General features: G+C 70.8%; 183 protein-coding genes, 2 tRNA genes, 3 pseudogenes and 1 riboswitch (1 of these 189 cut by a window edge). Of the genes and pseudogenes, 87 read left to right on the top strand and 101 right to left on the bottom strand.

What is annotated here, in order from left to right; translation table 11 throughout:
• The coding region (locus tag ABD481_RS09055; RefSeq protein ID WP_344665109.1) for a substrate-binding domain-containing protein at positions 1–502 on the top strand (502 nt) is incomplete at its 5' end.
• 864 nt (positions 503–1,366) lie between these two features.
• Here the strand turns inward: ABD481_RS09055 and ABD481_RS09060 are convergent.
• The 4 genes from ABD481_RS09060 to ABD481_RS09075 form a co-directional block, all read right to left on the bottom strand.
• Positions 1,367–1,591 (bottom strand): hypothetical protein, encoded by a 225-nt coding sequence (locus tag ABD481_RS09060; RefSeq protein ID WP_344665110.1) that lies wholly within the window; start codon positions 1,589–1,591, stop codon positions 1,367–1,369.
• Positions 1,588–3,258, bottom strand: coding sequence for a bifunctional aspartate transaminase/aspartate 4-decarboxylase (locus ABD481_RS09065; protein WP_344665111.1), 1,671 nt, complete (start codon positions 3,256–3,258; stop codon positions 1,588–1,590). Before ABD481_RS09065 ends, ABD481_RS09060 begins: the two co-directional genes overlap by 4 nt.
• 14 nt (positions 3,259–3,272) lie before the next feature.
• Positions 3,273–5,000: an aspartate:alanine exchanger family transporter gene (locus ABD481_RS09070; RefSeq protein WP_344665112.1), complete on the bottom strand. Its 1,728-nt coding sequence runs from the start codon at positions 4,998–5,000 to the stop codon at positions 3,273–3,275.
• 81 nt (positions 5,001–5,081) lie between these two features.
• A complete protein-coding gene (locus tag ABD481_RS09075) occupies positions 5,082–5,363 on the bottom strand; it encodes a hypothetical protein (RefSeq protein ID WP_344665113.1) in 282 nt (93 codons plus the stop codon).
• Positions 5,364–5,693: 330 nt separating this feature from the next.
• Here ABD481_RS09075 and ABD481_RS09080 point away from each other — a divergent pair, with 330 nt between their 5' ends.
• Positions 5,694–6,941 (top strand): ion channel protein, encoded by a 1,248-nt coding sequence (locus tag ABD481_RS09080; protein WP_344665283.1) that lies wholly within the window; start codon positions 5,694–5,696, stop codon positions 6,939–6,941.
• A gap of 20 nt (positions 6,942–6,961) precedes the next feature.
• Here the strand turns inward: ABD481_RS09080 and ABD481_RS09085 are convergent, their stop codons facing one another.
• The gene (locus tag ABD481_RS09085) at positions 6,962–7,552 is read right to left on the bottom strand and encodes a DUF421 domain-containing protein (protein ID WP_344665114.1); all 591 of its coding nucleotides are present in this window, start codon (positions 7,550–7,552) and stop codon (positions 6,962–6,964) included.
• Between the two features lie 153 nt (positions 7,553–7,705).
• Between ABD481_RS09085 and ABD481_RS09090 the strand changes: the two genes are divergently transcribed.
• Positions 7,706–8,227: a hypothetical protein gene (locus tag ABD481_RS09090; protein WP_344665115.1), complete on the top strand. Its 522-nt coding sequence runs from the start codon at positions 7,706–7,708 to the stop codon at positions 8,225–8,227.
• Positions 8,224–10,845 carry a lysylphosphatidylglycerol synthase domain-containing protein gene (locus ABD481_RS09095; protein ID WP_344665116.1) on the top strand — a complete coding sequence of 874 codons (2,622 nt, stop codon included), beginning with the start codon at positions 8,224–8,226 and terminating at the stop codon, positions 10,843–10,845. Before ABD481_RS09090 ends, ABD481_RS09095 begins: the two co-directional genes overlap by 4 nt.
• 46 nt (positions 10,846–10,891) lie before the next feature.
• Here the strand turns inward: ABD481_RS09095 and ABD481_RS09100 are convergent, their stop codons facing one another.
• The 4 genes from ABD481_RS09100 to ABD481_RS09115 form a co-directional block, all read right to left on the bottom strand.
• A complete protein-coding gene (locus ABD481_RS09100) occupies positions 10,892–11,578 on the bottom strand; it encodes a response regulator (RefSeq protein ID WP_344665117.1) in 687 nt (228 codons plus the stop codon).
• Positions 11,575–12,951, bottom strand: a complete 1,377-nt coding sequence (locus ABD481_RS09105; RefSeq protein ID WP_344665118.1) for a sensor histidine kinase — start codon at positions 12,949–12,951, stop codon at positions 11,575–11,577. The genes ABD481_RS09100 and ABD481_RS09105 overlap by 4 nt, the downstream gene beginning before the upstream one ends.
• 4 nt (positions 12,952–12,955) lie before the next feature.
• Positions 12,956–15,247 (bottom strand): MMPL family transporter, encoded by a 2,292-nt coding sequence (locus tag ABD481_RS09110; RefSeq protein WP_344665119.1) that lies wholly within the window; start codon positions 15,245–15,247, stop codon positions 12,956–12,958.
• Positions 15,248–15,396: 149 nt separating this feature from the next.
• On the bottom strand, positions 15,397–16,218 hold the full coding sequence (locus tag ABD481_RS09115) for a Cof-type HAD-IIB family hydrolase (RefSeq protein WP_344665120.1): 822 nt from the start codon (positions 16,216–16,218) through the stop codon (positions 15,397–15,399).
• Positions 16,219–16,349: 131 nt separating this feature from the next.
• Between ABD481_RS09115 and ABD481_RS09120 the strand changes: the two genes are divergently transcribed.
• Positions 16,350–17,642 (top strand): glucarate dehydratase family protein, encoded by a 1,293-nt coding sequence (locus ABD481_RS09120; protein ID WP_344665121.1) that lies wholly within the window; start codon positions 16,350–16,352, stop codon positions 17,640–17,642.
• Positions 17,615–18,784 carry a hypothetical protein gene (locus tag ABD481_RS09125; RefSeq protein WP_344665122.1) on the top strand — a complete coding sequence of 390 codons (1,170 nt, stop codon included), beginning with the start codon at positions 17,615–17,617 and terminating at the stop codon, positions 18,782–18,784. Before ABD481_RS09120 ends, ABD481_RS09125 begins: the two co-directional genes overlap by 28 nt.
• Before the next feature lie 106 nt (positions 18,785–18,890).
• Here the strand turns inward: ABD481_RS09125 and ABD481_RS09130 are convergent, their stop codons facing one another.
• Both ABD481_RS09130 and nagB read right to left on the bottom strand, forming a co-directional pair.
• Positions 18,891–19,721, bottom strand: coding sequence for an SDR family NAD(P)-dependent oxidoreductase (locus tag ABD481_RS09130; protein ID WP_344665123.1), 831 nt, complete (start codon positions 19,719–19,721; stop codon positions 18,891–18,893).
• Between the two features lie 130 nt (positions 19,722–19,851).
• Positions 19,852–20,634 (bottom strand): glucosamine-6-phosphate deaminase, encoded by a 783-nt coding sequence (gene nagB / locus ABD481_RS09135; RefSeq protein ID WP_344665124.1) that lies wholly within the window; start codon positions 20,632–20,634, stop codon positions 19,852–19,854.
• A 242-nt stretch (positions 20,635–20,876) separates the two neighbouring features.
• Between nagB and ABD481_RS09140 the strand changes: the two genes are divergently transcribed.
• Positions 20,877–21,410 (top strand): DUF7822 domain-containing protein, encoded by a 534-nt coding sequence (locus ABD481_RS09140; protein ID WP_344665125.1) that lies wholly within the window; start codon positions 20,877–20,879, stop codon positions 21,408–21,410.
• A gap of 5 nt (positions 21,411–21,415) precedes the next feature.
• Here the strand turns inward: ABD481_RS09140 and ABD481_RS09145 are convergent, their stop codons facing one another.
• Positions 21,416–22,303: an NAD(P)H-binding protein gene (locus ABD481_RS09145; protein ID WP_344665126.1), complete on the bottom strand. Its 888-nt coding sequence runs from the start codon at positions 22,301–22,303 to the stop codon at positions 21,416–21,418.
• 188 nt (positions 22,304–22,491) lie between these two features.
• Between ABD481_RS09145 and ABD481_RS09150 the strand changes: the two genes are divergently transcribed.
• Complete coding sequence (locus ABD481_RS09150; RefSeq protein WP_344665284.1) at positions 22,492–22,917, top strand: MarR family winged helix-turn-helix transcriptional regulator; 426 nt, start codon at positions 22,492–22,494, stop codon at positions 22,915–22,917.
• Positions 22,918–23,182: 265 nt separating this feature from the next.
• Here ABD481_RS09150 and ABD481_RS09155 read toward each other — a convergent pair whose 3' ends face one another.
• The gene (locus ABD481_RS09155) at positions 23,183–24,283 is read right to left on the bottom strand and encodes a glycosyltransferase (protein ID WP_344665127.1); all 1,101 of its coding nucleotides are present in this window, start codon (positions 24,281–24,283) and stop codon (positions 23,183–23,185) included.
• 95 nt (positions 24,284–24,378) lie between these two features.
• A complete protein-coding gene (locus tag ABD481_RS09160; RefSeq protein ID WP_344665128.1) occupies positions 24,379–26,871 on the bottom strand; it encodes an ATP-binding protein in 2,493 nt (830 codons plus the stop codon).
• A gap of 196 nt (positions 26,872–27,067) precedes the next feature.
• Between ABD481_RS09160 and ABD481_RS09165 the strand changes: the two genes are divergently transcribed.
• Positions 27,068–27,523 carry a carboxymuconolactone decarboxylase family protein gene (locus ABD481_RS09165; protein WP_344665285.1) on the top strand — a complete coding sequence of 152 codons (456 nt, stop codon included), beginning with the start codon at positions 27,068–27,070 and terminating at the stop codon, positions 27,521–27,523.
• 11 nt (positions 27,524–27,534) lie between these two features.
• Here the strand turns inward: ABD481_RS09165 and ABD481_RS09170 are convergent, their stop codons facing one another.
• Both ABD481_RS09170 and ABD481_RS09175 read right to left on the bottom strand, forming a co-directional pair.
• On the bottom strand, positions 27,535–28,824 hold the full coding sequence (locus ABD481_RS09170; RefSeq protein WP_344665129.1) for a M1 family metallopeptidase: 1,290 nt from the start codon (positions 28,822–28,824) through the stop codon (positions 27,535–27,537).
• Entirely contained in the window at positions 28,821–32,714 is a 3,894-nt protein-coding gene (locus ABD481_RS09175) for a Pls/PosA family non-ribosomal peptide synthetase (protein WP_344665130.1), read from the bottom strand. The genes ABD481_RS09170 and ABD481_RS09175 overlap by 4 nt, the downstream gene beginning before the upstream one ends.
• Before the next feature lie 466 nt (positions 32,715–33,180).
• Between ABD481_RS09175 and ABD481_RS09180 the strand changes: the two genes are divergently transcribed.
• Positions 33,181–34,767, top strand: coding sequence for an MFS transporter (locus ABD481_RS09180; RefSeq protein ID WP_344665131.1), 1,587 nt, complete (start codon positions 33,181–33,183; stop codon positions 34,765–34,767).
• Between the two features lie 134 nt (positions 34,768–34,901).
• A complete protein-coding gene (locus tag ABD481_RS09185) occupies positions 34,902–35,348 on the top strand; it encodes a sugar:proton symporter (RefSeq protein ID WP_344665132.1) in 447 nt (148 codons plus the stop codon).
• A 115-nt stretch (positions 35,349–35,463) separates the two neighbouring features.
• Here the strand turns inward: ABD481_RS09185 and ABD481_RS09190 are convergent, their stop codons facing one another.
• The 3 genes from ABD481_RS09190 to ABD481_RS09200 all read right to left on the bottom strand — a co-directional run bounded on the left by ABD481_RS09190 (position 35,464) and on the right by ABD481_RS09200 (position 38,164).
• Positions 35,464–35,763, bottom strand: coding sequence for an adhesin (locus ABD481_RS09190; RefSeq protein WP_344665133.1), 300 nt, complete (start codon positions 35,761–35,763; stop codon positions 35,464–35,466).
• A gap of 388 nt (positions 35,764–36,151) precedes the next feature.
• Positions 36,152–36,868 (bottom strand): G1 family glutamic endopeptidase, encoded by a 717-nt coding sequence (locus ABD481_RS09195; RefSeq protein ID WP_344665134.1) that lies wholly within the window; start codon positions 36,866–36,868, stop codon positions 36,152–36,154.
• A 225-nt stretch (positions 36,869–37,093) separates the two neighbouring features.
• Positions 37,094–38,164: a hypothetical protein gene (locus tag ABD481_RS09200; protein WP_344665135.1), complete on the bottom strand. Its 1,071-nt coding sequence runs from the start codon at positions 38,162–38,164 to the stop codon at positions 37,094–37,096.
• A 180-nt stretch (positions 38,165–38,344) separates the two neighbouring features.
• Between ABD481_RS09200 and ABD481_RS09205 the strand changes: the two genes are divergently transcribed.
• The 3 genes from ABD481_RS09205 to ABD481_RS09215 all read left to right on the top strand — a co-directional run bounded on the left by ABD481_RS09205 (position 38,345) and on the right by ABD481_RS09215 (position 42,268).
• Positions 38,345–39,097: a molybdopterin-dependent oxidoreductase gene (locus tag ABD481_RS09205; protein WP_344665136.1), complete on the top strand. Its 753-nt coding sequence runs from the start codon at positions 38,345–38,347 to the stop codon at positions 39,095–39,097.
• Between the two features lies 1 nt (position 39,098).
• Positions 39,099–39,758, top strand: a complete 660-nt coding sequence (locus ABD481_RS09210) for a cytochrome b/b6 domain-containing protein (RefSeq protein ID WP_344665137.1) — start codon at positions 39,099–39,101, stop codon at positions 39,756–39,758.
• Between the two features lie 152 nt (positions 39,759–39,910).
• A complete protein-coding gene (locus ABD481_RS09215) occupies positions 39,911–42,268 on the top strand; it encodes an ATP-binding protein (RefSeq protein WP_344665138.1) in 2,358 nt (785 codons plus the stop codon).
• 50 nt (positions 42,269–42,318) lie between these two features.
• Here ABD481_RS09215 and ABD481_RS09220 read toward each other — a convergent pair whose 3' ends face one another.
• On the bottom strand, positions 42,319–43,008 hold the full coding sequence (locus ABD481_RS09220; protein WP_344665139.1) for a hypothetical protein: 690 nt from the start codon (positions 43,006–43,008) through the stop codon (positions 42,319–42,321).
• A gap of 101 nt (positions 43,009–43,109) precedes the next feature.
• Between ABD481_RS09220 and ABD481_RS09225 the strand changes: the two genes are divergently transcribed.
• Entirely contained in the window at positions 43,110–43,694 is a 585-nt protein-coding gene (locus ABD481_RS09225) for a helix-turn-helix domain-containing protein (protein WP_344665286.1), read from the top strand.
• An 80-nt stretch (positions 43,695–43,774) separates the two neighbouring features.
• Here the strand turns inward: ABD481_RS09225 and ABD481_RS09230 are convergent, their stop codons facing one another.
• Positions 43,775–44,836, bottom strand: a complete 1,062-nt coding sequence (locus ABD481_RS09230) for a radical SAM protein (RefSeq protein ID WP_344665140.1) — start codon at positions 44,834–44,836, stop codon at positions 43,775–43,777.
• A 269-nt stretch (positions 44,837–45,105) separates the two neighbouring features.
• On the opposite strand from ABD481_RS09230, the gene ABD481_RS09235 reads away from it, so the two are divergent.
• From ABD481_RS09235 to ABD481_RS09260, 6 genes are all read left to right on the top strand, one after another.
• Positions 45,106–46,041: a helix-turn-helix domain-containing protein gene (locus ABD481_RS09235; RefSeq protein ID WP_344665141.1), complete on the top strand. Its 936-nt coding sequence runs from the start codon at positions 45,106–45,108 to the stop codon at positions 46,039–46,041.
• 70 nt (positions 46,042–46,111) lie between these two features.
• Positions 46,112–46,876, top strand: coding sequence for a hypothetical protein (locus ABD481_RS09240; protein ID WP_344665142.1), 765 nt, complete (start codon positions 46,112–46,114; stop codon positions 46,874–46,876).
• Positions 46,877–47,172: 296 nt separating this feature from the next.
• Positions 47,173–47,880: an HAD family hydrolase gene (locus ABD481_RS09245; RefSeq protein ID WP_344665143.1), complete on the top strand. Its 708-nt coding sequence runs from the start codon at positions 47,173–47,175 to the stop codon at positions 47,878–47,880.
• Positions 47,877–48,953: a pyridoxal phosphate-dependent aminotransferase gene (locus ABD481_RS09250; RefSeq protein WP_344665144.1), complete on the top strand. Its 1,077-nt coding sequence runs from the start codon at positions 47,877–47,879 to the stop codon at positions 48,951–48,953. The genes ABD481_RS09245 and ABD481_RS09250 overlap by 4 nt, the downstream gene beginning before the upstream one ends.
• A gap of 127 nt (positions 48,954–49,080) precedes the next feature.
• Entirely contained in the window at positions 49,081–50,400 is a 1,320-nt protein-coding gene (gene hisD, locus ABD481_RS09255) for a histidinol dehydrogenase (protein WP_344665145.1), read from the top strand.
• A 59-nt stretch (positions 50,401–50,459) separates the two neighbouring features.
• Positions 50,460–51,791 (top strand): hypothetical protein, encoded by a 1,332-nt coding sequence (locus ABD481_RS09260; RefSeq protein WP_344665146.1) that lies wholly within the window; start codon positions 50,460–50,462, stop codon positions 51,789–51,791.
• Positions 51,792–52,813: 1,022 nt separating this feature from the next.
• Here ABD481_RS09260 and ABD481_RS09265 read toward each other — a convergent pair.
• The 5 genes from ABD481_RS09265 to ABD481_RS09285 form a co-directional block, all read right to left on the bottom strand.
• The gene (locus ABD481_RS09265) at positions 52,814–55,840 is read right to left on the bottom strand and encodes a tetratricopeptide repeat protein (RefSeq protein WP_344665147.1); all 3,027 of its coding nucleotides are present in this window, start codon (positions 55,838–55,840) and stop codon (positions 52,814–52,816) included.
• Between the two features lie 7 nt (positions 55,841–55,847).
• Positions 55,848–56,252, bottom strand: coding sequence for a hypothetical protein (locus ABD481_RS09270; protein ID WP_344665148.1), 405 nt, complete (start codon positions 56,250–56,252; stop codon positions 55,848–55,850).
• Between the two features lie 340 nt (positions 56,253–56,592).
• Complete coding sequence (locus ABD481_RS09275; protein ID WP_344665149.1) at positions 56,593–57,261, bottom strand: response regulator; 669 nt, start codon at positions 57,259–57,261, stop codon at positions 56,593–56,595.
• Positions 57,262–57,321: 60 nt separating this feature from the next.
• Positions 57,322–58,530 carry a sensor histidine kinase gene (locus tag ABD481_RS09280; protein WP_344665150.1) on the bottom strand — a complete coding sequence of 403 codons (1,209 nt, stop codon included), beginning with the start codon at positions 58,528–58,530 and terminating at the stop codon, positions 57,322–57,324.
• Positions 58,446–58,661, bottom strand: coding sequence for a hypothetical protein (locus tag ABD481_RS09285; protein ID WP_344665151.1), 216 nt, complete (start codon positions 58,659–58,661; stop codon positions 58,446–58,448). The genes ABD481_RS09280 and ABD481_RS09285 overlap by 85 nt, the downstream gene beginning before the upstream one ends.
• A 130-nt stretch (positions 58,662–58,791) precedes the next feature.
• Here ABD481_RS09285 and ABD481_RS09290 point away from each other — a divergent pair, with 130 nt between their 5' ends.
• Positions 58,792–59,733, top strand: a complete 942-nt coding sequence (locus tag ABD481_RS09290; RefSeq protein ID WP_344665152.1) for an ATP-binding cassette domain-containing protein — start codon at positions 58,792–58,794, stop codon at positions 59,731–59,733.
• Positions 59,730–60,521, top strand: a complete 792-nt coding sequence (locus ABD481_RS09295) for an ABC transporter permease (protein ID WP_344665153.1) — start codon at positions 59,730–59,732, stop codon at positions 60,519–60,521. Before ABD481_RS09290 ends, ABD481_RS09295 begins: the two co-directional genes overlap by 4 nt.
• 91 nt (positions 60,522–60,612) lie before the next feature.
• Here ABD481_RS09295 and ABD481_RS09300 read toward each other — a convergent pair whose 3' ends face one another.
• Together ABD481_RS09300 and ABD481_RS09305 are read right to left on the bottom strand one after the other, a co-directional pair.
• Positions 60,613–61,020 carry a hypothetical protein gene (locus tag ABD481_RS09300; RefSeq protein ID WP_344665154.1) on the bottom strand — a complete coding sequence of 136 codons (408 nt, stop codon included), beginning with the start codon at positions 61,018–61,020 and terminating at the stop codon, positions 60,613–60,615.
• A 178-nt stretch (positions 61,021–61,198) separates the two neighbouring features.
• On the bottom strand, positions 61,199–63,886 hold the full coding sequence (locus tag ABD481_RS09305) for a LuxR C-terminal-related transcriptional regulator (protein WP_344665155.1): 2,688 nt from the start codon (positions 63,884–63,886) through the stop codon (positions 61,199–61,201).
• 658 nt (positions 63,887–64,544) lie between these two features.
• On the opposite strand from ABD481_RS09305, the gene ABD481_RS09310 reads away from it, so the two are divergent.
• A complete protein-coding gene (locus ABD481_RS09310) occupies positions 64,545–68,141 on the top strand; it encodes a choice-of-anchor D domain-containing protein (protein ID WP_425559129.1) in 3,597 nt (1,198 codons plus the stop codon).
• A gap of 94 nt (positions 68,142–68,235) precedes the next feature.
• On the opposite strand, the gene ABD481_RS09315 is transcribed toward ABD481_RS09310, so the two are convergent.
• A complete protein-coding gene (locus ABD481_RS09315) occupies positions 68,236–69,726 on the bottom strand; it encodes an MFS transporter (RefSeq protein WP_344665157.1) in 1,491 nt (496 codons plus the stop codon).
• Positions 69,727–70,005: 279 nt separating this feature from the next.
• Between ABD481_RS09315 and ABD481_RS09320 the strand changes: the two genes are divergently transcribed.
• Positions 70,006–71,505: an MFS transporter gene (locus tag ABD481_RS09320; protein WP_344665158.1), complete on the top strand. Its 1,500-nt coding sequence runs from the start codon at positions 70,006–70,008 to the stop codon at positions 71,503–71,505.
• Positions 71,506–71,630: 125 nt separating this feature from the next.
• On the opposite strand, the gene ileS is transcribed toward ABD481_RS09320, so the two are convergent.
• From ileS to ABD481_RS09335, 3 genes are all read right to left on the bottom strand, one after another.
• A complete protein-coding gene (ileS, locus tag ABD481_RS09325) occupies positions 71,631–74,993 on the bottom strand; it encodes an isoleucine--tRNA ligase (protein ID WP_344665159.1) in 3,363 nt (1,120 codons plus the stop codon).
• A gap of 309 nt (positions 74,994–75,302) precedes the next feature.
• Positions 75,303–76,355 (bottom strand): LysR family transcriptional regulator, encoded by a 1,053-nt coding sequence (locus ABD481_RS09330; RefSeq protein ID WP_344665160.1) that lies wholly within the window; start codon positions 76,353–76,355, stop codon positions 75,303–75,305.
• A gap of 277 nt (positions 76,356–76,632) precedes the next feature.
• Positions 76,633–78,096 carry an MFS transporter gene (locus ABD481_RS09335; protein ID WP_344665161.1) on the bottom strand — a complete coding sequence of 488 codons (1,464 nt, stop codon included), beginning with the start codon at positions 78,094–78,096 and terminating at the stop codon, positions 76,633–76,635.
• 93 nt (positions 78,097–78,189) lie between these two features.
• Between ABD481_RS09335 and ABD481_RS09340 the strand changes: the two genes are divergently transcribed.
• On the top strand, positions 78,190–78,903 hold the full coding sequence (locus ABD481_RS09340; RefSeq protein ID WP_425559130.1) for a TetR/AcrR family transcriptional regulator: 714 nt from the start codon (positions 78,190–78,192) through the stop codon (positions 78,901–78,903).
• A 25-nt stretch (positions 78,904–78,928) separates the two neighbouring features.
• Here ABD481_RS09340 and ABD481_RS09345 read toward each other — a convergent pair whose 3' ends face one another.
• Positions 78,929–79,597: a response regulator gene (locus tag ABD481_RS09345; protein ID WP_344665162.1), complete on the bottom strand. Its 669-nt coding sequence runs from the start codon at positions 79,595–79,597 to the stop codon at positions 78,929–78,931.
• Positions 79,594–80,694, bottom strand: a complete 1,101-nt coding sequence (locus ABD481_RS09350; RefSeq protein WP_344665163.1) for a sensor histidine kinase — start codon at positions 80,692–80,694, stop codon at positions 79,594–79,596. Before ABD481_RS09350 ends, ABD481_RS09345 begins: the two co-directional genes overlap by 4 nt.
• A 145-nt stretch (positions 80,695–80,839) precedes the next feature.
• Between ABD481_RS09350 and ABD481_RS09355 the strand changes: the two genes are divergently transcribed.
• Both ABD481_RS09355 and ABD481_RS09360 read left to right on the top strand, forming a co-directional pair.
• A complete protein-coding gene (locus ABD481_RS09355; protein ID WP_344665164.1) occupies positions 80,840–82,084 on the top strand; it encodes a serine hydrolase domain-containing protein in 1,245 nt (414 codons plus the stop codon).
• A 61-nt stretch (positions 82,085–82,145) separates the two neighbouring features.
• A pseudogene (locus ABD481_RS09360) lies at positions 82,146–82,301 on the top strand (IS30 family transposase); the annotation flags it as partial.
• 281 nt (positions 82,302–82,582) lie between these two features.
• Here the strand turns inward: ABD481_RS09360 and ABD481_RS09365 are convergent.
• From ABD481_RS09365 to ABD481_RS09380, 4 genes are all read right to left on the bottom strand, one after another.
• On the bottom strand, positions 82,583–83,038 hold the full coding sequence (locus ABD481_RS09365) for a hypothetical protein (RefSeq protein WP_344665165.1): 456 nt from the start codon (positions 83,036–83,038) through the stop codon (positions 82,583–82,585).
• Positions 83,039–83,109: 71 nt separating this feature from the next.
• Positions 83,110–86,955, bottom strand: a complete 3,846-nt coding sequence (locus ABD481_RS09370) for a golvesin C-terminal-like domain-containing protein (protein ID WP_344665166.1) — start codon at positions 86,953–86,955, stop codon at positions 83,110–83,112.
• Between the two features lie 718 nt (positions 86,956–87,673).
• On the bottom strand, positions 87,674–88,606 hold the full coding sequence (locus ABD481_RS09375) for a hypothetical protein (protein WP_344665167.1): 933 nt from the start codon (positions 88,604–88,606) through the stop codon (positions 87,674–87,676).
• A gap of 142 nt (positions 88,607–88,748) precedes the next feature.
• On the bottom strand, positions 88,749–89,189 hold the full coding sequence (locus tag ABD481_RS09380) for a hypothetical protein (RefSeq protein WP_344665168.1): 441 nt from the start codon (positions 89,187–89,189) through the stop codon (positions 88,749–88,751).
• Positions 89,190–89,652: 463 nt separating this feature from the next.
• Here ABD481_RS09380 and ABD481_RS09385 point away from each other — a divergent pair, with 463 nt between their 5' ends.
• From ABD481_RS09385 to ABD481_RS09400, 4 genes and pseudogenes are all read left to right on the top strand, one after another.
• Complete coding sequence (locus ABD481_RS09385; protein ID WP_344665169.1) at positions 89,653–91,305, top strand: permuted SH3 domain-containing protein; 1,653 nt, start codon at positions 89,653–89,655, stop codon at positions 91,303–91,305.
• 29 nt (positions 91,306–91,334) lie between these two features.
• Positions 91,335–92,096 (top strand): ABC transporter ATP-binding protein, encoded by a 762-nt coding sequence (locus tag ABD481_RS09390; RefSeq protein ID WP_344665170.1) that lies wholly within the window; start codon positions 91,335–91,337, stop codon positions 92,094–92,096.
• Positions 92,097–92,145: 49 nt separating this feature from the next.
• Positions 92,146–93,375 (top strand): ABC transporter permease, encoded by a 1,230-nt coding sequence (locus tag ABD481_RS09395; protein WP_344665171.1) that lies wholly within the window; start codon positions 92,146–92,148, stop codon positions 93,373–93,375.
• Positions 93,376–93,538: 163 nt separating this feature from the next.
• Positions 93,539–94,317, top strand: a pseudogene (locus ABD481_RS09400) (integrase core domain-containing protein).
• A gap of 667 nt (positions 94,318–94,984) precedes the next feature.
• Here the strand turns inward: ABD481_RS09400 and ABD481_RS09405 are convergent.
• The 4 genes from ABD481_RS09405 to ABD481_RS09420 all read right to left on the bottom strand — a co-directional run bounded on the left by ABD481_RS09405 (position 94,985) and on the right by ABD481_RS09420 (position 96,692).
• A tRNA-Lys gene (locus ABD481_RS09405) sits at positions 94,985–95,057 on the bottom strand.
• Positions 95,058–95,190: 133 nt separating this feature from the next.
• A complete protein-coding gene (locus ABD481_RS09410; RefSeq protein WP_344665172.1) occupies positions 95,191–95,766 on the bottom strand; it encodes a DNA-3-methyladenine glycosylase I in 576 nt (191 codons plus the stop codon).
• A 121-nt stretch (positions 95,767–95,887) separates the two neighbouring features.
• Positions 95,888–96,463: a GTP-binding protein gene (locus ABD481_RS09415; protein WP_344665173.1), complete on the bottom strand. Its 576-nt coding sequence runs from the start codon at positions 96,461–96,463 to the stop codon at positions 95,888–95,890.
• 103 nt (positions 96,464–96,566) lie between these two features.
• Positions 96,567–96,692, bottom strand: a complete 126-nt coding sequence (locus ABD481_RS09420) for a hypothetical protein (protein WP_344665174.1) — start codon at positions 96,690–96,692, stop codon at positions 96,567–96,569.
• A gap of 74 nt (positions 96,693–96,766) precedes the next feature.
• Here ABD481_RS09420 and ABD481_RS09425 point away from each other — a divergent pair, with 74 nt between their 5' ends.
• The gene (locus ABD481_RS09425; RefSeq protein WP_344665175.1) at positions 96,767–97,291 is read left to right on the top strand and encodes a class I SAM-dependent methyltransferase; all 525 of its coding nucleotides are present in this window, start codon (positions 96,767–96,769) and stop codon (positions 97,289–97,291) included.
• On the opposite strand, the gene ABD481_RS09430 is transcribed toward ABD481_RS09425, so the two are convergent.
• From ABD481_RS09430 to ABD481_RS09440, 3 genes are all read right to left on the bottom strand, one after another.
• Positions 97,237–99,006, bottom strand: a complete 1,770-nt coding sequence (locus tag ABD481_RS09430; RefSeq protein ID WP_344665176.1) for a DUF2142 domain-containing protein — start codon at positions 99,004–99,006, stop codon at positions 97,237–97,239. The genes ABD481_RS09425 and ABD481_RS09430 overlap by 55 nt on opposite strands.
• A complete protein-coding gene (locus tag ABD481_RS09435; protein ID WP_344665177.1) occupies positions 99,003–100,649 on the bottom strand; it encodes a hypothetical protein in 1,647 nt (548 codons plus the stop codon). The genes ABD481_RS09430 and ABD481_RS09435 overlap by 4 nt, the downstream gene beginning before the upstream one ends.
• Positions 100,650–100,850: 201 nt before the next feature.
• Complete coding sequence (locus ABD481_RS09440; RefSeq protein WP_344665178.1) at positions 100,851–101,708, bottom strand: PaaX family transcriptional regulator; 858 nt, start codon at positions 101,706–101,708, stop codon at positions 100,851–100,853.
• Positions 101,709–102,023: 315 nt separating this feature from the next.
• Between ABD481_RS09440 and ABD481_RS09445 the strand changes: the two genes are divergently transcribed.
• Both ABD481_RS09445 and ABD481_RS09450 read left to right on the top strand, forming a co-directional pair.
• Positions 102,024–103,481, top strand: a complete 1,458-nt coding sequence (locus ABD481_RS09445; protein ID WP_344665179.1) for an APC family permease — start codon at positions 102,024–102,026, stop codon at positions 103,479–103,481.
• Between the two features lie 52 nt (positions 103,482–103,533).
• The gene (locus ABD481_RS09450) at positions 103,534–104,745 is read left to right on the top strand and encodes a PucR family transcriptional regulator (RefSeq protein WP_344665180.1); all 1,212 of its coding nucleotides are present in this window, start codon (positions 103,534–103,536) and stop codon (positions 104,743–104,745) included.
• A 363-nt stretch (positions 104,746–105,108) separates the two neighbouring features.
• Here ABD481_RS09450 and ABD481_RS09455 read toward each other — a convergent pair whose 3' ends face one another.
• Positions 105,109–106,134 carry a LacI family DNA-binding transcriptional regulator gene (locus ABD481_RS09455; RefSeq protein WP_344665181.1) on the bottom strand — a complete coding sequence of 342 codons (1,026 nt, stop codon included), beginning with the start codon at positions 106,132–106,134 and terminating at the stop codon, positions 105,109–105,111.
• A gap of 115 nt (positions 106,135–106,249) precedes the next feature.
• Between ABD481_RS09455 and ABD481_RS09460 the strand changes: the two genes are divergently transcribed.
• Entirely contained in the window at positions 106,250–106,492 is a 243-nt protein-coding gene (locus tag ABD481_RS09460; protein ID WP_344665182.1) for a hypothetical protein, read from the top strand.
• Between the two features lie 12 nt (positions 106,493–106,504).
• On the opposite strand, the gene ABD481_RS09465 is transcribed toward ABD481_RS09460, so the two are convergent.
• Entirely contained in the window at positions 106,505–107,695 is a 1,191-nt protein-coding gene (locus tag ABD481_RS09465) for an ROK family transcriptional regulator (protein ID WP_344665183.1), read from the bottom strand.
• Positions 107,696–107,844: 149 nt separating this feature from the next.
• Here ABD481_RS09465 and ABD481_RS09470 point away from each other — a divergent pair.
• The 6 genes and pseudogenes from ABD481_RS09470 to ABD481_RS09495 all read left to right on the top strand — a co-directional run.
• Positions 107,845–108,936 (top strand): annotated as a pseudogene (locus ABD481_RS09470) (chitinase); the annotation flags it as partial.
• 266 nt (positions 108,937–109,202) lie between these two features.
• Entirely contained in the window at positions 109,203–109,547 is a 345-nt protein-coding gene (locus ABD481_RS09475) for a VOC family protein (protein WP_344665184.1), read from the top strand.
• Between the two features lie 226 nt (positions 109,548–109,773).
• Positions 109,774–110,853 carry a sensor histidine kinase gene (locus ABD481_RS09480; protein WP_344665185.1) on the top strand — a complete coding sequence of 360 codons (1,080 nt, stop codon included), beginning with the start codon at positions 109,774–109,776 and terminating at the stop codon, positions 110,851–110,853.
• Positions 110,850–111,548, top strand: coding sequence for a response regulator (locus ABD481_RS09485; RefSeq protein WP_344665186.1), 699 nt, complete (start codon positions 110,850–110,852; stop codon positions 111,546–111,548). The genes ABD481_RS09480 and ABD481_RS09485 overlap by 4 nt, the downstream gene beginning before the upstream one ends.
• Positions 111,549–111,718: 170 nt before the next feature.
• Positions 111,719–114,025, top strand: coding sequence for an amino acid permease (locus ABD481_RS09490; protein ID WP_344665187.1), 2,307 nt, complete (start codon positions 111,719–111,721; stop codon positions 114,023–114,025).
• A gap of 649 nt (positions 114,026–114,674) precedes the next feature.
• Positions 114,675–117,320, top strand: a complete 2,646-nt coding sequence (locus ABD481_RS09495) for a heavy metal translocating P-type ATPase (protein ID WP_344665188.1) — start codon at positions 114,675–114,677, stop codon at positions 117,318–117,320.
• A 141-nt stretch (positions 117,321–117,461) separates the two neighbouring features.
• Here ABD481_RS09495 and ABD481_RS09500 read toward each other — a convergent pair whose 3' ends face one another.
• A complete protein-coding gene (locus ABD481_RS09500; protein WP_344665189.1) occupies positions 117,462–117,848 on the bottom strand; it encodes a thioredoxin family protein in 387 nt (128 codons plus the stop codon).
• Between the two features lie 158 nt (positions 117,849–118,006).
• On the opposite strand from ABD481_RS09500, the gene ABD481_RS09505 reads away from it, so the two are divergent.
• Complete coding sequence (locus ABD481_RS09505) at positions 118,007–122,440, top strand: LamG-like jellyroll fold domain-containing protein (protein WP_344665190.1); 4,434 nt, start codon at positions 118,007–118,009, stop codon at positions 122,438–122,440.
• Here the strand turns inward: ABD481_RS09505 and ABD481_RS09510 are convergent.
• Positions 122,418–122,579: a hypothetical protein gene (locus ABD481_RS09510; protein WP_344665191.1), complete on the bottom strand. Its 162-nt coding sequence runs from the start codon at positions 122,577–122,579 to the stop codon at positions 122,418–122,420. The genes ABD481_RS09505 and ABD481_RS09510 overlap by 23 nt on opposite strands.
• Before the next feature lie 136 nt (positions 122,580–122,715).
• On the opposite strand from ABD481_RS09510, the gene ABD481_RS09515 reads away from it, so the two are divergent.
• Both ABD481_RS09515 and ABD481_RS09520 read left to right on the top strand, forming a co-directional pair.
• On the top strand, positions 122,716–123,960 hold the full coding sequence (locus tag ABD481_RS09515) for a sigma-70 family RNA polymerase sigma factor (protein ID WP_344665192.1): 1,245 nt from the start codon (positions 122,716–122,718) through the stop codon (positions 123,958–123,960).
• A 75-nt stretch (positions 123,961–124,035) separates the two neighbouring features.
• Positions 124,036–124,629 carry a dihydrofolate reductase family protein gene (locus ABD481_RS09520; RefSeq protein ID WP_344665193.1) on the top strand — a complete coding sequence of 198 codons (594 nt, stop codon included), beginning with the start codon at positions 124,036–124,038 and terminating at the stop codon, positions 124,627–124,629.
• On the opposite strand, the gene ABD481_RS09525 is transcribed toward ABD481_RS09520, so the two are convergent.
• The 10 genes from ABD481_RS09525 to ABD481_RS09570 all read right to left on the bottom strand — a co-directional run bounded on the left by ABD481_RS09525 (position 124,608) and on the right by ABD481_RS09570 (position 135,489).
• Positions 124,608–125,333: a helical backbone metal receptor gene (locus ABD481_RS09525; protein WP_344665194.1), complete on the bottom strand. Its 726-nt coding sequence runs from the start codon at positions 125,331–125,333 to the stop codon at positions 124,608–124,610. The genes ABD481_RS09520 and ABD481_RS09525 overlap by 22 nt on opposite strands.
• A gap of 28 nt (positions 125,334–125,361) precedes the next feature.
• A complete protein-coding gene (locus ABD481_RS09530) occupies positions 125,362–126,357 on the bottom strand; it encodes a ribonucleotide-diphosphate reductase subunit beta (RefSeq protein ID WP_344665288.1) in 996 nt (331 codons plus the stop codon).
• 2 nt (positions 126,358–126,359) lie between these two features.
• A complete protein-coding gene (locus ABD481_RS09535) occupies positions 126,360–128,699 on the bottom strand; it encodes a ribonucleoside-diphosphate reductase subunit alpha (protein ID WP_425559133.1) in 2,340 nt (779 codons plus the stop codon).
• 233 nt (positions 128,700–128,932) lie between these two features.
• Positions 128,933–129,092, bottom strand: a riboswitch (cobalamin riboswitch).
• Positions 129,093–129,220: 128 nt separating this feature from the next.
• Entirely contained in the window at positions 129,221–129,610 is a 390-nt protein-coding gene (locus ABD481_RS09540) for a PPOX class F420-dependent oxidoreductase (RefSeq protein WP_344665195.1), read from the bottom strand.
• Between the two features lie 87 nt (positions 129,611–129,697).
• Positions 129,698–130,369, bottom strand: a complete 672-nt coding sequence (locus ABD481_RS09545) for a ScbR family autoregulator-binding transcription factor (protein ID WP_344665196.1) — start codon at positions 130,367–130,369, stop codon at positions 129,698–129,700.
• A 6-nt stretch (positions 130,370–130,375) separates the two neighbouring features.
• Positions 130,376–131,350, bottom strand: coding sequence for a quinone oxidoreductase family protein (locus ABD481_RS09550; RefSeq protein WP_344665197.1), 975 nt, complete (start codon positions 131,348–131,350; stop codon positions 130,376–130,378).
• Between the two features lie 160 nt (positions 131,351–131,510).
• The gene (locus ABD481_RS09555; RefSeq protein ID WP_344665198.1) at positions 131,511–132,533 is read right to left on the bottom strand and encodes an ABC transporter substrate-binding protein; all 1,023 of its coding nucleotides are present in this window, start codon (positions 132,531–132,533) and stop codon (positions 131,511–131,513) included.
• Positions 132,534–132,638: 105 nt separating this feature from the next.
• Positions 132,639–133,445, bottom strand: coding sequence for an ABC transporter ATP-binding protein (locus ABD481_RS09560; protein ID WP_344665199.1), 807 nt, complete (start codon positions 133,443–133,445; stop codon positions 132,639–132,641).
• Complete coding sequence (locus tag ABD481_RS09565) at positions 133,442–134,452, bottom strand: FecCD family ABC transporter permease (protein ID WP_344665200.1); 1,011 nt, start codon at positions 134,450–134,452, stop codon at positions 133,442–133,444. Before ABD481_RS09565 ends, ABD481_RS09560 begins: the two co-directional genes overlap by 4 nt.
• A complete protein-coding gene (locus ABD481_RS09570; protein ID WP_344665201.1) occupies positions 134,449–135,489 on the bottom strand; it encodes a FecCD family ABC transporter permease in 1,041 nt (346 codons plus the stop codon). The genes ABD481_RS09565 and ABD481_RS09570 overlap by 4 nt, the downstream gene beginning before the upstream one ends.
• Positions 135,490–135,761: 272 nt before the next feature.
• Here ABD481_RS09570 and ABD481_RS09575 point away from each other — a divergent pair, with 272 nt between their 5' ends.
• Both ABD481_RS09575 and ABD481_RS09580 read left to right on the top strand, forming a co-directional pair.
• Positions 135,762–137,237, top strand: coding sequence for a phenylacetate--CoA ligase family protein (locus ABD481_RS09575; RefSeq protein WP_344665202.1), 1,476 nt, complete (start codon positions 135,762–135,764; stop codon positions 137,235–137,237).
• 168 nt (positions 137,238–137,405) lie between these two features.
• Positions 137,406–141,761 carry a GH92 family glycosyl hydrolase gene (locus ABD481_RS09580; RefSeq protein WP_344665203.1) on the top strand — a complete coding sequence of 1,452 codons (4,356 nt, stop codon included), beginning with the start codon at positions 137,406–137,408 and terminating at the stop codon, positions 141,759–141,761.
• Between the two features lie 135 nt (positions 141,762–141,896).
• Here the strand turns inward: ABD481_RS09580 and ABD481_RS09585 are convergent, their stop codons facing one another.
• From ABD481_RS09585 to ABD481_RS09600, 4 genes are all read right to left on the bottom strand, one after another.
• Positions 141,897–143,354: a dihydrolipoyl dehydrogenase family protein gene (locus ABD481_RS09585; RefSeq protein ID WP_344665204.1), complete on the bottom strand. Its 1,458-nt coding sequence runs from the start codon at positions 143,352–143,354 to the stop codon at positions 141,897–141,899.
• Positions 143,355–143,479: 125 nt separating this feature from the next.
• Complete coding sequence (locus tag ABD481_RS09590; protein WP_344665205.1) at positions 143,480–143,926, bottom strand: VOC family protein; 447 nt, start codon at positions 143,924–143,926, stop codon at positions 143,480–143,482.
• A gap of 83 nt (positions 143,927–144,009) precedes the next feature.
• Positions 144,010–144,858: an alpha/beta fold hydrolase gene (locus ABD481_RS09595; RefSeq protein ID WP_344665206.1), complete on the bottom strand. Its 849-nt coding sequence runs from the start codon at positions 144,856–144,858 to the stop codon at positions 144,010–144,012.
• A 283-nt stretch (positions 144,859–145,141) separates the two neighbouring features.
• Positions 145,142–145,345 (bottom strand): hypothetical protein, encoded by a 204-nt coding sequence (locus tag ABD481_RS09600; protein ID WP_344665207.1) that lies wholly within the window; start codon positions 145,343–145,345, stop codon positions 145,142–145,144.
• Between the two features lie 243 nt (positions 145,346–145,588).
• On the opposite strand from ABD481_RS09600, the gene ABD481_RS09605 reads away from it, so the two are divergent.
• Entirely contained in the window at positions 145,589–146,392 is an 804-nt protein-coding gene (locus tag ABD481_RS09605; RefSeq protein ID WP_344665208.1) for an alpha/beta hydrolase, read from the top strand.
• On the opposite strand, the gene ABD481_RS09610 is transcribed toward ABD481_RS09605, so the two are convergent.
• Positions 146,386–149,256 carry a helix-turn-helix transcriptional regulator gene (locus ABD481_RS09610; RefSeq protein WP_344665290.1) on the bottom strand — a complete coding sequence of 957 codons (2,871 nt, stop codon included), beginning with the start codon at positions 149,254–149,256 and terminating at the stop codon, positions 146,386–146,388. The genes ABD481_RS09605 and ABD481_RS09610 overlap by 7 nt on opposite strands.
• Positions 149,257–149,420: 164 nt before the next feature.
• Between ABD481_RS09610 and ABD481_RS09615 the strand changes: the two genes are divergently transcribed.
• The gene (locus tag ABD481_RS09615) at positions 149,421–150,038 is read left to right on the top strand and encodes a TetR/AcrR family transcriptional regulator (RefSeq protein WP_344665209.1); all 618 of its coding nucleotides are present in this window, start codon (positions 149,421–149,423) and stop codon (positions 150,036–150,038) included.
• 140 nt (positions 150,039–150,178) lie between these two features.
• Complete coding sequence (locus tag ABD481_RS09620; RefSeq protein ID WP_344665210.1) at positions 150,179–151,225, top strand: phosphatidylinositol-specific phospholipase C domain-containing protein; 1,047 nt, start codon at positions 150,179–150,181, stop codon at positions 151,223–151,225.
• Positions 151,226–151,292: 67 nt separating this feature from the next.
• On the opposite strand, the gene ABD481_RS09625 is transcribed toward ABD481_RS09620, so the two are convergent.
• Together ABD481_RS09625 and ABD481_RS09630 are read right to left on the bottom strand one after the other, a co-directional pair.
• The gene (locus ABD481_RS09625; protein ID WP_344665211.1) at positions 151,293–152,243 is read right to left on the bottom strand and encodes an MBL fold metallo-hydrolase; all 951 of its coding nucleotides are present in this window, start codon (positions 152,241–152,243) and stop codon (positions 151,293–151,295) included.
• Between the two features lie 8 nt (positions 152,244–152,251).
• Positions 152,252–152,788 carry an NUDIX hydrolase family protein gene (locus ABD481_RS09630; protein ID WP_344665212.1) on the bottom strand — a complete coding sequence of 179 codons (537 nt, stop codon included), beginning with the start codon at positions 152,786–152,788 and terminating at the stop codon, positions 152,252–152,254.
• An 87-nt stretch (positions 152,789–152,875) separates the two neighbouring features.
• Between ABD481_RS09630 and ABD481_RS09635 the strand changes: the two genes are divergently transcribed.
• Positions 152,876–154,813: a hypothetical protein gene (locus tag ABD481_RS09635; RefSeq protein ID WP_344665213.1), complete on the top strand. Its 1,938-nt coding sequence runs from the start codon at positions 152,876–152,878 to the stop codon at positions 154,811–154,813.
• On the opposite strand, the gene ABD481_RS09640 is transcribed toward ABD481_RS09635, so the two are convergent.
• Positions 154,795–155,133 (bottom strand): hypothetical protein, encoded by a 339-nt coding sequence (locus ABD481_RS09640; protein ID WP_344665214.1) that lies wholly within the window; start codon positions 155,131–155,133, stop codon positions 154,795–154,797. The two genes, ABD481_RS09635 and ABD481_RS09640, sit on opposite strands and share 19 nt — an antisense overlap.
• 316 nt (positions 155,134–155,449) lie before the next feature.
• On the opposite strand from ABD481_RS09640, the gene ABD481_RS09645 reads away from it, so the two are divergent.
• A complete protein-coding gene (locus ABD481_RS09645) occupies positions 155,450–156,391 on the top strand; it encodes an SDR family NAD(P)-dependent oxidoreductase (RefSeq protein ID WP_344665215.1) in 942 nt (313 codons plus the stop codon).
• A gap of 148 nt (positions 156,392–156,539) precedes the next feature.
• On the opposite strand, the gene ABD481_RS09650 is transcribed toward ABD481_RS09645, so the two are convergent.
• The 5 genes from ABD481_RS09650 to ABD481_RS09670 are packed head-to-tail and all read right to left on the bottom strand — an operon-like array spanning position 156,540 to position 160,165.
• On the bottom strand, positions 156,540–156,914 hold the full coding sequence (locus ABD481_RS09650; RefSeq protein WP_344665216.1) for a hypothetical protein: 375 nt from the start codon (positions 156,912–156,914) through the stop codon (positions 156,540–156,542).
• A 3-nt stretch (positions 156,915–156,917) separates the two neighbouring features.
• The gene (locus ABD481_RS09655) at positions 156,918–158,045 is read right to left on the bottom strand and encodes an aquaporin (RefSeq protein ID WP_344665217.1); all 1,128 of its coding nucleotides are present in this window, start codon (positions 158,043–158,045) and stop codon (positions 156,918–156,920) included.
• Positions 158,042–158,419 carry an ArsR/SmtB family transcription factor gene (locus ABD481_RS09660; RefSeq protein WP_344665218.1) on the bottom strand — a complete coding sequence of 126 codons (378 nt, stop codon included), beginning with the start codon at positions 158,417–158,419 and terminating at the stop codon, positions 158,042–158,044. The genes ABD481_RS09655 and ABD481_RS09660 overlap by 4 nt, the downstream gene beginning before the upstream one ends.
• A gap of 55 nt (positions 158,420–158,474) precedes the next feature.
• Entirely contained in the window at positions 158,475–159,980 is a 1,506-nt protein-coding gene (locus ABD481_RS09665) for an NAD(P)-binding protein (protein ID WP_344665219.1), read from the bottom strand.
• A 32-nt stretch (positions 159,981–160,012) separates the two neighbouring features.
• On the bottom strand, positions 160,013–160,165 hold the full coding sequence (locus tag ABD481_RS09670) for a hypothetical protein (protein ID WP_344665220.1): 153 nt from the start codon (positions 160,163–160,165) through the stop codon (positions 160,013–160,015).
• Between the two features lie 76 nt (positions 160,166–160,241).
• Here ABD481_RS09670 and ABD481_RS09675 point away from each other — a divergent pair, with 76 nt between their 5' ends.
• From ABD481_RS09675 to ABD481_RS09685, 3 genes are all read left to right on the top strand, one after another.
• Positions 160,242–160,655, top strand: a complete 414-nt coding sequence (locus tag ABD481_RS09675; RefSeq protein WP_344665221.1) for an ArsR/SmtB family transcription factor — start codon at positions 160,242–160,244, stop codon at positions 160,653–160,655.
• Between the two features lie 157 nt (positions 160,656–160,812).
• Positions 160,813–161,235 (top strand): hypothetical protein, encoded by a 423-nt coding sequence (locus ABD481_RS09680; RefSeq protein WP_344665222.1) that lies wholly within the window; start codon positions 160,813–160,815, stop codon positions 161,233–161,235.
• A gap of 31 nt (positions 161,236–161,266) precedes the next feature.
• Positions 161,267–163,120: a hypothetical protein gene (locus tag ABD481_RS09685; protein ID WP_344665223.1), complete on the top strand. Its 1,854-nt coding sequence runs from the start codon at positions 161,267–161,269 to the stop codon at positions 163,118–163,120.
• Between the two features lie 24 nt (positions 163,121–163,144).
• Here ABD481_RS09685 and ABD481_RS09690 read toward each other — a convergent pair whose 3' ends face one another.
• The gene (locus ABD481_RS09690; protein WP_344665224.1) at positions 163,145–163,447 is read right to left on the bottom strand and encodes a hypothetical protein; all 303 of its coding nucleotides are present in this window, start codon (positions 163,445–163,447) and stop codon (positions 163,145–163,147) included.
• A 142-nt stretch (positions 163,448–163,589) separates the two neighbouring features.
• Between ABD481_RS09690 and ABD481_RS09695 the strand changes: the two genes are divergently transcribed.
• Positions 163,590–164,120 carry a hypothetical protein gene (locus ABD481_RS09695; RefSeq protein ID WP_344665225.1) on the top strand — a complete coding sequence of 177 codons (531 nt, stop codon included), beginning with the start codon at positions 163,590–163,592 and terminating at the stop codon, positions 164,118–164,120.
• A gap of 106 nt (positions 164,121–164,226) precedes the next feature.
• Here the strand turns inward: ABD481_RS09695 and ABD481_RS09700 are convergent, their stop codons facing one another.
• The 5 genes from ABD481_RS09700 to ABD481_RS09720 form a co-directional block, all read right to left on the bottom strand.
• Positions 164,227–164,508: a hypothetical protein gene (locus ABD481_RS09700; RefSeq protein ID WP_344665226.1), complete on the bottom strand. Its 282-nt coding sequence runs from the start codon at positions 164,506–164,508 to the stop codon at positions 164,227–164,229.
• Between the two features lie 302 nt (positions 164,509–164,810).
• A complete protein-coding gene (locus ABD481_RS09705) occupies positions 164,811–165,893 on the bottom strand; it encodes a hypothetical protein (RefSeq protein WP_344665227.1) in 1,083 nt (360 codons plus the stop codon).
• Positions 165,894–166,216: 323 nt separating this feature from the next.
• On the bottom strand, positions 166,217–166,669 hold the full coding sequence (locus ABD481_RS09710; protein WP_344665228.1) for a hypothetical protein: 453 nt from the start codon (positions 166,667–166,669) through the stop codon (positions 166,217–166,219).
• A 230-nt stretch (positions 166,670–166,899) separates the two neighbouring features.
• Positions 166,900–167,709 carry a hypothetical protein gene (locus tag ABD481_RS09715; protein ID WP_344665229.1) on the bottom strand — a complete coding sequence of 270 codons (810 nt, stop codon included), beginning with the start codon at positions 167,707–167,709 and terminating at the stop codon, positions 166,900–166,902.
• Between the two features lie 410 nt (positions 167,710–168,119).
• Positions 168,120–168,192 (bottom strand) — tRNA-Lys (locus ABD481_RS09720).
• A gap of 166 nt (positions 168,193–168,358) precedes the next feature.
• Between ABD481_RS09720 and ABD481_RS09725 the strand changes: the two genes are divergently transcribed.
• Positions 168,359–169,798: an LCP family protein gene (locus ABD481_RS09725; RefSeq protein ID WP_344665230.1), complete on the top strand. Its 1,440-nt coding sequence runs from the start codon at positions 168,359–168,361 to the stop codon at positions 169,796–169,798.
• Positions 169,799–169,828: 30 nt separating this feature from the next.
• Here the strand turns inward: ABD481_RS09725 and ABD481_RS09730 are convergent, their stop codons facing one another.
• The 7 genes from ABD481_RS09730 to ABD481_RS09760 form a co-directional block, all read right to left on the bottom strand.
• Positions 169,829–170,728 (bottom strand): LysR family transcriptional regulator, encoded by a 900-nt coding sequence (locus ABD481_RS09730; RefSeq protein ID WP_344665231.1) that lies wholly within the window; start codon positions 170,726–170,728, stop codon positions 169,829–169,831.
• 212 nt (positions 170,729–170,940) lie between these two features.
• Positions 170,941–171,696: an SDR family oxidoreductase gene (locus ABD481_RS09735; RefSeq protein ID WP_344665232.1), complete on the bottom strand. Its 756-nt coding sequence runs from the start codon at positions 171,694–171,696 to the stop codon at positions 170,941–170,943.
• A 163-nt stretch (positions 171,697–171,859) separates the two neighbouring features.
• Positions 171,860–173,203, bottom strand: a complete 1,344-nt coding sequence (locus tag ABD481_RS09740) for an MFS transporter (RefSeq protein WP_344665233.1) — start codon at positions 173,201–173,203, stop codon at positions 171,860–171,862.
• A gap of 203 nt (positions 173,204–173,406) precedes the next feature.
• A complete protein-coding gene (locus tag ABD481_RS09745) occupies positions 173,407–174,432 on the bottom strand; it encodes an NAD(P)/FAD-dependent oxidoreductase (RefSeq protein WP_344665291.1) in 1,026 nt (341 codons plus the stop codon).
• 5 nt (positions 174,433–174,437) lie between these two features.
• Positions 174,438–174,959 (bottom strand): isoprenylcysteine carboxyl methyltransferase family protein, encoded by a 522-nt coding sequence (locus tag ABD481_RS09750; protein WP_344665234.1) that lies wholly within the window; start codon positions 174,957–174,959, stop codon positions 174,438–174,440.
• On the bottom strand, positions 174,956–176,245 hold the full coding sequence (locus tag ABD481_RS09755) for a type III polyketide synthase (protein WP_344665235.1): 1,290 nt from the start codon (positions 176,243–176,245) through the stop codon (positions 174,956–174,958). Before ABD481_RS09755 ends, ABD481_RS09750 begins: the two co-directional genes overlap by 4 nt.
• Positions 176,205–177,020, bottom strand: coding sequence for a UbiA family prenyltransferase (locus ABD481_RS09760; protein ID WP_344665236.1), 816 nt, complete (start codon positions 177,018–177,020; stop codon positions 176,205–176,207). Before ABD481_RS09760 ends, ABD481_RS09755 begins: the two co-directional genes overlap by 41 nt.
• 33 nt (positions 177,021–177,053) lie before the next feature.
• On the opposite strand from ABD481_RS09760, the gene ABD481_RS09765 reads away from it, so the two are divergent.
• The 11 genes from ABD481_RS09765 to ABD481_RS09815 all read left to right on the top strand — a co-directional run bounded on the left by ABD481_RS09765 (position 177,054) and on the right by ABD481_RS09815 (position 192,849).
• Positions 177,054–177,443 (top strand): methyltransferase family protein, encoded by a 390-nt coding sequence (locus ABD481_RS09765; RefSeq protein WP_344665237.1) that lies wholly within the window; start codon positions 177,054–177,056, stop codon positions 177,441–177,443.
• 17 nt (positions 177,444–177,460) lie between these two features.
• Positions 177,461–178,093 carry an SAM-dependent methyltransferase gene (locus ABD481_RS09770; protein WP_344665238.1) on the top strand — a complete coding sequence of 211 codons (633 nt, stop codon included), beginning with the start codon at positions 177,461–177,463 and terminating at the stop codon, positions 178,091–178,093.
• Between the two features lie 67 nt (positions 178,094–178,160).
• Positions 178,161–178,955, top strand: a complete 795-nt coding sequence (locus ABD481_RS09775; RefSeq protein ID WP_344665239.1) for a DeoR/GlpR family DNA-binding transcription regulator — start codon at positions 178,161–178,163, stop codon at positions 178,953–178,955.
• A gap of 157 nt (positions 178,956–179,112) precedes the next feature.
• Positions 179,113–182,499, top strand: coding sequence for an FtsX-like permease family protein (locus ABD481_RS09780; RefSeq protein WP_344665240.1), 3,387 nt, complete (start codon positions 179,113–179,115; stop codon positions 182,497–182,499).
• Between the two features lie 95 nt (positions 182,500–182,594).
• Positions 182,595–185,573 (top strand): FtsX-like permease family protein, encoded by a 2,979-nt coding sequence (locus ABD481_RS09785; protein WP_344665241.1) that lies wholly within the window; start codon positions 182,595–182,597, stop codon positions 185,571–185,573.
• Between the two features lie 183 nt (positions 185,574–185,756).
• On the top strand, positions 185,757–187,067 hold the full coding sequence (locus tag ABD481_RS09790) for an extracellular solute-binding protein (RefSeq protein ID WP_344665242.1): 1,311 nt from the start codon (positions 185,757–185,759) through the stop codon (positions 187,065–187,067).
• 172 nt (positions 187,068–187,239) lie between these two features.
• Entirely contained in the window at positions 187,240–188,184 is a 945-nt protein-coding gene (locus tag ABD481_RS09795) for a carbohydrate ABC transporter permease (RefSeq protein WP_344665243.1), read from the top strand.
• On the top strand, positions 188,181–189,095 hold the full coding sequence (locus ABD481_RS09800; protein WP_344665244.1) for a sugar ABC transporter permease: 915 nt from the start codon (positions 188,181–188,183) through the stop codon (positions 189,093–189,095). The genes ABD481_RS09795 and ABD481_RS09800 overlap by 4 nt, the downstream gene beginning before the upstream one ends.
• Before the next feature lie 35 nt (positions 189,096–189,130).
• A complete protein-coding gene (locus tag ABD481_RS09805; protein ID WP_344665245.1) occupies positions 189,131–190,798 on the top strand; it encodes a glycoside hydrolase family 13 protein in 1,668 nt (555 codons plus the stop codon).
• Positions 190,799–190,836: 38 nt separating this feature from the next.
• A complete protein-coding gene (locus tag ABD481_RS09810) occupies positions 190,837–191,889 on the top strand; it encodes a LacI family DNA-binding transcriptional regulator (RefSeq protein WP_344665246.1) in 1,053 nt (350 codons plus the stop codon).
• A gap of 69 nt (positions 191,890–191,958) precedes the next feature.
• The gene (locus tag ABD481_RS09815; protein ID WP_344665247.1) at positions 191,959–192,849 is read left to right on the top strand and encodes a carbohydrate kinase family protein; all 891 of its coding nucleotides are present in this window, start codon (positions 191,959–191,961) and stop codon (positions 192,847–192,849) included.
• 101 nt (positions 192,850–192,950) lie between these two features.
• Here the strand turns inward: ABD481_RS09815 and ABD481_RS09820 are convergent, their stop codons facing one another.
• Entirely contained in the window at positions 192,951–193,964 is a 1,014-nt protein-coding gene (locus ABD481_RS09820) for an SDR family NAD(P)-dependent oxidoreductase (protein ID WP_344665248.1), read from the bottom strand.
• Between the two features lie 61 nt (positions 193,965–194,025).
• Here ABD481_RS09820 and ABD481_RS09825 point away from each other — a divergent pair, with 61 nt between their 5' ends.
• Together ABD481_RS09825 and ABD481_RS09830 are read left to right on the top strand one after the other, a co-directional pair.
• Positions 194,026–194,823, top strand: coding sequence for a helix-turn-helix transcriptional regulator (locus ABD481_RS09825; protein WP_344665249.1), 798 nt, complete (start codon positions 194,026–194,028; stop codon positions 194,821–194,823).
• 122 nt (positions 194,824–194,945) lie between these two features.
• On the top strand, positions 194,946–195,341 hold the full coding sequence (locus tag ABD481_RS09830; protein WP_344665250.1) for an SCO5389 family protein: 396 nt from the start codon (positions 194,946–194,948) through the stop codon (positions 195,339–195,341).
• 93 nt (positions 195,342–195,434) lie between these two features.
• Here ABD481_RS09830 and ABD481_RS09835 read toward each other — a convergent pair whose 3' ends face one another.
• Complete coding sequence (locus ABD481_RS09835) at positions 195,435–196,169, bottom strand: DUF4190 domain-containing protein (protein ID WP_344665251.1); 735 nt, start codon at positions 196,167–196,169, stop codon at positions 195,435–195,437.
• Between the two features lie 104 nt (positions 196,170–196,273).
• Complete coding sequence (locus ABD481_RS09840; protein ID WP_344665252.1) at positions 196,274–197,977, bottom strand: NAD-binding protein; 1,704 nt, start codon at positions 197,975–197,977, stop codon at positions 196,274–196,276.
• A 146-nt stretch (positions 197,978–198,123) separates the two neighbouring features.
• On the opposite strand from ABD481_RS09840, the gene ABD481_RS09845 reads away from it, so the two are divergent.
• On the top strand, positions 198,124–198,417 hold the full coding sequence (locus ABD481_RS09845) for a hypothetical protein (RefSeq protein WP_344665253.1): 294 nt from the start codon (positions 198,124–198,126) through the stop codon (positions 198,415–198,417).
• A 124-nt stretch (positions 198,418–198,541) separates the two neighbouring features.
• Here the strand turns inward: ABD481_RS09845 and ABD481_RS09850 are convergent, their stop codons facing one another.
• The 4 genes from ABD481_RS09850 to ABD481_RS09865 all read right to left on the bottom strand — a co-directional run bounded on the left by ABD481_RS09850 (position 198,542) and on the right by ABD481_RS09865 (position 202,859).
• The gene (locus tag ABD481_RS09850) at positions 198,542–199,342 is read right to left on the bottom strand and encodes an ABC transporter permease (protein ID WP_344665254.1); all 801 of its coding nucleotides are present in this window, start codon (positions 199,340–199,342) and stop codon (positions 198,542–198,544) included.
• On the bottom strand, positions 199,323–200,264 hold the full coding sequence (locus tag ABD481_RS09855) for a 2-aminoethylphosphonate ABC transporter permease subunit (RefSeq protein ID WP_344665255.1): 942 nt from the start codon (positions 200,262–200,264) through the stop codon (positions 199,323–199,325). Before ABD481_RS09855 ends, ABD481_RS09850 begins: the two co-directional genes overlap by 20 nt.
• Entirely contained in the window at positions 200,261–201,544 is a 1,284-nt protein-coding gene (locus tag ABD481_RS09860) for an ABC transporter ATP-binding protein (protein ID WP_425559131.1), read from the bottom strand. Before ABD481_RS09860 ends, ABD481_RS09855 begins: the two co-directional genes overlap by 4 nt.
• A 118-nt stretch (positions 201,545–201,662) precedes the next feature.
• Complete coding sequence (locus ABD481_RS09865; protein WP_344665256.1) at positions 201,663–202,859, bottom strand: 2-aminoethylphosphonate ABC transporter substrate-binding protein; 1,197 nt, start codon at positions 202,857–202,859, stop codon at positions 201,663–201,665.
• Between the two features lie 412 nt (positions 202,860–203,271).
• Between ABD481_RS09865 and ABD481_RS09870 the strand changes: the two genes are divergently transcribed.
• The 5 genes from ABD481_RS09870 to ABD481_RS09890 all read left to right on the top strand — a co-directional run bounded on the left by ABD481_RS09870 (position 203,272) and on the right by ABD481_RS09890 (position 209,821).
• Complete coding sequence (locus ABD481_RS09870; RefSeq protein ID WP_344665257.1) at positions 203,272–204,738, top strand: aldehyde dehydrogenase family protein; 1,467 nt, start codon at positions 203,272–203,274, stop codon at positions 204,736–204,738.
• The gene (locus ABD481_RS09875; RefSeq protein WP_344665258.1) at positions 204,723–205,643 is read left to right on the top strand and encodes a CoA transferase subunit A; all 921 of its coding nucleotides are present in this window, start codon (positions 204,723–204,725) and stop codon (positions 205,641–205,643) included. Before ABD481_RS09870 ends, ABD481_RS09875 begins: the two co-directional genes overlap by 16 nt.
• Positions 205,640–206,440 carry a CoA-transferase subunit beta gene (locus ABD481_RS09880; RefSeq protein ID WP_344665259.1) on the top strand — a complete coding sequence of 267 codons (801 nt, stop codon included), beginning with the start codon at positions 205,640–205,642 and terminating at the stop codon, positions 206,438–206,440. The genes ABD481_RS09875 and ABD481_RS09880 overlap by 4 nt, the downstream gene beginning before the upstream one ends.
• Position 206,441: 1 nt before the next feature.
• Positions 206,442–207,293, top strand: a complete 852-nt coding sequence (locus ABD481_RS09885; RefSeq protein WP_344665260.1) for a citrate/2-methylcitrate synthase — start codon at positions 206,442–206,444, stop codon at positions 207,291–207,293.
• A gap of 74 nt (positions 207,294–207,367) precedes the next feature.
• Positions 207,368–209,821: a GcvT family protein gene (locus ABD481_RS09890; RefSeq protein ID WP_344665261.1), complete on the top strand. Its 2,454-nt coding sequence runs from the start codon at positions 207,368–207,370 to the stop codon at positions 209,819–209,821.
• A gap of 59 nt (positions 209,822–209,880) precedes the next feature.
• On the opposite strand, the gene ABD481_RS09895 is transcribed toward ABD481_RS09890, so the two are convergent.
• From ABD481_RS09895 to ABD481_RS09905, 3 genes are all read right to left on the bottom strand, one after another.
• On the bottom strand, positions 209,881–210,084 hold the full coding sequence (locus tag ABD481_RS09895) for a cold-shock protein (protein ID WP_344665262.1): 204 nt from the start codon (positions 210,082–210,084) through the stop codon (positions 209,881–209,883).
• Between the two features lie 348 nt (positions 210,085–210,432).
• Positions 210,433–210,960 carry an NUDIX domain-containing protein gene (locus ABD481_RS09900; protein WP_344665263.1) on the bottom strand — a complete coding sequence of 176 codons (528 nt, stop codon included), beginning with the start codon at positions 210,958–210,960 and terminating at the stop codon, positions 210,433–210,435.
• A 181-nt stretch (positions 210,961–211,141) separates the two neighbouring features.
• Positions 211,142–212,152: an MBL fold metallo-hydrolase gene (locus ABD481_RS09905; protein WP_344665264.1), complete on the bottom strand. Its 1,011-nt coding sequence runs from the start codon at positions 212,150–212,152 to the stop codon at positions 211,142–211,144.
• A 202-nt stretch (positions 212,153–212,354) separates the two neighbouring features.
• Between ABD481_RS09905 and ABD481_RS09910 the strand changes: the two genes are divergently transcribed.
• The 4 genes from ABD481_RS09910 to ABD481_RS09925 all read left to right on the top strand — a co-directional run bounded on the left by ABD481_RS09910 (position 212,355) and on the right by ABD481_RS09925 (position 216,199).
• Positions 212,355–213,821 carry an aldehyde dehydrogenase gene (locus ABD481_RS09910; protein WP_344665265.1) on the top strand — a complete coding sequence of 489 codons (1,467 nt, stop codon included), beginning with the start codon at positions 212,355–212,357 and terminating at the stop codon, positions 213,819–213,821.
• A 3-nt stretch (positions 213,822–213,824) separates the two neighbouring features.
• Entirely contained in the window at positions 213,825–214,061 is a 237-nt protein-coding gene (locus ABD481_RS09915) for a ferredoxin (protein WP_344665266.1), read from the top strand.
• 88 nt (positions 214,062–214,149) lie between these two features.
• Complete coding sequence (locus ABD481_RS09920) at positions 214,150–215,094, top strand: bifunctional helix-turn-helix transcriptional regulator/GNAT family N-acetyltransferase (protein ID WP_344665267.1); 945 nt, start codon at positions 214,150–214,152, stop codon at positions 215,092–215,094.
• Between the two features lie 121 nt (positions 215,095–215,215).
• Entirely contained in the window at positions 215,216–216,199 is a 984-nt protein-coding gene (locus ABD481_RS09925; protein ID WP_344665268.1) for a small ribosomal subunit Rsm22 family protein, read from the top strand.
• A 38-nt stretch (positions 216,200–216,237) separates the two neighbouring features.
• On the opposite strand, the gene ABD481_RS09930 is transcribed toward ABD481_RS09925, so the two are convergent.
• The 3 genes from ABD481_RS09930 to ABD481_RS09940 form a co-directional block, all read right to left on the bottom strand.
• On the bottom strand, positions 216,238–216,723 hold the full coding sequence (locus tag ABD481_RS09930) for a hypothetical protein (RefSeq protein WP_344665269.1): 486 nt from the start codon (positions 216,721–216,723) through the stop codon (positions 216,238–216,240).
• A gap of 111 nt (positions 216,724–216,834) precedes the next feature.
• Positions 216,835–218,139, bottom strand: coding sequence for a DUF6745 domain-containing protein (locus tag ABD481_RS09935; protein WP_344665270.1), 1,305 nt, complete (start codon positions 218,137–218,139; stop codon positions 216,835–216,837).
• A gap of 298 nt (positions 218,140–218,437) precedes the next feature.
• On the bottom strand, positions 218,438–219,061 hold the full coding sequence (locus ABD481_RS09940) for a TetR family transcriptional regulator (protein ID WP_344665271.1): 624 nt from the start codon (positions 219,059–219,061) through the stop codon (positions 218,438–218,440).
• A gap of 222 nt (positions 219,062–219,283) precedes the next feature.
• Between ABD481_RS09940 and ABD481_RS09945 the strand changes: the two genes are divergently transcribed.
• Genes ABD481_RS09945 through ABD481_RS09955 form a run of 3 tightly spaced genes read left to right on the top strand, consistent with a single transcriptional unit; the run spans position 219,284 to position 222,472 of the window.
• Positions 219,284–220,645: a glycosyltransferase family 4 protein gene (locus ABD481_RS09945; protein ID WP_344665272.1), complete on the top strand. Its 1,362-nt coding sequence runs from the start codon at positions 219,284–219,286 to the stop codon at positions 220,643–220,645.
• A gap of 1 nt (position 220,646) precedes the next feature.
• A complete protein-coding gene (locus ABD481_RS09950; protein ID WP_344665273.1) occupies positions 220,647–221,360 on the top strand; it encodes a class I SAM-dependent methyltransferase in 714 nt (237 codons plus the stop codon).
• Entirely contained in the window at positions 221,357–222,472 is a 1,116-nt protein-coding gene (locus ABD481_RS09955; protein ID WP_344665274.1) for a prenyltransferase, read from the top strand. The genes ABD481_RS09950 and ABD481_RS09955 overlap by 4 nt, the downstream gene beginning before the upstream one ends.
• A gap of 194 nt (positions 222,473–222,666) precedes the next feature.
• Here the strand turns inward: ABD481_RS09955 and ABD481_RS09960 are convergent, their stop codons facing one another.
• On the bottom strand, positions 222,667–224,190 hold the full coding sequence (locus ABD481_RS09960; RefSeq protein ID WP_344665275.1) for a protein kinase domain-containing protein: 1,524 nt from the start codon (positions 224,188–224,190) through the stop codon (positions 222,667–222,669).
• Between the two features lie 103 nt (positions 224,191–224,293).
• Here ABD481_RS09960 and ABD481_RS09965 point away from each other — a divergent pair, with 103 nt between their 5' ends.
• Positions 224,294–224,773, top strand: coding sequence for a cupin domain-containing protein (locus ABD481_RS09965; protein WP_344665276.1), 480 nt, complete (start codon positions 224,294–224,296; stop codon positions 224,771–224,773).
• 236 nt (positions 224,774–225,009) lie between these two features.
• Here ABD481_RS09965 and ABD481_RS09970 read toward each other — a convergent pair whose 3' ends face one another.
• Positions 225,010–225,513: a hypothetical protein gene (locus ABD481_RS09970; protein WP_344665277.1), complete on the bottom strand. Its 504-nt coding sequence runs from the start codon at positions 225,511–225,513 to the stop codon at positions 225,010–225,012.
• Positions 225,514–225,778: 265 nt separating this feature from the next.
• Here ABD481_RS09970 and ABD481_RS09975 point away from each other — a divergent pair, with 265 nt between their 5' ends.
• Together ABD481_RS09975 and ABD481_RS09980 are read left to right on the top strand one after the other, a co-directional pair.
• Positions 225,779–226,198 carry a YciI family protein gene (locus ABD481_RS09975; RefSeq protein WP_344665278.1) on the top strand — a complete coding sequence of 140 codons (420 nt, stop codon included), beginning with the start codon at positions 225,779–225,781 and terminating at the stop codon, positions 226,196–226,198.
• 287 nt (positions 226,199–226,485) lie between these two features.
• The gene (locus tag ABD481_RS09980) at positions 226,486–227,778 is read left to right on the top strand and encodes an RNA polymerase sigma factor (RefSeq protein ID WP_344665279.1); all 1,293 of its coding nucleotides are present in this window, start codon (positions 226,486–226,488) and stop codon (positions 227,776–227,778) included.
• Positions 227,779–227,813: 35 nt separating this feature from the next.
• On the opposite strand, the gene ABD481_RS09985 is transcribed toward ABD481_RS09980, so the two are convergent.
• Complete coding sequence (locus tag ABD481_RS09985) at positions 227,814–228,500, bottom strand: class I SAM-dependent methyltransferase (protein ID WP_344665280.1); 687 nt, start codon at positions 228,498–228,500, stop codon at positions 227,814–227,816.
• A gap of 50 nt (positions 228,501–228,550) precedes the next feature.
• Between ABD481_RS09985 and ABD481_RS09990 the strand changes: the two genes are divergently transcribed.
• Positions 228,551–230,686: the 5' portion of an acyl-CoA dehydrogenase family protein gene (locus ABD481_RS09990; protein ID WP_344665281.1), read on the top strand. Its footprint extends 195 nt past the window's final position; 2,136 of the gene's 2,331 nt are visible here — the first part of the coding sequence; it begins with the start codon at positions 228,551–228,553; its stop codon lies off the right edge, out of view.

The following is a 230,686-nucleotide window of genomic DNA, read 5'->3' on the forward strand; positions in this document are numbered from 1 at the left end:
GGGGATAGGGGAATTCGGGGCGCGGGAGGAGTTTGGGCCGGGGGAGGAGTTTGGGGCGCGGGAGTTTGTTTTGGGGGGGTTATGGCATGCGAGTTCTGTTGGTGATGAGGGGGTTGAGTTGATGGTGTTCGAGGGGGTGCGCAGCGATATCGCGGCGGGGCGGGACGCGGCGGCGCGGGTGTTGGGGTTGGGGGCGGCGAAGCGGCCGACGGCATTGTTCTGTGGGAACGATTTGATCGCGCTGGGGGTGTTGCAGGAGTTGTTCGCGGCGGGGGTGGCGGTGCCGGAGGAGATGGCGATTGTCGGCTATGGGGATATGGAGGCGGCGGCTGGGGCGGCGGTGCCGTTGACGTCGGTGCGGCAGCCGGCCGGGCGGTTGGGGCGGGCGGCGGCGGAGTTGCTGATTGAGGAGAGTGGGCCGGGGGCGGGGGAGCATGTGCATCGGGATGTGGTTTTTTTGCCGGAGTTGGTGGTTCGGGCTTCTAGTTATCCTGGTCGGTGAGGGTGTCAAGGGGTTGTTGATCTGGGTGTTGGTGGAGGTGGGTCGTCCGAACGGGTGGGTGGAGGTGGGGGAGTGGTGAGGGGAGGTCAGGCTGGAGGTATGAGTCAGATCGACAACACTCCGCCTGGTACTTCGGACAACGCTGCGGATGTGGACATGCCTTGGGCGCCGAGGGATTACGAGTGGGAGGGTTCGGCGGCGGAGACGCGGGCGTTGGCTTGGGCGGGTGGGGATCCGCATCGGTTGGCGTGTGTGTTTCTTTATGAGGATAAGTTTCCTGTTACGGATATTGTTGATGGGGAGCCACGGCGGGTGTTTCGGGCGGTGGTGGATGCGGCGGGGATGGTGGATCGGGTTGGTGGGGTGGATATTTCGGAGGAGGGGCGGGAGCGGGTGCGGGCGCGGATTACGGGGTTGTATCACGCGGCGGGGAGGGCTTTTGGGGATTTGGGGATTCGGGCGCCTTGGGAGGGGTAGGTGGAGAGGCTTACTGCTTAGGGCCTAAGTCAAAGGCTTAAGATCAAAGTCAAAAGCTGGGTAAGGCAGGCGCCTCCGGCGAGGGCCTCGGATCCCTCGGGGAACTGGCGCCAGTCCATAGGGGGGTTGCTGCTAGTCCCTGCGCTGGCGGTTTGTGAGGTGGGGGTTCGTTCCCCTCGGTCACGTCGGCAGCCCTACGGGTACAGCGCCGCCGCCCGGGTGTCAAGTCCATGCCGCTGCGGTGAGAACTGTTGGGCGGCGGTTGTGCGTGCATGGACTGGACACCCGGTCGGCGGCACTGTAGGCAAAGCCCTGCCGACGTGACCGAGGGGAACGAACCAAAACCCAGGCCGGGGATTGACAGTCTCGGGGGCGGTTGGGGCTGTTTTAGCGGGGTGGCTCTCTGTAGTAGCGCTCCTCGTGGACCTCGGCGGCTGCGCGGTCTCGGCGGCGGAGGGTGGTGAGGATGATGCCTGTCAGGGTGCCGATGGCGCCGCCGATCATCAGGATGGTGCCTACCATCTGGACGTCGATCCAGGTGCTTTCCCAGGTGACGGCGTAGTGGAGGATTGCGCCGATCATGATGAGGGCGAGGCCGCCGGCGATGGTCATGCCTGGGACTCCTGCCACTCCTGCTTGTACTCCTCCATGATGGCGTGGAGGTGGTGGCCGATTTTGAGGTAGTCGAGGTCGTCGAGGTTGGCCAGGGAGACGCGGACGGACCATTCGGGGCCGTCGAAGCCGCCGCCGTTGAGGAGGACCACGGAGGCTTGGTGGGCCAGGCGGAAGACGACGTCGGTGGGTTCGTAGGTGGTTTGGAGGTAGGTGGCGAATTCTTTGCTCTCGAAGGATTCGGCTTCGGCCAGGATGTCGAGTTCGATGTAGTAGCAGGCGCGGCCGGGGTCTTCGGTGATGTGCATGCCGCCGATGCCTTCCATCAGGAGGTCGAGGCGGCGGTGGACGATGGTGCGGAGGAGTTCTTTGTACTCCTGGCCTTCGGGGAGGAGGTCGAACAGGGAGTACAGCATCATCATGGTTTGTTGGGGGGTGGACAGGCCGGCGGTGTGGTTCAGGGCCACGGCGCGGCTGTCGGCCACCAGGCGGTCGATGAACTTGATCTTGGCGGGGGTCAGGGACAGGGTGCTGTAGCGCTTGGCGAGTTCGTCCTTTTTGGCCTGGGGGAGGTTGGTCAGGAGGTGGTCGAAGATGTTGTCCTCGGCCACGGCGATCACGCCCAGGCGGTGGCCGGTGGCGCCGTAGTGCTTGGACCAGGAGTAGACCAGGGCGGTGTTCTTGGGGCAGGTGGCGGCCAGGCTCTTGAAGGCGGGGACGAAGGTGCCGTAGACGTCGTCGGTGATGATGGCCAGGTTGGGGTTCTTGGTCTTGACGATGTCGGCGATGCGGTCGCGGACGCGGTCGGACATGGCCATCGAGGGCGGGTTCGAGGGGTTGACCAGCATGACGGCCTTGACGTCGGGGTCGGCCAGGCGGTCGACCTCGTCGTCGGGGTAGCGCCACATGTGGACGCCGTCCTCGGTCATCATGGCGGATTTGACCTGGATGACGTTGAAGGAGAAGCGTTCGAGTTCGGGGATCTCGATGTAGGGGGTGAAGATCGGGGTCATCAGGGCGATGGTGTCGCCCTTGGCCAGGATGCCGTTGGTGACGAGGGTGTCGAAGAGGTAGCACATGGCGGCGGTGCCGCCTTCGGTGGGGAAGACGTCGATCTTGGGGGCCTTGCCGCCGTACATCTCCTGGGCCAGGTAGGCGCGGACGACTTGTTCGCAGTGCTTCAGGGCGCGGGGCGGGTCGGGGTAGTGGTCGCCGATCCAGGCGTCGGTGAGTTCGCCGACCCAGGCGTCGGGGTCGAACTTCAGTTTGGTGATGCCGTGGTCGACCATGTCGCGGAGCAGGCGGACGCCGGTCATGCCGGGGTTGGCCAGGCAGAAGCGGTCGAAGCGGATGGCGCTGCCCTTGGTCTCGGGCATGCCGCCGAGGTTGTCCATGGTCCAGACGCGGCGGGACTCCTCCAGGGCGAAGGCGCCGAGGGCGAGGTAGGCCTCGCGGGGGCCGGTGGCGATCCAGTTGGGGTTGCCGCGGCCGGCGTTGAGCATCTGGGCGGCGGACTTCTTGTGGGCGTCCTGGGCCAGGTCGATGAGTTCGCCCTTGAGCTCGAAGGGGCTCAGGGCGGACCATTTCTTGATCTTGGTGCGGGAGACGCCCGCGCTCTTGACCGTGGCTTTGCGGGCGCTCTTTTTCTCGGGGGTGGTGGCGGTCACGGCGTTTCCTTTTCCTAGTGGTTGAGCAGGACGATGACCGAGCCCCAGATGGTCAGCAGGACGTTGCTGACCGCGTAGGGGACGGTGTAGCCCAGGGTGGGGAGGGACGATTTCGCGGCCTCGTTCACGGCGCCGAACGCGGCCGTGGTGGTCTCGGCGCCGGCCAGGGCGGCCATCAGCAGCGGGGTGCGCATCTTCATCCAGTAGTGGCCGACGACGAACCCGATCACCAGCGGGATCAGGCAGACCAGGGCCGACCACAGGACGATGCCGATGCCGGCCTTCTTCAGGCCGTCGACGAAGCTCGGGGCGGCGTTGATGCCGACGATGGCGACGAAGGCGCACAGGCCGAAGGTGTCCATGAACCACTGGGCGCCCGGGGGGACGTTGCCGTAGGTCGGGTACTTGGCGCGGAACCAGCCGAAGACCAGGCCCATGATCAGGGCGCCGCCGGAGGTGGACAGCGCCACCGGGACGCCGCCGAGGGTCAGGGCCGGGATGCCGATCAGGGCGCCGAGGAAGACGCCGGCGGCCACGTACATCATGTCGGTGGCGTAGCTGGTCGGCACCGCTTTGCCGATGGTCTCGGCGGCGCCCCGGGTCAGGCGCTTGGGGCCGGTGATCACCAGGGTGTCGCCGCGCTCCACCTCGGTCGACAGCCGGTAGGGGAAGGGGAAGCCGGCCCGGTACATCTTCTCGATGAAGATGCCCACCATCTCCGGTTCGCGGCGCAGGTCCGCCACGGTGCGGCCGATCGCGCGGCCGTCCTTGTTGGCGATCACGTGCAGGTGCTCGGTGTCGTAGTCGAGCAGGGCGACGCTGTCGACCTCCGGGCCGATCATGCGTTCGGGGTCGTAGTCGACCACCGAGTCCCGCAGGCCGGACAGGGCTACTGTGTCGCCGACCAGTAAGACGTGCTTCTGGTAGTTCGCGTCGTGTTCCAGCTGTACGCCGTGGTGGAGCACGTTGGTCAGGTACAGGCGGCGCCCGGCGGCCTTGGCGGCGTCCTCGAACTCCTGGACCGTCTGGCCGGCGAAGGCGGAGTTGGCGATCGCGAAGGTGCGCTGCACGACCTCGTAGTAGCCGGTGCCCAGGTCCGGGTCGTCGGAGGGCACCGCCATCTCCTTGGCCAGCTTGCGCGACTCCTCGGCCAGGTCCTGCTTGAGGAACTTCGGCATGATCGTCGCCACCGTGATCGCGGCGAGGACGGTGGCGATGACGTAGCCGACCGAGTAGGCGACCGGGACCAGGTTCTGCTCGGCGGTGATCTGTTGGGGCGAGTAGCCCGGCAGGGTGCCGATGGCCTGTTGGGACACGCCGATCACCGCGGACTGGGTCAGGCCGCCGGCCAGCAGGCCGGCCGACAGGCCCGGGCCGTAGCCGACGGCCTTGGCGATGAGCCAGGTGACCGCCAGGCCGGACACGCAGACGATCAGCGACAGGTAGACCTGCGGCAGGCCGTCCTTCTTCAGGCCGCGGAAGAACTGCGGGCCCACTTTGTATCCGAGGGCGAACAGGAACAGGATGAAGAAGAACGACTTCAGCGGCCCGGTGATCTCCACCTTCGTCTGCCCCAGGATCAACCCCATGATGAGGCAGCCGGTCACCGACCCGACGGCGATCGTGCGGTAGTGGATCCGCCCGATCAGGAAGCCCGTCGCGATCGTCAGGAAGACCAGCAGCTCGGGGTAGGGCTTGAAGATGTCCCGGTTGTACCAGCTGTCCGCCACCAATGAACCCATGTTGCGAGGGGATCATGGCACTGAGGGGACGGCATGCGGTGCTGCGCTGAAGGTGTGAGCGCGGGTGTCAGGGGGCGGGTGTCAGGGTGCGGGTTCCTCCGGGTGCCAGTCCCGTCCGAGCCGGTTCATCGCCTCGTCCACCTGGCTGCCCTCGGTGGTGCGCGCCGTGACCGCCGGGTGCGGCGGCAGGTCGGCGTCGTCCTCGGCCTCCTCGCGCTCGGCGCGGCGCTGGGCCCGGCGGGCGGCGAGCCAGCCGCCGTAGCAGATCGCGGCCAGCGAGGCCCAGACCATGGGGCGGTTCCACCACGACTTGCCGCCGCTCAGGGCGACCGCCGAGGCGAGTACCGCGTGCGTCGCGTGCATCGAGGCTCCTCCGCTCGCCGGTTCGTCGCCACCATGATCGCCGCGGGTGCGCCGGCCGGGGCCTACCCGGGCCGGGACACGCCCGGCGGTGCCCCGTTCGGGTGGCTGCGGGTGCGGGCGGGGCGCGGGCGGCCCAAAGGTGGAGGTGTGGCGAGTGCGAGCGCGACCGGGGCCGAGGCCGGCGGGGCCGGTTTCGATGCCGGGATCGGCGGCTCCGGGGGTTCCGGCGCTCCTGGCGGTCCTGGTGGTCCTGGCGGTCCTCGCGCCCCTGGCGGTCCCGGCGCCGGTGCGGCGGGCGACGTCGGTGGCCCCGCCGGCGCGGCGGCGGCCTTGGCCGGGGGATCGCCGGCCCGCAAGCTGCTGCCGCTGGTCGCGCCCGCGCTGATCGTCGGCGTCGGCTCCAGCCTGCTGCTCATTCTGTTGTCCGGGATCGCGAACCGGTTCCAGGAGCTGCTGTGGGACCACCTGCCGGACTGGCTGGGTATCGGCGCCTACTCCAGCGCCTGGATCATCATCGTTCTGACCGCCGTCGGCGTGGCGACCGGGTTCGTGGTGTGGAAGGTTCCCGGCCACGCCGGTCCGGACCCGGCGACCACCGGCCTCGTGGACCCGCCGCTGGCGCCCGGTGTGCTGCCCTCGCTCGCGCTGGCGGCGGTGCTGACCCTGGCCGGCGGCGTCAGCCTCGGTCCGGAGAACCCGATCGTCGCCATCAACATCGCCCTGACCTGCTGGCTCGGCGGCCGCTGGATCGCGCGGGTGCCGACGCCGGTGTGGCTGGCGCTGGCCGTGTCCGGGACCGTAGGCGCGCTGTTCGGCACGCCGGTGGCGGCCGCGTTGATCATGTCCGAGGTGCTGGCCTCCCGGCCCGCGCCCGGCGCGCTGTGGGACAAGCTGTTCGCGCCGCTCGTCGCGGCGTGCGCCGGAGCGATGACGATGCAGCTGGTGTCGCATCCGCAGTTCGCGATGCCGCTGCCGCCGTACGACTCCGTCCGCTGGGTCGACCTGCTCAGCGCGATGGTCGTGGCCTCGGTCGGCGCGGTCGCGGCGTTGGCGGCCGTCTATCTGTTCCCGCATCTGCACCGGTGGTTCCTGGTGATCCCGCACCCGGTGCCCCGTTTGGCGCTCGGCGGGCTGGCGCTCGGCCTGCTCGGCGTCGCGGGCGGCAAGGAGACCCTGTTCAAAGGGCTGGAGCAGGTCAGGGACCTGGCTTCGCATCCTGACAGCTACTCCGCCGGACGCTACGCGTGGATGGCCGTGGTGAAGCTGGCCGCGCTGGCGATCGCGTCCTGCGCCGGCTTCCGCGGCGGCCGGATCTTCCCGGCCGTGTTCGCCGGCGCCGCCCTCGGCTTCGCCGCCCACGCCCTGGTCGACACCGTCCCGGTGACGCTGGCCGTGTCCTGCGGCGTGCTCGGCGTGCTGCTCGCGATCACCCGGTCGGGCTGGATCAGCCTGTTCACCGCGGCCATCCTCGGCGGGGGCACCGCGCTGCTGCCGATGCTCGGGGTGGCGCTGCTCCCGGCCTGGCTGCTGGTCACCGGACGGCCGGAGATGGAGCTGCCGGCCGAGGAGGCGGCTTGAGCGCGCGGGACGGCGCCGGCTCAGCCCTGCGGCCCGCGCCGGAGCAGCTCGTCCAGCCGCTCCTGGATCCGGGCCAGATCGGCGCGGATCGCCCGGACGTCGCCCTGGTCGGCGCCCTCCTCGGCCTCCTTGAGCTCGACCAGCATGCTCCCGCCGGGCGCCAGCATCATCTCCCGGACGTCCCGTACGTGCTCGGCGCCCTGCTTGCGCGAGGACGCGATCACGTCGGCCGGGCGCAGCGCCAGCTTGCGCAGCGTCTCGACCTGGAGCTTGCCGTCGCGGATCAGGATGCTGGGCGAGCCCTCCAGCCAGCGCTCGAACTTCGGGGTGCGATACGTCATGTAGACCTGGAGCCGGACGAACAGCGAGTTCACGGCGATCAGCACGGCGGCCCCGTAGAGGCCGCCGACCAGCGAGTTGTCCGGGCCGATGACCGCGTTCTGCACGACGTTCGACAACAGCATCACCACCGCCAGGTCCAGGGTGTTGAGCTGGGCCAGCTCCCGCTTCCCGGCGAGGCGGAGCAGGAGCACGATCGCGGCGTAGACCAGGATCGTGCGCAGGGTCTTCTCACCGTAGGAGATTCCGGTGTCGAACATGTTCTGCCACATGGGCCCATTCTCTGCCGGGCGCTGGGGCGATGCCTGGGAGGCTGCTGGCTCGCGGCGGCGATGGTCCTGGGCGTGCCCGCGGCGGCTGCGGCTGCGGCGGCGGGTGGGCTATCGGGTGGGGTACCGGGTGCGGCATCGGGTGCTGACAGCGGTGTGTCAGTGGCCGTCCGCGCCACCGGCGGTGCGGTCCACGAAGGCCAGCATGTGTCCTACGCGATCGAGGTCCGCAACGGTACCGACCACGCGCTGCCCGATGCCGTCGTCACGCAGCAGCTGCCCGCGAACCTCGCCTTCGTGACCGCTTCGCCGACGGCGCGCCGCGAAGGACACCGCCTGACCTGGACGCTCGCCCTCCCGGCGCACGGAATCGCCCGCATCAGCATGACCGGCGCCGCCGGACGGCCGCACCATTGGGGATCGCGCCCGGTCGGCGACCAGGCCGTCGCGCACGGCGGGCGGCACGGGCAGATCGCGACGACGGTGTGCGTCCGCGCCGACGCCGACACCGGGATCCTCGCCTGCGCGACCGGTCGCAGCGCACTGCGGGCGAACCGGATGCCGCGCTGGCAGCGCAGTGCGGCGGCCTTCGGTCTGCTCGTCGCCGTGGTCGGCGGGGCGCTGGCCGGGGCGCGGATCTGGTGGCGCCGCCGCGCGCGACGGGTCGTGCCGACATGAGCAGCGAAGCGACGCCTGCGGGCGGCGGGTCGGCGTCCCGAGGTGGCGAGCCGGCATCCGGGAGCGGCAAGCGTAAGGCTGGAGGCGGCGAGCCGTCGTCCCGGAGCGGCGAGCCGGCATCCGAGAGCGGCAAGCGAATGCCTGCGGGCGGCGGGTCGGCATCCCGGGGCGGCGAGCCGATCGCCGCGAGCAGCGAAGCTACGCCGCGCGCCGCCGGACCCGCCGCGCGTCCCCCCGACACACCCCAGCCCCCGCGCCTCCGTCGCGTCCGCCTCCCCGCCGACCGCCTCCGCCTCGCCGCCGCCGTCGCGCTGGCGCTGCTGCTCGCCGCGATCGGCATCGTCGGCTACCGTGCCGGCTGCGATTTGCGGCCCGAGATCGCCCATCGCGCTGCCGCGATCCCGCGGTTCCTGCTCAGCGTCGTGCAGGTCGGGGCGTTCCTGACCGTCATCGGCGTGCCCACGCTGCTGGCGGTCGAGCGGCTGGTCAAACGCGAGGCCGAGCAGGTTGTCGACGCCGTCGCCGCGGTGGCGCTGTCCTATCTCGCGGCGATCGGCGTCAACCTGGTCACCTCGCACTATGTCGGCTCCGAACTGTCCCAGGGGCTCGGCGGGCCGACGCCGATGCAGGTCCACCTCGCCGTCGGTGTCGCCGCCGTCAGCATCCTGGGATTCAGCCGCAGCTGGATGCGCTCCCTGTTCTACAGCGCCGCCGGGCTCGGGGGTCTGGCTGTGGTCCTGCTCGGCGACGACTCCGTCACCGGCGTCCTGCTGTCCATCCTGCTCGGGCGGATCGTCGCGGTCGGCTGGCTGTGCGCCCGCGGCGCCGTCGACACCCGGCCCGGGGTCCGCCGCGTGCTGGAGGAGCTGAACCGCGCCGGGCTGCGCGCCCACCCCGGGACGCTGCGCGTGCTCGACCCCGGTACCGAGGGCACCCGGCGGTTCCGGGTCAGCGCCGAATGCGCCGCCAACGGCCACCGGGAAGTGCTCGACCTCTCCGTGCTGGACCAGGGCCAACGCGCCGCCCAGCTGCCCAGCCGGCTGTGGCAGTGGATCCGCCTGCGCGGGCCCGCCCGCCGCCGCAGCTTCCTGTCTTTGCGCCGCAGCGTCGAGAGCGAGGTGCTGATGGCGATGGCCGTCGCCGCCGCCGGCGTCCGCACTCCCGCGTTGCGCGCCGCGCGCCAGGTCGACCAGGACACCGCGCTGCTCGCCTACGACCATGTCGACGCCCCGCGCGTCCGCGACCTGCCGCACAACGCCTTCACCGACCGCTTCCACCGCGAGGTCTGGGACCTGTGGCAGCGGCTGCGCAGCCGCCAGCTCGCCCACCGCGAGCTCACCCTCGATCACCTGCTGCTCGACCGGAACGGCCGGCTCTGGCTCACCGACGTCGGCTACGGCGCGATCACCGCCGAGGACGTGCTCTGCCGCCTCGACGGCGCCGAACTCCTGGTCTGTCTCGCCCTGCGGGTCGGGGTCGACCGCGCCACCGAACAGGCCGTCGCCGCCCTCGGCCCCGGCACCGTCGCCTCCCTGCTGCCGCTCATGCAGCCGATCCTGTTCACCGAGGAGACCGCCAAGGCCCTGAAACGCGAACGCGCCCTGGACGTGGTCGGCACCATCCGCGAACGCATCATCGCCCTGCACCCCGAGGCCGACGTCCAGCCGATCATGCTGGAACGCGTCCGCCCCCGCACCGTGCTCAGCGTCGTCGGCGGCGCCATCGCGTTCTACCTGCTCGCCACCCAGCTCACCGGCTTCCAGGTGCCGCAGCTGGACACCTGGCAGGCCTGGGCCTGGGTCGGCGGCGCCGTGCTCGCCTCCGCCACCACCTACGTCGCCGCCGCGCTGAACCTCATCGGCTGCGTCAAGGAACGGCTCCCCTTCCGGACCGCCGTCGGCGCCCAGGTCGCCGCCGCCTTCGCCGGCCTGGTCGCCCCCGGCGCGGTCGGCGGCCTGGCCGTCAACACCCGCTACCTCCAGCGCGCCGGGATCCCGGTGGCGCGCGCGGTCACCTCCGTCGGCGTGTCGCAGGTCATCGCCTTCGCCTGCTACCTGCTGTTGCTCCTGCTGTTCAGCGCCTTCGCCGGCAGCCGCCAGAAGGAGGGCGGGAGCTTGTCGGCGGTCACGCCCTCGGCGACGGTTACCGGCGTGATCGTGGTCCTGGCGGTGCTGTGCGTGCTCATCGCCGCCGTCCCGCGCCTGCGCATGATGGTCATGAAGCGGGTCCGTCCGCTGATCACCGACGTCTGGCCCGAGGTGCTCCAGGTCGCCCGCTCGCCCCGCAAGCTGGTCCAGGCCGTCGGCGGCGCGCTGGCCCTGCCGCTGGCGGCCAGCGTCTGCCTGTGGGCGTCGGTCAACGCGGTCAGTGGCAGCGACGTCGGCCTGGCCGCGATGGGCGTCGCTTACCTGGTGGCCAAGGCCCTGGGCTCGCTCGTGCCCACTCCCGGCGGCATCGGCGGCATCGAGGCGGCGCTGACCGCCGGGCTCACCGCCGCCGGGATCCCGTCCGCGGTGGCGGCCACGGCCGTGATCGTGTTCCGGCTGCTGACGTGGTGGCTGCCGGTGATCCCGGGATGGTTCGCCTTCACGACGTTGCAGCGGCGCGGGGCGCTGTAGCCCGGCGATTCGGTAGTTCGGTGACTCAGTGCCCGGAGTTCGTGAGTCAGTGCCCGGAGTTCGGCCGGACCAGCCCCGACTCGTAAGCGATGACCACTACCTGCGCGCGGTCCCGCGCCCCGAGCTTCATCATGGCCCGGTTGACGTGGGTCTTCGCGGTCAGCGGCGTGACGAACAACCGGGCGGCGATCTCCTCGTTCGACAGCCCGGCCGCCACCAGCGTCACCACCTCCCGCTCCCGCGCGGTCAGGGCGTCCAACGGCGCGGGCACGACCGGCGTGTCGGCCGGCGCGGCCAGGAACCGGGTGATCAACGCCCGCGTCGCCGCCGGGGACAGCAGCGAATCCCCGGCCGCCACCGTCCGGATCGCCCGCAGCAGCTCCTCCGGATCCACGCCCTTGCCCAGGAACCCGCCGGCCCCGGCGCGCAGCGCCTCGGCGACGTACTCGTCGTTCTCGAACGTGGTCAGGATCAGCACCTTGACCCCGCCGAGCTCCGGCTCCGCCGCGATCAGCCGGGTCGCCGCCAGCCCGTCCAGCACCGGCATCCGGATGTCCATCAGCACCAGATCCGGCCGCAGCTCCCGGGCCAGCGCCACCGCCTCCCGGCCGGTGCCCGCCTCGCCGACGACCTCCAGATCCGGGGTCGAGTCGATCAGCAGGCGGAACGTGCCGCGCAGCAGCGCCTGGTCGTCGGCCAGGACGACGCGCGTCGCGCCGACGGGCTCGGTCACGACGCGGCCCCGGCCGGCTCGCCGGTCAAGCGGTGCCCGGGCGGCTCGCCGGTCAGGCGCTGCCCGGGTGTCACGGCGCGCGCGACCTGCGCGACCTGCGCGACCTGCGAACCCTTCTCCGACAGCGCGGGCAGCGCGGGCAGCGGCAGCTCCGCGTCCACCCGGAATCCGCCGCCGGCCCGCGGCCCGGCCGCGAACGTGCCGCCGACCGCCTTCACCCGCTCCTGCATCCCGATCATCCCGTGTCCGGTTCCCAGGCCGGAGCGGGCCGCGCCCCGGCCGCCGTCGTCGACCACGCTGATCCGCACCACGTCCGGCCCGACCTCGACGCGCACCCGCGCCGCCGCGTGCCGGCCGGCGTGCTTGTGGGTGTTGGTCAGCGCCTCCTGCACGATCCGGTAGGCGGTCAGCTCGGTCAGCGCCGGCACGAGGCCGTGGTCGGTGCCGCCCCCGGTGCCGCTGCCGCTGCCGCTGCCGGTGCCGGTATCAGTTCCAGCATCGGTCCCGATGCCCGGACCCTCCATCGCCACGTCCAGACCCGCGTGCCGGAACGAGTCGACGAGCGTCGCCAGCTCGGTCAGGCCCGGCGCCGGCTCCCTCGGCGCGGCCGACTCGTCCCCGGCGCGCAGCAGGCCCACCGTGGCCCGGAGCTCGTCCAGCGCCGAGCGCGAGGTGTCGCGGATGCGCTCCAGTGCCTCGTACGCGTGCGACGGATCGGTCTTCATCAGATGGTGCGCGACCCCGGCCTGCGCGTTGACCAGCGTGATGTGGTGCGCCACGACGTCGTGCAGCTCCCGGGCGATCCGCATCCGCTCCTCGGTGACCCGCCGCCGCGCCTCCTCCTCCTTGGTCCGCTCCGCCCGCTCGGCCCGCTCCACCGCCGAGACCAGCAGCTCGCGCCGGCTGCGCGAGGCGTCGCCGACCGCCACCGCGAGCCCGACCCAGGCGATCAGGCCCAGGTTCTCGCCGAGCGCGTCCATCTCCGGCCGCAGCGCGAGCGCGAGGGTGGTGATGGTCACAGCGGCGGCCACGCCGACCCGCGCCGCGGTCCGGCGGTCCGAGCGCTTCGCGAACGAATACAGCGAGATCGCGAAAGCGATCGGCGGCACGCTCGGCACCCCCGTCGCCGCGATGGCGATCACCGTCACCACCGCGTTCCCGACCACGGCGCCCAGCGGCCACCGGCTGCGGAACAGCAGCGGCACGGCGGCCATGCTCAGCAGGGCCCCCACCACCGGGGCGCTGAGGTCCCGGTGCAAGGCGCTGACGAAGACGGCCGGCGAAAGGAGCAGCAGGTACAGCGCGGTGGTGACGACGTCACGCCGCGTAGTCCCGGGCCGCAGCCACTCCTTCAGCCGGTCCACTGCTGTCATCTCTTTACTGTATGCGGTGATTCGCGGAGGCCAGCTCGGGCTCGTCGCCGGGCTCGCCACTCGACTTGCCACCCGGCTCACCGCCCGGCCCGCCCCCGGGCCCGCCGACCGGAACCGGATCCGGCTCGCCCTCGACCGACAGCCGCGGCAGCACCCGGTCCAGCCACTTCGGCACCCACCAGTTGGCGGACCCGAAGCGGTGCATCAGCGCCGGGACCAGCACCAGCCGCAGCATCAGCACGTCGAGCAGGATCGCCACCGCCAGCGCCACGCCGAACTCGGCGATCATCCGCTCCCCATTGAGCAGGAACGCGCCGAACACGCAGCTCATGATGACCGCCGCGGCCAGGATCACCTGCCCGGTCTCGCCGTGCCCGATCCGGACCGCCCGTCCGTTGTCCTTCGAGTGCGACCACTCCTCGTGCATCCGGCTGATCAGGAACACCTGGTAGTCCATCGACAGGCCGAACAGGATCCCGATCACCAGCACCGGCACGAACGACTCCACCGGCCCCGCTCCGCCGGCGCCCAGCGCCTCCGAGCCCCAGCCCCACTGGAACACGGCGACCAGCGAGCCGAACGCCGCACCCATCGTCAGCAGGTTCATCGCGACGCCGATCAGCGGCACCAGCAGGCTCCGGAACGCGACCATCATCAGGACGCAGCCGAGTCCGACGATGATCGCCACGAACAGCGGCAGCTTGCCGATCAGCGTGTCGTTGAAGTCGTTGGTGATGGCGGTGTTGCCCGAGACCATCACGTGCAGCGTGCTCCCGGCCTCGGCCGGCGGAATGACGTCGTGGCGCAGCCGGTCGATCAGATCGGTGGTGCCCTGGTCCTGCGGCGACGTGGTCGGCACCACCTGGATCACCGCCAGGGTCTGCCCCGGCTCCTGCGGCCGCGCATTGACCGCCGCGACACCGGGCACCGTCTTCATCTGCGTGACCAGCTTGTCCAGCACCTGCTGATCCGCGGCGGCCGGAGTCTGGGCCACCAGCGTCAACGGGCCGTTGAAGCCCTTGCCGAAGCCCTCCGCCAGCAGGTCGTACGCCTGGCGCGTGGTCGTCGCCTTGGGGTCGTTCCCGGCGTCGGAGGAACCCAGCCGGATCGAGAAGAAGGGGACCGCGACCAGCACCATCACGCCGACGGCCAGCAGCGCCTTGCCCAACGGCCGCGCCTGCACCTTGCCGGCCCAGCGCACGAATCCGTTCTCACCCGCCGCCCGGCGGCCGTACGGGGCCAGAACCCCGACCCGGGCCTGCCGCGCCGCCAGCTCCCGCCGCTGCTTCTTGCTCAGCACGCGCAGCTTCAGGAAGCCCAACAACGCCGGCAGCAACGTGATCGCGGCCAGCACCGTCATCGAGACGGTGACCGCGGCGCCTATGGCCATGCCGTTCAAGAAGCTCAGCCCGAGCGCGAACATCCCCAACAACGCGATGACCACGGTCCCGCCGGCGAAGATCACGGCCCGCCCCGACGTGTTCAACGCCTTGGTGACCGACTCCTCCACCGACAGCCCCGCCATCAGGCCGCGACGATGCCGGTTGACGATGAACAGCGCGTAGTCGATGCCGACACCCAGTCCCACCAGCGTCGCCAGCGTCGGCGCGGTGGAGCTGATCGACACCAGGCGCGACAGCTGGCCGGTGGCCAGCACCCCCGACACGACGCCGGCGATGCCTGTCACGATCGGCAGCGAGGCGGCCCCGACCGACCGGAACACCAGGCCCAGCACCAGCATTGCGGCCACGACGCCGATCAGCTCCGCCGAGCCGCCCATGCTCCGCTCGGCCTGCGAGACCGCCTGCCCGCCGAGCTCGACCTGAAGGTGCTCGCCCCGGGCCGCCTTCGCCAGGTCGATGACGTGCTGGACCTGCTCCTTCGGCAGGTCGTGCGCCTGCTGGGAGAACGTGACGGTGGCGTAGGCGATCGTCTGGTCGCCGTTGATCTGGCTCGCTCCCCGCTCCCCGCCGTAGGGCCCGGTGACCGCGCTGACCCCTGGGGACTTGGCGATGGCGTCCAGCGTCTGCGTCATGACGCTTTGCACGGCCGGGTCCGTGACCTTCTCCCCGCCGCCGGCCCGCCACACCACGGTGTCGGCGTCGCCGGAGGCCGCGGGCATGGCGCTTTTCAGCAGGTCCAGCGCTTGACTCGACTCCGAGGCCGGAATAGACATCGTGTCGTTGTACTTGGTCCCGGCCGAGCCGGTCAGCACTCCCAGGCCGACGATCAGCCCCAACCACACCAACACGGTGACCAGCCGGCGCCGATGGCACCAGCGAGCGATGACGGACATGAGGGGGCACCCCGACCTTCGTAGCGAGCATGGATCGTGCGCTCTATACGCTGCCGGGAACAGGGCCTACGAAGCGTCTAGCAGACGCAGACAATCGGACTGCTGCGAACGCAGTACGGGCCGCCGCGGGATACCGCCGACGCAGCACGTCACAACCCCAGCAATCCCTCCAAAAACACTGCCACTCCGTCCTCCTCGTTGGACCCGACCACGCCGCCGGCGGCGGCCAGCACGCTGGGATGCGCGTTCCCGACCGCGTAGGAGTGTCCGGCCCACCGCAGCATCGACAGGTCGTTCGGCATGTCGCCGAACGCGATGACGTCGGCGGCCGGGACCCCCAGGCCGCCCGCGTACCGCGCCAGCCCCTCGGCCTTGCTCACGCCGTGCGCCACGGCTTCGACCAGCCGGAGCCCGTTCGAGTGGTAGACCGTCACCAGATCCCCGATCGCCGGCTCGGCCAGCGCCACCAACTCGTCCGCGGAGAGCGTCGGGTGGCGCCCCACCAGCTTCGGGGCCGGACGGCCCCACAGCTCGGCCTCGGTGAGCCGCTCGATCGTCACGCCCTCGTCCCAGTCCCACGCCTCGTACAGGTCGTCGGCGGCCAGGCCGTCCGCGTACTCCACCGCCAGCCCGATCCCCGGCACCGCCTCGCGCAGTCCCCGCGCCGCCTTGGCCAGCGTCGCCGGATCGATCGTGTACTCGGCGACCACGGCGCCGGCTCGCAGGTCGTAGTCGTACGCGCCGTTGGAGCACACCGCCGTTCCGTGGCCCCGGGCGCCGAACGCCTCGGCGATCGGGCCCATCAGCCTCGGCGGCCGACCAGTGATGAAGACGAACGGCACCCCGGCCTCCTCCAGCTTCGCGAACACCGCGACGGTCCGCTCGGACACGGTGCCGTCGTGCCGGACCAGGGTGCCGTCCAGATCGCAGGCTATGAGGCGGGGCAACGAGGGGGTCGAGGAGATCGTCATGGCGCTATTCTCCTCGCCCCGGTTCGGACCTTGACGCTGCCCGGCGCCCCGCACTACCGTTCCGGACGTCGAGCGTATTCATATCCCTGGTGTCAGTTCACATACGTGAATATCCAAGAGAGGCCATCGCCATGAGTGCCCTGCGCATCACCGGCACCACCATCACGCCGGTGGCCCTCAAGGACCCGCCTCTCCTCAATTCCTCAGGCGTCCACGAGCCCTTCGCGCTGCGCTCGATCATCGAAGTCCACACCGACGCCGGCATCACCGGCATTAACGAGGCCTACGGCGACGACGCGACGCTGGACCTGCTGCGGCGAGCCGCCGCCGTGCTGCCGGGCGTCGACGTCTTCGACCTCAACGAGCTCAGCCGCCGCGTCTCGGCCGCCGTCACGTCGGTCGCGGCGTCCTCCCCGACCGAGCTGATAGGCGCCGCCTCCGCGGACAAGACCGTCGCGCAGGCCGTCGCCGCCTTCGAGGTCGCGTGCTTCGACGCCCAAGGCCGGGCCGTCGGGCGCCCCGTCTCCGACCTGCTCGGCGGAGCGGTCCGCGACCGCGTCGACTTCAGCGCCTACCTCTTCTACAAGTGGGCCCAGCACCCCACCGCGCCGGACGACCCGCGCGAGTTCGACGTCGACCCCTGGGGCGAGGCGCTCGATCCCGACGGGATCGTCGAGCAGGCCCGGCGCATGGTCGACCGCTACGGCTTCGGCTCCCTCAAGCTCAAGGGCGGCGTCTTCCCGCCCGACGAGGAGGTCGAGGCCGTCCTCGCCCTGCGCCGGGCCTTCCCGGACCGTCCCGTCCGGCTGGACCCCAACGCCAACTGGAGCGTGGCGACCAGCCACCGGGTCGCCGAGGCGCTGGCCGGCGAGCTCGAATACCTGGAGGACCCGACGCCGGGCATACCCGGCATGGCCGAGGTGGCGGCGAAGACCGATCTGCCGCTGGCGACGAACATGTGCGTCACCGGATTCGCCGAGATCCCCGAGGCCGTCCGGCTCGGCGCGGTCCAGGTGATCCTCTCCGACCACCACTTCTGGGGCGGCTACCGGGCCACGCAGGCGCTGGCAGGGCTCTGCCAAACCTTCGGGCTCGGCCTGTCGATGCACTCCAACACCCACCTCGGGGTGAGCCTGGCGGCCATGGTCCACCTCGGCGCGGCCACACCGAACCTCACCTACGCGCTCGACACCCACACACCGTGGAAATCAGAGTCCGAGGACGTGGTGCTCGGGGGCGGACTGACCTTCACCGAGGGCGCGGTGGCCGTTCCCGCCGGTCCGGGCCTGGGCGTCGAGCTCGACCGGGACGCGGTGGCACGCCTGCACGAGCAGTACCTGACCTGCGGAGTCCGGCGCCGCGACGACGCCGGATGGATGCGCCGAGTGCGACCCGAGTGGACGGGGAAGAGGCCGAGGTTCTGATGGGCGACGCGCTGAATATCGCAGCTTACGTATATCCGTGGGACGTTGTCGGCGACCCGGGTGCTCCCGAGTCGGTCGCCGGCCTCGGCCTGGATCATGCCGTCGTCGCGGCGTTCTACCACGCGACGCGGGCCCTGACGCCGCGGCATCCGGGCCACCGCGTGGTCGTGGCCGAGCACAGCGCGTCCTATCTTCCGGTCGACGCGAGCCGCGCCCAGATCCTTCCGCCGCGCCAGACATGGATCGACAGCGACGACGCCTTCGGGGCGACCACGGCCGCGCTCGCGACCGCCGGCGTCAAGACCCATGCCTGGGTGGTGGTCGACCACGTCGACGCGTTCGATGCCCCGCACGTGGTCAATGCCTACGGTGACGTCTATCAGTGGGCACTCTGCCCGGCCCAGGAAACAGTGCACGAATACGCCGTGGCGCTCGCCGCCGCGATCGCGGCCCGCCCGGATGTCGACGGCGTCGAGTTCGAAGCTGCCGGCTGGTACGGCTTCGACCACCTCCATGAGCACGACAAGGTGTCCGGGATCCCGTTCTCCGAGGACGAGCTCTATTTGATGTCGCTGTGTTTCTGCGACTCGTGCCGCTCCGAGTATCAGGACTCGGGGATCGACGCTGCGGAGCTTCGTGCCGCGGTCCGGAATCGCTTGGACGCGCGGTTCTCCAGCAGCGCTCCGAGCGGCGGTACCGGCCTGGACGCAGATCTGGCGGTCGCCGTTCTCGGTATGCGTACGCGCATTGCTGATGATCTGCGGGAAGCGATGGTCCGCGAAGTCCGCGGTCGTCGTGGTGCCGACTTTCCCGTGCTGTTCCATGCGAATCCCCGTCCCCACCGCTCGACCGCCTTCACCGGCGTGGACCTGGCGACGTTTGCGAAGGACGCCACCGGCGTGGTCGTGAACAGCTGGGACGGGAGCACCGAGAACGTGACACTGTCGACCGGCCACCCTGCCGCGGTGCACGCTGGCCTGCTCGGGGTGCGTGGCATGGGGGCGCATCCCGAGCGGTTGGCCGAGCAGGCCACGGCGATGCGAACGGCCGGTGCCAAGGGAATTCGGCTGTATCACGCCGGGCTGGCCTCGAACGGGGACCTTGAGGCCATACGCCTGGCCGTCGCGGCCTGCCGAAGCTGACGCCCACGCGGCCTGTCGAAGCTGACGCCCTCGCCGCCGGCCGAAGCTGAAGCGAAATCGGGTCCCGATCCCTGTTCAGGGGCCGGGACCCGGAATGCCATGCCGGCTATTGCAATCCGACCAGCTTCAGACTCAAGCCGTACAGCTCCGCCCGAGCCGCAGGGTCGTAAGCCTGCTTCAAAGCCCTCGCTTCACGCTGCCGATCGAAGAACCGTCCGCTCACCCCGGCGAGCTTCTGGTCCACGACCAGTCGTCGTGTCGCCTCGACGCCGGTCTCCAGGCTGTCGATGCTGTGGCCGATCTCCTGGAGCACCATCTTCGTCGGCATGTAGGTCGCGGGATGCAGGCTGTTGAAGGTCACTTCCGCGGCCGGGATCCGCTCGGCCAGTTCGACCGTCGACGAGATCTGCGCCAGCTTGCTCTGGCAGTAGGCACGCATCCCGTCGTAGTTCCGCTCCAGCATCACATCGTCGAATTCGATGTCCTGCTGGCCGAGGGAGGCGACGTTGACCACCCGGGCCGGTGCCGACGCTCGCAGCAGCGGCAACAGCTCCTGCGTCAGCAGGAAGCCGGCGAGATAGTTCACGGCGAACCGCAGCTCGTAGCCGTCCTTGCTGACCCGCCGGTCCCGGCCGTCCGGCTCGCCGCCGCCGATTCCGGCGTTGTTGACCAGGACGTCGAGCCGTTCCGTGGCGTCGCGCACCTCCGCCGCCAGGTCCCGCACCTGCGCCAGCTCGGCGAGGTCGGCGCGGAACGTCAGCGGGCGGGGGACGTTATGGGCGTCGCGAATGCCGTCGGCCGTGGCGTCGAGCTTCGCCTGGTCGCGGCCGTGGAGCAGGAGCGAGGTGCCGCCGTCGGCCGCCAGACGGCGGGCCAGGGCCCGGCCCAGGCCGTCTGTGGCGCCGGTGATGAGGACAGTGCGGGGGTGCTGCGTCATGGCAGGGCTTCCTAGCGGGTCGCCGAATCGGGACCCGCTCAGTCTACGCCTTGTCGAGACGAGGCGTCTCGATTTATCGGCGCCCGCCTCGGCTCTCCCCGGGTGCCTGCCCGGCGTTGGATCCCCGGCCTCAGATCCCCTGCCAGGCCGGCTTGGAGGCGAAGGTGACGCGGTAGTAGTCCGACAGCTTCAGCTGCTGCGCGGCGGCCTCGTCGACGACCACGGTCGCGTGCGGGTGGAGCTGGAGCGCGGAGGCCGGGACCAGGCTCGACACCGGGCCCTCGACCGTCGCGGCCACCGCCTCGGCCTTGCCCGCGCCGGTGGCCAGCAGCACCAGGTGCCGGGCCTGCAGGATGGTGCCGATGCCCTGGGTGATGACGTGCCGCGGCACCTCGTCCAGGCCGTTGAAGAACCGCGCGTTGTCGACCCGGGTCCGCTCGGTCAGGGTCTTGATCCGGGTGCGGGACGCCAGCGACGAGATCGGCTCGTTGAAGCCGATGTGCCCGTCGGTGCCGATGCCGAGCAGCTGGAGGTCCACCCCGCCGGCGGCGGCGAGCTGCTCCTCGTAGGCGGCGCAGGCGGCGGGCAGGTCGGCGGCGCCGCCGTCCGGTCCGAGGAACTGCTCCTCCGGGATGCCCAGCGGCTCCAGCACCTCGCGCTTCAGCACCGCCCGGTAGGACTCCGGGTGCCCGGCCGGCAGGCCCACGTACTCGTCGAGCTGGCAGACCTGGAGCCGGGAGGTGTCCACCTCGCCGGCCGCGGCCTTGGCGGCCAGCGCCTGGTACACCGGCAGCGGCGTCGAGCCGGTCGCGACGCCGAACAGTGCGTCGGGCTTGCGGGCGATCAGCTCGGCGACCGCGCCGGCGACGAGCTCCCCGCCGGCTGCCGCGTCCGCGACGATGACGACTTCCATGACGACCCCTGGTTCAGTGATGGCATACGGAGCGGGTGGATATTGGTATAGACCAAACTTACCGGAGGGGGCGCGGGGGTGCGCGGCCGGGACATGACGTCGCGGTGGCGGGCGGGCGGCGATTCGGTAGGAGGTGGGGTGAAGGGGGTGATTGGGGACTGCCCGCGGCGTCCCCGGCGGTCCATGAACGACTGTCCCCGATCCGCCCCGGCGGGCCTGCGCGTGGTGTTAGCGTCGCCGCCATGGCCAACCGTTCTTACCTTTACTCAGCCGAGACGCTCCCGACCGAGACCGAGAACCCGACTCGGGTGAACTGCGTGTCCGAGCACCGCTGGGACATCCCGCTGGCCCACAAGCTGCTGGTCGGTCGCGAGCCGCGGGTCGTGCAGTCGATGATCTGGGACCCGAAGATAGGTATTGGCGCGGATTACGCCGGTGGAACCGCTTTGCTGCTGGACCTTTTGCGGGTGGTGGGGGAGGGCGTGGACGAACCCGAGTTCGCATCGCGCGTCGCCGAGATCGCCGCGCATCTGGAGAAGCAGAGCGCGGCGTTCTTCATTCTGGAAACCGGCGAGATGATCTCTTTGGACGGTGGCGACGTCGAAGAGGCGGTCGAACAGTTGGTCGCGACCGACATCCCTCGTGCCGTGGCGCGGGCCGAGGCGGCGATTGCTGGTGAGGATGACGAGTGGCTGGAATCGGTGCGCGCGTCGTGGCGCGATCATTTCGATTCCCATTACAGCAACGTGCTCTACTTTTCGTTTCCTACTGAATAGCGCTCTTATTCCGGTCCGAAGTCCGTACGTCGTTCTTCCACCCATTCCCGCAACGACCGTGGCGGCCTGCCGGTGATCCGCTCCACGCCGTTCGTCAGCGTCGCCGGATGCCCGACGGTGGCGGCGGCGCTGTCCAGCAGCGTGGCGAGCACCTCTTCGGACAGCCACGCCTCCCGCCGCGCCAGCGCTTGGTCGCGGCTGATCCTTCTTACGTCGACCGGTCGGCCCAGTGTCGTGCCGACCACGGCGGCGGCCTCGTCCAGCCGCAGCGACTCCGGTCCGGTGAGGATCTGCATCCGGGAACGGTGAGCGGGGTCCCGCAGCAGTTCGGCTGCCACCGCGGCGACGTCGTCCGGGTGGATCGGCGAGATGTTGGCGTCCGGGTAAGGGAGTTCCACCGGTTCGCCGGCGCGGATCGCGGCGCCCCAGTCGCGGCGGGCGTTGGTGGCCAGCCAGCTCGGATACAGGACCGTGTGTTCGAGGCCTGAAGCCGCGAGGCGTTCTTCGTTCAGCCGGTGGACGCGGCCGATCGGTCCGCGGTATTCGGCCGCTTCGTAGGAGGCGGGGGAGGACAGCAACACCGCGTAGCGCACGTCGGCCTCGCGGGCGGCGGCCAGGAAAGGAGTGGTGTCGCCGCGAGTGGCGTAGAGGAAGACTGATTCGACGTCCTTGAGCGCGGCCTCGAAGCCGTCGGTCGCGGTGAGGTCGAGGTCGACGACGTCGATGGCCCCGACGCCCTCGACGCCGTTGGGGGATTCGGGGGAACCGGCGGGGCGCGGACGGTCCGGGGCGCCGGACCGGGCCGTGGCCCGGACGGCGCGGCCGGCAGCGTGCAGACGTGCCACAACACGACTTCCGATGTTCCCGCGTGCGCCGACGACAAGCACGGTCATGGCTGAACCCCCTGGTTAGCATGGGTCATTGCTCGGGCAGGGCAAAACATCTTTGCTGTCAAAGATAAGTGGAGGCGTGCGCGGTGTCCACCAAGGCGACTGGCAGAACCCCCGGCAAAGCGACCGCGAAATCCGCCGGCACCCCGGCCGAGCCGGTGTCGCCGGAGCTCAACGAGGCCGTCCGTTCGATGCTGCTGCTCATGCCGCGCCTGGTCGCCCACGCCAAGCGCATCCCCCCGCCGCCCGAACTCGCCGGCCTCACCCTGGGCCCGCGCCACCTGTCGCTGCTCGCCTTCCTGCTGCTGGACGGCCCGGCGACGGTCAACGACCTCGCCGCCCGGCTCCAGGTGGCACCGACCACGGCGAGCCTGGTGATCGGCGACCTGAGCCGGAAGGGCGTGCTGCGCCGGGCCGAGGACGACGCCGACCGGCGCCGCCGCATCGTCAGCATCGCACCGGGCTCCCGCTCCGCGATCGAGGCCTGGCTGGCCCCGGGCGCCGAGGCATGGCGCCGAGCGCTGGGACCGCTGTCGACATCGCAGCGACGAGTCGTGGTCAACGCACTGCTGGCCTATGAGGCCGCTGTCGCCGAGCTGCGGGCCGATGCGGGTTGAGCGCGGCTTGGCGCGCGAGAGGTCTGGTGCTGACGCGAGCCGGGGCTGCGTCGAGGACCGGGGAGGTCGGTGTCGGCGCTGAGGCGGGCGAGGCGGGTCTCGCGGTCGGGGCGGGCGTCGCGGACAAGCGAACGCGGGCCGCTCCCGACACCTCGTGTCCGGCGGCCCGCGTTCCAGCGGTCTAGGTCGTGATCTAGGTCATGGTCTGGATTGTGCTCTGGGTCGTGCTCTGAATCGCGCTCTGGGTCGTGCTCTGGATCGTGGTCTAGGTCGTGGCCGGATCGGAGTCGACCGGGATCCGGTCGAGCCAGCGGGCCAGTTGCAGGGTGGAGATCAGGCAGAGGGTCGATTCCGCGCCCTGGTTCGGGTTGCGGCTGTCCTCTGCCAGGCCGTCGAAGCAGCCGCCCGTGACATCGTCGATCATGGGGATGCGGCTGTCGTTGTCGCCGAGGAACCAATCCACTGACATGCGGACGCCGGTGAGCCAGCGGCGGTTGCCGGTGACCAGGAAGGCGCGGGCGCAGGCGTCCGCGTAGGCGGCCGGTTCGATGGCCTGCTGGTGGAAGCCGGGGCGGGGTTGGCCCAGGCCCCAGCCGCCCGCGGGGGTGGGGGACAGGTGGCCGTCGCGGGTGGCGGTGGACAGGAGCCAGTCGAGCAGGGCCAGGCCGTCGCGCAGGATGGCCTCGTCGCCGAGGTACTGGCCGGCGGCGATGATGGCTTCGGGCAGGGCGGCGTCGGCGTATTCCAGGCGCGGCTCGGGCCAGGGCCAGGCCGGGTCGGAGCCGCCGCGGCCGATGACGGTCACGGCGTCGGCCAGGAGTTCCCGGGCGCCCTGGTGGTCGGGCAGCACGTCGGCCACTTCGGCGGCGCCGAGGGCGGCGAACGCCATGGCGTGCCCAATGGTGCTGCGGAGCTTGACCCCGTCGGCGAAGCGTTCCAGGGCCACCGCGCGGATCCAGGGTGTCGGGCCGCGGGAGGCCGCGGTGCCCAGGGCCCACACGCCTCGGCCCCACCACTCGCCGGTCTCCGGCTCGTCGTGCCACTGGCGGTCGTAGCCCAGGCGGTTGTGGAAGCCGCGCTCCCGGTCCTGGGCGTGCAGCAGGAACGCGAGATAGATCTCGGCGAGGCGGACCAGTTCCGGCGCCGGCTCGGGTTCGCGGCAGATGACGATAAGGGCGCGCGTGACGTCGTCGACACAGTAGCCGTGCCAGCGCTTGGGGACCGGACCGCGTGCGTGCTCGAACATTCCGCAGTCGTCGCTCATCCGGATCAGATGGTCGAAGGACGGCTCGGGTGTTCCCCCGGACAGCAGGCGCAGCAGCTCGCGGTCGGACGGCCTGGTCTCCAGGCGGTCGTCGATGGTCATAGGGATCAATCTCCTTTCGTCCGAATCCGCCGCCATACCCGGAATGCGGTGAGCTAAGCGCTTTGGCGCGTCCGGGTTTTTCGGCTGGTTAGGAGCTACTGGGAGGGGTCGGTCGGGAGGGCCGGGCTGACGTCCCCCGACACGGCGGCGATGCCCTCGCGGGCCAGGGCTTCTTTTTGGCGGTTTCCAAGGCTCCGGGCCAGATCCAGCGCCTCGCGGTGCAACGCCAGGGCCTGGTCCGGGCGGCCCGCCTGGCGGCAGGTCTCGGCGTAGCTGTCGAGGAAGTGGATCTTCCAGTGCTCCTCGAAGAGTTCTTCGAGGAGCGCGAAGGCCTGTTCGTGGCTCGCCAGCGCCTCTTCGTAGCGGCCCATGTGCCGCTGCGCGACGCCCAGGCAGTTCAGGCACCACGCCTCGTTGTGGGTGTGGCCGTCTTCGCGAGCCAGGATCAGGGCCTGATGGAGATGGTCGGCGGCCTCTTCGGGATGGTCCGGCGCGATCGCCACGCCGAGGGTGATGCGGGCGGCGAGGGCCGGCGGCCAGGCCGGGTCCGGGTTCGGCACGGCCATGGCCAGCGCGGCGCGGGCCAGGTCCGCGGCTTCTTCACGACGGCCGAGCTGGAGCAGCGCCCAAGCCTCGTAGGCCCTCGCGTGCGCCACTCCGGGCGCGCAGTCGGCGTCGGCGTAGAGCTTTTCGGCCTGGTGGAACAAGTCCAGCGGCTCGTCGACCAGACCTTCGTCCCAGCGCAGATACGCCCGTCGCATGACGAGCTCGGCCTGCTGCAAGAGAGACTGGGCGTCAGTGCCCTGCGACATCAGGGACGCGGCCGCCTCGTACTCGGCGGCGGCCTCGGCCATCCGCCCGGCGTTGTAGCGGGCAAAGCCGAGGTCGCTGTGCACTTCGGCGAGGCGGACCGGATCGGCCAGCCGCTCGGCCGCCGCGAGGGACCGCTCGAAGAGAACATTGAGATGGGTTGTCCCGCAGCGGCGGGCGAAGAAGGCACGCATGACGCGAGGCAGCTCGCAGGCGTGCGCGTCCGCGCCGATGGCGATGGCTGCTTCGAAGGCGCCGACGAGGTTTCCGTACTCGGTGGCGTACCAGGCGAAGGCCGCGTGCTTGGTGGCGAATTCGGGAACTGCTATGGGGGATTGGCCGGCGCGAGGAGACAGCGGGAACCGGGAGTCGCGGCCGCGGCTGGGCGCGAGAAAGGGCATCGCGGCGTCCGCGGCGGCGGCAGCGGTCACGTAGTAGTCGAGCAGGCGCTCCAGAGCGCGTGCCCGGTCGGCATCAGAGTCCTGCTGCTCGGACGCGCGCCGGGCATGTTGGTGCACGAGATCGTGCATCCGATAACGATCTGCTGAGGGCTGCTGGACGAGGTGTGCGTCGAGCAGGTCTTCCAGCATGGCGCGCGCGGTCCGCAGCGGGATGTCGGCCAGAGCGGCTGCCAGGTATTCGTCGAACGACGAACCGGGCAGCAGGCCGAGCAGACGGAACAACCTCGCCTGCGCGCGGTCGAGCTGCCGGACCGACATGGCGAGGGCGGTGTCGAACTCGTCCGTGCCGTCGGCCATGCGCTCGATGAGGATTCCGACCGTCCAGCCGGGCCGGTGCCGGAGCCGGGCACCGGCGAGGCGCAACGCCAGCGGCAGGTTTCCGCAGAGCCGGGCCACCTCGGCCGCAGACTCGGGATCGCGGGCCAGCCGGCCGGCGTTGGTGCCAGTGCCAGTGCCAGTGCCAGCCCCGGCATCCGGACCGACAGCCTCCCCGCTGGCGCGGCGAAGCAGCTCGGCGCTTTCCTCGGGACTGAGGACGTCGAGCGAGACCGGCGGCACCTCGTCCAGGCCCACCAAACGATTCCGGCTGGTGATCAGGACCGCCGAATCGCCCGCGCCCGGCAGGAGCGGACGGACGTGTTCGGCGTCGGCGACGTTGTCGATGACCACGACGGCCCGGCGCCGTGCCAGCTCCGCGCGCCAACAGGCCGCGAGCTGCTCCACTCCTTCGAGCGGCACGCGCTCGGACGGGACGTCCAGCGCGGTCAGCAGCGAACGCAGCGCGGGATCGGCGCCCAGCGGCTCGCGTCCGTCGGTGAAGCCGTGGAGGTCGACGTAGAGCTGGGCGTCGGGGTAGTCGCTCGCGAGGCGGTGCGCGGCGTGGACCGCCAGGCAGGTCTTCCCGACGCCGGCCATGCCGTCGATCGCCACGATCCGGTGGTCCTCGACGGCGCCGAGCACGGCGGCGAGGTCGGCGGTCCGCCCGGTGAAGTCCGGCGTGTCGCGCGGCAGGTCGTTGCGCGGCGGGAAGTGCACCTGCCGGCTCGATCTCGGCGGGGCCGGAAGCGGGTTCGAGGCCCGTTCCCAGACCGGTCGCAAGGGCCGCGGATCGCGTTTGACGAGGCGGCACAAGGCGATCACGGCAGGCCAGGGCGGGACGGTCTGTCCGGCCAGGTACCGGGACAGCGACGACGAGCTGAGGCCGCTGTCGCGGGCCAGTGCGCGCACGCCCAGGCCGGAGAGTTCCTGAACCGCCCGCAGCCTGGCCGCCAGCTCCTCGGCGGGGTCCGCGGTCGTTGTCCGCCCCTCGGAAACCACAGATGGTGCCTTTCGTCTCGGTGCTCGTCCCGTCCCGCGGCGACGCGGTTTTCCCACGCCGTGTCGCTGCTGGTCAGGCCTGTTCCACGCGTCCCACCCTGTCCCATCGGCATCGTCCCGGGCAACCGATCGGCGCTGAAATGAAGCCACGGCCCGAACGGCGGGCCGCGGAACCCACCGGATGGAGACCACCACAATGCAGTCCCGTATGCAGAACCCCGCCATGATCCTCTCCGGCGCGATGAAGCCGATCCAGGAGATCTTCCAGGCGGCCCACTCCGCCGGTGTCGACGGCCAGACGCTGGAGCTGGTCCACCTGCGCGTCAGCCAGATCAACGGATGCAGCGCCTGCGTGGACGCCGGCGTCAAGACCGGCCGGAAGGCCGGGCTGACCGACGAGCAGCTCGGCATGGTCGCGGCCTGGCGCGAGACGCCGTACTTCAGCGCCGCCGAGCGGTCGGCGCTGGCCCTGGCGGAGGCCGCGACGCGGCTGGCCGACCGGGCCGACGCGGTCAACGACGAGGTGTGGGACGCCGCCGCCGCGCACTTCGACGAGAAGCAGCTCGCTGCGATCGTGCTGATGATCGGCGTCACCAACATGTTCAACCGGCTCAACGCCGCGACGCGGCAGATCGCCGGCGCTTGGGGCTAGGAGCCCCCTTGCTACGGCAGCTGCGGAAGCCGCTCGTCCCACAGCCATTCCGCGAAGAACGTGCTCAGGTCCCGTCCGGTGACCGTCGCGACCGTCTTCAGGAAGCCGTCGGTCGTCACGGTCCCGTGGCGGTACTCCGCCGTCCACGTTCGCAGTGTGTTGAAGAACGCCTCGTCGCCGACGCTTCTGCGCAGCGCGTGGAGCGTCAGCGCCCCTCGCTTGTAGACCCGGTCGTCGAACAGGTTCGCCGGTCCCGGGTTGGCGAGGATGAGGTCCTCGGGCTGTTGCTTCAGCCGGTGGTGCCAGGTCCGGGCCTGCTCGTCGGTGTCGCGGTAGCCGGAAGCCTGCGACCAGAGCCATTCGGAGTAGCAGGCGAACCCCTCGTGGAGCCAGATGTCGCGCCAGGAGCCCAGCGTGAGGCTGTTGCCGAACCACTGGTGGGCCAGCTCGTGGGCGATGAGGCGCTGGTTGGCCCACTCCAGGTCCATGTGGTTGGCGCCGAACAGGGACATGCCCTGGGCCTCGATGGGGATTTCGAGCCGGTCGTCGGTGACCACGACGGTGTAGGCGTCGTCGAACGGGTAGGGGCCGAAAAGGTCGGTGAACAGCGTGATCATCGCGTCCTGGTGCGCCAGCGCTTCGCGGGCCGCGGTCATGCGGCGCGCCGGGGCCACCAGACGCTGCGGGACCGCCCCGGGTAACTCGTGGCGCTGGTAGGGCCCGATCTGCACCGTCGCCAGATAGGTGGCCATGGGCGCGTCCTGGACGTAGGACCACGTCGAGGTGCTGCCGCTGTGCGCCACCCCGGCCAGGCGGCCGTTGGTCACCACCTGGTACTGGGACGCCGTGGTGATGGTGAAGCGGTAGGCCGACTTCCGGTCCGGGCGGTCGTCGCAGGGGAACCACGACGGCGCGCCGGTGGGCTGGCTGGCCACCAGGACGCCGTCGTCCAGCTGCTCCCAGCCCAGGCCCCCGTACCGGCTGGAGGTGGGGCGGGGGCTGCCCCGGTAGACGATCTCGAGCACCAGCTGGTGCCCGGCCGGGACCAGCCCGGGCAGGCGGATGCGCAGCTTCTCCTTCTGGTGCTCGAAGCGCAGGCGGCGGCCGTCCTGGAGGATCACGCGGTCGACCCGCAGGTCGGCGAGGTCCAGGACCAGGCTGGTGAGGGCCTGCGTGGTCCAGACGGTGAGGACCGCCACGGCCGCGAGCCGGTTGGGGCCCACGCGGTAGTCGAGTGTGAGGTCGTAGGTCTCGACGAGGTAGCCCTCGTTGCCGCGGCGCGGGAAATAGGTGTCGGTCACGCCTGCTCCGGCCACGGCGCGATGGGGTTGCCCTGCCAGCGGGTGCGGGCCGGGACGCCCTCGCCGCGCATCACCAGCGAGGCGGGCCCGACCGTGGCCTGGGCCCCGATGGAGGCGGCGGGCAGGATCACGCCCTGCGGGCCGAGCGTGGCCCCGGGCTCCAGCGTCACCGTGTCCATGCTCATCACCCGGTCGTGGAACAAGTGCGTCTGCACCACGCATCCACGGTTCACCGTCGCCGCGTCCGCCAACACGATCAGATCCGCCTCCGGAAGCCAGTAGGTCTCGCACCAGACGCCGCGCCCGATCTTCGAGCCCATGGCGCGGTGCCAGGCATTAAGAGGCGCGGTACCCAGCCAGGGATCAGCGAACCACGGGGCGGCGATCAGTTCGACGAAGTTGTCCGCCAGCTCGTTGCGCCAGACGAACGAGCTCCACAGCGGCTGCTCGCTCACCCGGATCCGGCCCACCAGCAGCCACTTGGCGGCGACCGAGATCGCCGCGGCGGCCACCCCGGCGGCCAGGAAGACCACCCCGCCGAGCAGCACGGCCCACGGCGCGCCCCAGCGGTGCGTGACGTCGGCCAGCAGCGCCACCACGGCCACCGCCAGCCCGGCGGTGATCATCGCCGGGAGCAGGCGCAGCAGCTCGATGGCCGCGCGGGCCGCCATCAGCTTGCGCGGCGGGTTGTAGGTGAGCGCGTCGTCCACCTCCTGGCCGGGCCGGCGCAGCCGCTCCGGCGGCATCCCGAGGTAGGACTTGCCGCGCTTGGCCTTCTGCGGAGCCGCGGACAGCACGCCGACCAGGCTCTCCTTCGGCAGCTTGCGGCCCGGGGCCACCATGCCGGAGTTGCCGACGAACACGCGTTTGCCGATCCGGGACTGGCCGACGCGCAGCCAGCCGCCGGCCATCTCGTACGGGGCGATCATGGTGTCGTCGGCCAGGAACGCGCCGTCGTTGACCGTCGTCATCGCGGGCACGGCCAGCACCGTGGACATCTCCACTCCGCGACCCACCCGCATGCCGAGCAGACGGAGCCAGGTCGGCGTGAGGATGCTGGCGTACAGCGGATACAGCCAGATCCGGGCCATCCCCATCAGCTGCAACGTGCACCAGGTCTGCCACGCGCGGCGGCTGTGCAGGGGATGGTCGCCGGCCGTCATGCCCACGCTCAGCGCCCGGACGCACACCAGCGTCAGCAGCGCGTAGCAGAACACGAACAGCGGCGCGGCCGGAACCAGCGCCAGCAGCGCGTAGCCGAAGCCCTCCCACACGGTCGTCGTGCCGCCCAGGAACAACGCCACCACCGTCAGCGCCGGAACCGCGGCGATCAGCGGGAACACCGCCAGCCCGACGGCGGTCAGACCGTAGATCCACGTCCACAGCCGGGAACGGCGGGCCGGACCCGGGGCGCGCTCGGCCTTGCGGAGCCGCACCGCCGGAGAACCGGCCCACTCCTGGCCGACCGGGACGATCCCGGCGACCGCGGAACCCGGCGCGATCCGCGCCCGCTCCCCGATCCGGGCCCCGGGCAGCAGCGCGGAACGGGCCCCGACCGAGGCCCCGGCCCCGATCCGCAGCTCGCCGATCCGGACCCGGCCGCCGTCGATCCAGTAGCCGGTCAGGTCGACCTCGGGCTCCACCGAGGACCCCGCGCCCATCCGGAGCATGCCGGTGATCGGCGGCGGCGAGTGCAGGTCCACGTCAGGGCTCAGGCGCGCGCCGAGGGCGCGGGCGTAGAGCGCGTTCCAGGGGCCGGTCGCGGCGGTCAGCACGCCGATCCGGGCGGCCAGCTGCTCGGCGGCCCAGAGCCGGAGGTGGACCGAGCCGCCGCGCGGGTAGTCGCCGGGGCGCAGCCCCCGCAGGAGCAGCAGCGCGCCGCCGGCGGTGATCACGATGCGCCCGGGAGGAGTGACGAACAGGACGAAGCTCGCCAGCACCCACCACCAGGACACCGTCGGCACCCAGGGGACGTCGACCAGGTTCCCGACCACCGCCAGCAGCGTCAGCCAGCGGATCACGCCGAGCGTGGCCAGCGGGACCATCAGCAGCATCTGCGCGATCTGGGCGCCGCGCGGGACCGGCGGGACGTCCGGCACCGACTCGGCGACCTCGTCGGTCTCCTCCGGCGCCAGCGTCAGCAGCCGGGCCGCCAGCTCGCCCAGGGTGGGGTGGTCGTACACGTCGCGGACGGTCACGGTCGGGTAGCGCGAGCGCAGCACCGAGACGAACTTCGCCGCCACCAGGCTGCTGCCGCCGGAGTCGAAGAAGTCGGTGTCCGGATGGTTCGGGCGCTCGCCGAGCAGCGTGGCCCAGCGTTCGGCCAGCCAGTCCTCGGCGACGGTCAGCTCGGCGGCCTCGGCCGGCTCCTCCACCCCGGGCAGCGGCCACGGCAGGGCGTTGCGGTCGACCTTGCCGGAGGTGCGCAGCGGCAGGGTGTCCACCACGGCCAGGCGCGGGACCAGGGCGGCCGGGAGCTGCTCGGCCAGCAGGGCGCGGGCGGCGTGCGGGTCGAAGTCGGCGGCGCTCGGCAGCAGGTAGCCGACCAGGACCTCGGCGCCGCCGGGGGTCTTCTTCACGGCGGCGGCCGCGCCCTGCACCCCGGGCAGCGCCTGGAGCGCGGCGTCGACCTCGCCGAGTTCGATGCGGCGGCCGCCGAGTTTGACCTGCTCGTCGGCACGGCCCAGGAAGACCAGGCCCTCGGGATCGGCGCGGACCAGGTCGCCGCTGCGGTAGGCGCGGTCCCACTCCATCGACTTCAGCGGCGCGTACTTCTCGGCGTCCTTCTCCGGGTCCAGATAGCGGGCCAGGCCGACGCCGCCGATCACCAGCTGCCCGGAGGCGCCCATCGCGACCGGCTCCTCGGACTCGTCGACCACCACCAGCTCCCAGCCGTCCAGCGGCAGCCCGATGCGCACCGGGCCCTGGCCGGTCAGCGGGGCGGCGCTGGCCACGACGGTGGCCTCGGTCGGGCCGTAGGTGTTCCACACCTCGCGGCCCGGCACGGCCAGGCGCTCGGCCAGCTCCGGGGGGCAGGCCTCGCCGCCGAAGATCAGCAGGCGGACGTCGGCCAGCGCCTCGGCCGGCCACAGCGAGGCCAGGGTGGGGACCGTGGAGACCACGGTGATGCCGTTCTCGACCAGCCACGGGCCCAGGTCCACGCCGCTGCGGACCAGCGCGCGCGGGGCCGGGACCAGGCAGGCGCCGTTGCGCCAGGCCAGCCACATCTCCTCGCAGGAGGCGTCGAAGGCCACGGACAGGCCGGCCAGCACGCGGTCGGCGGTGCCGATCGGCGCGGGCCGCAGGAACAGGCCGGCCTCGGCGTCGACGAAGGCGGCGGCGTTGCGATGGGTGACGGCCACGCCCTTGGGCTTGCCGGTGGAGCCGGAGGTGAAGATGATCCAGGCGTCGTCGGCCGTGGTCGGGAGCCGTGTCGGGGGAGTCGTGGCCGGAGCTTCGGCGCCGCTCGGCGCGGACTCCGCCTGCGGCGTGATCCTCAGCCCCTCGCCGACCACCACCCGCACCGCGGCCTCGCCGAACACCAGGCGGGCGCGCTCGTCCGGGTCGTCGGCGTCGACCGGGACATAGGCCGCGCCGGCGGTCAGCGCGCCGAGGATGGCGATGTAGAGGTCGACGGTGCCGGACGGGACGCGGACGCCGACCCGGTCCCCGGCGCCGACCCCTTCCTTTGCCAGCCGGGCCGCGAAGGCGCCGGCCTCAGCCAGCAGCGCGGTGTAGTCCAGGGCGCGCCGGCCGTCGTCCAGGGCGGTGGCGTCGGGATGGGTCCCGGCGGTGGCGTGGAGGATGTCGATGAGCGTGCGCGGGGCGGGTGCCGACGCCGATGCGTCGTACACCGCGGGGGCGCCCGGTCCGGACACCGGCTCGTCCATGGTGGCTTCCTCGGCGGCTTCTCGCGACGGCGGGCGGCTGGCGCGGTAACGCACCGGCCAAGAGCCCAGGATATCAATCGCGATCATTGTCGCAGGACGGGAGCGTCGGACCCCGTTACGTCACCAAGCGTTCGCCGAGTCTTGGCCCGGCGCTCGGCGAGGATGCTCAAAGCTCTGGTGAAGGGTCGGGAGGGGTCCGCCCGCGGGCGCTGACACGGGTTCCCACCCGGTCGCGGGCCGGAACCATAGCGCTACCGCCAGGTATCCAGCATGATGGCGTGTCGGCCACCCGCTCGACGGGGACTTCGGGACGGGTGGCCGCGCTCGCGGGCGTCGCACCGCGGGCCCGGGGGCGCCGGCCGGTTCCACCGAATGCGGGGTTTGCGGCTCGGCGTCAGGGCTATGACGGGCGTGCGCGGCTTTTTGTGACAGGGATATTCCGGGGTTCACAGGGGAGTTGGGAACAGTGTCCGAAGCAGCGCCGGTCAACGGCCGGTCGAAGAGTCTGGTGCTGGCGGCGATGATCTTCGCCGTCGCGATGACCTTCATCGACCAGACCATCGTGTCCATCGCGGTTCCGCAGATCCAGGCCAACCTGGGGCTGTCGGCGACCGGCGTGCAGTGGGCGGTCAACGCCTATCTGCTGGCGCTGGCCTCGCTGTTCGCCTTCGGCGGCCGGCTCGCCGACACCCTCGGCCACCGGCGCATGGTGACCTGGGGCGTCATCATCTTCGCCGGCGCCTCCGCACTGTGCGGGGCCACGCCGAAGGGCAGCCTGGCCGAGGCCTGGCTGATCGCCTTCCGGGCGCTCCAGGGCCTGGGCGGCGCCATCATGTTCCCGGCGGCGCTGGCCATCGTGGTCCAGACCTACGACGTGCGGGAGCGCGGCAAGGCGCTGGCCACGTTCTTCGGCATCGCCGGCGCCCTGACCGCGGTCGGCCCGATCATGGGCGGCTTCCTCACCCAGTGGACCTGGCGTGCCATCTTCTGGGTGAACCTGCCGATCGCGGCCGTGGCCATCCTGCTGATCGCGCTGTCCAAGCCGGAGACCGACTACCGCCCGGCCCGGATGGACTACCGCGGCCTGGCCCTGATCACCGCCGGCATCGTGCTCGGCGTGTTCGGGTTCCAGCAGGCGCCGCTGTGGGGCTGGTCGAATCCGGCGATCGGGATCTGCATCGTGGCCGGCCTGGCGCTGCTCGTCGTGTTCTACCGGGTCGAGACCAGGACCGAGTCGCCGCTGATCGACATGGCGATCTTCAAGAACCGCACCTTCTTCACCCAGAACCTGGTGCTCGGGATCGCGATGCTGACCTTCGTGCCCTTGTTCGTCTTCTCCAGCGAGTACGCGCAGATCTCGCTCGGCAAGGAGGCCAAGGACGCCGGCATCTTCCTGCTGTTCTTCTTCATCGGCTTCGCCGTCGCCACCCAGATCGGCGGCCGGCTGCTGGACAAGGTCGGCGCCAAGCTGCCGGTCACCCTCGGCTGCGCGCTGTCGGCGGTCGGGTTCGCGCTGTGGGCGTCCAAGGTCACCACGCTCGACTTCGGCCAGCAGCAGTGGTTCATCGTCGTGGCCGGCGCCGGCATGGGCCTGATGCTCTCCCCGGCCAGCACCGACGCGGTGAACCAGGCCGGACGGTTCTCCTATGGCGAGGCCACCGGCATCACCCAGACCATCCGCAACTACTCGGCCAGCCTCGGCCTGGCGGTCCTCGGCACCACGCTGGTGCAGCGGATGCAGACCAACGTCGCCAACCAGATGGTCTCCGAGCTGCACGTCCCGCGCGACGCGGCGGACAAGGCCGCGGCGAGCCTGGCGCAGATGCAGAGCGACAACTCCGGCGGCAGCACCACCGACCTGTCGAAGATCCCGCACTTCTACCGGCTGGCCTGGGCGCAGTCGACCGAGACCGTCTTCTACATCATGGCCGGCATCATGGCCGCCGCCGCCGTCGTGGCGCTGATCGGCCTCAAGTCCGGCCTCCACCACCAGGCCGCGGTCGCCGAGGCCGCCGACGCCGACGCCGCCCCGGGCTCCGAAGCAACAGCCTGACATGCGGATCCGTCGCGGGCGGCGGGTTTCGAACCGCCCGCGACGGCAACCAGGCACCTACGGCGCGCCGGCGCCGTCGTCGTGCGGGCGCAGGGTCCGCTGTCGGCACCGGGCGTCGCAAGGTGGTGAGACCCATGACGACGCACACCCCCATTCACGCCCGCCGGGTACGGCCGATCAGCGTGGCATCCCGGATGATGTTCACCGCGCTCGGCGCCACCGGCCTGATCGCCTCGGCGTTCCTGAAATGGACGCGGGACCTGACCGGCCTCGACACGTCCTGGCGCGCGGTGTATCAGAGCACGTTCGGCGGCGCCCAGGACGCGGTGCACAGCGTCGGCGGCCCGGCGATCGTCCTGGGCCTGCTGGCGGTCCTCGGCCTGGCCGAACGCTCCGGCTGGCTGACCCGCCTGGCCGGCGCCCTCGGCGTGATCGGCGTGGTGCTGGTGGTCATCGAGATCGAACGCGCGTCCGACCACAGCATGCAGTGGGGCCTGTTCTCCGCCCTGGCCGGCTCGGTGCTGTGCATCGGGGCCGGAATGACGTCGATGCGCGGAACCACGGTCGCCGTCGAGGACTGAGCGCGGGACCAAGTCGACTGAGTGCAGGACCAAGTCGACTGAGCGCAGGACCAAGTCCGAACGGCTCGGCCCCGCGATCGCGGGGCCGAGCCGTTCGTCGAGCACGCACCGCCGCTCAGGGCTGCGGCGCGATCAGGAACTTCACTCCGCCGTCGGCTCCGACGGTGGCGTCCAACTGCTGGTCCCCGAGCGCCTGCGCGGCCTCGTTCTCCAGGAAGACCCTGGCGGTCCCCGACTCGACGACCTCGTCGCCGCCGTGCGGGGCTTGGGACAGGGACAAGGACAGCTCGCCCCGGCCGTGGTCCTGCGACGCGCCGTGCGCGACGATCCGCAGGCCGGCACTGTCGTCGGGCAGATCCGATTGCTTGGTCAAAGTGGCGATGGCCGCGACGGCCCGGTCGGTGAGAGTCAGCACGACGTCCTCCCGGTGCTGATCGTGGATAAGTGATCGTGGGCTGTTACCCGGCCCTCCGATCCCAAACCCGGCGCGCGCCGGCCCGGCCCACGGATGGGTGAACGGCGTGGGTCGAATGGGGGACATCGACGCGGGCGGGCCCCGCGGCGCCGATCAGTCCCGGCGGCGGACGTACAGCAGGCCGACGACGACGGCGAGGATGAGGACGACGGGACCGATCACCATGAACCACCCCTTGGGGGTCTTCAGCCGGGCCGAACACCGATGGGGTCAGCTTAGTGACCGGGTTCGGGGATGCGCCGCGCGAATCCCCGAACCCGGTCACCAAGCGCCTGCCACTGCCGCGCGGGACGGAGGTGTTCCGCCCCGCGCGGCAGTGTCCGAACCCTTACTCGTGCAGGTACGTCTCCGTGAAGCTGGTGCCGCCGGAGAGCGCACCGGTCCGGGCCTCGTAGATGCCGTTGGAGCTGGGGTCCAACGCGGTGGGCCCGTACGATCCGAGCGACGAGCCGTTCACCGTCGCGGCGCTGAAGGACAGCGTGCCGAAGTTCGGGTAGGCGCCGGTCGGGGACTCGATGATGACCTCGGCGCTGGTGCGGGACGCGGAGGTGGTCTGCGTGGTGGTGAAGGTCCAGCCGCGGGTCTGGTTGGTCAGCGTCAGGGTGTACTTGCGGCTGCCCGCGTAGGTGACCGAGGCGTGGATGACGTTGCCCGCCGAGACCGGGTACGAGCTGGTGCTCAGGTACACCGGCGCCTTCGGGTACATCTCGTACCAGGCCTGGTGCACCGCGTGGCCGCTGGAGCAGTCGGTGGCCACGCCGGTCTGCTCGACGCTGGAGCTGCCGTAGCCGTCGACGCCGACCCACGGCGCGTACAGGTCGTTGGTGGAGTTGCAGGTGGCGTTCGCCTCGGTCCAGGTCGCGGAGACCGAGGAGAAGCCGCTGCCGGTGGCGGCGTAGCCGCCCCAGTTGTAGCCGTTGATGTTGTAGGCCAGCGGACGGAACGAGAGTGCCTGCGACGCGGCCGCGGTGGCGGGGGCGACGGAGGCGGCCACCGCGGTGGCCGAGGCGGCGAGGGAAGCGGCGCGTATCAGGAAGCTGCGCATGCTTGGCTCCTTGTGGGGACGCCTTACGTGGATGGGGTGCCGTCAACGTAGCGAGCCATATCAGCATGCTCAATAGGGCGCAGAGGCCAGGAACACGACACAAAACCGCAACATGGCGGTTGCTGTGGTCGTGAGCTGCGCCGGATGGCGTCGTAGGCCTGATCCCGCAGGGGGAACGGCCGGTAATGTCAAGGGCGGGGCAAGGGTCTGCCCTGCTTTAGCGCGTTAGCGGGCGGTCGGCAGCCCCGTGCCCGACGACAGCATGAGGCAGATGGTGGTCGGCGAGGCCTGCGGAGACGGCATCGCGCTGGCCGGGACCGGGATGCACACGGTCTGCTTCGGATCGGACTCCGCACCGTGGATCGACGCCACGGTGATTCCGGGCAGAGTGATCTCTCCGGGACTTGCCGGGTCGGATCCGTTCAGCTGACTGCCGGAGATGGTGAACTGCCGGCCCGGCACCGCGAACGAAGCCGGGTCGTCCTCGCCGATCACCTCGTCGGCCGGGGGAGCGGCGATCGTGACCGGATGTCCCCACTGGCTGAAGTGCACCTCGAACCGGCCCTTTTGCGGCTTGCTCTTGTCCGTGTCCTGGTTCTGGTCCCCGGTGTCCGCCGGCCGGCCCGCGATCTCGACCGGCAGCCCGGCTTCGTCGAGCCAGACGTCGACGTGTCCGGGGGTGTCGCCTGCGACGTCCATGCCGAAGCGGGTCGTGGCGACGCCGTCCACGGTCTCGGAACCGGCCTGCGCGAACGTGCCCTTGGCCAGCAGCTCCTTGACGAGCGCCGCCGGGTCGGTCCTCAGCAGCGCCAGCTCGGGCGAGTCCTTCGCCACGGTCTTGTCCGCGTTCAGGCCGAACCACGCCGCCTTCGGCTTGTCCTTGGACGTGACGTTGTCGCTCGGCTTGATCGGGAAGTAGATGGTCGTGCCGTCGTAGATGACATGGGTGGGCAGCAGGCCGGCGGCATTGGCGATGTCGGCGTTCGCGCCGGCGCTCGTACTGCCGGCTGCCTTCAGCGTCAGGTCGGCTTGCAGGGCCGGGGCGAAGACGATCGAGCCGTCGATGGTCGCGTCGAACCCGCCGGCGATGGTGGCGTGCACATGGACGCTCCTCGCCGAGACCACCTTCGCGGCGGCGAACTGGATCGCCCCGCCGGCGGACTTGTCGTCCCGCGTCGCCAGCCCGCTCCGGCTGGCACATCCGGCGACGATCGCGACGGCGACCGCCACGCCCGCGACCGCCGCCGCGCTCCGGACCGCGTACTGCTTGCCCCGCTGTGCCCCGTGCCCGCGCATGGCTTCCCCGCCTTGTCGATTCGCACAAGCCTGACGACGTCGTCGGCCGACGTGCGTCGAGGCTAGCGCCTCCCGGCCCGCCGGCACGAGGGGAGGGTCGCGCATGGCTTCGCGTCACATGACTGATGTGGGGCCGCGTTCCACTCGCGACAGTGGTGATCGCTGAGGAAGGAGCGCACCATGACAGCGGAGTCGCAGGCCCCCGAACCGGAACCGGAGAGCGCGCAGGACGTGCCCGACGGTGCCCCGATCGCCCGCAGGACACTCTTGGGCATGCTCGGAGCCGGTGCGGTGGGACTGGCCGCGGCGCCGTATCTCCAGGCGGCCTGGGAGAAGGTGCTCGCCAAGGCGTCGCAGGCGGACCCGACCGGGCTGACGGGCCTGCTGCCGAACCCTGGCGGGTTCCGCTACTACAGCATCGTCGGATCCGTTCCCCGCAAAGGCGAGACCGACTACGAGCTGAGGATCGACGGCCTGGTCGACAAGGCGCGGACCTACACGCTCGCCGACCTCCGCGCACTGCCGCAGCACCGGATCGTGCACGACGTGCAGTGCACCGACGGCTGGCGGGTCGAGAACACGCCGTTCGAGGGCGTGCGGCTGTCGGACCTGCTGGACGACGCCGGAGTCGCCGCGGGCGCCGAAGCCCTGCGATTCACCTGCTTCGACGGCGCCTACACCGAGAACCTCACCCTCGACCAGGCCCGCCGCTCCGACATGCTCGTGGCCCTGCGCATGCAGGACGCGCCGATCACCCACGAGCACGGCGGCCCGGTCCGCCTCTACGCGGCGCCGATGTACTTCTACAAATCGGCCAAATGGCTCTCCGGCATCACGGTGACCGACCGGGTCGTGCCCGGCTTCTGGGAGGAGCGCGGATACGACCTCGACGGCTGGCTCGACGGCGCCGAGCGACAGAAGCCGGCAGCTTGATATGGCTGCCGAACCCACCACCTGGCGCCCCCGCGGCTGGCCCGAACGCCGCAGTGTCCGCCGCTTCACCCGCGCCGAGCGGATGGTCCACCGCGCGACCGGGCTCCTCATGCTGGTCTGCGCCCTGACCGCGGCCTGCCTCTACATCGGTCCGCTGGCGCAGCTGGTCGGCCGGCGCCACATCATGGTCTTCCTCCACGAATGGTCCGGCATCCTCCTGCCCGCGCCGACGCTGCTGGGCCTGGTCTCGCCGGCCTTCCGCGCCGATCTGCGGCGTCTGAACCGTTTCGCGCCCTACGACCGCCGCTGGCTGCGAGCGGTTCGCCACCGCCGTACCGAGCCCGCGGACCGTCCCGCCGGCAAGTTCAACGCGGGGCAGAAGCTCTACGCGGGCTGGATCGCGGGCGCCGTCCTGGTGATGACGGCCACCGGTCTGCTGATGTGGTTCATGGGCCTGTTGCCGGTCCTGAACCGGACCAGCGCGATCTTCGTCCACGATCTGCTCGCCTACGCCATCGCCGTCGTCCTGCTCGGGCACATGCGCAAGGCTTTCCAGGATCCCGAGGCGCGGCGCGGTATGAGGACCGGCTACGTCGACCGGGTGTGGGCGCGGCGGGAGCACCGCATGTGGGCGCCGGAGGAGGACGCCCCGCGCCGCTGAATCCCCATCCGGGTCCGCCCGCTTGGCGGACATGCGACACTCGGCACAGTCCCAGGCCATAGCATCACTCTCAGCTACCTGATCTTTCCGGAAATCAGGTTCCTTCGATTAGAATGTTCGATTGAGAGCTGAAGATGTCGGGGAGGCGGACTGTGTCTGAAGCTCCGGATCCGTCGAGAGTCACGGACCTGGCCGAGCTCATAGCCCTGCTGGGCGAGCTGCGGACCTGGGCCGGCAGTCCCTCCTACCGCTTGCTGGCCAAGCAGGTCGGACGCCTGATGCGTCCCGCGCAGGACGTGTCCGTGTCCACCGTCGTCGACGTCTTCAAGACCAGCCGCCGGCGCCTCAACGCCGACCTGCTGGTCGCCGTCGTCCGCGCCCTGGAGCTGGACGAGGAGGACGTCGAGCGCTGGCGCGAGGCCTACCTGCGCACGCAGCGGGCCACCCGGGCCGACGCCCCCACCGGGGTCCTGCGCCAGCTCCCGGCCGATCTGGCCACCTTCACCGGCCGCGAGTACGAACTCGCGGCCCTGCTCGCGTCCGTCGACGCCGTCCCGAGCAGCTCGCAGACCGTGATCGTGTCGGCCATCGAGGGCATGGCCGGGGTCGGCAAGACCCAGCTGGCCGTGCACGCCGCGCACGAGCTCATGCGCTCGGGCCGCTATTGCGACGTGCAGCTCTACGTCAACCTCCGCGGCTTCGACCCGGAACGGGAGCCGGCCGAGCCGGCCGAGGTGCTCGGCACGTTCCTGCGGCAGCTGGCGGTCCCGGCGCGGGAGATCCCGGACTCCCGCGAGGAGCGCTCCGCGATGTTCCGGGACCGGCTCCACGGCCGCCAGACGCTGGTCCTGCTGGACAACGCGGCGAACGAGGAGCAGGTCAGGGACCTGATTCCGGCCGACCGCGGCAGCCTGGTGCTGATCACCAGCCGGCGCCGCCTGGCCGGCCTGGACGGCGCCTCGCTGGTGGTCCTCGACGTCTTCAGCGACTCCGAGGCGGCGCGGCTGTTCGCGACGATCGCCGGCCCGGATCGGGTCCGCGCCGAACCCGAGGCCACCGCGCAGATCCTTGAGGTCTGCGGCGGCCTGCCGCTGGCCGTCGCGATCACCGCCGCGCGCCTCCGCTCCCGCCCCGCCTGGCGCCTGGCCGACCTGGCCCGCGAACTCCGCTCCGGCCAGAGCGACGCCTTCGGCCGCGGCACCCGCTCGCCGTGGCCGGTCTTCGACGTCTCCTACGCCGGCCTGCACACCGACGCGCAGCGCGCCTTCCGCCTGCTGGCCGGGCATCCGGGCCGCGACATGTCGGCCGAGTCGATCGCGGCGCTGACCGGGCTCGACATCGGGCAGGCCTGGTCCATCATGGAGCAGCTCACCGACGAGTACCTGGTGCAGCAGAAAAGCCCGGGCCGCTACGAGCTGCACGATCTGCTCCGCGCCTTCGCCCGCCGCAAGCTGACCGACGACGAGCCCGCCGCCGAACAGCGGGTCGCGCTGCACCGGCTGCTGTCCTGGTACCTGGTGGCGGCCGACGCCGCGGCCCGGGCGCTGAATCCGGCCGGCAAGTGGCACGACCTGCCGGACGAGGCGCGGACCGGGCGCCCGCCGGTGTTCGACACGGCCGCGGACGCGACCGCGTGGATGGGCACCGAGCTGACGAACCTGATCGCCGCGGTCGAGAGCGCGCACACCAGCGGTTTCCACGCCCTGGCCACGCCGATCGCCGAGGCCATGACGCAATACCTGCGCCTGGAGGCGCGCAAGGCGGACATCGTCCGCACCCAGGTGCTGGCCGTCGCCAGCGCCCAGGCGGTCGGCGCGCCCTCGCGGGAGTCCGCGGCGCTGACCGCGCTGGGGCTGGCCGAGACCGACATCGGCCGCTTCGACGACGCCGAGGCGCACCTGACGGCCGCCGTGGAGATCTGCCGCCGGGACGGGGACCAGGCGGGACAGGCCAACGCCATGGCCTGTCTGGCCGTCACGCTGGCCGCCACCGCCCGGCCGGAGGCCGGGGTCGCGGTGGCCGAGGAGGCGCTGGCGATCAGCCGGGTCCTGGGCGACGTGAACCTCGAAACGCGGATCCTGAACAACCTCGCGATCTGCCTGCACTGCCTGGGACGGCCCAAAGAGGCGCTGGAGTGCATGCTCGAAGGGCTGCCGACGTTCCGGGCGATGGGGAACAGCCACTTCTATCTCAGCGTGGCGGTCCGCAATCTCGGCTTCACGTACCTGGTGCTGGACAGCTTCGCCGAGGCGGAGGCCGCCTTCATGGAGGCTGCCGCGCTGTTCAGCGACATCGGCGACTCCTACCGGCATGTCGAGTGTCTGCACGGGCTGGCCCGTTCGCAGTTCGGGCAGGGGAACGTCGAGCAGGCGCGGACGACGGTCGATCGGGCGGACGCGCTGCTCGACGGGTTCGACGAAGCGTGGGCCGCGCGCTACCGGCGGGAGTTGGAGCGGTCGCCGTTGCGGTACAGCGAGACGCTGGACGTCGATCCGACGGCGTTGGGGTAGGGCGGCTGTCACAAGCCAGCTGTCACAAACTGACTGTCACAGACTGACCATCACAAACCCTGCGGGAACGTGTAGGCCTGGAACGGGACCACGTCGCCGATGTCGAGCTGGATGACGTCATGGGCGTTCAGCGGGATGCTCCGCGGGTCCGCGGTCACCGCCTTGCCGTTGACGAACACGGTCAGCGGACCCTGGGCCGGGCCGACTTGCGCGGCGGACAGCGGCTGGCCCCACATGTCGAAGAACTCGCCGAGGGTGAATGACACGTTCGCCGGGGCCTCCATGTGGATGATGCCGGAGGAGTCGTGGGTGTGGAGCCAGTAGATGCCCTTGCCGCCGTCGACGAACGGGTTCCCCGCCGCGTCGGCCGACATCTGGTACGGCCGGATGATGCCGATGCCGTAGGGGAGGGTTTTGGATTTGCCGTCGACGTAGATGCTCAAGTGCGCGTGGATGTGGAAGGCCAGCTGCTCCATCGAGCCGCTTTCGATGCCGTCCACCGGGGCGCCGGTGAGCGGGCCGGCGGGGGCCAGGGGCGCCGTCGAGTCCGGTGCGCCGGCCGCCGTCGCCGTCTTGGACGTCGCCGCGGCGGGCTTGTCCGACGGAAGAAACGCGACGGCCAAAGCGACGGCGCCGGCTATGAGGACGCTGATACTCGCGATCATCCACGTTCGTCGGCGGCGGTCCCGGTGGCGTTGCACGGCCTTGAGGCGCTCGATCTTCTGACGGCTGGTCTCCATGGTTCCAGGACAGGGCATGGATTTTTGACCAGCAACCAGAACCGCCTCGCTGCACAATTCGTGTTCAATTCAGGGGAGCGGACGCATGAGGAGGCTTGGCGATGGGCCGGTTGGAGAAGCGACTTGATCCGGGGGCGGGGCCGCTGGCGCAGCTGGCGGTGGACCTTCGGGAGCTGAGGCGGCGGGCCGGAGGGCCGACGTATCGCGAGATGAGCCGGGTCGCTGGGTACTCGCCGTCCGCGTTGTCGGCGGCGGCCAGCGGTGCGGCGCTGCCTTCGGCGGGAGTGCTGTCGTCGTATGTGAAGGCTTGCGGCGGGGACGTGGAGGAGTGGCTCGCGCGACGGACCGAGGTCGCGTTGGAGGAGGCGGGCCATGCAGCGATCGCGGCTCCGGTTCAGGCGATGGAGTCTTCATTGGTACTGACACCGGCACTGGCACCAGCACTGGCACTGACACTGACACCGGCACTGGAACGTGAGCCCGCACCTGACGTGAAGGCGAAGCCGGCGCCGGCGGTCACGCGCCGTCAGCGCTTTGCCCGTCGTGGGGCCGGACTGCTGGCGGCGGCGATCGTGGGGTCGTTGGCGACGGTGGTGCCGATGGCCGTGTGGGGTGCGCCGTCATGCCTGAGTTCGGGGCATGGGAGCTCGGCGCCTGCCGGGTGTCATCCGGCGACTGCGCGCTGAGAGTTGGTACCGGCTGAACCGGGCGGAAACACAGAGCCCCTGGTCGGAATCCTTGCCAGGGGCAGAGCCACAGGGTGCGGCTAGAGCTGGTGGTCAGCGTTTTGGGCGGCCCGCCGGGCCTTCGCCCGTCGGTCGAGGAGGAACTTGTCCAGCTTTCCTTCGTTGCCTTCGAAGGGCGAGACGAGCAGCTGTGCCTTGGTGTTGGTCAGCGGGTCGACGTAGATCGCGCGCGGTTTGGCCAGGCCCGAGGTCCTGGTGCTCCACAGCTCCCTGAAGAGATCGCGGATCTCGTCGTCCGAGACGTTGAACGGCGAGTCGACCTCGGTGCCGCCGTCCAACAGGTAGAGGTAGTCCGTACGGATACCGCGCCGGACGCCTTGGTAGATCATCTCCCGCATCAGGGCGGGGGTGTGGTTGACGCCCTTCAGGAGCACCGCCTGGTTGACGATCGGCACACCGGTGCGGTTGATGGCCGTGATGGCGTCGTCGACTCTGGGGTGGAACTCGCCCGCGGAGTTGATCTGGCTGTAGAGCCACATCTTTCCGGCGGCGTTCTCCAGCGCTGCCAGAACCTCTGAGGCGCTGGTCACCGACGAGGGTTTGACCGTCAGCACCCGGGTGTCCAGGCGGACCTCGTGCACCGTCGGTATCGAGTCCAGAGCCGTGATGAGCTTGCTCAGGGCGGGCTGCGGCAGCGTGAACGGATCGCCGCCGGTGACCACGACGGTCGCGATGTTCTCGTGGGACTTGATCCAGTCGAGGCCGGCCTCGACTGCGGCGGCGTCGTAGGTCTGCTCCGAGGTGATGATGTCGCCCCGGAAGCAATACGTGCATTTGACATGGCACGTGCGGGTCACTGTGAGCGTCACCGAGTTCGGGTAGCTGTGGTTGATCGCTGGACACCCGGCGATGATGTTCGCCCGTTCGTTGGTCGGATCGACCTCGGAATACAAACCGGGGGCGAGAAATTGACGAATTGCTTCGCGCGTCAGGGAATCGCGGCCGTCGAGGGTGTCCCGCATCCGGTCCTGAAGGAACCGGGACACGAACAGGCCCCCGACTTCCTTGTCGATGGTCTCCACTTCGGATCGGTCCAGGCCCATGAACGAGCTCACCAGATCAAGGAGGGCTTCGTTGCCCATCGGTTCTCCATGTCCTGTCGCGGCGCTGACGAGCCGCCGCCTCTTGCTCTGTTATCCAGAATCATGAACGTTCTCTTCTCGATCGGATCCGCGCCAGATTCTGCGATCGTTCTTCGCGTCCCGCGTCGTGAAGTTACCGTTGGTCGAGAAGGTTATGCCCGCCCTCTCGGAGCAGCAACCGGTGCGTATATCAGGACTAGGACAGGCTTTAGTGCCAGTCATCGGCGATGGGCGGGACACCCGGAACGACGCGACGGAAAGGAGTCGACGTGGCCCAGGCCGAACGCGAAATCAAGTTTGACGAGATTCTGAAGTCCCTGCTGGACCGTCACCGGGCAACCGTGACTCAGAAAAAACTCGCCACGGCTCTCGGCGTCAGCGGCACCACCGTGTCGCACTACGTCACGGGCCGGATCCGGCCCAGCTTCCAAGCCTTGATCGCGATCGCTGCGTTCTTCAACGTCACCCTGGACTATCTGGTGTTCGGCGAGCGTGTGGTGCAGGCTTCCGCCGCGGACGCCGACAACCTCCGGGTGGAGGTCATGCGCGCCATGGCCGAGACCAACGCGTATCACGGACGCCAACGCGACCTGGTCGTGCGGGTGAACCGGCGGCTCTACGACGAAGTGGAGCGGGTCGCCCGAGCACTGCTTGAGGATCCCGAGAACGCCAGCCCGTCCGGATTCTTCACGGACGCCGAAGCGATGGCCATCGAGGCATGTGCGCGTCGGACCCGCGTGATGACGCGCGGCGTGCCTGCCTCTTTGGCCGTCGAAACCGACGGGATGGTTGGTCGCGGCCCCTTCTTCGACATCCTGCTCGGTAGCGTTCTGAACGGCCGCAACTACCAGTACCTCTTCTACGGTGCGCGGCCGAATTTCGAGCCCTACGTGAAGGCATACCGGGACTTGTTCGACGACGCCGATCTGCCGCCGGATCTGTTCGACGAGCACGTCGATTTCCGCATTATCGACACCGAGTTGCCGGCCGGCCTGGTCCTCTACGACCTCGATCTGCAACAGTTCGAACGGCGGGAACCGGTGCTGTGGGAACGGTTCCGCCACGACGGCATCGTGGACGGCATATTCGCCTACGTGTCCATCCGTCACGAGGAGTCCAACGGCGGCATCGTTCTCCGCAACGAATATCTCGCCTCGGCGCTCCGGATGTTCGACCGCGACTGGACACAGGCGAAGCAGCTGTGAGCCGGTGAAGCTCGAACCCGCCTGCTCCACCCCTCCCGGCATGTCGGCTCAGCCCTCTACTGTGCCGACCATGGAGACGATCTACCAGACCTGGGACGAGATCCTCGCCCTCTTCGCACAGCGCGGCTTCCCCGAGGAGAGCTCCGAGAACCTCGACGAGGAGGAGTACATCCTGCACCCGGGCCCGGCGGCCCTTCCCGGTTCCCTGTGGCTGGACGACCACCAGTACCGCTACCAGAACCCGTGGATCAAGGCCGGCGGCCGCCCCCAGTACGACGACATCGACGGCGCCGTCACCGGCTACGTCATCGACGGCGACCTCCACGTCGACGGCAACATCGTCAACCTCGACTACGGCAGCCCCTCCCTGGTCGTCCTCGGCGATCTGAAAGCCGCCAACCTCGTCCTCACCGGGACCTCCCGTCTGCTTGTCCAGGGCGACGTCGAGGTCGAGACCTTCATAGGCAACTCCACCGACCAATACGTCGAAGTCCGCGGCGATTTCCGCGCCAAGGCGACCGTGCTGTGGGACGAGTTCGTCCCCGAGGTCCGTGGCCGGCTTCTCGGCCGGGTCGTGGCACCGGGGTACCTGCTCCCCGGCTCGGGCCTGACCATCGACGACGCGGCCCAGGGCACGGCCCTGTCCGAACTCCTGGTGCCGGAAATCCTTCTCGGCGAGAACGGCGCCGGCGAGCCCGACCCCTCCGGCGACGACACTTACCTCGCCGAAGCCGGCCTGCGCTACCGGGTCATGATCTATCGGATATTGGCCGGACTGCCGATCATTCGCGGCGGCCGCACGGTCCTTCCGCTGGAGGAGCTGCCGGCGGAGTGATCTTCTGGACGATCCTCCGGATAGAGAGGAATACCTCTATCGGGTTTGAGATTCTCTTTGCGGATTCCGACATAGTCCGGAACCGGCCCCGGGTTATCGCCCCATCGGTCCGCGAACCCCCTCTCGCCCGGAGTATCGTCCGGTCCCGAACGCCGCCGACCGGCGGCCGGCTCTCCGCCGCCGGTCAGCAGTGGTGTGCCCGAAGAATCCCGCTCCGCTCCGGCTGCCCGGCGCGGCTTGTCTCAGGTGGAGGACACCGGGCCCGGGGCCAGGAGGTGCCGGGTAGACTCCCGCCCATGTTGTTCCTGGGCCGGTTGGCGGTTCCCGATAGTATTAAAGCGCTGCTCTTTGATATGGACGGGGTTGTGCTCGACACGCTCGCGGTGGAGGTCATTATGGCCCCCAAGCTGTTGCGGGAAGTCGTGCATCATGATTTCACTTTGCCCGAAGACGTCATCCGCGCCAACTTTCCCTATGACGTGCCCGAATTCTGGCGGCGAGTGGCGGCCGCCGTGGGCCACGAGGCGACGGAGAAGGAGGTGGACCGGTTGACGGAAGCGCTGAACGAGGTCCGCCACACCGTCTCCCCGCCGGTGCACGCCGGCATCGTCGAGATCATCGACGCGGCCCGCGCCGCCGGCCTGGCCACCGGCCTGGTGTCGAACAACCCCACCCCGGACATCCTGTCCATGCTCGACGCCGCCGAGCTGCGCGGCTGCTTCGACATCGTCGTCGGCAACGACATCGAGGGCCTGCGGAAGAAGCCCGCGCCGGACCCGTACCTGGAGGGCGCCCGCCGGCTCGGCCTCGCCCCCGAGCTCTGCGTCGCCATCGAGGACTCGCTCCTCGGCGCCGAGGCCGCCTCGACCGCCGGGTGCTACACGGTCGGCGTCGCCACCGGCGCGTGCGACTTCGCCACCCTCGACGCCGCGAAGCACGTCGACGTCGCCTACGCCGGCTTCGGCGAGCAGCCCCCGGCCCGGATGGAAGGTGCACTGGCATGAGCGCGCTCGTGACGAACCCCCACGTACTCGCGGCCGCGCAATACGTGCCCGAGTGGATCGGGGTCGACCGCACCCGGTTCATCTGTCTGGACCGCAACGAGTGCACCCAGCCGATGTCCAACACCGTGTCCGCGGCGCTCGTCCAGCAGGTGACCAAGGGCGTGAACCTCTACCCCGACGACACGCTGGCCTACGCGCCGCTGGCGGAGTACTGCGGGGTCCCCGAGTCGTTCCTGCTCGCCACCAACGGCTCCGACCAGGCCATCGACCTCGTCATGCGCTGCTTCCTCGGCCCCGGCGACCGGCTGCTCCTGGCCATGCCCGGCTTCAGCGTGTTCAAGCTGGTCGCCGAGCTGACCGGGGCCACGCTGCAGGAAGTGCCGTTCGTCGGCGACCAGCTCGAGTTCCCCTACGAGGACTTCTCCGCCGCGCTCGCGTCGCGGCCCCGGGCGATCGTGTTCATCAACCCCAACAACCCGACGGGGACCCCGGTCGACCTCGCCTACATCGAGCAGACCGCCGCCGACCACCCGGACCTCCCGGTGATCGTGGACGAGGCGTACTTCGAGTTCACCGGCAGCACCGTGGCGCCGCTGATCGCCACCCATCGCAACATCATCGTCCTGCGGACCTTCTCCAAGGCCTTCGCCATGGCCGGACTGCGGTTCGGCTACGTCATCGCGGCACCCGAGATCATCAAGCAGCTCGCGAAGATCCGTAATCCGTTCGACGTCAACTCCCTGGCGGTGACCGCCGCCATCGCACAGCTCCAGGCGATAGACGAAGTGCGCCGCTACGTCGACGAGACCATGCAGAGCGTCAAGCCGGACGTCGTGCGGTTCCTCACCGATCGCGGCCTGACCTTCGTCGACGGCGCCGCGAACTTCCTGCTGGTCCGGCCGAGGAACTCCGCCGCGGCGGTGCGCCATCTCGGCGACGCCGGCGTCCTGGTCCGGTCGATGTCGCAGCCGCCGCTGAACGGCACGTTCCGCGTCAGCATGGGCACGCGGGACGAGATGGACCGGTTCCGCGACGTCTTCGACGAGTACCTCAAGGCCGGCCTCGATGAGTGACCGGTCCGGCGACGAGGGCCGGCGGCCTGCCGCGGCTCTGCGATCGAAGGTGACGGCGAAGTACTCTTACACCGCTCTGTGCCACGGCTCCGTGCTGATGAACGTGCCCGGGAGATAGGAAATTCTGATGCAGGTCAAGATTAACCGGTTCACACTCCGTGAGCTCGCTCCGGAGGCCCGGCGGCAGGTCATGGTGCGGGCGCAGGGCGACTTCGCATCGGTCGAGGAGCGCACGCGCGAGATCATCGAGAACGTCCGCGCGCGCGGCGACGAGGCGCTGCTGGAGTACACCGAGCGCTTCGACGGCGCCAAGCTCGACGCGAGCCGCCTGCTGGTCACCCCCGAGGAGTTCGACGAGGCCGAGCGCCTGGTCGAGCCGGCCCTGAAGACCGCCATCGAGCAGGCGGTGGCCAACGTCCGCCGCCACCACCGCGCCCAGCTGCCCCCGCCCAGCTGGATGGAGGAGTTCCAGCCCGGCGTCATCTCCGGCGAGCGCGTCGTCCCGATCGCCTCCGCGGGTCTTTACGTGCCCCGCGGCAAGGGCTCCTTCCCCTCGGTGATGATGATGCTCGCCGTCCCGGCCGTCCTGGCCGAGGTCCCGCACATCGCGGTCTGCACGCCGCCCGGCCCCGACGGCACCATCGACGCCGCGACCCTGGTCACCGCGCGCCTGTGCGGCGTCGAGCGCATCTTCAAGATGGGCGGCGCCCAGGCCGTGGCCGCCTTCGCCTTCGGGACCGAGAGCGTGGACCGCGTCGACAAGATCGTCGGCCCCGGCAACCAGTACGTCAGCGCCGCCAAGCGCCTGCTCTACGGCCAGATCGACCCCGGCCTGCCCGCCGGCCCCAGCGAGTCCATCGTCCTGTGCGACGGCCACGCCGACCCCGAGGTCGCGGCCCGCGAACTGCTGGTCGAGGCCGAGCACGGCCCGGACTCCGCCGCCCTGCTCGTCACCGACTCCACCGCCCTGGCCGACCAGGTCGAGCAGCTGATCCCGGGCCTGCTCGCCAAGCTCCCGGAGAAGCGCCGCGAGTTCTGCGAGTCCGTCCTGGCCGGCTACGGCGGCATCGTGATCGCCGAGGACCTCGACGACTCCATCGCCTTCACCAACGACTACGCCCCCGAGCACCTGCGAGTCCTGGTCCAGCAGCCCTTCGAGATCCTCAGCCGCCTGGTCAACGCCGGCGAGGTGCTGCTCGGCGAGAACACCTCGATCGCCTTCGGCAACTTCGCGATCGGCCTCAACGCCATCCTCCCGACCGGCGGCGGCGCCCGCAGCCACTCCTGCGTCGGCATCGAGGAGTTCGTGAAGCGCTCCTCCTTCGCCTACGTCACCGACCAGGGCGCCCGCACCCTCGGCCCGATCGCCATCGAGCTGGCGAAGTACGAAGGCTTCCCCGGCCACCGCGAAGCGGCCCAGTACATCTACGACCGCACGACCAAGTAAGCAGCGACGGCGGAGCCGCCACGCCCGGCTCCGCCACCCGCCCGAGGCGAGGAAGTCCGTTGGAACAGAGTCTGCACCGCCGTCTGCTCGAAGTGACGATCGGCGGCTCCGGCAAGAACGCGTCAGAGATCGACCCGCGCCGCCGCGACGAGGTCTTCGCCGAATACGTCGGCAAGGCCCTCCCCGACGTCCCCCTCGACCACATCGAGACCCTGGTCACCGGCGCCTCCCTCAACTCGGTCTGCGCGAGCTGCTCCATCGACGGCCGCAAATACCTGCTGAAGGTCCACATCGAGTCCGGCGCCGAGGGCCAGGGCCGCAGCACCCTGGGCGTCGGCCACGAATACGAGAACGCCGAACTCCTCGAACAAGCGGGCTTCCCGATCGTGGCCCCCTACCTCCGAGGCCAGAACCCGGACTTCCCCCTCCTCGCCTACCCCTGGGTCGACTCCGACACCCTGTTCGACAAGCTGGAGCAGTCCTACACCCTGGGCCACTCCACCCTCACCCCCGACGACCTCACCCGCTTCGAGACGATGAACACCATCGTGGGCCAGGTGACCGACCGCTCCATACGCGAAGTCCCCACCGCCGAAGCCCTGAAGGCACCAGTCCAAGCCCTGTTCCTGAACAGATTCGCCCCCGGCGGCCGCATCGACGACTGGTACCACCCCACAACAGTCTTCGAACTCCCGTCCCCCGACGGCACCAAACTCCCCCTGCCCTGGGAAACCGTCAAAAACGCCCACTGGCAGATCAACGGCCGCCGCCACAACATCCCCCTCACCCAAGTGATCACCGAAGCCCGCCAAGCCCTGTCCCACCAAGACGAACCAACGGCCTTCACCACCATCTCCCACGGCGACGACCACGCCGGCAACGTCTTCCTCTCCGCCCCCGACCCCACCGGCCACCCCACCGCCCGCCTCTTCGACCCAGCCTTCGCCGGCGAAAACCCCGCAATCCTCGCCCACGTAAAGGCCTTCGCCCACACCGGCCTCCTCCCCATGGCGGGCATGTACTACAACGCCCACCTCCCAGCCACCTACACCTACGACCCCACCGAAAACCTGATCCACACCAACCTCGACTTCCAATCCACCCCCCTGTCCACCACCCACCACACCCTCGCCCAACAAATCATCGACACCCGCCTCCTCCCCACCCTCACCACCCTGACAAAAAACGGCGCCAACCTCCCCCTCGAACTCACCCGCCTCCGCACCGCCCTAGTAGCCTGCGCCCTCCTGACAGTCAACATCCCCCTGCTCCTAGCAGCCGGCGACGGCCGAGCCCTGGGCCTACTACCAATGGCAATCATGTCCTACACCCTGACCGGCCTACCCTCCCTCGACTACCTCCGCGATGAAGTGGAACGACTGCAGAGCTGAGGGCACCCAACGAGAGCGCAGCGCAGCGGCCAACGGCCTCCGAACCGACGACCGCAAGCCCAAAGCACTGCCCTGCGACCAACCACCGCCAAGCCGACGCGGGCTCCTCGCCATGCAAGGTCGACCGCCCGGCAGCCGACACAGCTGCCCCGCCGCAAAAAAGCTCCCGATCGGCGACAACTCTGCCGCAAGACGAACCTCGATCGGCGGCAGCCTCGCCGCAAAAGGACCCTCGATCGGCGGCAGCCTCGCTGCAAAACGGACTCCCGATCAGCGGCAGCCCCGCCACAAAAGAGACTTCCGATCGGCGGCAGCCTCGCGGCAAAAGGACTCACTATCGGCGGCAGCCTCGCCGCGAAAAGGGCTCTCAGTCGGCGACAGCCCCGCCGCAAAAGGACTCTCAATCGCTGGCAGCCTTGCTGCAAAAGGGACTCCCGATCGGCGGCAGCCTCGCCGCAAAAAGACTCCCAATCGGCGGCAGCACGTCCACGCATAGCCTTGCGACCAACCGGCATCCCTGCCCCATAGGTCTCCTAACCGGCAGCCGCAAGCCTGAAACACCACCCCGGGCCCCCGAGATTGTCAGTCCCCTGCCTGGGTTTTTGGTTTGTTCTCCTCGGTCACGTCGGCAGGGCTTTGCCTACAGTACCGTCGACCAGGTGTCAAGTTCATGCAAGCGCAACCGCAGCGCTAGAACAACAAGGTTCCGGCATGGACTTGATACCTGGGCGGCGGTGCTGTACCCGTAGGGCTGCCGACGTGAGCGAGGGGAACAAACCCCCACCTCACAAACCGCCAGCGCAGGGACTAACCGGGCCCACCTATGTACTAGCGCCAGTTCTCCGAGGGATCAGAGGCCCTCGCCGGAGGCGCCTGCCTTACCCAGCTTTTGCCTTTGACTGGCCTTTGCCTTTGACTTTGGCATTGACTAACTGCCGCCTTCGTCGCCTCCTCCGTCGCCTTCGCCTCCTTCACCCTCGCCCCCGCCTCTAGCCTTAACCACCCTCTCCCAACGCTCCCCCCTAGGGAAAGTTAAGCGCCAAAGCAGGCGCATAACCCCGCCGCCCCCTCACCACATCAATCATCCGCTCCTCCGGCCCCAACTCATACTTCTTCGCCAGCTTCTGCGCCTGCTTCAACAACGAGTTGGCATCCCGATGCCTCCCCAACCTCCGCAACGCCAACGCCTTGGCCAACGAACTCTGCACCATACAATGCTTCAAACTCAACCCCCGATAATGCGCATCAGCAGCGTCATACAACCCCAGATCCGTCTCCCCACCCACACTCCGCAACTCCGCGAGCGAAAGCCTCGCGTGCGCCACCTCAGTCGAACTCTTCGTCTTCTCAAACTGCTCAAGCGCCTCCTCATAAGCCGCCCGCGCCGACTCCATCCGCTCCGCCGCGAACTCGGCCTGCCCGATCCCCAGCAGCGCCCACCCCTCACTCCGCCGATCACCCAACTTCAAACACAACTCCAACCCCACCCGATGATGATCCAGCGCCGCGTCGAACCTCCCCGTCAACCGGCAAACCTCCCCCAACCCCCACAACGCATAAGCCCGCCGCTCCACATTCCCAATCGAATCAGCATGCTCCAGCGACGAAGCATAAGCAGTCTCCGACGTCCCCCAAGCCCCCAACAGCCTGTTAACCTCCCCGATCCCGAACTCCGCCTCCGCGAGCCCGGTCCGATCGAACAACGTCGAATACGAATCCCGCGCATTCCCATACCGCTCCAACGCCTGCGCATAGTCAGCGTGAAGCCGGTCCAACTTCCCCAACCCCAGACTCGCCCACGCGAACTCATTCAGCTCCGCATGATCGCTGGCCCCCTCGACCAGCGCCGCAGCCTCCTGATAGTGCCGAATAGCCGCGTCATAATCACTCGCCAGCCGACAGCTGTCCCCAAGCCGCCGCAACAACGCCGCTTTCTCACCCGGCACCTGCGTCGTCTGCGCCGCGTGCGCCCAGTGCTGCCGCGCAGCGCTGTACTCCCCACGCATCGTCGAACAACTGGCCTGCAGAATATTCAGCTCCCGCGCCACCGACTTCCGCAGCTCCGCACTCTTCTCAGCCCGCTCGACGATGTCCCCGAGCACCTGCTCAAGCTCATCCACCGACCCGCTCGCAATGAGGCTCTCCCGCCGCTGATACAGCAGCTCCAGCGCATCCTCCAGCGCCTCCGACTGAACAAGCAGCCGAGCCCCCTCCAGCGCACTCCCCTTCTCCCGGCAGAAGTGCGCCGCCCGCAGCCGGGTGTCGTAGACCTGACGCCGATCCGACGACGTCAGCATCGCCATCCGCGTATCAGAGTGGATGTAGTACCCCTCCTGACTGGTCCGGATCAGCGGCGGATTCCGTTGCAGCTTCTCAAAAGTCGCCGAGAACCCATCCACATCGGAGATCTCCTCCAACTCCACCCGCGACACCGGCCGGTCCATCACCGCGACCGCCAGCAGAACGCCTCGCTGCCGCTCAGGCAACCTCGCGTAGTTCTCTATCCAGTACCGCTGAAGCTTTTCAGTACCCGCCGGCCCGTCCTGACCGTCCAGCACCTTCCGCCGCCACTCAGGACTCCGCGCGACCTCCTCGACGCACAAGATATTGGTCGCCAGCTTCGCGATGTTCCCCAACGACACGTGATCCGTCTCGACGTCGTACAGCCGCAGGAACTCCGCGATCTCGTGCCCCGCGAACCCGTTCGCCTCGACCACCGGAGCCCCGATCCCCATCGGCGGCTGGTGGTGCGAGTTGAACAAGACCTTCGACCGGCCCAACTTCGCCGCCGATTCCAGATCGACGAGCAGCTTCAGCAGCTCCTCGTCCTCGGTGTCGGCCACCGCGTGCAGGTTCTCGACGATCATGATCACCCGATGCGTGCGCACCGCATGAAGCAGCTCCACCGCCGCCTTCGAGTGATCCCTGAGGAAGCCGGACTCCAGACACTCCCTGATCGGCTCGAAACAGCTCTTGGAAACGAGCAGATGCATCGACAGCGCCTGGATCAGCATCGCGCTGCTGCGATTCCTCACCAGGCTGAAGTCGTACCTGACGATCGACGTACCAGGATCCTGCGCCGCGAGATCGTGCGCCGCCTCGACGCACACCGACGTCTTCCCCGAGCCCGCCGCGCCGTGCACGAAGACACTCGCCAGATCACTGCCCAACAGCGTCTCGATCGTCTCGACGATCTCCCGCCCTCGCAGGAACCGATTCGGCAGCTCGGGCACCGACAACTCTTCAGCCAGCACCGCCAGCGTAGGGTTCCGCGCCGTAATGAAACGTGCCGCGCGAGCGTGCCATTCATGCGCCATAGCCCTGAGATCGATCCCGAGTCCCAAAGCCGTGACCGTCTCACGATCCAGCTCCGCGGCCTCGCCGGTCATGACCTCGCGCTCGCGGTACCCGACGACCGACCCGATGATCTCGCCGTTCGCCATGTTCATGACCGGGCCGCCGCTTTGGCCTTCGGCGCGCACGACATAAGAAATATGGTGCCTGCGCTTCTCAGCCATATGCCGGACGTAGTTCCCCTTGAACAACGCGAGCTTCAGGGAACTCTGATCCATCATCGTGAACCCGTAGACGTGGAGCTCGGCGTCGCTGAGGTCGTCGCGGGACGCTCTCCCGCGACCGTTCAACGGCAGGTACGCGGCCGGGCTGTAGTCGACCTTAAGCAGAGCCCAGTCGGCCTTCGGATCACACCACTCCGCACGGGCATGCGCCGCCACCGTGACCGAGCTCATCAGCCCTGTCGCGCCGGCCCCCGCAACCCCGTCACCGAGCTCGGCAGCCTCTTCCGCCTCCGCCCCATCGAACTCGACCCCATCGAACTCCGGCGTATCGAACTCAATAGTGAGGTCGAAGTCCTCCTCGCCGACCAGGAACCGATGCTTCATCGAGTGGAACGCCGTGATCAGGTATCCACTGTCATCGATGAAGAACCCCGTGCACACGCTGTCCGGATCGGCCTCGGGGTCCTTCACCCGCACCACCGAGTGGCGTATCTGCTCCGTGACGAATTCCTGGAGCGGCGATCGGCTCACGGCACTGTCACTCCACTTCGGCGGTGGCCGTTTCTTCATCAGGACAAAGGTTGTCCAGCTTGCGCCGGGTGTACAGCAGGACCGCGGTGGTGAGCGGATCCACCTCGCCCGGGAGGTTGGCCGCCTGGAGCGCCGCGCTCGTCACGGCGATGAGGCCGATCTCCGTAGCCTCCCGGCGGCCCTTCTCGATCCTCGCGTAGCCGAGCTTCTCGCACAGCAGGGTCTGAAGCAGCGAGCGCGACTGCGTGCACCACTGGTCGAAGATCGCGGCCAGCTTGTCCGGAGAGGGGATCTTGACGCCGGTCAGCACGAGATCCTCGTCCTGATTCGCCATGAACCCGCTATACCAATTCACCAGAGCCTGATCCGAATCGGCCAACATCTGGGCGATCGCAGTCTCTTCGACGTCCATGGTGGGTTCTCTCCGTGAGATGCCTGGATTAAATGCGTGCTGCGGAGGATTTCACAACAAGGGTTTCACGATGGGGACCCGGCCCGCCGTCCCGGCCCGGACGTCGCGGAACGATGTACGCGCCGACGATCGGAGAGTCCCGGCCCACGCGCGTCACCGATCACGGCGTCCCCCTGTCGACGGCGTTTCACAGCATCCTTATTCGGCAGCATACCAGCGTGAGTGCGCCGCCGAGGTGCGGAATGCGAGGGCCATTAGTCGGCCGACGTGCCATTCGGGATCGTAATGGCGCACCACATCGAATGAGGGGATACCGGCCAGGCCGAGGTGATATCCCGGCTCACCCGCCGACCAGCCCGCCGCGGTGCGCCAGGATCACCAACTGCACGCGGTCGCGGGCGTCGAGCTTGCCGAGCATGCGCGTCACGTGGGTCTTCACCGTGGCGGTGCTGATGAACAGCTTCTGGGCGATCTCGCTGTTGGACAAGCCCTCGGCGACGAGCAGCAGGACCTGGCGTTCCCGGTCGCTCAGGCTGCCGAGCGCCGGCACGAGCCCTTCGGCCGCGGGACGCCGGGCGGCCGGGGGCCGGGTGAAGTCGGCGATCAGCCGCCGGGTGACGCTGGGCGCGATGAGGGCGTCGCCGGTCGCGACAACACGGATGCCGGCGAGGATGTCGGCCAGCGGCTGGTCCTTGACCAGGAACCCCGACGCGCCGGCCCGCAGGGCGGCATAGACGTGGTCGTCCTCGTCGAACGTGGTGAGAATCAGGACCCTGGTAGGCGCGGCCTCGGGGGCGGCGAGAATCCGGTGCGTGGCCTCGATGCCGTCCATGACGGGCATGCGGATGTCCATGACGACGACATCCGGGCGCTGCTCGGCGGCCAGCCGGACGGCTTCGGCGCCGGTGCCCGCCTCACCGGCCGGCTCCAGGTCGACGGCCGAGTCGATGACCATCCTGAGAGCGGTGCGGACCAGGGGCTGGTCGTCGGCGAGCAGGACGCGGATCATTTCGGGTTTCCCAACGGGCCATGGTGCACGAAGTCGATAGTTCCAACCCACATCAATGCTCTACTCCACCACCCCACCCAATCCCACCGACCCACCCGATCTCACCGCCTCCACCCCCGCCACCGACCTACCCGACTCGACCGACCCGACCGATCCCACCACCCCACCCGACCCGACCAAACCACTCCCCGCCACCCCCACCGGCAACCGCGCCACCACCCGAAATCCACTCCCAGCCCCACCCCCCGCCCCAGCCCCCGCCGCGAACTCCCCACCCAGCAGCCCGACCCGCTCCCGAATCCCGATCAATTTATACCCCGTTTCCGCCGAAACGCCTGTTCCACCCTTCGCCCCACCACTTATTCCCTCGTCCGTAACCTCGATCCGCAGCTCCCCCTCCTCGCACCGCACCACCACCCGACACCGATCCGTACCCGCATGCCGCACCACATTCGTCACCGACTCCTGCACAATCCGGTACGCCGCCAGCTCGATCTCCGCCGGCAACGCCCTCCGCTCCCCGCCAGGCGCTGTCTCCATCGCCATTTCCAACTCCACCCGCACCCCCGCGGCCGTGGTCTCCGCAGCCAGCCGCTCCAAATCCCCCAGCCCCGGCATCGGCGCCGTCCCCTCCGAATCAGCGTCCCGCGACCGCAGCGACGTCAGCATCCGCCGGAGTCCCGACAGCGTCTCGCGACTGGACGACTCGATCGCCTCCACCGCCTGCCGCGCCTTGTCCGGCTCGGCATCGAGGAGCATCACCGCCGCCCCGGCCTGCAACGCGATCACCCCGACCGTGTGCGCGACCATGTCGTGCACCTCCCGCGCGATCCGCAGCCGCTCCGTCGTCGCGGCCTGGGCCGCCTCGTGCTCGCTGAGGGCGAGCGTGTGCTCGCGGGTCTGCCGCAGCGCGTCGCCGAGGAGCCACACGACGACCGCCGCCAGTGCCACCGCGACCTGCGTCGGCACCACCACCGGCCAGCCCTGCATCGCCCGGTTCAGGCCGTAGGCGATCACCACCGCGAGCGTGATCCCCAGGGCTGTGAGCGAGGTGCGGCGCGGCCGGGTCGCGGCCAGGTGGACCAGCGGTACGGCCACCGTCGTGAACTGGGTGAACGCCACCATCGTCGAGTTGAACGTGAGCGCGGTGCCCACCGCTCCGGCGAGCACGAGCGTGTGCGCCGTCAAGGGTCTGCGATCGACCAGCGCCGCGCCGAGCGCCAGCACGGCCACGGACAGCCCCAGCCCCACCCGCAGCGTCGGGGCCATCCGGACCAGGAGCACTCCGAATCCATGGCGTCGATCAGGACCTCGTAGGCGGTGGAGCTGACCCAGGCCAGCAGGACCCACACCCCGAGCGGGACGCGTCTGAGCAGCGGGCCGGCCGGCGTGGTGGTCATGTCCATGATCGTAGATTCGCGGCCCCGGTTCCGGATCGGCCCAGGGGTGTAAGCCATCGGATTACACCGCGCCCCCGATACGGCTGCCGGGCCGATGCCGGGCCCGGCCGCGACCGGCACCGTTGGTTCCGTGATCGAGATGACCGACCTGACGAAACGCTACGGCGCCAAGCCCGCCGTCGACGGCTTGACCTGCACGGTGCGCCCCGGCCACGTCACGGGCTTCCTCGGGCCGAACGGGGCCGGCAAGTCCACGACGCTGCGGCTGATCCTGGGCCTGAACGCCCCGACCTCCGGGACCGTGACCGTCTCCGGAAAGGTGTTCCGCGACCTGGACCGCGGCCTGCGCCACGCCGGCGGCCTGCTCGACGCCGGCGACGTCCACCCCGGCCGCAACGGCTGGGACCACCTCCAGGCCCTGGCCCGGACCAACGACATCCCGCGCCGTCGGGTGGCCCAGGTGCTGGACGAGGTCGGGCTCGCCGGCGCGGCCAAGCGCCGCATCGGCGGCTACTCCCTCGGCATGCGCCAGCGCCTCGGCATCGCCGCCGCGCTGCTCGGCGACCCGCCGGTGCTGCTGTTCGACGAGCCGCTCAACGGCCTGGACCCCGAAGGCGTCCTGTGGGTCAGGACCCTGTTCCGTCGGCTCGCGGCGGAGGGTCGGACGGTCCTGGTCTCCAGCCATCTGATGACCGAGATGGAGCACACCGCCGACCGCCTGATCGTGATCGGTCGCGGTCGCTTGATCGCCGACGAGCCGGTCGCGGACTTCGCGGCGCGCAGCACCGGAACCTCGGTACAGGTACGTACTCCACACCCGGCCGCGGTGCGTGATCTGCTGGCCGCCGCCGGGGCGGAGGTCACGACCGAGGACGCCGAGACCCTCCGCGTCACCGGTCTCCCCGCGTCGCGAATCAGTGAGCTGGCTTTCGAAGCGCGCCTGCTGCTGCACGAGGTGACGACCCGCACGGCCTCGCTCGAAGCAGCCTTCATGGAACTGACCGCCGCGAGCGTCGAATACGCGGCAAAGGCCGAACACGCCGCCTCCGGCAAGTCGGGAGCCGCCCGATGAAGAACTTCCGCAACCTGCTGGCCGCCGAGTGGATCAAAATGCGGTCCCTGCGCTCGATGCGCTGGGGCCTGCTCATCGGGATCCTCGGCGTGCTGTGGATGAACGTCAACGCGGCTCTGGCCGACTACAGCAACTACCACCCGAGCGACCAGTACCGCCCCGCCGACGGACTCCACGACATCTTCACCAACAACGCCCACATGGTGGCCCTGGTCGTGTTCGGCGTCCTCGGCGCGATCGTGCTGGTGGGGGAGTACAGCACCGGCCTCGTCCGCGGCACCTTCGCCGCCGTGCCCGACCGCCGAGCGGTGGTGGCCGCGAAAGTCGTGGTGACGACCGCCGTCGCGACCGTCACAGGCGTCCTCATGGTCGCCCTGTCCTACCTCGCGACCCAGCTGATCATCGGCGGCCGATACGGCTATCTGAGCCCGCTGCACGAAGGCGTGCCCCAGTTCCTCGCCGCTTCGGTCCTCCTGGTCCCGGTCGCCGCGCTCGTCGGCGTCGGTCTCGGAGCGCTGATCCGCCACAGTGCCAGCACCTCGGTCGCCGTCGTCATGGTGCTGGTCATGCTGCCGAACGTCGTGTTCTCGCACGTCCACGCCTGGATCAACGACCTGCACAACGCGATGCCGTTCTCGGCCTGGCAGCGCCTGATGGAGGGCGATCCCAGGCAGCAGCCGGGCACCTTCGCCGAACCGGGCGTCGGCGGCTCCTGGCTGGTCTACGCGCTGTGGGCGGGAATCTCGGTGCTGATCGCCTTTGTCGTCGTCGAACGGCGGGACGTCTGACGGCTGCGGCTCTCGGCGGCACTGAATAAGACGTCGAATGTCCCTGGCCGGAATTCCGGCCAGGGACATTTCCGCGGCTTTCTGCGGCTTCTTAAAGCGCGGCCTCAAGGAGCGCCTGGATGTGCTTCGTCCGCTCCTCGACGTGGTGGGTGTTGGTGTCCGACTTGTGGTCGAAGGTCAGCACCCCGTCGGCGAAGGTGATCCCCGTCGTGCTGAAGTACTCGTCGCTGTTCTTGATGACGATCTTCGACACGCCCTCGCGCAGCGCGTCCTTCCCCATGTCGTCGGCCCCGATGGTGCCGAGCGCGTCGGCCAGCGGCTGGAAGTACACCTGCGGGAAGTACTCGGCGTACCGGTCGGCGTAGTCCGGGACGGCCAGCTCGTCCCACGCGATCTCGATCGGCACGTCGAACCCGGCCGCCTCGTCGATCCGCGCCTTCCAGCCCGGGTAGTCCTCGTTCTTGAACCGCTCTGCGCTGCGCCGTTCTGCCAGGCCCATTCGAATCTCCAACGTGAGTGTTGCCGTTGTGTTGTTTGAGAGAAAACTGCGGTGCATTCTCTGCGTCTTGAGACGCCCCCGTCTTGAGACGCCCCCGTCTTGAGACGTCCCCGAGTTTCGCGGTCTCCCCGGCGGGGCCACAACGGCAGAACCACGTAGCCGACCACGCAATCACGGCTCAAGGCGTGAGCGGTCGCGACGCCCGTCGGGCATCGAGCAGCGCCCGCGTCAGCGCGGCCCGGTTCGGCACATCAAGCTTGCGATAGATCTGCCGCAGGTGCGACTCCACAGTCCGCACACTCAAGAACAACCGCTCGGCGATCGCGGTATTGGTCATACCCGTACTCACCAAATTGGCGATCTCCCGCTCGCGCGTCGTCAACGGCACCGCGCGATACAACGAATCCGACTGCGCCTCGGCCAGTGCCACCAGCCGCGACCGGTACCGCGCCACCTCGGCCGTCAGCCGCCCCGAGCCGCACTGCTCGGCCAGCAGACCGACCCGGTCCAGCCACCCGGCCACCAGATGTGCCTGCCCCGAACGCAGCGCGAACTCCGCCGCGGCCAACAACGTCCGACACACCTCGATCCGCTCGCCGCGCGCCGTGAACTCCCGAGCCGCCTCCCGGGCCCGCTCCAAGGCTTCCTCGTGCTCCCCGAGCGCGGCATGCGCCCACATCCGCGCCCGCAAAGCGAAAGCCCGCAACGACGGAGGCCGCTCCGGAGCACTCGCCGCGATCGCGGCCCAATGCTCGGCGTCCTCGCTGTCGCCCACCGCCAACGCCGCCTCCGCCAAGGTGTCGCACCACCGCGGACGCCGCCACGCGCTGATCCCCGACAGGTCCTCGCCGACCGCCTCCAACAGCAGCGACCGCGCCCGCAGCGGGTCGCCGGTGAACAAGACGAACTCGGCGTGGAAACAGCGCACCGCCATGGCCCACGTCGTGGACGAGTCACCCGCGACGGCGAGCCCCCGGTCCACCTCCACCACCGCCCGCTCCGCGTCGCCGGGGGCGTCGCGCCAGTACAGCGTCGAAGCACGCAGATTCGCCGCGACCGCCTCCTCCGACGCGTTGACGCCGTGCTCCCCGAGTTCCGCGTGCCGTCGCGCCACCCGGTCCAAGGTGACCAACCCCTGCCGCAGCTTGCCCAACCGGCACTGGGAATTGGCCAGCACGGTCAGCAACGGGCCCTCAAGGTACGTCTGACCGGTGCGCCGCCCCAGCGCCTCGGCCCGCGCCAGATGACGCTCGCTGTCGCTCAGCCGTCCGAGCAGTCCCTCCGTCATCCCCAGTTGCAGCGGTGCGGCGAGGTTCGTCAGCAGCGTGGTGTCCGCCGCGGCGTCGATGAGCTCCGCCGCCCGCGCGGCCCGGGCCAGCGCGGTGGCCTCGTCGCCGGTGAACAGGTGGCCCAGCGCCGACTGCGCCAGGGCATGAGCCTCGCCGACGCGGTCCCCGCAGCGTTCCGCGATGGCGGCCCCGGTCTCGGCGTGCACCCGGGACTTCTCGTAGTCCTGCATGTCGTACGCGGCGTCGGCGAGCTCGGCGTGCAGCGCGGCGGCCGTCGCCGAATCGGCCTCGGCCAGGGCCGCCAGGCCGGACCGGGCCAGCGCGCCGGCCTCGAAGTGCCGGCCGAGACGCCGCTCGATCCGGCTGGAGTCCAGCGCGGCGCCGCCGGGCTGGTCCGACCCGGTCGAGCGGAGCGCGTCCAGCAAGGCCCGGCCCTCGGAGAACTCGCCGGACAGCAGCCGGGCGCGGGCCAGCAGTACCTGCGCCTCGTGCGCGTGGTCCTGCCCCTCGCGCAGCAGCGGCAGGGCGGCCTGGAGATACTCGGCCGCCGTGGCCGGCGAGCTGTAGACGACACCGCGAGCCGCCGCGATCAGTGTCGTGAGATGCTCAGGGTTCTGCGGATCCGCGGCTTTCGTGACGTGCCGCGCGCGCTGCGCCACCGGCGCGCCGTCCTTGGCGAGCGCGTTCGCCGCCCTCCGGTGCAGCGCGAAGCGCAGGCTGGGTTCGAGCCGCTCGTAGACGGCCTCGCCGACGGCGCGGTGCCGCAGCGCCAGGTGCGGCCCGCGTTCGGCCGGCCGGATCAGGTCGGCGTGCGTGAGCCGGTCCAGCGCCCGGACCGCCGCCGCTTCGTCGAGCTCTGCGACGTCGGCCACCAGCGTCACCGGGAACGGTTCGCCGAGCACCGCGGCGGCCCGCACAGCCGCCAGCGCCTCGGCGTCCAGACCGGTCAGCTCGCCGAAGATCGAGGCACCGGCCTCGGCGGTGGCGCCGGTGTCCCGCAGCGCGCTCAGCACTTTGATGTACTGCGGATTCCCAGCGGCCTCCCGGTGGATCTCGTCGGCGTCCGAACGCTCACCGAGCAGGCCCGAGGACTGCTCGCGGGTGAGCGGCTCCAGGGGCGCGAGCCGCAGCAGTCCGGCCGAGGCGTCGGCGAGTGCGGCGGCCGGCCCGGGCGCGAGCTGACGCCGTCGGTAGGCCAGCACGCACAGCACCGGTCCGCTCGCCGTGCAGCGCAGCAGCCGCCCGATCAGGCCCGCCTCGTCCGTCCCGAGCAGATGGAGGTCGTCCACGGTCACCAGGACCGGCCGGCCGGCGGCGGCGTGGGCGCAGACCATCTCCACGACGTGGGCGCAGGCGGCGGGCGTATCAGGGCTTTGGATCAGATCCCCGCCGCGCGCGGCGACCACCGCGATTCCCGCCGCCCGCGCGGTGTCGGCCGCGATCCACAGCAGTGCGCTCTTTCCGATGCCCGGCTCCCCGGGCAGCGCCACCGCCGCTCCCGACCCGGCCTGCAGCCTGTCGAGGGCCGTCCGCAGTGTGCGCAGGTGCCACTCACGTCCGATCAGAGTGTCGACCATGAGGTGAGCCTACGGGGTCCGTAGGGCAACAGACATCTGACAGAGCGCCACAGAAAGTGCATCCATGACGCGGATCTTGGGCGCCCGGCCGGCCGTGGGTACTCCGGCAGCGGACGTCGTTCAAGTGGCCCGAACCTGAGCTCGGCCGTGAGCACGACGGTGACAGGATCCGAGGTTGCTCCAGCGAGCTCAGAAGGCCTGCCGGGCGCCGGGGCGTGGCAGGTCAGTACCGTTCCGTGCCGCCGGTTCGGCCACGCACCGGCACGACGTGATCACCGCCCCGCGCCATCGATCCGTCCTGTGTCGCAAAGTTTTGCAATCCGGTCGCAAAATTACGCGACTAAGTCGGGGTATTGCGTTCGGGTGTCGTACACGTTACGTTCCCCTCAGCGCGCACGTCTCCACCCGCAAAACAGCCCGGCCACCGCCAGATCACCCGCCCGCCGACTGATCGATCGGCGCGACGGAGGGCGGCGGCCGGCGCCGCTGAAGTGCCGGCTCCACTCCGCGAACTCGGGGGTTCGCGAGGTGCCTCCCATGCCCGTACCTTCCGGGCCGCCGTGCTCCACCGCCACGGAGCACGGCGGCCCTGGCACGGGTGCCACGACGGCTTTGTGCGGTCGAGTCCCCCTCGGCCCCCAACGAGAGCGAGCAGTGAATGCTTCGTCCCACCCCGGCATCACGAACTGCACCAAGCACAACGTCAAGACGGCGAGGGCGCTTCAGCGCCGCGGCCGTCAGCTTCACTCTGGCCGCCACCGGCGCGCTCGTCGCGGTGTCCGCGGGCACCGCGTCCGCGGCCGCGTCCGGCGGCGTCGGCGCGACCCTTCCCTACGTCGAGGTCCAGGCCGAGAACTCGGCGACCAACGGCACCGTCATCGGCCCGAGCTCCGACTACGGCACGCTCGCCGACGAGGCCTCCTACCGCAAGGCCGTCACGCTCGGCGGCAGCGGGAAGTACGTCGAGTTCACGACCCCGGTCGCGACGAACTCGATCGACTTCCGCTACAGCATCCCGGACACCGGCGGCGGCTCGGTCTACACCGCCCCGCTGTCGTTCTACATCGGCGGCACCAAGCAGGCCGACTTCACGCTGACGAACGCCTACAGCTGGTACTACAGCTCGTATCCGTTCTCCAACCAGCCCGGCAGCAACCCGCACCACTTCTACGACGAGGTGCACCGCCTGCTCCCGACCACCTACCCGGCGGGCACCACCTTCCGCCTCCAGGTCGACGCGGGCGACAACGCGGCGTCCTACACGATCGACTTCGCGGACTTCGAGAACGTCGCGGGCGCGATCGCCCAGCCGTCCGGGTCGGTCTCGGTCACCAGCAAGGGCGCCGACCCCACCGGCGCGGCCGACTCGACCGCGGCGTTCAACGCCGCCATCACCGCCGCCGGCGCCGGCGGCACCGTCTACATCCCCGAGGGCACCTTCAAGATCCCGGGCCACCTGATCCTGAACAACGTCACGATCAAGGGCGCGGGCATGTGGCGCTCGACCGTGGTCGGCGCGGCTCCCGGGTTCTACGGCAACTACGCGCCGAACGGCAGCAGCAACGTGCACCTCGCCGACTTCGGCATCTTCGGCGACGTCCAGCAGCGCGACGACAGCGCCCAGGTCAACGGCATCGGCGGCGCGCTGAGCAACTCCACCGTCGACCGGGTCTGGATCGAGCACGAGAAGGTCGGGGCCTGGATGGACGGGCCCTTCGACAACCTGGTCTTCACCGGCATGCGGATCCGGAACACCACCGCCGACGGGATCAACTTCCACGACGGCATCACCAACTCCAAGGTGACGAACAGCGACATCCGCAACACCGGCGACGACGGCCTGGCCACCTGGGCCGAGCAGAACGCCGACGCGAACGACTCCTTCGACCACAACACCGTGCAGTACCCGATCCTGGCCAACGGCATCGCGATCTACGGCGGACACGACAACTTCGTGACCGACAACCGGGTGATCGACGCCGGCCTGACCCAGGGCGGCGGCATCCACGTGGCGCAGCGCTTCGCCTCCACCACGCTGGGCCGCACCGACGTGCTGCGCAACACCCTGATCCGGGACGGCAGCCTCGACCCGAACTGGCAGTTCGGCGTCGGCGCGCTGTGGTTCGACGCCCGGGACGGCACCATGACCGGCCTGACCAACGTCGACAACATCCTGATCCAGCAGAGCCCGTACGAGGCGATCCAGTTCGTCTCCGGCTCGAACATCAGCAACGTCAAGATCAACAACGCCACGATCCAGAACACCGGCACCTTCGTGGTGCAGGAGCAGGTCGGCGGCGCGGCCACCATCACCAACAGCACCGCGACCGGCACCCAGGCCCCCGGGGCGATCTACAGCTGCGGCGTCGGCTTCACGCTGACCGACGGCGGCGGCAACTCCGGGATCTTCGGCGGCACCAACCAGTGCCAGATGTTCCCGCCGACCTTCCCGCCCTACCTGCCGGACAACGGCTCGAACCTGTCGATCAGCCCGAGCGCCCTGGGCTTCGGCTCGGTCGTGACCGGCTCGTCCAGCGCCGCGCAGGCCGTCACCATCACCAACACCGGCACCGCCTCGGCCCCGGTCTCCTCGATCGCCGCCTCCGGCGACTTCGGCCAGACCAACAACTGCGGCAGCAGCCTGGCCGCGGGCGCCAACTGCACGATCTCGGTGACGTTCACGCCGTCGGCCGCGGGCAACCGCAGCGGCAACCTGACGGTCACCGCCTCCGGCATCACCAGCACCGTCCCGCTGTCCGGCACCGGCGTGGCGCCGGGGCCGATCCTGGCCGCGAACCCGTCGAGCCTGACGTTCCCGACCACCCTGTCCGGCTCCTCGTCGGCCACCCAGACCGCGACCGTCACCAACACCGGCACCACGGCCGCGACCGTGTCCTCGGTCGCCGCCACCGGTGACTTCAGCCAGACCAACAACTGCGCGACGCTGGCCGTCGGCGCTTCCTGCACCGTCACCGTGAAGTTCACGCCGACGGCCTCCGGGACGCGCAGCGGCGCGGTCACGATCACCAGCAACGCCAACAACAACCCGGTGTCGATCGCCCTGACCGGCTCCGGCGTGGACAGCTCCACCAACATCGCGCTGCACCAGCCGGCCACGGCGAGCAGCCAGGTCAACGGCACCCAGGCCGCCACCACGGCGACCGACGGCGACCCGAACACCTACTGGGAGAGCGCCAACGGCGCGTTCCCGCAGTGGCTCCAGGTCGACCTCGGCGCCGCGGCCGGCATCGGCAAGGTGACGCTGCTGCTGCCGCCGTCCAGCGCCTGGGCCACCCGGACCCAGACCCTGTCCGTGCAGACCAGCACCGACGGGACCAACTTCAGCACCATCGTCGGCTCGGCGACCTACACCTTCACCTCCCCGGCGAACACGGTGTCGATCAACCTGCCGACGACCTCCGCCCGCTACGTCCGCGTCAACATCACGGCCAACAGCGGCTGGAGCGCCGGGCAGATCTCGGAGTTCCAGGTCTACCCCAGCGGCGGCCCGGTCACCCCGCCGCCGACCTCGCCGGTGCTGAACGCCAACCCGGGCTCGCTCACCTTCGCGAGCCAGGCGCTCAACACCACCAGCGCGTCCCAGGCGGTCACTGTGACCAACGCGGGCACCGCCGCCGGCACCGTCTCCGGGGTCTCCGTCACCGGTGACTTCAGCCAGACGAACAACTGCTCCTCGGTCGCGGTCGGGGCCTCGTGCACCGTGAACGTCTCGTTCAAGCCGACCGCGTCGGGCACCCGCACCGGCACGCTCACCGTCACCAGCAACGCGACCAACAGCCCGGCCACGGTCGCGCTGTCCGGGACCGGCGCCGGCACGGTGGCGACCGACCTCGCGGCCGGCAAGGCCACGAGCGAGTCCAGCCACACCGACGTCTACGGCTCCGGGAACGTGACGGACGGGAACCAGGCCACTTACTGGGAGAGCGCGAACAACGCCTTCCCGCAGTGGGTGCAGGTCGACCTCGGCGCGTCGCAGAGCGCGAGCCGGGTGGTCCTGCAGCTGCCGGCCGGCTGGGGTCAGCGCAACCAGACCCTGTCGCTGCTCGGGAGCACCGACGGTTCGACCTTCTCGACGCTGAAAGCCTCCGCGACCTACAGCTTCGACCCGAACAGCGGCAACACGGTCACCATCACCTTCCCCGCGACGAGTGCCCGGTACTTCCGGGTGAGCATCACGGCGAACACCGGATGGCCGGCCGGCCAGATCTCGAGCTTCCAGGTCTGGAACAGCTGATCGCTGAGAGGGGCCGCTAGAAACCCTTAGCGGCTAAGGGAAAGCGAAGGCCCCCGGGGCGACCCGGGGGCCTTCGCTTTGCCGTTGTCAGTGTTCACTGAGCCGGTTCGGGTTCGGGTACGGGTACGGCTCCGGTCTCGGGTCCGGCCTCGGGTTCAGCTTCAGGCCCGGCCGGCTTCCGGGACGGCATCAGCGCGACGATCGGGACGCTGAGCGCGGTGACCACCAGCACCACGATCAGACTGACCTTCATCGCGTGGCCCAGTCCGGGATGCGCCGCCTGGAAGAAGATCGACGTGATCCCGGCCGAGCCGATCGCCGACGACAGCTGCTGGATCGAGCCGATCGAGCCGCTGGCGCTGCCGGCCTCCTCGGGGTCGGTGTCGCCGAGTGCGACGTCGAAGATCGTGCTGAAGCAGAGGCCCATCCCGACGCCGGTGACGAACAGCGCCGGGGCCAGGGCCCACAGGCCGACGCCCGTCCCGGAGCGGTCGACGAGGGCCAGGATCCAGCCGCAGCCCGCCAGGACGACGGCCAGCCCGACGAAGACCAGGGTGCGGCCGAGCTTGGCGACCAGGCCGCCCATCGCGGCGAACGCGGCGATGATGATGCCCGCCGTCAGCGGCACCAGGGCGACCGAGGCCTGCTGCGCGCTGGCGTGCAGCCCCTCCTGGAGGAACAGCGACAGCACATAGAGCAGTCCGGCCATGGCGGCGAAGGCGACCAGACCCACGATCAGCCCGGACGTGAAGCCCCGGTTCCGCAGCAGCGACGGCTTGATGAGCGGATGCGTCGCGGTGCGCTGCCGGTAGGCGAAGGCGGCGAAGAACAGGACGCCCGCGGCGATCGAGACGACCGGCACGGCGCTCCAGCCGTTGGTCGAGCCGTCGATCAGACCGTAGAGCAGCCCGACCATGGTCGCGGCCAACAGCCCCGAGCCCCAGCCGTCGACGACGGTGGACCGCTCGCCGCCGTCCCGCGGCAGGATCCTGACGGCGACGACCAGCCCGACGCCGCCGAGGACGACGTTGATCAGGAAGATCGGGCGCCACGACAGGCCGAACAGGTCCGCGCTGATGAGGAACCCGGCCAGCACCGGGCCGGCGACCGACGCGAGCCCCAGCACCGGGCCGAACAGCCCGAACGCCTTGCTGAGCATGTCTCGGCTGAACGACTTGACCATGATCGCCATACCCTGCGGGGTGAGCAGCGCCCCGAACGCCCCCTGCGCGACCCGGGCCGCGATGAGCAGTCCCGCGTCGGGCGAGACCCCGGCGACCAGCGAGGCCGCCGCGAAGCCGCCGATGCCGATCAGGAACAGCCGGCGCTGGCCGTACTTGTCCCCGAGCCGCCCGCCGACCACGAGCAGGACGCCCATGGCGAGCATGTAGGCCGTCCCCAGCCACTTGATCAGCCCCTCGCCCCCGTGCAGATCGCCGGCGATGGTGGGGGCGGCGATGTTGGTGACCGTCGCGTCGATCACGTCCACCGCGTCGGCCAGCAGCACCAGCCCCAGAATCGCCCACATCAGGCGCCCGGAGCGGGCTGCGCCGACGGTATCCGGCTCCGCCGAGGTCGTCGTCATGACGGTCCTTCCTTCCAGGCCTGGACGCCCCACGCGGGCGGCCGCTCACCCTCTCCACGAACACGGCCGCCGCGATCGGACACGCTGTTTGGAAATCCCGCTTGGAAACCCCGCTTGGAAACCAACTCGGACACCGACTCGGACACCCCGGCCGCACTACATGTCTGGTTGCTCCGTTCCTCGCAATCTCAGCGAAGCCCGCGCCGCCGCCCGACCCAATGATGAACCTGCGCCCCTCGACACCGGGGTGAACGGGGTCGATGCGAAGGAGACCGCACCGTGAACGTCGATCTGACCGCAGGCGGGTCCCGGGGTGGGACGCGTCTGGATCCCCGCGCCTGGACGGCGCTCATTCTGTTGTGCGCCGCCAACTTCATGGTGATCCTCGACTCCCAGGCGGTCATTCTCGCCGCCCCGACGATCGCCAAGTCGCTCAAGATGACCCCCAGCGCGGCCCAGTGGGTGATCAGCGCCAACCTGATCACCTTCGGCGGCCTGCTGCTGCTCGGCGGCCGGGCCGCGGACCTGCTCGGCCGGCGGCGGCTGTTCCTGATCGGGACGGCGCTGTTCCTCGTCGTGTCGCTGGTGTCCGGGCTCGCCTCGAACGGGGAGGTGCTGATCACCGCGCGGGCGCTGCACGGGGTGGCCACGGCGATGATGGCGCCGACCGCGCTGTCGATCCTGACCACGACCTTCCCCGAGGGGCGGGGCCGGAACAAGGCGCTCGCCGCGTGGCAGGGCATCGCCGGGCTCGGCGCGACGGCCGCGCTGATCATCGGCGGCGAGCTCGTCGACCACTTCGGGTGGCGGTGGATCTTCCTGATGAACGTGCCGGTCGCGGTCGCGATGCTGCTGGCCGGGCCGGTGCTGCTGACCGAGAGCCGGGACCTGTCGGTCGGCCGGAAGTACGACGTGGCCGGCGCTCTGACCAGCACCGCCGCACTGCTGCTGATCGTCTACGCGGTCACCAAGGCGCCGGACAACGGCTGGACCGGCTCCAAGACGCTGGGCATGTTCGGCGGGGCCGCCGCGCTGTTCGTGCTGTTCGCGATCATCGAGAGCCGCATGGAGAGTCCGCTGGTGCCGATGCGCATCCTGCGCTCCGGCGCTCTCGTCGGCGGCAACCTGGCCACGGTCGCCATCGGCATGGCCGTGTTCGGCCTGTCCCTGTGCGCCGCGGAGTACGCGCAGGGCGGCCTGAGCTACACCACCCTCCAGTACGGGGTGAAGGGCTCGCCGCTCCCGGCCATGGCGCTGATCAGCGCGTTCGCCGGCCAGCGGCTGATCGGCAGGTTCGGCTCCCGCCGGGTGGTCGCGGTCTGCGCGCTGCTCCTCATCGGCGGCAGCCTCCTGCTGGTCCAGGCGGTCGAGAACGGCGGCTCCTACGGCAGCATCTTCGCCGGGCTCGCCGTGTTCGGCACCGGTCTCGGCCTCGGCACGACCGCCTGCTCCGCCGCGGCCCTGTCGGGCATCGCCCGCCGCGACGCCGGCCTGGCCTCGGGCTTCAACGCCGCCGCGTTCCAGATCGGCGGCAGCTTCGGTATCGCCGCCGTCACGACCGTGATCGTGTCGCACTCGGTGGGCGCGTCGCAGCAGGCTGCCATGACCGCGGGCTTCAAGGCCGGGTTCGTGGCCACCGCCTACTTCGGGGCCGCCGCGCTCCTCCTGGCGCTGATCGTGATCCCGGGGCTGCGGCGCAGCCGGGAGGCGGAGCGGGCCGCCCTGGCCGCGCAGGCGGATCAGGAGGTGCGGGACGCCGGGTCGGTGTCAGTGAACTGAGCCGGACGGACGGTGTGCGGACGGGACCCTCGGCGGCGAGTCCGCCGGGGGTCCTTCGGCTGCCTTCGCGTTCCGCCGTGGCCGACGCATCCACCCACCCGATGCGTCGGCCACGCCGGCCATCATCAGGCTGTGATGCGGACCCGGATCGTCTCGTCGTCCCCGACCACACTGGGCTCGCCGGCCTGCGGATCGTCGTCGAGCGCGTTCGCCTCGGTCAGGTTCACCGAATCGGCGAGCGTCTCGGTGGCGATGAGCTCCTGGTGCGTCTCGATCGCGGCGCGTGCGGCGGGGGTGCCGGCGATTGTCAGAGTAATGCGATCCGAAACGCCGAGGCCCGCGGTGCGCCGGGCCTGCTGCACGACGCGGATCACGTCGCGGGCCAGGCCCTCGGCGGCGAGCGCGGGTGTCACGGTCGTGTTCAGCACGACGAAGCCGCCGCCGGGCAGCATCGCGGTGGTGGCGTCGGCGCCCTCGGCGACCACCGTCTCCAAGGTGAACTCGCCGGGGTGCAGTTCGACGCCGCCGCAGACGACCGAACCGGAGGTCTGTACCGACCAGTCGCCGCTCTTGCTCGCCTTGATGACGTTCTGGACCTCCTTGCCGAGGCGGGGGCCGACGGCGCGGGGGTTGATGGTGAGGCGCTGGGAGACCGGGACGTCCTTCGCCGCCGCGTCCGCGACATCGAGCAGCGTCACCGTGCGGACGTTCACCTCGTCGGCGATCAGTGCCGCGAAGTCGGCCAAGGATTCGGCGTCGGCGGCGACCACGGTCAGCTCGGGCAGCGGAAGACGCACGCGGAGCGCGTTGGCCTTGCGCAGCGCCGCGGCCGCCGAGCACACGTCGCGGGTCCGGTCCATGGCGGCGACCAGCGCCGGGTCGGACGGCAGCGCGGCGACGTCGGGCCAGTCGGTGAGGTGGACCGAGCGCTTGCCGGTCAGTCCGCGCCAGATCTCCTCGGTGACCAGGGGCAGCAGCGGCGCCATCACCCGGCACGCCGTCTCCAGCACCGTGAACAGGGTGTCGAAGGCCTCCTGCGCGACCGACGGGTCCGCGCCCGAGGTGCCCCAGAAGCGCTCCCGCGAGCGCCGGATGTACCAGTTGGTCAGCACATCGAGGAAGCTCCGCGCGCCGTCGCAGGCGTTCGCGACCTCGTAGCGGTCGAGCTGCCACTGCGTCGTCTCCACGAACTGGCGCAGCTTTGCCAGCAGGTAGCGGTCGAGCACATTCGTCGAGTCGGTGCGGGCCGACGCCTCGTAGCCGGCGGCGTTGGCGTAGAGCTGGAAGAAGTACCAGCTGTTCCACAGCGGGATGATGACCTGGCGCACGCCGTCGCGGATGCCCGCCTCGGTGACGATCAGGTTGCCGCCGCGCAGGATCGAGGACGACATCAGGAACCAGCGCATCGCGTCGGCGCCGTCGCGGTCGAAGACCTCGCGCACATCGGGGTAGTTGCGCAGCGACTTGGACATCTTCTGGCCGTCCGAGCCGAGCACGATGCCGTGGCTCAGGCAGGTGTCGAAGGCCGGCCGGTCGAACAGACCCGAGGCCATGACGTGCATGGTGTAGAACCAGCCGCGCGTCTGCCCGATGTACTCGACGATGAAGTCGCCGGGGAAGTGGTCCTGGAACCACTCGGCGTTCTCGAACGGGTAGTGGACCTGCGAGAACGACATCGATCCGGACTCGAACCAGCAGTCGAGCACGTCGGTCACCCGGCGCATGGTCGACCGGCCCGAGGGGTCGTCGGGGTTGGGCCGGGTGAGCTCGTCGATGGCCGGCCGGTGCAGGTCGGTCACCGCGGCGCCGAAGTCGGCTTCGAGCTCTGCCAGCGAGCCGTAGACGTCGACGCGCGGGAACTCCGGGTCGTCGGACTTCCACACCGGGATCGGGCTGCCCCAGTAGCGGTTGCGGCTGATCGACCAGTCCCGGGTGTTCTCCAGCCACTTGCCGAACTGGCCGTGCTTGACGTGCTCGGGCACCCAGGTGATCTGCTCGTTCAGCTCCAGCATCCGGTCCCGGATCGCGGTGGTCGCCACGAACCACGAGGACACGGCCATGTAGATCAACGGGTTCCGGCAGCGCCAGCAGTGCGGGTAGGAGTGCTCGTAGGTCTCACGGCGCAGTAGCACCGTGCCTTCGGTCGTGGCGCCGGCCGCGGCGCGCGTGGCTTCGGCGGCGTCCGAGGCTCCGACCGACGACGCTCCGGCGTCGTGCTCGGTGCGGGCCTTGAGATGCTTGATGATCGCGGCGTTGGCGTCGAAGACGTGGGTGCCGGCGTACTCCTGCACGGGGAAGACGAACTTGCCGTCCTGGCCGACCGGGATCACCGGGACGATGCCGTGCTGATCGGCGACCACCTTGTCCTCCTCGCCGAACGCGGGCGCGAGGTGGACGATGCCGGTGCCGTCGGAGGTCGTCACGTAGTCGGCGTGCAGCACGACGTGCGAGGCCGGGTGGCCGAGGAAGTAGTCGAAGGGCGGGGTGTAGCGAAGGCCCACCAGCTCGGCGCCCTTCAGGCGGCGCACGATCCGGGGCTCGCCCTTCTCGCCCTTCTCACCGTCCCCGCCGTCCGTGCCCAGCTCCCGGGCATAGGCGGCGAGCCGCGCCTCGGCCAGCACGTAGCGCTCGGGCCGGCCGGTGCGATCGGACTCGACCACGACGTAGTCGACGTCGTTGTGGACCGCCATGGCCAGGTTGGACGGCAGCGTCCACGGAGTCGTGGTCCAGATCAGCGCCAGCTCGCCGGTCTCCAGCCGATAGCCGACGGTCACGGCGGGGTCCTTGCGCTGCTGGTAGACGTCCTCGTCCATGCGCAGCTCGTGGGCCGACAGCGGGGTCTCGTCGTTCCAGCAGTACGGCAGGCAGCGGAAGCCCTCGTACACCAGGCCCTTGGTGTGCAGCTGCTTGAAGGCCCACATGACGCTTTCCATGTAGGGCAGGTCCAGCGTCTTGTAGTCGTTGTCGAAATCGACCCAGCGAGCCTGGCGCGTCACGTACTCGCGCCAGTCCTGGGTATAGCGCAGGACGGATTCGCGGCACGCCTCGTTGAACTTCGCGATGCCGGCCTGTTCGATCTCTTCCTTGGTCTTGATGCCGAGCTGCCGCATCGCCTCCAGTTCGGCGGGCAGGCCGTGCGTGTCCCAGCCGAATCGGCGTTCGACCCGCTTGCCGCGCATCGTCTGGTACCGAGGGATGAGGTCCTTGACGTAGCCGGTCAGCAGGTGGCCGTAGTGCGGCAGGCCGTTCGCGAACGGGGGGCCGTCGTAGAACACGAACTCGTTCGCGCCGTTGTCCCCGGCCGGGCGGTTCTCCACCGAGGCGCGGAAGGTGCCGTCGGCCTCCCAGTAGTCGAGCACGCGCTCCTCGATCGCGGGGAAGCGGGGGCTGGCGGGTACCGCCTCGTCGGCGGCGCCTGCTCCAGCGGCCGCGCCTGCGCCTGGACCCGCGTTCGCGCTCGCGCTCGCGGAAGCCTTGGGGTAGCTCATGTCGTCGATGGCCCTTCGCGTTCGGTCGTCTTCACCTAAACGCGAGGACGACGCCGCCGACGCCGAAATCCGCGCCGAACGACTCCGCGGTACCACCTCGCTTGCCGTGACCGCACCCGGAGATGCCGTCACGACCACCTCGTCATGGACTGTGACGGGTCCACCCGTCCGGTTCTACTGGGGCGGAACGCCTGTTCTTCCGGAGGCTCACCGGTGATAGCCGGATCAACGCCATAGTGCGGAACAGCGTACCGTCATCCGCTCCGCGTCGCGGCGGCGAGTCCGGTGAGGACGGCGATGCGCAGCTATTCAGCGGCGCTCTTTCGCCGGCGTCGCCGACTGTGTCGTGTCGCCTGAAGGCTGGCTCCCGGTGGGCCTGGTGGGCCTGGTGAGCCCCGCCAGCCCGGCGAGGTCGATCTCCGGGAGCCAGTGGAGCCGGGGATCGAAGTCCAGCCACTTCTCCCTGCGGGCGATTCCGTTCAGGATTCCGAGGAATTGGGCGAGCATCGGATTGGCGTCGTCGCGGCGCCAGGCGACCGACCAGGCCCAGCACGGTGACGGGTCGACGATCGGGATCGCGCGCAGGGGACCGCCGCCTCGCGCCATCTGGCTGGGCAGGAGCAGCGTCTTGGCCGGGTCGGCGGCGAGTTCGGCCGCCGCGTGGTCCATCCCGAGGTTGACTCCGGAAACGGTGATGCCGACCCCCGACCACGCACTGAAATCCCTGGCCCAGGTGCCCAGTTCCGGGGACGACAGGGTTTGCGGGAACCAGATGCCCTCGGGCCGCAGATCCGCCGGGGTGACGGTGACGGCGTCCGCCAGCCGGTGTCGGGCGCTGACGACGATCGACGTCGTCTCCAGCCGGATCGGACGATGGCGCAGTCCGGGGTCCGGCGGCCCCTCAAGGCCCGGCACCCGGCCGAACGCGGCATCGAGTCCGCCGTCGGCGAGGGCTTGGAGGGCCGCGGGCAGGTTGCGCCGCATGCTCACGGCGATCGGCAGGTCCGGACGGCTGATGGCCAGATCGCTGATCATCGACGCCCACACCTGGTGGTGGCCCCAGATGTCGATGGACAGAGAACCTGTCCCGGTCGCGCGCCCGATCGACGTCACGCCTGCCTGGATCCGCTCCCAGGCCGCAATCAGCTCCGGCGCCGTGCGCAGGAGTTCGGCGCCCGCGGGGGTCAGGACCACCCGTCGGCGGTCCCGGTCGAACAGTCTGGTTCTCAGCTGCGCTTCGAGCTTGGTGATCTGCTTGGTCAGCGTGGGCTGGGAGATGTGAAGGATCTCCGCGGATCGCGTGAAGTTGAGTTCCACCGCGAGCACTGCGAAATACCGGAGCTCACGGATGTGGACGTCCATAGCCAACAGCTATCAGATCCCTCATTGGACGTCCATCCTGTGCGGCTCCCACGATGAGACGGACAGAGGATCCCCTTCAGGAGGCGCCCGTGTTCTTCGCTCACGGCATGGCCGGGGTGGCGATCTGTTTCGCGACCGTCAGCCACCTCATCGACGGGGTTCTCGACCAGCTCGACCAACTCGGCCCAGTCGGCCCAGTCGGCGCGGATCATTCCGCCTCCGGGCTCATGGCCGTGAAGGCCGAGGGCGCGTACACCGCGCCCCGGCACAACCCGGTTCAGGCCGGCTCCTCGGTCTCGTGCGAGTCGGTGAGCGTGAGCGCCCCGCCCGCCGCGATCAGGCCGACGAGGACCGCCAGCACGCCGTAGGCGATCCGCTCGCCGTGGAAGAACGACGAGACCAGGTCGCTGCTCCAGACGCCGGCCGGCAGGGTGGCCGTGACGAGGGCCGCGATCAGCGTCCCGATCACGGCGGTGCCGATGCTGCTGCCGACTTCCTGCGCCGTGTCGTTCAGCGCCGTGCCGATCGAGGTGCGGTTCTCCGGCATGGCGCTGACCAGGGCGATCGCGCAGATGGTCATGACCGTGCGCAGGCCGATGGTCATCACCACCATGCAGACGGCGATGGCGGCGTACCCGTGGGAGACGCCCCAGGCCAGGCCGGCCAGTGAGCCGGCCAGGCAGGCCGCGCCGATCAGGCAGGCGACGCGGTGGCCGAAGCGCTTGGCCAGCCACTCCGACAGCGGGGTCGCGGCGAGCATCGTCACGATGATCGGGAGGTTGGCCAGGCCGGCCTTCACCGGGCTCCAGCCGTAGGCGTACTGGAAGTGGAGGATCAGTCCGAACATCACACCCGCCATCGCGATCGACGTGCCGACCTGGGCGATGGCCGCGCCGCGGACGGTGCCGCCGGAGAACAGCTTCAGGTCGAGCATGGGGGCGCTGCTGCGGCGCTCGTGCCGGACGAACGCGACGCCCGCGGCCAGGGCGCCCAGGACCGAGGCCAGCGTCGGGGCCGAGAGCCAGCCGTGGTCGACGCCGCTGGTCAGCGAGTAGCAGGCGAGGCCGATGGTGGCGACGGACAGGAGCGCGCCGCCCAGGTCGAGCCGGTCGTGGGTCAGGTCCTCGGGCCGGTCGGGGGCGACGCCGAGCCGGACGCCGATGGCCGCGATCAGCGCGATCGGGGCGTTGACCACCAGCAGCCACTCCCAGCGAACGTGGGCCAGGGCGGTGCCGCCGAGCAGCGGGCCCAGGACGAAGCCGGACATGCCGACGACGATCATGACGGTCATCGCGCGCATGCGCAGCGTCTGGTCGTCGAACAGCCGGAAGACCAGGGAGTTGGTGATCGGGGCCATCGCCGCGGCGGCGATGCCGAGCCCGGCGCGCAGCGCGATGAGCTCCCCGGCTGTCGAGACGGCGACCACGCACAGGCTGAGCAGGCCGAACACGGCCAGGCCGACCAGCAGGACGCGGCGCCGCCCGAGGCGGTCGGCCATCGAGCCGGCGGTCAGCAGCAGGCCGCCGAAGGTCAGCGAGTAGGCCCCGGTGACCCACTGCAGCGCGGTGGTGCCGCTGCCCAGGTCGCGGCCGATGGTGGGCAGCGCGATCGAGAGCAGCGTGTTGTCGACCATCTCCACGAAGAAGGCCAGACAGAGCGCGGCCAGGGGGATCCAGGCGGCGCGCAGGGACGGGTAGGTGCGGGTGGTGGCGGTCGCGGTGGGGCTGGCAGTGGCAGTCATGGTCGGACCTCCTTCCGGTCGCCATCGAGTATGGAACGTTGTTCTATCATAGAACATCGTTCGATAATCGGCGAACTGTGGTTGGATGAGGACATGACAGGCCCGCGACCGCACCCCCCCGCGCGCCCTCCCCGAGGACGTCAACGCGCCTCCCACTCGCTGGACGCGGTCCTGGCCGGAGCGGTGGCGCTGCTCGACGAGGCCGGTGTGTCCGCGCTCACCCTGCGCGCCCTCGCGGCCCGCCTCGGCACCGGCGTCGGCAGCATCTACTGGTACGTCTCCAGCAAGGACGAACTGCTCGACCGCGCGATCGACCACGTCCTGGGCTCCGCCCTGACCGAGATCGAGGCCCAGCCCGCCACCGCCGACCCGATCGACGACCTGCGCACGATGGCGGTGACGCTGTTCGACGCGATCGTCGACCGGCCGTGGCTCGGCGGGTACTTCATGCGCAACACCGACGTGAAGGGCAACTCCCTGCGGCTCTACGAGAAGCTGGGCCAGCAGACCCTCCGCCTGGGCCTCACGCCCCGCCAGCGGTTCCACGCCGTGTCGGCGGTCGTCGGCGTCGTCGTCGGCAACGCCGTCGACATGGGCCAGGAGCCGCCGCCGGAAGTGCTCGACGGCATCGTGGACCGCGAGGAGTTCCTCGGCCGCTACGCCGACACCTGGCGCGCGCTGGACGCGCGGGAGTTCCCGTTCGTCAGCGAGATCGTCGACGAGTTCGCCGGACACGACGACAAGGAGCAGTTCCTCGCCGCGCTGGAGCTGACCTTGGCGGGACTGCGGCTTCAGGCCGGGGCCTGAGACCCGCTGTCCCCGGACCACGAGGTCAGCCTCCGACGCGGACCAGGCCGGACTCGTAGGCGCGGACGACCGCCTGGACCCGGTCGCGCAGACCGAGCTTCGCCAGAACCCGGCTGACGTGCGTCTTGACCGTTCCGTCGGTCAGGTACAGCCGTTCGGCGATCTCGGCGATCTCGGCGTTCGACAGGCCGCGGGCGATGAGCACGAGCACCTCGCGCTCCCGCTCGGTCAGCCGGCTCAGGCCGTCGTCGGCGGGCGGTGCCGTGGCGGTCTGGACGTGGCGCTCCAGCAGGCGGCGGGTGACGCTGGGCGCTGTCACCGCGTCGCCCCGCGCCACGGTGCGGACCGCGCTGAGCAGGTCCGGGGCCAGGGTGTCCTTGAGCAGGAAGCCGCTGGCGCCGGCCTGGATCGCGGCGTAGACGTACTCGTCCAGGTCGAACGTGGTCAGGATCAGCACCCGGGTCCGGGCGGTCAGGGGATCGGCGCAGATGCGCCGGGTCGCCTCGACCCCGTCGGTGCCGGGCATGCGGATGTCCATCAGGGCGACGTCCGGGCGGAGCTCGGCGGTCAGCGCGACCGCCTCGGCGCCATCGCCCGCCTCGCCCACGACCCGCAGATCCGGGGACTTCTCCAGGAGGACGCGGAAGCCCGCACGCACCAGTGACTGGTCGTCGGCGATGAGGATCCGGATCATGCGATTCGCCCTGGGCGGGACGCGAGCGTCCGGGGCTCGCGGTCGGGCTGACGCAGCGGAAGAGTCGCGCGAACCCCGAATCCGCCCTCTGACCCGGGGCCCGCCGAGAAGCGGCCGCCGAGCAGCCTCACCCGCTCGCGCATGCCGGGCAGGCCCAGTCCGCGAGCGCGGCTGTCGGGGACGGTGGCGGCGGAACCGCGTCCGTCGTCGCGGATCTCGACGCTGATCTCCGAAGCGCCGTAGTCGAGGACTATCTCAGCCCTCGCCCCGGCCCCGGCGTGTTTGACGGTGTTCGTCAGCGCTTCCTGGACGATCCGGAACACGGACCGGTCCACGGAGGTCGGAAGCCGGACGGGATCGCCCTCGACGCTCAGGCGCACCGCCGTGCCCGCCTGGTTCATCCGGTCCAGCAGCGCGGGGAGCCGCGCCAGGCCGGGCTGCGGCTGCCATACCTGGTCCGCCCCGCCGTCGGCGTCGTCCGCCTCGCCGACCGCGGCCAGGACCCTCCGCAGGTCGGCGAGGGAATCGCGGCCGATCGCGACGATGGCGTCCAGGGCGGCCCGCGCGGGCTCGGGCGGATCGTCCAGCGACGCCCCGGCGACCTGCGCCTGGATCACGATGACGGCCAGGCCGTGCGCGACCACGTCGTGCACCTCGCGGCTGATCCGGGCCCGTTCGGTCGCGGCGGCCAAGGCCGCCTGCCGGTCGCGGTCCCGCTCCAGGTCCTCGGCGCGCGCCCGGAGCTGGCGGATCCGGGCCCGTCGGCTGCGGACCGCGAACCCGGCCGACCAGGCGCCGAACAGCGCCAGCTCGACCGCCGGCACCGCGGTCCAGGAATTGGACACCGTCTCCTGCCGGAAGGCGGCCGCCCCGCCGGGGCCTGCCGGTCCGGGCCGGTCGTCGATGCGGACGACGGCGCTCGGGAAGCCCGGCACCGGTTTTCCAGCCATCGCGTAGTACCCGCTCCATGCGCCCGCCACCAGCAGCGTCGCGCCCAGAGCCGGGAGCGAGAAGGCCGGACGCCGTCGGACGGCGAACGCGTAGATCACAGCGAGTACGCACACGCCGACGGTCGCCACCGCTATCGAACGCCCCATGATCACTGGAGTCTAGGGTCGGACGTGTCCGCGACGCGTCTGTCTCAGGACAGATATTTCAGGGCCGGGGTATGCCCTGCGACGGAGTACTTGATGCGGCTTCCGGCAGACGTGCGAGCCCGGCCCGTTCCACCAGTCTGGCGGCATGACCGATCACGAATCCCCGGTGCACCGGACCATGTCCCGCCGCACCGCGCTCAGCCTGTTCGGCGTCGTTCCCGTCGCCGCCGCGGGGGTGTGGGCCGCCTCCGGCGCGACCCGGGCCGCCGTCGCCGACCCCGTGCCGACCGACTCGCCCGGGCCCCCGGACGTCCACGTCGGCGATGTGCAGAAGGCCATGGACGTGCTGGCCCGGGCCGACGGCGTGGTCGGCGCGCTCGGCGAGGTGTACGTCGACGGCCGGCGCGTCGGACACAGCGCGTCGGGCTCCCGCCTGCTGCGCGGCGAGGGCGGGACGCCCAGCTCCGACGCCCGCTTCCGCCTCGGCTCGCAGACGAAGGCGATGGTGGCCACGACGGTGCTGAAGCTGGTCGCGGAGGGCCGGCTCGGCGTCTCCGACAAACTCGCCACCCTCCTGCCCGAGGTGGCCCGGCAGGACATGGTGGAACACGCCGACGAGATAACCGTGCGCAACCTGATCCGGCACACCTCCGGCATCCCCGACTTCATCCCCAGCGGCTGGTTCGACCCGTTCGACTTCCACACCTACCACCCGCCGCTCGACCTGATCCGGGCGTCCCGGACACAGCCCAGGGACGGGAACGTCGGCGGCTTCTTCTACAGCACCACCAACTACATTCTCCTCGGCCTGATCGCCGAACGGGTCACCCGCCGACCGCTGCCCGAAATCCTCGCCGAGAAGCTGTTCACCCCGCTCGGCATGACCCGCACCTACCTGCCCACCCGCCCGCCCCAGGGCATTTCGGGCGTCCACGCGCACGGCTACTTCCCCGACGCGACCGGCCGCCTCCACGACATGGACCGGATCAACGCCAGCACCTGGGCAGTCCAGAGCGCGGTCTCGACCTGCCACGATGTCAGCGCCTTCCAACGCGCCTTCGACCTGGGCACCCTGCTCCCGGCCGACCTGCAGGAGATCCTCCTGCACCTGGGGAGACCGGACGACGCGCCCGGGGCTCCTTCCGGGCCGCCGCCCGCCCAAGGCGGTCAGCTACCGCCTGCCCAAGGCGGCCAACTCCCGCCCGCCCTGTGCGGAAACGGCCCCGCGCTGCGCCCCGCCGCAGGAAGCATCCCGGGCCTCAACGCCGTGACCTACTCATCGCCGGACGGCCGCATCCAGTTCGCCGTCTCGGTCACGCTCGACGTCGACAACATGGCGTTCCACGGGGAGCCCGTCGACCAGGCCGCTCAGGCCGTGCTGTGCGCCTGAGCTGGGAATCTGTGGAGAAACATGTCGGGCGAAAGCGCAAAACCCTGGTCGCAGTCGGTGGGGACTGCCGCGCCAACACCTTCCCAAGGACACTGATCTGTCGGTCCACAGCGCAGATGGCCTGGCCGCGGTCGCCGCCGAATACAACGGCCGCCCATACAAGACGCTCGACTGGGAAACCCCGGCTGAGCGACTGACTGCACTGCTCCCGGCCTAGCCACGCGGTCTGAAGAAAATCCGCACATTGACCCTGACAGGCCCCCTACTTCGAGGGGAGGGGTCAGGTAGTACTTGCGGCGGTCATGACTGACGACGAGGACCCCGCCGTGACATACTCGTCTTGCTCCTTTTGCGGTACTACCGATGGGTCGTTGCCGTGCGGTGGTGCGAATGGGGTTTCGCCGGTGGTCTCGCTTGCCAGAGCGGGGCCACCGGTAACGTAAGCCTTGCATCCTCAGAGCCGGCTCTGCGAAGTGCTCAATGTCGCAGAGCTTCACTTCAAGGGGCAGAGATGACCTGGCCCGGTGTGATCAAGGGTGCCATCTGTAGGCAGGAGATCTCGGTCAGGGCCGCAGGGCCTCCTGGCTCATTGGCGACGAGCACCTCTTTATAACAGTGTCCTGTGTTTCCAAGGCCGAGCGGCGGCGAGACATACGCCTTCGTGACCTCAATCGTCAGGGTGAGGCTGCCGGGGGCGGACTGTGCGCCGATAGTCACGTTGACGCCCTGGGGCGCTATTGCGGCCATGTCGGCCAGGTCTTGCGGAGAACTGCGGAGCGCCGCGCTGAGCTGGTTGGCAACGGTGTGGGCGGCGGCGTCGACTTCGGCCTCTGCTGCCGACTTGTTCTTGGCGCTGGTGTTGCTCCAGTGGTGGAGAGCCGAAACAAAAATCACGAAGTAGACTACGACTGCGGCCGCGGCGACGCTGCCCACTACGATCAGGGTTTTCCTCATCACTTCCTCTCGCGGCCGGTGTGGCGCCGCGGGAACGCGGCGCCACACACGAGTTCAAGCTACTTCTGGGGCTATGGCAATGCCGACGCCAGAGCCTTCTGAAAGGCGAGGGCGTAGCGCTTGGTGCCGGTGTTGTTCGCGTGGAAGCTCTCCATGCTGGGGCAAGGTAGAGCGCTGTCGGGGCAGGAGAAGTCGCCGGGGCCGGTGGGAGCGGCGACCAGGTCGTTGATTCCCTGAGGGTCGCCATCACAGATACGGTACTGGTAGAACTCGTCGTTGCCCCAGTAGAAGGTGACGGGAACGCCCGTGGCTTTCGCGGCGTTTACCGCCTTGAGCTGGTTTTGCTCAAGATAGTCCGCCCAGCTGTTCAATTGCGGGCCGATGCCGCCGAACACGCTGCAGGATATGTCCATGTTGGCCCCGGCCAGCTCAGGGTAGCCCATCAATATGATCTTGGCGTTGGGTGCGGCGCCATGGATGGCCTGCAACGTGTCCCGCAGCGGGTTGACCACGCGATCGATTCCGGCCTTCACGTCGGCATCGGAAGGGCAAGTCTGGTGACCGCACGCAGTCAGGACGTCGGCGAAACCGGCGTCGTTGCCGCTCACCGTCAACGCGACCACGGTCGTGTTGGTGTCCAGGAAACCCGAATCGATTTGGCGGACCTCGTGATACTGGCCGATCGTGCCGAACGGCACCCGCGTGGACTGCTCACTGCCGATGTTATAGGTGAAGGCTCCGGAGCAGGCGACGGTGTGATAGTCAAGGCTGTTGTCGAAGCTGTCAGCGAGCGTCCCCAGCGGGGTGCCGACAGAACCGTCGGGTTTCGGTAGGCCGGCGAGTCGGATCCAGGAATTCTGGCTGCGTCGGCAGGCGTTCCAATTGGCGCCAGGCGATGTGGAGGTGTCGATGCTGGCATATGGGCCGACGTCGGTTCCCGGGAGATAAGGCTCAGCGCCTTCCCCGGAGGAGTAGGAGTCGCCCATTTGCACGACGAAGTCCTTCGGTTTCGCCGCCAGAGGCTGGAATCCCACCGCATCCCAAGCGATGTCGGCGCTGCCCGTGCCGTCGCCGGGCAAGGTGCTGTTGCTCAGCGAGACGGCCGGGGTGTAGGCCCCGGAGACGAAGTTGAACACACCCAAGCTCACCCAGGTGTCCTTCGACAAATGGGTGTCGATATAGCGGTCCTTGGAATTGCCATCGCCGAGGGAGATCACGTAGTGGGCTTGCTGCGTGGTCGCGCCGGCCGCCGGGACGTGCACCAGGACCCGGGTCCAGCCGTTGGGCCGCTTGGTAGGCATCCACACACCGGTGATCGTCAATTTCCCGCCTGCGTCGTGGTCCGAGTCCCGAGTGTGCGCGAACCACGTGTGTCCGCCGAATCCGACCGAGAGTTGATGCAGATCCTCCTTCGCCTCGTATTCGCCGTTCGCGTCCGAGCTGAACTGGAACTTGAACGTTCCGGCGCTGGTGAACTGCGAACCGACCGGACAGGACAGCCACAGGAAGGTCGGCTGGTTGCTGACGATCTGCGTACCTGCCGGCGCCTTGCTCGGATCGCAGTCCCCGGTCGTGGGGTATTTGGTGGTGTTGGCGTCACCTGGCTCCGAGCGCAGCGTCTTGTACGTCATGGTCTCGCTGCCGCAGTCCGAATTGCAGGTCTTCCAAGCGACTGGCTTCTTGAACCACGCGGCCTCGAAACACGCGTGATCTGTGCACTGCGGCGGGTTGGCGGGGTCGCAGCCGTTGGTGGCGTCGCAGAAGGTGTTCAGCGGTGGTTTGACGCTCGTGCGGTAGTCGGTCTGGTTCCACCACGCGGCCTGGTAGCCGTGGGTGTTGCCGCCGTTCTGCTTCCCGGTGTCGTCGAACGACAGGCCGGTGTCGATCGGCCACGCCGCCCAGCCCAGGACTTTCTCCTCGTAGGGCCAGTCTTGTGGGTGGCCGGCGTCGGAGTAGGAGTTGTTGTCCAGGAAGGCGTGCCGATTCGGCGGGAAGTTGGGGTTCGCCGGGTTGTTGCCCCATCCCAGCCCCCAGTCGCTGGGGCTGGTGGTGCCAGAGCCGGGCGGGTTGAAGCCCAAGTTGTAGTCCCACAGGGCCGCGAACCAGTTCTCGAGCTTACTAGGATCGTCATTGTTGATGGTCAGCGGTTGCGGAGCCCTCTGCAACTCGTTCCACTTGCTTTCCAGGATCTGCAGGCTCGCCGCGATGTTTGTCGCGTAGTCCACGGCGATCGCGCGCTGTTTGTCCGCGGGCAGTGCTGTCTCGCCAGGCTTCTCGTGCCCCGGGCGCCGCATGCCATCGGTTACCTGGCCGATTCCGTACCCGCAGTCGGCCTTGGCCCAATTGATGACCCACGAGGAGGGGTCGAATCCCGTGCCGGAGGAAACCACGGCGCCATAGAAGTTCGCTATCAGCGGGTTGCCGTATTGGCCCGGAAGCGCGTGCCCGGTGGCCTGCCACAGGTTGGACTCCTGCGCCAGCAGGCCGAGCATCACCTGGGCCGGCACTCGCGCGGTCGCACTGAGCGGAGCTCCGCCCGCACCCACCAGCGGAATCGATGGGAACAGCCCCTGTGGTGTCCAGTCGGCCGGCATCTGAGCATTCTTCCAGTCCTTCGAGCGCGTCACCGTCAGTACTCCGCGGACCGCGTCGTCGACGGCCCACTCAACCTGGTTCGGCGTGGGCTGATAGACCTGTGTGCCGACGTCGTTGCGCTCGATCGAGCACGCCCGGTCTGCGTCTGTCGGGTCGGTTGGCGACGGGGTGTCGTCGTCCGACGGCGTCGCATCAGCGGATGGTCTCCCGGTACCTGGGCTCTTTGCGCCATCCGAGACCTCGGCGTCGCTCTGTGCCTTCGTGCTGCTAGGCCTTGTCCGCAGCAGCGCCGGCGTGGGTGCGGTGCCTGCGCCCGAAGATCCTTGATCCGAGTCGACCAAGAAGTCGACTACGGAGCCCTTGCCGACCACCTCGCCGTGGATCGCGAAGGGGGCCGGAGCCGACGTGTCGGCCGGCACAGCACCGAACTGCGCCATGCGGGTGGCCATGTCGGCCGGCATCGCGGAAGTTACCGCGAGCCGCCCAAGATCGGAGACGGTCGCTCGGACGTCGGTGGGGAGGACACTCACCCCGCTCGGTAGCGTCGCACCAGTCATGACTTGCTTTCCGGTGATGAATACCCGGCCGGACGCGCCTCCGGTCGCGCCGACGGTACCGGCCGGACCAGTGGCCAGCGTTGACATCTTTCCGACAGCCAGGCGCTTTACCCGAGCCGAGACCTTGTCCTGGTCGACGAACACGACTGCGCCAGAGGCATCGGGATGCAGGTCGAAGGTCTGCCCGGCGGTCTTGGCCAACTCCTTTGTCGCCCCGGACCGGTCGATCTGACGCAGTGACGCGCCTTGTGCGGCGACGATCCGATCGCCGATCGGAACCGCGGACGTCAGTTGCCCGGCCACGATGATGGGCTCGCCGATGGTGCCGGCCGCCGCGTCGACGGTGATCAGCCGAGTCTGTGCGGTGCCTGAGTTCTCCTGCGTCAACACCGCGGTCTCCCCGGCTCCGCAGCCCGGGCTGAAGTAGGCGAGAGTCGAGGTGACCGGCAGCTTGGTCACCTTGCCGGTACCGAGGTCAACGATCGCAGTGAAGGCGCCGCGGTCGAACATCGCCTGGTCGCTCGACGCCTGGCGGGGTGCGTAGCTCACGACGAGGCGCGAACCAGAACCTGTCAGACAAGCGTTGCCTATCCACTGGTCCTCAGTCAGGCCCGGCTCCGAAAGCGTCGTCACCTGACGCCACTGGTAAGCGTCCTTGCTGTCCGCCACGAGAACATGCAGGCCGTCGCCGTTCCCGACGACCTGGACTGCACGGTCGCTGGAGCTGCGCCAATCGGGTGGCAGCAGGTGGTCCGGATCGTTCACTCGGTCTGTCCGGCCCCCGGAGGGCTGTACTGGCGGCACGGATGACAACTGTTGGCGCGTCGATGACGCCGTTCCCACCTGCGCCCGGCTCGCAGATGCAACGGATGTCTGGACGGTGCCAATGGCGAACGCCACTGACAGCATTCCCACCGCCCAGCCGTGGCTCAGCCGCCTGGATCTTCCTGTAGAACGCAATTCTCCACCCCTGAACGATATTTCTGCGCAGGGCCGACCGAGGACATGGCGACTCTGCGCGGCGACCCGCCGACCGACTGGCCGGCGGTACGGCGCCCGTTCCCTCAAGGAGTCGCCGCCGGACTCCAAAGGCGTTGCTGGTAGTTGTCTTCACAGTTGACGGCTTTGGCATGCGGACCTGCTTCAACCACGATCCAGCGGGCAGGTCGGCTAGGCGTGTCGATGAATGAACCGGCGCCGATTCTCGTCCAGCGAAAATCAGGCGCCGAATTGCATTGGCAAGGATTCAGCAGTTCGACCGCGATTGGTGAGGCGAGCGTCCGCGGATGGCCCGCCGATATCGGGATGGTTGCGCGTGATTCCGCGCGGTCAGGTCATGAATGCGCAAACTGTCGTGACGCCACGGACTCAGACTACGTATGCGTGCTTAGCGATGCGACTTGGGTATCGCTCGATCAGGGAGAATGAGGATCCGCCGGCTGCCGTAGGCTTCTCCGAGGGCCAGGAGTGAGTACTCCACAGCTCAATTCGCACTGCCAACGATGGCGGCAGCGTTCCTAAGCGCCTCGTTGATGTTGTTCTTGACCTGGGCGAGCTCCGGAGCATGCTGGTCTATCATCTGCTCCTCGTACGCGGATTCCACAGAGAACCAGATACCGACGATATTGGCCTGCTGCTTGCACCTGACGTCGGCTGTGGCCGTCGCAATCTCAGTGGGTGTCGGCGTCGGCGACGCCCCCCATCTCCGGTCGTTGGCGGCGTCGTTCGGTGTCGAGTAGTCGTATCCGTTCGCCTTCATGCATCCCGACCATGCCGCGAACGCGCTCTTGACCCGATCGTCGTTCAGCGAGTGGCTGAAACCATCCGCGTTGATCTGGGCAGCCACGTCGTGCATGCCGAGGTCCTTGCCCGCGATCCCGAGTTTGTTCTCGGCCTCACCGGCGCAGCCGCCCTTGGGGACGGCGATTCCGTTGTAGGTGACCGGGGTTGTGGCCGCTGCCTGCGGTCCACCACCCGAGCCGAGCACGGAGAGCATCGCGTCGCTCATTTTCGGTGTCGACGGCAGGCTGGTGCTCTGTAGCGCGTCGCTTCGGTGGTATCCGTACTGGGCCGCTGCCGCCAGGTCCACCGGGCCGTACCTGCGGCCGTTCCGGTCCGGCCCGTTGGGGCCGGTCGCGGGCGCCGCGTAGGGCCGATAGTCGAAGCCGAACCTCTTCATGCAGGAGACCTGAAGCGTCATGAGCGCTCCGTCAACCTTCTGATATTGGTCGTTGGTCATCTCGTACGCCTCGATGGGCAGCGACTTTCCCGCCGGATTCGTGATTGTCGCGGTCGAGGAGACAGGCGGTGGCACTTTCGGATCGGTTCCCTGGCTGGTGCCGGACGAGCATGCCGTGAGGGTCGCGATCGCGATCGTCGTGCAGATTGTTTTCGCCACGGCGATCTTCGAGGCCATACCAGTGCTCCATGTACGCTTGAGGTGAATGCTCGGGATGACAGGTTGAAGACGCAACGCCCTGACGGCCGCCCCTTCGCGGGTAGTCTGGCGAAATACACGGGACCGCTGGCGTGGGGACGGCCGTCGGGGGCGTTGTCTTTCAGCAGGAACCGCCCGAGAAGTGATCCGAAGCGTTCTCACCATTGGTGTGATTGAGATTTCCGTACCAGCCTACGTGGTTGTACGCCGCGAACCAGTCAGAAGATCCAAGCCAATATGAGTTGTAGTAGACACAGAAGTTCAGGCCGGCGAGGAAGTTGGCGGCTGATGCCGCGTTGTTCTTGAGCTGCCGGCCGTCGCCGTCACAGGTGTGCATACCCTGGCAGGCGAACAGCCCGCCCGCGAAATCGACCACATCGGTCCGGAGGCCGTAGTCCGCACCGGCGTAGTTCGGGTCGAAGTAGAGACACCCGTCATAGTTGATGTAGCAACTTCCCCCGCCCTCGGCCGCCGCCGGTGCCGCGGTGGCGAGGCTTCCTGCCGCGATGACGATGCCAGTGAGCGCGGTGACCGTCAGCATCTTGACTTTCCGTAGTGCCATGATTGCGATGCTCCTCCGTGTTGGACTACCGATAGGGCGTTGCCGTGCGGTGGTGCTGGTAGCGCACCGCCAGTGGTCCCGCTTGCCAGAGCGAGGCCACCGGTGTCGCGACGCGTCGTGCTCTTCGCGACGTCAGTGTGACTGACCGTAAGCATCACGACTCCCGTGACACGGTGTCAATCGGCTTCCACCCGGCAAGGTTGGATTCCAGCTGCTTTGGGGGCAATCAAAACGGTGGTATCGCCCCATACCGGATAGCGGAAGTGGCTGAATTGTGCGCGAACGGGCAGGTCGTCCACTTGCGATCGGTTGTATGTAACGGATCGGTAACTATCTCAGAGTTCTGATTTATTTGACAGCCGTCGCTCGATGCGGGCAGCCTGGCGCAGGGTCCTGCGGCTCATTCGCCGAACCGAGGGCTGCGGGCCGGACTCGGGCCACTGAACAGAACGGGCGGTCGCGCGTGGATTCGGCAAACACCGAACAGGGCTTCGTCGTGGATGCGCGTACCGAGTCGTCGGCCGTGCCGGTGTCCCACGACAGCTCCGCTATTGCCTTTACCGGCCTGTCGAAGACCGTACGGAGGCAACGGGGGTTCCTGGTCACCGCATGTATCGCCGCGACAGCTGCCGTCGGCGGCCTGGCCGCCTCAACTTTGATCAAATCCCCGGCTCAGCTGGCCGCTGAGACCAAACCGCCGAAGCCCTCGGTACTGACTGCCACGGTGGTGAAAATGGTCTTGGCCAGTACCATCACGACCCGCGGCACTGTCGCGGCCGGGGGGAGCATCGCGATCGCTCCGGCCGGCGGCGGTTCGTCGGCCGACGGGGCTCTTTCGTTGGTGGTATCCAAGCTCTACGGCAAGGTCGGTGACCAGATTCGTGCCGGGCAGGTGTTGGTCGAGGTGTCAGGGCGCCCGATCATCGCACTGTCCGGCGCGGTACCCGCCTACCGGGATCTCAAGCCGGGGATGGATGGGCCCGACATCGCGCAGCTCCAAGCTGCTTTGAAGCAACTCGGTCACGACTGCGCTCCGGACGGGGCCGGCCATTTCGGCCCTGGGACGAAGGGCGCTCTAACGGCGCTGTACACCCACCTGGGATATCCCGTTCCCACGACGGGCGGGGCGAACGGCTCTGATGACAAGGCCGCGCTGCAGGGCGCCGCCGACGCGGTTACGGCGCAGCAGCGTGCCGTCGACACAGCCCACAGCATGCTTCAAAAGGCAAACCAGGCGCTGGCCGCCGCGAAGAATGGATCTTCACAGCCTTCCACCCCGCCAGAAATCGGCGCGAGTCCGAGTCTTCCGGCGGCCCAGACGGCTCTCCAAGCTGCCCGGGATGCGCAGCGGGCAGCACAGACCACTTATAACAATGCTCTCGAGGACCTCGAGAAGGCCGGACAGAAGCAGCGAGACCTGATCGCAGCGACCGGGCCGATGCTGCCGGCATCCGAAGTTGTGTTCGTGCCATCTTTCCCGATTCGGCTGGCCAAGCTGAACGCCACGCTGGGCAGCACCGTTGCCGGCACACTGCTGACACTCGAGTCCGGCCAGCTCGTCGTTACCTCTGCCCTTCAGCCCGGGCAGGACACACTGGTCAAGCCCGGGACGAAGGTTCACCTGACCGCCGAGGCCCTGGGCGGTCAGACCGCGACCGGGACGGTCACCCTGATCGGACAGTACAACGACGGCAGCACGCCGGGCGGGCAATCCGCTGACGGACAGAACTCCGGAACGAACGGCGCGAGCGGGACGAACGGTGGGCAGACAACGGGGACGAGCGGCAGTGGAAACCCGCAGACACCGCGACTGCCGGGCTATCCGATGACTGTGACGCCGGATTCGCCGCTACCCGCGGCGTGGGCCGGGCAGGACGTGCGCGTCACGATCGTCAACGCGGCCACGTCCGGCGCCGTGCTTGCCGTGCCGCTGTCCGCGGTGTCGACCGGTGCCGACGGGCAGAGCACGTTGACGGTCCTCGCCGCGGACGGAACGCAAAGACGGATCCCGGTGACCGCCGGAGCAAGTGCGGACGGCGACGTCGAGGTCACGCCGGTCGGCGCGGATCTCCTGCACCAGGGCGACGCGGTCGTCATCGGGCAGGCTCAACGGTGAACCGCGACGAGCGATCTGGTGGGCAGGCCATGTCCTCTGACCCGCCTCTCCTTGAGCTGCGCAGGCTGGCGCGAACCTATCCCGGACCGCCGCCTATTGCTGCGCTGCGGCCCACCGATCTGACGGTTCGCGTCGGTGAGCACGTAGCGATCATCGGGCCGTCGGGATCCGGCAAATCGACGCTGTTGAACCTGCTGGGGTTGCTCGACCGGCCTACCGGCGGTCAGCTGCTGCTGGATGGTTTCGACACCGCCACACTCAACGAACGTGATCGCACGGCATTGCGCGGCCGGCGGATAGGTTTCGTCTTCCAAGCCTTTCATCTGATGCCGCACCGCACTGCCGTCGAGAACGTCATGCTCGCGCAGCTCTATACCGATCGGCGGCGTAGGGCCGAGCGACGTGCTGACGCGGTCAGTGCCCTCACAATCGTCGGGCTCGAACATCGGCTCGGCGCACTGCCCTCGATACTGTCCGGTGGCGAACGCCAGCGTGTGGCAATAGCGCGCGCCCTGGTCAACAAACCTGCGCTGCTGTTGGCCGATGAGCCGACCGGCAACTTGGACTCCCGGACTGCCAAGCAGGTACTTGATCTGCTTGAGGAACTGGTTGCCGGCGGTGTCACGCTCATGGTGATTACCCACGATCCCGCAGTTGCCGAGCGAGCGCAGCGCACCGTGATGATCCAGGACGGCGAACTCACCGAGCAGCAGCCAGCGGCGGTGACGACCTCGGCGATGCGATCGACGGTGACCGATTCCATTATCCCGGTGGTGACCCGTGCTCGGTAGACGAACCGGCCATGTCCACTACCCGTTGATCGAGCGTAGCCGCCCCCGTGTGTACGAACTCGGCTCCGAAGCCATCGCCGGTCTGGTCCAGCGTCCGGCACGCACCCTTTTGACCATGCTCGGCACAGTGCTCGGAGTCGGCGCGTTCGTCACGATCCTCGGGCTGACGTCGACCGCCGGCAGCCAGATCTCTGCGGCATTCTCTGTGTTGTCGGCCACCCAGATCGACATCGACGACACTGCCGATCCAGCGGCCTTCGCTGTCGGCAACGCGACCACCTATGACTTCCCGCTCGACGCAGACGCCCGCGTCGAGCACCTGAACGGCACTGTCCACGCTGGCGTGTGGTGGAAAGTCCAGGGCACTGAGAGCGGCCGACCCCTGACCGTCACCGCTAACCCCCCAGTCTCGATCGCTTCCGAAACCGATTACCAGGGCGTTCAAATCGATGTCTACACCGCCACCCCTGAGGCCTTGGCCGCGATGGGCCCCACGATTTCGCAAGGCCGGGCGTTCGACGACTTCACCGCGAAACGCGGCGAACACGTGGCCGTCCTATCGGACTCCGCCGCCCAGCGTCTGGGAATCACCCGCCTTGATGCTCAGCCAGCCGTGTTCATCAACGGCGTCCCGTACCTGATCGTCGGCATTGTCTCGGATCTGCAGCGCCATCCCGAATTGCTGCCTGGCGTCATCATCCCCACCACGGCGGCGACCGTGCAGTTCGGCCTACCGCAGTCAAGCTCCCCGGCCCACATGCTGATTGAGACCAGGCTCGGTGCGGCACAACAGGTTGCTTCCGAGGTCGGGCTGGCATTGTCCCCAGAACATCCCGAACGGTTCAAAATCATCGCACCAACCGATCCCCACTCGCTCAAGGACCATGTTACCGAGTCTCTCAATACGCTGTTTCTACTCCTCGCCGGTATCACACTGATCATCGGTGCGGTCGGCATCGCCAACACGACACTTGTCTCGGTCCTGGAACGTACCAGCGAGATCGGTCTGCGCCGCTCCGTCGGGGCGCGCCCCCGTCATGTCGCCGCCCAGTTCCTCACCGAATCCACCGCGATCGGCGCTCTTGGCGGCCTGATCGGGACATCGCTGGGCATCGCCACCGTGGTCGTGGTCGCGATGACCCGTCATTGGACAGCTGTCCTGGACCCGGCCACAGTCCTGCCTGCACCCTTGCTCGGCGCTGTTGTCGGTCTGCTCGCGGGGACGTATCCAGCCTTACGAGCAGCCCGCATTGAACCTGTCGAAGCACTCCGCCGCTGAGCAGTTGTCTGCCCATTCGCGCGTAGCGAGGATCTCGCGGCTCTTGGCGGCTTCGACCGCGCCGCCCTGATCGCCTAGCTGTACTGACCACTGAGGTTGGTGACGAGGCCTTCTGGCTCGGTGTGTAGCGACCAAACTCGCACGCCGAAGCCGGAAGGCCTTCATGACCCACGCTAATGCACCGCTGGCCCCGACCGGACGCGAACGTCTGGCCCGCTTGATCGTCGAGGACGGCTGGCCGCTGCGCCGGGCAGCCGAGCGCTTCCAGGTGTCCCCGACCACGGCCAAGCGCTGGGCCGACCGCTGGCGACTGTCCGGCGTGGCCGGGATGACCGACCAGTCCTCGCGGCCGTACCACAGCCCGCGCAGGACCCCGACCCGCACCGAGCGGCGGATCATCAAGGTCCGGCTGGCCCGGCGCTGGGGACCAGCCCGGATCGCGTTCCTGCTGCACCTGAACCCCGCCACTGTGCACCGGGTCCTGACCCGCTACCGGCTGGCCCGGCTGTCCCGCCTGGACCGGGCCACCGGGCGCGTCGCCCGCCGCTACGAATGCGACGTCCCCGGCGACCTGGTGCACGTCGACATCGAGAAGCTCGGCAACATCCCCGACGGCGGCGGCCACCGGATGCCGGGGCGTGCAACCGGCAACCACAACAACCACGCCTCCGCCCCCAACAACAGCTCCGGCCCGTGCGCCAGGCTCGGCAGGGGATTGCCCACAAAGGCACCCGCCCCTACCGGCAACAGACCAACGGCAAAGTCGAACGATTCAACAGAACCCTGATGGATAAATGAGCCTACGCCCGCCCCTGCATCAACGAAGCCGAACGACGCGCCGCATTACCCGGATGGCTGCACACCTACAATCACCACCGCAGACACGCCGCACTGAAAGGCCAACCACCCGCCAGCCGCGTCCCCAACCCAATGGGGTGGTAGGAGCTTCCGTGGAGACCTATCCCCAACCTGGACCGCGAGTCCCACTGTGAGACTGGCCGTTGCGGGAAGTCTTCGGGCGGAGGCGGCCAAGGCCGACAATGCGGCCCGGCGCCGGGTCGAGTCGGAAGCGAAGGCGGCCTGGCATCGCCGGGGCATGGCCGGGTGGCGGCGTGCGCAGGAGCAGTTGGCGTTGATGCCGGCGTAGCGGTGGCCACGCGAGCCTCGACGCGGCTGCGGACCCGGGCCCGCAGCGTGAGCGGCTGGTGCTGGTGAACGTTGTGTGGTCGCGCTGGCCCGGCTCCGGGACCGTCAGGACGCGGCCGGAGAGGCTGCGGGGGAGGGGCGGGTGGATTCCGATCGGGTGTTCACCCTCACAGGTGGTTTCGGCCTGTCCGGATCCAGGGCCGAGGGGAATATGCAGGCAGGAGGGGTGCTTCGAGTCGATCCCTGGACCGTCGTTTTCAAGATCCCTGGACCATCTCTGGGGTGCAGAACAAAACGGACAGGGTCATCAGGGTGCTCTGCCGCGGGAGCGCTGTCGACGGCGACCCGACTCCTGGACCGGTCCTGGTCCATGAAGTCGACTGATCGTCAAGATGTTCGACCTTCTCGCGGCCCAAAACACAAAACCCCTGGTCAGCCATGCTGCCAGGGGTCTAGCTACGGGTGCGCCGCCAGGGACTTGAACCCCGAACCCGCGGATTAAGAGTCCGCTGCTCTGCCTATTGAGCTAGCGGCGCTTGATCTTGCCGGTGTCGCGTTGACGGGTGAAACATTAGCAGATCCACGAGGGGGTTCGTGACCATCCGGCGGGTGGGCCGGACGGGTGTCGAACGGTCCTCGTGCGGGGCGTTCCGGGGGTGTCCGCCCTGGTCAGTCCGCTGCGCGGTGGCAGCCGGCGAGGTGGTCGTCGACCATGCCCGTGGCCTGCATGAGGGCGTAGGCGGAGGTGGGGCCGATGAACTTCACGCCGGCCTTCTTCAGGGCCTTGGCCATGGCGGTGGACTCCGGGGTGACGGTGGGGGCTTCGCTGAAGCTGGTGAGGCGTTTGGGGCGGGGTTCGGGTGGGGCGAAGGACCAGAGGAAGGTGTCGAGGCCGCCTTCGAGGGTCTGGACCGTGCGGGCGTTGTGGATCGCGGACTCGATCTTGGCGCGGCTGCGGATGATGCCGGGGTCCTGGAGGAGGCGGTCGACGTCGTCGGGGGTGAGGGCGGCCACGGCGGTGATGCGGAAGTGGTGGAAGGCGGCGCGGAAGGCCTCGCGTTTGCGCAGGACGGTGATCCAGGCCAGGCCGGCTTGGAAGCCCTCCAGGGAGAGGCGTTCGAACATCGCGTCGTCGCCGTGGAGGGTGCGGCCCCATTCCTCGTCGTGGTACTGCGCGTAGTCGCCGCCGGTGCCGGCCCAGCCGCAGCGGGTCAGGCCGTCTTCGCCGATCACCAGATCTTGCACGGGTCCATCGTAGGCGGGGGCTCCGACAAGCGGGGCGGGGACGCGGGGGCGGCGACGCGGCGCGGGTGCCGCCCGCCTTGCCGCCACGCCGCCGCCGGCCGCCTTTCCGCACTACAGCGCTTCATTCCTGCTCAGCCGCGCGCCACTTCACCGCGTGCTCCACCAGCGCCAGCAGCACCGTCACCGTCGAATCCCGGCTGCGGGCGTCGCACAGCAGCACCGGCGTGCTGGCCGGAATGGCCAGTGCCTCGCGCAGCGCGTCCTCGCTGTAGGTGCGCGCGCCGTCGAACTGGTTCACGGCCACGACGTGGGGCATGCCGCGGTGCTCGAAGAAGTCGATGGCGGCGAAGGCGTCGGCCAGGCGGCGGACGTCGGCCAGCACCACGGCGCCGACCGCGCCGCGGGCCAGCTCCTCCCACAGGAACCAGAAGCGTTCCTGGCCGGGGGTGCCGAACAGGTACAGGATCAGGTCGTCGGCCAGGGACAGGCGGCCGAAGTCGAAGGCGACGGTGGTCGCGGTCTTCGCGGGCACGCCGACGGTGTCGTCGATGCCTCGCCCCACCGAGGTCATCTCCGCCTCGGTGGTCAGCGGCTCGATCTCGGAGACCGAGCCGACCAGCGTGGTCTTGCCCACGCCGAAGCCGCCGGCGATCAGGATCTTCGCCGTCGTCAGAACGGTGTTCTGCTCGCTAGCCATCGCCGCCCATCCACGTCCCCCCGCACATAAAGATCTGGAGAATGGTAATGGACGATGATGTTCGACAGCATGTCGGCAGTCGCGCGTGAGAAGTGTAGAACGTTTACAGGGCCCTTCGGTACTGCTCGTCCGTGCCGCTGAACAGGGTTTCGACCGCGGTGCCTGCCGCGGTGCCTGCCGCGATGCCGACCGCCGGGCCGGCCGCGGCCGCGTTGCTCAGAGGACTCACCCGATTGACTCGGCCGGGTGACCGGCCGCGCGTCCTCCGGCGGGATGACCTTTTTCGCCGATTATTGTCGTCTCATGCCCTTTCTCAGCAAGCTGGCCAGGCGTGCCAAGCTCCAGTACTTCCTCGGCCAGCTTCCCAAGGACGCGAGGATCCTCGAAGTCGGATGTGCCGACGGCTGGTTCGGCGAGCACGCCGTCCGGCACGGCTGGACCGACCTGACCGGCATCGACATCCTGCAGCCCGCCGCGCCCCTGCCGCACGCCTTCGTGCACGGCGACATCAACGACTGGCAGGCGCTGGGCCTGGCCGCCAACTCCTTCGACGCCATCGTCGCGTTCGAGGTCATCGAGCACGGCGACTTCTACGAGGCGCTGGCGGCCCTGCTCAAGCCGGGCGGCAAGCTGATGGTGACGACCCCGGTGCCGCACATGGACTGGCTGTGCCGGGTCATGGAGCGGGCCGGGGTGAATCAGCGGCGGTCCAGCCCGCACACCCATTTGATCTATCTCAAGGATCTGCCGGACTCGTTCGCGCTCCAGCGGTCCTACGTCAAGGGCGGGGTGTCGCAGTGGGGTGTGTTCGAGAGGGTGCCGCTGTAGGCGGACGAGCGGGCGGACGAGGCGGATGAGCCGGATGTGCCGGATGAGCCGGGGGAACTGGGGGAGCCCAGCGATCCGGATCCCATCGACCCGGATCCCACCGCCCCGGCCGCCAGCCGCCTCCACCGCGCCACCCACATCGTGCACGCGATCCCGACCGTCATGACCGCCAGCGGCGGGACCACGCCGACCGTCGGGGTCCACTTGCCCGAGAACGGGTTCACCGTGGCGTAGAACCCGTTCTGGTACCGGTTCATGACCAGGGCCAGCCACGAGAGCTGACACACCGCCATCACCGTCGAGCCGGTGCGCAGCAGCCGCCGCTCGGCGTCCAGCGGGACGGTCCCGGCCGGGACCGCGCCGCCGGCCAGGATCCACATGCCCGCGAAGAACGGCATGAAGTACCGGCTCATCTGGGTCCAGCCGAGCATCTGCAGGTAGCGCAGCTCCAGGGCGGCGGTCAGCAGGAAGGTCGCTGCGCCGATCAGGCCGATCACCAGTCGCCAGCGGCGCGGCGCGGTCACCATGGCCAGGGTGACGATGGCGAAGATCAAGCCGTACCAGGCCAGGTCCAGCCACAGCGGCGCGTAGTAGTCGGCCTGGCCCGCCACGCCGACCACGCCCCGCACCCACCCCTCGGCCCGGACGTTCAGCAGTCCCGTGATGTTCTCGGCCAGCGTCCGCCCGATCAGGCCGTGGCGGCGGTCGGCGGCGACGGAGTCGATCTTGTAGTACTCGAAGTTGTGCGCCGCCAGGTTCCAGGCCAGCCCGCCCAGGGCGCCGGCCGCCAGCGCCGCGAACCGGTGCGGCCAGCCGCCGATCGCCCGCAGCTGCCGCAGGTGCGCGCGGTCGGCCAGCAGCGCGGCCGCCGCCAGCGTCGCGGCGCACCACACCGGACCCAGCGCCCGGGTGGTGAGCAGGATGAAGCCGGCCAGCGTGGCCCAGTCCGCGACCCGCCGGGTCCGGCCCGGCGGCAGTCCGGTGTCCGGGCCGCGCAGCATCACGACCGTGCAGGTCCAGAACAGGATCCCGGCGCTGATCTCGAACCCGTTGGGGTTCACCGCGCCGGCCAGGTTCACCGCCGAGGGGGTGGCCGCCGCCAGCACCGCGAGGATCAGCAGCCGCGACCCGACGAACGTCGCCAGCGTGATCGCGGTGGCCAGCAGCACGGCGCTCAGCGCGGCCGACACGATCCGGCCGGCGATCACGCCGGTCTCGTTCGGCCACACCCGCATGGGCAGGCCCACCGGCAGGTAGTACAGCGGGCTGTACCGGCCGGTCCAGGAGTTGGCGCGGGCCAGGCCGTGGTCGGAGGTCCACCGCTGGCACGACGCCACGACGCTCGGGTGGAACATGCACTCGGCGTTGAGCGGGACCAGGCTGCGCGGAACCTCGAAGATCGCGCCGGGCCGGTTGAGCACGGCGTGCGAGGGATGGCCCAACCACTGGCCGGTCGCGACCGCGTAGGCGCGCTCGGCGTGCGCGATCTCGTCGGTGTTGCCCTCCACCGGCAGCGCCAGCGCCCACGCCGTCCCCATGAGGAAGAAGCCGGCGAAGGCCATCAGCCAGATCCGGCGGCGGCCGTTGGCCCGGCCGTGGCCGAAGCGGTCGAACAGGCGCGGGCGGCGGCCCGGGTGGCCTGAGCGGCCAGAGCGACCCGGGCGCGCGGAACGGGCGGGCGCCGGCCCGGGCTCCCGTACTTCGGTCGCGCTCACCGGAACGGTCCGTCCATCGTGACGAACGAGACCACGCCCGGATTCCACGGCGTGACCACGCGCCAGGCCGCCTTGTGCCCGGCGGAGGTGGGGGAGGTGCTCATCTGGAAGACGGTCGGCAGCGGATCCAGGTGGTGCGGCGCCCGCGCGTAGTTCAGCCGCCACAGCCACGCCTCCAGGCCGGCGCCGTCACGGGCCTGCTCGATCATCGGCATGATCAGCGCGCGGTCGGAGAACGAGTCGGAGATCTGGCAGTCGCAGTAGTACGCGATGGTCCCGACCTCCCCGGGGGTGCCGACGCCGGCCGCGCCGACGGCGCGGCCGACCGCGTGGCCGATCGCCCGGTACTGCCCGGGCAGGCCCCAGTTGGTGGTGATCGGCATGACCTGCCACGCGGCGCCGAGGCTCGCGAGGAAGACCAGCACCGGCGCGGCGACCGCGGCCGCCAGGCCGGCGGCGAGCGCGCGGCGGCGGGGCCACGCGGCGGCGATGACGGCGGCCGTCCAGATGCCGAGCGTGGCGACCAGGGGCGCGTAGTACCAGTGGTAGGGAGCCACGCCGAGGAGGCTGTAGACGCCCCAGTGCAGGACGCCGGCGAGGGCCAGGAGGGCGAAGGGGGCCGAGGCCGGAGCGGCCGGACTCCCCTGGGGCGGCCGCGCCCGCAGCCGGATCCGCAGCCGTCCGGTCCAGAACCCGCCGAGCGTCAGCAGCCCGGCGGCGACCCCGAGCAGCGAGATCGTCGTCGCCAGCGGGTACATCCGCAGGTAGAGCACCAGGCCGTCGGCGAAGAACCAGTCGTGGCCGAGCTTGGACCAGCCGCCGAAGTCCATCTTGATCAGCAGCGTGTCCGGCACGGCGGAGGCGAGGAACCACCAGCTCCACGCCGTCCACGGCAGGGCCACCGCGGCCGCCGCCGCGAGCATGCGGCCCTTGCCCGGCCACAGCTGCCGGCTGCCCAGGGCCAGCACCGCCGGGATCACGACCAGGTCGCCGCGGGTGAGGAACAGCAGTGCGCTGATCGCCCCGAAGGCCCCGGCCCGGCCGGACACCGCGGCGGCGAGCAGGGCGGTGATCAGGGCCACTGCGAGGGCCGATTCCAGGCCGGTGGAGGAGACCACGATCGGGTTCAGCACCGTGATGACCACCGCCACCAGGCTCGGCCAGCGGGGCAGCCCGCGGGCGGCGAGAGTGCGGCCGAGCAGGAGCGAGGTGGCGGTCGCCGCCGCGACCTCGACGATGCCGACCGCCCCGACCGGGCTGCGGACCACGACCGTGACCGCGGCGAGGACCAGGACGTTCAGGGGCGAGGTGGCGGTGTTGCTGACCCGGCTGCTGATCAGGCCCCAGTGGCCGTGGAGGGCGACGTTGCGAACGAAGCCCAGAGTGATGTAGCTGTCGTCGATCAGGGCCCGGTGACAGGCCAGGAAGACGAGGGCGGACAGCGTCGCGGCCGCCACCGCCAGCCGGGCGTCGGTACCGAGGGGGGTCGGGCGGGTCGGGCGGGTCGGGGCGTCGGCGGGACCGCCGGCCGGACCGCGGTCCGGATCGCGCGTCGCACCGCCGGCCGGGCTATGGGGCGGATGGGGGCCGGAGCCCGTGGCGACGGGGACGCGACGGTCCGGATCCCGGCGCGGTCCCGGCATGGGGCGGCCCGCCCGGACCGCCCGAGCAGCCCGAACCACTCGCCGGGCCAGGCGCCCGGCGCTCTCTGTCTTCTGTTCTTCCTGGTCAGCAACGTGCACGTGAGGAACAACGAGTCACGGTCGGAGGGCGACACGCCATCGGCCACTGGTCGATTGATACGACCGCAGCGTGGGCGGCCCCCGTGCGGCCCCCGCGCGGTCCTACAAGACCTGCACCGCCTCGCTCTCCAGCGCTTCCCATCCGCGCTGCGCCGCGGCGTCCCATTCAGTGTGCCGGGCATGGAACACGTCGACGGCCTTGGCCCCGCTCCACGCCTCCGGCAGCAACTCGCGCGGCAGCCGCGGATCGAGGAACGGGAACCGCTGCCACTCGTGCACCAGCCGGGTCTGCGCCCGAAGTGCCGCCGCGTCGTCGTCGGGCCGCAACGCGCCGAACTCGGCGGCGAAGTCCTCGTACCGTGCTTCCAGCGCACTGAGATCCCACGCCCGCGCGACCATCGCGGCCTGGCTGCCTATGCCGCCGTACGCGGCGGTGAACGACATCGCGCCGCCCAGGCCCAGCGCCTCGATCACCTCGGCGGCCTCGCGCTCGCGGGTCGGGTCCGGGCTGATCCAGACGCCGGGCTCGGGGGAGCCGAAGCCGGCCCACGTGAGCCGGGTCCGCAGCTGCTGCCGCAGATCGCGGTGCGGATCGGGCACGGTCACCATGATCACCAGCCAGCGGCCGTCCCACTCCGCGGTCTCCCGCCCGAAGGCGAGTATTCGCGCGCCGCTCTCGGTCAGCCGGCGGCGGCCCGGCTCGGTGAGGCTCCAGTGCACCCGGCGGCCGTCGCGCTCGGAGCCGATCCAGCCCTCGGCGGCGCAGCGGGCCAGCGCCTGGCGGGCCGCCTTCTCCTCGACGCCGAGCGCGGCCAGGGCCTCCACCACGACCGAGGTCCACGTCGGCCGGTCGCGCGGCAGGACGTACTCGCCGAGCAGCGTCATCAGCAGCGACCGCGCGCTCGCGGTGCCGACGTCGCGGCGGCGGGTGAGGCGCGGGTACCGCCCGGGGCCTTCCATGACGGACAACGGTAGCGGTCGGCGGCGCGCTGGCGGCGGGCGAGTTTCGGCGGTGGTCTCCTGGATCCGTCGCCTTGTGATCCAAGGCGGGCGGAACGATCTGGCTGGGAATGAAATGCGGTCGGCGGCGATCAGGAATGATCCACTCTGCTGAAGATCAAATAGCTGGTCAATGGCGCAGTGCTATGTCCGCTTTTCTATACGGATTCCGTCGTTGACCACTCTTGACGGGGCTTTCGTCCATGTCTTTTCATATGCCGAACAAGCAGGCCGCATGCGGCCTGCATCCGACTGGCACGGAGGCGATACCCGAGCATGACCGAGATCATCACCCGGCCGTCCGCCTCGGGCTCTCCGACCGCCGCCACGACCACCACCGCGACCGCCTCCGCCCCCGGCAAGCCCGAACTCGCCCGCTCCCTCGGCCTGATCGGCGCGGTCCTGCTCACGCTGTCCTGTCTGACGCCGGCCAGCTCGCTGTTCGTCATCGTCCCGGGCCTGTTCGCCACCCAGGGGACCGGCACCGCGCTCACCCTCGGCATCGCCGGCGTGCTGTGCGTCGGCGTCGCCTTCTGCTACTCCGAGCTCGGGACCCTGATCCCCTCGGCCGGCGGCGAATACGCGATGGTCGGCTCGCTCATGGGGCGGGTGTCCGGCTGGCTGACGTTCTTCCTGTCCGGCGTGGTGGCGTTCATCATCCCGCCGATCATCGCCATCGGCACCGGCGAGTACCTGCACGCCGCCATCCCGGCCATGCCCGCCGACGGGGCGCTTACCGGCGCGATCGTGATGGGCGCCTCCACTGTCATGGGCGTGTTCGACCTGCGGGCCAACGCCTGGATCACCGGGATCTTCCTGGTGCTGGAAGTCGTGGCCGCGGGCGTCGTCGCCTTCCTCGGCTTCAGCCACAGCCACCAGTCCGCGAGCGTTCTGGTGCATCCGGTGGTGTCCGACGGCCAGCACACTTCCGCACTGCCGATGGCCACGATCATGGTCGGGCTCGCGGTCGCGCTGTTCGCGCTCCAGGGCTTCACCACCGCGGTCTACCTCGCCGAGGAGATCCAGGAGCCGCGCCGCAACGTCTCGCGCGCTGTGCTGTGGACGCTCGGACTCGGCGCGGCCGTCGTCATCGTCCCGACCATCGCCATCACCCTCGGCGCGGACGGCCCCGGAGCGCTGACCGAGGACAACTTCGACCTGATCGGCATGGTCAAGGGCTGGAGCGACTCCGCGGTCGGAGCGTTCGTGGCGCTGTGCATCGCCGCGGCGATCGTGAACGCCGCCATCGTCATGGTGATCCAGAACTCGCGGATCCTGTTCGCCTCGGCACGCGACCGGGCCTGGCCGCAGCCGGTCAACAAGGCGCTCGGGACCGTCTCGCGCCGGTTCGGCGCGCCGTGGGTCGCGACGCTCGCCGTCGGCGCGCCCGGCACCGCGCTGTGCTTCGCCCCCGTCGACACGCTGAACGGGATCACCGGGGTCGCGGTCGCCGGGCTCTACCTGATCGTCGCGGTCGCGGCCCTGGCGGCGCGGCGCGGCGGCCACAAGGCCAAGAACGCGTGGCGGATGCCGCTGTGGCCGGTGGTGCCGGTGCTGGTCGTCGCCAGTCTGCTCGGCGTGCTGTTCGAGCTCTGGCGGACCCAGCCCTCCGACCTGTACTGGACGCTCGGCGCGACTGCCGCCGCCGCCCTGTACTGGGTGTTCTACCTGCGGCCGCGCGGCGGGACGCGGTGGGTCATCGACGCCGACCCCGGCCAGGACGGGAAACCTTGAAAAGTGGGAAAACCCATTCCGGGACGTGCCCTGCTCGCTACCATGCGTAGCTATGGGGGACGACGACCAGGCTGAGGCCGGTGCCCGTGCGTTGGCCTTCAGGATGCTGGAACGCACCAGGGAAGTCGCGACCGCCGTCACCGCCCGCATCAACGCCCAGATCCCGGCGTACGCGGAGCGGGTGCCGACGGCGGAACTGCGCCGCTCGGTCGCCGAGCACTACCGCGTGGTGTTCGAAGGCCTGGTCGACCCCACCCTCGACGGAGACGCCCCGGCCGACCTGGCCGGACGGTCCCGGGCCGCCGAGGGCGTGCCCATGTCCGCGGTGTTCGAGGCCTACCAGATCTTCCTGTCCTTCGTCTGGGAGCACCTGGCCGAGGCCGCCGAGAACCACGAGGTGGCCCCGCGGGTCGCGGTCCGCGCCGCCTCGGAGCTGTGGCGGCGGCTGTCCGGGTTCACCGACGTGATGTCCGACAGCTACCGCTCGGAGCTCGAAGCCCGGATCCGCAGCCACGAGCAGCGGCGCTCGGCGCTGGTGCAGGCCCTGCTGGAGGGGCATTTGTCGGAGCCGGAGCTGTGGGAGGCCGCCGACGTCCTGCGGCTGCCGCATTCGGGCCCGTACGTGGTGATCGCCGCGCGGGTGGCGGGGGCCGGGAAGCACGGAGTGGCCGGGATCGAGGACGGCCTGCGGGAGCTCAGCATCATCTCGGCCTGGCGGCTGCTCCACGACGTCGAGATCGGGCTGGCCAGCCTGCCCGGGGCCGGGGACCAGCTGGACCAGCTGATCGAGGCCCTGGGCAGCGGCAGCGCGGGGCGGGTCGGTGTCAGCCCGCTGTTCGACGACCTGACCGGCACCGCGCAGGCGCTGAAACTGGCCCGGATCGCCCTGCGGGGCGCGGTCGGCAGCGGCAAGGTGGTGGTGTTCGGGCGCGATGCGCTGTCCGTGGCCGCGGCCAGTGCCCCCGACGTGATGGCCCGGCTGTCGCGAGCGATCCTGTCCGGGCTGGAGAACATGCCGGCCGATGACCGCGCGGTGCTGCTCGACACCTTCGGTGCCTGGCTCAACAACGGAGGTTCGGCCGACGAGGCCGCGCGGCGGTTGTATGTGCATCCGAACACGGTGCGGTACCGATTACGGCGGTTGGAGGAGCGGACGGGGCGGACGCTGTCCGATCCCCGGCATCTGGCCGAGCTGACGTTGGCGTTCGAGGTCGACCGGGGGCAGGTGGCGGTGATGGCCGAGGAAACCCCGCCCGTGGGGTGACTCCGTCTACGTAAAACGCTGGAGGCGTCATCCCTTCGAGCCTACGATGATCCGTAGTAGAACCTGTCTCCGAGTCGGCTGCGCGAGCATCCGGCGGGGTAGCGGGGACGGACGGTTCGTCGACCCACACTCGGCTCCAGCGCGCCGTACGCGGGTCGGGACGCCGGACTGCGGCGGGTTCACTGGGACCTGGCCCGTCGTGGGATCGCGTCGCGAGCAGGGTTCGACTCGGGAGCACGCTCCCGGGCCGGACCCTCTTGTTTTGCTATCACGCATCGTAGATGGCTCTGTGGACTGCGAACCTCGATGGGCACTGCGACCCTCGATGTGCACTGCGATCCGCGAGGTCCGCGTCGCAGCCCCCTACGTCCGCGGCCCGATCTCCCCCGACCCCCGAGCGAGCAGCGACACCGGCACGGTCACCGTCTCCACCGGTCGCTCCGTCTCGGCCAGCCGCGCCGTCATCAGCCGCAGTGCGGCACGGGCCATCTCGGTCGTGTGCTGGGCCACCACCGTCAACGGCGGGTCGAGCAGTCCGGCCAACGGGAAATCGTCGAACCCCACCATCGCCGGCCGCTCCGCCCGCGGCACTTCCGCGGCCAGGTGCGTCAGCACCGCCAGGGTCGTCGTCACGTTCCCGCACACCAGCGCCGTGGCGCGGACTCCGGGCGCCGCCACGCTGCGGACGGCCGCGCTGATCCGCTCCTGCTCGGTCTCTCCGGTGTGGACCAGGCCCGCCACGGCTTTCCCGTCGGCGGCCAGGCAGGCCCGGAACGCCGCCGCGCGCTCGCGGCCGGTGAAGATCCGTTCGTGGTCGCCGATGTAGGCGATGCGCTCATGTCCGTGCGCTGCCAGCTGGCGGTAGGCCAGGCGGACGCCGCCGGCGTTGTCCGACAGCACGGCGTCGGTCGGCGGGCCGCTCATCGGCCGGTCCACCGCCACCACCGCCAGCCCCGAGGCGATCTCCGCGGCCAGGTACGAGTGGTCGGTGCCGATCGGCTCCACCAGCACGCCGTCGAAGCCGCGGTGCGCCATCGACAGCACCACCGCGCGTTCGCGCTCGACGTCGTCGGCGGTGGAGGCGCCGAACACCACCAGGCCGGCGTGGTGCGCGCCGAGCTCGAACTCGGCCAGCACCGGGTTGCGGGCCGACATCTCGCGCGCCGCGACGCCGACGGTGCGGCTGGTGCCGCGCCGCAACTGGCGGGCCTGCTCGTCCGGCCGGTAGCCGAGGGTGTCGATCGCGGTCTGCACCCGCCGGGCGAACTCGGCGCCGACGGTCGGGTCCTGGTTCACCACCCGGGACACGGTGCTGAGCGCCACGCCCGCCTCGCGGGCCACGTCGACCATGGTCGGCCGTCTGGAGCGGCGCCCTGAAGCCTTTGTCATGAATTTCCCGCCCTGCGTCGGCCGTGACCCGATCGAGACCATCTCAGGGCTTGACGATGCCCGATGGACCGGTGGACGTACAAGTTCTCTGAAATCTGCCGATAGCCTCGGCGGGGTGAACCGAGCGGACAGGTCGACAACCGGGGGAGACGGCCAGGACGGCGACGCGGACCCAGCACCACCGCCGCGCCCGGCCGGCGGCACCCTGTGGTGGGCCGTGGGCGCGGCGGTGGTGCTGGCCCAGGTGCTGTTGGTGGCCGTGATCGGCGGGCATTGGCGCGGCGCCGGAGCGGCGCTGCTGGCGGTGCTGACGCTGGCGGTGGTCGGGGCGGCGATGACCGGGCGGCGGAACCGCTAATACCCCGAACCGCTAATACCCCGACCCGGTCTTCGTCCGCTCCCGGATCACCTTCTCCACGGCCTCCGCCGCCCCCAGCGCCGCGGCCCCGGTCAGCACCGCGCCGTCGCCTAACGCGGACACCTCCAGGCGCGGCGGATACGGCAGCCGCTCCTGCAGCCGCCGCGCGACCCGGTGCAGCAGCAGATCGCCGTTCAGGCCGATGCCGCCGCCGAGGATGATCAGCTCCACGTCCGCCACCGCCGCGAGCACCGCGATGTAGGCGGCGATCCGGCGTGCGACCTCGTCGACGACCGCCTCGGCGGTGGCGTCCCCGGCGCGCGCGCGATCGAAGATCAGCTCGGTGGTGACCGGACCGCCGTCGCTCCGGAGCGCGGCGGCGTGCGGCGCGGCGTATTCCAGGATCGCGGCGGCGCAGGGGTCGTTGGCGGCGAACGCCGAGCTGTCGAAGGCGTTGTCCAGCTCCCCGGCCGCGCCGCTGAACCCGCGGTGCAGATGCCCGTGCAGCACCAGCCCGGCGCCGACCCCGGTGCCGACCGACAGGAACGCGAAGCTCTCGGCCGCGGCGCCGGTGCCGTGGGTGTTCTCGCCGAGCGCCGCCAGGTCGATGTCGTTCTCGACGGTGACCGGGACGCCGAGCGCGGCCTGGAGCTCGTCGACGATCGCGAACCCGTTCAGCGCCGGGATGTTCAGGGCCTGCCACACCCGTCCGGTGTGCCGGTCCACGACGCCGGGCACCCCGGCCACCGCGTACCGGACCGTTTCGGGCCGCACCCCGGCCTCGGCGATCAGCGTGTCGGCCAGCTCCGCCGCGGCGGCCACCATCCGGGGCGCCGGCAGGCCCCGCACGTCCACGTCCCGCCGCGCCGCGATCACCGTGCCCGGCCCGGCCAGCACGCTGCGCAGCCGGTTCGCGCCGAGGTCCAGGGCCAGCGCGTGCACGCCGTCCGGCTTCGGGCCGAAGAACACCGCGCCGTGCGAGGGATCGCGCGCGGTGTCGGGGGACTCGGTGACCAGCCCGATCGCGAGCAGCTCCTCCAGCAGCACCGAGACGGTCGGCTTGGAGATCCCGGTGAGCCGGGCTATCTCGGCGCGGGAGATCGGGTGCCCGCCCTCGATCACCGACCACACCGTCCGGATGTTCATCTCCCGGAGCGTGGCGGCGGTGACGCCGGAGGTGGGCCGCGGCGCACGGTTGTCCATGGACGCAGAGTAGGGCGTCCGGCGGTCGCGCGGGCGGTCCCGGGCCTGCGTTCGCAGGGTATTGACGGGCCGCCGGGAGCGGCCTACTCTGCGCGGACAGAAGCGTTAGTTAAGTTAACTAACCCTCCCCCACAAGGAGATCCGCACTCATGACAGAGCTCTCCGCACTCTCCGCAGCCCGGCCTCGCGCCCCGCGCCGCCGGGGCTTCCGCCTGGCCGCCGCCGCGATCGCCGCCTCCACCGCCGCGCTCGGCGCCACGCTGACCCTCGCGCCGTCCGCCGAGGCCGGTCCGGCGACCATCGCCGCCGCGGCCGCGCTGCCCGCGCACATCTTCGCGCCCTACTTCGAGGCCTACACCGGCGACAACCCGGCGACCGTCGCGCAGAACTCCGGCGCCAAGTACCTGTCGATGGCGTTCGTGCAGACCAGCAAGTCCGGCTCCTGCACCGTCTACTGGAACGGCGACACCAGCCAGCCCATCGGCAGCACCTTCGCCTCGGCGATCAGCACCATCCGCTCCGGCGGCGGCGACGTCATCCCGTCCTTCGGCGGCTACACCGCCGACACCACGAACACCGAGATCGCGGACAGCTGCACCAGCGTCTCCTCCATCACTTCGGCGATCGAGAACGTGATCACCAAGTACAACCTGCACCGCGTCGACTTCGACATCGAGCAGGACTCGCTGACCAACTCGGCCGGCATCGACCGCCGCAACAAGGCCCTGAAGCAGGTCGAGGCGTGGGCCACCGCGGCCGGCCGGTCGCTCCAGGTCTCCTACACCCTGCCGACCAACACCGACGGGCTGGACTCCGGCGGCAAGGCCGTGCTCAGCAACGCCAAGTCCAACGGCACGCGGGTCGACGTCGTGAACATCATGACCTTCGACTACTACACCGGCGGGTCGCACGAGATGGCCACCGCCACCGAGACCGCCGGCGCCGGGCTGGAGAGCTACCTGCACTCGCTCTACCCGACCAAGACCACGGCGCAGCTGTGGGCGATGGTCGGCGTGACCGAGATGCCCGGCATCGACGACTACGGCAAGCCCGAGACCTTCACCACGGCCGACGCCACCACCGTGCTGAACTGGGCCAACAGCAAGGGGATCAACGAGATCTCGATGTGGGCCTCGCAGCGCGACAACGGCGGCTGCGTGGGCACCGCCGGCGCCGACAACTGCTCGGGGATCTCCCAGTCGACGTGGTACTTCAGCCACAAGTGGGAGCCGTTCACCGGCTGAGCCGGCCCTGAGCGCTCGCCGGGCTGTCCCCCACACCCAGCCGCAGCCCGGCGAGCATCTCCAGCGCGGCCCCGGGGCGCGGATCTCCAGACGCGTCACGGGGCCGTCCACCTGGAACCGGGAGTCGAAGAACGGGCAGCACTCCTGCTCGGCGACGGCGAGCTCGACGAGCGCGTGGGAGGCCCGTGAGGATGGCCGGGAGCCGCGTGAGGGTTCCGTGAGGGGCTCTGGCCGGGATCCGGGGCCGGGGTTTGGCTGGAACCATGGCCACTTCCGTCCCGGTCCTGCCCAGTGCCGACCTGGAGCGCACCCGCGCTTTCCACTGCTTCCTGGGCTTCTCCGTCGTGGACGCCGCCGACGACTACTTGCGCCTGCGCTACGACGACGCCGAAGTCCACTTCTATCCCGCGCCGGACACCGATCCCGAGAACAACGCCGCCGGCTGGTACCTGCGGGTCGCCGAACCCGAGGAACTCCGCGAGAAATGGACCGCCTACGGGGTGGAGTGCCTCGACGTGCCGGTCCCGGCGGTGTTCGGGCCGACGGTGTTCGCCGTGACCGATCCGGACGGCGGGCTGCTGCGGATCGGTCCGGCGGACCGGTTGTGAGGCGGCGTGGTCGTCAGGCGGCCTGGTCGTGAGACGGCGTGGTTGCTAGGCGCCTGGTCGTGAGGCAGCCTGGTTGTGGCCGGCCTGGTTGTCAGACGGCCTGGTTGTGGGGCGGCCCGGTGACGGTCGGGCGGTGCGGAGGGCTCGGGCGGTGACGCTCGGGCGGTCCGGGCGGTGATGTTCCCATGATCGCGCGTGATCGTCCCCGCGCAATATGCTGCACAGCATGCGCGACTTGGGACGCCGTCGGCGCGGCCTGGCCGCCGCGGCCGTCGTGCCGCCCGTGCTCACCGTGATCCTGGCCGGGCTGACCGAGCGGCTGAACCTCAGCAGCCAGGTGCTGATCTACCTGGTGGCGCTCGTCGCCGTCGCGCGGCTGTGCGGCATGGTCGCCGCGTTGGTCGCGGCCATCTGGTCCGCGCTCCTGATGGACTACTACTTCGTCTCGCCGGTCCACAACCTGCGCATCGCCGGCACCAACGACGTGATCGCGCTGGCCGCGTTCGTGATCGTCGCGATCACCGTGGCGTCGGTCGTGGAGTACTCCGGCAAACTGTCGCGGCGCGCCACCCAGGCGGCCGCCGAGGCCGCGCAGCTGGAGGCCGCCGACCGGATGCGCACCGCGCTGCTCGCCGCCGTCTCGCACGACCTGCGCACGCCGCTCGCCGCCGCGCGGGCGTCCGTCGAAACGCTGCGCGACCCGCAGTTCGACCTGTCCGAGGAGGACCGCACGGAGCTGCTCGGCGCGGCCCACGAATCGCTCGGCCGGCTGTCCCGCCTGGTCGAGGACCTGCTGGACATGTCGCGGTTGCAATCCGGCGCGCTCAAACCGCATCTGGAGCCGTTCGCGGTCGAGGAAGTCCTCCCGCGCGCCGTCGACGACGTGCCGGCCGCCGCCGGCCGCGTCAGGGCGCTCCCGCTGCCGGCGGACCTGCCGCCGGTGATGGCGGACGACGCGCTGCTGGAACGGGTCCTGGCCAACCTGATCGGCAACGCCGCGAAGCACACCGCCTCGCCGATCGAGATCGCGGTGGCGGCGCCGGCCGCCGGCACCGTGGAGATCCGCGTCGCCGACCACGGACCGGGGATCGCCGAGGCGGACCGCGAAAGCGTCTTCCGTCCCTTCCAGCGCCTCGGCGACCGGGACAACGCCGCCGGAGTGGGCCTCGGCCTGGCGCTGGCGCGCGGCCTCACCGAGGCGATGGGCGGGACGCTGCGGCCCGAGGACACGCCCGGCGGCGGCCTCACGATGGTGGTGACGGTGCCCGCCGGCGAGCGGGCCGGACCGGAAGGAACGGTCGGATGAAACGCGTCCTCGTCATCGACGACGAGTCCCAGCTGCTCCTGGCCCTGCGCATCAACCTCTCGGCGCGCGGCTACGACGTGGCGGTCGCCGCCGACGCCGCCGCCGGCCTGGCCGCCGCCGCCCGCCGTCCGCCCGACCTGGTGGTGCTGGACCTGGGCCTGCCGGACCGCGACGGGGTCGAGGTGATCGCCGGGCTGCGCGGCTGGAGCGCGGTCCCGATCCTGGTGCTCTCCGGCCGCACCGAGGCCTGGGACAAGGTGGAGGCCCTGGACGCCGGGGCCGACGACTTCGTCACCAAGCCGTTCTCCATGGACGAGCTCGCCGCCCGCATCAGGGCCCTGATCCGGCGCTCGGAGCCGGAGGACCCGGCCGGCCCGGTGGTGGCGGTCGGCCACCACCTGGTGGACCTGGCCGCCCACACCGTCCGCCGGGCCCCGCAGGCCCCCGCCGGCGTGCCGGAGACGGTGCGCCTGACCCGGACCGAGTGGGCGGTGCTGGAGACCCTGCTGCGCCACCCCGGCCGGCTGGTGTCCAGCAAGCAGCTGCTGGCGCAGGTGTGGGGGACCGAGCACGAGCCGGAGGGCAGCTACCTGCGCTTCTACCTGTCCCGGCTGCGGCAGAAGCTGGAGCCCGAACCGTCCCGCCCCCGGCAGCTGCTGACCGAGCCGGGGATGGGCTACCGCTTCCAGCCGTGAGGAACCGGTGAGCGTCCCGGATGTCTTCCCGGTGTGCGCGGGCGGCAACCGTGGGTAAGGCGTGAGAAAAAACGTGGGGGCCTCTAGTGCATTGAGAGAAACCCGGCCGTAGCATCGCGGGCGTGCCTAGTGCCTTGGGGATTGCTAAACGGGTCATGGTCGGTCGTCCGATGCGCAGCGAGATGCTCGGCGAGACCTTGCTCCCGAAGAAGATCGCGCTGCCGGTGTTCGCCTCCGACGCCTTGTCGTCGGTGGCCTACGCCACGGAGGAGATCCTGCTGGTGCTCAGCGCCGGCGGGTTGGCGTTGCTGCACTTCACCTGGTGGATCGCCCTGGCGGTCGGCCTGTTGATGCTGGTGGTCGTCGCCTCCTACCGGCAGAACGTCCACGCCTATCCCTCCGGCGGGGGTGACTACGAGGTCGCCACCACCAACCTGGGGCCGAAGGTCGGCCTGACCGTGGCCAGCGCCCTGATGGTGGACTACATCCTCACCGTGGCGGTGTCGGTCTGCTCCGGGGTGGCGAACCTGGCGTCGGCCTTCCCGGCGCTGAACGACCACGTGGTCCTGATCTCGGTGGCGGTGATCGCCGTGATCACCCTGCTGAACCTGCGCGGCGTCCGCGAGTCCGGCACCGCCTTCGCGATCCCCACCTACTGCTTCGTGGTCGCCGTCGGCATCATGATCGTGACCGGCCTGATCCGGATCTTCTTCGGCCACGGGCTGCACGCCGAGAGCGAGCACTACCAGATCGTCAACACCACCCACTACAACGGCGTGCTGCTGATCTTCCTGCTCCTGCGCGCCTTCGCCTCCGGCTGCACGGCCCTGACCGGCGTCGAGGCGATCAGCAACGGCGTGCCCGCCTTCAAGCCGCCCAAGAGCAAGAACGCGGCCACCACCCTGGCCCTGCTCGGCGGCATGGCGGTGGCGATGTTCGCCGGTGTCACCGCCCTGGCCCTGGCCGGCCACGTCCACGCCGCCGACGCCGCCAACCTCTCCGGCCTGCCCGCCGGCCAGGCCCCCCGCACCGTGATCGCCCAGGTCTCCCGCTCGGTCTTCGGCGGCTCCTCGCCCTTCTTCTACCTGCTCCAGTTCGTGACCGCGCTGATCCTGGTCCTGGCCGCCAACACCGCCTTCAACGGCTTCCCGGTCCTGGCCTCGATCCTGGCCAAGGACGGCTACCTGCCCCGCCAGCTCCACACCCGGGGCGACCGCCTGGCCTTCTCCAACGGCATCATCATGCTGGCCGGCTTCGCCACCCTGCTGGTGGTGGCCTTCCACGCCTCCCCGACCCGCCTGATCCAGCTCTACATCGTGGGCGTGTTCGTCTCCTTCGTCTGCTCCCAGACCGGCATGATCCGCCACTGGAACCGCCTCCTGAAGGACACCGCCGACAGCCTCCAGCGCCGCCGCATGAAACGCTCCCGCGTGATCAACGCCGTCGGCGCCGGCGTGACAGCGGCCGTGCTGGTGATCGTCCTGGTCACCAAGTTCGCCAAGGGCGCCTGGATCGTCGTCCTGGCCATGCCGCTGATCTGGCTGGTGATGCGCAGCATCAACCGCCACTACGCCGCCGTGGCCCGCGAACTGGCCCTGATGGAGGACGAGACCCGCGTCAGCCTCCCGGCCAACAACCACGCGATCGTCCTGGTCTCCAAACTCCACCTCCCGACCCTCCGCGCCCTCGGCTACGCCAGCGCCACCCGCCCCACCCGCCTGGAAGCCGTGACCGTCCACCTCGACGACGCCGAGGTGAAAGCCCTGAAAGCGGAGTGGGAACGCCGCAACATCCCGGTCCCCCTGACCGTGATCGACTCCCCCTACCGCGAAATCACCCGCCCGATCATCGAGTACGTGAAACGCCTCCGCTCCGAGAACCCCGACGACGTCGTGACTGTTTACATTCCGCAGTACGTCCTCGGACACTGGTGGGAACAGGTGCTGCACAACCAATCAGCCCTGCGCCTCAAGAGCCGCCTGCTGTTCCAACGCCGAGTAGTAGTGGCCGCCGTCCCCTACCAGCTCCAATCGGCCACCGCCCGCATAGAACGCGCGAAGGCCCAGGCGCAGGCCTCCTTCCACGGGAGCGCGATGACCAAGCCCAAACCCCCGCGCCAACGCACACGCCTCCAGAACCTGACCCTGGAGAACTCCGAACTGGAAGCCGCCACCCTCTCCGAAGCAGTCACCCCCTCCGGCGCCACCCCGATAGCCGACTGCCCCGACCGCGAACAGGTCTGCCTGGCAGGCACCCTCCGCACAGTACGACTCCGCCCCCGCGCAGGCGTCCCCGTCCTGGAAGCCGACCTCTGGGACGGCACCGGCTCCGTAACAGTGAGCTGGCTCGGCCGCCGCGAAATCCCCGGCATAGTCCCAGGCCGCCGCATCGTGGTCCGAGGCCGCGTGACAACAACCGGCGGCAAACGCGCCGTGTACAACCCGATCTACGAGCTGCGGCCCTCCGCCGCCGACTGACCGCCGACCGGGCGGCGGCGCCCCCCACGGGATCGCCGCCGCCCGGAGCAGTGAAGTTCGCGAGTGGTTGCTTGGCGGCCAGGGCCAGGCTCAACGCAGCAGCATTGCGACCGGCGGCGGCCAGCTTTACCGCACCGGCTGCGCAACTGGTCGCCGTCCCACCATCACAACCGGCGGCGGCCAGCAGGACCAGCGGTCATCGCGACCGGTCGCCTCGCCACCACCTCAACCGGCGGCGGCCAGCAAAAAGGGTGGTCATCGCAACCGGCTGCCTCGCTTTTTGCCAAAGTTAGGTCTTCGGTTCCGGTCTTTCCGTCGCGTCGGCGGGCGTAGCCAATCGCGCCGCCCAGGCGGTGTCAAGGCTCGCATGAGCTGGGGCACGGCACCCAAAGGGTCGCCTTGATACCGCCTGGGCGGTGTGATTCCTTTAGGCGACGATGCGACGGAAAGGCCGGGACCGAAACCGGAACCACCGACCAAGGCCGCGCCAGCCCGCCCGGCCCCACTCTTTCCAGAGCGAGGCCCTCCCCGGAGGGGCCGCCGGAGGCGCAGTTGACTTTGATCTGCGACTTTGATTTCCGACACGCCGATGATCACCTCACCCCCACCATCCCACCCCTCACCCCTCAACATGTTGAAATAGAGGTTCGTGGAGGACACGCGATCCCGACTTCGAACCCACGCCGACCAGCTGATCCTGGCCGCAGCCCTGTGCGGCCTGGCAGCCGGAGGCATCGCCTGGTGTGCGGGGGCACACGGCGCCGCCGAGTGGGTCTGGGGCGGGGTCGCGGTCCTCGGCGTCATCTGCTCGCTCACCTGGGTGATCGGCGCACTCCTCGAACGCCGCCTCGACGCCGACATCATCGCTCTACTCGCGCTGATCGGAACGCTGCTCGTCCAGGAACAGCTGGCCGGCGCCTTGATCACCGTCATGCTCGCCGGCGGCCGAGCGCTCGAAGCGGCAGCGGCCGGGCGGGCTCGGCGGGATCTTCAGGCGTTGCTTGCTCGGGCGCCTCGGACTGTGCGGCGGCGGGTTTTCGCTTCCGAAAGCTCAACCCAAACCCAAACCCCAACAAAAACCGAAACCAAGGCCAAAGCTGAACCCGACCCCACCCCCACCCCCACCCCCACCCCCACCCCCATCGAGACTCTCCCCACCACCGTAGAAACTACCCCCACCACCGTAGAAACCATCCCCACCACCTCCATCCACCCCAACGACATCCTCATCATCAGCACCGGCGAAGTCCTCCCCGTCGACGGCACCCTCGCCACCGCCACCGCCACCCTCGACGAATCAGCCCTCACCGGCGAGCCCCTCCCCGTCGACTACTGGCGCGGCGACCGCCTCCGCAGCGGCGTCGTCAACGCCGGCGCCCCCTTCGACCTCCTCGCCACCTCCACCGCCGAGGACGGCACCTACGCCGGCATCCTCCGCCTCGTCCGCGAGGCCGAGCAGGGCAAGGCCCCCGCTGTGCGCGCCGCCGACCGCATCGCCGCCTGGTTCCTTCCCCTCACCCTCATCGTCTGTGCCCTCGCGTGGATCCTCTCCGGTGAGGCCAGCCGTGCTGTCGCAGCCCTCGTCGTCGCGACCCCCTGCCCGCTGATCCTCGCGGTGCCCGTCGCGATGGTCGCCGGCCTTTCCCTCACCGCGCGGCGTGGCGTCGTGGTCAAGGGCGGCGGCGTCCTCGAACGCCTCGCGGATGTGCAGACCCTCATCGTCGACAAGACCGGCACCCTCACTGTCGGCCGCCCCACCCTCGGGGGCGTTGTCACCGCCGAAGACGTGTCAGCCGACGACGTGCTCCGCCTCGCCGCTTCGCTCGACCAGGTCTCCACGCACGTCCTGGCGACGGCGGTCGTCCGCGCCGCCCACGAACGAGGCCTCGAACTCTCCGCACCCCACGACGCCGAGGAAATCACCGGCCAAGGCATGCGCGGACGCGTCGAGGGCCACGAAGTCCACATCGGCAAAGCCGCCTTCGCCGCCAGAGCCTTCGAAGACGGATCCCCTGCCCCCGAAGGATCACCAGCCCTCGAAGGATCACCAGCTCTCAAACGAGCCTCCCCAGCCCCCGAAGCAGCATCATCCCCCTGGGCCCAAACCGCCCGCCGCCGCTCCGACGCCGACGGCGCCCTCACCGTCTTCGTCGGCATCGACGGCCGCCCCGTCGGCGTCCTCCTCTTCGACGACCCCGTCCGCCCCGACAGCGCCCGCACGATCCGGGCCCTGCGACGCGGCGGCATCAAACGCGTCGTCATGGCGACCGGCGACCGCCGTCCCGTCGCGGAGGCCGTCGGTTCGGTCACCGGTGTGGACCGGGTCTTCGCCGAGTGCACCCCCGAGTTCAAAGCCGAACTCGTCCGCCTCGAACAAGAAAACGCCGTCACCGGCATGGTCGGTGACGGCGTCAACGACGCCCCCGCGCTCGCCCTCGCCGACGTCGGCGTGGCCATCGGAGCTGGTGGCACAGCCTCCTCCTCCACCTCCACCGCCTCCTCCGAAGCAGCCGACGTCGTACTGACCGTCGACCGCCTCGAACGCCTCGCCGAAGCAAAGGCCGTAGCCCGCCGCACCAAGCGCATCGCGCTGCAGAGCGCGGCTGGCGGAATGGCCGCCTCCGGTGTCGCGATGCTGGTCGCGGCCTTCGGCTACCTCCCGGCCGCCTGGGGCGCGCTGCTCCAGGAGGGCATCGACCTGGCCGCCATCCTCAACGCCCTCAGGGTCCTGCGCCCCGATGCCGACGCCGACTCCGTCCGCCTCGACGACCGCACCACCGAACTGGCGCGCCGCTTCGCCGCCGAGCACACCGCCGTGTGGGCGGTCCTGGACCGGATGCGCACGGTCGCCGACGACCTGGCCGACCAGCCCTCCGCCGACGAGCTGCGCCGCGTACGCCAGCTGCACCGGGACCTTGTCGAGGACGTGCTGCCGCACGAAGAGGCCGAGGAGGAACTCCTCTACCCGGCCATGGCCGAGGCGCTCGGCGGCGTCGACCCCATGGCGACCATGAGCCGTGCCCACACCGAGATCTCGAACCAGATCCGGGCCCTGGGACGCCTGGTGCGGCGCGACGACCTCGGATCCGCCGACATCGCCGAGCTCCGACTGGTCCTCTACGGCCTCTACGCGGTGCTGCGCCTGCACACCCTGCAAGAGGAAGAGAGCTACCTCTCGCTCGCCGACTCCATCACCGCCGACCTGGAGTCAGAATCAAACGGACCCGACCCGACCAGCCGCCCCGGCCCGCCCGACCGCCCCGGACCGGGGCCCGACGCCGGGCCCCTGGTCTGAAACCGCAGCCCACACCTCAAACCGAAGCGCCGCCCCACCCCTCAAACCGAAGCGCCGCCCCACACCTCAAACCGAAGCGCCGCCCCACCCCTCAAACCGAAGCGCCGCCCCACACCTCAAACCGCAGCGCCGCCCCACCCCTCACACCCCAGCATTCGCCGACTCACCCGCATCCTTCTCCGCCAAAGCCCGCCGAACCTCATCCATATCCAGCGCCCGCGCCTGCGCGATCAGGTCCTCCAACGCCGCCTCCGGCAGCGCCCCCGGGTGCGAGTACAGCGTCACCCCGTCCCGCACGATCATCAGCGTCGGGATCGAGCGGATCTCGAACGCCATCGCCAGCTCCTGCTCGGCCTCGGTGTCGACCTTGCCGAACGTGATGTCGCCGTGCTTGGCGGCGGCCTTCTCATAGACCGGCGCGAACGCGCGACACGGCGGGCACCAGTCGGCCCAGAAGTCGACCAGCGTGATGCCTTCGCCCTCCACGGTCTCCGGGAAGGTCTCCTTGGTCAGTTCCACGACGGCCACAGCCGTGCCTCCTCGCTCTTTGGGGGGCTCTCTGCCAAATACCCCGCAGGGTATGAACCGAGGTGGTTCTCCCGGTATTCCTGCCGCCGCGTACGTAACCCGGAATCCGCGGCTCTATTAGGTGCGCATGTCCAATGAGCAACGGGAGGGGATCGCACATGGGCACCAAGGATTCGGCACGATCCAGACTGGCCCAGGCCTGGGACGCACCACGGGAGGGCGGCCCGCTGCCCGCCGAGCTGCGCGAGGACCTGGAGCGCGCGACGGGTGTGGACCTGGGTGCGGTGCGCATCCACACCGGACCGGCCGCCGACGCGGTCGCGCGGGCCTACGGGGCCGACGCGCTCGCCTCCGGCGCCGGCATCTTCTTCCGCGACGGCGCCTACCGGCCCGACACCGCCGCCGGGCGGCATCTGCTGGCGCATGAAGTAGCGCACACCGTGCAACAGGCGACCGCGCTCACCAGCCGCGCCGGCTTCGGTTCCGGCAACGTATCCGGCGCCTCCGCCTCCGCCCGCACCACCGCCTCCGCCCGCACCACCACCTCCGAAGCAGCCGCCGAAGCCGCCGAAGCCGCCGAAGCCGCCGAACGGGCCGCCGACCGCTTCGCCGACGCCTTCCTCGCCGGCCGCCTCACCACCGGTGCCCCCGCGACCAGCCGCTCCACCTCGGCCCGCCACTCCACCGCACCCGGCCACTCCATAGCGACCAGCAACTTCATCGCCGGCACCACCCCACCCACCCACCTGACCCCCGGCCCCTCCCGCGGACTCACCTCCACATCCACATCCACATCCACAACCACCCCCACCCCCACCGTCCAACTCCACGCCTCCTTCGAACACCGCTGGCTCGGCGACGGCAAACCCCTCGACCTCTTCGAGGTCTCCACCAAATCCGGCGCCTGGCGCACCACCCTCGACCGCCAGATCCGCCTCATGGAGCTCTGGCGCTACGACCCCTTCTCCGTCGACGAGAACCGCATCTGGTCCGTCGACAAGGACATCATCACCATCCGCCTCGGCCCGAACCGGGTCCTGGCCACCTACGGCGACGTCAACGCCCTGCCCGACTACCTCGCCAACCCCGAGCAGGTCGACAGCATGGGCGCCGACATCCTCATGCCGATCCTGCAGGTGATCCGCCAGGAGAGCTACAACCAGTTCAAGAAGATCCTCGACGGCCACGACCCGGCGGTCCGCTTCGCCCTCTCCCCGTTCGGCCCCACCGGCAACGGCCTGGTGGACGCCATCCTGGAGACCGACGCCCTGGACCGCCTCACCTCCGGCATGGGCCCGGCCGGGCAGGACCACTACCGCGGCCTGCTGGCCCGCAACGCCTGCCACTTCGCGCCCTACTCCTGGCAGCGCTGGCGCACGGCGAACACCTGGGCCCGGCACTACGCCACCCAGTACCACCGCACCAACAACGCCGAGGACCTGCGTCAGGCCCGGAACTTCGGCGGCTACGCCGACCACTTCCTTGAGGACTCCTTCGCGGCCGGCCACCTCATCGACAAGACGCTGGTGATGCAGTGGTTCGTCGAGTGGGCCGGGAACAGCGACCTGCTTCCCGACCACCACGTGCTCCGCTACATGACCGCCGCGCTCCAGCCCGGCCTCCAGGCCGGCGCGGACTTGTACAACCCGGCCTTCTCCGGTGTCTCCCACGACCCGCAGACCGTCCAGGAGCTGCGCCGGCTGGCCATCCGGTCCACCGGCGGCGGCAACGGCCCGGGCCGTGAAGCCGGCCAGCTCACCGGCTACCTCGACTACCTGACCTTCCTCACCAGCGCCGCCTCCCAACTCGCCGCCGCCGAACTGCACGACGAGTACAACGGCAAGTCGCTGTGGGTGGCCTCGGTCGATCAGCCCGCCCCGTACGAGCTCTGGGGCGACGACACCCTCCTGTCCGGTGCCAACGGCGGCCAGGGCGTGCTCAACACCGCGCAGACCGCGCAGATGTCCCGCAACGCGCTGGACGACCTCATCAAGACCGGCCAGACCGGCACCGACCAGGCCAAGATCATGCGCCGCTTCCCGACCCGGGTCCGCCGCGAGGAGGACGGCCAGCTCGTCGACCTGCGCACCTGGGCCACCGGGCAGCAGCGGCGCGTCGAGGAGACGATCTTCAAGCCCTTCATCGACAAGCTCAAGGACCTGCTGCTCCAGCTCGGCTCCCCGCGCCTGGGCGTGGTGTCCCGCGACCAGCCGATCGGCGAGCAGTGGAGCACCGGCCTCGGCGACAAGGTGGTCTTCGACGAGGTCGCGATCCTGCCCGACGCCCGCCAGGTGTTCCTCGCCTCCGACGGCTACCTCTACGAGGCGGACGCCACCTCCGGCGCCCTGCTGAAGGACAAGAAGATCGCGCTGCCCCACACCACGCTCGGCAGCAAGGTCAGCTCCATGGTCATGGACGCCGACCTGGTCTACGTCGGCATCAACGGCCACGTCCACGCGATACCGCGCAACGGCGCCTGGGGCGAACGCCCCAAGTGGAGCACCGAGCGGCTCGGCGGCAGCGACAGCCTCCTGCCGGTCGCGCTGCTGCTGGTCGGCACCCGCCTGTTCGCGGCCTGCCACGGCTACCTCTACGAGTTCGACCGGCTCACCGGAGGCGAGCTCCAGCGCGTCACGCTCGGCGACTGGTGGGCGGCCGGCCAGTACCCGGTCGACCTGGTCTCCGACGGTAATCTGATCTACGCCGGCACGCATTCCGCCGCCTACGGCCTCCGGCTCGAGGGCAAGTGGCACGACCAGTGGGTCTGGGCCACCAAGGAGCACCTCGGCGAGGAAGGCGTGTTCGGGACCACCCGCGTGCTGCTGGCGGACGAGAAGCTGTTCGTCGCCGTCAACGGCTGGGCCTACCAGCTGGACCCCGCCGACGGCGGGATCGTCGATCGGGTCCGGTTCCACGACACCGGACTGGCCGACCAGCCGGCGCACCTGGCCTCCGACAGCGGCCGCCTGTTCATCGGCAGCCACGGCGTCGGCTACGCGCTGCCGCTGGACGCCAAATGGGGCAAGCAGGCGCTGTGGAGCACCGAGAGTCTCAGCAACCTGCGCGAGCACGCCCCGGTCGCCATGCTCTACCACGCCGAGCGCCTGTTCGCCGCCTGCGACGGCTACGTCTACGAGATCGACGTCTTCACCGGCCGCCTCCAGCAGCAGTGGCTGATGAGCACGCTGGTGTCCACCCTCCTGGACTTCGACACCTCCCTGGCCTCCGACGGCAACGGCCGCGTCTACGCCGGGCTGCACGGCTACGCCTACGGCATGCTGCTGGCGAGCTCGCTCGCCACCCCGGCCGCCGCGTGGGCGCTGACCGGCCTGGTCGACGGCAAGGTGCCGGACCGGCGCGGCCGGTTCGCGGCCACGGCCACGAACGTCACCTTCTCCTCCTCGGACGGCATCGGCGGGTTCGCCAACTTCGTCGGCAACGGCACGGTCGCCACGGACAAGGCGGTGCTCGACACGGCGCCGGGCCGGCCGCTCACGGTGTCGGCGTGGGTCCGGATGAACCAGCTCCCGGACGGCCAGAGGTACGCGGCCGTGGTGTCGCAGTCCGGCGTCCAGGTCTCCGCCTTCAGCCTCACCTACTCGACCGCCCTGGGCGGCTGGGTGTTCGAGCGGGCCGCCGCCGACGTGGCCAACCCGGTGGTGCACCGGGTGGTCGGCAAGGTGCCGCAGACCGCGGGCGTCTGGACGCACGTCGCGGGCGTCTACGACCCGGACGCGCAGACCGACGCCGGGAACCGCTTCACCGAGATGCGGATCTACGTCAACGGCACCCGGCTCGGCTCGCTCCAGGTGGACCCGGGCCACGCCTTCGCCTCCGCCGGCGCGCTCCAGATCGGCGCGGCCCGCTTCCAGGGGCGGCCCGACGGCTACCTCAACGGCGCGGTCCGGGACGTGCGGGTCTACCGGCAGGCGCTGGACGAGGTGCGGCTGGAGCCCGAGGCGGCGGCGTTCTGGCGGTTGGACGAGACCTCCGGCACCGTCGTGCACGACCAGCGGGGACGCCACAACGCCGTGGCCACCCAGGTCGCGTGGAGCCACATCGCCGGCGTCGGCGGCGTCGCCGCCCTCAACGGCACCACCAGCGGCATCGCCACCGCCGGCCCGGTCCTGAACACCGGCGCCTCCGGAAGCTTCACCGTCGCCGGCTGGGCCAACCTGACGACCAAGCCCGGCAACCAGGCGATCCTGGTCGGCCAGGACACGACCGGCTGGCAGTCCTTCTGCCTGCAATACGCGCTCAGCACCCACACCTGGTTCTTCACCCGGTACCACAGCGACGGGTCGGAGACGAGCATCAGCGCCATATCCACGGTGCCGACGGGCGAATGGCACCACGTCGCCGGAGTGTTCGACGCCGCGGCCGGAATGATGCACATCTATCTCGACGGCGTGCTCCGCAGCTCGGCGGCCTTCGGGAACAGCAAGGCGGTCAACTCCAACGGCGCGTTCACGATCGGCTTCGGCCGGACCAACGGTTCGATCGTCAGCCGGCTGAACGGCGCGGTGCGGGACGTGCGGGCGTATCAGCAGCCGCTGACGGCGACGCAGGTCAGGGCGTTGCTGGCGCGGTGACGACCCGATGATGGCGCGGGCCCGGCGGTGTCGACACCGCCGGGCCCGCTCTCGGCTGACCGGTCGCCAAGGCGGTGTCGTAGCGGTAGCGCTTGAGTCCTTCGAGCGCGAAGTACTTGTTGGAGACCGACGGGGTCACGCCGTCGTGGTGCAGGGTGCCGGCGGCGCTGGTCGATGCCGGGACGGCGTGAGGCGAACAGTCGGCACCGGCGCCAAAAGCGGTGCGGGGTGCGGAACAATGTGGGCGACGGTGGAGCAGGAGAGGTGAAGTCGGAATGGCGATCGAGCGGCGTCCGCTACGCGAGCAGATCAAGGACGTGCTCCTCGAACGCCTGGGCCGGGCCGAGTTCGAGCCGGACCAGCCGATCAACGAGGTCCACCTGGCCGCCGAACCGGTCGCGCCCGCCGAACCGGTCGCGCCCGCCGAAGCCGACGCGCCCGCCGAACCCGCCGAACTGGCTGAACCCACCGAACCCACCGAACCCACCGAACCCACCGACCTCGCCGAACCCGCCGAACCGGAATCGGCGCTGCTCGCAGCGGCGCGCGACGGCGACTCCACGGCCTTCGACCGGCTGATGGCGCCCTACCGGCAGGAGCTCACCGCGCACTGCTACCGCATGCTCGGCTCGCCGTTCGACGCCGAGGACGCCGTCCAGGAGTCGCTGCTCAGCGCCTGGCGCGGCCTGGGCACGTTCGAGGGCCGCAGCTCGGTGCGGACCTGGCTGTACCGGATCACCACCAACGCCTGCATCCGGCTCGGGTCGCAGAGGTCGCGGCGCCTGGTGTCCTCCGACTTCGGGCCTTCCCGCAAGAGCGGCGACGATCTCGGTGAACCGGTCACCGGACCGGTCTGGCTGGAACCCTGGCCGGACCCGGCCGAGTCCTACCTCCGGCGCGAAGGCGTCGAGCTGGCCTTCGTCGCCGCGCTCCAGCACCTGCCCGCCACCCAGCGCGCGGTGCTGATCCTGCGCGAGGTCCTGGAGTTCTCCGCCGCCGACGTCGCCGAGCTGCTCGACACCACCGTCGCCTCGGTCAACAGCGCCCTGCAACGGGCCCGGCAGACCATGGGCGCCCATCCCGGCGCCGGGTCCGCCCGGCAGCGCGGCGAGCTGGCCGAGCTCGGGCCCGAGGGCGTGCGGGCGCTCGTCGACGACTTCGTGCGCGCCTGGGAGAGCGCCGACGTCGCGGCCCTGGTGGACCTGCTGACCGCCGACGTCCGCTTCACCATGCCGCCGCTGCCGGCCTGGTTCGACGGCCGGGACGACGTCGCCGCCTTCTTCGCCGAGGGCATCTTCGCCACGCCGTGGCGGCTGCGGCCGATCTCCGTCAACGGCCAGCTCGGCTTCGCCTGCTACCAGCGGCACACCCCCGACGCGCCGTTCCGGCTCGGCGCGATCAACCTGCTGTCCCTGCGGGACGGGCGGATAGCGCAGGTCAGCGGGTTCCTCGATCCGGAATTGCCGCGCCGGTTCGGGATTCCGGAACTCTTTCCGGAGAATCCCGCCGCGAACCGATGAGTTCGCGGGGGCGCTTGTCTCTACCCCGGTGAAGCGTGCGAGAGGCGCACGCCGCACCCTCACCGGAGGCATCCCATGCGCAAGGTCATCGTCATCGCGATCATGTCCCTCGACGGCTACGTCGCCGGCCCCGGCGGCGACGTCATGGTCCTGCCGATGGACCATGCCTTCGACGAGTACAACCTGGAATGCATGCACACAGCCGGAACGACGCTCCTGGGACGCGTCTCCTACGAAGGGTTCAAGGGGTTCTGGCCCACGGTCGACGGCAATCCCGCCTTCGGCCCGGTGCAGCAGGAGTTCTCGCGCCTGGACAACCAGGTCGCCAAGGTCGTCGTCTCCGACACGCTCACCACGGACCGGACCGCGCCGTGGACCGACACCACCACGATCGTCCGCCGCGCCGCGGCGCACCAGGCCGTCGCCGAGCTGAAGCAGGGCGCGGAGTCCGAAGGCGCCATCGTGGTCTGGGGCAGCCGGACACTGTGGACCGATCTGCTGGCCGCCGGGCTGGTCGACGAGCTGCACCTGATGGTCGGACCGGTGGTGCTGGGTGACGGGGTGGCGGCGTTCGAGGGCGGGAAGGCGCCCGCGATGTCGCTGATCGACGCCCGCACCTGGGAGGGTTCGGACAACGTCCTGCTGCGCTACGCGGTGGCGGCCAACTGACGGCGCAGTACGGCGGCGGCTTCCGTCAGCGAGGGGCCGTACCAGGTGAGATGGCGGCCGGAGACCAGTGCCGAGGGCAGGCCGGGGAACGCCTCCGGCCCGTCGGTGGCGCTGAACGCGTAGGGCTCGTCGGGGAGCACCACGAGTTCGGCGCCGCTTTCGAGGAGTTCCGGTAGCGGCAGCTTCGGATAACGGTCGGCGTGGTCGGCATGGATGTTCCGCACGCCGAGGCGGGCCAGGACGTCGCCGGCGAACGTGTCGCGGCCGAGCACCATCCACGGTCGGCGCCAGATCGGGACGATCGCCGGTACGTACGCCGCAGGCGGCGGGATCGCGGCCCACGACGCCTCGGCCTGGTCCAGCCACTCCGGCCGGGACAGGCCGCAGGCCTCGGTCAGCAGCGCGTCGAGCGCGGGGAACGCCTCGGCGAGCGTGCGGATCCGCGTGACCAGGACCGGGACCCCGGCCTCGCGCAGCGCGTCGAGGTCGGGCGCGCGGTTCTCCTCCTCGTTGGCCACGACCAGGTCGGGACGAAGCCCGACGACGCGCGCGACGTCAGGGTTCTTCGTCCCGCCGATCCGCTCGACGGCCAGCTCGGCCGGGTGGGTGCACCAGTCGGTCGCGCCGACCAGCAGCGCGGGCGCGGTCGCCGCGATCGCCTCCGTCAAGGAGGGGACCAGAGAGACCACGCGCCGCACTGCCATCGGGGAACCCTTCGTCGTCCTGGAAGCTCTAGAAGTCGTCGTCGAACGAGACGCTACCGGCGACCGCGACCTGGTAGGCCGAAACCCGCCGCTCGAAGAAGTTCGACAGCTCCTGGACGTCCTGCAACTCCATGAACGCCAGCGGGTTCGGCGCGCCGTACAAGGGTTCCAGGCCGAGCTGGGCCAGGCGGCGGTCGGCGACATGCTCCAGGTAGCCGCGCATATCGGTCAGCGGCAGGCCCGGCACACCGGCTTCGAGCAGGTCCTCGGCGAACTGCGTCTCGCAGTCCACCGCGTCGGCCAGCATCTCCCGCACCTGCCGCGCCATCTCGTCGTCGAACAGGTCCGGCTCCTCGGCACGCACCGTCTCCACGACGTCGAACGCGAACGCCATGTGCATCGACTCGTCGCGGAACACCCAGTTGGTGCCGGAGGCCAGACCGTGGAGGAGGCCGCGGGAGCGGAGGAAGTAGACGTAGGCGAAGGCACCGTAGAAGAAAAGGCCTTCGATGCACGCCGCGAAGCAGATCAGGTTCAGCAGGAACGCTCGCCGGTCGTCGCGGGTCTCCAGACGGTGCAGGTTCCCGAGCGAGTCGATCCACTTGAAGCAGAACTCCGCCTTGCGGCGGATCGAAGGGATGTTCTCCACCGCCGCGAACGCAGCCGCGCGCTCGTCCTCGTCCGGAACGTACGTGTCCAGCAGGTTCAAATAGAACTGGACGTGCACGGCCTCCTCGAACAGCTGGCGCGAGAGGTAGAGGCGGCCTTCGGGGCTGTTGATGTGCTGGTAGAGGTTCAACACCAGGTTGTTCGCGACGATGGTGTCGCCGGTGGCGAAGAAGGCGACCAGCCGCGACACGAGGTGGCGCTCGGCGGGGGAGAGGCGGTGGAGGTCGGCGAGGTCGGAGTGGAGGTCCACCTCTTCGACGGTCCAGGTGTTCTTGATCGCGTCGCGGAAGCGGTCGAAGAAGTGGGGATAGCGCATCGGGCGCAGAGTCAGGTCCAGCCCGGGGTCGAGGAGCATGCTCACTGGCAGGCCTCGCAAGCCTCGGGGTTCTCCAGCGAGCAGGCGATCGCCTCTTCCGCGACGACGGCCGCGGGCGCCGCTCCCACCGTGGCCTGCTGAATCCGCGTGGCCGGCCGCGACCGCAGGTAATACGTCGACTTCAATCCGGCCTTCCAGGCATACATGTACATTGACGACAACTTCCCGATGGTCGGCGCGGCCAGGAACAGGTTCAACGACTGCGACTGGTCGATGAAGGGCCCCCGGCCCGCCGCCAAGTCGATCAACGCCCGCTGCGGCAGCTCCCACGCCGTCCGATACAGGGCCTTGACCTCCGCCGGCAGCGCGTCGACCTCCTGCACCGATCCCTCGGCGCGCTTGATCGCGTCCCGCACCTCGGCCGTCCACAGCCCCAGCGTCTTCAGCTCCCCGACCAGCGCGGAGTTGATCTGCAGGAACTCCCCGGACAGCGTCTCGCGCTTGAACAGGTTCGACACCTGCGGCTCGATGCACTCGTAGCAGCCGGCGATCGACGCGATGGTCGCCGTCGGTGCGATCGCCACCAGCAGCGAGTTGCGCAGGCCGGTCGCGGCGACCCGGCCGCGCAGCGCGGACCAGCGCCCCGCCAGCTCCGGCGCCGTCGCCGCGCCCCACAGGTCCGGCTGCAACGCCCCGGATGCCGCGCGCGTCTCGGCGAACGCCGGGTGCGCGCCGAACCGCTCGGCCAGCCCGGCCGAGGTCTCCAACGCCGTCAGATAGATCTCCTCGGCCAGCCGCGTCGACAGCTCCCGCGCCCGCGGGTCGTCGAACGGCAGCCGCAGCGCGAAGAACACGTCCTGGAGGCCCATCACCCCCAGCCCCACCGGCCGCCACCGCGGGTTCGAGGCCGCCGTCTGCTCGCTCGGGTAATAGTTGATGTCGATGACCCGGTCCAGGAACACCACCGCGGTGCGGACCGTCTCCCGCAGCCGCTCCCAGTCGACCGCCGTCCGGTCGCCGGTCAGATGCGCGGCCAGGTTCACCGAACCCAGGTTGCACACCGCCGTCTCGGCGTCGGAGGACACCTCGATGATCTCCGTGCACAGATTCGACAGGTGCACGGTGTTGCCCGCGACAGCCGTCTGGTTGCACAGCCGGTTCGACGCGTCCTTGAACGTCATCCAGCCGTTCCCGGTCTGCGCCAGCGTCCGCATCATCTTGCCGTAGAGCTCGCGCGCCGGGACCTGCCGCACGAACCGCCCCTCGGCCTCGGCCCGCCGGTACGCGGCGTCGAACTCCGCGCCCCACAGGTCGGGCAGCTCCGGGACCTGGTCGGGATCCATCAGCGACCACGGCGCGTCGGCTTCCACGCGGCGCATGAACTCGTCCGGGATCCAGTTCGCCAGGTTCAGGTTGTGCGTGCGGCGCGCGTCCTCACCGGTGTTGTCGCGCAGCTGCAAGAACTCCTCGATGTCCGGATGCCACGGCTCCAGGTAGACGCACGCGGCGCCTTTGCGCCGACCGCCCTGGTTGACCGCCGCCACCGAGGAGTCCAGCGTCCGCAGGAACGGCACGATGCCGTTCGACCGCCCGTTGGTGCTGCGGATCAGCGCCCCGCGCCCCCGCACCCGCGAGAAGCCGATCCCGATGCCGCCGGCGAACTTCGACAGCCGCGCCACCTGGTGGTACCGCGCGTAGATGGAGTCCAGCTCGTCGCGCGGGGAGTCGACCAGGTAGCAGGACGACATCTGGGTGTGCCGGGTCCCGGAGTTGAACAGGGTCGGGGAGCTGGGCAGATAGGCCAGCGAGGACATCAGGCGGTAGAAATCGATCGCCTCCGCGGGCTCCTGCGACAGCCCGGCGGCCACCCGCAGCAGGAAGTGCTGCGGCGTCTCGATCACCTGGCGGCTGACCGGGTGGCGCAGCAGGTAGCGGTCGTAGACCGTGCGCAGCCCGAAGTACTCGAACCGCAGGTCGCCGTCCGGGTCGACGGCGGCGTCGAAGCGCGCCGCCGACGCGGCGACGAAGTCCGCGGTCACGTCGCCGATCAAGCCCTCCCGATGCCCGACGGCGATCGCCGCGCTGAACGACGTCGCCCCCTGCCCGGCCGCCTCGGCGGTGATCACCGCCGCCAGCAGCCGCGCCGCCAGCTTCGAGTACTGCGGCTCCTCGCCGATCAGCTCCGCCGCGCACTGCACCGCCAGCTCGGCGGCCTGCGCGGGCGTCGCGCCGGACGGCAGGCCGGCGAAGGTCTTGCGCGCCACCCGGCCGGTGTCGACGTCCGGGAGGTCGCGGGCCGAGCGCGCGATGGACGCCGCGAGGATCTCCTCCGAGAGCCGACCGGGACCGGGAAGCCCAGGGGTGTCGGCGGCCCCGGGGATCCCGGCGGTGCCGGGGGCGCCCGGGATCTCGGCGGCCCCGATGTCGACCCTGATGCCGACACCGCCTACCTGCGTGACCGTCACAACTCTCTCCTCGCCAGTCGTAGGTCCGGGCCCGGACCATCGCACGAGGAGACGAGAAGGCAGGCCGCGGCCGCGACGCCTTCCGCCGTCAGCCGTCCCGCGAGGCCTCGGACCGGCCGTGCCCCACGTCCGGGCACGGCACCGCTGGCAGGTCTTCGGACTCGCGGGCGTCCGGGGCCGGGCCCCGGAACCTACTGGCCGTCACTTCCCGGGCCGGCGCCCGAAGGCGCCCGGAGGCCCAGTGTTCGACGACGGCGGTCGTTCCCACTCACCGCTGCGGGGCAGTCCCGGACTCGCACCGGGTTCCCTCTTGCCTCGGCCGCCGTCCGCGCCCCGCCGGACGGCGGGGACGGGGACAACCGGCCGAACCAGCTGCGTCAGACACCATATCTTGTGGCGAGGCTCAATTCACAACCAACATGCTGTATCTCAGGGGCCTACTGGAACGTGGCGTGCGCGGGCCGCAGGTAGATCCGCACCCGGTACGGCGCGTCGCCGACCGGACCGTCCATCGGCAGCGCGTAGCGGTCCGCCAGCACCGCGAAGAACTCGCCCTCCGGGTCCGGCTCGATCCGCTCCACCGTGCCCCGCAGCTCCAGATACCGGTACGGCGCCTCCGGATCGTTGATCGACACCGCGGCGTGCGGACGCTCGGTGAGCTCCTTGTGCTTCGCCCGCTTCGTGGAGGTGGTGAAGGACAGGAACTCGCCGTCCCACAGGAACCACATCGGGTTCACATGCGGCGTCCCGTCCGCGCGGACGGTGGCGAGGTGGCAGAAGACGGGGCGCTCAAGCAGGTCGGCGTGCGACTCCGGGATCACAGACATGGCTCCACTCCACCCGGGGCACCGCCGCCCCCGCAAGTCGCGCTCGGACTCGCAGCGATCACGATCCCTGATCGTCGCAGCTCCCCGCTATTCGGCCTCGGACTCGGCCTCGGACTCGGTTTCGGACCCGGTTTCGGACTCGGTTTCGGGCCCGGCCTCGAACCCGGCCCGGAACACCGCCCACCACTCCGCGACCCGCTCGCCCACGTCCGCGTGCCCGGACAGCGAGCCCGACACGTGCTGCACGCCGTGGAACGACGCCACCACCACCCGGCCCAGCACCGCCGGATCCGCCCCGGACCGCAGCTCGCCCCGCCGCTCCGCGGCCTGGAACAACTCGGTCATGGCCGCCGTCCACGCCACATGCGGCGTCCGCACCGGCTCCCCGATCAGCGCCCGCTCCGCCTGCAATCGCACCGTCGCGCGCACGATCGGATCCTCCCGGATCTGCATCGCCACCCGGTGCAGCACCTCGCCGATCACCTCGGTCATCCGCTCGTGCCGCAGCCGCGCGTCGGCGACCACGGTCGGCCACTGCTCGTAGCACTCCTCCACGATCGCCACCGCCACCCCCGCCTTGGCCGGGAAATGGAACACCAGCGCGCCCTTGGTCACGCCGGCGCGCGCCGCGATGTCGCTCGTGGTCGTGGCCAGGTAGCCGTTCTCCGCGAAGGCTTCGGCGGCGGCCAGCAGGATGGCGCGGCGGGTCCGCCGGGCCCGTTCCTGCATGGGCTCGGCGGCCCCGCGCGTCGGGGTCACGGCCGCTCAGCCCCGGACCGCGACGACGGTCTTGCCGGGGCTGCGGCCCTCGGCCTGCGCGATGTGCGCCTCGATCGCCTGGTCCCAGCCGACCACGCGCGGTGCCGGGAGCGTCAGCCCGCCCTCGACGAGCGCGAACACGGCGGCGATCAGCTCGCCGGCCGCGCCGGCGTCGCCCCGGGCCAGGTTGGAGATGCTGAACCCGGACGTGGTCCAGTTGTTGCGGCGCAGGTCGCCGAACGAGGGCGCGGCCGGGTCGGGCTGTCCGGCGGCCGCGCCGTAGCTGACGAAGCGGCCGCGGGGAGCGAGCACGCCGAACGAGGCGGCCGCCACGTCGCCGCCGATCGACTCCAGCACGACGTCGAACAGCTCGCCGTCGTTGGCCTCCCGCGCCGCCGCCGCGAAGCCGGCGTCCCGGACCGCGCGCCGGTAGCCGTCGGCCAGCACGCTCGCCGAGTTCGGGCTCGTGGCGCCGACCAGGCTGCGCGGCGCCCGCAGGCTCAGCACCGCGGCCAGCGCGTCGCCGACGCCGCCGGTGGCCCCGGTGACCAGGACGCGGTCCGCCGCCGTGATGTGCGTGTTCTGCACCAGGGCCACCGCCGTGGTCCAGGTGAGCGGCACGGCGACGGCCCGCTCCAACTCCAGCTTGTCCGGAACCCGCGCCGCGAGCCCGGCCTCGGTCACCACGGTCTCGGCCAGCCCTCCGCCGCCGACCGTGAACGCCACGACCTGGTCCCCGACCTCGAAGCCGGCGACACCGGCCCCGAGCGCCGCCACCTCGCCGCCGACCTCCATGCCCGGGACGTAGGGCCAGCCCGGGGCGTAGCCGGGGGCGCCGCGCCGAGCCAGGACCTCGGCGAAGTTCAGCCCGGCGTAGCGCACCGTGATCGCGATCTGCCCGGCCCCGGGCTCGGGCGTGGGGATGTCGACCTCTGCGATCTGCTCCGGACCGCCGGGCCCGGCGAACTGGATGGCCTTCATGACAGGTTCCCTCCCTGTGCCGACTGGTGTCAGGACAGGAAAATACCGGCTGGCCGGTTTTCTGTCACGGGTGGGCCCGCCACCTCGCCCAGCGGTGGGACGCCGACGCTGAGTTGGCTCTGAGTCGACTCCGGGCCGATAGAGTGCGGACCCGCAGGCCCTACTTCGGCGCGTCGACGCCGGTCGCCTTCGCGATGTCCACCAGCATCTGGTCCGCGGCCTGCACGCCGATCCCCGACATCCAGGTCTCGTCCGGGACGTTCACGACGTGGCCGGCCTTGACCGCCGGCAGGTCCTTCCAGACCGCCGTCCCCTGGACCTCGGTCTCCTTGGTCTTCGACGGGTCGTCGGAGGTCGTGACGAACACCAGGTCGGCGTCGGCCTTGCCGATCTGCTCGGCGCTGACCTCCAGCATCAGCGCGTCGACGTCCTCGGCCGCCGGGCGCGGCAGGCCCACGTCCTTCAGCACCACGCCGCTGAACGACGACTTCTGATACAGCCGCGTCGGGCCGGCCACGAACCGGACCACGGACACCGTCGGCATCGTGCCGCCGTTCTTCGCCTTGATCGCCTCGCCGAGCTTCGCGGCCCGCGCCTCGTACTGCGTCATCGCGGCCTTGGCCTCGGTCTCCTTGCCCAGCGCCTGCGCGTAGAGCTCCAGGTTCGCCTTCCACGGGAACCCGGTGGTCTCCGCCATCACCGTCGGCGCGATGGCGTCGAGCTGCGCATAGATCTTCTCGTGCCGCACCTTCGAGGTCAGGATCAGGTCCGGCTTCAGCGAGGTGATGAGCTCCAGGTTCGGCTCGGTCATCGGGCCGACGTCGACCGTGCCGCCGATCTTGTCCTTCAGGTAGGCCGGGAACCCGCCCTCGCTTTTCAGGTGCGGCGAGACGGCGCCGACCGGGGTGATCCCGAGCAGCGTGACGTCGTCGAGCTCGCCGCTGTCCAGCACCACGACCCGCTTGGGCCGGGCCTTGATCTCGGCGGTGCCCATGGCGTGCTTGACGCTGCGGGGGAAGACGGCGGCCTGGGCGCCGGCGGCGGTGGTCGAGGCGCCGGACGAAGCAGTGCTCTGCGTCGTTCCGGAGCCGCTGCTCTTGCTGCTGGAGCTGCTGCATCCGGCGACCAGGGCGGCGGTCAGCGAAGTGGCGATCAGAAGGGCGGACAGGCGGTGCTTGGTCATCGTTTCCTCGGTCGGTTCGGTCGGTTCGGTCGGTTCGGTTCGTTCGGTTCGTTCGGTTCGTTGGGTTCGGTTGCCGCGGGGGAGAGAAGCGGCTTGGGCGAGCGGTCAATGCACGGAGGAAGGCGAGGCCTTGCGCGCCAGCGGCACGACCAGCGGCGTCCCGGTCTCCGGGTCCGGCACCACCCGGCACGGCACGTCGAAGACCCGCTCCACGAGCTCGGCGGTGAGCACCTCGCCGGGCGGCCCGGCGGCGGCCAGCGCGCCGTCGTGCACCACCACGAGGTGATCGGCGTACCGGGCGGCCTGGCCGAGGTCGTGCAGCACCATGACGACGGTGCGCCCGCCGTCGGCGTTCAGCTCGGCCACCAGGTCCAGGACGTCGAGCTGGTGCCGCAGGTCCAGGAACGTGGTGGGCTCGTCGAGCAGCAGCAGGTCGGTCTCCTGGGCCAGCGCCAGCGCGATCCAGGCCCGCTGCCGCTGCCCGCCGCTGAGTCGGTCGACAGGGCGGTCGCGCAGCGCGTCCACGCCGGTCCGGGCCAGCGCCCGCTCGACAGCCTCCTGATCCGCGCCGCTCCAGGTGCTGAACACCCGCTGGTGCGGATGGCGGCCGAGCCGGACCAGCGCCTCCACGGTGATCGCCTCCGGCGTCACCGGCTGCTGCGGCAGCAGGCCGAGCGACTTCGCCAGCGTCCGGGCCGGGATCCGGTGGATGTCGGTGCCGTCGAGCGTGACGCCGCCGGCGGTCGGCGCCAGCAGTCGGGCCAGGCCGCGCAGCAGCGTGGACTTGCCGCAGGCGTTCGGGCCGACGATCGCGGTCACGGCGTGGTCCGGGATCTCCAGATCGAGGTCGCGGACCACGATCCGGTCGGCGTAGCGCAGCTCCAGGCCGCGGGTGGCCAGGCGGGAGGTCATGTCAGGCTCCTTCGTTCCGAGCGGGCCATCAGCCACAGCAGCCAGGGCGCGCCGAGGGTCGCGGTGACCGCTCCGGCCGGCAGACCGTGGATCGGCAGCAGGTTCAGCGCGACGTAGTCCGCGCCCAGGAGCAGCGTCGCGCCGGTCAGCGCGGTGAGGGCGAGCGTGGCGGGGGTCGGTGGACCGGCGAGGCGGCGCACCACGTGCGGCACCAGGAGCGCGACGAAGCCGATCGGCCCGCTCAGCGCGGCGGCCAGCGAGGCCAGCACCACCGCGAGCATCAGCAGCCCGAGCCGGGCGCGCCGCGGGTCCAGGCCCAGCCCGCCGGCCGAGTCGTCCCCGAGGTCGAGCACCGCGACCCGCCGGTGGGTCAGCGCCGCCGCCCCGGCCACCGCCACGATCGCGCCGCCCGCCACCCAGACCTCGGTCCAGGTGCGGCCGTAGAGCGAGCCGGACGTCCACTGCAAAGCCTGGCCCGCCAATTCCTGCGGGAAGCGCACGATCATCAGGTTCACCACCGCCGCCAGCCCCTGCTGGATCGCCACGCCGACCAGGACCAGCCGCGTGACCGACACCTGCGAACGCCACGCCGAGGCGCCGATCAGCACCGCGACGGCCAGGCCGCCGGCGACCGCCGCGACCGGCGTCAGCGCCGCCGGGACGCTGCCGCTCGCGATGACCAGCACCGCGCCGACGGAGGCGCCGCCGGTGACGCCGATGACGTCCGGCGACGCGAGCGGATTGCGCAGGAGGCGCTGTGTCATCGAACCGGCCAGCGCCAGCGCCGCGCCGGCCACCACCGCGGCGATGACGCGCGGGGCCCGGAACTGTTGCACCACCAGCACGGTCGGCCGGTCGCCGACGCCGAACAACGCCCGCAGCGCGTCGAGGAAGGGGATGTGGAGGCGGCCGGTGCTGAGCGCGACGCCGACCAGCGCCACGAGCAGCACCGCGAAGCCGGCGCACCAGGCGAGCGTCCGTCGCCTCGCGATCACGATGGCGCTCACCGGGCGGTCCTGCGCGCCAGCACGGCCAACAGCGGCGCGCCGAGGAACGCGGTCACGATCCCGGTCTCCAGCTCCGACGGCCGCGCGATCAGGCGCCCCAGCACGTCGGCCGCGAGCAGCAGCGTCGCGCCGACGACGAAGCACGCGGGAACCAGGCGCCGGTGGTCGGTGCCCAGCAGCGGCCGCACGAGGTGCGGCGCCGCCAGCCCGATGAACGGAACCGGCCCCGCCACCGCGACCGACGCCGCGGCCAGCAGCACCACCGACGAGCCGCCCAGCACCCGGATCCGGGCCACCGGCACGCCGAGCCCGTGCGCCGCCTCGTCCCCGAGCGCCAGCGCGTTGAGCGACGGCGCGACGACCACCGCCAACGCCATGCCGACGACCACGAACGGCAGGACCCGCACCAGGACCGCGAGCTCCCGGTCGGCGATCGACCCCGCGAGCCAGAACCGTGCCTCGTCCAGCGTCCGCTGACTGGCCAGCATCAGCGCCGTGGTCCACGAGGCCAGTACCGCCGTCAGCACCGTCCCGGCCAGTACCAGCCGCACCGGATCCACATCGCCCGGCCGCCGGGCCAGCGCGTGCACCAGCACCGCCGCCCCGGCCGCCCCGGCCAGCGCGAACCACATGAACTCCACCGGCCGTGCCAGATGCAGTACGAAGATGGCCGTCACCACCGCGAACCCGGCCCCGGCGTTGACCCCGAGCGTGGTCGCCGACGCCAGCGGATTCCGCGTCACCCCCTGCGCCACCACCCCGGCCACTCCGAGCGCGCCGCCGACCACCATCCCGATGACGGTTCGCGGCACCCGCAGCCCGGTCACCACGGTGGCGTCCGGCCCGTGGTCGGACCCCGTCAGGGCCCTGATGACGGTCGGGAGCGGGATCGACCGCGCCCCCAGCGCCAGGCTGAGCGCGGCACAGACCACGAGCGCCGCCACGCCGCCGGCCACGGCCACGGCGGGCGGGACGCGGCGGCGCGCGGTCGGGACGGACACCGGCGCGCGAGCGGCCGACCGGTCGGTGGTGAGCATGGGAAAGGAGTTTAGGTGAGCCTTACCTAAGTTCGTCAACCGGGCGCCGGGCGGGCGCTTGGTGGCGAGGAGGGTGGCCGATGCGTGACGAACGGTGATCGAGATCGATGAGAGCGGCCCGCAACGCGGCGGTGACCGATTTCCCGTGGGGAGCCTCAGCGCCCCGGCTGCTGCTTTGATCTTGGCTTTTTCGTTCCGGCACTACTGTTCAGGGATCACTCCGCCACTAAGGTATGACGTTGATTGCGCGTCTCTGAAGGGTCGGAGGATCAGTGGTCGTTGACAGAGTCCGTGCACGCCGCGTCAGTGGCGCTTTTGACGCTTTCTTCGACTCCGTTCCGCCGCCCGGCTCCGCCGAACAAGCCGCGATGGAGCTGTTCCGGGAAACCGCGGCGACGGTACCGGCCTATCGGAAGTTCTTGGCGAAACACGGTGTTGATCCGCGGACGGTCCAGAAACTCGCCGATTTCCAGCACCTGCCGTTGATGGACAAAGCGTCCTACCACCACCTCTATCCCCTGCCCGAACGGTGCCGCGACGGTCGGCTGGAGTGGTGTGATCTGGTGTCGGTGTCGTCCGGATCGAGCGGGACGCCGACCGTCTGGCCGCGCTCGGTCACCGACGAGCTGACAGTGGCCCGCCGCTTCGAGCAAGTCTTCCGCGAAGGCTTCGGCGCCGCCGGTCCCAGCACGCTCGCCGTTGTCTGCTTCCCGCTCGGCACTTGGGTGGGCGGCCTTTTCACCACTGCCTGCGTGCGCCACCTCGCGGCCAAGGGCTACCCGATCACGACCGTCGCGCCGGGCAACAACAAGGCGGAGATCCTGCGCGTCCTGCCCGAACTGGCGCCCCATTTCCAGCAGGTGGTACTGCTCGGCTATCCGCCGTTCCTCAAGACGGTGATCGACGCCGGAGCGGCCGACGGCGTCCCATGGGCCGACTACAACGTCAAACTGGTCTTCGCCGGCGAGGTGTTCAGCGAGCGCTGGCGGGACATCGTCGCCCGGCGAGTGGGTATGTCAGACCCCATACATGGCACGGCGTCTTTGTACGGCACGGCGGACGCCGGGGTGCTCGGCAACGAGACCCCGCTGTCCATCTCGGTGCGGCGCTTCTTCGCCGCGCGCCCTGAGCTGGCCGGCGAAGTCTTCGGCGATGCCCGGCTCCCGACGCTGGTCCAGTACGACCCGCGCAGCCGCTACTTCGAGTCCGACGAGGGCACACTGGTGTTCACGGCCGACGGCGGCGTACCGCTGATCCGCTACAGCATCGGTGACGAAGGCGGCGTCATCGGCTACCGCGAGATGCTCGATCTGTGCGCCGAGCACGGTTTCGAACCGCGTCCCTCCTCCGCCGAGCTTCCTTTTGTTTATGTCTTCGGCCGCTCGCTGTTCACGGTCTCCTTCTTCGGTGCCAACATCTTCCCCGAGCACGTCGCCGCAGGGTTCGAACAACCGGCTGTCAGCGACTGGGTCACCGGGAAGTTCGTGATCGAGGTCGTGGAGGACGCCGACGCCGAGCACCGCCTCCGGATCACGGCGGAGCTGGCGCCGGGCCGCGATCGCGAGGCCGACGCCGACGCCGACGCGACCGCGCTCGCCGAAGCCGTCCGGGACGGCCTCCTCCGCCTCAACAGCGAATTCACCCACTACGTCCCGGCCGAGCGGCAGCTCCCCGAGATCCGCCTGCGCGCGTTCGAGGACCCCGAGTACTTCCCGCCGGGCGTCAAGCACCGCTACACCACCGGCTGAATCAGCCCTCGCACACGACTTCCAAACCTCTGACCAGTGCTGTGAACGTTCACAGGAAAAACGTTTCCCGAAGGCCATGGATCCAAGTAAGAACCCTTGCTAACGTTACCGCGTCATCATCTTCGAACCCGATCAAGAGCTTCAGATCTCGTGGGAGGGACGGTGCCCATGGCGCGCCGCGTAAGAGTCCGACGAAGAATCGCGCAGGCGGCGGGAGCCGCCGTTCTGACCGGCGCCCTGAGCGTCGCCACCGCACTGGCCGCGACCGGCCCGGCGTTCGCCGCCGACGGCGCGACCGCCACCGCCGCGACCGGGACCATCACCCCGGTCGCGCACCCCGCCACCGCGGTCGACCCCCTGCTCGGCACCGGGGACGGCGGCGCCGGCGGCGCGGTCAACGCCTTCCCCGGCCCGGACGTCCCGTTCGGGATGCTCCAGTGGGGCCCCGACACCTCGCCGGACCGGCAGGCCGGCGGCGGCTACTACTACAACGACTCGGCGATCTCCGGCTTCAGCCTGACCCACATGAGCGGGCCCGGCTGCGGCGCGTTCGGCGACGTCCCGATCCTGCCGACGGTCGGCGCGCTGCCGGCCGACCCCTCGCACGCGACGGCGCCGTTCAGCCACGCCGTCGAGACCGCGTCCGCCGACTACTACGCGGTGTCCACCGGCACCGGCGCCTCAGCGGTGAAGACCGAGCTGACCGAGACCGCGCGATCGGTGATCGGCCGGTTCACGTTCCCCGCCTCCGACCAGTCGAACCTGCTGGTCAAGCTCACCGGATCGCAGAACGGCACCAACGGCGTCAGCGCGCAGGTGGTCGGCGACCACGAGCTCCAGGGCTCGGTCACCAGCGGGCACTTCTGCGGAGCGAGCGACGAGTACACGCTGAACTTCGACGTCGTCTTCGATCAGCCGTTCACCGCGCACGGCACGTGGACCGGCACGACAGTCACCCCGGGCGGCTCGACAACTGCTTCGCAGGGCTCGAACACGCCGTCCGGTAAAGCGCTCGACAAGGCGAGCCCGAGCCCGGCGCCGAGTCCCAGCGCGTCGCCGAGCCCCAGCCCCAGCCCCAGCGCGTCGCCGAGCCCCAGCCCGAGCGCGTCGCCAAGCCCGAGCCCAAGCCCCACCGCCCCGACGCTCCACGGCCAGGCCCCGCGCGCGTCAGACGCGAAGCACGCCGCCGCCGCGACCGGCCCCGACGGCGTCTATCTGACCTTCGACACCACGACCACCCAGACCCTCCAGGCCAAGGTCGCCATCTCCTACGTCTCCGCGGCCAACGCGAAGGCCAATCTCCAGGCCGAGCAACCGGCCTTCGCCTTCGACGCGGTCCACGCCGCCGGGGTCTCGGCCTGGGACAAGGAGCTGTCGCGCATCCAGATCGGCGGCGGCACGGCGGCCCGCCAGCAGGTGTTCTACACCGCGCTCTACCACGCCCTGCTGCACCCGAACATCTTCTCCGACGCCGACGGCGAGTACATCGGCTTCGACAACCAGGTGCACACGGTCCAGCCCGGCCACGTCCAGGTCGCCAACTTCTCCGGCTGGGACATCTATCGCACTCAGGTCCAACTGGAAGCGATCGTCGACCCGGCGATGGCGAGCAACGCCGCGCAGTCGATCGTCAACGATGCCGCGCAGAACAACGGCATGATGCCGAAGTGGTCGATGAACAACGGCGAGACCTACGTCATGGTCGGCGACCCGGCCGATGACGAACTCGCCGCCTACTACGCCTTCGGCGCGAGGGACTTCGACACCGCCTCAGCGCTGAAGTACGCGCTCGCCGAGGCCAACACGCCGAACAACATCCGCCCCGACCTCGCCGCGTTCGAGAAGCTGGGTTACGTCCCGACCGACGGCGCCACCACATGCTGCAACTTCTACGGCCCCGTGTCGACGACCATGGAGTACGGCGCGGCCGACGCCGCCCTCGCACAGTTCGCCGCTGCCCTCGGCGACAAGGACAACACCAAGAAGCTGATGACGCGTGCGCAGGACTGGCAGAACCTTTACAACCCGGCCACCGGAATCCTGCAACCGCGCACGTCCTCCGGCACTTTCGTGCCCGCGACCCTCACCACGTCCGACAACTACGTCGAAGGCGACGCCTCCCAGTACCGATGGCAGATCGGCTGGAACCTCAAGGGCCTGGTCGCCGCCATGGGAGGAGGCGAGGCGGTCGCCAAGCAGCTGGACACGTTCTTCACCAAGCTCGACGAGGGCCCGCCCTCGCCGTACGCGTTCATGGGCAACGAGTTCGACTACGGCGTGCCGTGGCTCTACGACTACACCGGGACCCCGTGGAAGGCCCAGGAGGTCCTGAACCGCATTCGCACCGAGCTCTACACCGACGACCCGAAGCAGAGCCTCGGCGGGAACGACGACCTCGGGACCACCTCGGCCCTGGGCGCCTTCGCCATGCTGGGCATGTACCCGGAGACCCCGGGCACGGCGGACATGGCGTTGAACAGCCCTGAGTTCCCGCTGGAGATCATCCATCTCGCCAACGGGAAGAACATCACCATCAAGGCCCCGGGCGCGGACTCGGTCAAGAACTACTACGTGCAGAACCTCCGTGTCGACGGCGACGACTGGACCAAGCCGTGGCTTCCGGCCTCGGTGTTCACCCACGGCGCGCGCATCGACGTCCGGATGGGCTCGACGCCGGACAAGCACTGGGGTGCCGAGAAGCACGACGCACCGCCGTCGGACGCCACCGGGGCGCAGCCGGCCATCGGCTACCTGTCCGACCAGCAGATCCGGGTAGCGCCTGGCGGGAGTGCGACGGTCACCGTCTCCGCGCAGGACTCGGCGGACCAGCATCAGCGGATCTCGGTGAGCGCCGTCCCGCCCACCGGACTGACGACGAACCTGTCGTCCAAGACCCTGAAGCTGTCGCCCGCAGGGCACGATTCGGTGACCTTGACCGTCAAGGCCGACGCGTCGACGCCGCAGACCTTCTACACCGTGCCGATCCAGCTTTCCGCGAACGGCAAACCCTTGGCGCCGATCACCCTGCGGGTGCTTGTCGCGCCCGAGGGCAGTCTGCTAGCCGCGTTCGACAACGCGGGCATCGCCGACGACGCGGCGGTCGACGCCGCGAACTTCGACGGCGTCGGGAACTCCTACTCCCAGCAGACACTCGCCGCCGCCGGCTTCACGGCCGGGCAGCAGGTGACCGTCGGCGGGATCGCCTACGACTGGCCGCTCCCGGCGCCCGGTTTCCCGGACAATGCTGTTGCCGCGGGGCAGCAGGTCACGGTGGCCGCGGCGGCGGGGACGCGACAGCTCGGGCTCCTCGGCTCGGCGGCCGGCGGGCCCAGCGAGGGCGTGATGACGCTTCGGTATTCCGACGGCAGCAGCTCGCAGTACTGGCTGGGGCTGTCGGACTGGACGCTGGGCGCCGGGAACAGCAAGCCGTCGTTCGGGAACGGCGACGCGGTGGCCCTGCCGTATCGGGACTGCGCGTCCTGCGACGGCGGCAAGGACACCACAGCCACCCACGTGTTCTCGACGGTGTTCCCGGTGGATCCGGCCAAGACGCTGGTCGGCATCACCCTGCCCGCCGGCGCCGACCAGGGCGAGCTGCACGTGTTCGCGGTCGGGACGTCGACGGCGGCGCCGACCGGCGCGGTCGCGACCGCGCTCACACCCTCGCCGGCGACCGCCGGGCAGCAGGTGACCGTGCACGGATCGGGTTTCGGCGCCGTCCAGGGGACCGGCTACGTGGCCTTCGCCGACCAGGGCGTCAACTGGGGCTCGCCGGGCAACTCGGCGCCGTTCACGGTCGACGCGTGGAGCGACACCGAGGTGACGTTCACCGTGCCGACGCCGAGCGGCACCGGCGGGGTGTGGCACGTCTATCCGGGCACGAACGCCTCGGTGACGGTGGTCAACGCCGCGGGTCAGGTCTCTGACAGCACGGTGCTGCCGATCACGCCGACCGCGGATCCGGCCGACTACTACGACAACACCGGGACGTCGCCGGACAGCGGCCAGAAGTGCGCCGACTACGACGGCGACGGCTACAGCTATTCGGCCGACGCGCTGGCCAAGGCCGGGATCACGCCGGGCGGCGCGGTCACCGGGGCCGGCGTGCAGTTCACCTGGCCCGACGTCCAGCCCTGCGGCGCGGACAACATCCTGGCCGCCGGGCAGACGATGCTGGTCGCCGGCCGGGCCGGGGCGACGACGCTCGGGCTGCTCGGGTCGTCGACCAACGGCGGGTCCGAGGGCCCGATCACGGTGACGTACACCGACGGGACGTCCACGACGCGGACGGTCTCGTTCAACGACTGGGCCGGCGGGCCCGGTGGCGGCGACGAGGCGGTCGCGACGATGCCGTACCGGAACAGCACGTCGGGGACCTCGCAGGCGATCACGATGTACGTGTTCGCCACGGCGGTGCCGATCGACGGAAGCAGGACGGTCGCGTCGATCACGTTCCCGAACGTGGCTTCGCAGGTCGGGAACAACGCGACCGCGATGCATGTGATCGCGGTCGGGGAGGCGTAGCCGATAAGGCGGAATGCCTTGCGGGAGTGGGGGTCGCGGCCGGGGAATCGGTCCGCGGCCCCCGCTTCGCGTCTGGTTCGGGGCCGAGTTCGAGTTCGAGTTCAGGGCCGGGTTCGGTTCCGGCCCGGTGGAAGATCAGGAAGGCGAGTCCTCCTTGGCCCTGTCGCGGTGGGTCTCCAGCAGCCGCAGCCAGACCTCGCTAATGGTGGGGAAGGCCGGGACCGCGTGCCAGAGGCGGTCGAGGGGCACTTCACCGGTGATGGCGACGGTCGCCGAGTAGAGCAGTTCGGCGACGCCGGGACCGGCGAACGTGGCGCCGACGATGGTGTTGCGGGCCGGATCGACGAGGACGCGGGCCTGGCCCCGGTAGTCGGGGCGGTACTGGAAGGCCCCGGCGACGTCGCCGATCTGGTAGTCCACGATCTCGACGGTCCGGCCGGCGCGCGCGGCCTCGGCGGCGGTCAGGCCGACCGAGGCGATCTCGGGATCGCTGAAGACCACCTGCGGGACGGCTTCCAGATCGGCGGTGCCGACGTGGCGGCTCCACTTGCGGATGTCGAGGCCGCGCTGGAGGGCCCGGTCGACGATGACGCTCCCGGCGATGCGGGCCTGGTACTTGCCCTGGTGCGTCAGCAGCGCGCGGCCGTTCACGTCGCCGACCGCGTAGAGCCAGTCGCCGTCGACGCCCTTGACGGTGAACAGGTCGTCGGTGGGCAGCCAGGCGCCGGGCTTCAGACCCACGGACTCCAGACCGAGGTCGTCGGTGCGGGGCGCGCGGCCGGTGGCGAGCAGGAGTTCGTCGGCGATCAGGGTGCTGCCGTCGGAGAGGGTGATCTCGACCTCGTCGACGGCGTTGCGGACCGCGCCCGCGATGGTCGTCCCGAAACGGAGATCGACCCCTGATTCGCGCAGGCTCTCGGCGACCAGCTCGGCGGCGAACGGCTCCACGCGAGGGAGTAGCGTCGCCTCGCGCGCGATCAGGGTGACCCGGGATCCGAGCGCCTGCCAGGCGGTCGCCATCTCGACGGCCACGACGCCGGCGCCCAGGACGGCCAGCCGGCGCGGCGCGGCCGGGGCACTGGTCGCCTCGCGGCTGGTCCACGGGCGCAGCTCCTCAAGATTCGGCAGCGGCGGGAGCGCCGCGCGGCTGCCGGTGCAGACGGCCACCGCGTGGCGGGCCGTCAGCCGGACGGTCCGGCCGTCGGGCGTCGCCACCGTCACCGCGCGCGGACCGGCCAGCCGGCCGACGCCACGGACCAGCTCGATGCCGGCGCTGTTCAGCCACTCCACCTGCGGGGCGTCGTCCCAATTGCTGGCCATGCGGTCGCGATGGGCCAGGACGGCGTCGACGTCCAGCGGCGCGGAGGCCGACTTCGCCAGGCCCGGAATCGCCTTGAGCTCGTTGTGGACGTGCACCGGGTGCAGCAGGCCCTTGCTGGGGTCGCAGGCCCAGTAGGAGCATTCGCCGCCGACGAGTTCGGACTCCACGATCACGGCGCTCAGGCCGCCGGCCACGGCGCGGTCGGCGACGTTCTCGCCGACCGGGCCGGCGCCGATGACGACGACGTCGAAGGTTTGGGTGGTGGTGGACATGGCGTTCTCCGTGAAGGGGGCGGGGTGGGACTTCAGGGTGTGGTGGTGCGGGGGTGCGGGGACCGGGAGGACGGGAGGGGGAGGCACCGTCCTCCCGGCGTTTCGGGGGTGCGGCGGGCAGGTCCTCAGCGGCCCGGGGCGCGCTGCGTGATCTCCTGGAGGAACCACGGGTTGCCGTCCGGGTCCTCGAACGCCGCGAACGAGCCGTAGCTCGCCCGCTCCGGATGCAGACCGGGCTCGCGCTCGGTCTCGCCGGGCCGGTGGAACACACCGCTGACGTCGCGGAACGGCTCGCTGACCGCCACGCCGCGGCCGATCAGCTCCGCGCGCGCCGCCACGATGTCGGTCACGACCAGGAGCAGGCCCTGGTAGGTCCCGGGCGCGGCGGCGCTGAGGCCGTCGCCGAAGATGATCGAGCACTCCGAGCCGGGCGGGGTCGCCTGGACCACCCGGTAGCCGTCGTCCACCGGGAAGTCCGCGTCGAGGCGGAAGCCCAGCTGCTCGGTGTAGAAGGCCTTCGCGCGGTCCACGTCGGTGACCGGGACGACGACGACTTCCAGCTTCAGGTCCATGGCCTGTCTCCTTGTGTGCCAGTGGGGTTTTGTGCCGATGGGGTTGGGTGCCGGTGGGGTTAGGTGCCGGGGGAGTCCGACGATCAGCGGGTGGCGCGCGCGGCCTGCTCGATGACGTCCGCGACGGTGCCCGGACGCGAGACCGCGACCGAGTGCGAGGCCTTGACCTCGGTGACGTGCGCACCGGCCCGCTGGGCCATGAAGCGCTGGGCGGCCGGCGGGATGTTCAGGTCCTGCGTGGTGACGATGTCCCAGCTCGGCTTCTGCGTCCACGCGGCCGGGCCGGTCTCCTTCTCCTCCAGCGCCGACTGCGCGACCGGGCGCTGCGCGGCGGCGGCCAGCGCGGCGTCCTTGGCGGAGACGTCGGCGGCGAACTGGTGGTGGAACTTGTCCTGCTGGATGTACAGGTCGGTGCCGGTGCTGCCGTCGGGGGTGGTGAAGGTGACCGGGTCCAGCGTGCCGGGCAGCGTGGAGCCGGGGAACTGGTTGGTCAGCCGCAACGCCGACTCGCCCGGCGCCGGCAGGAACGCCGCGACGTAGACCAGGCCCTTGACCTTTGGGTTGTCCGCGCCGGCCTCGGTGATCACCGAGCCGCCGTAGGAGTGGCCGACGAGGACGACCGGGCCGTCGATGTGGTCGATGACGGTGCGCAGCTGCGCCGCGTCGGAAGCCACGCCGCGCAGCGGGTTGGCGGCGGCGACCACCGGATAGCCGTCCTTGCGCAGCTTCTCCATGACGCCGTTCCAGCTGCTGCCGTCGGCGAAGGCACCGTGTTCGAGGACGATGGTCGGCTTCGTCCACGTGCCGGAGGCGGAGTCCGCGGCGCTGGCCGTCCCGGCGATGGCGAACGCGGTGACGGCGGCGGCCATGCCCGCGGTCGCGGTGGAGGCGGCTATGAGGCGGTGCTTGCTGAGGTTCTTGACGACGGACATGAGTGGTCCCCTCCAGAAGGGTTCGGCGTGATCGGCGTGATGCGATCGGCGTGATGCGATCGGCGTGATCGGTGTGTTCGGCCCTGCGGTCTTCACCTTCACCCGGCGCTGATCAGACCCACATCGGTCATCTGACCCTGAGTCGCGGAGGCCCTTCGGGGGGCTGGATTCGGGACCGTATTAAGTCAGCGCGAGGCGGGAGCGTGCATCGGCCGACTGGCGGAAAGCATTGAGCCCGCACCCTGATAAGGGGTGCGGGCTCAGACGGTGGGCAGCGTCTCAGTCAGAGACCCCAGTCCGCCGCGAGGCAGGAGAACCTGACCCCGAGGCTGTCGGAGTCGTAACGGTCCACAGCCTGGTTGGCCGACAGGGCTTCCTTCTCCTCGACCGTGTCCGCCAACTCGACCCGCCGCGGCAGGGCGCCGAACCGCTCCTGGCGGATGGCGGCCGCCTGCTCGTGCGTCGGATGGGCGATGGTCACTTTCATCGTCGACACCTCCATGAATGGTGAACGAAAAGGCCGCCGCGGAAAATCCGGCCGGCGTCCCCGAGTCTTCGCCGTTCAGCGCTGTCACGCATCCGTCACTTGACGTCGACGTGGGGTGACCGGGACGCATGGGGGCGTTGAGTCATCCGACTCTTCCCGAGGCGTCCGGACGAAAGCGAAGCTGGAACAATCGCCGCCGAATACCCGACGGCGGCCGCACGGAAAGCTTGGAAGGTCCCGGTCGTGTCTCGAACGCCTGTTGTTCTCATCCACGGTGTGTGGCTGCATATGTCGTGCTGGGAGGGCTGGGCCGAGCGCTTCACCGCGCACGGGTACGCGGTGAGTGTGCCGAACTGGCCGGGAGAAGCACGGGATGTGCTGCGGGCCCGCCGGGATCCGGGGCCGATGCGGGGCCTGGGGCTCGCGGAGCTCAGCGCGCATTTCGCCCGGTTGGTGGGGCGGATGGAGCGGCCGCCGGTGGTGATCGGGCACTCGGTGGGGGGACTGATCGCGCAGCAGCTGGTGGGGGCCGGATTGGCCGAGGCGGCTGTGGCGGTGGCGCCGCAGCCGGGGGTGGTGTCCCGTCCGTCGTTGGCCGCGCAGATCTGGGGAGTGCCGGAGGGACACGAGGGGTTCGTGCCACTGGCGCGGGCGCAGTTCCGGCACACGGTGGCCAACGCGGTGGGGGAGGAGGAGGCCGGGCGACTCTATGACCGGTACGCCTTACCGGCGCCGCAGCGGCTGGTGGCGGATCTGATGGAACTGGCCGAGGCCGATCCGGGTTCGAGGCTGGGCCTGAATACGGAGAACGCGAGGCGCGGGCCGCTGCTGCTGGTCTCCGGGCAGGAGGATCGGCTGGTGCCGGACGCGGCGACACGTTCGGTCTACAAGCTGTACGGCGACAGCGTCGCCGTGACCGAGCTGAAGCAGTTCGCCGACCGGGGGCACTCGATGGTGATGGATAGTGGGTGGCGCTGTGTCGCCGACTATGTGCTCGATTGGCTGGCGCGCCATGAGGTCAAGGCTGCGGATCAAGGCCCTCATTGACGGGCGCGACGAGGAGTGTCGCACGGCGGTGTCGCCGCATCACTGTCCACCCGGTTCAGTACATCCCGCAGCGCCGACCGCGTCGTGATCCCCAGCTTCGGGAAGATGCGATACAGGTGGGAGCTGACCGTCCGTGAGGACAGGTGCATCTGCTCCCCGATCTCCTTGTTCGTCAGCCCGCTCGCCGCCAGGTCGGCGATCAGCCGCTCCTGCCACGTCAACGCCGCCGGATTCGTCGACGTGGCCCGCCCCGTCGTTCCGCTCGCGCGCAGTTCGGCCCGCGCGCGTTCGGCCCAGCCCTCCGCGCCGAGTCGCTCGAAGGACTCCGCCGCGGCCGCCAGCAGCGGCCCGGCCGCTGTCCGGCCCTCGGTCCGGCGGACGCTGATTCCGTGGGCGAGGCGGACCCGGGCCAGTTCGAAGGGGAACCGGGGTGCTTCCGGGTGGGATTCGGCGAGGGCGAACATCTCGGCCGCTTCGGTCTCGTCCTCGGCGGTCATGGCCAGGGCGCCGTACGTGAGCAGGGCCAGGCGCGGCGACAGCTCCGGCAGGTCGGCGTCGCGGGCGGCCAGGGCGTGCCGGCGGGCTTCGTCGGCGCGGCCGGTGTGGCGCGCGGCCTCGACCAGGTCCAGGAGGGTGCGCGGGGCCTGATGCGTGTAGGGGCGGAAGCTGCCCGGGGGCGTGATGCCGGTGGCGTACTGGTACGCGGCCTCGTAGTCGCCGTCGCTCAGGGCGGCCATCAGGGCCGCGGCGTCGGCCAGCTGGATCAGGTAGCCGAGGCCGCGCGGCCGGGCCCAGGCGTCGACCTCGGCCTGGAGCACCCGGGCCCGGGCGGTGCGGCCCCGGAGCGCGGACAGCAGGGCGAGGAAGCCGCGGGCCAGGTGGGCGAACAGCTCCAGGCCCTGGTCCAGGGCGGCGTCGAGGGCCCGCTGGCCGGTCCGCTCGGCCTCGTCCCATTCGCCGGAGGCGATCTGGTCGATCAGGATCAGGCGCAGCATGACCGCGCCGGAGAAGGCGGCTCCGGTCTCGAGTTCGCGGTCGACGACGCGCTGGAGGTGCGGCCGGTACAGGGCCAGCAGGTCGAGGTGGTGCGCGGCGGCGGCCAGGCGGGTGACGTCCCAGGGGGCCAGTCCGGCCAGGGCCGCAGCCGCCTCCTGGACCGGCTCGGCCCGCCCGGCGCCGTGCCGGACCACGTCGCTCCAGGTGTCGCAGAAGATCCGCGACCGGTCGCCGACCAGGCTGCCGAAGCCGGCGAAGAGTTCGTGGACCTCGCTCCAGGCGTCCCGGTCGCCGGCGAACAGGCTGATCGACAGCAGGAGCGTCTCCAGCCGGGTGAACACGTCGTCGGGTTCGGTCATCCCGCTGTCCCGCAGCGCGTGCAGCGCCGCGACGACGCGCCGGCGGCTGGTGCGGACGTCGCCGTCCCGGTACAGCGCCTGTGAGGCGGCGGCCAGGACCGCGGCCGGCGCCTCGGCGGCCGGAGACGGGTCGTCGGGCAGGAGCCGGTGCGCCTGCCCGAGGCGGCCGGCGTAGCCCGCGACGAAGGCGGCGTCGGCCAGGCGGCGGGAGCGCTCGGCGCGGGTCTGGCTCAGCTCGGCGGCGCGGGTCAGCCAGGTCACGGCGGCCAGGGAGCTGCCGCGCCGGGTGGCCGATCCGGCGGCCCGCTCCAGGATCCGCGCCACGTCCTCGTCGGGGTCGACGGTGGCCGCCGCCAGGTGCGTCGCGTACCGCTCCAGGTGGTGCCGGTGCAGGTGGGCCAGGGTGCGGTGGGCGGCGCGGCGCTGGTCGGGGGTGGCCATCTGCACCACGCTGGCGCGGACCAGCGGGTGCCGGAAGGTGAACTCCCCGGTCGCCGGGTCGGTGTCGAGCAGTCCGGCGGCCACCGCCTCGTCGGCGTCGCGCATGCGGTAGCGCGGGCCCGGGACGGCGGCCTGGCCGGGGCGGGTGCCGGCGCCGTCGAGGGCGCCCATGAGCAGTTCGGCGCGGACCGCGACTCCCAGGCGGGCGATCCGGGTGCCGTAGAGCTGGTGCAGGCGGCGGGGGAGGGGGCCGGCGGGCCGGCCGAAGAGGTCGTCGCCGGGGTGGTCGAGGCCGCCGAGGCTGCCGGAGCTGCCCGAGCTGCCCGAGCTGCCCGAGCCGCCCGAACCCGAACTCGCGGGCCCGGCGCCGTCGCGGCCGTCCCGGCTGTCGGCCCCGAAGTGCGCGGGCAGCTCCAGCAGGGCGAGCGGATTGCCCTCGGCCTCGGCCAGGATCCGCCGCCGCATCGGAGTGCTCAGCCCCGGATGGTGCCGCTCCAGCAGCCGGCCGGCGTCGGCCGGGCCCAGGGGCGGGACGCGGAGCTCGGGCAGGGCCGCGGCGTCGAACCGGGACGCGACGTCGGCGCGGGTGGCGATCAGCAGCCGCACCGGGCTGGGCGCCAGGCGGCGCCCGACGAAGCCGCAGACCCGGGCGCTGGCGTCGTCGAGCCATTGGCCGTCGTCCACGACCAGCAGCAGCGGCCGCCGGTCGGCGGCCCGGCCGAGCAGGTTCAGCACGGCGATGCCCAGCGTCAGCACGGACGGCGCCCCGGCGTCGCCGGCGGGTCCGAAGACGGAGCCGAACACCGTCCGCGCTGCCGGGTCCAGGCCCGCCACGTCGTCGCGCAGCGGATACAGGAGCTGGTGCAGCCCGGCGTAGGGGAGCCCGGCCTCGGCCTCGACGCCGGTGGCCCGCACCACCCGCCGGCCGGCGGCGGCCGCGGCGTGGGCCGCGAGGTCGAGCAGGGCGCTCTTGCCGACGCCGCTCTCGCCGCGCAGCACCAGGGACCGGCCGCCCGGGGCGGTGGCGAACGCGGTCAGCCGCTCCAGCTCGGCCTCGCGCCCGACCATCGCCGTCCCTGCGGCGCCGATCGCCACCGCTGTCCTCGTCGCCACCGCGCCGGACGCCATCCCCACCACCTCGATTTCTGTCAACCCGCTGGTCCATCGATTACAGCGGGAGCCCGGCGGAGTTGTCAACCAAACAGTTAGTTAGCGCACGGTAGGGTGTCCGCATGCAGCGCGACGCCGAAGCCACCAAACGCCGTCTCATCGATGCCGGACGCGCCGAGTTCGCGGCCCACGGCATCACCGGGGCCCGGGTCGACCGCATCGCCGAGGTCGCGCAGTCGAACAAGGCGCAGATCTACCACTACTTCAAGAACAAGGCGGGCCTGTTCGACGCGGTCTGGGACGATCTGTGCCGGCAGATCGTGGACGGCCTGCCGTTCGACGTCAGCGACCTGCCCGGGGTCGCGGTCCAGCTCAGCGACGTCTACGCGGACTACCCGGAGCTGCCGCGGTTGATCCTGTGGCAGCGCCTGGAGCGCGGCGAGGACCCGCCGCATGCGGTGGCCACGGCCGACCTGCTCTCCCGGGGCGCGGCGGTGGCCGCCGGGCAGCGGCGGGGACTGGTGACCGACTGGTACGAGCCGCACGTCGTGATGGCGATGTTGCTGCACGCGGCGGCGTTCTGGGAGTTCAGCAGCCCGGACGTGATGGCGGTGATGGACGTCCGGGACCGGGAGCGGCGGCGGGAGATCGTGCGCGCCATGGCCACCGGGATGCTGGCCGAGTCGGGCCAGGCCGAGCCGCGCCAGGCCGAGCCGCGCCAGGCCGGCCCGGAGCGCTGATGTCGGCCTCCCGGCGGTGAAACGTCCGGCTGTCGGTCACAAACGATTCATTTGAGGGCCCTGTCATACTTCCGGCCGGGCGGCTAGCCTCCACGGCGGGTGAGCGACCCCACGCTCGCCACACGCCACCAGGAGGTTCCATGTCCGGTCCCTGGCTCCGCCGTCTCGCCTCCGGCGCCGCCGTCGTCGGCGCCGCGGCCCTCGCCCTGGCCGCCGCCATCGTCCCGGCCGCCGCCGACACCGGTTCCGCGAAGCTGTCCGCCACGACCGGCGTCGGGGTGCACAACACCTACAACCAGGCGGCCTACCCCCGGCTGGCCAACGCGCTGGACTCCGGCACGTCGCTGATCGAGCTCGACACCTGGACCGACGTCTTCGGCGACTACTGGAAGGTGAGCCACGACAACCCGTTCGGGAACGGCAACAACTGCGTCAACGCCGCCCAGCCCTCCGACATCTACACCGGGTCGGCGAACAAGGACCTCGGGTCCTGCCTGGACGACGTGAAGTACTGGCTGGCCTCGCACACCACCACCGGGCCGCTGACCATCAAGATCGAGCTGAAGCAGGGCTTCGAGGCCAACTCCGGCATGGGCCCGGCGCAGCTCGACGCGCTGATCAACAGCCACCTGGGGAGCCTGGTCTACCGGCCGGCCGACCTGCTGGGCTCCTTCCCGAACCTGGACGCGGCGGCGAAGGCGAACGCCTGGCCGGCCCGGTCCGCGCTGGCCGGGAAGGTCATCGTCTACGTCATCCCGGGCACCGTCGAGCTGGGCAACCCGTTCGACACGCTGCACACCGACGTCGAGTACGGGACCTACCTGAAGAACCTCGCCGCCGCCGGCAAGGTGTCGCAGGCCACGATCTTCCCGACCGTGCTCGGCGCGGTGGCCGGCGATCCCCGCACCCAGTACTCGGACACCTCGATCCGGCCCTGGTTCGTGGTGTTCGACGGGGACGCCGCCACGTACGTGAACGGCATCGACACCTCCTGGTACGACACCAACCACTACCTGCTGACCATGACCGACGCGCAGAACGTCGCGCCCACGCTGAGCGACACCGCGCCCAGCCAGGCCGACGCCCAGGCGCGGGTGGCGCTGCTGGCGAGCAAGCACGCGAGCATCGTCTCCAACGACTGGACCGGGCTGCCGGCCGTGCTGTCGGAGGTGCTGCCGCGCGGCTGAGCCCCGCGCGGACGGTCCAGTGCGGACAACCCGCGCGGCAGCCCCAGCGCCGCGCGGGACGACCGCCTCAGGCCAGGCAGCGCAACGGCTTGCCGCCGTTGTAGGCCACCATGTCGCCGAGCGCGGCGAACAAGTCGATCGCCGCGCCCGGCGCCGCTCCGTCGAGTTCGGCGTAGGCCCGGTGCAGGTTGCCCACCAGGCGCTCGGAGTCCAGCAGGTCCGCGAAGTCGCCGAGGCCGAACTCGCGCGCCGCCTCCAGCGGCGTCAGGCCGCCGTCCTTGCCCTGTCGCGCGACGGACTGCACGTACCGCAGGTAGGCCAGGACGTCGTCGACGACCTCCGGGCCGCAGACCCCGCCGTGGCCGGGCACGACGGTGCGGGCCCCGAGTGGCTTGATCCGGTTCTCCAGCACGTCGATCGCGCCCGCGACCGATCCCATGAGCAGGAACGGCGTCGCGCCGTTGAACAGCAGGTCGCCGCTGATCAGGACCCCGCTGTCGGGGATCCAGATGTAGGAGTCGCTCACCGTGTGCGCGGGGGCGCCGGCGTTCACGACCTCGCACGTCAGCTCGTCCACGTGCAGCGTCAACCGGTCCGGAAAGGTGATGAACGGCGGCTCCAGCTCCAGATCGCCCCAGGGGACGTCGCCCCACACCGCGCCGTAGGCGGCGTTCGGCAGCCCGGTCTCGATCAGCGCCTGCCGCATCGCCTCGTGGCCGATCACCGCGGCCGGCGCCAGCAGGCTGTTGCCGTTGGTGTGGTCGCCGTGGTGGTGGGTGTTGACCAGGGCCCGGATCGGGCGGTCGGTGACCGTGCGGATCGCCGCCAGGTACTCCCGGGTGCGGCGCTCGGTGGAGCAGGAGTCGACGGCTATGACGCCTCGGCCGCCGACGAGGAACGCGGTGTTGTTGATCCACCAACTGCCGTCGGGCTGGATGTAGGCGAAGACCTGGTCGGCGACCTCGACGGCCCGGCCCGGGGGCATGCGGTCGTCGTGCGCGTGGTGGGAACTGGTCATGGCGCCCCTCAGATCAGGCAGCCGGCGTGGGCCAGCGCCTGCTTCAGCAGCGTCCCCTGCCCGCTCTGCATGTCCTGCAGGACCGCGTCGGACGACGCCTCCTGGGGCGTGAACCACACCAGGTCCAGCGCGTCCTGGCGGGGCGAGCAGTCGCCCGTCACCGGGACCACGTAGGCCAGCGCCACCGCGTGCTGCCGGGGGTCGTGGTAGGGCGTGACGCCCAGGGTCGGGAAGTACTCGGCGACGGTGAACGGCTGCAGCGAGGCCGGGATGTGCGGCAGCGCGACCGGTCCCAGGTCCTTCTCCAGGTGCCGGAGCAGGGCGTCCCGCAGCCGTTCGTGGTGCAGCACGCGGCCGGAGACCAGGCTGCGGATGATCGTTCCGTCGGGAGAGATGCGCAGCAGGAGCCCGACGCTGACCACCTCGCCGGCGGCGTCCACGCGCACAGGCACGGCCTGGACGTAGACGATCGGCAGATGGGCGCGGACCTGCTCCAGTTCGGTGGGGGCGAACCAGCCCGGAGTCGTCTCGATCGTTTCGGACACGTCCCGATCGTACAAGCGCGCGGGGGTGCTGGGGTCGCGCGACGCTGGATCTGGGCGCGGCCGCTCCGGGTTGCTACGTTCCCTGATATGCGGGAGACGCATGACGACGTGCGGCGACGGGTGCGGGACGAGCTCGCGGACCGGGCGGGGGCGGCGGTCCTCCAAGTGACCGGTCCGCTGGGCGTCGGCAAGAGCCGGCTGGTGCGGGAGCTGGTGCGGGAGGCGGCCGAGGGGGTCGGGGGACTGGTCGTCCTGGACGGCGTGGACCGGGCGGAGCAGGCGGCGGCGGCCTTGGCCCTGGCGGACCGGGCCGGCGCACGGCTGCTGGTGGTCGGACGGCGTCCCCTCCAGGCGTGGCCGGGCTGGGGCGGCCGGCCGGTGCGCGGGTTCCGCCTGGGGCCGTGGCCGAACGCGGAGGTGCGGCGGCTGGGACGGTCGTTCGGGATCGCCGATCCGGCGCACCTGGACCTCGTCGTCGACCTGGCGGGCGGCCTGCCGTTCGTCGCCGACGCGCTGTGCCGCTTTGTCAGCGAGGCCGTGCACAGCGACCCGGAGACGCCGTCGATCGCGCTCGGCGCGCTGGCCGACCTGGCGTCGCAGGCGATCGTGGCCAGGCTGCGGAGCGAGTGGGAGGAGGGTCCGGCCGAGCCGTCGGGCGAAGGGCTGGCCGAGGTGCCGGCCGATGAGCCACCGACCGAGCTCGCGACCGCGCTCCCGGCCGAGCCGCCGACCGACACCCTGCACGTCCTGGCCGTGCTCGGCGGCGCGGACGCCGACCTGCTGGCCGCCGCCGGGATCCCGGCCGCCGAGTTCGATCGGGTCAGCACCCTGAGCATCGTCGACGCCGACCGGCTCGGGCGGACCGTCGCCGAGCCCTTCCGCACCGTCTTCGACCTCGCCTACCGCTGGCGCCACCCGATGGCCGCCGAGGCCGTCCTGGCCAAGGCGGCGGCGCACCGGCGGCGGCAGATCGCCGGCACCCGCGACGCGGCCGTCCGCGCCGACCTCTCCGACCGCGTCATGCGCACCGCCGCGCACCCGCGGATCCGGCGCGCGTTCTTCCCGCCGTCCGCCGCCGCCTTCCAGGCCCGGCCCGCGACCGCCGACGCCGACGACGAACGCGAGGTCGTCCGGCTGGTCCGGCAGTGGGCCTGCATGGAAGGGCTCGAACGGCAGCGCGCGGACCGGATGCTGGAGGCCTGGATGACCTCCGCCACCCCCGGATTCCACCTGCTGTTCGACGCCGAGGGCCGGGCCGTGAGCCTGGCCAACCTGACGCCGATCGCCACCGCGACCGGTCCCGTCCTCGAAGCGCTGCTCCAGCAGTACACCGAGGATTTCGCCGGGAATCTCGCCGGGGATTTCGCCGGGTCGCCGCCGGCCGCCGCGCCCGGCGGCCACCTCGTCGGCATGTTGACGGCGGCCGGCCGCCGCCCCGCCGCCCGGGCCGCGATGCTCCGGCACATCCTGCACGTGGCGATCCCCAGCGGCCGGGTGGTGGTCTCGACGTCCTGGCCGCCGTACCGGGTGCTCGCCGAGAACCTCGGCCTGCGCACCGTCGGCGACACCATGGACGACCTGTTCCGCTGCGGCCGCCGCAACCGTGTGCTGGAACGCACCTTCGCCGCCGACAGCATCGGACCGTGGCTCCGGCGCATGGAACGCGCCGAGCAGCGCCCGGATCCGTTGGTCGAAGCCGTGCGCGGCGCCCTGGCCGGGCTGCGGACCCCGCGGGCGCTGGCCGACAGCCCGCTGCTCGGCCTGCCCGGGCTGGCCACCCCGGCGGCGCTGGCCGACTTCCTGCGCCGCGGGATCGAGGAGCTCGCGGCCTCGGACCTGCCCGCCGACGCCGAGGCCGGCCGGATCATGCTGCGCTACTTCGTGCTGCGCAACTCCGGCCACGACGCCCTGATCCACCAGGCGCACCTGAGCCGGGCCACCTACTTCCGCCGCCTGGATCACGGGGTGCGGCGGGTCGCGGAGGCGGCCCGGCGGCTGGGCGAGCCCTACAGGTTGACCAGCTGAGTGGCGCCGAGCTCGGTTCTGGGCGGGCAGATCGCGTTCGAGGTGTCGCGGCCGACGGTGTAGGCGACGGTGCCCTTCTCCCAGATCGTGGTGCCGCGCGGGGTGTCGCATCCCAGCTTCAGGTACCACCCGCGCGGGTTCGGGATCGCGGTGCAGGTCGCGGACTCGCGCGGCACGGACAGGTCGTAGCTGTAGACGCAGCTCGACGGGTCCACGGCGGCGTGCGCCGCCGGGGCGGCCAGGACGGTCAGGCCGGTGAAGACGGAGCCGGCGAGCAGGACGGCGGCCGAGCTGTTCCGGAGCTTCCGGATCGGGGCCATGGATCTGCCTCCTTGTGGGACGTGGGCGGGGAACGAGAGGGGACCGGGACCGGGACGCGGATATCGGAGACCTGATACCGGAGATCTGATACCGGAGACCTGGTACCGGGGGCCGGGTGGTGCCCGGCCGGTGCCGCGACCGTGTCCGGGCCCTGATGCGAACAGTAGTGAGCGGCGCCCGGTCCGGCAGTCTCAACCGGGTCTCACACTCGGCGGCGGCTCGGCATGGCGTCGTTTGACTGATGACCGGGATCCGGCCCCGGCGCCAAGGTCGATGGTGAACCACTTCCGTACCGAAAGGACGGCCGTCACCACCATGACGCTCATCACCACCCCCTTCGACTCGCGCACCACGGCCGCGGAGGTCCTGGCCGGGCTCGACCTCGCCGGCCGGCGCATGGTCGTCACCGGCGGGGCCTCCGGCCTCGGGACCGAGACTGTGCGGGCCCTGGCCGGCGCGGGCGCGCAGGTCGTCGTCGCGACCCGCGACCCGGCCCTGGCCAAGCCGTTGCTCGACGAGTTCCCCGCGGTCACGGCCGCCGAGCTCGACCTCGCTGACCTCCGCTCGGTCCGGGCCTTCGTCCGGGACTGGCGCGGCCCGCTGCACTCGCTGGTCGCCAACGCCGGGGTGATGATGTTGCCGGAGCGGCGGCTCAGCGCGCAGGGCTGGGAGATGCAGCTGGCGGTCAACTACCTCGGCCACTTCGCGCTGATCCACGGCCTGCACGACGCGCTGCGGGCGGCGGGCACCGCGCGGGTGGTGACCGTCAGCTCGGGCGCCCAGCGGCTCCAGCCGGTCGACTTCGCCGACCCGCAGTTCGAGCGGCGCCCGTACGACCCGATGGTCGCCTATGCGCAGTCGAAGACCGCCGACGCGCTGCTTGCCGTCGGCGTCAGCCGCCGCTGGGCCGAGGACGGCGTCACGGCCAACTCCTGCGAGCCCGGCTGGATCCACACCAACCTCCAGCGGCACCTCGACCCCGCGACGATGCGCGCGTTCGGCGCGATGGACGAGGACGGCAACCTGCTGACACCGGACTACTACAAGACCCCGGCGCAGGGGGCTTCCACGAGTGTTCTGCTCGCGGCGTCGCCGCTGCTGGAGGGCGTCACCGGACGGTACTTCGAGGACAACCGGGAATCCGCGCCGATCGACGGGGGCCCGGAGTTCACGATGACCGGGGTCGCGCGGTGGGCGACCGATCCGGTCGCGGCGGACGAGCTGTGGGACTACGCGTTGCCGTTCTTGGGCTCATGACGGTGTGATCGGGGCTCGGCGCATAGTCCTGAGCCCTGGCCGAGCAGGTTCCGCGTTGCGGCCAGCGAGACGCTACAAGGCGGCGTCTCGGGACAAGCGCAGCGTCTCGGGACAAGGCAGCGTCTCGGGACAAGGCAGCGCTTCGGGCTCAGCGCTCGCGGAACCCGCCCAGGAACCGCCGGAACAACCCACCCTCGCGCGGCAGCGCCGGCTGAGGCGCGGGCGCCTCGGCCCGTCGAGTGGCGATGGGCTGGTTGTAGTCGGTGCGCAGGATGGCGTCGATGGTCTGTCGGTCGTCGAAGTCCTCGGACCCCTCGATCGTCGGCACGAAACCGACCAGAATGCCGTCTTTCAAGACTTGGGCTTCCAGGCCCGCCGTGTTGTCGGTGTCCCATTCGGCCTGGCGTCCGCCCGGCAGCATGACGCGGATGCCGAACTGGTACACGCTCACCTTGGCGATATGCGCATCGACACCGCGCTCGCGGAGGGCGTCAACGACCCGGCGGGCTCGATTCTCGTCCATGATTCAGGATAACCGCCGGTCCGCCGCCGGGGCGATTTCCTCGATGAGGCCCTGGACGAGCCGCTCGATCTCGTCGCGGATCGGCCGGACGGCCGCGACGCCCTGCCCCGCCGGGTCCGGCAGCGGCCAGTCGAGGTAGCGCTTGCCGGGGAAGACCGGGCAGGTGTCGCCGCAGCCCATGGTGATGATCACGTCGGAGGCCAGCGCCGCCTCGTCGGTGAGGACCTTCGGGGCCTCGGCGGACAGGTCGATCCCGACCTCGGCCATCGCCTCCAGCACCGCGGGATTGACCGCGTCGGCCGGAGCGGATCCGGCGGAGCGGACGACGACGCGGTCGCCGGCGAGGTGGGTGAGGAATCCCGCCGCCATCTGGGAACGTCCGGCGTTGTGGACGCAGACGAACAGGACGGAGGGTTGGTCGGAAGCCTTGTCGGACATCAGAGAGTGCCTTTCGGTGGGATACAGCACGGTCACCAGCCCGATGCCGATGACAGCGCCGAGAAGCTGGAAGCCGACGAAGCCCGCGACGGAGCCCGGTGCGATTCCGGCGAAGGTGTCGGTGAAGGCGCGCGCGATGGTGACGGCAGGATTGGCGAACGAGGTGGAGGACGTGAACCAGTACGCGGCGCCGATGTAGGCGCCGACGGCCGGGGCGGCGAGAGCGGCGCGTCCGGTGCGGACCAGCGAGAAGATCAGCAGAACCAGCCCGGCGGTGGCCACGGTCTCGCCGAGCCAGAGGTGTCCGGAGGCCCGGACGTGGGTCGAAGCGGTGGCAGCCGGCAGGTCGAACATGAGGTTGGCGAGGATCGCGCCGCCTATACCCCCGGCGATCTGCGCCGGGAGGTAGGCGGCGACGGTCTTGGCGTCGATGCCGCGAGCGCCGTCATGCCGGTTCAGTACGCGGTCCGCCAGGGTGACGACCGGGTTGAAGTGAGCACCGGAGACCGGCCCGAATATCAGGATCAGCACGGCGAGCCCGAACGCCGTCGCTGTGGAGTTCTCCAGCAGCTCCAGGCCGACGTCGTTCGGGGACAGCCGGGCTGCCATCACCCCGGAGCCGACAACGATCGCGACCAGCAGCGCGGTCCCGAGGAACTCGGCGAAGGCGCGGCGGGCCAGCTCGCCCCTCACGCTGCCGCTGCTTGCGGAGCGAGCAGCACCGACAACTGGGCCAGGGCTTCGGGGCGCGCGCGGTAGTAGATCCAGGTCCCGCGGCGCTCCGAGTCCAGCAGCCCGGCTTCCCGCAGGACCTTCAGGTGGTGGCTGATGGTGGGCTGGGTGACGTCGAAGGAGGCGGCCAGGTCGCACACGCAGGCCTCGCCGCCCGCGTGCGAGGCGACGAGGGAGAACAGCCGCAGCCGTACCGGATCCGCCAGCGCTTTGAACACGGCCGCCAGCCCGGCGGCCTCGGACTCGGTCAGCGGCTCGGCCACGAGCGAGGTCGAGCAGGCCGCGTCGTCGGCGAGGTCGGTGGCATCGGCCAGCGGAAGGAGCTTCTTCGACACCCGTCTATGTTTACAGTCATCGATGTATGCAGGCAAGCGAGGATGCCACCGCGGTTCAGCCGCAACATCCCGATCCGCTGTCGGCGCCCGATCCGACGATGGTCAGCGGCCGGGACAGCAGCCCGCCCTCGCTTCCGCCGGCCAGGCTGACGCTCGCCGGCTGCGACGGGCCACAGCACCCGGCGTCGCCTTCAGTCGACGCCGTACTGCACACTCCGGTCGCGGGCAGCTCCAACCGCACATCGCGCGCGGCGTCCCAATCGCCGTCCAGCGCGGCGACGACCGAGCGGGCCTGCTCGTACCCGGTGGCCAGCAGGAAGGTCGGGGCCCGGCCGTAGGACTTCATGCCGATGGCGTAGAAGTCCGGCTCGGGGTGGGCCAGTTCGTCGACGCCGTGCGGCGGGACGGTGCCGCAGGAATGCTCGTTCGGGTCGATCAGCGGTGCCAGCGCGCGGGTGGAGCCCAGGATCGGGTCCAGGTCCAGACGCAGCTCCGCGGCGAGCGAGTGATCGGGGCGGAAGCCGGTCGCGCCGACGATGCGCTCGGCGACGACGATCTTTTCGGTGCCGTCCGCGGCGAGGCTGGTGACTTCCACGCTTGCGGCCTCCACGGTTGCGGCCTCCGCAGTGCTGTCGCCGTGGCCAGTTTCATCCAGAACCCTGACAGCCTGCATCGAGAACTGACTCACCAGCTCGACCCGGCCGTCGGCGACCAGCTTCTTCAGCCGGGTCCCCAGCGCGCCGCGCGCCGGGAGCGCGTCGGCGTCGCCGCCGCCGTAGCTGCGGGTCGCCGAGCCGCCGCGGATGGCCCAGGAGATCCGGGTGCCCGGCTCCTGCTCCGCGAGTTCGGCCAGCGCCAGCAGGGTGTTGGCGGCCGAGTGCCCGGAGCCGACGACCAGGGTGTGCTTGCCGGCGTAGTCCGTACGCGCGGTGCCGAGCACGTCCGGAAGCGCGTGATCGATGAACGCCGCCGCTTCGGCCTCACCCTGCGCAGGCAGGCCGGAGGCGCCGAGGACGTTGGGCGTGCCCCAGGTCCCGGTGGCGTCGATGACGGCCCTCGCGGCCAGGTCGGTGGTCCGGCCGTCGGCCTCGACCCGGACCAGGAACGGCACGGACTCTCGGCCGGCGGTGCGGACCCGGTCCAGGCCGACCCGGCTGAGGGCCACCACGCGATGTCCGAGCCGCAGATTCGGGGCGATCCCCGGAGTCGCGGCCAGCGGTTCGAGGTACCGCTCGACCAGCTCCGCGCCGGTGGGCGCGGTCGCGGGATCGGGTCCCAGGCCCGGTTCGGCCCATGCGCTTCCGGCCCAGTCGGCACCGGCCCAGTCGGCGCCGGCCTTCGCCAGCAGCGTGCGAGCCGCCTCGTCGACGCAGTATCGCCACGGGCTGAACAGCCGCACGTGGCCCCACTGCCGGACGGCGGCGCCGACGGCGTCACCGGCCTCCAGGAGCAGGAAGCCGATGCCGCGCTCGGCCAGATGCGCGGCGGCGGCCATCCCGACCGGCCCGGCTCCGACGACCACCACCGGCAGCGGCGTGGTCTCGGGGAAGGTGTCGCTCATCGTTGTGTCCTCAGTTCGCTCGGGTCGCGTCTTCAGAACCGGGGCAGCTTCATCACGGCGGACGCCCGAAGCGCGTCCAGGCGGGCATCGGAGCGCTCGGCCTGGGTGCTGACGCCCTGGCCGTCGCAGAACTTCACGCCGAGGTCACGGCGGGTCTTGGCGGCATTGGTCGAACGGCGGAACATGAGAGGCCCCTTGTCTCGAAGTTTTTCGAAGTACCTCCACCTTGCCGCCTGCTTTGAAGACTGTCAAGATAGAAGCATGTCGAAACAAAAGGAGCTGCCGCTGCTGGGGGCCGGGTCCGCCACCAGCTCCTCCGCCTCCTCTGCCACCTCTGCCTCCTCCTGCTGCGAGCCCCTCAGCGCCCAGTCCATCGCCACCGCCGACGCCATCGCCCTGGCCCCGGCCTTCAAAGCGCTCGGCGACCCGATCCGCCTCCAGCTCCTCTCCCAGATCGCCAGCAACCCCGAGGGCGAGTGCTGCGTCTGCGACCTGGAGACCGGCTTCGACGTCTCCGGCCCGACCATCAGCCACCACTTGAAGGTCCTCCGCGAGGCGGGGCTGATCACCGGTGAGCGGCGCGGGACGTGGATCTACTACTCGGCGGTGCGCGGGAAGCTGTCGGAGCTGGCAGGCCTGCTGGTCAGCGGCGATTCCGAGCCGGCGGCCCGGTAGGCGGTCCGCTTGGTGGTCTGCTTGGTGGCCCGGTCGGCGACCTGGTCGGCGGGCTGGTTGGCGTCCGGCACTGTGTGACGGCACACTGTGCCGTCCGAACCTCACGCCTTCCTCCTGACAGCACCATCCAGCACCACACCGTCATAGGAGGCGCGCGATGACCACCATGCAGATCCTTCCCGAGGCCACGGCCCAGGACCTCGCCGGCAAGTTCATCTCCTTCCTGGAGACCGGCACGGCGCCCGAGGGCCTGTTCACCCCCGACGTGTTCGTCGACTTCACGATGCCGCTCTGGCGCCTCCAGGCGCGGGGGGCCGCGGACGTCGTCGGCCTGCGCCGCGCCGGCCATCCGGGACCCGGCAGCGTGCCCCGGTCCCGGCTCGACGCGACCGCCACCGGCTTCGTGCTCGAGGTCGAGGAGCGCTGGGAGCAGGACGGCGAGTCCTGGTACTGCCGGGAACTGTTCCGGGCGGACGTCAGCGACGGCGCGATCGCCGAGCTGTCCGTCTACTGCACCGGCGACTGGGACCGGGCGCGCGTCGCGGAACACGCGGCGGCCGTGCACCTGCTCAAGCCGTGAGGACGGGTCCGGATCGCCGTACGATCGGACCATGGACGACGCGGCCCGGACCGCCGCCGACACCCGCGCGGACCTGCTGGCGGCCTACCGCCGGGCCCGCGCGGCCGGAGACCCGGAGCTCATGGCCCGGGCGGCCCTCGCCCTGCCCTCCCGGCAGGAGTTCGGCCAGCACCCCGGGCAGATCCCGGCCCTGATCCACGAGGCGTTCCTGGCGGCGACGGGCCCGGCCGACCGCTGCCGGCTGGCCGCCGCCCTGTCCCGGGCCTGGGTGTACGGCGGCGACGCCGAGCGCGCGGTGGCGTTCGCCGACGAGGCGGTGGCTCTGGCCGGCGAACTCGGCGAACTGGACGCGCTCGGCGATCGCGGCGGTCCTGGCGGTTCTGGCGGTCCTGGCGATTCCGGCAGTCGCGGTATCACCGCCGACGCCCTGGACGCCGCCCTGGTCGCGCACTGGGGCCCCGACGACTTCGCCGAACGGCTCGCCCTCGCGGCGCGCCTGACCGACACCGCGGCCCACCTCACGGATCCGGCACCCCGGCTGACCGCGCACCTGTGGCGGCTGACCACGGCGTGGGAGTGCCTGGACCTCGTCGCCGTCCAGCGCCAGCTCCGCGCCCTTGACGCACTCGCCGAGGAGACCGGCGCGGCGCGCCACGGCTTCTTCGCGGCCTCCCGGCGCGCGATGTACGCACTGGTCACCGGCGACATCGCGACCGCCGACCGGCTCATCGCCCAGGCCGTGGACCTCGGCACCCGAGTCGGGGAGCCCGACCTGGAGGCGGTCCGGCACAGCCTGGCCGCGCAGCGGGCGCTGGTGACGGACGACCGCGCGACGCTGCGGCGGGAGGCGGCGGAGTTCGAGGCGTACGGGGCGGCCCAGGGGGTGCCTTCGGTGTCGGCGGAGGCCGCCGTGCTGTGGTTCGAGGGCGGGGAGCCCGAGCGGGCGCGGCGGCTGCTCGACCAGCTGGCCGGTCCGGGTCCGGGTCTGGAGGCGGTGGCCAGGGACGTCGACTTCCTGCTGACCACTTCGTCGCTGCTGCGGGTGGCCGCCGGGCTGGGGGAGCACCGGATCGTGGCGGAGGGAGTCAGGCTACTGACACCGTACGCCGGCCGCGCGGTGCTGAACGCGGGAGCGGTGACCTTCCACGGGGTCGTGGACGAGTACTTGTACCTCGGTGAGCTGATGCTCGGCCGGACTGACGCGGTGCGCTGGCGGCACAGCGCGGTGTCGGGGTATCGGCGGGTCGGCGCGGTGTGGTGGGGGGAGCGGATCGGGGCGGTGACGGGTGGCGGCCCAGCGCCTTCAGTCAGCATCCATTTCCATCCGCACCCGGCCGGCCCCTCGACCTGGCTGATCGGCACCGACGGCTCGACCTTCGAGCTGCCCGACCTCAGAGGCCTGCATCACCTCCGCGAACTGCTCCGCAGCCCCGGCGCCGACCTGAGCGCGCTCGACCTGTCGGCCGCCGCCTCGGGCCACGCCGCCGTGGTCGTCTCCGAGGCCGACACCGCCGACGTCGCCGACGCCCAGGCGCTCGCGGCCTACCGGCAGCGCCTGGAGGACATCGACAGCGAACTCGACGAGGCCGGGTCCTGGTCCGACCAGGGCCGGCTGGACCGCCTCCACGCCGAGCGCGAGGCACTGCTCGCCGAAGTGCGCGCGGCCACCGGCCTCGGCGGCCGCCGTCGCCGCTTCAGCTCGGCCGGCGAACGGGCCCGGACGGCCGTGCGCAAGGCCATCGCCTCCGCCCTCGACCGCGTCGCCGACCACGATGCCGCGCTGGCGCGGCTGCTGCGGGACACGGTCCGCACCGGTGCCTCGTGCCGCTACGAGCCGGACCCTGCCCGGCCGGTCACCTGGCTATTGGAGCAAAGGCCGCGCTGATACCAGTGTTTCCACCGTAGAAGATCACGCAGCGGCGCTGGTGGACTGTCCGCGCCAGCAGTTCCGCGCTGGCGACGACGACGGAACAGGGGCGGGGATGCCGGACAGCACGACAGGACGTGGCGGGCGGAGTTTCGGGGCGGGGGCTGGGATGGTGGGGGTGGGGGTGGCGGCTGCGTTGGCGATGGCCGCGACGGGGTGTTCGAGCGGGGGGAGCGCGGGAAGCAGCGGGAGTAGTGGGAGCGGCCGAGCCTCGGCGAGTGTGTCGTCGTCGTCGAGCCCGAGCAGCGCCGCCCCGACAACCTCCGCGGCCGCTGCCTCCTCCACGTCCTCCCCTTCCTCCGCGTCTTCCGCTTCTTCCTCCGCCCCATCGACGCCGACACCGACCCCACCCACGACCTCTCCGTCGGTATCGCCGACGAGCGGCAGCTACCTCAAAACACTGCTTCCCGCGACCGCCACCGAGAGCATGCTGGGCATCGGCCCGACCCTGCCGGCCGGCTGGCAGGCCCAGACCACCCACGAGCAGGACAGCGGCCCCACCGCCACCGCCCCGGAGCCGTCCCTGGTCAGCGCCGACGACTGCAACTATCTGATCTCCGACGGCCTCGACCTGGCCAAGGGCCTGAGCGTCGCCGCCGCGTCCGAGCCGGTGAGCTCCAGCAGCGCCTCCGCCGGCGTGGTCCTCCACGCCTACCGACCCGGCGACGCGGCCAAATCCCTCGCCCAGGTCCGCCAGAACCTCGCCTCGGCCTGCAACGGCTTCACCGTGATGAGGATGGGCGGCGTGGTGGACGTCGACGTCTCGGCCACCCCGGTCCCCGGCCTCGGCGACGAGGCACTGCTGGTCAAGGTCGCCCCCAAAGGGCCCTACATCCAGCAGGAGGACCTGGTGGTGCGTCACGGCAACCTGACGATCAACCTGTCGGCGAACAACGCCCTGACCGCCATGCCGGACCTGTCCCCGGTGGCCGCTGCCCTGGTCGCGGGCATGGGCTGACGGCACCCTGCGACCACGCCCGGGCCACGCCTCGACCACGCCTCGACCACCAACGCGCCGCCAGCAGACCACCGCTGGCGGCAGCGCGACCTACTTCAAAGAGCCCCTAGCGGGGAATTCCACAACGCGCCGACTCGACCGCGACCCACGAACCGTCCGGATTCTGAGCGTCATACACAAGCGTGAACCCGGAAAGAATCGTGTAGTCGCCCCTGAGCGTCAGCTGCGCGTCATGCTCAGCAGCAGCCAACGTACTGCCGTATCCCGTTGCCGAGCACGGAATACTCGACACGGCCGCCGCCGCCGAGGCCGTACCCACACCCAAGCCGATCACCGATACGGCCAGGGCGGTCACCGTGCTCAGACCAAACACACGTCGTGCGATCATCAAGGTCTCCGATCATGGCGAGGTGGACTAGCCGCATCATCGCACCGGATCATCGAGAGCGACAGAGCCCTGATTAAGGGTGATGACCGATGGCGCGCCGGTGACGGGCGGCCCGGGGCTTGCCCTCCGGTCAAGGACCAGCGCCCCCTACGCCCTCCCGGCATCGCGAACTTTGCGCCATCAACGGCTGGCGAAAGTGGTCAATACGGGTTCATTGCTCCCGCCCGGTGTCTGGGCGAACTGGTCGGTGCGGCAGGAGCAGGAGCGGGCGGACCGGGCAGAACAAGTGACTGCCCGTCTTCTCAGCTCGCGTAGAGCAGAACGCTTTGTTTCGCAGCCTGGTTGATGACGTTGGCCGGGTGCATCGGCGCGTCGGCGGGAGCGTCGATGGCCTTGGCCCGCCGCTCGGCCTCGGCGAGAAAGGCCTGATCGGTGGCGGTGGTTGGTGAGATCGGAGCGGACAAGAGCAGGCGTGATGGGCCCACGTAGAGGTATCCGTCGATGCCCGGATAGCCCTTCGAGGCCTGGGGCGAAGCCGAGGCATTGGTGCTGCCGGGCGCGTGGTTCGCCGCCGCCGGGCCGTGGCCGTCGGTGGTTCCGCCGGTGTTGTCGTCAGTGATTCCGTCGGGGAAGACGGACGAGTCCAGGTCTGCCAGGAAGCTGCCGCGGACGTTGGTGAGTGTCGGCGTCAGCACTCCCGCGCCGGTCGCGAGCTTGGGTTCGAGGGTCTCGGCGTCTTTGGTGAAGCGCTCGTGAGTCGCGATGGAGTAGGTCAGGTTCGGATAGTCCTTCTCCCACAGGGCGGCCGCGGCCTGCCCGTGTCGTACGTGGTTCGAGCCGATCAGCAACAGGGCTTTGCGATGTTTGGCGAAGACCTCGGTCTCCATGACCTTCGCAATGGTCGTCTCGCGCTCTCGATACGGGGCAAGGTCGGCCGCGGACCGGACCTTCGACCAGTCGACCGGCGGGTCCAGGGCGAGAATCCGGAGCCGCTGAGCGGCGGGGAGCCGGGAGTTCAGGTCCTTCACCAACGGCACCAGCTGCTCGTAGAACGTGGAGAAGGCGCAGGTCGGCTGTGTGGTGTCGCGCCAGACCTCGGCGATCTGCGCGTCTGTCGGTCGCGAGCCGGTGTCCGCGCTCTCGGCGACCCCGACGTATTGGTCGAGAGCAGCCTGATAGCGGGAGTTGCCGCACTCGATCGCCAGGTCGGTGACCTTGCCGGGCAGCGCGGGGTTGCGGATCAGCCCGAGCAGGAAATCATCGACGTCCTTGTTGCCGTGGGCCGGGGAGAAGCCCCCGACCGCGGAGTACCTGTCGAACAGCGCGAGGATCGCTGCCTGCGCGCTCGGTGCGGCGGCGGGCGAGCCTGTGGACGTGGTCGCCACAGGCGCCGTGCTGGTAGTGGTTGCGGTGCTTGCGGTGTTTGTAGTGCTCGTCGTGGCGGCCGGGGGCTCAGGAGCATGGGTTTTGGAGGACCCGCCACATGCCGCCAGGCAGGCCGTCACCATCGTGGCCAACCCGATGGACACGGCGGCTTGAAGGTGTGGATGACTTCGAAAGCGCATAGCGACAGCCTCGTGACTGGCTCACGGTATGGCGTCACGCTGGGGAGCGCACTATTCGGTCCCTGACGTCAGCGATGCAGAGGGACGTTCTCCCCCACAGGGGGGAGCTCAGAAGAGGTACGCCTCATCCGGCCACCGGCGGATTACGTATCCGAAGGCGGCGCGGCGAGGCTTCGTGATCTCCGGTACCACGACCGCCCGATCAGCGGGGCTTGGATCGCCACCAGGACGGCGAGGGCAACAGTGGCCGCCGGCCCGTGGCGGGTCACCCAGTGGGTGGCCGGGGCGGCGAGGTCGGTCAGCCCTCGGCCGGCGGCGATCAGCGCTGCCGTGGAGGCTGCCGTTCCCAGGATCAGTACGGGGAGGAATATCCGCAGGCGGGTCCTGAGGATGCCTAGCGACACGTCGGCAGGGGTGGTCTGGTACAGCAGGACCGATGCCAAGAGGATCGTCTTGGACCAGGCATGTCGCAGGAGTCTGAGTCCTGCGCGCCCAGGTCGGAGTAGCAGCAGGATCGGTTCGCCGTAGAAGCGGCCCAGGTGGAAGTAGACGATGTGGACCAGCAGGCGCGCCGGCAGTGCGATAGCGAAGGTCATCAGGGGACTGACGCGGTGTCCGACGAGCACCAGCACCTCTGGCGTCGGCCTGAGGGCGAGTAGCAGGCTGGGGTGTGGTCCCACGAGGCTGGGCAGGGCGATCAGCCCACCGTACGAGCAGAACGCCAACGCGATCGCGGCGAGCAACCATCCGCGACCCGCTCGCTGGGACAGCACTCCGATCACCGGGCCGCCGCGCCTTGGTGCGGCCGGCGGGGTTTGGCGGTCCGTCACCGGGGCTGTTCCGCTTCGGAAGTAGAGCCCTGACGCGCCAGGAGTTCCTGAGCGTCGCCGGGATCCGTCCCTGTGCTGCGCGGAACGCTGGCCTTGGCGTTGGCCTTCGCATTGGAGGCAGCTGCGGCCGGAGCCGCCGAGGCGCGGCCGATAGGCTCGCCGACGCTGTGGACCACCGTGAGGCGATTGACGTGTTCCTCCAGCAACCAACTCAGGGTGTGACTGGGCTGGCTGTGGATCGCGTGCAGGCCGATGGCAGCCAGCGCCGACGCCCGGTGGCTGCGGGTGTTGATCTCCGCGAACCACCCTTCGTGGCCGGCCGTCGCGCAGCGTTGGTCGGCGAAGCGCAGGAGGGCTTGGGCCGCGCCGGTGTTGCGGGCGGAGCGATCGAGGTTGACATGGACCAGGGCAGGCATCGGAGCCGAGGGCGCGTGCAGAGCCGCGGTCCAGCCATCGCGCAGGCGCAGGCGGTGGAAGCGCGCATCCTGGTGCCGCAGCCGCCCGAACGCGAGACCGAAGACCACCCGCGTCGTCCAGGCAAGCGCCGTGCGCGCCGCCCACCGGTGATACGAAGCGAGGTCGGTGCAGACGAGCACGTACCCGTGCACGCGGCCGTCCTCTTCATAGACGCCGATATCGTCGCTGCCGTACCGGAGAAACCAGTCCAGGCAGAGCCGCTGATAGCGGTCCATACCGGACAGAGGAAAGTCGAGAGGCCGACCCAAACACAGCGTCTCGCGGAAAATCCTCGCGACCTCAGCCTCGTCAGCCGAAGTGTAATGACGCACACCTGCCGGAAGTTCCACGGCGTTCTTCCGTTTCTTCTGATGGCAGGAAGGGCCGTTACGCGGCGTTCCACTGAGTGGCGATCAGCGTCGGCCCTGTGGATCAGGTTGCGGCACGCAGGTGTTCCCCAAGTGGAGCCGCCATGGCAACTGTACGGATGGCAACCAAACTAGAGGTTTTCGGGCCTCAGCGCCCCAGCGACAGCGCCTTCCCTGGCGCAGGATGTTCTAGCCACCTGGCGGCCCGGTCACGCGATCAGTACCCTGCCGCCGACCGGGCTGCCCGGCCTCCGCAAGATCGCGCGGCCGGCCGAGTCGGCCCCGGGGAACCTGCTCGGATCCAGGAGCGGGCGGAAGCAGAGGGTGGTTCTTCGGTGGCACCAAAACACAAAACCCCTGGTCAGCTATGCTGCCAGGGGTCTAGCTACGGGTGCGCCGCCAGGGACTTGAACCCCGAACCCGCGGATTAAGAGTCCGCTGCTCTGCCTATTGAGCTAGCGGCGCTTGATCGTGCTGGTGTCGTGTTGACGTGTGAAACATTAGCAGAAGCCCTCGGGCGTCCAGAAATCGTTAACCGGGCGTCGCCCAACGGGCACGTCATGGCCACCGTTGCGGAGTTATTACCGCAGTTTCGCCCGCTGGGGGGTGGGGCGGTGGCATGGTCGTGGGTATGAGTGGTGGATACGGGGGATGGCCCCCGCAGGAGCCGGAGCCCACGTTGGAGCTGAGGGAGCCCTCGCGGTGGGAGAAGCTGCGCGGGCGGACGCCGTTGTCCCGTGGTGGTGCGGAGCAGGGGGGCGGGGCGCAGTCGGACGATCGGTTTTATGGGGAGCCGCAGGAGTACGGGCAGGGTGCGGGTCAGGGGCCTGGGCAGCACGGGCAGGGTGCGGGCCAGGCCCCGGGGCAGTACGGCCAGGCTCCCGGGCAGTACCAGGGCCAGTACCCCGGTGGTCAGTACCCCGGTCAGGCCCCCGGTCAGCCTCCGGGCCAGTACCCGCCCGGCGAATACCGCCCCGGTGAGTACGGCGGCCCCGGGGAGGTCGGGCCGCCCGCGGGTCCGCCCGGCGGGCCGCCTGGCGGCCCCCGCACCCCCCGCAAGCAGCGGCGGTTCAGCTGGCCGAAGCGGATCCTGGCCGGGGTCGTGGTGCTCGTGCTGCTCATCGGCGGTTACGGCACCTGGCTGTACTTCCACGCCTCCGGGCAGATCCGGCACGAGCCGGTGCTCACCGACTACGCCGGGCGGCCGGCGGAGGGCAAGGGGACGAACTGGCTGCTGGTCGGGAGCGATGACCGGGAGGGTCTGAGTCGGGATCAGCAGAACGCGCTGCACACCGGGACCGGGGCGGTGACCGGGGACACCTCGCGGACCGACTCGATGATGCTGCTGCACTCCGGTTCGCACGGGACCACGCTGATCAGCCTGCCCCGCGACTCCTACGTGACCATCCCGGCCTGGACCGACAGCAAGGGCAAGCAGCACAAGGAGTCGAAGAACAAGCTCAACGCCGCGTATGCCTTCGGGGGTGCGCCGCTGCTGGTCAAGACCATAGAGACCACCACCGGTCTGCGTGTCGACCACTTCGCGGAGGTCGGGTTCGGCGGGTTCGTCAAGGTCACCGACTCAGTCGGCGGCGTGGACATGTGCCTGGACAAGCCGATGAAGGACGCGCTGTCCGGCGCCGACCTGAAGGCCGGGTGCCAGACGCTGAACGGGGCCCAGGCGCTGGCCTACGTGCGGGCGCGCTACTCCGACCCGCTCGGCGACATCGGCCGGATGCAGCGGCAGCGGCAGTTCCTCGCGGCGCTGGCGCACAAGGTGTCGTCGACGAGCGTCATCCTGAACCCGTTCAAGCTGGTGCCGACGCTGGACAACTCGCTCGCGGCGTTCAAGACCAGCGACGGGACCAGCCTGAGCGACCTGTACGACCTGTTCCAGAACATGAAGTCGGTCAACGGCGGCGGGGGCCACACCATCGTGGTGCCGATCGCCAACCCGAACTACAACGTGCCCGGCGTCGGGTCCTCGATCTTGTGGAACCAGACCAAGTCCACGCAGCTGTGGACGGCGCTGAAGAACGACTCGGAGGTCTCGGGCTTCTCCGCGACGTAAGCCGTGCGATGGCCCGCGGCGGTCCGGGCCTCAAAACTCCGCAATCCGCTCCCGCACGTGTTCCACCAGCAGCTCGACCAGCCCGCGCGGCGCCGCCGCCGGCCACACCACCGCCAGCGGCGTCGGCGGGATGTCCGTCACCGGCACCAGACGGACCCCGCCGCACACCGCCCATTCGGCCATCGCCCGCGGCGCGAACCAGACCCCGTGTCCGCGCCGCACCTGCGTCAGGCACTCCTCCAGCGTCTCCACCACCGGTCCCCGCACCGCCGGGCGCCCGTCCGGCCGGGGATCGACGATCCGGTGTGCCAGCGCCTGCGGCGAGGCGAACGCGTCCACGATCACCACCGGCTCCTCGGCCAGGTCGGCCAGCGTCACGGCGGCGCGGTCGGCCAGCCGGTGCCGCTCGGACATCAGCACCACCCGGGGGTCGCTGCGCACCGGCACGGCCACCAGCCGCTCCTCCCCGGTCGGCAGCCACATCAGCGAGGCGTCGGCCCGGCCCTCCAGCATCATCCGCATCGCCTCGATCGGCCGCTGCGCGGTGGCCACGTCCACCTCCACGCCGGGGTGCGCGGCCTCCAGCGACTTCGCGAGCTCGATGCTCAGCTGGGTGACGGTGAACGCCGCCGACACCAGCCGGATCCGCCCGCGCCGCTCGCCGCCGATCGCCCGCACCGCCAGGGCCAGGTCGTCGAGCCCGGACAGCAGCGGCGCCGCCCCTGCCACGAGCAGCTCCCCGGCGGCGGTCAGCGATACTCCGCGCGGTGTCCGGACCAGCAGGGTCACGCCGAGGGCCCGCTCCAGGTGCTGGAGGTGCTGGGAGACGCCTTGCTGGGTCAGGTGCAGCCGGGCCGCCGCCTTGGAGATGCTCGACTCGGCGACGACTGCCTGGAACGACCGCAGATGGCGCAGCTCGATCTCGATCACTGTTCGACGATATGCCGCCGACAGCATTCTGAGTCGAGTCGGGTTGGGTCAGGTCGGGTCGGGTCAGGCCGAGCCAAGAGCCGAGCCGAGGGCCGAGTCGAGCCGAGAGTCGAGCCGAGGGCCTAGAGCCGAGTCGAGCCGGGTCGAGCCAGGCCGAGTCAGGTCGTGTCGTGTCGGGTCGGGTCGAGTCACGTCGAGTCAGCCCGCCCCGCTCAGAACATCGCCCCGTTCGCCCGCACCGTCTGCCCCGACACCCACCCCGCCGCCTCCGACACCAGCCACCCCACCACCGGCGCCACGTCCTCCGGCCGCCCGAGCCGGTTGCGCGGGCTGTGGTGGGTCGCGGCCTCGACCGCCTCCGGCGTCTCGGCGGCGTGGTAGAAGTCGTCGTCGATCGGGCCCGGTGCGACCGCGTTGACCGTGATGCCCCGGGCGCCGAGTTCCTTCGCGGCGGCCAGCACCATGCGTTCGACGGCGGCCTTGGAGCCCGAGTACAGGCCGTAGGGGCCGGTCATGACCGAGGTCAGGGTGGTGGACAGCACCACGTAGCGGCCGTCGTCGGCGAGGTGGCGGCAGGACGCCCGCAGGGTGTTGAAGGCGCTGCGGGTGTTCAGGTCGATCAGGTGGTCGAAGTCGGCGTCGGTGAAGTCGGCCAGCGGCTTCTTCAGCACCGCGCCGGGGGTGTGCACGACGATGTCGATCCGGCCGTGGCGGGCCAGCACGCCCTCGAAGAGGGTGTCGACGTCGGCCGAGCTCCGGGCGTCGGAGCGGATCGCCTCGGCCTGGCCGCCGTGCTTGCCGAGCGCGTCCAGCGTCCGCTGCGCGGCCTGCTCGTCGTTGGCGAAGGTGATGACGGTGGTCGCGCCCCGGGCGGCTATCGCGTCCGCGATCGCGGCGCCCTGGTTGCGGCTGCCGCCGACCACGATCGCCACTTTGCCTTCGAGGTCGCGGTGGGGGAGGACGGACACGGGAGATCCCTTCGGTCGGTCCGCGCGGGATCCCCGGCGGGATCCGCATCGGATCAGGACGCTGCGACAGCGGCGCCTGATCAAGGATGCCGAGTGCCGAAACCGAGGGGAAGCAACAGGTTCGTGCGCCCGGGACAACGATTCGTTGTGGCCGCCGCGACCCTCAGTCCGCGGTCTCCACGCCGACCCCGCCGATTCCCGCAGTCGCGTCCGACCCCGACCCCGCCCCAGACCCCGACCCAGACCCCGACCCCGCCCCAGCCCCCGCCTGCGCCGGCACCAGAACCGCCTCCGGCTCCGGCTCCGCGTCCAACCCCCGGATCCGCGTCGCCCCGACCGCGAGGATCACCACGTACACCGCCGCGCACACCAGATACGGCAGCCGTCCGCTGGCGTCCGCCAGCACACCGCCGAGGATCGTCCCGACCGTGCCCGAGGCGTAGAGCACTGATTCGTACCCGCCGGTCATCCGGCCCAGCTGTTCGCGCGGCACCAGCCGCATCCGCGCCGTCATCAGCACCACGCCGATGATCAGTGCCGCGCCGCCGTCCAGGGCCAGGCCCACGGAGATCTGTACGCCGCTGTGCGCGGTGCCCAGCAGCAGCTCGCCGACCGCGCCGAGCACGATGCTCACCAGGAAGGCCGAGGAGGTCCGCAGCTTCGTGATCCGCCCCACCGACAGCATGGCGCCGACCGCGGCGATGTTGCCGGCCGCCAGCGCCCAGCCGAAGCCGGTCTGGCTCAGGCCCACGGTCCTGGTGCCCAGCACCACGATGGCCGCCACCGACCCGGCCTGCACCAGGGTCATGCTCCCGGCGATCGCCACCATCAGCCGCAGCGGGCCGGGGCTGAAGGAGATCCGGACGCCCTCCTTCACCTCGGTGAGGAAGTGCCGGTCGGCCGGCTCCGGCTGGGCCCGCTGGTTCGGTGTGCGCAGCACCATCAGGATCCCGGCGGCGGCCAGGAACGAGCAGGCGTCGATGATCAGCGGCAGCTGCCGGCCGGTCGCGTACAGCAGACCGCCGAAGCCGGGGCCGATCACGTACGCGATCAGGGCGTTGGACCCGCGCAGCCAGGTGTTGGCCCGGCCGAAGTGCCGCGGCTCGATGATGACGTCGGCCACCAGCGCGCTGCTGGCGCAGGTGAACAGGGTGCCCAGGGAGTCGGCGACGAAGGCCACCGCGATCAGCCCGGCCAGTCCCAGGTGGCCCCCGGCGGTCAGGACCGCGGCCCCGGCGAACAGCGCCGCCTGCAGGACGTTCGTGACCGCGGCCGTGCGCCGCGCGTTCCACCGGTCGGCCAGCGCGCCCAGCGGCAGCGCCAGCAGCATCGGCGCCAGGCGCTGCGTCACGATCACCGCCGCGATCCCCAGCGGGGACTTGGTCAGCGCCGCGGCCAGCAGCGGGAAGCCCACGACGATCACTCCGTCGCCGAGCCAGGAGACCGCGCCGGCGGCGAACAGCCACCAGAAACTGCGCGGCAAGGGATCCCGGTCGGCGTCGGCCATGTTTCCCATCCCAGGCTCGGGCGCCCACTGCGGTGGCGGCGGCGGTGGCAATACCCTGACTTCGGTAACACTCGGTGACGGCCAGCGTCACGGTACGTCAATGTACTATCAACAGGGGTTCTTGGGAACTCTCAGGTGATCGTCTTTGAGCCCCCGCCAGGGTGAAAGCCCTTGACAGCAGGGCCCGGCGGACCGGTCCGGCCCTACCCCGTGATCATCCGCACCGCCCCGCCGAACACCCGCGGCAGCGCCTGCGCCGCGGGCACGATCCGGGCCCCGGACAAGGGATTGCGCCGCGCCGCCAGCAGCGCCGCCGTCATCAGGTTCGACCGGCGCGAGACCTGCTGCCAGGCCCGCTCGTAGTCCGCCGGCCGGTCCGCGACCAGACACTCGGCCAGCACCCGGGCCTGCGCCAGACCGACGCTGATGCCCTCGCCGGTCAGCGCGTCGACATACCCCGAGGCGTCGCCGACCAGCAGCACCCTGCCCCGCCCGGCCACCCGGCGGCGCACCGCCTGCCGCAGCGGCCCGGCGCCGCGCACCGGCCCGGCCGGCGGCACCCCGGCCAGCCGGCTCCGCAGCTCCGGGAACGCCCGCAGCCGTTCCTCGAAACCGCCGCCGGGCGGTCCCAGGATCGCCACGCCGACCAGGTCCTCGTCGACCGGCGTGACATACGCCTCGGAGTCGTGGGCCCAGTGCACCTCGACGAAATCGGTCCACGGCGCGGTCCCGTAGTGCCGGCGCAGCCCGAAGCGCGGACGGCGCGGCGAACCCGGATCCAGGCCGCAGGCCCGGCGCACCGTCGAGTGCAGACCGTCGGCCGCCACCAGATAGCGCGCCTTGAAACCCAGCGCCTCCACATGATCCGCGTACTGGCAGAACTCCGAGACGCGTTCGGCCACCACCTCGACCCCGGCCAACTCGGCCCGGTCCGCCAGCGCCTCGTGCAGCACCGTGCGCCGCACCCCGCGCCCCGGACCGTCGCGGAACTCCGCCTCCACCCGGTGCCGTGCGTCCCGGTACCGGATCCCGCGCAGCGCCCGGCCCGGCGGATCCACCCCGAGGTCCCGCAACGACGCCAGCGCCGGGGGCATCAGCCCCTCGCCGCACGCCTTGTCCACCGGCCCGGGGCGCGGCTCGGCCACCACCACGGCCAGGCCCGCCGCCGCCGTGTGCACCGCCACCGCCAGCCCGATCGGCCCGCCGCCGACCACCAGGACGTCCAGCACGGCGCTCAGCCCGATCCCGTGCGCACCGGGGCCAGCGCCCGGACCTCGCACCGCAGCCGCACCGTCAGCAGGGCGGCGTTCAACACCGTGAACACCGCCGCGGTGACCCACGCCGAACCCGCCAGCGGCAGCGCGAAACCCTCCACGACCACCGCGACGTAGTTCGGATGCCGCAGCCACCGGTACGGCCCGGAGTCCACCAGCGGCAGCCCCGGCACCACGATCACCCGGGTGTTCCAGCGCGGACCCAGAGTCCTGATGCACCACCAGCGCAGCCCCTGCGAGCCCGCCGCCAGCACCAGCATCGGCACCCCGGTCGCCGGCTCGAAGCCCCGGTGCGCGAGCACCGGTTCGAGCAGGCACCCGGCCAGCAGCCCGGTGTGCAGCACGACCATCGGCGGATAGTGTCCGCGGCCGGTCTCCACGCCCCCGCGCGCGAAACTCCACGCCGCGTTCCGCTTCGTCACCGCCAGCTCCACGATCCGCTCGCAGCAGGTCGCGATCACCAGCACGTAGTAAACGATCATCCCCGACGCTCCAGCAGCAGCAGCTCGATGCTCACCCCGGGCCCCAGGCCCACCATCACCAACGGGCCGGGTGCGGGGTCCGGTTCGGCCAGCTCCTTGCCCAGTACGTGCAGGACCGAGGCCGACGACAGATTGCCGACCTCGGCCAGCGAGGCGCGCGCCGTGGCCACCCGCTCCTCGGCCAGCCCCAGCGCGTCGCGCACCGCGTCGATCACCTTCGGGCCGCCGGGGTGCACCACCCAGGCGCCGATATCGGGGATCTGTAATCCGTGGTCGGTCAGGAAGCGTTCGACGACCGCGCCGAGCTCCCGCTCCAGCACCTTCGCGAGGTCGGCGGTCAGGACGATCCGGAAGCCCTGGGAGCCCAGACGCCAGCCGAGGACGTCGTGGGTGTCCGGGCACAGCTCGCTGCGGGTGGCGATGATCCGGGGGCGGGCCGGTTCCGGCCCCGACATCGCCGCCGGCCCCGGCGTTGCGGTGGGCGTTGCGGCCGGCCCCGGCCCCGACATCGCCGCCGGCCCCGGCATCGCCGCCGGTCCATCGGGCGGGCACTGCGCCCCGCGCACCACGACCGCCGCCGCGCCGTCGCCGAACAACGCGGCGCCGACCAGGTCCGGCAGCGCCGGATCCTCCAGCGGCACGCTCAGCGAGCACAGCTCGACGGCGAGCAGCACGGCCGTGTGCCCGGGCCAGGCCCGGAGGTAGTCGTGGATCCGGGCCAGCCCGGCCGCCCCGGCCACGCAGCCCAGCCCGAACATCGGGATCCGCTTCACGTCCGGCCGCAGACCCAGCAGCGGGACCAGGCGCGCGTCCAGCGACGGTACCGCCAGGCCGGTGACCGAGGTGGTGACGAACAGGTCGACGTCCCGCGGCCGGACCCCGGCCTGTCGCAGAGCCCTGCCGACGGCGTCGGCGCCGAGCTCGGTGGCGTGCTCGATGTAGACGTCGTTGGTGGGCCCCAGGCCCTCCAGGCGCTTGTAGTCGGCCAGCGGCAGCACGGTGTGGCGGGTCCGTACGCCCGCGTTCTGGTAGAGCCGCTCCAGCAGGCCGCGTCGCGAGGGTGGCAGCGCGCACAGGTCGGCGCAGGCCTCTGCCAGGTCCGCCTGCTGATGTCGATGGGGTGGGAGGGTGGAGCAGACTGCCGCAATGCGGGACATGCCCTTGCTCCCTGTCGGGTGGCGTATGTGGTACCGCGTCACGTAATCGGTACCCGGGCCCGCGCGGATGATGCGCGAGTGAAACCTTTCACGATAGAGGGACACCCCCGAACACCAAGACGGCGACATCGATGCCCGCGATGGCCAGCGCCGCGTAGAACGGCTTGCGGCCGAAGCGGCCCATGCCCCACCAGGCCACCGCCGCCGCGATCGCGAACCCGAGCCAGAGCCAGGGCGTGCCGCCCAGCGCCAGGAAGCCGGAGGTGCCGGCCAGCAGCACCAGCGCCGCCGACCGCACGGTGCGCACGCTGAACTTCTCGGCCAGGATGTTCGGCAGGCCCCTGACCCCGGTCAGCCGGTCCGCCTCCAGGTCCGGCAGTGCGTTGGCCAGATGGCCGCCGACGCCGAGCAGCGCGGCCGCGATCAGGATCGCCGGCCGGGCGGCGCCCACGGTCGGCGTGGTGGCGGTGGCGAACTCCGGAATCAGCCCGAAGCCCACCGCGTAGGCGAACCCGGACAGCGGGGTGGCCTTCAGCCCGGCGTTGTAGAACCAGCCCGCGAGCATCTGCATGGCGTTGACGGTGCCCACCGCGGAGTTGATCGAGAAGGCCAGCACCACCGACAGCGCGAGCGCCGTCACCGCGGCCGCCAGCACCGTCCGGCGCCCGATCAGCCCGGCCGCCACCGGCTTGTCGAGCCGGCCGGCCAGGGTGTCCCGGTCGGCGTCGAAGTAGTCGTTGGACCAGCCGATCGACAGCTCGCCGAGCAGCACCGCCGGGACGGTCAGGCCCGGTCCCCAGCCACCCCCCGGAGCGGCCCGCACGACCAGCGCCGCGAACATCGCGGTGATCGCCAGCGAGGGCAGCGGGTGGCAGGTGCGGAACAGTGCTTTGAGCAAGGGCATCGCTAATCTCCTCGGCAAGGGTATGCAAGGACCATGCGACTCACGCTGCGCGGCGGCAACCCCTTGGAGCGGGCGGCTTTGCGCGCCAACCTGGTCCCCACGCCCGCCGCCGAGGCCTGGGGCGGCGTCGCGGTCTCCGGAGTGCTGGTCGCGGCGGTGCGCACCGGCGTGCTCGCCCGGCTGGCCACCGCCCCGGCGAGCGCCGCCCGGGTGGCCGCCGATCTGGGCCTGGCCCCCACTCCGACCCGGCTGCTGCTGGACTGCCTGGTCTCCACCGGACACGTCCGGCGGGCCCGGGACGGTTCACTGCGCCTGGCCCGGCGCCACCGCCGCTGGCTGGACCCGGCCTCCGACGTCGGCGTGGCGCGCTTCGTCAACGGCTGCGCGACTACTTCGACTGGTGGCGCGACCTGGACCGGCTGATCGTCGCCGGCGCCCCGGTGGAGCATCACGACCGGCCGCCGGAGGACCCCTACTGGCGTCGCTACCTGCTCGGCCAGCTCGACCTGGCCCGGCTGACCGCCGGCGAGGTGGCCCGGCGCCTGACCCTGCCCGCCGGCGCCGCCCGCGTCCTGGACGTCGGCGGCGGCCACGGCTGGTACGCCGCCACCCTGTGCCGCACGCGGCCCGGCCTCACCGCCACCGTCCTGGACCTGCCCGGCAGCGTCCGGGTCGGCCGCGACGTGATCGCCGCCGCCGGCCTGACCCACCTGGTGTCCTTCCTGGAGGGCGACGCCCGCCACACCGGCTTCCCGGCCGACCAGGACGCCGTCCTGTGCTTCAACCTGCTGCACCACCTCACCGAGGCCGAGATCCCGGCGCTGCTCGCCCGGGCCCACGCCGCGCTCAAACCCGGCGGAACCCTGGCGGTCCTGGACGCCTTCGCCGATACCCGGCACGCCGATCCGGCCGCCACCCACCTGGCCCTGTTCGTCCGCCTCACCTCCGGGTCCGCGGTCCACCGTCCGGAGCAGCTGGCGACCTGGTTCTCCGCCGCGGGCTTCGCCCCGCCGCGTCGCATTCGCACCGCCCGGATCCCGGGTCTGGCGCTTTACCAGGCCGGGAAGCGTTGATGCGCGTGTTACCGTGCGTTCAGCCGGCAGCGAGCCGGCGGGCGCCAAGAGGGGACAGGGACAACCGATGCTGGCAGCGCAGCGACAGGCGCGCATCCTCGAAGAGGTCCAGCGGACCGGCGGCGTCCGCGTCAACGATCTGACCCGCCTGCTCGGCGTGTCGGACATGACGGTCCGCCGCGACCTCGACGTGCTCGACTCCCGCGGCCTGCTGACCAAGGTCCACGGCGGCGCCACCGTGCGCCGCTCCGGCTCCACCGACGAGCCGGCCTTCACCGTCAAGGCCGAGATGGAGCAGCCCGCCAAGGACGCCATCGCCCGCACCGCGGCCGCGCTGGTCCGCCCGGGCACCGCGATCGGCATCAGCGGCGGCAGCACCACCTACACCCTGGCGCGCCATCTGGTCGGCGTCCCCGACCTGACCGTGGTCACCAACTCCCTGCGGGTGGCCGACGTCCTGCACGCCCACGAGACCACCAACCCCGGCGCCAACCAGACCGTGATCCTCACCGGCGGTATGCGCACCCCCAGCGAGGCGTTGGTCGGCCCGATAGCGGTGCAGGCCATTCGCACCCTGCATCTGGACCAGGTCTTCCTCGGGGTCTACGGCATGGACGCCCAAGCCGGGTACACGAGCCCGAACCTGATGGAATCCGAGACCAACCGCGCCCTGGTCACCGCCGCCCGCAACCTGATCGTGGTGGCCGACCACACCAAGTGGGGCGTGGTCGGGCTGTCGGCCTTCGCAGCCTTGGACGACGCCGCCGTGCTGGTCAGTGACGACGGGCTGTCGGAGGACGCGCGCGAGGTGCTGAGCGACGAGGTGGGGGAGCTGGTGCTGGCGGACCGGGCAGGCCAGTGACCAGCCGCCTGGTCTAGTCCCCTGCCGGTCTCCTCGCCTCCTGCTTCCCGATTCGTCCAGCGTCGTCACCATCAACCCTCGAACACGCAACATAACGCTTCGATAACACCAGCCGCCCATCCGCATCCCGGCCGGTTCGGCTCCCGTCCTCTCTTCCGTGCCCACAGCGCCCATAGTCGCCACCCTCCGCCGAGTACTGGCGCATCGCACGGTCACGGCCGCGGCCGCGCTGACCGTCCTGCTCGCCTCGCTCACCTTCGCCGTGCTCGCCACCACGGTCGCCGCCGTTCCCGACGCCGGCACGCGTGCCGCCCTGCGGGACGCGCCGGTCGGCAGCACCGCCGTGGTCTTCACCGCCAGCCCCGACGGTGACGTGAAGGCCGCGGATCCCAAAGTCGAGGCCGCTGCCCGCCGCCTGCTGCGTCCCTACCCGGTCGCGATCCAGCGCACGGTGGTCGTGTCGAAGCTGGATCTCACCGCTCCGACCGGGGACGTCTTCGTGGCCGCCGCGAGCGCGGACAACTATGCGCAGCACATCCGCCTGGCCGCCGGCACGCTCCTCACCACCCCCGGTGACGTCCTGATCCCGGACTCCCTGGCGCGGCAGACCGGCCTGGCCGCCGGCGGCAGCGTCATCATGGCCAAGGCCCTGTGGGGCGCCACCGCGACCGAGAAGCACCGGATCGCCGGGGTGTATCAGACGGCTGACAACGATCCGCTGTTCTGGGGCTCCGTCCGTCCCGTCGGCGCCGCCGCCGGCACGGTGTCCCGTCCGCTGATCTTCGTCACGCCCGACATCCTCGCCGCGCGCGACGGTCTGGCGCCGCTCGCCCAGATGACGTGGTACGGCCTGCCCGATCTCTCCTCCGCCTCCGCCTCCGGCCTGTCCACCGCCGTGAACCGTATCCTCGCGGTGGAGAGCGGTGAAGTGAACCGCGCCGTCTTCCACGCGGCCAAACCCAGTGTGCTGAGTCTGGCCTTGTCCTCCGGTCTGCCGATGCAGAACAAACGCGTCCAGACCGCCGAGACCGCGGGCATGTCAGGGTTCCTCATCGTGGCCACCCTGCTGGCCGTCCTCGCGATCTTCGCGCTCGCGCTGACCCTGCGCCTGGTCCGCGAGCACAGCGCCGAGGAATCACGGCTCGTCCAGGCCCGCGGCGCCCACCCGCGCGCGCTGGTCGGCGTCGCGGCCGGCGAAATGCTCCTCATCGCCTTTCCCGCCGTGCTGATCACCGCGTTCGCCACCGGGCCGCTGGCCCGCGGCCTGCGCCGGCTGCCCCGGCTGCACGCGATGCCGGCCCCGCACGCCCCGGAGCTGATCGGCATCGAAGTCAGCATCCTGATCGCCGTGTTCTGTCTCGCCGTCCAGGCCGGTGCCGCCTATCTGGCCTCGCGCGAGCGCATCGACAAGGACCGCACCCGCAGCAAGCGCGTCGCCGCCTTCCAACGCGCGGGCATCGACGCCGCCCTGGCCGTGCTCGCCGTCGTCGGCTACCTGCAACTGCGCCACTACAAGACGCCGGTCACCGGCGGGGGGACCGGCAAGAGCACCTCCAGCGCCACCGCCGCCCTCGGCATCGACCCGGTCCTCGTCCTCACCCCCGCCGTCACCGCCGCCGCCCTGGCCGCCCTCGCCCTGCGGCTGCTCCCGCCCGCCGCGCGCCTGGCCGACCATCGGCTGGACGAGACCCGGCGCTTCGCCGCCGCGCTCGGCGGCTGGCAGGTCAGCCGCCGAGCGGCCCGCCACGCCGGCACCGTCCTGCTGCTGGTCCTGGCCCTGGCCGTCGGCGCGATGGTGGTCACCACCGCGGCGATGCTCTCCCGCTCGGCCGACGACCGTGCGGGCTTCCAAGTCGGCGCGGACGGCCGCCTCGGGCAGAGCATGGTCCCCGAGGCGTATCAGCGTTCTGTCTACAGCAGGATCCCCGGCGTCAAGAGCGTCATGCCGTTGGTGACCGGTGAGATCAAGGCCGGTTCGGACAGCAGCACCCTGATCGGGGTCGACGCCGCGAAGGCTCCCGACGTGCTCGCCCTGCGCGGCGATCCGGCCTCGGCGCCGCCGGCCGACCTGTTCGCGGCGCTCTCCCGGCCCTCGGCCGGCCAGCGCCCGCCCAGCGACTCCACGATCCCGCTGCCCGGCACGCCGACCGCGCTGACCTTCGACTTCACCATGTCCGCGCGGGTGGCCAAGGGCAGCCCGGAGGACCCTCGCGCGCCCGCGGAGTACCGGGACAACGCGGTGCTGCACATGCTGCTCCGCGACCGCGACGGCGCGCTGATCGTGATCCAGATCCCGACCCCCGAGCAGCTCGGCCGGCCCGTCCCGGTGACGATCCCGCTGACCAGCACGGTGAACGGCGGCATCCCGGCCTATCCGCTGCGGATCGAGGGCATCGGCGTCAGCGACGTCTTCACCGACGGGTCGCTGGACGTGAGCCTGGACTTCCGGTCCCTGACCGCGGTCGGCGGGGGCGCGGCCGGCGCCTCGGTGCCGGTCGCCGTGCCCGCCAAGGGGAGCTGGCACGTCGCCGGAGCGACTGCGCACTGGGGCAACTTCCCCGCCGGGCCGGACTCCTGCGACGGCACGGAGGCCGCCACCCCGGCGACGTTGTCCGCGATCTGCACCGCGCAGGGCGGACCCGATTCCTTGTCGCTGCGCATCGCCAGCGGCCACGTCTGGTCCGTGGAGCCCGGCTACACGAACACCTGGGTGGCCCGCCCCGGCTTCCCTCCGGGCGACCTCCAGTTCAGCTCCGCGCCGTTGGTACCCGTGCTGGTGACCGACGGCTTCCTGAAAGCCGCGTCCGCCGCCGTCGGCCAGCGGATCCCGGCCATGATGCCCGACGGCACGCGCCTCCGGCTGGACGTCACCGGCCGCGTCAGCGGATTCCCGGGGCTGGCCCCGGACGCCTCGGCGGTGGTCGTCGACCGGGTGCTGCTAACCGGCATCCTGCGCGCCGCCGACTCCGAGGCCGAGTGGACGAACGTGGAGTGGCTGGCGCAGCTGTCCTCGCAGAGCACTGCGTCGGCCTACGTCGCCGCCCACGCCGAACTCGGCGTCCTGACCACGCACGACGGGGTGGCCTCGGGCCTGCGCAACGGCGGGTTCGCGGCCAGCCAGACGGCTCTGCTGACGATCAGCGCGGCCACCGCGCCGGTGTTCGCCGCCGTCGGCTTCGCGGTCTCGGCCGTGACCTCGCTGCGCGGCCGCCGCCGCGAGTTCGCGGTGCTGCGCGCCATCGGTGCCCTGCCCCGCCAGCTCTCGGCCGCGCTCTGGCTCGAACAGGCGGTGCTGGCGGTGGTCGCGGTCGTCGCCGGCGTGGCGATCGGGGTGGAGACGGCGCTGCTGACGGTGCCGTCGGTCACCGTCGACGACGCCGGCGCCCCGGTCTTCCCCGCGGTGGCCGCGGTCGCGCCCTGGATGCGCGGCGTCGGGATCGCCGGCGCCACAGCTGTCGCCGTGGTGCTGGTGGTGATGCTCGCCGCGCGGGCGCTTTCGCGCGTGGACCTGGCGCGGATGCTGCGCGCCGGGGACGAGTTGTGAACCCGGGTCCCGGGTCCGGCTCCGACCGGAACCACCGCCAAGAACCGGCCTCCGGACCGGCACCGTCGTTCCCGCCTTTCTCCTCAGGAGCACCGATGTCCTACGAGCCGGAGTTCGAGATCGACTTCGACGACGCCGCCGACGCCGCCGCTGCCGGCGGCGCCCCGGGCCGGTCCGGGGAATCCGGACCCGGACACCCTGGAGGCCACGGCTCCGGTCCCGAGGCCGCCCCCGGCCGCCTCCGTCCGACCATCGTCGCCGAACCCGGCGACCACTCCCTGGGCTGGAGCATCGCCGTCCGCCTGATGCGCGGCGGCCTGCGGGCCGACGCCGTCCCGCTGCTGCTCGTCGCCGCGCTCGTGTTCGCCGCCGCGCTCACGGCGGCCGCCGGGCCGCGCGTGCTGAAAAGCCTGGCGGATCGGGCGTTGTTCCAGAACATCTCGGCCGCCGCGCTCCAGGACCGGTCGGTCACCGCGCACCTCACCGTCGTCGACACCGGCGCGGACGGCGGGGAGTTCGACGAGTTCCAGGCCGCCCTGAACGATCAGCTCGGGCCGGTCGCGGGACGGGCCCTGGACCAGTTCTCGCACTCCTACCGCGCCGACGGCGTCCAGACCGACGGCGCCACCATCCCCAAGCCCAGCGGCCTGCCCGCCACCATCACCTACGTCGTCGACAGCCGCACGGCGCATCTGGTGAAGTACGTCGAGGGCACCGACCCGAAGGACGCCGCGCCGATCAAGGGCACCGTCGCCGTCGGCGTCAGCCGCGACGCCAGCCGATTGCTGCACCTGCCGGTCGGCACCCATGTCCAGCTCGGGGATCCGCTCCCGGACCAGAACGGCGTCAAGCATCCGGTCGACGGTGTCGTGTCAGGCATCTTCGAGAACGCGGTCGGTTCGGCTCTCAGCCCCGACGACAACAGCTTCTTCGTCCAGAATCCCCTTCTCCTGAAGCCCCAACTGAGCTTCATCGGCAGTATGAATCCCCAGACGTTCTGGTCCGGCGGCATGCTGCTCTCCGAAGCCGGCCTGGCCACCCTGGTGCACGGCGACGTCCAGGTCCAGGCCTCGGCGGACTGGCGCCGTACCGTCAATCCGGCGGCGCTGCGCGTCGACGACCTCGACGCGCTCCAGGCCTCGCTGACCCACTTCCAACAGCGGGCCCTGCCGTTCATCTGCGACCCGGACCGGCCCGGCTACCAGAACTGCGACGGGCTGCTGAACCCCGTTGCCGAGTCCGGCACCCACACCGGCCTGCCGGGCTTGTTCGCCGTTTTCCGCACCCGCCTGGTCTCCACCAGCGCCCTCCAGTCGTTCGCCGTGGCCGGGCTGCTCGCGGTCGAGCTGGCCGCGGTGTTCGCCGCCGCCCGGCTGGTCGCCGCCCGCCGGGCCGGATCCGTGGCCCTGCAACGGGCCCGCGGGTCCTCCCGCCGCCAGTCCGCCCTGCTGCTGACCCTGGAATCCGCGGTCGCCATCATTCCCGCCGCGGTCCTCGGCGGGCTGCTCGGCCGGCTGGCGTTCTTCGACCGGATCGGGCACCCGGGCGGCGGGGGCGCCGGGTCGGCCGCCGCCGGCGCGAGCGGCGGCCCGCTGTGGCCGATCGTCGTCGTGGCGGCCTTCGGCCTCTTCGCGATCCCGGTGACGGTCATGCTCCGGGCCCGGCCCGCCACCGCCGGCACCGCCCGCGCCGACGAGCGCCGGCTGCTGTCCCGCGGCCGGCGCCGCTCCCTGGAGGCGCTGATCGCGCTGCTCGCCGTCGGCGGCGTGCTGGCGCTGCGCGGCCGGGGCGTGGCCGGCACCACCACCGGCGGCACCGTCGATCCGCTGATGGCGGCGGTGCCGGTGCTGGTCGGCGCGGTGGTCGCCGCGCTGATGCTGCGGCTGCTGCCCGGGCCGGTGCTGGGCGCGGTGCGCCTGGTCGGCCGGGGCCGCTCCACGGCCGGCTGGCTGGGCCTGGCCCGGGCCGCCGAGCGCGGGCAGACCCCGGCGGTGGCGCTGGCGGTGCTGGTGCTGACGGTGTCCGGCGCGGTGTTCGGCGGCGTGGTCGTCAGTACCCTGAGCCACGGGGTGACCGCCTCCGCCGACCGCCTCGGGGCCGACGCCGTGCTGCGGGCCAACGGGTTCGGCCCGGGGGCCGTCGACCGGCTGCGGGCGCTGCCCGGCGTGCGGGTCGAGCCGGTCACCGTCTTCGCGCGCTCCACCATCGACGACGACAGCGGCGCCGAGCGGCAGGTGACGTTCCTCGGCGTCGCCCCAGGCCTGGTGCCGGGCATGGCGGCGGCGGCCGACGCCGACGGCACCGTCCCGGTCCTGGCCTCGCGGGCCGCGCTGCGGAACTATCCCGCCGGCACGTTCACCGTCAGCTTCCTGAAGAACACCGTCTCCTGCCGGATCGCCGGCACCGTGCCCGATCCCGGCAACAGCGCCCTGCGCGCCGCCGGCGGCGACGGTTCGGAGAGCGCCTACGTGGTGCTGCCCGCCGAGCTGCTGGCCCAGGTGTCGGACTCCACGCGGCCGGCCGTGGTGACTCTGAACGGGCCGGTGTCCAGCGCGCAGATCCACGCCGTGCTGCTCGGCCTGGCCCCGCAGTTCTACGACGTCGCCGTGCGCGGCGAGCAGCTCGCGGCGATGCGCTCCGACGGTCTGAACCGCTCGGTCGGCGGCATCTTCGAGGTCTGCGCCGGACTGTCCGCCGGGTTCGCGGTCCTCGTCATCATTCTGGAACTTGCAGCAACCGCCCGCGAACGCGGCCGTACGGTCTCCTTCCTGCGCACCATGGGCCTGCCGGCCCGGTCCGCCGGGGTGCTCACCGCGGTGCAGCTGGTGCCGACCGCGCTGGCGGCCACCGTCTCCGGGGTGCTGATCGGGCTGGCGCTGCCCCGGCTGCTCGGTCCGGCGCTGGACCTGACCGCCTTCACGAACGGCTACGACGCCCCGATCCGCGTCGACCTCACGGTGACCCTGGTGCTGGGCCTGGCGCTGCTGGCCGTGACCGCCGTGGCGGCCGCGCTGGAGGCGCTGGTCAGCCGCGGTCGACGCCTGGCGGGAGTGCTGCGCCTGGGCGGAGAGTGACCGCGCGGCCACGCCCTGATCACTGTTTCAGCCATGTGAAGCCCGCGTTGCCGCATCGTTATCCGCAAGTTGCAGAAATCTTGCTGCAAACTCTTTCAGCACCGGCCGACCCCTTGCTAGCGTCTGGGATCGCGCCGCAGATAGCAGCGGCACTCCTTCCCCTCCCCTTTCAAGGAGTTCTCGATGCGACGGAGCATCACGGCCAAGCGCGGCGCCGGGATAGCGGCGATAGCGGCGCTGGCTCTTGCTGCAAGTGCTTGCAGCAGCAGCAAGTCCTCCGGCGGCACCGCGCCCGCCGCGAACACCGACCCGGCCGCGGTCAAGGGCTCGGTCACCTGGTGGGACACCTCCGACGCCACCAACGAGGCGCCGAACTACCAGCCGATCATCAAGGCGTTCGAGGCCAAGTACCCGAACATCAAGGTGAACTACGTCAACGTCCCGTTCTCCGACGCCAAGGACAAGTTCAAGACCGCCGCCCAGTCCGGCAACGGCGCGCCCGACGTGCTGCGCGCCGACGTCGGCTGGACCCCGGCCTTCGCGCAGCTGGGCTACCTGCAGCCGCTGGACGGCACCCCGGCCCTGGCCGACGACTCGGACTACATGGCCGGCCCGTACGCCTCGGACCACTACAACGGCAAGATCTACGGCGTGCCGCAGGTCACCGACACGCTGTCGCTGCTGTACAACAAGGACCTGTTCGCCAAGGCCGGCATCACCGCCGCGCCGAAGACCTGGGACGAGCTGAAGACCGACGCCCTGGCGATCAAGGCCAAGACCGGCCAGAACGGCGCCTTCATCAACGCCGCCGGCTACTTCGCGCTGCCGTTCATCTACGGCGAGGGCGGCGACCTGGTCGACGTCAACGCCAAGACGATCACCATCAACGACGCCAAGTCGCTCAAGGGCGTCGAGATCGCCCAGGACCTGGTGAAGTCCGGCGCCGCGGTCACCGACGTGACCAAGGACGGCTACAACAACATGCAGACCGCCTTCAAGGACGGCAAGGTCGCCATGGTCATCAACGGCCCGTGGTCCACCGCCGACGACCTGAAGGGCACCGCGTTCGGCAACGCCGACAACCTCGGCATCGCCACCGTCCCGGCCGGCTCGGTCAAGGCCGGCGCCCCGGTCGGCGGCCACAACCTGGTCGTCTACGCGGGTTCCAAGAACCTGGACGCCACCTACCTGTTCGTGGCCTTCCTGAACAACGCGCAGAACCAGGCGACGATCGCGGCCAAGAACAACGTGCTGCCGACCCGCACCTCGGCCTACAGCGACCCGCAGGTCACCGCCAACAAGGTGCTCTCGGCCTACGCCGAGCCGCTGAAGTCGGCCGTCGGCCGCCCGCCGCTGGCCGGCGCCTCGGACCTGTTCACCCCGCTGGACACCGACTACCAGGCCATCCTCGGCGGCCAGAAGTCGGCGCAGGACGGGCTGAACGACGCGGCCACGCAGTTCGCGCAGATCCTGACGGACTTCAAGAAGAACTGAAGTCCGGCCGCGAGGCCGGCCGCGCGGGACCGGGAAGTGAGGGTCCCGGTCCCCGCGCGGCGCACCACGCGGGCAGTGAGTACGGCCAGTACAGCGAGTACAGCGAGTACAGCGGGTTCGGCGGGGTCCGGGATCAGGATCACAGGATCGGAAGTCAGGTAGGGACAGGGCAATGGGCGTGCAGCGGCTGGTCAAAGGCTTGGGTCGCTCGTTCGACAGGTACTGGTACGGCTGGGCGATGGCCGCGCCGGTCGTTCTGGTGATGCTGGTGCTGGTCGGGTACCCGTTCGTCTGGGGCCTGTACCTGTCCACCACCGACGCCAACGAGTCCAACATCGGACACGACATCGGCGTGAACCACATCCCCCCGAGCTACAAGTCGGTGGGGCTGCACAACTACTGGGACATCCTGTCCGGCCACGACGGGCACTTCTACAGCACCCTGTCATGGACGCTGATCTGGACGTTCGTCAACGTCTTCTTCCACATCGCGATCGGCCTGGGGCTGGCGATCCTGCTGAACCGCAAGATCCGGTTCCGCGCCGGCTACCGGCTGATGCTGATCCTGCCCTGGGCGATCCCCGGCTTCGTCGCCGCCTTCGCCTGGCGCCTGCTCTACAACGACAACGGCGTGTTCAACGCGGTGCTGAAGTTCTTCGGCATGCACAGCGTGCAATGGCTGTCCCAGCCCACTTCGGCGAAGATCGCGGTCATCGCCACCAACGTCTGGCTCGGCGTGCCGTTCATGATGATCTCCTTCCTCGGCGGGCTCCAGACCATCCCCGGCGAGCTCTACGAGGCCGCCGAGATGGACGGCGCCACGCCGTGGCAGCGCTTCCGGATGGTCACCCTGCCCGGGCTGCGGCCGGTGATGATGACCGTCACGCTGCTCGGCGTCATCTGGACCTTCAACAAGTTCGACGTCATCTTCCTGCTCACCGAGGGCGGCCCGGCCGGCAGCACGGACATCCTGGTCACGCACGCCTACCAGGTCGCGTTCCAGAACATCCGGCAGTACGCCGAGGCCGCCTCCTACGGCGTGGTGATCCTGTCCATGCTCATCGTCTTCGCCACCGTCTACCGCCGTTCGCAGTCCAAGCTGGAGGTCCAGGCATGAGCGCCGTGACCCGGGCCGCGGCCCCCGCCGGGACCGCCGGCCAGGCCGACCACGCCAAGCGCGCCGCGCGCCGCGTCCACTCCCGGACCAGGCGCTCGCCGCTGGCCTCGGTCGCCATCCACGCCACCCTGATCGCCGCGTCCTTCATCGCGGTCTTCCCGATCGCCTGGGTCGCGCTGACCTCGCTGAAGACCGGCAACGGCCAGTGGGCCCACCCCGGCGACTTCAGCAACCTGAACTTCGGCAACTACAGCAAGGTGCTGAACGACACCGACTTCCTCACCTGGTTCGGCAACTCGATCCTGGTCTCGGTGCTCACCATGGTGCTGGCCGTGTTCGTCGCCGCCACCTGCGGCTACGCGGTGTCCCGCATGCGGTTCCCGGGCTACCGGGCCACCATGTGGATGCTGCTGATCGTCCAGATGTTCCCGATCGCGGTGCTGATCGTCCCGCTGTACAACCTGATGTCCAAGCTGCACCTGGTGAACTCCTACGCCGGACTGGTGCTGGTCTACCTGACCACCGCCGTGCCGTACTGCGCCTGGATGCTCAAGGGCTACTTCGACACCATCCCGATCGAGATCGACGAGGCCGGCAAGGTCGACGGGCTCACCCCGTTCGGCACCTTCTGGCGCCTGGTGCTCCCGCTGGCCCGGCCGGGCCTGGCGGTGGTCGCCTTCTACTCCTTCCTCACCGCGTGGGCCGAGGTCGCCTTCGCCAACACCTTCATGCAGGGCTCGGACAAGTACACGCTGGCGGTGGGGCTGCGCACCTTCGTCTCGCAGTACAAGGGCGAATGGGGGCTGATGACCGCCTCCTCGGTGCTGATCGCCATCCCGGCCGCCGTGATGTTCCTGCTCGTCCAGCGCAACCTGGTGGCCGGGCTGACCTCCGGCAGCGCCAAGGGCTGACCCACACTTACTTGAGATCCGAGGCACGTGAGTCGATGACTACCGAGATACTCGCCGTCGAGGCCGCCGATGTCGTCCGAGCCGGACAACCCGGCACGGACCGCACCGACTGGTGGCGGGACGCGGTGATCTACCAGATCTACATCCGCTCCTTCGCCGACGCCGACGGCGACGGCGTCGGCGACCTGGCCGGCATCCGCTCCCGCCTGCCCTACCTGGCGGACCTGGGCGTGGACGCGCTGTGGATCACGCCGTTCTTCACCTCGCCGATGGCCGACTTCGGCTACGACGTCGCCGACTACCGGGCCGTGGACCCGGTGTTCGGGGACCTCGACGACTTCCGCGCCCTGCTGGCCGACGCGCACGCGCGGGCCTTGCGGGTGATCGTGGATCTGGTCCCCAACCACACCTCGGACCGGCACGCCTGGTTCGTCGAGGCGCTCGCGGCCCCGGCCGGCAGCCCTGCGCGCGACCGGTACATCTTCCGCGAAGGCCGCGGCGCGCACGGGGAACTGCCGCCCAACGACTGGGAGTCGGTGTTCGGCGGCCCGGCCTGGACCCGCACCACCGACCCGGACGGCACGCCCGGCCAGTGGTACCTGCACCTGTTCGCCCCGGAGCAGCCGGACCTGAACTGGGACCTGGAGGAGGTCCGGGCCGAGTTCCTGGACGTCCTGCGGTTCTGGCTCGACCTCGGCGTCGACGGCTTCCGGATCGACGTCGCGCACGGCCTGGTCAAGGCGCCGGGGCTGCCCGACGTCGGCCGCGCCGACCACGTCGAGATGATCGGCAACGCCGTGCTGCCCTTCTTCGACCAGGACGGCGTGCACGAGATCTACCGCGCCTGGCGGCTGCTGCTGGACTCCTACCCCGGCGGTCGGATCGGCGCCGCCGAGGCCTGGGCCCCGACCCCGGAGCGGCTGGCCAACTACGTCCGCCCGGACGAGCTGCACCAGGCGTTCAACTTCGACTACCTGGGCCAGCCCTTCGAGGCCGGCGCGCTGCGCGCCGCGATCGACCACTCGCTGGCCACCGCCGGCTCGGTCGGCGCCCCGTCCACCTGGGTGCTGTCGAACCATGACATGAAGCGCCACGTCACCCGCTATGGCGGCGGCGCGGCCGGCCGGGCCCGGGCCCGCGCCGCGGCGCTGCTGATGCTGGCGCTGCCCGGCTCGGCGTACGTGTACCAGGGCGAGGAGCTCGGCCTGCCCGAGGTGCTGGACATCCCGGTGGAGTTCCTGGTGGACCCGCAGGGCATCCAGTCCGGCGACCCGGCCAAGGGCCGCGACGGCTGCCGGGTGCCGCTGCCCTGGTCCGGCGCCGAGCCGCCGTTCGGCTTCGGCCCGGCCGGGTCCACCGCGTCCTGGCTGCCGGCCCCGGCGGCCTGGAGCGGCTTGACTGTCGCGGCCCAGACCGGCGACCCGGACTCGGTGCTGGAGCTGTACCGCTCGGCGCTGGCGCTGCGCAGGCAGCTGCCGGAGCTGGGCGCCGAGACCGACGGCAGCAGGCTGACCTGGCTGCCGTCACCCGGGCCGGTGCTGATGTTCCGGCGCGGCGAGGAGTTCGTCTGCACGGTCAACACCGGTTCGGACGCTGTGACACTGCCGGTCCCCGGCACCCTGCTGCTCGGCTCCGCGCCGGTGGCCGTCGCCGGCGGGCAGCTCACGCTGCCGGCCGACACGGCCGCCTGGTGGCGGGTCTAGCGGCGGGGGACGGGGAGCGGGGCCAGGGAGAGTACAGAATGGGCGCCATGACGGAGAACACCGCACTGCCATCCACCGCGCGCCTCGCCGACATCGCCGCCCAGGCGAAGGTCAGCGAGGCGACGGTGAGCCGCGTGCTGAACGGCAAGCCCGGCGTGGCGGCGGCCACCCGGCAGGCGGTGCTGGCCGCGCTCGACGTCATGGGCTACGAGCGGCCCACCCGGCTGCGGCAGCGCAACACCGCGCTGATCGGGCTGATCATCCCCGAGCTCGACAACCCGATCTTCCCGGCCATGGCGCAGGCCGTGGAGCGGGCGCTGTCGCAGGACGGCTACACCCCGGTGCTGGCCACCATCTCCCCGGGCGGCGCCACCGAGGACGACGTGGTCGACCTGCTGATCGAGCACGGCGTGGTGGGCATAGTGTTCGTCTCCGGACTGCACGCCGACACCACCGCGTCCAAGGAGCGGTACCACCGCCTGACCGCGCGCGGCGTGCCCTTCGTGCTGATCAACGGCTTCGCCGACGGCATCGCCGCGCCGTTCATCTCCCCGGACGACGCCATGGCCGCCCGGCTGTCGGTGAACCACCTGGCCGACCTCGGCCACGAGCGCATCGGCCTGGCCGTCGGCCCGAAGCGCTATGTCCCGGTGATCCGCAAGATAGAGGGCTTCACCGCGGCCCTGCGCGACAGCCTCGGCGTCCCCGATCCCGACGACTTCGTGGAGTACTCGCTCTACGGCTTCGAAGGCGGGCGCGCGGCGGCGGCGAAGCTGCTGGACAAGGGCTGCACCGGCATCGTCTGCGCCTCGGACATGATGGCGCTCGGCGCGATCGCCGAGGTGCGGGCCCGGGGCATGGCGGTGCCCGGCGACATCTCCGTGGTCGGCTACGACGACTCGCCCCTGATCGCCTACACCGACCCGCCGCTGACCACGGTGCGGCAGCCGGTCGCGGCGATGGGCGCGGCCGCGGTGCGGGCGCTGCTGGAGGAGGTGGGCGGCGGCCACGCGCCGCACACCGAGTTCGTGTTCGCGCCGGAGCTGGTGGTGCGCGGGTCGACGGGGTCGGGGCCGCGGGTCCGGCGGTAGCGCGGCTCGGGGCGGTTCCGCCCGGTCGCGGCGCGACATTTCACCGAGCAAGGGGAGGGCAGGTCATCGATGGCTGAGTTCGATGTGCTGGTGATCGGCGGCGCGGGGATCGACACGATCATCCGCGTGCCGGAGCTGCCGATGCCGTACGCGGACTCGGTGATAGTGGACCCGGTCATCTCCTACGTGGCCCACACCGGCACCGCCGTGGCCATGGCGAGCCGCTCGCTGGGGCTGCGCGTGAAGTTCATCGACTTCCTCGGTGAGGACGACTTCGGGGCGATGATCCTGCGCCGGTTCGAGGAGGAGAAGCTCGACTTCTCCTGGCTGCCGTCGGCCGCCGGGACCACGCGCGCCGTGAACCTGGTGTCGGCGGCGGACGGCAGGCGGATGTCGTTCTTCGACCCGCGCTCCGTGGAAGGGCAGTACCTGCCCGAGAGTTTCTACGAGGGCTGGCTCGCCCGGACGCGCCATGTGCATGTGTCCATCGCCTGGCACGCGCGGCACGTGCTGCCGGCGGTGCTGCGGAGCGGGGCGTCGATCTCGACGGATCTGCACGACTGGGATGGTGTCAACGAGCACCACAAGCCCTTCGCCCACGCCGCCGACCACGTGTTCATGAGCGCGGCGAACCTCGGCGACCGCCGCGACGCGGTCCTTCGGGACGTTCTCGTCCGGGGCCGGGCCAGGACCGTCGTGGCCACGGACGGTGCGCGCGGCGCGTATCTGGCGACGCGGGAGACCGACGATGTCCGCCACTTCCCGGCCGTCACGCCGCCCGCACCCGTGGTGGACTCCAACGGGGCGGGCGACGCGTTCGTCTCCGGATTCATGACCGGCGTGCTGCGAGGCGACGAGGTCGAGGAGTGCATGCGGCGCGGGCTGGTCGCCGGGGCGTTCGCCTGCACGGTGCTCGGGACGGCCGAACGGTTCGCCACGGAGTCGGACCTGACCGGCTGATCGGACTGCCGATCGGACTGCCCATCAGACTGCTGATCTAACTGCTGATCTGACTGCTGATTCGGCAGTCTTTGCCGAGCGGATCGGCGGCGCGGCGTCGGCTACACCGCCATGGACCGCCCCAGCTTCTCGGTGGCGTCCAGATCCGCCCCGACCGCCGTGAGCTTCGCGCGGATCGCGTCGATCGAGTCGTTGCCCAGGGCCAGGCGCAGCGGCGGCTCCGGGCGGCCCAGGACTTCCAGCACCGCGGCGGCGGCCTTCGCCGGGTCGCCTTCCTGGGAGCCGTCGGCGCTCGCCAGGGCTTCGCGGGTCGCGCCCGACGTGGCGTCGTAGTCGGCGATCCGGGAGGCCGCCGGCTGGAGCGCGGACGGGGCCGCGAAGCCGGTGCGGAAGGCGCCGGGCTCGACGATCAGTACCTTGATCCCCAGCGGCGCCACCTCGGCGGCGAGCGCCTCGCTGGCCAGCTCCAGGGCGCCCTTCGCGGCGCTGTAGGAGCCGACGCCGGGGAAGGAGAGCAGTCCGCCCATGCTGCTGATCTGCACGACGGTGCCGGCGCGGCGGTCCCGCATCTGGGGCAGGACCAGCTGGGTCAGCGCGACGGGGCCGAAGAACATCACCTCGAAGGCGTCGCGCAGCTCGGCGTCCCGGACCTCCTCGAACGCGCCGAGGATGCCGTAGCCGGCGTTGTTGACCAGGATGTCGATCCGGCCCGCGGCCTGGACCGCGCGGGCGCGGCCGGCGGCGTCGCGGACGTCGAGTTCGACGACGGTGAGGTGGCCGGCGGACGACGCGGCGAGCTCGCGCAGCGGCGGTATCTGAAAGACCTCCGGGCGGCGCACGGCGGCGACCACCTCGTCGCCGGCGGCCAGGGCGGCGTGGACGAAGGCCAGGCCGAAGCCGCTGTTGGCGCCGGTGATGAACCAGCGGCGGGCGGCGGGGGAGGTGCCGGAGGTGGTGCCGGCCAGGGCGGTGTCGCCGGGGGTGTCGCCGGGGGTGGTGGTGGGGGTGATGGCGGGGGTGATGGCGGGGGTGATGGCGGGGGTGATGGCGGGGGTGATGGCGGCGGCGCCGGTTCCAGCGGTGTTCTCGAAGCTCTCGAAGCTCGCGTCGTTCATGCCTCCATCGTCGGCGGACACGGCTGGCCCCGGTATGGCCCGAAGGTGGAACATCGAGGGCGTGACCGTCGCGCTGCCCGGCCCCGCGCCGAAACCCCGCCCGCTGCCCGCCGACGAGCCGCTGAGCCCTGAGGACTACCGGCGCGCGATCGGCGTGGTGGAGGCCGTCGACCGGGCCGGGGACCTCGCCGAGTTCCGGGAGCGGCTGGTGCGGGCGCTGAAGACCTGGTTCGGATTCCTCGGGGTCACCGTCCTGCACGGCGACACCTCGGCGGACGCGTTGGAGGCGGGCTGCGGCGTGCAGTCCGGGTACTCGGCCGAGTTCATGGCCCGGTACGCCGATGGCTGGGTGCTGGAGGACCCGTTCCGCTCCGAGGCGTTCCTGGTCCGGCTGGCCGACGCCGGAGTGCTGCGGCTGTCCGACATCGCCTCGGACTCCCCGTTCGTGAGCCAGTACCTGCGTCCGCACGGCGTCACCGACAAGGCCGCGATGCTGATCGACGCCGGTCCGTCCGGGGTCCTGCTGGTCAGCGTGGCGGTGCGGGACGGGGTGCCGCGGGTCCCGGACCGCGATCTGGCGGTGCTGCGCGTGCTGCGCCGCCACCTCGCGCCGTTGGCGACCGAGCAGCTGGCCCGGCACCGGGTCCGCGCGGCGCACAACCGGTGGCGGCTGACGCCGCGCGAGTGGGACGTGGCCGACCTCGCCGCGCAGGGGCTGACCAACCGGCAGATCGCCGGACGGCTGTTCATCGGCGTGGACACGGTGAAGAAGCACCTGACGCGGGTGCTGGCCGCGACGTCCTGCGCCAGCCGGACGCAGCTCGCGGTGCTGTTCAACGCTCGCGACACGCCGGTGTGAGGCGAGGACCCCGCCGGCTTCCCGGGACCGGGCTATCCTCGGTTACTGAAAACGACATTCATTGTCGATAGTGTGCCGAGGGGCCGGAGAGGCCCGAGAGACCCGAGAGAGGGAGTGCCCTGATGTCCCTGGACGTCGCGCCGACCCTGCTGCGGCAGGCCGAAGTCGGCGACGTGGACGAGGCGGAGTTCGCCGCCACCGTCGCGGCCTCGCTGCCGTACGCCTACACGCTGGTCGAGAAGCTGGCCGCGGACCTGCACGCCGGCGATCCGGCCCGCGAGTTCGCCGACAACCGGACCGCGCCGACCGAGGCCGAGCGCGGCCAGCTGCTGCGCGCGCTGGCCTCGGACGCCATCCGCGGCAGCCTGGAGCGCCGGTTCGCGGTGAAGCTCGCGTTCCAGAACTGCCACCGGGTGGCGGTGTTCCGGCCGGGCGCCGCGGATTCGCGGACCTACCGGACCTTCACGTCGGAGCGGTCGCAGATCCTGAACCAGTCCCCGGAGTTCCGGGACTGCTGAGGACGCGCGGAGCCCCGAGCCGCGACGGGCGGCTCGGGGCTCCGGGCTCGGGGCTCCGCGGGCGGACGGGCGGATGGGCGGCCGGGCGGAGCGTCACAGACTATGGACGAACGACTCCACCGCGATGACCAGCAGCACCCACAACGACGCCGAGATCAGCGAGCAGACCAGCCCGGCGATCGCCATGCCCTTGCCCTCCTGCCCGGTGCGGCCGCACTGCGAGATCCCGACGCCGCTGAAGATGAGGCCCAGCACGGCCAGGACCGGGCCGAAGAACCAGGCCCAGAACAGGACCAGGCTGACGATGCCGAGCACCATGCCGGTGACCGCCATGCCGTTGGTCTTGCGCACGAGGTAGGGGCCGTAGGGCGGGGGCGGGTAGCCGGGCGGGCCGTAGCCGGGGGCCGGGGGACCGTATCCGGGCGGACCGTAGCCCGGGGCCGGCGGGCCGTACCCGGGCGGAGGGCCGGGTTGCGGGCCGGGGCCGTATCCGATCTGGGCCGGTCCCGGGGGCGGCGCGGGGAAGCCCGGGGGTACGGACTGGCCGGAGTAGCCGGAGTAGTCGGGCTGACCGGCGTACTCGGAGTAGCCGGACTGGCCGGACTGGCCGGACTGTGCGAACTGGCCGGGCGGGGCCGGGAAGCCGACCGGGCCGCGGCCGTCCGGCGCCGGGTAGCCGGCCAGGGTGGCGGGCGCCGGGAAGCCGGGCGCGGTGGGGGGCGCCTCGCCTCCGGGCGCGTGCCACGCGTTCGGCGGCGGGTAGCCCTCCGGGATCCGGTCCTGGATCGGGTTCCCCGACGCGGCGTCGCCTTCCGGGTTGTAGCTCATCAGTGTTCTGCCTCCCCATTGCCCACCTGGTGCCCGAGCCGGGCCCGCCCAGTATTCCGCTCCGGAAGCCCGCTGACCATGGTTCGGGCCGGTTTTCGGGCCGGCTACCCCACCAGCCCCGGCAGTCCGCCGAATCCGGCCCGGGTCGCGGCCACGATCAGCAGGTCGCCGGCGACCAGCGCGCGCCCCCGGTCGGCGCCGGACCAGTCGAACTCGGTGCTGCCGGCCCGGCGGACCGCCAGCACCCGGGTCAGGCCCGGGCGGTCCAGGGCGCGCTGGGCGGCGCCGGCCAGCGCCGAGTCCGGCTCGACCGCGACCTCGGCGATCAGCAGGACCTTGCGGAGCACCGACAGTGTCCCGAGCACCTCGCGGCCCATCATCGCCGCCGCGAACGCCGGGGCGGCCAGGTAGGACACCGAGCGGGAGGCGGTGTTGCCGAACTCGGTGTAGACGTGGGAGGCGAAGTCGTCGTCGAACAGCCGGACCACGACGCGGACGTCGGGGTTGATGGCGCGGGACTCCAGCGCGGCCTCCAGATTGGCCACGTCGTCGCCGGTCACCGCCACCACCGCCCGGGCCCGGGCGATCTGGGCGCGGCGCAGGGCGTCGTCGATCGGGCGGTCGCCGGTCACCACCGGGACGTCCAGGCCGTGCACGGCGGCGATGCCGCGGGCCTCGGGGTCGCGCTCGACCCCGACCACCGGCACGCCGAGGTCGTGGAACAGCGTGGTGACCCGGGTGCCGGCGTTGCCCAGGCCGACCACCACCACGTGGCCGCGCAGGCCGGTGCCCGGCTGCCGGGTGCGCACACCCCGCCGCGCGGCGGTGCCCTCGACGAACACCGCCGTCACGACCGGCATCAGCACCACGCCGGACAGCGTGATCGCGACCTGGAAGATCCGCTGCCAGTCCCCGCCGACCGCACTGGGCTGCCCGTACACGTCCGGCACCGCCGAACCGGCGACGTCGAGCAGGCTCTCGTACAGCGCCCAGCCGAACGGCCGGGCCAGCAGCCAGATGCCGGAGAACGCCACCAGCAGCGTCACCACCGCGGCGATCAGCACCGTGCGCAGCTTGGCGGAGGTGAAGAAGCGCAGCGCGTCGACGGCCCGCCACCACATCCGGGTCGTGGTCGAGGCCTGATTCCCGACCAGGTCGGTGTGCGAGACGTCGAGGAACTGCAAGGCCGCGTGCTCCGTCGAGCGCTCCTGCAGCAGCATCCACTCCTGTGTCCGGCTGCGCGCGGCGACCTCCGGCAGCATGTCGATATCGGCCGGCCGGTCCCGGTCGACATCCGCGGCGATCAGGAACGGCGTCTGCCGCATATCGATCTGCGTCCCCCGGGCTATCCACAATGTCCGGCCCCCGGCGGTGACCGAATGCGGCCGCTGCAACGCGGCGTTGACGAATGCGGGCGCCGCGGTGGCCGAAGCCGAGAGCACCGTGCAGTTGGCGACCAGCTGCGCGATGTGCCGCCCCAGCCGCTGATTGAACATCCGAATCACGATACTGATACCAGGCCGCAGCGCCGCGGCCCGCATGGCGGCGTGGATATTGGCGCGGTCGTCCCCGTCGACGAAGGCGATGGCCCGGGCCCGATCGATCCCGGCCCGCCGCAACGACTCCTCGGTCACCGCCCCGTCGACGATCACCCCGTCGGCCCCGAGCACCTTCCCGAGCTGCACGACGTGCGGCGTCTCCTCAGCCGGAACGATAGCCGCGGCCTGCGCGTCGTACTGCTCCGTCAGCTCGATCGCCAACCGGTGCGCCAGGGCGTTTCCCCCCACCACGATGAAGTGGTCTGACATGCCCGAATAGTAGCGGGCCTGGGTGAACGGACGGAGTGACGGCGCGGAGGGAGAACCCGGTGGCGACTTTCGTGTGTCGCGAGACACCGCGGCATTTCTTCTGGCAGCATGGCCAATGGTGCGGGTCGGAAATGAAGGGAAGAAACATGACTGACGGCAAATATACGGTCCGCCTGGACCGAACCATCACCGCGGTCCGCGCCGCGCTGCCGGAGGACGAGGTCGCCGAGTTCAATGAGGCGATGGAGACGACGCACGTCGACGAGTGGCAGCGGACCTTCACGCACTGGTTCATCATCGCCGCGCTGAACAAGGCGGGCATGCTGGAGGCGGTGAGGTCCGACCAGAGCATGGCGACCGGCGAGGGCATCCCCTTCGACGAAGCGTTTCCCGGCTATCGGGAGCGCTGGGAGAAGGAGCGGGCTCAACACGCAGCATGAGCTACGGCCTGATCTATGAGGCAGCGCTGCCGCTGTAATCACACTCACCGGAGTGGTCAGCGTTCTATAGCGAAAGGATTCCTGAGGGCCCGTCAAAGCCCGGGCCCTCGGGACCTTCGCAGTCTCACCGATAGTTCGCCCGCGTCCGGATCCGCGAGATCACCAGCAGTACCGCCAACGTGATCGTCATCATCACCGCGGTCACCGCCGCCGCGACGAACTGGTGGCCGCGGTCGTCGAGGGCGTAGATCCGCAGTGGCACGGTTGTCCAGTTCGCGGAGTAGACCATGGCTGTCGCGCCGAGTTCGCCCATCGACAGGGCGAAGCACAGGGCCAGTGAGCCGGTCAGGGCCGGGAGCAGCAGCGGCAGCTTTACCCGCAGCAGTGTGTAGTACGGCCGGGCTCCGAGCGAGGCCGCGGCTTGTTCGTAAGCCGGGTCCAGGCGGGTGATCGCGGCCGACAGTTGCTGGAAGGCGTAGGCCGTCACCAGGATCGAGTGGGCCATCACCACGATCGTGTTCGTGCCGTTCAGCAGCACCGGCCCCTGGGAGAAGGCGACCAGCAGGGCCAGGCCCACTACTACCGAGGGCACCGCTATCGGCAGCATGAACACCGTCTGGATCAGGGTCTTGCCGGCGCGGTGGCGCATCGCGTCCAGCGCCAGCGCCGCCCAGGTGCCGACCGCCAGGGCGATCAGGCTGGACAGCAGTGCCGTGATCAGCGAGGTCTCCAGGCCGTCGAGCGGGTCCTTGTGGAACGCCGCGGTGACGTTGGAGAACGTGTACGACGACGGGAACGCCCCGTTCCACTGCCGGGTGAACGCCGCCAGCACCAGCACGCCGAACGGCAGCACGAACAGCAGCCCGAAGAAGAACGCGAAGACCGCCCAGGCGATCCGCTGTGCCCTACGCGTGTACAGCAGCACGACGGCCTCCAGACATCCGGGCGAGCAGTACGCGGTAGCCGCCGAACAGCGCCAGCGACAGCACGATGTTGATGACGGCCAGGGCGCAGGCTCCGGCGTAGTTGGTCTGCTGCTTGGCGAAGTTCTCGATCAGCACCGGCAGTGTCTGGTACTTCGCGCCGGTGAAGGACACGATGCCGTACTCGTTCATCGTCAGCATCAGCACCAGCGAGCCGCCCGCGAACAAGGCGGGCAGCGCCTCGGGCAGGATCACCTGGCGGACCACCCGGCCCGGCCGCGCCCCCAGCGAGGCGGCGACCTCCAGCTGTCCGGAGTCCAGCTGCGAGAACGCGGTCAGCAGCGGGCGCATCACGAACGGCGTGAAGTAGATCAGCTCCGCCAGCCAGATGCCCCACGGCGAGTACTCGATGAAGTTGACCGGGGTGTCGTGCGCGCCGCCGGTCAGCGAGGACACGATGTGGTTCACCATCCCCACCCGGCCGTACAGGAACATGATCGACACGGTGATCAGGAACGACGGGAACGACAGGAACACGTCGACGAACCGCGACACCGCCCGCGCCCCGGGGAACGGTACGAACGCGATGATCAGCGCCAGCAGGAATCCCATCACCAGACAGCCGGCCGTGGAGTAGACCGCCATCTCGATGGTGTTCTTCACCACCGTCCGCGTGCCGGGGTCCTTCAGCGTGTCCGAGAACGACGTCGTCACCTTGAACGGGTTCGACGGGTCCGGCGGGCTGCCCTCGACGGCCTGCTTCACCACCAGATACAGCGGATACAGGAACGCCGCGGCCAGCAGCAGCACCGGGGGCGTGGACCACAGCCACACCGCGGAGAACCGCGCCTTGTTCGGCGCCGTCGCGGGCCGCCCGCCCGGGGTGGCCGGCATGGTCGGCGGCAGCTCGGTCACCGCGCTCATCGCGCGCCGCCGACCGTGTCGGTAGCCGTGTCGGTAACCGAGCCGCCGGTTACGTCGCCACCAGCGCCGCCAACGTCACCAACGCCGCCGGTTGCCCCGCCAACCGCCCCGCCGACACCACCATCAGCCCCACCAACAGCCCCACCCCGCGCCGGTATCAGCACCGCGTCCTCGGCCGAGAAGTGCAGCCACACCTCGTCGCCGATGGCCGGCGGGTTCCGCAGCTCGGTGGTGTCCAGCCGCACCTCGTGCCCGTGCACGTCGGCGAACACCCGGTGCGCCGACCCGCGCCACTGCACCTCGGTGACCTTGCCGGTGAAGGAGTTGTCGTGGTGGTCGGCGGCGGCCAGGTCCAGCAGGTGCGGCCGCAGGCACAGCGTGCGCCCGGCCCCGGCCTCGGCGGGCTCGGCGCAGCTGGCGACCACCGGGTCGGCGCCCTCGGCGATCCGCACCGTGGCCCGGAACGATCCGTCGGCGTGCGCCTCGCAGCCCTCGACGGTCACCGGCAGCAGGTTGGAGTTGCCGACGAAGCCGGCGGCGAACTCGGTGCCGGGCCGCTTGTACAGCTCGCGCGCCGTCCCCACCTCGACCAGCCGGGCCTCGTTCATCACCGCGATCCGGTCGGCCAGGGTCAGGGCCTCGATCTGGTCGTGCGTCACGTACAGGATGCTGACATCGGGCAGTTCGCGGTGCAGCCGCGCCAGTTCCGCCAGCATCCCGCTGCGCAGCTGCGCGTCCAGCGCCGACAGCGGCTCGTCCAGCAGCAGCACCGAGGGCTGGATGGCCAGCGCGCGGGCGATGGCCACCCGCTGCTGCTGGCCGCCGGACAGCTCGCGCGGATAGCGCTTGGCGTACTGGGACATGCCGGTCATCCGCAGCGCCTCGGCGATCCGGCCGGGGACCTCGGCCTTGGCGACCTTCTGCGCCTTGAGGCCGAACGCCACGTTCTGCTCCACCCGCATGTGCGGGAACAGCGCGTACTGCTGCACCACCATGCCCAGGCCGCGCTTGTACGGCGGCAGGTCGGTGACGTCCTGCCCGCCGACGAACACCCGCCCGGACGCCGGCCGCACGAACCCGGCGACCGCGCGCAGCGCCGTGGTCTTGCCCGAGCCGGACGGCCCGAGCAGCGCCACCACCTCGCCGGGGGCCACCTCCAGCGCGAAGGAGTCGAGCACGACCGTGCCGTTGTAGGCGACGGTCACGTCTTCGAAGCGGATGCCGCCGCCCCGCGGGCTCGCTGGTCGCCGGTCCGGCCGGCCTGCCTCGGCTTCGGTCATGGTCACTCCTGGATGCGCTTCGGGATACGGGAAAGCTTCGAGCTCGGAAATACGGGTAGGTGTCCCGCCCCCGAAGTGCGGGGCGGGACACCAGGTGGGGCTATTGTGCGGGCACCGGTCAGCTCGGGGTGCCGGTGGCCTCGTCCCAGGCCTTCACGTCGCTGTTGTAGTTCTTGGCCACGTCGGTCCAGTCCACCGGGAACACCTCGACGCCCTGGAGCAGCGCGTTGATCGAGGCGTAGTTGTCGTCGGTGGGCTTGACGTCGGTGCGGGCCGGGAAGCCGTAGGCGATCTTCGAGGCGTCCAGCTGGGCCTGCTCGGAGAGCAGGAAGTCGATCAGCTTCTTGCCGTTGTCGGCGTGCGGCGCGCCCTTGACCAGGCCGGCCATGTAGGGCAGCGAGAAGGTGGTGGGCTTGCCGTCGGCGCCGGCCGGGAAGAAGATCTTGTTGTTCGGGTACTGGCTCTTGCTGTCGACGTAGTTCATCTGCACGTCGCCGTTGGCCACCAGCAGGTCGCCGGTGTTGACCTTGGACTCCAGCTTGCCGGTGGAGCTGGACGGGCCGACGTTGTTGGACTGGAGCTTCTTGAAGAAGTCCCACGCCGCGTCCCGGCTGCCGAAGTCGTGGATCGCCTTGATCATCACCGCGGTGCCGTCGCCGGCCACGCCCGGCGTGGAGTACTGGAGCTTCTTGGCGAACTTCGGGTCCAGCAGGTCGTTCCAGGTCTTCGGCGGGCCGTCGGGCAGCTGCTTGGTGTTGTAGATGAAGGACAGGTAGTTGCCCATGATGGCTTCCCACTGGCCGCTCTTGTCCACCAGCGAGGGGTCCACCTTGTCCACGCACGCCGGGCTGTAGGCCTGGAGCAGGCCGGAGGCGGCCGCCTTCTGGATGAAGGGCGGCAGCGTGACGATGACGTCCGCCTTCGGGTTCGCCTTCTCCTGGTCGACCTTGGTCTCCACGCCGCCCGAGCCGTCCTCGGTGTACTCGACCTTGATGCCGGTCAGCGCGGTGAACTTCTTGAACTCCTGGTTGTACCAGTTGTTGTCGTCCTTGGTGTCGTACAGGCCGTCGGCGCTGTAGATGCTCACGGTGCCGCCCGAGCCCTCGGCCTTGGCCGCGTCGGTCGGCGCCGCGGCGCCCAGCGCCGGGCACGAGGTGGCCGCGGCGGCCGGGGTGGTGGCCGCGGCGGTGCCGCCGCCGGTGGAGCCGGCGCCGGAGGACTGCGACTTGGACGAGGAACAAGCAGTCAGGCCGGTCAGCGCCAGCCCGCCGACGGCCAGGAGCGCGCCGAAGCGGCGGGACAGAACTTGCGACATGGGTATGCCCTTCTAAGTGGATATCTCCGGGTTTTGGAGGACTCGGAGCCGTACCTTCGCGGTTGCAAGTGACTGACAGGCATTCGCCTGGTGAACATTCGTGTTCGGACATCGCGCAGCAGGTGGAGTCCCGTGCTCCGCAGTGTTCCGCCCGCAGGCAGGGCGGCCAACCGCCTTAGCGGCTATGGGGGCCATAGCCGAACGCTCCGCCGCAGGCCGGTCCCTCAGATCCCCCGACGGTTAACGCAGTGTTCATCCAGGCCTTCACGGAGCTGTCACCATCGACCGCCGACCCGCCGCCGACCGGCTGCTGATCGGCGCGCCGACCGGCCGCCGCCATAAGCGGCGCCTATCAAGTCCATGCCGAAGTGCGGTCTTGGCGAGAGCCCGTGCCCACCCCAAGGTAGGAACCATGGTTGATCAACACCCCGTCCGGCCCGAGCACCTCGGCAACTTCGTCGACGGCGCCTGGGCCCCGGCCGTGTCCGGCGGCACCCGGCCGAACGTGAGCCCCGCCGACACCTCCGACGTGGTCGGGCACTTCGCCGAGTCCACCGCCGCCGACGCGACGCGCGCCGTGGACGCCGCCGCGGCCGCGCTCCCCGCGTGGCGGGCCCTCGGGCCGATCAAGCGCGCCGAGTTCGTGCGCCGGGCCGAGCGGATCATCGGCGAGCGCGAGGACGAGTTCGCCCGCGCCATCAGCCGGGAGCAGGGCAAGCTCTACAAGGAGGCGCTCGGCGAGGTCCGCCGCGGCATGGCGATCCTGGACTTCACCGCCGGGGAGGGGCGGCGGCTCAACGGCTACACCACCCCGGCCGAGGAGCCGCGGACCGTCGCCATAACGTTCCGGCAGCCGATCGGCGTGGTCGGGCTGATCACGCCGTGGAACTTCCCGCTCACCATCCCGATCTGGAAGGTGGCGCCGGCGCTGGTCGCCGGGTGTACCAGCATCCTGAAGCCCTCGCCGTTCACCCCGTACTCCGCGGCGCTGCTGGTGCAGGCGTTCGCCGACGCCGGGCTGCCGGCCGGCGTGCTGAACCTGGTGCAGGGCGACCGCGAGCCCGGCGAGGCGCTGACGAACGACCCCCGGGTGGCCGGCATCTCCTTCACCGGCTCGCTCCCGGTCGGCCGCGCCATCCACCAGGCCGGCGCCGGGCGGCTGATGAAGACGCAGCTGGAGCTCGGCGGCAAGAACGCGGTGCTGGTGCTCGCCGACGCCGACCTGGACAAGGCCGCCGCGGCCATCGTGTTCGGCGCCTTCGGGCAGGCCGGGCAGCGCTGCTCGGCGACCTCGCGGGTCGTCGTGGACGTGCGCGTCAAGGAGGCGCTGCTGGAGAAGGTGGTCGCGAAGGTCGCCGCGCTGAAGGTCGGCGAGCCCTTCGACGCCGCCGCCGACGTCTGCCCGGTCGTCAACGAGGACCGGATGACCGCCTGCCTGGACGCCATCACCAAGGCGCAGGAAGTCGGCGCCCAGGTCGCCGTCGGCGGCGGCCGCCACACCGAGGGCGTCCCGGAGGGCTACTACGTCCAGCCCACCGTCCTGCGCGACGTCCCCTGGGACAGCGAGATAGCCCAGGAGGAGATCTTCGGCCCGGTGCTGTCGGTCATCGACTGCGACGGCTTCGACGACGCCATCCGGATCAGCAACTCCGTGAAGTACGGCATGTCCGGCACCATCTTCACCCAGAACCCGGCGCACATCTTCGAGGCCCTGGACCGGTTCGAGGCCGGCATGCTGCACGTCAACCGCCCCGGCGTCGGCGCCTACGCGCACCTGCCGCACATGGGCGCCAAGCAGTCGCAGTACGGCGCGCCCGAATGCTCCCCCGAGGTCTGGGACTTCTACACCGAATGGCGGTCGGCGTGCATCAGCTACTGAACACCACCGAGGTGCTCACCGCCGCCGAGGCCGTCGAGCGGTTCGTCGAACCCGGCGCGGTGCTCGGCCTCGGCGGCCAGAACATCAACCGCTGCCCGATGGCGCTGGTGCACGAGGTGGTCCGGCAGCGCATCGGCGAGCTCGCCGTCGTCGGCTGCAACCTGTCCCTGCCGCTGGACCTGCTGGTCGCCGCCGGCCTGGTGGTCCGCACCGAGCAGGGCAGCGGCAACCTGGAGAAGTTCGGCACGCTGTTCAGCTGGCGCCGGGCCGTGGAGGCCAACCGGATCGCCGTCCGCGACTACTCCCACCTGTCGATGGCCTCCCGGTTCCTGGCCGGCGCCATGGGCCTGCCGTTCATGCCGGTGCGCTCGCTGCTCGGCTCCTCGGTGCTGGACCGCCTGGTCGCCGAGGACGAGGCGGTGGTCACCGCCGACCCCTGGAGCGGCGAGCCGGTGGTCCTGGTGCGGGCCTGCACCCCCGACGTCTCCCTGATCCACGCCAACGCCGCCGACACCGACGGCAACGTGGTCATCGACGGCGTCACCAGCCACGAGATCGACATGGTCCGGGCCTCCCGGCACGTCATCGTCTCGGTCGAGGAGGTGCTCCCGGCCGGCGCCTTCGACGACCAGCCCGAGCGCGTCACCATCTCCGGCGCCTACGTCAGCGCGGTCGTGGAACAGCCCTGGGGCGCCTGGCCGACCAGCGTCTACCGCCGCTACGACTACTACGAGCCCGAGATCGACGCCTACCAGAAGCGCGCCAAGGCCGGGGACGAGGGCCCGCGCGCCTTCCTCGCCGAGCACGTCGAGGCGCACGCCGATTTCACCGCCTACCTGGCCGCGACGGATCCGGACCGGACCGCGCGGACCGCGATGGCCGAACAGATGCGGAGCCTGCTGTGACGGTCGCCGAACCCGCCGTGGGCGCGCTGCCCCGCGAGCTGCTGGTCTTCGAGGGCGCGCGCCAGATCGCCGACGGCGACTGTGTGATCGCCGGCACCGGACTGCCGCTGCTGGCCGGACTGGTGGCGCAGCGCACCCACGCCCCCGGGGCCCGGCTGCTCATCGAGTCAGGGGTCGTGTTCCCCAAGGTGGTGCCCACCCCGCTGTCGGTGGTCGACCCGCGGATCATGCACGCGCCGTCCAAGCTCGGCTCGCTCATCGAGTCCCTCGGCGGCTTCGTGCAGCGCGGCCTGGTCGCCACCGGCTTCCTCGGCGGCGCCCAGATCGACGCCCGCGCCAACATCAACTCCACCTGGATCGAGCGCGGCACCGGCCGGGTCCGGCTGCCCGGCAGCGGCGGCGCCAACGACATCGCCTCGCACTGCGCCACCATCGTGGTGCTGACCAGCCACGAGAAGCGCCGCTTCCCCGAACGCTGCGACTACGTCACCAGCCCCGGGTTCCTCGACGGCCCCGGCGCGCGGCGCCGCGCCGGGCTGAACCCGGTGCGCGTCAAGGTGGTCACCGACCTGTGCGTCATGGAGGGCGACGACACCGTCGGCGAGCTGACGGTCACCGCCCTCATGCCCGGCGCGACCGTCGAGGAGGTGCTGGCCAACACCGGCTTCACGCCGCGCGTGGCCGACAACCTGACCGTGGTCGCCGCCCCCTCCGCCGAGCACCTCGCGCTGCTGCGCGACGTGCTCGACCCCGAGTCCCGCTACTTCCCCGAACGCCTCACTAACGGAAAGCACTGAGATGGCCGAGAGCACCCAGCAGACCGAGAAGACCCCCTTCCACTGGAAGTCCGACATCGCGTGGAAGAACCGCGACCGCATCGTCGTGCGCGGCTACGACGTCAACGAGCTCACGGGCAACCTGGACTTCGGCCAGATGCTGTTCCTGGTCCTCAAGGGCGAGCTGCCCACCGAGGCCCAGGCCAAGATCACCAACGCGATGATGGTCTCGCTGGCCGAGCACGCCATGTCCCCGTCCTCGGCCACCGTCCGCTTCGCCACCGCCGGCGGCGCCGAGCTGAACGGCGCGGTCTCGGCCGGCGTCGCCGCCATCGGCCGCCTGCACGGCACCGCCGACCGCCCCGCGAACATGTACATCGGCGTGGAGAAGCGCGCCGAGGACGAGGGCATCTCCATCGAGGAGGCCGCCGCGCGCACCGTCCAGGAGATGCGCGCCCGCCGCGAGAACATGCCCGGCTTCCACCACGCCCAGCACATCCGCGACCCCCGCACCGTGCGGCTGCTGGAGCTCAGCGACAAGTGGGGGATCAGCGGCAAGTACGTCGCCATCGCCCGCGCCATGGAGGACGCCACCGTCGAGGTCTTCGGACGGCGCCTGTGGATCAACGGCCCCGGCGCGATGGGCTGCATCGGCCTGGACGCCGGCTACTCGCCGCTGGAGATGAAGGCGATGTTCATCACCTGCCGCACGCTGTCGCTGTGCGCGCACTCCATCGAGGAGTCGACCCGCGAGAAGGGCTGGCGCGCGTCGGAGAACTCGGACATGGTGCAGCCGCTGTCGCTCCAGATGCAGGGCCCGGACTGGTACGACGGCCCGGCCGACCGCGAACTGCCGACCGCGCTCGCCGGCTGACGCGCTCCACCCGCCGCGCTCTCCCACGAACGCGCACTCCTTATATAAGTGCTCTCAGAAAGACAGAGAACTTCATGACCGCGTCCGTCCCTGACCGCGCGCAGATCGTCGTCATCGGCGGCGGCATCGTCGGGTGCTCGGTGGCCTACCACCTGACCAAGCTCGGCGTGTCCGACGTCGTGGTGCTGGAGCAGGGCCGCCTGTCCTCCGGCACCACCTGGCACGCCGCCGGCCTCGTCGGCCAGCTGCGCGCCCAGGAGTCGATGACGCGGCTCATGAAGTACTCCACCGAGCTCTACGCGCGCCTGGAAGCCGAGACCGGGCTGGCCACCGGATGGAAGGAGTGCGGGTCGATCCAGGTCGCCCGCACCCCGCAGCGCCTGGAGTACATCAAGCGCTCCATCGCCTCGGCCCGGGCGCACGGCGTCGAGGCCGAACTGATCTCGCCGCGCGAAGCCGGTGCGAAGTGGCCGGTGATGGCCACCGACGACCTGGTCGGCGCGGTCTGGCTGCCCGGCGACGGCAAGGCCAACCCCACCGATCTGACCCAGTCGCTGGCCAAGGGCGCGCGGCAGGGCGGTGCGAAGGTCGTGGAAGGCGTCAAGGTCACCGGGATCACCGTGGTCGACGGCGTCGCGCGCGGCGTCTCGACCGACCTCGGCGACATCGAGTGCGAGACCGTGGTGATCGCCGCGGGTCAGTGGTCGAAGAAGGTCGGCGCCCTGGCCGGCGTCACCGTCCCGCTGCACTCCGCCGAGCACTTCTACATCGTCACCGACCAGATCGACGGCGTGCACCGCGACCTGCCGGTGCTGCGCGACCCCGACGGCTACGTCTACTTCAAGGAGGAAGTCGGCGGACTCGTGATGGGCGGTTTCGAACCCGACGCCAAGCCCTGGGTCGGGCCGCACGACATCCCCGAACCGTTCGAGTTCGCGCTGCTCGACGAGGACTGGGACCAGTTCGCGATCCTCATGGAGAACGCCATCGTCCGCGTCCCGGCGCTGGAGGAGACCGGCGTGGTGAAGTTCTACAACGGCCCCGAGTCCTTCACCCCGGACGGCGCGTTCCTGCTCGGCGAGACCCCGGAGGTGCGGAACCTCTACCTCGGATGCGGGTTCAACTCCGCCGGCATCGCCTCCGCCGGCGGCGCCGGACTGGCCCTGGCCGAGTGGATCGTCTCCGGCGAACCCGAGCGCGACCTGTCCAGCGTGGACGTCCGCCGGTTCGCGAAGTTCCACGACAACGAGACCTGGCTGCGCGAGCGGGTGAAGGAAGCGCTCGGGCTGCACTACGTGATGCCGTGGCCGAACAAGGAACTGGAGTCGGCGCGGCCGCTGCGGCGCTCGCCGATCTATCACTTGCTTGCGCGGGACGGCGCGGTCTTCGGCAACAAGATGGGCTGGGAGCGCGCAAACTACTTCGACACCGAGGGGGCCGCGCCCGCGGTCGAGTACTCGCTCGGGCGGCAGAACTGGTTCGCGCTGTCGGCCGCCGAGCAGCGCGCCACCCGCGAGCGGGTCGCGGTCTTCGACCAGACGTCGTTCTCGAAGTACGTGCTGAAAGGCCGCGACGCCGAAGCGGTATTGGACTACCTGTGTACTGCGGACCTCGCGGTCCCGGTCGGCCGCGCCGTCTACACCGGGATGCTGAACGAGCGCGGCGGCTACGAATCCGATTTCACCGTCACCCGCACCGGCGCCGACGAGTTCCTGATCGTCACCGGCTCCGCGCAGACCACCCGCGACTTCGACTTCATCCAGCGGCGCCTGCCCGAGCAGGCGCGGGTCGCGCTGGTCGACGTCACCAGCGCCTACGCGGTGCTCGGCGTCATGGGCCCGGAGGCCCGCCGGCTGTTGGAATCGGTGTCGAAAGCCGACTTCTCGAACGCCGCGTTCCCGTTCGGCACCAGCCGGACGGTGGACATCGGCTATGCGACGGTGCGGGCCACCCGCATCACCTACGTCGGGGAACTCGGCTGGGAGCTCTACATCCCCACCGAGTTCGCGGTCGGGGTCCACGAGACGCTGAAGGAAGCCGGCGCCGCGTTCGGATCGGCCGACGGCGGCTACTACGCCATCGAGGCGATGCGGCTGGAGAAGGCCTACCGCGCCTGGGGCCGGGAGCTGACGCCCGACCACAACCCCGTGGAGGCCGGATTGGTGTTCGCCTGCAAGCTCGGGACGGACAAGGACTTCCGAGGCCGCGCGGCGGTGGAGAAGGCCCGCGCCGAAGGCGTGACGCGCAAGCTGGCGGCGTTCGTCCTGGACGATCCGGAGCCGGTGCTGTGGGGCTCGGAACTGGTGCTGCGCGACGGCGTCCCGGTCGGAGCGCTCAGCTCCGGCGCCCACGGCGCCACCCTGGGCGCCGCGGTGGGCCTGGGGTATGTGCAGCGCGACGACGCGCCGATCGACGCCCAGTGGCTGCGCTCCGGGCGCTACGAGGTCGAGATCGCCGGGACCCGGTACGCCGCCGCGGCGCATCTGCGGGCCCCCTATGACCCCGAGGCCCTCCGTACCAAGGCCTGAGGGACGGCGAAGCCCCCGCGAGCACGCTCGCGGGGGCTTCTTTGCTGTTCGGAGAGAGATCAGATGGCGCGAACCTTCTCCGCCTGCGGGCCCTTCGGACCCTGGGTGATCTCGAACTCGACCGTCTGGTTCTCCTCAAGGTTCCGGTAGCCGGAGCCCTCGATGGCGGAGAAGTGGACGAAGACGTCCGGGCCGCCGCCGTCCTGAGCGATGAAGCCGTAGCCCTTCTCGCCGTTGAACCACTTGACCGTGCCAGTTGCCATGCTGCGTTCTACCTCGGAAATCACTCCCGCTGCGCGCGGGACCGGTGGTTGGGTACCCGCGCCTGTGCGGGGATACCGGTCGAGCTTGGAGTGAGTCCCGATGTGCTTCATGAACCGACTGCCCAGTGCGACCGTGCGTCACGGTAGCATCACATGGGCCGTCACGCCGAGTGAAAGTTGAAGGCTGTGGCCGTGTCGTCACCCTCGTGGCGGACAGATCGTTATGGTTTGCGGTGGCTTGACCGTGTGTGGGACCCCTCAGGGATAACCCGGCAGCCCCGGAAAACCGGCTCCGGGGCGGGCTGCTCCGTTCAGTCGAAGCCGCCGCCCCGGCCGTGCGCGGGAGGCTCAGCGCGTCTCGGCGAAGAACCGGTTGGCCATCTCGGTGTGGAGCGGGAAGGCCAGCGGCTGCGCGTGGTCGATCACCACCAGCTCCTGGGTCTCGCCGTTCGACAGCGCGAAGACCTTCTCCGGCGTGAGCCCGGCCAGGTCCGCGATCGGGCGCGGCTTGATCCGGCCGAAGACGAGGATCACGAAGCGCGGCGCGCTGAGCACGTCGGCGAGCTCCACCTCGGACTCGTCGGCGCGCAGGCCGGTCTCCTCCCGCAGCTCGCGGACGGCGGCCTGCTGCCAGGTCTCGCCCTCCTCGATGAACCCGCCGGGCAGGCCCACCTCGCCCAGCTGGGGCTCGATGCCGCGCCGCACCGTCAGCAGCCCGGTCCGGCCGTCCTCGCCGATCACCGGCATCATCACCAGCGCCACCGGGGTCGGGTTGAGCCATGTCGTCTCGCCGCAGTTCGCGCACTTGCGGGGCCACGGCGCGCCGTCGGGGTAGGCGGTGCCGCAGTAGGAGCAATGGGAGTTGTGGACCGGCATGGTTCATCAGCGTACGCCGAAGAGGTCCGGTAGGTTCCCCCGGACCCTCAACTCCCGGCTCCGCGCCGCTCGCGGCACTGGCGCGTCCGGAGCTCCGCGCCGCCCGCGACGCCCGCGACACCGTGCCAGGATCCTGCGACGGCCGGGTTTCTGCGACGGCCGGGATTCTGCGACGGCCGGGTCACGCCACGGAGAACTCGATAGGCTCCGTGGAGGACAGCCGCACCCGGCCCGTCACCGCCAGATGCCGCAAGTGGGAGCCCGCCTCGCCGAGCGCCAGATGGCGCGCGAAGGTGTCCAGGCGCTCCCAGCCCTTGTTCCACTCCATGCCCTCGGCGATGCTCCACAGCGTCTTGGGGCCGCCGGCCAGCTGCCGCTCGATCTGGGCCAGCCGGCGGTCGTGGTGCTCGGCGATCTCGCCGGCGCGCGCGGCCACGCCGTCGAACGGCGCGCGGTGGGCCGGGAGCGCGCGCGTGGTGCTCAGGCGGGAGACCTTGTCCAGCGAGGCCAGGAAGTCCCCGAGCGGGTCCGAGGTGCCGACCACGTGGTCGTCGTAGACGGTCACCACCGGCGTGATGCCGGGCAGGACGTGGTCGCCGGTCAGCAGTTCGCCGGTGTCCTCCAGGTGGAAGCAGGTGTGGCCGGGGGAGTGGCCGGGGGTCCAGACGGCGCGCACCGCGCGGCCCGGGACGTCCATCAGCGCGCCGTCCTCGATCAGCACGTCCGGCACCGCCGGCTTGGCGCCGGCCGGGATCGCGGCGCCGGCGCCGGCGATCGCGTCGGCCGGGGCTCCGCACAGCTCCAGCAGCGCCTGGTAGCGCTTGGTCCACGGCCCGCGCTCCGCGGTCCGGACCATCTCGACGACCTTGGCGTCCTCGGCGTGCAGCGCCACCCAGCAGCCGCTCAGTTCCCTGATGCGCCCGGCCAGGCCGTGGTGGTCGGGGTGGTGGTGGGTGACCAGGACGCCGTGCACCTCGGGGACCGAGGAGCCGATCGCCGCCAGGCCGCGCTCCAGGGCCGCCAGGGAGACGGGGTCGTCCCAGCCGGCGTCGACGAGCACCGGGCCCGCGGCGGCGGTCTCCAGGGCGTAGACGAGCGTGTAGCCCAGGGGGTTGTCCGGAAAGGGGACGCGGACGGACCAGACGCCGGGGGCCTCGGCGACCGCGGCGGCGGCGAGCACGGCGTCGGTCATGGTGCGCTCCTTAGTTCATGTGATGTAGGAACACGTTCTCATAGCCGATGAGCGAGGCGAAAGGCCGGTCCGGTGTGGCGTGAGTGACTTCTGGGCGACGGCTGGCGTGGGCCGTGGCCTGCGCTCGCAGCTCAGAGCGCCATTGAGGTTCCACCTCGAAACTGATATCTGTTCTAGTTGGCGGACGAGGGAGGGCAATCCCATGGGAACCGTGACCGAGCACGGGAAACTGTTCATCGGCGGCTCCTATGTGGACCCCGCCACCGATGCCAAGCTGGAGGTGATCTCCCCGGTCACCGAGGAGGTCTTCGGGCGGACGCCGGAGGCCGCGCCGGCCGATATGGACCGCGCCGTGGGCGCCGCTCGACGCGCTTTCGACGAGGGGCCGTGGCCGCGGATGAGCGTCGCGGAGCGGGTGGAGATCCTCCGCGCGCTGCGGAACCAGTACGAGGCCCGCGCCGACGAACTGGCGCGGCTGATCAGCGCCGAGACCGGGTCGCCGTATTCGTGGTCGATCCTCGCGCAGGTGTGGGCCCCGATCATGATCTGGGACACCTTCCTGGGGCTGGCCGAGCAGTATCCGTGGGAGGAACTGCGTCCGGGTCTGCTGGGGCCGACGCTGGTGCGCAGCGAGCCGATCGGCGTGGCGGCGGCGATCGTGGCGTGGAACGTGCCGCAGTTCATCACCGTCAGCAAGATCGCGCCGGCGTTGGCGGCGGGCTGCGCGGTGATCGTGAAGCCTTCGCCGGAGACGGCGCTGGACTCGTATCTGCTGGCTGATATGGCTCAGGCGGCGGGGCTACCCGAGGGAGTGCTGAGCATCGTCCCGGCGGGCCGGGAGAACAGTGCCTATCTGGCAGCCCATCCGGGACTGGACAAGATCGGCTTCACCGGCTCCACCGGCGCGGGGAAGGCGGTGCTGGCCGCGGCCGCGCCGAACCTGACGCGCGTGACCTTGGAGCTCGGCGGAAAGTCGGCGGCGATCATCCTGCCGGACGCGGATCTGGACGTCGTGGTGCCGGGGCTGCTGCCGAATGCGTATATGAACAACGGGCAGGCGTGCATCGCGCAGACCCGGGTGCTGGTGCAGCGGGAGCGGTACGCCGAGACGGTCGAGGCGCTGGCCGAGGGAGTCAGGGGATTGCGAATCGGCGACCCGCTCGACCCGGAGACGCAGGTGGGCCCGCTGGTGGCGGAGCGGCAGCGCGACCGGGTGGAGTCCTACATCGCCAAGGGGATCGGCGAGGGCGCGCGAGCGGTCGTCGGCGGCGGCAGGCCCAGGGACCTCACGAAGGGCTGGTACGTCGAACCGACGCTGTTCGCCGACGTCGACAACCGGATGGTGATCGCCCAGGAGGAGATCTTCGGCCCGGTGGTCGCGGTGATCCCGTACGAGGACGAGGCGGACGCGGTACGGATCGCCAACGACTCGGACTACGGCCTGTCGGGCTCGGTATGGGGCGCGGACACCGAGCACGCGCTGACGGTCGCCAGGCAGGTGCGGGCCGGGAACTACGGCGTCAACAACTTCGCCATGGAGTTCGGAAGCCCGTTCGGCGGCTTCAAGCAGTCGGGGATCGGCCGCGAGTTCGGCCCCGAAGGGCTGAGGGCATACCTGGAGACAAAGAGCATGCATTTGCCGAATGGCTATACGCCTGAAGGGTTTTGAGTCGTGCCGGAGACGAAGTGGCAGGTGACGGTCGACAAGGACCTGTGCATCGGGTCGGGCGGGTGCGTGCTGCGGGCCCCGGACGGGTTCGAGCTGGACGCGGCGCGTCAGTCCTGCGCACGACACGAGGTGATGGCGTCTTCGGACGCTGTCTTGGACGCGGCGGAGAACTGCCCGGTGGAGGCCATCTCGATCGTTGAGGAAGGAAGCGGGACGGTGGTCTTCCCGCCCGAGGACTAGGGCCCGACGTACAGGCGCCACCGGACCCGGCCTCCGATACTTGACTCAGTCATTGACTGAGTCAAGTATCTCCCTCTACCGTGGACCCATGCTGGATCTCACGCACGCGGTGGCAGCCCTGCGGTCCTTCAATCGCGCCTACACAAAGGTCATCGGCCTCCTCGACGAGGGGCTGGTGAAGAGTCCTTACACCCTCACCGAAGTTCGCGTCCTGTTCGAGATCGCCTACGCGGACCCCGACGGCGCCAGCGTCGCCCGCATCCGCGAGGACCTCGGTCTCGACGCCGGTTACCTGAGCCGGATCCTGGCGCGCTTCGACGAGGAGGGGATGGTCGTCAAAGGGCGCGCGGTCGAGGACGCGCGGCGCGGCACCGTGGCCTTGACCGATCGCGGACGCTCTGTGTTCTCAGGGCTTGAGGAGCGGTCCAGCGAACAAGTGGCGGCGCTGCTCTCGCGTCTGGGCGAAGGCGAGCGCGGCCGACTCGTCGAGTCGGTGGCGCAGGTCGGGACCTTGCTGAACCTGGACATCGCGGTCGGCGGCGACGTCAAGCTGCGGCCACCGCGCGCCGGGGACTACGGCTGGGCGGTCGAGCGGCACGGTGTGCTGTACGCGGTGGAGCGGGACTTCGACGAGACGTTCGAGGCGGATGTCGCGCGCATCGTCGCGGACTACGCGGCCGGACACGACGCGGAGCGCGAGGCGTTCTGGATCGCCGAGGCGGGTGGGCGCCGCCTCGGCTGCGTCGCCTGCGTCCGGCGGCCGACCGACGACGGCGTCGACACCGCGCAACTCAGGATCCTGTTGGTCGAACCGGCGGCGCGCGGGTTGGGTGTGGGGCGGCGGCTGGTCGAGGAGTGCGTCGAGTTCGCGCGCAAGGCGGGGTATGCGCGGATGATGCTGTTCACCGTCGACGGCCTGACCGCCGCGCATCGCATCTACCGCGACCTGGGCTTCGAGATCGTGCATCAGGAGGCGGTCGAGTTGTGGGGCCACCATCTTGTGGAGCAGGAGTGGTGGATGGAGCTGGTGTGACCCCCGTGGGCTGCGCTGGCTGGCTGCGCGTCGTGCCGCCAGGAAGCCTTGTGGGGGGAGTCGCGTCGCGGGGAGTTTCGTCGCGTGGCGTCGGGCCGGCGGATGGCAGGATGGGTCCGCTATGGACCTGCCATCCGATCTGGCCGCCGCGCTCGACGCCGCCGCCTCCGACTTCCCGCTCCGTGATCTGGAGACGTCCGCCGAGCGCCTGATCGCCCGGTACCGCAGCCCGGGGCGCGCCGACCGCCCGATCGTGGCCGGTCGGGTCGACGCGGTGGCTTACGCCGCCTATCGGATGCCCGCGACGTGGGGCGCCGTGCGGTCGGCGCTCAGCGCGGTGGCGGAGCGGATGCCGGACCTCGCGCCGCAGAGTCTCGTCGACGTCGGCGGCGGCAGCGGCGCGGCGGCCTGGGCGGCCGGCGCGGTGTTCGCCGGGTCGGTGAAGGAGATAACGGTCCTGGACCAGGTCGGTGAAGCGCTGGAGCTCGGCAGGCAGTTGGCGCGCAAGGCGTTCTCGGGCGCGCTGCGCCATGCGGAGTGGCGGCAGGTGCGGTTCCCTGCGACGATCCCGGAGGCGGACCTGGTGACCGTCTCCTACGTCCTGTCGGAGCTGTCGCCGGAGGATCAAGACTCGCTGGTGCGCGCATCCGCCGCAGGCGCGACCACCATCGCGGTGGTCGAGCCCGGCACCCCCGACGGCTATCAGCGGATCCTGGCCGCGCGCGACGCGTTGATCGCGATGGGCCTGCGCGTCGTCGCCCCGTGCCCGCACTCGGCGCAGTGCCCGCTCGGCGAGCGCGATTGGTGCCACTTCGCGGCGCGTATCCACCGCTCGCCGCTGCATCGGCGGCTCAAGGGCGGCGACCTCGGTCACGAGGACGAGAAGTTCTCCTACGTGGTGGCGACCCGCGTTCCGGTGCCCGACGGATCGCCGGCCCGAGTGCTGCGCCATCCGCAGATCCGCAAGGGCCTGGTGATGATGCAGTTGTGCGAAGCCGACGGGACCACGGCGCAGACACTGGTGTCGAAGCGCCAAGGCGAGACGTACCGGGTGGCCCGGGACACCGAGTGGGGCGATCTGTGGAAACCGGTGCGGGACAGCTGACTGCTTAGAGCCGGTCTCTGCCCCGCACCCGGGCTGAATCAGTCCCGCACGTACCGCACGCGGTTGATCTCGACCTCGGCCGCGACCTGTGCCCGCCGCGCGGCGGCGGCCCGCGCGACCAGTTCCTCCGCGTCGAGCCGGGTGGTGTCCAGCTCGCGCTGCCGGCGCAGGACGTAGGTCCCGGGCCCGATGCCCGAGTACGCGTGCTCCGGGTGCGCCAGGTACGCGGTCGCGCCCTCGGCGACCGTCAGGACGCCGATGTCGAGGCCCTCCTCGGGCTCCGCGTCGAACGTGACGTCGCCCTCGGCGAGCAGGGTGTGGGTGTGGCCGCCGAACTCGCCCCGGACGACGGCGACGCCGTCGCTCGGAACGCCGCGGACGGCCGGGGTCCGGGCCGGGCGCGGGACGACCATGACGTCGCCCTGGGCCTGGAGTCCGGACAGGATCGGGATGGTCATTTGGCGGTCGAGGTGCTCGTCCACGTCGATGCCGTGGAGCTCGATCGCCTCAGCCAGAGTGGGCATTTCTCCTCCGGTGGTTCAGCGGATGTCGGATATCAGAACTTTGTGATGCTCGGGCTCTGTGCTGTTTGAGACTCTGTAGCTGTTCGGGGCTCTGTGCTGCTCGGGCAGGCGTCAGGCCCGCCGTTGCAGCCCCGCGTACTCCTCGGCCGTGAGCCCGTACCCCCACGCGGCGGCGCCCAGCGCGCTGCCGACCGTGACCGGCACCAGCAGCCCGAAGGTGTGCCGTCCGCCGTCCAGGTCCGGCGAGCCGTTCGTGCAGACCAGCACGTGCGCGGGCGTGCCCCAGACCTTGCCCGGCACGGCGTGCAGGCCCAGCCACTGCCCCGGGTTGCCGGGGTCCGCGCACTCGTCGAGCAGTGTCAGCTCCGCCTCCTCGGCGAAGCGGGCCCAGCCCATCGCCTCGATCGCGCAGCGGCGCACCTCCACGTTGGCCTCGGCCGCGATGCGCGCGACGGTCGGTTCCAGGACCGCCCAGCGCGGGACCACGCGGCCGTGCCAGAAGTGGGCCGCGAGGCCGCCCGGGTAGGCCAGCGCCGGGCCGTCCTCGGCGTGCAGGCGGCCTTCGCGGTCCAGCGTGCGGACCGTCGGCCGTTCCGAGGCGACGGCCACGTCCTCGAACGGCCACCACCAGCCCGCCGAGCGGGCCACGGCGGCCACGCCGTCGACCGGGCGGAAGGCGGCGCGGTCGGCGTGCAGCCGGGACAGCGCGTCGAGCAGTGCCAGCTCCTCCAGATGCGCCCGCTGGCCGACCGCCCAGTCGAGGCACTCCTTGACCTGGAGGTACTGCGGCGTCCGGTAGCGCAGCCACTGGGCCAGGTCCTTCTCCGGCGCGCCGAAGGCTTCCATCGCCAGCCGGACGCCGCGCTTGCGATAGTCGAGACGGCCGTGGCTCCAGAACGCGTGCTGGCCCCACATGGACATCGACGCCTCGATCTGGGCCTGCATGTTCCGCCATTCCGACTGGAGCATGAAGGGGTCGCGGGGGGCGGGCGACTTGTTGCCGCTCCGGCTGGCGAAGGCCAGGCCCAGGGCCGCGGACCGGGTGGCGGTCTCGATCCGGGCCGCGGCGCCGGCCGGGAACCGGGTCGCGGCCTCGGCCTGGTCGAAGGCCCGGCTGGTGTAGACCTGGGACGCCGCCCGGCGGCCGCGTTGGCGGGCCTCCGACCAGACCCGGCCGGAGGTGCGGGTGCCCCGGTTGGCCAGGACCGCCGCCACCACCGCGCCCAGCGCCGGGTCCGGGACCCAGACGACGGTGTGCGGGGGTGTGAGGCCGGCGCTCTCGTAGGCGAGGGCGATGCCGAACTCGGCCTCCGCGCGGTCCGCGGGCCCGGTGGCGGACTCGAGATCGAGCCATTCGGAGCGGATGGCGGCCAGCGCCGCGGTCCGGTCGTCCAGCCGGGAAATCCTGGATCCCATGGTCGTCACCCCCTTTGAGCTCGATGGTGACAGGGGGTTGTGACGCTCGGCGAATGGTTTTCGCCGCCGCCCGGCGCATGTCAGGCCACGAAGAAGCGCGCTGCTGTAAGACCTCTGCGATGGCCGGTGCCCGGCAGAAGTCCGATGCCCGGTGCCCGATGTCGGGTGCCCGGTGCCTGGTGCCTGATGTCCGGTGCTCGGTGCCCGGTGCCCGGTGCCCGGTGCCCGGTGCTCGATATCGAGGCCGCGGTGTCGTGCGGTGTGGTGTGGTGTGGTGTGGTGCGGTGTGGTGCGGTGCTTATTCCGTGGTCGCGGCCTGGGAGATCAGCGTGCACGCCGTGTCGATGTCGGCCTTCACCTGGGAGATCGAGGCTCGGCCGGAGAGCCAGGTGATCAGCGTCGAGTGCCATGTGTGCGTCACCACCCGCACCGCCGCCAGCTCCGAGCGGGTCAGCGGACGCCCGGTGTGGACCGCGTCGGCGATGACGTCGGTGATGAGCCGGTTGACCGAGTCCACCTCCGCCGACACCGAGCGGTCGGCGAAGGTGAGCGCGCGCATCATCGCCTCGGCGAGGTGCGGTTCCCGTTGCAGCGCCTTGAAGGTGCGCATCAGGGTCTCGGCCACCCGCTCGCCCGGGTCGGGGCTGACCGGCGGCTTGCGGCGCAGCTGGTCGTGCAGCTGCTCCAGCTGGTCCTGCATGGTCGCCACCAGCAGGTGGATCTTCGACGGGAAGTAACGGTAGAGCGTGCCCAGGGCCACTTCGGACAGCTCGGCCACCTCGCGCATCTGCACCGCGTCGAAGCCGCCGCGGGCGGCCAGCTGCTGGGTGGCGCGGAGGATGCGTTGGCGGCGCGCTTCCTGGCGCTCGGTGAGCGCGGGCGGAGTGGGGGAGCCGGCGGTGGCCGACGCGTCAACCGTCATGGGCTTTCCTCAACCTCTGCGTGCGACCCTTGCAACGTGTCTGGACAACGTGTCTGAACTGTGTGAACTGTGTCACGCCCCAACTCTGCCACCTGCGGCGGGGCCGAAGTAGGAACTTGTTCTAGATTAGCGCCACGGATTATGCTCCGTTGACCCGCTCGTGACTGCCGTCGAAGCCGTGAAGGCGGGACACGGACTTGCGGAGCGAGGTGACGAGGAGCCATGGCCGACGAGGTGTCGCGTGGTGAAAACCTGCGCATAGCCCTGCTCGCGTACAAGGGGAACCCGTTCTGCGGGGGCCAGGGCGTCTACGTCCGGCACCTCTCGCGGGAGCTGGCCCGGCTCGGGCACACCGTCGAGGTGCTGGCCGGCCAGCCGTATCCGGTGCTGGACGCCGGGGTCGGCCTGACCGAGGTCTCCAGCCTGGACCTGTACCGGCAGCCCGATCCCTTCCGGACGCCGAAGCGGGACGAGTACCGGGACTGGGTCGACCTGCTGGAGGTCGGGACCATGTGGACGGCCGGGTTCCCGGAGCCGCTGACCTTCTCGCTGCGCGCGCTGAAGCACCTGAGCACCCGCCGCGGCGAGTTCGACGTCGTGCACGACAACCAGTGCCTGGGCTACGGCCTGCTCGGCCTGCCGCGCCTGGGCTTCCCGACGCTGGCCACCGTGCACCACCCGATCCAGGTGGACCGGGACCTGGAGCTCGCGGCCGCCACGACCCGGGGCCGGCAGGCCTCGCTGCGCCGCTGGTACGCGTTCACCAAGATGCAGACCCGGGTGGCCCGGCGGCTGCCGGAGATCATCACCGTCTCGTCGTCCTCGGCGGCCGAGATCGGCCAGTACCTCGGGGTGCCCCGGCGCCGGATCTCCACGATCCCGATCGGCGCCGACACCGACACCTTCGCCCCGGACCCGACGGTGCCGAAGGTCCCGGGGCGGATCGTCACCACCGCCAGTGCCGATGTACCGCTCAAGGGCCTGCTGCCGCTGGTGGAGGCCCTGGCCAAGGTCCGGGTGGAGGTCGCCGAGGCGCACCTGGTCGTGGTCGGCAAGGCCAAGCCGGACGGTCTGGTCGCCAAAGCGGTTGAGCGGCTGGGGCTGGGCGGCGCGGTGCGCTTCGTCCACGGCATCTCCGACGCCGAGCTGGTGGACCTGATCCGCTCGGCCGAGGCGGCCTGCGTGCCCTCGCTCTACGAGGGCTTCTCGCTGCCCGCGGTCGAGGCCATGGCCTGCGGCGCCGCCCTGGTCTCCACCACCGGCGGCGCGATCCCGGAGGTGGCCGGCCGGGACGGCGAGACCACGCTCGCGGTGCCGCCCGGGGACCCCTCGGCGCTGGCCGTGGCGCTGGTGCGGGTGCTCGGCGACGCCGACCTGCGGGCCCGGCTCGGGGCCGCGGCCCGGCAGCGGGTGCTGGAGCAGTTCACCTGGCGGGCCGCCGCGGTCGCCACCGCCGACCGCTACCGCGCGCTCATCGACGCCGCCCGCGACCCGATCGACTGGGACCGGCAGGCCGCCGACCGCCGGCCGGGCGGCCCGGGCTGGCCGGGCTCATCACGTCAACCACGAAGGGTAGGGGTCTGACGTGCTTACGGTCGACTTCGCCAAGTTCCCGATCGCCAAGGGCGAGAAGGTGCTGGACATGGGCTGCGGCTTCGGCCGCCACGCATTCGCGCTGCTGCGGCAGGGCGCCGACGTCGTCGCGCTGGACTACAGCCAGGACGAGGTCGCCGAGGTGACCAAGTGGTTCGCGGCGATGCAGCTGGCCGGCGAGGTGCCGGCCGGCGCCAACGGCATCGCGGTCCGGGGCACCGCCTACGGCCTGCCGTTCGCCGACGCCACCTTCGACGCGATCGTCGCCGCCGAGGTGCTGGAGCACCTGCCCGACGACCGGCTGGCGATGTCCGAGCTGGTGCGCGTGCTCAAGCCCGGCGGGCGCCTGGCGGTCACCGTGCCGCGCTGGTTCCCGGAGAAGGTGTGCTGGGCCCTGTCCGACGCCTACCACGAGGTCGAGGGCGGCCACATCCGGATCTACAAGCGCCGCGAGATGATCGAGAAGCTGCGCGCGGCCGGCGCGGTGCCGCACGAGCTGCACCACGCGCACGCGCTGCACGCGCCGTACTGGTGGCTCAAGTGCGCGGTCGGCGTCGACAACGAGAACGCGCCGGTGAAGGCGTACAAGAAGCTGCTGGAGTGGGACATCATCAAGGCCCCGGCGCTCACCCGCGCAAGCGAGGCCCTGTTGAACCCGGTCCTGGGCAAGAGCCTGGTCGTCTACGCCACGAAGCCCGCGGCATGACGTTCGGCGGCCCGGCCGCGCTACTGGCCTCCGAGGGGATCCTCGACGCCGACCAGATCCGCGGGACCGCCCGCGGGATAGCGGCGGTGCAGCGTCCGGACGGGGCGATCCCCTGGTTCCACGGCGGGCACCTGGACCCCTGGGACCACACCGAGGCGGCGATGGCGCTGGACGTGGCCGGGATGCCGGAGCGGGCGCTGGCCGCCTACCGCTGGCTGGCGGCGTCGCAGAACCCGGACGGATCCTGGTACGCGGCCTACGCCGACACGCCCGAAGGCGTGAGCGAACCGACGAACCGGCTGCGCGAGAGCAACTTCACCGCCTACATCGCCGTCGGCGTCTGGCACCACTGGCTGGCCACCGGCGACCAGGACTTCCTGGCCGAGATGTGGGAGCCGGTACGCCGCGCGACGGAGTTCGTGATCGCCCTGCAGGCCCCCGGCGGCGAGATCCTGTGGTCCCGCGACGAGCACGACCGGGCCGCCGCCGAGGCGCTGCTGACCGGCTGCTCCTCGATGTACCAGGCACTGCGCTGCGCGCTGGCGATCGCCGAGCGGATCGGCCGTCCCCGCCCGGACTGGGAAGCCGCCTGCGGACGCCTCGGCCACGCGCTGACCGAGCACCGCGAACTGTTCGCGGACAAGAACACGTTCTCAATGGACTGGTACTACCCGATCCTCGGCACGGCGCTCCGCGGCGCGGCGGCGGAGAAGCGCATCGCCGAGGGCTGGGAGCGCTTCGTGGTGCCGGGCCTCGGAGCACGCTGCCTGTCCACCAACCCCTGGGTGACCGGCGGCGAGACCTGCGAGCTGGTGCTGTCGCTGTGGGCGCTCGGCGACGTCGCACGGGCACGGACACTGCTGCGCGACATCCAGCACCTGCGCGACGAGTCCGACGGCATGTACTGGACCGGACGCGTCTACGAAGCCAACCTCCAGGGGCACCAGCCGGCGATCTGGCCCGAGGAGAAGACCGCGTGGACCGCGGCTTCGGTGCTGCTCGCACTCGCGGTGCTCGCCGAGGAGAAGGCCACTGTCGCGGTGTTCGGCGGCGAGGGGCTGCCTGAGGGGCTGCCGGTGTCGTGTGCGGGCGAGGAGTGCCTCGCGGCTTGAGGTGGGTGCTGCTGCGTGGTGTGTGCGTGGCGCTGGGTTTTGAAGGGCTGCCAATGTCGTGTGTGGGCGACGTGTGTCTTGCGGCTTGAGGCGGGCGCTGCTGCGCGGTGTGGATAGTTGCTTGGCGTGCTCGTGCCCCAGCTCGTGCTCCAGCCCCAGCCGCTGCGGGTCGGTGCGCAGCGGCTGGAGGCGGCTCAGCCGCAGGCGGTGTTCACCGCGGCGATGGCCTTGCTGGTCTCCGGGATGGTGTTCGACATGCCCTTGGTGTCCCCGGCCGCGTAGTAGTCCGCGAACTTCTTCCAGCTGTCGGACTCGCTCTGGATCGCGGTCTTCACCGCCGGGTCGGTCGCGATCTTCGCGTCGGCCGCGAGGTTGGAGGCCAGTTTGCGGTCCGCGGCGATCTGGAAGTCCTTGCCGCCGTTCGCCGCCGGGTTCGAGGCGTTGAAGGCGTCCAGGTCGCGCGACGCCTCGGCGCATCCCGCCTTGCCGCCGCTGGCGACCGGCGTGGTCGACGTGTCGAGCGACTCCGGCGACGTCGAGGTGTCCAGCGAGTCCGGGCTGGTCGGGGTGCTGCTGTCCGGGCTGCTCGGCGAGGTCGGGCGGCTCGGGGTGCTCGGCCCCGTCGGGCCGGTCGGCCCGGTCGAGGTGGAGGACACCGGCGGGCTGGTCTGCGGCTTGCCGGAGCCGCCCATGGAGGCCACGCCCACCGCCACCCCCACCCCGATCGCGGCCACCGCGGCGGCCGCCAGCCCGATCTTCAGGCCGTTGCGACGCGGCGGCGTCGGCGGTGTCAGCGGGCTCGGGGCCATCGGGAACGCGTGCGGCCGCGGCGTCGTGATCTGCGATGCCGGGTGCGCGGACTCCGTCAGCTCCCGCGTGTGCTGCGGGGCCGGGCGCTCGCCGCTGGCCAGCAGCACCAGCGCGGAGGCGACCGAGGGCCGCTGCACCGGCTCCTTGGCCAGCAGGCCGGCCAGCAGCGGGGCCAGCCGGCCGGCCCGGGTCGGGACCGGCGGCTGGTCGAACAGCACGGCGCTCATGGTGGCCGTCGGGGTGTCGCGGCGGAACGGCGAGATGCCCTCGACGGCCTGGTAGAGCGTCACCCCCAGGGAGAACAGGTCCCCGGCCGGACCGGAGTCCGTGCCGCGCGTGCGCTCCGGCGCCATGTACTCGGCCGAGCCGATGATGGCGCCGGTGACCGTCAGGGACGTGTCGGCGACGTGCTGGGCGATGCCGAAGTCGGTGAGCAGCACCCGGCCGTCGTCGGCCAGCAGGACGTTGGCCGGTTTCACGTCGCGGTGCACGATGCCGGCGGCGTGCGCGGCGGCCAGCGCGTGCAGCAGGGTGTCGGCCACCTTGGCGGTGTTCTCCACCGACAGCGGGCCGTGCTCGCGGACGTGCTCGGACAGCGAACTGCCGTTCACCAGCTGCATCACCATCCACGGCACGCCGTCCTCGACGACGACGTCGTGCACGGTCACGATCCCCGGCTGGTCCCGCAGCCGGACGGTGTTGCGGGCCTCGCGCTCGGCGCGGCTGAGGCGTTCGGCGTGCTGCGCCTCGGACAGCGTGAACGGCAGTGAGACCTCCTTGATCGCCACGTCGATGGCGAGCGTGAGGTCGTGGGCGCGCCACACTTTGCCCATACCGCCCGAGCCCAAACGGGCGACGAGACGGTAGCGGCCGCCGACCAGGCGGCCGGGCGCGGAGTGCTCAGGCATGATCCCCCCCGGGTCGACTGCGAATCCGACATCGGACAGACTACGGAAGCGCGGTAATGATCACATCAAGTGGATCCCCGAGCTTCGACGAAGGGAAGCGTTCATGTCATACCCGGATCCCCGCTATTTCGCCGATACCGGTCAGGTCAGCGCTACCTTCCGGCCCGCGGACGCTCCGCCGGAGATCACTTTCTCCTCCGGAGGCACGTGCAGCCTGCTGTCCACCGACCAGGACTCCGGGGGCCTGTACGGGCTCTACCGCTGGGACTTCGCGGCCACGGCGAGCGGGCCGGGGACGCATTTCCACAAGACCATGAGCGAGGCCTTCTTCATCCTCAAGGGTGCGGTGCGGCTGTTCAACGGCGAGAAGTGGGTGGAGGCGATGCCGGGGGACTACCTGTTCGTGCCGCCGGGCGGGCTGCACGCGTTCCGGAACGAGTCGGGGGAGGAGGCCTCGATGCTGCTGATGTTCGCCCCTGGCGCTCCGCGCGAGAACTACTTCCGGGGGATCGTCGAGGGGCTGCCGGCGAAGCTCGGCACGGCGTTCTTCTTGGAGCACGACCAGTACAACGTTGAGGACTGAGGTTCGGCTCGACGGTGCGAGGGTTCGACGGGTTCGACGGGTTCGACGGTTTGAAGGCGCGGAGGTTCGAAGGCGCCGAGGTGCGGGAGCGGGATTGGGAGCCGGAGCGAGTGCGGGGGCGGAGGCGAGTGCGGGGGCGCGAGCGGGTGCGAGTGTGCGGGCGTTCGAGCGTTCGGCTGCGCGGAACAGCCTCCCGCGGCCCCGTCGACCGCGGGAGGCTGTCTGTGCCCGAACCGTCAGTGGTTGGTCATCGTCGCCCAGATCGGCGTCGGACCCGGGTCGTAGATGACCACGTTGCCGTCGTCCTGGCAGATCAGCCAGTCGTTCGGGTGGCCGTTGGTGTTCGAGGCCCACAGCGGGTGCCCGTAGACGTCGTAGACCACGGCGTTGCCGTCGTTCTGGAACACGAACGAGTAGCCCCGGCCCTCGGTGTGCGAGGCCCAGCGCGGGTGGCCGTTCTCGTCGTAGTCGACGAGGTTGCCGTCGCTCTGGAAGCGGAAGTCGGCCCGCCCGTTGTTGCTGATGCACACCTGGGCGTAGCCGTCGCTCCTGGCGCTCTTGGCCGTCGCGACGGTGAACGTGCTTCCCGGCGAGACCTTGTCCGCCGAGGAGACGGTGAACGTCGTGCCCGGCGTGATCTTGGCGCCGGTCCTGGCGCCACCGGCCGACGCGGGGCCGGCGACGGCCAGCACGGCCAGCGCCGCGGCGGCGACCGAGACGCTCGCCTTGGTGATCCTCATGGAATCTCCCTTCAGGGGGTGAACAGTCCTCTCCGGTATCGGCGGGGGACCGGGCACCCTGCACCTGTTGTGTGTTTCCAGACCGGATCAGGAAACGGGAAACACCCCGTGACCTGCGGCGCGCGTTTTCCGCGCGGCGGGCGTCGGGCTGCCGAAAGGGCTCCGCGATGAAAAGATCGGCGGGCGTGTCGATCCGCGGCACCTCCCGTTCGACCTAGGGATGAGCGGGCCCGAACGGGGCCCGGTCCCACCGAAGGAGACTGCTATGAAGTACCTGTTGATCTTCCGCGCCACCGACGAGGCCTTCGCCTCGATGATGGGCGCCGACTTCAACGAGATGCTCGCGAAGATGGGCCGCTACAACGAGGAGATGATCCGAGCCGGCGTGCTGCTGGCCACCGAGGGCCTCGCCGACGCCAGCGAGGGCGCGGTCGTCGACTTCGGCGCGGAGCCGCCGCTGGTCACCGACGGTCCCTATGGTGAGACCAAGGAGCTGTTCGGCGGGTTCGTGCTGGTCAACGTCGCCTCGAAGGAGGAGGCGGTGGAGTGGGCCAAGCGCCAGCCGCTGACCGGCGCCGGGTTCAAGACCGAGATCCGGCGGGTGACGTCGATCGACGAGTTCCCGCAGGACAATGAGTGGATCAAGAAGGAGCGGGCGTGGCGCGAGGAGACCGGGCAGCTCTGAGCGGGGAGAGCCGGGCGGGGTCGGGGTCGGGGTCGGGCTCGGATCCGGGTCCGGGGCCGGAATGGGGTCCGGCGTCGGACTCGGGCTCGGAGCCGGGGCTGGGGTCGGAGTCGGAGTCGGAGTCGAGCGGTGCTGGGCCGGAGTCCGGTGCCGCTCGGGCGGAGAGCGCTGGGCCGGAGAGCGCTGGGCCGGATGGTGCCGGACCGGAGAGCGCCGGGCCGGATGATGCCCGGCCGGAGAGCGCCGGACCGGGAGGGCATGGGCCGGGCGGCACGGGGCGCGCGGCCGTGGCCGCCGTCTGGCGCATCGAGTCCGCCCGCATCGTCGGCGCGCTGGCCCGCTACACCGGCGACTTCGCCCTGGCCGAGGACCTGGCCCAGGAGGCGCTCGCCGAGGCGCTGGTCACCTGGCCGCGCGACGGCGTCCCCCGGCATCCGGCCGGCTGGCTGCTCACCGTGGGCCGGCGCCGCGCGATCGACCACTTCCGCCGCCACGAGGTCCAGGACCGCAAGTACGCGGTCCTGGCCCACGGCCTCGGCGAGGGCGGCGCCGTGACCGGCGGCGGCCCGCCGCTCCCGCCCCCGGACGACCAGGACGTGCTCTGGGACCCCGACCAGATCGACGACGACCTGCTGGCCCTGATGTTCGTCGCCTGCCACCCGGTGCTCTCCCGCGAGGCCCGCGTCGCCCTGACCCTGCGCGTCGTCGGCGGCCTGACCAGCGACGAGATCGCCCGCGCGCTCCTGGTTCCGACCGCCACCGCCCAGGCCCGCATCACCCGCGCCAAGAAGACCCTGGCCGCGGCCGGCGTGCCGTTCGAGGTGCCGCCGCCGGAGCAGCGCGGAGCCCGGCTCGGCACCGTCCTCACGGTCGTGTACGTGATATTCACCGAGGGCTCCTCGGCCAGCTCCGGCCCCGACCTGATCCGCTTCGACCTGGCCGGCGAGGCCCAGCGCCTGGCCCGCATCCTGGCCCGGCTGATGCCCGAGGAGCCGGAGACCCACGGCCTGCTGGCCCTGCTGGAGCTGACCGGCGCCCGGTTCCCGGCCCGGACCGGCCCCGATGGCGAACCGGTGCTGCTGGAGCACCAGGACCGGAGCCGCTGGGACCGCACCGCGATCCGCCGCGGCCGGGCCGCGGCAGTTCGGGCTCAGCGGACCGGCCGCGGCGTCGGGGCGTACGGGCTGCAAGCGCTGATCGCGGAGCAGCACGCTGTCGCGGAGTCGGTGGCGGCGACGGACTGGCCGCGGATCGTACTGTTGTACGAGGCGCTCGCCCGACTGGCCCCGTCACCGGTCGTGGAGCTGAACCGGGCTGTGGCGGTGTCCATGGCTGAGGGGCCGCGGGCTGGTTTGGAGCTTGTGGACGCTTTGGGCGACGCGGGTCAGCTGGCCGGATCGCACTTGCTGCCCAGTGTTCGGGGTGAGCTGTTGATCCGTTTGGGGCGCGACGAGGATGCGCGTGCCGAGTTGGAGCGCGCGATCAAGCTTTGCGGGAACGAGAGGGAGCGGGAGGTGCTGCGGGGGAAGCTGGCGAGGTTGGAGGAGGGGCTGGAGGAGAGGCTGGGGGAGGGTGAGTGACTCCGTCCGCGTGGATAGCGGCTGGTGGTTAGTAGCTATTCGACGCGCCGCAGCACCCTGAGCGATCCGGTCACGGACTCCTCGACGAAGTCCCCCGACTCCAGCGCCCGCAGGTAGACCCGGTACGGCGCCTGCCCGCCGTCCGCGGGGTTCGGGAACACGTCGTGGATCACCAGCAGGCCGCCGGGGGCGACGTGGTGGGCCCAGCCCTCGTAGTCGCCCTGGGCGTGCTCGTCGGTGTGGCCGCCGTCGATGAAGACCAGGCCGACTGGAGTGTTCCAGCGCTGTGCGACGACGGGGGAGCGGCCCACGATCGCGATGACGCGGTCCTCGACGCCGGCGGCGTGGAGGGTGCGGCGCATGGTCGGCAGCGTGTCCATCAGTCCGACGTGCGGGTCCACCAGGGTCGGGTCGTGGTACTCCCAGCCGGGTTGTTGTTCTTCGGAGCCGCGGTGGTGGTCGATGGTGATGACTACGCGGTCGGCGGGGTCTGTGGCTGTCGCTGTGGCTGTCGCTGTGGCTGTGGCTGTGGTGGATGCGGCGGCAGCAGCAGCAGCCGCAGCCGCAGCGAGGTAGATGGTCGACTTGCCGCAGTACGTGCCGATCTCCAGCAGGTCGCCGATCTTCGCGGCGCGCTCGGCCGCCTCGTAGAGGGCGAGGCCTTCGTCGGCGGGCATGAAGCCCGGGGCGGCTTCGGCGGCGGCGCGCAGCGAGTGGTCCATGGCGTCACTCTATCTTCCGGATAACTGAAACGTGTTCTACTATCCGGCTCGTGGCTTCAGTGACCGCCGGTATCGGCTCCATAGGGATCACCAGTGAGCACCGCGACCTTGCGGAGTCGGTGAGGGGGTGGCTGGCGCGCGCTGCGCCGCCGGCGGTGATGCGCGCTGCGCTGGATGCGGAGGTGGAGGAGCGGCCCGGGTTCTGGGGGGAGATGGCCAAGCAGGGGTTGTTGGCCAACCATCTGCCGGAGGAGTTCGGCGGTGCCGGTGCGGGGTTGATGACGCTGGCTGTGGCGTTGGAGGAGGTTGGGCGGGCTGGGATGCCGGGGCCGTTTTTGCCGACTGTTGTTGCGGGTGTCTTTCTGGCGGAGGTGGAGGCGGGGGCGGGGGCGGGGGTTGATGCAGGGGCGGGGACTGAGGCGGGGCCTGAGACGGGGTCTGAGGCGGCCGGGGTGGTTGGGCAGAGTCTCGGAGATGTGATCACCGCGCTTGGCGATGGGAGCGCTACAGCGGCTGTCGCGATGAGCGCGGCGTCGGTGGTCGCTGAGCCGGTCGACGGCGGATATCGGGTCAGCGGGTCGGTAGAACCGGTTATCGGTGCGGGGCTTGCTGATTGGTTGGTGCTGACGGCTCGTCGGTCGGATGGGTCTGAGATTCAGGTCGTCGTTGCTGCGGCCGAGGCTGAAATCAGTCCCCTGGTGTCCTTGGACCGGACGCGTCGTGTGGCGAGGGTGTCCGTGGATGGTGTGGTTGTGAGGAGGGAGCGGGTGGTTGTTGGTGCGGGGGGCGCGCTGGATCGGACTGCTGCTCTGTTGGCGGCTGCGGAGGCGGTTGGGATTGCCGACTGGTGCACGCGGACGGCTGCTGAGTACGCGAAGGTTCGGGTGCAGTTCGGGAGGCCGATCGGCCAGTTCCAGGGTGTGAAGCACCGGTGTGCGCGGATGGTTGCTCGGATGGAGCAGGCGCGGAGTGCGGTGTGGGATGCGGTGTTCGTGGGTGGGGGGACGCGTGTCAGTGATGAGGATGCTGAGTTGCCCGTCGCGGTTGCGGCGGCGCTCGCGTTGGACGCTGCGGTGGAGTGCGCGAAGGACTGCGTGCAGGTGCTGGGTGGGATCGGGTTCACGTGGGAGCACGATGCGCATGTCTACCTTCGCAGGGCTTTGACGTTGCGCCAGGTGTTCGGGCCGACGAGTCGGTGGCGCGGGCGGGTTGCTGAGCTTGCGGCTGGTGGTCGGCGTAGGGAGCTCAGGGTGGATCTGCCGGAGCGGGCCGAGGAGTATCGGGAGGCGGCGCGGGCGGCGTTCGCGGGAGTCAGTGGGCTGACGCCGGCTGAGCAGCGTCGGGAGTTGGCGGGGATTGGGTATGCGGCGCCGTATTTGCCTGAGCCATATGGCCGGGCGGCCGGTCCGGCGGAGCAGATCGTCATCGCGCAGGAGATGGCTGCTGCGAAGGTGAGGCTGCCGGACATCGTGATTGGGAACTGGGCGGTTCCGACGCTGGTGAAGTACGGGACTGAGGAGCAGTGCGAGCGGTTCGTGCTGCCGACGTTGCGGGGCGAGATTGTTTGGTGCCAGTTGTTCAGTGAGCCGGGGGCGGGGTCGGATTTGGCGGCGCTGACTACGCGGGCGACGCGGGTTGAGGGTGACGGTGAGGGCGGGGGCGGGAGCGGTTGGCGGCTCGATGGGCAGAAGGTGTGGACGTCGGTGGCGAACTTCGCGCAGTGGGCGATCTGTATCGCGCGGACGGACGTTGAGAAGCCGAAGCACGAGGGGATCACGTACTTCCTCGTCGACATGAAGTCCGAGGGCGTGGACGTGCGGCCGTTGCGGGAGATCACGGGTGCGTCGATGTTCAACGAGGTGTTTTTGGATGGGGTGTTCGTGCCGGATGAGCTGGTGGTTGGGGAGGTGAATGGGGGGTGGCCGTTGGCGCGGAACACGTTGGGGAACGAGCGGGTGTCGTTGGCTTCGGGGCCGGTGTTGGGTGGGTCGTTGGAGGGGTTGTTGGGTGCGGTTGCGGCGGCGCGGTCGGGGGCGGGGGCGGGGGTTGATGCCACAACGGGGCAGCGGCTCGGGGAGTTGGTTTGTCAGGGGCAGTCGGCGGCGTTGCTGGGGATGCGTACGACGTTGCGGCAGCTGTCGGGGATGGAGCAGGGGCCTGAGGCCAGTATTCGGAAGCTGATTTCG

The sequence above is a fragment of the Catenulispora yoronensis genome (assembly GCF_039531695.1).
Taxonomy (GTDB): domain Bacteria; phylum Actinomycetota; class Actinomycetes; order Streptomycetales; family Catenulisporaceae; genus Catenulispora; species Catenulispora yoronensis.

What these genes read in the sequence shown, in the direction of transcription:
- ABD481_RS09440 (WP_344665178.1), bottom strand. Translation starts at nt 101,708, where the DNA reads ATGGAAGGCCCCGGGCGGTACCCGCGCCTCACCCGCCGCCGCGACGTC.
- ABD481_RS09300 (WP_344665154.1), bottom strand. Translation starts at nt 61,020, where the DNA reads ATGGGCCTGGCAGAACGGCGCAGCGCAGAGCGGTTCAAGAACGAGGAC.
- ABD481_RS09340 (WP_425559130.1), top strand. Translation starts at nt 78,190, where the DNA reads ATGACAGGCCCGCGACCGCACCCCCCCGCGCGCCCTCCCCGAGGACGT.
- ABD481_RS09195 (WP_344665134.1), bottom strand. Translation starts at nt 36,868, where the DNA reads ATGCGCAGCTTCCTGATACGCGCCGCTTCCCTCGCCGCCTCGGCCACC.
- ABD481_RS09465 (WP_344665183.1), bottom strand. Translation starts at nt 107,695, where the DNA reads ATGGACAACCGTGCGCCGCGGCCCACCTCCGGCGTCACCGCCGCCACG.
- ABD481_RS09845 (WP_344665253.1), top strand. Translation starts at nt 198,124, where the DNA reads ATGACTGACGGCAAATATACGGTCCGCCTGGACCGAACCATCACCGCG.
- ABD481_RS09620 (WP_344665210.1), top strand. Translation starts at nt 150,179, where the DNA reads ATGTCCGGTCCCTGGCTCCGCCGTCTCGCCTCCGGCGCCGCCGTCGTC.
- ABD481_RS09675 (WP_344665221.1), top strand. Translation starts at nt 160,242, where the DNA reads ATGTCGAAACAAAAGGAGCTGCCGCTGCTGGGGGCCGGGTCCGCCACC.
- ABD481_RS09870 (WP_344665257.1), top strand. Translation starts at nt 203,272, where the DNA reads ATGGTTGATCAACACCCCGTCCGGCCCGAGCACCTCGGCAACTTCGTC.
- ABD481_RS09840 (WP_344665252.1), bottom strand. Translation starts at nt 197,977, where the DNA reads ATGTCAGACCACTTCATCGTGGTGGGGGGAAACGCCCTGGCGCACCGG.
- ABD481_RS09270 (WP_344665148.1), bottom strand. Translation starts at nt 56,252, where the DNA reads ATGGACGTCGAAGAGACTGCGATCGCCCAGATGTTGGCCGATTCGGAT.
- ABD481_RS09645 (WP_344665215.1), top strand. Translation starts at nt 155,450, where the DNA reads ATGACGCTCATCACCACCCCCTTCGACTCGCGCACCACGGCCGCGGAG.
- ABD481_RS09295 (WP_344665153.1), top strand. Translation starts at nt 59,730, where the DNA reads ATGAAGAACTTCCGCAACCTGCTGGCCGCCGAGTGGATCAAAATGCGG.
- ABD481_RS09355 (WP_344665164.1), top strand. Translation starts at nt 80,840, where the DNA reads ATGACCGATCACGAATCCCCGGTGCACCGGACCATGTCCCGCCGCACC.
- ABD481_RS09855 (WP_344665255.1), bottom strand. Translation starts at nt 200,264, where the DNA reads ATGAGCGCGGTGACCGAGCTGCCGCCGACCATGCCGGCCACCCCGGGC.
- ABD481_RS09650 (WP_344665216.1), bottom strand. Translation starts at nt 156,914, where the DNA reads ATGGACGAGAATCGAGCCCGCCGGGTCGTTGACGCCCTCCGCGAGCGC.
- ABD481_RS09905 (WP_344665264.1), bottom strand. Translation starts at nt 212,152, where the DNA reads ATGACCGACGCCGTGCTCGCCGCCGCCGCGGTCGCCGAGGCCCCCGGC.
- ABD481_RS09700 (WP_344665226.1), bottom strand. Translation starts at nt 164,508, where the DNA reads ATGATCGCACGACGTGTGTTTGGTCTGAGCACGGTGACCGCCCTGGCC.
- ABD481_RS09965 (WP_344665276.1), top strand. Translation starts at nt 224,294, where the DNA reads ATGTCATACCCGGATCCCCGCTATTTCGCCGATACCGGTCAGGTCAGC.
- ABD481_RS09165 (WP_344665285.1), top strand. Translation starts at nt 27,068, where the DNA reads ATGCAGTCCCGTATGCAGAACCCCGCCATGATCCTCTCCGGCGCGATG.
- ABD481_RS09900 (WP_344665263.1), bottom strand. Translation starts at nt 210,960, where the DNA reads ATGCCGGTCCACAACTCCCATTGCTCCTACTGCGGCACCGCCTACCCC.
- ABD481_RS09945 (WP_344665272.1), top strand. Translation starts at nt 219,284, where the DNA reads ATGGCCGACGAGGTGTCGCGTGGTGAAAACCTGCGCATAGCCCTGCTC.
- ABD481_RS09975 (WP_344665278.1), top strand. Translation starts at nt 225,779, where the DNA reads ATGAAGTACCTGTTGATCTTCCGCGCCACCGACGAGGCCTTCGCCTCG.
- ABD481_RS09390 (WP_344665170.1), top strand. Translation starts at nt 91,335, where the DNA reads ATGTCCTCTGACCCGCCTCTCCTTGAGCTGCGCAGGCTGGCGCGAACC.
- ABD481_RS09960 (WP_344665275.1), bottom strand. Translation starts at nt 224,190, where the DNA reads ATGCCTGAGCACTCCGCGCCCGGCCGCCTGGTCGGCGGCCGCTACCGT.
- ABD481_RS09595 (WP_344665206.1), bottom strand. Translation starts at nt 144,858, where the DNA reads ATGTCCGTCGTCAAGAACCTCAGCAAGCACCGCCTCATAGCCGCCTCC.
- ABD481_RS09185 (WP_344665132.1), top strand. Translation starts at nt 34,902, where the DNA reads ATGACGACGCACACCCCCATTCACGCCCGCCGGGTACGGCCGATCAGC.
- ABD481_RS09275 (WP_344665149.1), bottom strand. Translation starts at nt 57,261, where the DNA reads ATGATCCGCGTCCTGCTCGCCGACGACCAGCCCCTGGTCCGCACCGCT.
- ABD481_RS09520 (WP_344665193.1), top strand. Translation starts at nt 124,036, where the DNA reads ATGCGCAAGGTCATCGTCATCGCGATCATGTCCCTCGACGGCTACGTC.
- ABD481_RS09805 (WP_344665245.1), top strand. Translation starts at nt 189,131, where the DNA reads ATGACTACCGAGATACTCGCCGTCGAGGCCGCCGATGTCGTCCGAGCC.
- ABD481_RS09415 (WP_344665173.1), bottom strand. Translation starts at nt 96,463, where the DNA reads ATGGCTAGCGAGCAGAACACCGTTCTGACGACGGCGAAGATCCTGATC.
- ABD481_RS09475 (WP_344665184.1), top strand. Translation starts at nt 109,203, where the DNA reads ATGGCCACTTCCGTCCCGGTCCTGCCCAGTGCCGACCTGGAGCGCACC.
- ABD481_RS09070 (WP_344665112.1), bottom strand. Translation starts at nt 5,000, where the DNA reads ATGGGTTCATTGGTGGCGGACAGCTGGTACAACCGGGACATCTTCAAG.
- ABD481_RS09450 (WP_344665180.1), top strand. Translation starts at nt 103,534, where the DNA reads ATGGGGGACGACGACCAGGCTGAGGCCGGTGCCCGTGCGTTGGCCTTC.
- ABD481_RS09200 (WP_344665135.1), bottom strand. Translation starts at nt 38,164, where the DNA reads ATGCGCGGGCACGGGGCACAGCGGGGCAAGCAGTACGCGGTCCGGAGC.
- ABD481_RS09455 (WP_344665181.1), bottom strand. Translation starts at nt 106,134, where the DNA reads ATGACAAAGGCTTCAGGGCGCCGCTCCAGACGGCCGACCATGGTCGAC.
- nagB (WP_344665124.1), bottom strand. Translation starts at nt 20,634, where the DNA reads ATGGAAGTCGTCATCGTCGCGGACGCGGCAGCCGGCGGGGAGCTCGTC.
- ABD481_RS09570 (WP_344665201.1), bottom strand. Translation starts at nt 135,489, where the DNA reads ATGCTCACCACCGACCGGTCGGCCGCTCGCGCGCCGGTGTCCGTCCCG.
- ABD481_RS09665 (WP_344665219.1), bottom strand. Translation starts at nt 159,980, where the DNA reads ATGAGCGACACCTTCCCCGAGACCACGCCGCTGCCGGTGGTGGTCGTC.
- ABD481_RS09890 (WP_344665261.1), top strand. Translation starts at nt 207,368, where the DNA reads ATGACCGCGTCCGTCCCTGACCGCGCGCAGATCGTCGTCATCGGCGGC.
- ABD481_RS09075 (WP_344665113.1), bottom strand. Translation starts at nt 5,363, where the DNA reads ATGCACGCGACGCACGCGGTACTCGCCTCGGCGGTCGCCCTGAGCGGC.
- ABD481_RS09615 (WP_344665209.1), top strand. Translation starts at nt 149,421, where the DNA reads ATGCAGCGCGACGCCGAAGCCACCAAACGCCGTCTCATCGATGCCGGA.
- ABD481_RS09910 (WP_344665265.1), top strand. Translation starts at nt 212,355, where the DNA reads ATGGGAACCGTGACCGAGCACGGGAAACTGTTCATCGGCGGCTCCTAT.
- ABD481_RS09225 (WP_344665286.1), top strand. Translation starts at nt 43,110, where the DNA reads ATGGGCCGGTTGGAGAAGCGACTTGATCCGGGGGCGGGGCCGCTGGCG.
- ABD481_RS09505 (WP_344665190.1), top strand. Translation starts at nt 118,007, where the DNA reads ATGGGCACCAAGGATTCGGCACGATCCAGACTGGCCCAGGCCTGGGAC.
- ABD481_RS09280 (WP_344665150.1), bottom strand. Translation starts at nt 58,530, where the DNA reads ATGGCCCCGACGCTGCGGGTGGGGCTGGGGCTGTCCGTGGCCGTGCTG.
- ABD481_RS09970 (WP_344665277.1), bottom strand. Translation starts at nt 225,513, where the DNA reads ATGAGGATCACCAAGGCGAGCGTCTCGGTCGCCGCCGCGGCGCTGGCC.
- ABD481_RS09145 (WP_344665126.1), bottom strand. Translation starts at nt 22,303, where the DNA reads ATGACCGTGCTTGTCGTCGGCGCACGCGGGAACATCGGAAGTCGTGTT.
- ABD481_RS09285 (WP_344665151.1), bottom strand. Translation starts at nt 58,661, where the DNA reads ATGACCACCACGCCGGCCGGCCCGCTGCTCAGACGCGTCCCGCTCGGG.
- ABD481_RS09330 (WP_344665160.1), bottom strand. Translation starts at nt 76,355, where the DNA reads ATGGACGTCCACATCCGTGAGCTCCGGTATTTCGCAGTGCTCGCGGTG.
- ABD481_RS09835 (WP_344665251.1), bottom strand. Translation starts at nt 196,169, where the DNA reads ATGAGCTACAACCCGGAAGGCGACGCCGCGTCGGGGAACCCGATCCAG.
- ABD481_RS09810 (WP_344665246.1), top strand. Translation starts at nt 190,837, where the DNA reads ATGGGCGCCATGACGGAGAACACCGCACTGCCATCCACCGCGCGCCTC.
- ABD481_RS09560 (WP_344665199.1), bottom strand. Translation starts at nt 133,445, where the DNA reads ATGACCTCCCGCCTGGCCACCCGCGGCCTGGAGCTGCGCTACGCCGAC.
- ABD481_RS09600 (WP_344665207.1), bottom strand. Translation starts at nt 145,345, where the DNA reads ATGAAAGTGACCATCGCCCATCCGACGCACGAGCAGGCGGCCGCCATC.
- ABD481_RS09895 (WP_344665262.1), bottom strand. Translation starts at nt 210,084, where the DNA reads ATGGCAACTGGCACGGTCAAGTGGTTCAACGGCGAGAAGGGCTACGGC.
- ABD481_RS09885 (WP_344665260.1), top strand. Translation starts at nt 206,442, where the DNA reads ATGGCCGAGAGCACCCAGCAGACCGAGAAGACCCCCTTCCACTGGAAG.
- ABD481_RS09795 (WP_344665243.1), top strand. Translation starts at nt 187,240, where the DNA reads ATGGGCGTGCAGCGGCTGGTCAAAGGCTTGGGTCGCTCGTTCGACAGG.
- ABD481_RS09525 (WP_344665194.1), bottom strand. Translation starts at nt 125,333, where the DNA reads ATGGCAGTGCGGCGCGTGGTCTCTCTGGTCCCCTCCTTGACGGAGGCG.
- ABD481_RS09775 (WP_344665239.1), top strand. Translation starts at nt 178,161, where the DNA reads ATGCTGGCAGCGCAGCGACAGGCGCGCATCCTCGAAGAGGTCCAGCGG.
- hisD (WP_344665145.1), top strand. Translation starts at nt 49,081, where the DNA reads ATGCAGGTCAAGATTAACCGGTTCACACTCCGTGAGCTCGCTCCGGAG.
- ABD481_RS09110 (WP_344665119.1), bottom strand. Translation starts at nt 15,247, where the DNA reads ATGTCCGTCATCGCTCGCTGGTGCCATCGGCGCCGGCTGGTCACCGTG.
- ABD481_RS09685 (WP_344665223.1), top strand. Translation starts at nt 161,267, where the DNA reads ATGGACGACGCGGCCCGGACCGCCGCCGACACCCGCGCGGACCTGCTG.
- ABD481_RS09920 (WP_344665267.1), top strand. Translation starts at nt 214,150, where the DNA reads ATGCTGGATCTCACGCACGCGGTGGCAGCCCTGCGGTCCTTCAATCGC.
- ABD481_RS09790 (WP_344665242.1), top strand. Translation starts at nt 185,757, where the DNA reads ATGCGACGGAGCATCACGGCCAAGCGCGGCGCCGGGATAGCGGCGATA.
- ABD481_RS09580 (WP_344665203.1), top strand. Translation starts at nt 137,406, where the DNA reads ATGGCGCGCCGCGTAAGAGTCCGACGAAGAATCGCGCAGGCGGCGGGA.
- ABD481_RS09105 (WP_344665118.1), bottom strand. Translation starts at nt 12,951, where the DNA reads ATGACAGCAGTGGACCGGCTGAAGGAGTGGCTGCGGCCCGGGACTACG.
- ABD481_RS09175 (WP_344665130.1), bottom strand. Translation starts at nt 32,714, where the DNA reads ATGGACGAGCCGGTGTCCGGACCGGGCGCCCCCGCGGTGTACGACGCA.
- ABD481_RS09150 (WP_344665284.1), top strand. Translation starts at nt 22,492, where the DNA reads ATGCTGCTGCTCATGCCGCGCCTGGTCGCCCACGCCAAGCGCATCCCC.
- ABD481_RS09740 (WP_344665233.1), bottom strand. Translation starts at nt 173,203, where the DNA reads ATGGCCGACGCCGACCGGGATCCCTTGCCGCGCAGTTTCTGGTGGCTG.
- ABD481_RS09585 (WP_344665204.1), bottom strand. Translation starts at nt 143,354, where the DNA reads ATGTCCACCACCACCCAAACCTTCGACGTCGTCGTCATCGGCGCCGGC.
- ABD481_RS09445 (WP_344665179.1), top strand. Translation starts at nt 102,024, where the DNA reads ATGACCGAGATCATCACCCGGCCGTCCGCCTCGGGCTCTCCGACCGCC.
- ABD481_RS09060 (WP_344665110.1), bottom strand. Translation starts at nt 1,591, where the DNA reads ATGACCATCGCCGGCGGCCTCGCCCTCATCATGATCGGCGCAATCCTC.
- ABD481_RS09925 (WP_344665268.1), top strand. Translation starts at nt 215,216, where the DNA reads ATGGACCTGCCATCCGATCTGGCCGCCGCGCTCGACGCCGCCGCCTCC.
- ABD481_RS09750 (WP_344665234.1), bottom strand. Translation starts at nt 174,959, where the DNA reads ATGATCGTTTACTACGTGCTGGTGATCGCGACCTGCTGCGAGCGGATC.
- ABD481_RS09480 (WP_344665185.1), top strand. Translation starts at nt 109,774, where the DNA reads ATGCGCGACTTGGGACGCCGTCGGCGCGGCCTGGCCGCCGCGGCCGTC.
- ABD481_RS09380 (WP_344665168.1), bottom strand. Translation starts at nt 89,189, where the DNA reads ATGGCACTACGGAAAGTCAAGATGCTGACGGTCACCGCGCTCACTGGC.
- ABD481_RS09315 (WP_344665157.1), bottom strand. Translation starts at nt 69,726, where the DNA reads ATGACGACGACCTCGGCGGAGCCGGATACCGTCGGCGCAGCCCGCTCC.
- ABD481_RS09935 (WP_344665270.1), bottom strand. Translation starts at nt 218,139, where the DNA reads ATGGGATCCAGGATTTCCCGGCTGGACGACCGGACCGCGGCGCTGGCC.
- ABD481_RS09765 (WP_344665237.1), top strand. Translation starts at nt 177,054, where the DNA reads ATGCGACTCACGCTGCGCGGCGGCAACCCCTTGGAGCGGGCGGCTTTG.
- ABD481_RS09085 (WP_344665114.1), bottom strand. Translation starts at nt 7,552, where the DNA reads ATGTGGCAGAACATGTTCGACACCGGAATCTCCTACGGTGAGAAGACC.
- ABD481_RS09095 (WP_344665116.1), top strand. Translation starts at nt 8,224, where the DNA reads ATGAGCAGCGAAGCGACGCCTGCGGGCGGCGGGTCGGCGTCCCGAGGT.
- ABD481_RS09550 (WP_344665197.1), bottom strand. Translation starts at nt 131,350, where the DNA reads ATGAAGGCCATCCAGTTCGCCGGGCCCGGCGGTCCGGAGCAGATCGCA.
- ABD481_RS09640 (WP_344665214.1), bottom strand. Translation starts at nt 155,133, where the DNA reads ATGGCCCCGATCCGGAAGCTCCGGAACAGCTCGGCCGCCGTCCTGCTC.
- ABD481_RS09305 (WP_344665155.1), bottom strand. Translation starts at nt 63,886, where the DNA reads ATGGTCGACACTCTGATCGGACGTGAGTGGCACCTGCGCACACTGCGG.
- ABD481_RS09800 (WP_344665244.1), top strand. Translation starts at nt 188,181, where the DNA reads ATGAGCGCCGTGACCCGGGCCGCGGCCCCCGCCGGGACCGCCGGCCAG.
- ABD481_RS09555 (WP_344665198.1), bottom strand. Translation starts at nt 132,533, where the DNA reads ATGACCAAGCACCGCCTGTCCGCCCTTCTGATCGCCACTTCGCTGACC.
- ABD481_RS09710 (WP_344665228.1), bottom strand. Translation starts at nt 166,669, where the DNA reads ATGACCTTCGCTATCGCACTGCCGGCGCGCCTGCTGGTCCACATCGTC.
- ABD481_RS09590 (WP_344665205.1), bottom strand. Translation starts at nt 143,926, where the DNA reads ATGGACCTGAAGCTGGAAGTCGTCGTCGTCCCGGTCACCGACGTGGAC.
- ABD481_RS09335 (WP_344665161.1), bottom strand. Translation starts at nt 78,096, where the DNA reads ATGACTGCCACTGCCAGCCCCACCGCGACCGCCACCACCCGCACCTAC.
- ABD481_RS09485 (WP_344665186.1), top strand. Translation starts at nt 110,850, where the DNA reads ATGAAACGCGTCCTCGTCATCGACGACGAGTCCCAGCTGCTCCTGGCC.
- ABD481_RS09345 (WP_344665162.1), bottom strand. Translation starts at nt 79,597, where the DNA reads ATGATCCGGATCCTCATCGCCGACGACCAGTCACTGGTGCGTGCGGGC.
- ABD481_RS09725 (WP_344665230.1), top strand. Translation starts at nt 168,359, where the DNA reads ATGAGTGGTGGATACGGGGGATGGCCCCCGCAGGAGCCGGAGCCCACG.
- ABD481_RS09680 (WP_344665222.1), top strand. Translation starts at nt 160,813, where the DNA reads ATGACCACCATGCAGATCCTTCCCGAGGCCACGGCCCAGGACCTCGCC.
- ABD481_RS09820 (WP_344665248.1), bottom strand. Translation starts at nt 193,964, where the DNA reads ATGAACGACGCGAGCTTCGAGAGCTTCGAGAACACCGCTGGAACCGGC.
- ABD481_RS09490 (WP_344665187.1), top strand. Translation starts at nt 111,719, where the DNA reads ATGCGCAGCGAGATGCTCGGCGAGACCTTGCTCCCGAAGAAGATCGCG.
- ABD481_RS09210 (WP_344665137.1), top strand. Translation starts at nt 39,099, where the DNA reads ATGGCTGCCGAACCCACCACCTGGCGCCCCCGCGGCTGGCCCGAACGC.
- ABD481_RS09365 (WP_344665165.1), bottom strand. Translation starts at nt 83,038, where the DNA reads ATGAGGAAAACCCTGATCGTAGTGGGCAGCGTCGCCGCGGCCGCAGTC.
- ABD481_RS09350 (WP_344665163.1), bottom strand. Translation starts at nt 80,694, where the DNA reads ATGGGGCGTTCGATAGCGGTGGCGACCGTCGGCGTGTGCGTACTCGCT.
- ABD481_RS09250 (WP_344665144.1), top strand. Translation starts at nt 47,877, where the DNA reads ATGAGCGCGCTCGTGACGAACCCCCACGTACTCGCGGCCGCGCAATAC.
- ABD481_RS09635 (WP_344665213.1), top strand. Translation starts at nt 152,876, where the DNA reads ATGCGGGAGACGCATGACGACGTGCGGCGACGGGTGCGGGACGAGCTC.
- ABD481_RS09695 (WP_344665225.1), top strand. Translation starts at nt 163,590, where the DNA reads ATGCTGGGCATCGGCCCGACCCTGCCGGCCGGCTGGCAGGCCCAGACC.
- ABD481_RS09435 (WP_344665177.1), bottom strand. Translation starts at nt 100,649, where the DNA reads ATGCCGGGACCGCGCCGGGATCCGGACCGTCGCGTCCCCGTCGCCACG.
- ABD481_RS09425 (WP_344665175.1), top strand. Translation starts at nt 96,767, where the DNA reads ATGCCCTTTCTCAGCAAGCTGGCCAGGCGTGCCAAGCTCCAGTACTTC.
- ABD481_RS09130 (WP_344665123.1), bottom strand. Translation starts at nt 19,721, where the DNA reads ATGACGCAGCACCCCCGCACTGTCCTCATCACCGGCGCCACAGACGGC.
- ABD481_RS09785 (WP_344665241.1), top strand. Translation starts at nt 182,595, where the DNA reads ATGTCCTACGAGCCGGAGTTCGAGATCGACTTCGACGACGCCGCCGAC.
- ABD481_RS09220 (WP_344665139.1), bottom strand. Translation starts at nt 43,008, where the DNA reads ATGGAGACCAGCCGTCAGAAGATCGAGCGCCTCAAGGCCGTGCAACGC.
- ABD481_RS09120 (WP_344665121.1), top strand. Translation starts at nt 16,350, where the DNA reads ATGAGTGCCCTGCGCATCACCGGCACCACCATCACGCCGGTGGCCCTC.
- ABD481_RS09670 (WP_344665220.1), bottom strand. Translation starts at nt 160,165, where the DNA reads ATGTTCCGCCGTTCGACCAATGCCGCCAAGACCCGCCGTGACCTCGGC.
- ABD481_RS09240 (WP_344665142.1), top strand. Translation starts at nt 46,112, where the DNA reads ATGGAGACGATCTACCAGACCTGGGACGAGATCCTCGCCCTCTTCGCA.
- ABD481_RS09760 (WP_344665236.1), bottom strand. Translation starts at nt 177,020, where the DNA reads ATGCCCTTGCTCAAAGCACTGTTCCGCACCTGCCACCCGCTGCCCTCG.
- ABD481_RS09610 (WP_344665290.1), bottom strand. Translation starts at nt 149,256, where the DNA reads ATGGTCGGGCGCGAGGCCGAGCTGGAGCGGCTGACCGCGTTCGCCACC.
- ABD481_RS09140 (WP_344665125.1), top strand. Translation starts at nt 20,877, where the DNA reads ATGGCCAACCGTTCTTACCTTTACTCAGCCGAGACGCTCCCGACCGAG.
- ABD481_RS09865 (WP_344665256.1), bottom strand. Translation starts at nt 202,859, where the DNA reads ATGTCGCAAGTTCTGTCCCGCCGCTTCGGCGCGCTCCTGGCCGTCGGC.
- ABD481_RS09860 (WP_425559131.1), bottom strand. Translation starts at nt 201,544, where the DNA reads ATGACCGAAGCCGAGGCAGGCCGGCCGGACCGGCGACCAGCGAGCCCG.
- ABD481_RS09815 (WP_344665247.1), top strand. Translation starts at nt 191,959, where the DNA reads ATGGCTGAGTTCGATGTGCTGGTGATCGGCGGCGCGGGGATCGACACG.
- ABD481_RS09625 (WP_344665211.1), bottom strand. Translation starts at nt 152,243, where the DNA reads ATGACCAGTTCCCACCACGCGCACGACGACCGCATGCCCCCGGGCCGG.
- ABD481_RS09530 (WP_344665288.1), bottom strand. Translation starts at nt 126,357, where the DNA reads ATGCTCCTCGACCCCGGGCTGGACCTGACTCTGCGCCCGATGCGCTAT.
- ABD481_RS09985 (WP_344665280.1), bottom strand. Translation starts at nt 228,500, where the DNA reads ATGGACCACTCGCTGCGCGCCGCCGCCGAAGCCGCCCCGGGCTTCATG.
- ABD481_RS09940 (WP_344665271.1), bottom strand. Translation starts at nt 219,061, where the DNA reads ATGACGGTTGACGCGTCGGCCACCGCCGGCTCCCCCACTCCGCCCGCG.
- ABD481_RS09515 (WP_344665192.1), top strand. Translation starts at nt 122,716, where the DNA reads ATGGCGATCGAGCGGCGTCCGCTACGCGAGCAGATCAAGGACGTGCTC.
- ABD481_RS09245 (WP_344665143.1), top strand. Translation starts at nt 47,173, where the DNA reads ATGTTGTTCCTGGGCCGGTTGGCGGTTCCCGATAGTATTAAAGCGCTG.
- ABD481_RS09155 (WP_344665127.1), bottom strand. Translation starts at nt 24,283, where the DNA reads ATGACCATCGACGACCGCCTGGAGACCAGGCCGTCCGACCGCGAGCTG.
- ABD481_RS09375 (WP_344665167.1), bottom strand. Translation starts at nt 88,606, where the DNA reads ATGGCCTCGAAGATCGCCGTGGCGAAAACAATCTGCACGACGATCGCG.
- ABD481_RS09540 (WP_344665195.1), bottom strand. Translation starts at nt 129,610, where the DNA reads ATGTCTGTGATCCCGGAGTCGCACGCCGACCTGCTTGAGCGCCCCGTC.
- ABD481_RS09930 (WP_344665269.1), bottom strand. Translation starts at nt 216,723, where the DNA reads ATGCCCACTCTGGCTGAGGCGATCGAGCTCCACGGCATCGACGTGGAC.
- ABD481_RS09115 (WP_344665120.1), bottom strand. Translation starts at nt 16,218, where the DNA reads ATGACGATCTCCTCGACCCCCTCGTTGCCCCGCCTCATAGCCTGCGAT.
- ABD481_RS09230 (WP_344665140.1), bottom strand. Translation starts at nt 44,836, where the DNA reads ATGGGCAACGAAGCCCTCCTTGATCTGGTGAGCTCGTTCATGGGCCTG.
- ileS (WP_344665159.1), bottom strand. Translation starts at nt 74,993, where the DNA reads ATGAGCTACCCCAAGGCTTCCGCGAGCGCGAGCGCGAACGCGGGTCCA.
- ABD481_RS09755 (WP_344665235.1), bottom strand. Translation starts at nt 176,245, where the DNA reads ATGTCGCCGTCTTGGTGTTCGGGGGTGTCCCTCTATCGTGAAAGGTTT.
- ABD481_RS09310 (WP_425559129.1), top strand. Translation starts at nt 64,545, where the DNA reads ATGCTTCGTCCCACCCCGGCATCACGAACTGCACCAAGCACAACGTCA.
- ABD481_RS09830 (WP_344665250.1), top strand. Translation starts at nt 194,946, where the DNA reads ATGTCCCTGGACGTCGCGCCGACCCTGCTGCGGCAGGCCGAAGTCGGC.
- ABD481_RS09955 (WP_344665274.1), top strand. Translation starts at nt 221,357, where the DNA reads ATGACGTTCGGCGGCCCGGCCGCGCTACTGGCCTCCGAGGGGATCCTC.
- ABD481_RS09205 (WP_344665136.1), top strand. Translation starts at nt 38,345, where the DNA reads ATGACAGCGGAGTCGCAGGCCCCCGAACCGGAACCGGAGAGCGCGCAG.